Source organism: Saccharomonospora piscinae (assembly GCF_005862235.1).
Taxonomy (GTDB): domain Bacteria; phylum Actinomycetota; class Actinomycetes; order Mycobacteriales; family Pseudonocardiaceae; genus Saccharomonospora; species Saccharomonospora piscinae.
The window spans coordinates 113,479-328,382 of sequence record NZ_VCEK01000003.1 but is presented as its reverse complement, the minus strand read 5'-3'; the positions used below and the strand labels follow the sequence as shown (position 1 = coordinate 328,382).

Genomic DNA, 214,904 nt, shown 5'->3' with positions numbered 1-214,904 from the left:
TAGCCGTGTCCGCAGCTCCCGTAGCCGTGTCCGCAGCTCCCGTAGCCGTGTCCGCAGCTCCCGTAGCCGTGTCCGCAGCCTGCGGTGCGGACACGGCTACACAACTTGCGGACACGGCTACGCAGGCTGCGGACACGGCGGTCAGGGGCGGGTGAGGCGGAGCTTCGGCTTGTGTTCGAGATTCGACAGCCCGTTCCAGGCCAGGTTCACCAGGTGGGCGGCCACCTCGTCGCGCTTGGGTTTCCTCGCGTCGAGCCACCACTGTCCGGTCAGCGCCACCATGCCGACGAGCGCCTGCGCGTACAGGGGCGCCAGCTTGCCGTCGTAGCCCCGGGCCGAGAACTCCTGCGCCAGCACATACTCCACCTGGCTCGCGATATCGTTGAGCAGCGTGGAGAACGTGCCGGTGGAGCTGGCCACCGGCGAGTCGCGCACCAGGATGCGGAAGCCGTCGTGGGAGTCCTCGACATATCGCAGCAGCGCGACCGCGGCCTGTTCGAGCAGTTCGCGCGGATGCCCTCCGTGCAGCGTCGACACCATCCGGTCGAGCAGCAGGCGCGTCTCGCGGTCGACCACGACCGCGTAGATGCCCTCCTTGCCCCCGAAGTGTTCGTACACCACGGGTTTCGACACGTTGGCGCGATGGGCGATCTCCTCGACGGAGCTACCGTCGAAGCCCTTCTCCGCGAACAGCGACCGCGCGACGTCGAGCAGTTGCTGCCTGCGCTCGGCGCCTGTCATCCGTACGCGGGTCGCCGGGGGGTCGGAACCCGTCCCGGCGACCGCGGCGCGTTTCGCTCGTCGTCTCGCGGCCACCGGGGCAGCCTAGTCCGGTGGCCGCGAGCGTACGTGTCGGTACACGGTGCGCCTCGCTCGTCAGTGTTCGGCGACCGTGAGTTTCTGCAGGCGCGTGGGCGTGGGCCAGCGGACGTTGTACGCCCAACCCAGCTTCTCGAAGATCCAGATCGTGCGGGCGGAGATGTCGATCTGACCGCGCTTGACACCGTGCCGAGCAGAGGTGGGGTCGGCGTGGTGGAGGTTGTGCCAGGACTCGCCGAACGAGAAGATCGCCAGTGGCCAGAAGTTGGCCGAGCGGTCCCTGGCACCGAACGGGCGCTCGCCGATCATGTGGCAGATGGAGTTCACCGACCAGGTCACGTGGTGCAGGACGCAGACCCGCACGAGCCCGGCCCAGAAGAACGCGGTGAGCGCGCCCCACCACGACCAGGTGATGAGCCCGCCCAGCACGGCGGGGAGGACGAAGGTCGCCAGGGTCCACACCGGGAACAGCTTGTCGACCCTGCGCATGGCCGGGTCCTTGATCAGGTCAGGGGCGAAGCGCTCGACGTTGCTCACGTCGCGCTCGAACAACCAGCCCATGTGGGCGTGCCAGAAGCCCTTTGCCAGCGCCACCGGCGACGTGCCGAACAGCCACGGGGAGTGCGGGTCGCCCTCCTTGTCCGAGAAGGCGTGGTGGCGCCGGTGGTCGGCGACCCAGGTGATCAGCGGGCCCTGTACGGCCATGCTGCCCGCGATGGCCAGTAACACCCGCATCCACGGCTTCGCCTTGAACGACCCGTGGGTGAAGTAGCGGTGGAACGACACGGTGATACCGAGTCCGGTGAAGGCGTAGAAAAAGACGAACAACCCGACATCGATCCAGGTCAGCCCCCATCCCCATGCGAAGGGAACGGCGGCGGCGAGCGCTACCAGTGGGGCGACGACGCCGAAGTACACCGAGAACTGCACTCCGGCCGAGCGCTTTCCGTCGAGGATGGGTTTGGGGCCTTTCGCGGGCTTGGCCGCGGGTCCGTCGAGGGTGGCCGTCATGGTCTCACTTCTCTCCACAGGTGACGACATGCGCAGGAAAGGCGGACCTTACCTACGTTTCCGTAAGTTACGGTACAGGAGGTTTCCCCGCACGGGGAGAGGCACCAACGGGGCACTGCCGCCCCTCGATCACTACCCGATTCCGTAGTGGCTATCCTGACCAGGCGCGATCCGCCGTAGTGTAATTGGCAGCACTTCAGATTTTGGTTCTGACAGTCCAGGTTCGAGCCCTGGCGGCGGAGCGAAGGTTGCTCCTGACGTGCCTGGAGAGGCCTGAAGGGGGTGTGGGGCGGCTGCACGAGGAAGGCTGGGACCAGGAACGACACCTGGCGTACGGGGACATGTCCGACGCCTGGGTGCTGGGCCGCGCGCGTGAGCTGATCGCCACGGTTCAGCGCACCGACCGCGCCGAGCAGTTCCGGGTCGCCGAGACCCTCGACGATCTCTTGACCGAGACCCGCCGCCGTGGCGAACCCGTGCTCGTGGCGCAGCTCCTGCGCGCCGCCGCGTTGGCCCGGCTCGTCACCCGAGGGCTGGCCGACGACGCCGAGCCGCTGCTCGACGAGATGCTCGCCCACACCAAACGGCACGGGCTGGCGCTGCTGCGCGCGGACGCGCATGCGCTGCGCGGCAGGCTGCTCGTCCTCAAGGAGCAGGAGGACTCGGCACTCACCGAGATCGCGCGAGCCCTCGCGCTGCTCGACGACCTGCCCGCACCGGAGGTCCACTACGGCAGGCGGATGTGGGACCGGCTGCTGTCCTCCGCGCTCAACGACTGCTGGATCGTGCTGAACCAGCTGGGCGTGTACGAGGCGGCCGAGGAGGTCATCGCGCGCGCCCACCAGGCGATCCGCGACAGCGCCGGCCCGCACGAGATCACCCTGCAGCTCATGAACCGCGTGAAGATGCTGCTCGGCTGGGGGCTGCGGTTGGAGCGGGTGGGCCGCGGCGAGGACGCGAGCGAGAAGTTCCGTACGGCGGCGTCGATGACGATCGCCGTGGAGGCGCCGTTCGCCGAGTCGCTGTTCCCCCGCAGGCCGGGAATCCCCGCCGTGGAGCAGGTGGGAGTGCTGGCGGCGGCGCTGGCACTGGCGACACCGGCCGCGGCGCACGTGGATCGCCTGCGCAGGCTCGTGGCCGAGCAGGGCTACCCGCACGAGAAGCTGCTGGTCACCATCGCACTGTCCCGGTGTCTCGTCGCCGATGGCAGGCGGACGGAGGCCACGGAAGCCCTGCTCGACGCTCGCCAGACCGAGGCCGAGGACACCTCGCAGCCGTCGATGCGGCTGAACCTCATCCGGGAGCTGACCAACGCGGCGCTGCCGGACGAGCCGTCCCCGGAACGGGAGGCCACCGGGCTACTCACCGACTACGCGAGCGCGCTGGAGGGCGAACTGTGGTCGATGCGCGAGTCGCAGATCGCGACGCTGAACACCCGCCGCGAGCACGAGCGCCTTTCCGCCGAGCACGGCGCGATCACGCAGCAGGCGATGCAGGACCCGCTCACCGGGCTGCCGAACCGCCGCGCGCTGGACGAGCGCCTCCGCACTCTCGCGACGTCGACCTCGTCCGAGCCGCTGTCGGTGGCGCTGGTGGACCTGGACGGATTCAAGGACGTCAACGACCAGCACTCGCACGCCGAGGGCGACGCGGTGCTGCGGGTGGTCGCGAGCACGCTGCGCGACGCGCTGCGCAGTGACGACATCGTGGCCCGCTACGGCGGTGACGAGTTCGTCATCCTGCTGCCCGGCGCGCCCCGCTCGGCTGCGACCCAGGCGCTGACCAGGGCGGTGCGGGCGGTCTCGTCGCTGCCGCGGCACCTGTCGCACGGTGTGACGCTGTCGGTGGGACTCGTGTGCCTGCGTGCGCAGGAGAGCGCCGAGGAGGTGCTGTCCCGCGCCGACGCGGCGATGTACCAGGCGAAGCGGCGCGGCGGAGACCAGATCACGTCCAGTTTGTCGGAAGAGGACGGTGCCGACAGCGCCGATGGCGCCTCCGACAGGGCGGAGGAGCGGCGTGGCGCCACCCACTCGCAGGGGGCCGACCCGGCGGCGGCGCCCGGGATGCACCCGTAGGATCGTGGCCCGTCGGACAACCCCGCGATCCCGAGATCTCAGAGTTTGATGAGGAGTGCCGTGACCGGCCCGCTGAGCACCGTCATCCTGGCCGCGGGTGAGGGCACCCGCATGCGGTCGAACCTGCCCAAAGTGTTGCACCCCGTCGCGGGGCGCCCACTGGTCGAACATGCCGTCCGCGCCGCTGCGGGGTTGGACCCCAGCCGGCTCGTCGTGGTCGTCGGGCACGGCCGGGAGGCGGTGAGCGAGCATCTGCTCGGCGTGGAGAAGGCACTCGGCCTGCCCGTCACCTGCGCCGTGCAGGAGCGGCAGAACGGGACCGGTCACGCGGTGGCGTGCGGCCTGGCCGCGCTGCCCACCACCGGATCGGGCACGGTGCTGGTCACCTACGGCGACGTCCCGCTGCTCGACACCACGGCCCTGTCGGGCCTGCTGGCCGAGCACCGGGAGCGCGGGAACGCGGTGACGGTGCTGACCGCCGTCGTGGCCGACCCGACGGGATACGGGCGGATCGTGCGCGACGGAGACGGAGCGGTGACCGGCATCGTCGAGCAGAAGGACGCGGACGCCGCGCAGCGCGAGATCTCCGAGATCAATTCCGGCGTGTACGCGTTCGACGCCGCCGTGCTGGCCGACGCACTGTCCCGCCTCTCGACCGACAACGCGCAGGGCGAGCTGTACCTCACCGACGTACTCGGCATCGCGCGCGGCGACGGGCGCCCGGTCGGCGCGCTCGTGGTGGACGACCCGTGGCTCACCGAGGGAGTCAACGACCGGGTGCAGCTCTCCGCGCTGGGCGCGGAGCTGAACCGGCGCCTCGTGCGGCGCTGGCAGCGCGCGGGGGTGACGATCATCGACCCGGCGACGACGTGGCTCGACGCGGACGTGGAACTCGCGCGTGACGTGGTGATCGCCCCGAACGTGCAGCTTCACGGGCACACCACGGTGGGCGAGGGCGCGCGGCTCGGCCCGGACACGACGCTGACCGACGTCGTCGTGGGCCCCGGAGCCACGGTGGTGCGCACCCACGGCACGGACGCCGTCGTCGGCGCGGGCGCCGAGGTGGGACCGTTCGCCTACCTGCGGCCCGGCACGAAACTCGGCGAGGACGGCAAGATCGGCACGTTCGTCGAGACGAAGAAGGCCGACATCGGCAGGGGCACCAAGGTGCCGCACCTGACCTACGTCGGCGACGCGACGATCGGTGAGTACAGCAACATCGGCGCGTCGAGCGTGTTCGTGAACTACGACGGGATCCGCAAGCATCACACGGTGGTCGGCTCCCATGTGCGGACCGGCTCGGACACGATGTTCATCGCGCCCGTCACCGTGGGCGACGGCGCTTACAGTGGTGCCGGGACGGTCCTCCGCCGCGACGTCCCGCCCGGTGCTCTCGCGGTCACCGGCACGCCACAACGCAACATCGAAGGCTGGGTGACCCGGCGCAGGCCGGGCACTCCCGCGGCGGAGGCAGCGGAGAGGGCGCTCGCCGCGCAGCAGGAAACCGACACGGACGGGGAGTCGCCAGAATGAGCCCGAAATCCGGCACGCCGAAGAAGAACCTGATGCTCTTCTCCGGCCGTTCGCATGTCGAACTCGCCGAAGAGGTCGCCAAGCACCTCAACGTGACGATCACCCCGCAGACGGTGCACAGCTTCGCCAACGGCGAGATCTACGTGCGCTTCCAGGAGTCGGTGCGCGGGACCGACGCCTTCGTGCTGCAGAGCTTCTCGCCACCGATCAATGAGTGGATCATGGAGCAGCTGATCATGGTGGACGCGCTGAAGCGCGCCAGCGCCAAACGCATCACCGTGATCATGCCGTTCTACCCGTATTCGCGGCAGGACAAGAAGCACAAGGGCCGCGAGCCGATCTCGGCCAGGCTCATCGCCGACCTGTTCAAGACGGCAGGCGCCGACCGCATCATGACGGTGGATCTCCACACGGCACAGATCCAGGGCTTCTTCGACGGCCCCGTCGACCACCTGCTCGCCCAGACCGTGCTCGCGAACTACATCAACGAGACCTACGGCGACAACGACATCACGGTGGTCTCGCCCGACTCGGGCAGGGTGCGGCTGGCCGAGAAGTGGGCCGAGCAACTCGGTGACCGGCCCATCGCGTTCATCCACAAGACCCGCGACCCCGACGCCCCGAACCAGGCCGTCGCCAACCGCGTGGTCGGCAACGTGGCGGGCAGGCTCTGCGTGCTGATCGACGACATGATCGACACCGGCGGCACGATCACCAAGGCCGCCGACGCGCTCATGACCGAGGGCGCGGCCGACGTCGTGATCGCCTCCACGCACGGCATCCTGTCCGATCCCGCGTCGGAGCGCCTCGCGAACTCGCGGGTGCGCGAGGTGGTCGTGACGAACTCGCTGCCGATTCCCGACGACAAGCGGTTCCCGACGCTGACCGTGCTGTCGATCGCTCCGCTGCTGGCGCGCGCCATCCAGGAGGTGTTCGAGGACGGCTCGGTCACGAGCCTCTTCGACGGCAGCGCCTGAGCGCCCGCCCCAGCGAAGGCCACCTTCACTGCGTCTGCTGCAGCGAGGGTGGCCTTCGCGGCAACCCCGGCCCGGCGACCGGCATCGGGGTGGCCTAGACTGTGCGGGTTGTCTCGGCGAGGTGGGTGCCGCGTTCTGTCGTCGCGCCCGACGTGATCGACGCGGCGGCTTTCGAGGGCCCTCGTGTGCGTGCACGTCTGTGGACTCGCCGCCGGACAGCCGACAACATCGATCTCGATCCCACCGCAAGGAGTGCATCCCCGTGTCCGAGGTACGTCTGACGGTCGAACCACGTTCCGAGTTCGGCAAGGGCGCCGCGCGCCGCACCCGCCGCGCCGGCAAGATTCCCGCCGTGCTCTACGGCCACGGCGTCGACCCGCGGCACCTGGCACTGCCTGCCATCGAGTTCGCCCGCGTGGTCCGTGAGAACGGGCAGAACGCGGTCATCACGCTCGACGTCACGGGTGACGCGAAGGACAAGCCCACCGAGCTCGCCCTCACCAAGACCGTCACCTTCCACCCGCTGAAGAACTACATCGAGCACGTCGACCTCCTCGTCGTGCAGCGCGGTGAGAAGCTGACGGTCGACGTCCCGGTCACCGTCACCGGCCAGGCCGGTCCCGGCACGCTGGTCACGCAGGAGCTCGACACCCTGCAGGTCGAGGCGGAGGCGATGACCCTGCCCGAGCACCTGGAGATCGCCGTCGACGGCTCCGAGGCCGGCACGCAGCTGACCGCGTCGCAGGTGGCGCTGCCCAGCGGCACCACGCTGGTGACCGACCCCGAGGCGCTCGTGGTCGTGGTGTCCGAGGCGCCGACCGAGGCCGACATGGAGGCCACCGTCGACACCGAGGGTGCCGGTGTGGTCGAGGAGAAGCCCGAGACCGCCGAGAGCGCGTGACGCTCGACGGAGCAGGACACGATCGTGGAGCATGATCTGCCGGGGACCGGCGAGCAGGTGCTGCTCGCCGGTCTCGGCAATCCCGGACCTCGGTACGTCGCCAACCGGCACAACATCGGTTTCCTGGTTCTCGACGAACTCGCGGAGCGGGCTGGTGGCCGGTTCAAGGCGCACCGCAGCGGCGCCGAGGTCTGCGAGGGCCGCCTCGCGGGGCGCAGGGTCGTCCTCGCCAAGCCGCGCTCGTTCATGAACCTCTCCGGCGGCGCCGTCGTGGGAGCCGCGCGGTTCTACAAGATCGACCCCGATGGCGTCGTGGTCGTCCACGACGAACTCGACCTGCCGTACGGCTCGGTGCGGTTGAAGTTCGGCGGGGGCGCGGGCGGCCACAACGGGCTACGCTCGGTCGCGAAATCACTCGGCACGCAGGACTACTACCGCGTGCGATTCGGCATCGGGCGGCCTCCCGGTCGCATGGCCCCCGCGGACTACGTCCTGAAGGACTTCTCCGCCACCGAGCGGCGGGAACTCGCATTGAACATCGACCTGTGCGCCGACGCCGTGGAGGCGCTGGTCGCCAAGGGACTCACGGCCGCGCAGAACGAGTTCCACAGCCGCTGACGGCCCCAACGTCACCCACCAGCGTTGTTCTGACCACTCGAACGGGTCCTCACTCGCATCCCGGAGGTTTCGACTCACTCCCCGTGGCTAGCTCGTCACGTGTAGCGACGACAGTCCATTCCGGGAGAGCTCATGTCGTTCACCGCCGAGGACGTCCGTGGCGTCCAGTTCGACAACGCACCGTTCGGCCGCCGCGGGTACGCGAAGGCGGAGGTCGACGAGTTCGTCGATCGCGTCGCCCTGACGCTGGCAGGCCACGACGACATCAGCGCGGCCGAGGTACACCACGTCCGGTTCGGCCGGCCGCTGCTCGGCCGCCGCGGCTACGACGAGCAGCAGGTGGACGAGTTCCTCGACGCCGTCGAGGAACAGTTCGCGGCATCGAGGCCCCGCAGGACACCGGCACGAGCGCGAACGCGGCAACCCTGATGGAGATCACCGCAGACGACGTCGACCGCGCGTGGTTCCCGCAGGCCCCCTTCGGCACGCGAGGCTACAACCAGCTCCAGGTGGACGCGTTCCTGAGCCGCGTCGCGGCGACGCTCGACGACCGGGACTCGGTCACCGCGGCCGACGTGCGCCGGATCGCGTTCACGCTGTGCCCGCTGGGCCGCCGCGGCGGCTACGACCCCGCCGCGGTGGACACGTTCCTGCGGCTGGTGGAGAGCACACTGGCCGAGAGGGAGTCGTCGACGAGGACGAAGCCGTATCTGGCGACCGCGCTGGACCACAGCCACGCGCGCGTGCCGCTGTGGCGCAGGCTCGTCTGAGGCGCTCTCAGGCGCGGGAGTCGATCTGCTCCCGGTACTGGACCGCAGTGGCGGCGCGCTTGACCTTGCCCGACGGGGTTTTCGGCAGGCTGCCCTTCGGCAGCACCACCACCGCGTAGGGTCGCGCGTCGACGGCGTCGCGCACCCGGGCCGCGACCTCCTTGGCCAGCACGCGCTCCGCGTCGTCGTCACCCGCCACTGTGGACTCCAGCACGACCGCGAACCGTTCCCGGCGCGTTCCGGCGTCGATGCGCACGGCGACGGCGTTGCCCGCGCGGACACCGCTCACGGAACTCGCGGCGCGCTCGATGTCGGTGGGATAGACGTTGCGGCCACCGAGAATGATGACGTCCTTCTTCCGCCCGCAGATGACGAGCTGACCGTCCACGACGTACCCGATGTCACCGGTCGGGAACCAGCCGTCGGCGTCGCGCGTGTCGAGCGGACCGTCCACGGTCAGGTAGCCGGGGGACACGGCCTCTCCCCGGAGCTGGATCTCGCCGACCTCGCGCTCCCCGCGCGCACCGTCCTCGCCGAGGATGCGGGCCTCCAGCCCGGCCAGCGGGCGGCCCAGCACGGCGAAGCGGCGAACCTGGTCGGTGTCCCGCCGCGGATCGCCCTCGGGCACGGCCACGGCCTTGTCGCCCTGTTCCAGCGGGCCAGCCTCCACGACGTCCACGGTCAGCCCGGTGAACAACGGAGCGAACGACACGGCCAGTGTGGCCTCGGCGAGCCCGTAGGCGGGAAAGACGCACTCGGCAGGCATCCCGAACCGGGCGCCCGCGTCGGTGAAGCTGGCCACGGCCGTGGGGTCGATGGGCTCGGCACCGTTGAGCGCGATGCGCAGCGTCGAGAGGTCGTAGGCGTCGTCGTCGTCCACTCTGGCGAGCCTGCGGCCCACGATGGCGTAGGCGAAGTTCGGGGCCGCGGTGGTCGTGCCGCGGTAGCGGCTGATGAGCTCCGGCCACACGAGCGGGCCACTGAGGAACTCCACCGGCGTGATCTTGACGAGTTCGACGCCGAAGGTCATCGGCACGGTGAGAAAGCCGACCATGCCCATGTCGTGGAACAACGGCAACCACGACACCATCACGTCGGTGTCGAAGTCGAACTCGGCGCGCTCCACCATCGCGCTGACGTTCGAGTACAGGTTCCCGTGGGTGATCTTGACGGCTTTCGGCTCGGCCGTGGAGCCGCTGGTGAGCTGGAGCAGCGCGAGCGCGTCCTCGTCGGTGGCGACGGGTTCGGGCAGTGGCTCGGCTTCGAGCAGACCGGTGATGGTGCGGTAGGCGATGCGGTGCTCGTCGAGCACGGGGCCGACCCCGTCGAACGGCTCACCCAGGACCACGAGCGACGAGCCGATCATGCCAAGGACGCGCAGGGTGTCCTCGGCCCACTTGGCGAGGTCGGTCCGCGGGGTGGGCTGGTGCAGCATCGTCACGCTGCCACCCGCCAGCCACACGCCCTGCACCGTGGGAGCGATCAGTTCGGGAGCCCCCGCCAGGACCGCGACGGCGCCACCGGGCCGCAGGCCCGCCTCGACGAGACCGCCCGCGACCCGGCGCGCGCGCTCGTGGACCTCGAACCACGTCCGCCGCACCGGCTCCCGGGGTTCCCCGGTGACCATGCCCCGCTGCCGACCACCCGCGTTCGCGGTGGTGACCATCGTCTCCACGAACCGACTCATGGGTAAACCTTAACCTTGGCCGGTTTCACTCCAGCGCTTCGGATGTCTCCAGCCAGCGCTGCTCCAGTTCGTCCTTCTCCGCGAGCACGGCCTTGAGGTCCGCGTTGAGCCGCTGGAGCCGGTCGGGATCGGTGGCGGCCTCGGCGAGCGCCTCGTGCAGCTCGTTCTCTCTGGTGTGCACGGCGTCGAGCCTGCGCTCCAGCTTCCCCAGCTCCTTGGTGGCCGCGCGCCACTGGGCCGCGCTCAACCCCGGTGCCGTCGCGGGGGCGGCGCCCCGCTCGGCGCGGGGCTCGGCCTGGGAAGCCCTGGACGCCTTCGGCGCCGCCTCCAGCCGGTCCCTGGTGGACAGGTACTCGTCGATGCCGCCGGGCAGGTGCGTGATGCGACCGTCGCCGAACAGCGCCACCACGCTGTCGCACACGCGCTCGACGAGGTAGCGGTCGTGCGAGACGACGACGAGCGTGCCCGCCCACGAGTCGAGCAGATCCTCCAGTTGCTGGAGCGTGTCGATGTCCAGGTCGTTGGTGGGTTCGTCGAGCAGCAGTACGTTGGGTTCGGACATGAGCAGCCGCACGAGCTGCAACCGCCGCCGCTCGCCGCCGGAGAGATCGGCCACCGGCGTCCACTGCCGGGCCCGGCCGAAACCCAGTCGCTCGGCGAGCTGGGATGCCGACAGCTCCTGTTTGCCCAGACTCACCCGCGACGCGACCTTCTCGACGGCCTGCAGCACGCGAAGATCGCCCGGCAGGTCGTCGAGTTCCTGCCGCAGGTGAGCCAGCCGGACGGTCTTGCCCTCGACGCGCCTGCCGGTGACCGGATCGGCCTCACCGGCCAGCAGCCGCAGCAGCGTGGTCTTGCCGGAGCCGTTCACCCCCACGATTCCCACGCGATCGCCCGGCCCGATGCGCCACGTGGCGTGGTCGAGCAGGGTGCGCTCGCCCGCGACGGGCGAGACGTCCTCCAGTTCGAGCACGGTCTTGCCGAGCCTGCGCTTGGCGAACGCCAGCAGCTCGACCGAGTCGCGGGGGTCGGGCACGTCGGAGATCAGTGCCTCGGCCGCCTCGACGCGGTAGCGGGGCTTGGACGTACGGGCCTTGGCGCCGCGCTGGAGCCACGCGAGTTCCTTGCGCGCGAGGTTGCGGCGCTTCTCCTCGGCGGTGGCGGCGAGCCTGGCGCGCTCGGCGCGGGCGAACACCCAGTCCGCGTAGCCGCCCTCGTACTGCTCGACCCTGCCGTCGGCCACCTCCCACGTGCGACCGCAGACGGTGTCGAGGAACCAGCGATCGTGCGTGACGACGACGAGCGCGCTGCGCCGTGCGATCAGGTGCTCGGCCAGCCAGCGCACGCCCTCGATGTCGAGGTGGTTGGTGGGCTCGTCGAGCACCACGAGGTCCAGTTCGGCCACCAGCGCGGCGGCCAGCGCGACGCGTCGCCGTTCCCCGCCGGAGAGCGTGCCCGTGGGCGTGTCGAGGCCGAGGGCGGCGATGCCGAGCCCCTCGACGATCGACCGCACCCTGGCGTCGGAGGCCCACTCGTGCTCGGCGTCGTAGTCCGCGAGCACCACCCCGCCCACCGTGCTGCCCTCCGGCAGCTCGGTGCGCTGGGTGACGACACCGAGGCGGACGCCCCGCGTGTGGCTCACCCGGCCCGAGTCCGGCGTGGTGATCCCGGCCAGCACTTCGAGCAGGGTCGTCTTGCCGCCGCCGTTGAGTCCGACGACCCCGATCCGCTCGCCCTCCCCCACGCCGAGCGACACGCCGTCGAGCAGCATGCGTTCGCCGTAGGACTTGTCGACCGACTCCAGGTTGACCAGGTTGGCCATCCGCTCGTCTCGTTCCTCTCGTCAGTGGTGCTTCACTCGTCGCGCACCCGCGCTCCGGGCACGGGGCCGTGGGCGACCCGCACGGTGCGGCACACGCCCGCGCCAGCCAGCTCGGCGGCCACCCGCAACGCCGACTCACCGTCGGAGCACAGAAACGCGCACGTCGGCCCCGAACCGGACACGACGCCCGCGAGCGCGCCCGCCGTGACCCCCGCGCGCAGCGTACGGCGCAGGCCGGGCCGCAACGACACCGCCGCCGCCTGGAGGTCGTTGCCCAGCAGCAGGGCGAGCCGCCGGGGGTCGCCGGAGGCCAGCGCCTCCAGCAGCGCCTCGGGCGCCCCCACCCTCGGTGGGTCGCCGGTGGCGCGCAGCCGGTCCAGTTCCCCGAACACCTTCGGCGTGGACAGGCCGCGCTGGTCGAAGGCCAGCACCCAGTGGTAGGTGTGCCGCGAGAGCACCGGCACCAGTCGCTCGCCCCGGCCGGTGCCGAGGGCCGTGCCGCCGTAGAGCGCGAACGGGACGTCGCTGCCGAGGGTGGCGGCGATCTCGGCGAGCTCGTCGCGATGCAGATCGAGGTGCCACAGCGCCGAGCACGCCACCAGCGTCGCGGCGGCGTCGGCGCTGCCGCCGGCCATGCCCCCCGCCACGGGAATGCCCTTGCGGATCACCACCCGCACCCGGTCGGCGTCCTCCGGCCTGCCCACGTGTTCGGCCAGCGCGCGCACGGCCCGCAGGGCGAGGTTGTCGTCGCCGGTGGGCACCAGCCGTTCGCCCTCGCCCGTCACCTCGACGCCGGGCTCCCCGGTGGTGGCCGTCACCGTCACCTCGTCGGTGAGGGACAGCGCGTGGAACACCGTCGTCAGGTCGTGATAGCCGTCGTCGCGCAGGTCCCCGACCGACAACAGCAAGTTGATCTTGGACGGCACTCGCACGGTCACGGGCGGCGGTACGACGGCAAGCACGGCCACCAGCCTACTGGGCCGGGCGCGCCACCCGGACGACGTGGCCGCGCGGTGCCGCCGGTCGCGCCGGGTTCAGGCGGCGGCGTCGCGCAGGCCGAACAGCGGGGTGCTCACGTGCGCGCCCCGCTCGGCCATCCACGCGAGGGCGGCGTCGGCCCGCTGCCCCTCGACGCCCAGCCGGAATCGGGCCACCGGGGTGTCACCCAGCCGGGTCAGCCCTCCGCCGATCGTGTCGAAGTCGACGTCGAACCGCGCCGACGCCTCGGGCAGCAGGGCACCCACGGCGGCGAAACCCACCAGCACCACGTCCACAGCGCGGTCGTAGCCCGACAGCTGCGCACGCGCGGTCGCGACCCTGGGCAGCAGCGCCTCGGCGAGGGGGCTGCCCGGCTTGCCCAGCAGGGTCAGCAGCGTGCCGGACTCGACGACCCGCCCGCGGTCGAGCAGGGCCACCTCGTCGCACACGCGGCGCGCGACGTCGGCGTCGCGGGTGGTGAGCACCACGGTCGCGCCCAGCTCGGCCCTGGCCCGGTCGAGGACGGACAGCACCGCCGCCGACTCCTCACTCGCCACGCCCTCGGTCGGCTCGTCGGCGAGCAGGACGGACGGCGCCGTGGCCAGCGCTCGCGCGACAGCCACCCGCCGCTGCTGGCCCGCCGACAGTTCGGCGGGCAGCCGCGATCCCGAACGGCCGAGCCCGATCACGTCGAGCAGGGTGCCGACCCGCTGCCGCCGCTGGGCGGGGTCCAGTCCCATACGTTCCAGCGGCGCGGCGACGTTGCCCGCGACCGTGCGCTCCGACAGCAGATCCGGGTCCACGACCCCTACCTGACGCTGCGCTCCCCACAGCCGCCTGCCCGCCAGCCTGCTGGTGTCCATCCCGTCGTAGCGCACCACGCCCCGGTCGGGCCGTTCCCGCAGCGCCACGCAGCGGGCCAACGTGGACTTGCCGGCCCCGCCCGGCCCGATCAGGCCGTGCAGCGAACCGGCGCTGACGGAGAGGTTGACGTCGCGCAACGCCGTCACCGGCGTGTCGGACGAGGGGAACGACTTGCTGACGTTCTCGACAGTGATCACCACAGCTCCAGGGCAGCTCGAAGGCGCTCGTCCGGCAGAGGGACGGCGGAAGGAACGACGAGAAAGGGGCGCAGTTGTCAGGCAGACAAAGACATGCTGTGGCGACAACACGCACTGACCGTGCGGCGGCCCTGATCGACGACTCGGCGTTTCGTCAGCAGTCGGGAGCGGTACACGAGGTCCTCCATCGGGCCTGGCGTTAGCACCTGCCCCCACTCGGTGTCCGTCACGAGTGAGCGGTTGCTGCGACGTCGACGAGCCAGGTCTCTCGGTCGCTCGGGATGGATGCCCTCACAGTACAGCGGACATCGCAGTCCCGCCGCAAGCCCGTCGGTGCGAGATCACACTCTCGTCGCAGTGCGGGCGACGGCGGCGAACGCCTCGACCGACAGCCGCTCACCCCGCGCCGAGGGGTCCACTCCGGCCAGGGACAGCAGCGTGGCGGCCCGGTCGGCCGAACCCGCCCACGAGGCCAGGGCAGCCCGCAGCGTCTTGCGCCGTTGCGCGAACGCGGCGTCGACGAGAGCGAAGACGGCGTCGCGGTCGGCGTCCGCGGGTGGTGCGGTCCGTTCGAAGGCCACCAGCGCGGAGTCGACGTTGGGCACCGGCCAGAACACCGAACGCGGCACGGCGGCGACCTTGCGCGCCGTGCCGTACCACGCGATCTTCACGCTCGGCACGCCGTAGACCCGGCCACCGGGTTCGGCCGCCATGCGCTCGGCCACCTCGGTCTGGACCATCACGAGCGCGCGCCGCAGCGACGGCAACTCGGCCAGCAGGTGCAGCACCACGGGCACGGCCACGTTGTACGGCAGGTTGGCCACCAGCGACGTCGGCGGTGCGGGCAGCTCGTCGGCCCGCAGCCGCAGCGCGTCCCGTTCGAGGACGGTGAGCCGCGACGCCGCGGCGGGCAGGTGCTCGGCGACCGTCCTCGGAAGCCGGGCCGCCAGCACGGGGTCGATCTCCACCGCCGCGACCCGCGCGCCCGCGTCGAGCAGGCCGAGCGTGAGCGACCCGAGGCCGGGGCCGACCTCCAGCACCGGTTCGTCCGGCCCGACCCCGGAGCGCTCCACGATGCGCCGCACGGTGTTGGCGTCGTGCACGAAGTTCTGGCCGAGCTTCTTCGTCGGCCGCAACCCCAGCGCCGAGGCCAACCGGCGGATCTCGGCGGCGCCCAGCAGGCCCGATGTGTCGGTCACCGGACCAGCCTAGAGACCGGCGACCGACGCCCCGTTACTGAGGCAGGCCGAGCTGGGACGAGCAGTGCGGCCATGCCCCGTAGCCGCCACGGGCGTCGCGCAGCTTCGTGGCGATGGCGATCTGCTGCTCGCGGCTGGCCTCGTGCGGGTAGGCCGCGTACTGGCTGCCGCCGTAGGCGTCCCAGGTCTGCTTGTTGAACTGCAGCCCGCCGTAGTAGCCGTTGCCGGTGTTGATGGACCAGTTCCCGGTCGACTCGCACTGGGCCAGCGAGTCCCACACCGCGCCGTCGCCGATCGCGGGGACGTCGGGCTCCTTGGTGCCGACGCGCACGACCCGGTCCTCCGCCTCGGTGACGACCTCGCTCGACAGTTCCTCGCGGTCGACGACCTCGCCGTTCTCCTTCGTCACCCGGTAGGTGACGATCTTCTCGCCCGGCTTGCCCTCGTCCTCGACGACCTCGTCGCCCTTGGGGAGCTCGTCGTCGTAGATGGTCTCGACCTCGGGCTCGATGGTCTCGGTCTTCTTGACCACCGACTCGCCCGTGCGGTTGACGTGGACCTCGGCGCCGTCGGTGAGGGTGAAGTCCGCACCCTCCTCGACCTTGTCCTGCTTGCCGAGCCCGATCTTCAACTCCGCGAGCAGTTCCTCCGCGGTCACGGCGTTGGTCGTGACCTCCCGGGGGTCCTCGCCGCCGTCGAAAAGCGTGATCGTCTTCTCGGTCTTGACCTCGAGCCGCATGCCGTCGAGCGGCACCTCGCCGGACAGCGGGGCCGAGAACCAGGTACCACCGGTGCTGAGGTGGTTCAGTCCGAGCTGGCTCAGCGCCTCGCGCACCGTGGTCGCGCGCACCCAGGAGTCCCGGGACTCACCGTCGACCACGAGCGTGAACTGGCGGCCACGCTCCAGCTTGATGACACCGCCGTCGCCGACCTGGGCCTGCGGCGACGGGGAGAGGGCGTCGTGGGTGCCGACCGCGATGCCGGCGTCCTCCAGCACCTCGCCCACGGTGTCGCCGTAGCTGCGCACGGTCTGCAGCTCGCCGTCGACGTCGACGGTCACGCTCTTGTTCATCGCCAGGGCGGCGGCACCGCCACCGGTCAGCGTGATCATGACCGCGAGGACGGTGCCCCGCAGGAACCGCTTCTTCCAGGTCTTGATGGCGCTGACGAAGCCGTCCTCGCCGTCCTCGCCGGCTGCGGCCGCCTGGGGCTCGGATAACACCGAGTGCGCCGCCGCGGCCGGTGCGGCGTCGGTGGGCAGCACGATCGGCGGGAGCATCGTGGTCTCGGCGTTGATGAGCCGGATCAGCTCCTCGACGTCGACGTTCGCCTGCCGCATCAGTTCATCGGCGTCGGGGCCGAGTGCCGCGAGCACATCCTGAGGTGTGACTTCCGGCTCGGGCGAGAAATCGAGGTTGTCGGCCTCGCTCGGCCAGTCGAGCAGGGCTGTCGAGGCGCCCGGATGCCCGTCTCTGTCAGTCACAGGGTCGATCCCTTCACGTCAGTACACCGACTCCCCCAGTCAGCGCCGCCCTCGCGCCCCCGCAGGGCGCTCCCCGACGTACACCGACGTGACTGTGGGCCATGCGGGCGGCGGTCATCGTTGGACCAACACCCAGCACGGTCACGGGACCATAACGAGTGCCGGGGGGTTGCGCAAACACCCCCCAGCATGTCGTGATCTTCGTCACGAGCCTGCCGGAGAGCTCGCCCGCTCACCCGCCGGGGCGACACGCAGGCCGAACACCCGTTCGGCGTTGCGCCGCGCCGCGTCCGCCACCACCGACACGGGCTGTTCACGCAGCTCGGCGAGTCCCTCGACCGTGTAGGCGGCGCAGTACGGCTCGTTCGGCCTGCCACGGAACGGATGCGGGGTGAGAAACGGCGCATCGGTCTCCACCAGCAGAGCGTCATCGGGCACCAGCCGTGCCGCCTCCCGCAGCGCTCCGGCGTTGCGGAAGGTGACCGGACCCGCGAACGAGAGCACGTAACCCGCGTCGACACAGCGCCGCGCCACCTCGGCGTCACCGGAGAAACAGTGGAACACCACGGTGTCGGGCGCCCCCTCGGACTCCAGGATCGCGAGCACGTCGTCGTGGGCCTCGCGGTCGTGAATCATCAGCGGCTTGCCGAGCCGCTTCGCGAGGTCGATGTGCCAGCGAAACGCCTCCCGCTGCGCGGCGGGCGGCGAGTAGTCCCAGTAGTAGTCCAATCCGGTCTCACCCACCGCCACGACACCGTGGTCCGAAGCGAGTCGCTCCAGTTCGGACCGCTGATCTTCGCCGAAATCCTTGGTGCGCGTGGGATGCAGGGCCACGGCGGCGTGCAGCCGAGCGTCCCACGTCGCCGCCTCGACCACCCAGCGTGCGGAGGCCAGATCGTCCGCCACGGTGACGACGGCGCCGACTCCGGCCGACTCGGCGCGGTCGAGCGCCGCCCGCACAGTCTCGGGCGTGGTGGCCCCACAGGCGTCCAGATGCGTGTGGGAGTCCACCGTCGGCACCGGGAGCGGCGCCGGGACCGGAGGCGGCTGCGACGACCGGCTCACGACTCGCTCCGGATCGGCGCCCACTCCGGGCCGGTCTCGGCCAGCTCGGCGTCCAGCTTCGGGAACAGCGGCTTCGGCTTGGCCAGTGGCCGCCCCGCCTCGACCGGGACGGACTTCCAGCGCGCCTGCTCGGCGGCGTAGTCACCGGTGAGGATCGGATTCACCCGGTCGGGCACGTCGAGGTCGGCGACCTCCCGCAGCTCCGGCTGGGCCGCCCACAGCCCCGTGCCACCGAGCGCCTCGTGGACCTTCTGCGCCGCGTGCGGCAGGAACGGGGTCAGCAGGGTGTTGGCGTCGGACACCACCTGCAGGGCCGTGTGCAGCACCGTGTCCCTGCGGTCCGGGTCGTCCTTCAGCTTCCACGGCTGCTGGTCGGACAGGTACTTGTTGGCCGCCGAGACGACCCGCATGGCCTCCTGGGCGGCCTGCCGGAACCGCGACCGGCCGAGATGCCCGCCCACCGTGTCGAACGCCGCCCTGGCCTGCGCCTTGAGATCCTCGTCGACCTGCGTCGGCGTGTGCGGCGTTGGCACGCCGCCGTTGTTCTTGTGGGCCATCGAGATCGACCGGTTGACGAGATTGCCCCACTCGTTGGCCAGTTCGAAGTTCGTGCGCCGCACGAACTCGTCCCACGTGAAGTCGGTGTCCTGGGTCTCGGGACCGGCGACGCTGATGAAGTAGCGCAGCGTGTCGGGGCCGAACTCGCGCAGGAAGTCGTGGACGTAGATGACCGTGCCACGCGAGGTGGAGAACTTGGAGCCGCTCATGGTGAGGAACTCGCTGGACACGATCTCGTCGGGCAGGTTCAGCCGCCCGTACGGGCCGACCTCGCCGCCGCGGTCGCCCTCGCCGTTGTGGCCGAGCAGGAACGTGGGCCACAGCTGGGCGTGAAAGGTGATGTTGTCCTTGCCCATGAAGTAGTGGGAACGCGCGTCGGGGTTGTTCCACCACTGGCGCCAGGCGTCGGCGTCACCCGAACGGCGCGCCCACTCGACACTCGCGGAGAAGTAGCCGATCACGGCGTCGAACCACACGTAGAAGCGCTTCAGCGGCTGCTCACGCCAGCCGTCCAGCGGGATGCGCACCCCCCAGTCGAGGTCGCGGGTGATGGGCCGGGGCCGCATGTCGTCGACCAGGTTCTTCGTGAAGTTCAGGACGTTGGGCCGCCAGTCGGTCTTGGTCGACAGCCAGGATCCCAGCGACTCCGTGAACGCGGGCAGGTCGAGGAACAGGTGCTCGGTCTCGACGAACTCGGGCTTCTCGCCGTTGATGCGCGAACGCGGGTTGCGCAGCTCGGCGGCGTCGAGCTGGTTGCCGCAGTTGTCGCACTGGTCGCCCCTGGCGCCGTCGTAGCCGCAGATCGGGCACGTGCCCTCGATGTAGCGGTCGGGCAGCGTGCGACCGGTCGAGGGGCTGATGGCTCCCGTCGTGGTCTTCGGGATGACGTAGCCGTTGCGGTGCAGCGCGAGGAAGATCTGCTGGGTGACCTCGGCGTGGTTGCCCGTACTGGTCCTGGTGAACAGGTCGTAGGACAGGCCGAGGCCGCGCAGGTCCTCGGTGATCTGGCGGGTGTACTTGTCGGCGGCCTGCTGCGGGGTCAGGCCCTCCTTCTCGGCCTGCACCTGGATCGGCGTGCCGTGCTCGTCGGTGCCCGACACCATGAGCACCTGGTTGCCAGCCATCCGCTGGTAGCGGGAGAAGACGTCGGACGGGACGCCGAAACCGGACACGTGGCCGATGTGGCGGGGGCCGTTGGCGTAGGGCCAGGCCACCGCGGTCAACACAGGGGTGCTCATGGCCGTTCAGCCTACGGATCGGGCCAGGGGTTTCGTGCGCTAGGGATACCCGAGTGAGGGTGCGTGGCCCGGCGTGGTGCCCGGCGGGAACGCGGCCCCCGGGTTAGCCTCGCGACATGACCGGGCGCGGCGTGGGAGGCATCAGCCTCGCCCCGCATGCCGCCGTGGCCGACTGGGCGGCCTTCGACGCCCGCCGCGCGGTGGCGTTCGCGTCGATCAGCGTCACGGAGAACAGCAACTGGGTGGACCGGCACGCGGCGGAACAGCTCGGCACGGCACTGCGCGCGGGCGTACACGCGGGCATCCGCCACGTCGGCAGGCCGGGCGGCGCGCAGGACCAGGCCCGGCACCTGGTGCGGGTGGGCAAACCGCTCGGCGCGTTCACGCCGGGCACCCTCGCGCCGACTCTCGACGCCCGCGCGGAAGGGGTCGACGACCGGTTCGTCCGCACCTGGATCAGAACGGTGCGGCAGGAGGCCGTCATCCGCCGGGTGCTGGTGTACGGCGAGCCGGAGCACTGGCAGCGGCTCCACCCGGACAAGTGGGCCGACGACGACGTCGTGTTGTGGTCGCCGTGGCACAACGGCATCCCCGGCAGGCCGGGCTGGTTCCATCCGCGGCTCGGCCTGCACGAGCACAGCTGCGCCGACGGCATCGGCCGGCACGCGCTGGTCTACCCGTTCACACTCGCGGACGTGCTGATCTGAGGGGCTCACTCCGGCACGAGCCGCGTGCGCGTGAGGTAGACGTTGTACGGGCCCCACTGGGAGACCAGGAAGTACAGGTCGGTACCGGCCAGCGACCACGGGTGCAGGTATCCCCCGTACACCGCCGGGTACTCGTCGCCGGAGACCAAGACCTCGCCGCGCGTCCACGGCCCGGTGAGCCGTTCGGCCGAACGCAGGACGAGGCCGCGGCGGCGCTCGTCGAGGTGCAGCAACAGCCACCGGCCGAACGTGGTGTGGAAACCGAGCGACATCTCCCCCACCGGGCCGTCCACCACGGGCACGGCCTCGCGCTGCCGCCCGGCCCAGCCCGCGCCGGTCCAGTACTCGAACGCGCTCCTCGCGGGCAGCGCGGCGGGCACGGCGCGCGCGAGATAGGCGTCGCCGTACCGGCCGTTGGTCGTGCCCAGCAGATACACGTGCCCCTCCGAGGCCGCGAACGCGCCGAGCTGGAACCGGTCGTCGCCGCCGCGGTTCGACCAGCGCGCCCGGCGCGGCTTCGCCCACGTGCGGCCCTGGTCGCCGGAGACGGCGAGCCCGGCGTAGTTCGTCCGCCACACCCCAGGGCGGCCCCACCGGCGCACCGACATGTAGTGCAGGTAGTGCGTCCCGTCCACCGCGATCCCGCTGTTGGGAATCACCGTCACCTCGCGGCCCCGCCCCGACGGGAGGACCTGCCTGGCGGCGCCGTCCTGCCGGGCCACCACGCCGTCGAACAGCAGTCCCCCGGAGAGATCGCGCGTGGCCGAGTACGCCAGCACGTTGCGGCGCCAGTCGGCATCGCCGGGACCGGGGCCGCTCCCGCCCCAGCCCCGGCCGTAGGTGTCGCCGAACGCCGCGTACACCCGGCCGTCGCCGGAGTCCCAGAGAATGCCGAGATCCGTGGCGTGGATGCCGAACCGCTCGTCGGTCCGGCTCGGCGACCCGGCACCCGTGACGGGACCGATCCGGGTCGTGTCTCTCACACCCACCACGCCGTCGACGGTAGTCGCGACGACAATGCTCGGCGTGCGAGTGGTGAGGACGGCGCTGCGGGCCACCCCGGAACCGGGCGAGGCCGTCGCGCGGCTGCACCGGCGCGCGCGGGCGGCCGGGCTCGCACCGCCCGCGGCCCTGTCCGGCGACTGGTTCGGCTCGCGCGCGGTGCTCGCGCCGACCGTCCTGGTGCGGCCGGTGACCGATCCCGCGGCGGCGCTGACCACCGTCACGCGGCAACCGCAGGTCGCCGACACCGAGGCGGGCGTGGTCGGCGGCGGCTGGTTCGGCTACCTGTCCTACGACCTGACCGACCCCTCGGGCCGGCACGGCGCACTGCCGCGCGCCGCCTGGGGCTGGGCGGATCACGTGCTGCGCCTCGACACCGACGGGTGCTGGTGGTTCGAGGCCCTCGTCGGCGACGGCGAGGCCGACCCCGTGGCGCTGGCTGCCGAACTCGACGACACGCTGGCCACCGCCGCGCCACTCCACGACCCGGCTTTCACCTGGCGGCCCACCGCACTCGCGTCCGCGCCTCGCGGCGAACACCACGGCGCCGTCGTCAAGTGCGTCCACGCCATCGGCACGGGCGAGCTGTTCCAGGCCAACATCTGCACCCGCCTGTCGGGTGCCTTCCACGGCGAGCCCGCCGCCCTGTTCACCGAGGGGGTGCGCCGCCTGGGCCCCGCCCGCGCCGCCTACCTCGCGGGCGGCTGGGGCGCAGTGGTGTCGCTGTCGCCGGAGCTGTTCGTCGCGCGGCACGGCCGCCGCGTGTGGTCGTGCCCCATCAAGGGCACCCGGCCGCGCCGGGGCCCGCACGACGACGCGCTCGCCGGCGAACTGCGCCGCTCGGTCAAGGACGTCGCCGAGAACGTCATGATCACTGATCTGGTGCGCAACGACCTGGGCCGCGTGTGCGAGGTCGGCAGCGTCCACGTGCCCGAGTTGCTGGCCGTGCGCCCGGCTCCCGGCGTGTGGCACCTCCACTCCACCGTCGCGGGCACGCTGGCCGACGGCCGGGACGACGCCGACCTCCTGCACGCGGCGTTCCCGCCCGGGTCGGTGACCGGCGCCCCGAAGCTTCGTGCCCTCGACCTCGTCGCCGAGCTGGAGTCCGCGCCTCGCGGTGTCTACACCGGCGCGCTCGGCCTGGCCTCACCGGTGGCGGGCCTCGAACTGAACGTCGCCATCCGCACCGCCGAAGTCAGCGGGGGCACCGTCAGCCTGGGCGTGGGCGGCGGCATCACCGCGGACTCCGATCCCGACACGGAGTGGGAGGAGTGCGAGCACAAGGCCGCCCCCTGGCAACACCTCCTGGCCACGCCGCCGTGTCCGCAGCCCCCGTAGCCGTGTCCTCAAGTTGAGTAGCCGTGTCCGCACTTCTCGTAGCCGTGTCCGCATCGTGCGGTGCAAACTCGGCTACCCAGGCTGCGGACACGGTGGACAGGGACTCAGCTTCCCTGGCGCAGCGCTGCGTCGTAGAGCCGTTTGCGCGACACCCCGGCGGCCTGTGCCACCTCGGCCGACGCCGACTTCAACCGCTCGCCTGCCTCGACGCGGGACCGCACCTCGGCCACCAGCGCCGCCATGTCCACCGGCCGGGTACCGGCGCCGTCCAGCACCACGGTGATCTCGCCGCGTACCCCGTCGGCCGCCCAGGTAGCGAGCTCCGCGAGCCCGCCACGGCGCACCTCTTCGTAGGTCTTCGTGAGCTCCCGGCACACCGCGGCCTTCCGATCCGCGCCCAGTACGTCGGCGGCGTCCGCGAGTGTCGCGGCGAGCCGGTGCGGTGACTCGAAGAACACCACGGTGCGCGGCTGCTCGGAGAGCTCACGCAGCCAGCGTGCCCGCTCGCCCGCCTTGCGCGGGGCGAAGCCGTCGAAACAGAACCGGTCCGGCGGCAACCCCGACACGGCGAGCGCGGTCGTCACCGCCGACGGCCCCGGCACGCACGTGACGGGCAGCCCCTCCTCGGCGCACGCCGCGACGAGCCGGTAGCCGGGGTCGGACACGCTCGGCATCCCGGCGTCGGTCACCAGCACCACCGTCTGTCCGGCCCGCAGCGACTCCAGCAGCATGGGCAGGCGCGCCGTCTCGACGTCCTCGTAGAAGCTCACCACCCGCCCACCGGGCCGCACTCCCAGCGCCGTCGCCAAGGCGCGCAGGCGCCGGGTGTCCTCGGCGGCCACCACGTCGGCGTCGGTCAACACCGAGGCGAGGCGCGGGGAGGCGTCGCGGGAGTCGCCGAGCGGGGTCCCAGCCAGTACGAGCGTCACACCGCCAGAGGCTAGCCCGTAGGATCGGAGCCCGTGACCGCACTCCTCACCCGTTCGTCGGCGGGCGGCGTGGGCCGGGCGCCACAACCCCTCCAGCCCCCGAATGACCGCGAGGCCGCACTGCTCGGCAGGCCGATGCCCGGTGACCGGGTCCGCGCCCTGATCGTCACGGTCGTGCTCACCGCGATCGGCGCCCTCGTGCGGCTGCAGAACCTCGGCGTGCCCACCGACAACGGCACCCCGGTCTTCGACGAGAAGCACTACGTCCCGCAGGCGTGGCAGATGCTGCGCAACGGCGGTTACGAGGACAACTACGGCTACGAACTGGTGGTACACCCGCCGCTGGCGAAGCAGCTCATCGCGGTGGGCGAGTGGCTGTTCGGCTACGACGGGTGGGGTTGGCGGTTCAGCGCCGCCGTCGCCGGCGCGCTCATCGTGCTGGTCACCGTGCGAGTGGCCAGGAGACTGACCCGCTCCACCCTGCTCGGCGGTGTCGCGGGGGTGCTCGTCATCGCCGACGGCGTCCTGCACCTGCAGTCGCGAATGGGGATGCTCGACATCTTCATCGCGCTGTTCGTGCTCGCCGCGTTCGCCTGCCTGCTGGCGGACCGCGACCAGGTGCGGGCGCGGCTGGCCCAGGCCGTGCGCGAGGGCTGGATCGACTCCTCGCCCTACGGGCCGAAGCTCGGCTTTCGCTGGTGGCGCTTCGGTACGGGGGTGCTGCTGGGGCTGGCCACGGCCGTCAAGTGGTCCGGTGCGTACTGGGTGATCGCGTTCGGCCTGCTGTGCCTGGCCTTCGACATCGCCGCACGCAGGACCGCCGGGGTGCGCAGGCCGTGGGTGGGTGCGCTGCGACAGGACCTGCTGCCGGTCGCGTGGGCGATCGGGGTCGTGTCCGTGCTCGTGTACCTGGGCAGCTGGTGGGCCTGGTTCGCCAGCGAGACCGCCACCGACCGGAACTACGTGGAGATCGAGAACGTGGGCGGCGGCTTCGGGTTCGTACCGGACGCCCTGCGGTCCCTTGCCCTCTACACCACGAACGTACTGGACTTCCACAGCAACCTGGCCACCCCGGACGGCGACCCGCATCCGTGGGAGTCGAAACCGTGGACGTGGCCCATGGGGCTGCGTCCGATGCTGTATTACTACGAGTCCGGCGACGGCGTCACCGGCTGCGGCGAGTCGGAGTGTGTCAGCGCGACCATGCTCATCGGCACGCCCGCGATGTGGTGGCTGGCGCTACCCGTGCTGGCCTGGGGACTCTGGCGGGCGGTGTTCCGGGGCGACTGGCGCTACGGCGCCGTGCTGGTCGGCTACCTGGCTGGACTGCTGCCCTGGTTCGCGAACCTGGACCGGCAGATGTACTTCTTCTACGCCACGCCGCTGGCCCCGTTCCTCGTGCTGGGCCTGGTGCTGGCGCTCGGTCAGATCCTGGGCAGTTCCCGCGTCGGCGCCGAACGGCGCGGGACCGGCCTGCTGGTCCTCGCGCTCTACGTCGGCCTGGTGGTCGCCAACTTCGTGTGGCTGTGGCCGATCCTCAACGGCGACGCCATCACCTACGACCGGTGGCAGGCCGAGCTGTGGCTGCCGTCATGGCGGTGAGCGGGGTTCACTGCTGGCGGGGAACCAGCTTGGTGACCGGGCCGTCGGGTGAGGTTCCCGCCCTGGACAACCAGCCCTCCACCTCGCGGAACACCGTGTTGAGCGTGGGCCGGTTGCGCGGCTGCGGGTCCAGCGAAGCGGCCAGCAACTGGGCATGCACGCTGCGCCGGGGCAGTTGCGTGGCGGGCTCACCCCGAGCGGCGGCCATCAGCGCCGCCATCGGCGTCTCCCGGGTGCCGCGAGGCGGGTATCCGGACAGCGCGTAGCTGACGGTGGCCGCGAGCTGCCAGGCGTCCGACGCGGGGCTCGCGGGCGCACCGGCCGCGGTCTCCGGGGCCACGTAGTCGGGTGTGCCGACCATCATGCCGGTGGCCGTGAGCTTCGAGTCGCCCTTGTTGCGGGCGATGCCGAAGTCGATGAGGTGCGCCACGCCCTCCGGGTCCACGATCACGTTCGACGGCTTCACGTCGCGGTGCAGGACGCTCTTGCTGTGCGCGGCGGCCAGCGCGCTGGCCATGGTGGCCCACAGTCGTCCGGCCGCCACGTCGTCGAGGGCGCCGCCGTTGTCCACCACCTCGGCGAGCGGCTGGCCCTGCAGGTACTCCATCACCAGCGCGAGCCCGTCGGGCTCCTCAACCAGGTCGTACACACGCACGCAGTTCGGGTGGCTCAGGACGGCGAGCGCCCTGGCCTCGCGCTGCATGCGCTCATGGGTGTCACGATCGGGTGCGTGGGCGATCTTGAGCGCCACCGCGCGGCCGAGCTGGGTGTCCACGGCCTCCCAGACGGTGCCGAACCCGCCGTGCCCGAGTCGCCGGACCCGGCGGAACCGGCTGCTGCCTCCCGAGGGGGAGCCACCGGGCACGGGCACGGGGCCCGGCACCGCGGCCAGCTCACCCTGCGCGTCCTCCGGTGTCGGCGCCACCGAGGTGGGCGCGTACTGCTTCGCGGGCGGTGGAGGGGGTGCCTGCGGTTCGCGGGGATGCACGTGGACCGGTTGCTGCGGCTGTTCCTGCCGCTCGGGTGTGCGGTCGGGCCTGCGGTCGGCGTTCTCGATCGTCGACCAGCTCGGCGGCCCGACGAGCGCCACGGGGATCACGCCGAGCACCACGGTCGGCAGGAAGCCCAGCCAGAGGTGTACGGCGGTGTTGGCCTCGACTCCGGCCGACACCAGCACGAAGACGACGAACGGGACCCACAGCAGCCTGCCGGGCCACTTGGGGCCGCGACGCAGCGCGATCCGCCCGAGCAGCATCACGGCGAGCAGGATGAGCACCGGCAGTCCGACGAGGCCACCGAGGTAGTAGCCGTAGGCGAGCACGTCGCCGGAGGGGTAGAACAGCGTCTCGTAGACGTTCTGGCCGCCGCCGAGGTACTGGTCCTGCGGGCCGACCCAGCTGCAGTACTCCTCCTGCAGGGCGTTGACCTCCACCGGGGCGAGCCCACCGGAGCCACCCTGGAACACGGAGCGGAACACACCGGAGATGCCGCTGACGAGCAGCCACGGGATCAGCAGAATGCCGATGACGCCCAGTCCGGCCAGGCCGGCCAGCGCCCCACCGTGGTAGCGGTTGCCCGTGAACTTGCGCATGAGCGCGACACACGCGGTCGTCCCGACCGGGAACAACGCGACCAGTGCGCCCGCCATGCTCGTCGCCCAGGCCCAGTCGCCGGGGCAAAAACCCGGCTGGAACAACCGATAGGCCAGCGAGAGCAACGAGCTCGCGATCGATTCCACCCCTCGCTCCTTCGCCGCGTCGCCCGGCATCGTTCGAACGCCAAGTATGGCCTGTGTCCGCCGCCGAGCTTACGGCGGGCAGCCGTCCCGCCGCGCACACTGCGGGGTGCGAACGGTACCGGCGGCGCACGTCCACCCGATCGGGCGGTGATCCGCCTGACCTCGCCGGTGACCGCGCCGCGTGCCCGTCTCCGCACTCCCCGGTACCGTTCGCGCGGTCGCTGCCCTGGTGCGGGACCGAGCACGGTCCTACGGTCGTCACCACGTTCTCGACGTGGAGGAGGCGCGATGACCGGCACGGGGTCTGGCGAGTTCGCGAGACGAGAGGCCGAGCAGCTCAGGGCGCGGTACACGGCACAGTACCGGCGCAGTCTGGACGATCCGGACGGCTTCTGGCTGGAGGCCGCCCGCGCCGTCGAGTGGGACCGGCGGCCCAGGGCCGCCCTCGACGACTCCGACGCCCCGCTCTACCGCTGGTTCCCCGACGGGGAGCTGAACACGGCGCACAACGCGCTCGACCGGCACGTCGCCGCCGGGCGGGGCGACACCGACGCGCTGATCTGGGACTCGCCGGTCACCGGTTCGCGGAGTCGGCACACCTACCGCGAACTCCGCGACGCGGTGGCGACGTTCGCGGGTGCGCTGCGCTCGCTCGGGGTGGGCCGCGGTGACCGGGTGATCATCTACCTGCCGATGGTGCCCGAGGCGGTGGTGGCGATGCTCGCCTGCGCCCGTCTCGGCGCGGTGCACTCGGTGGTGTTCGGCGGCTTCGCACCGAAGGAACTCGCGGCCAGGGTGGAGGACGCGCGGCCCACCGTGGTCGTCACGGCGTCGTGCGGCGTGGAGCCCTCCCGCGTGGTGGAGTACGTCCCCATCGTGCGGGAGGCGCTGTCGACCACGAGCCACCAGCCGGACCACGTGGTCGTCCTGCAACGGGAGACGGCCCGCGCCGAGTTGCGCGGTGGCGAACGGGACTGGGCGGAGCTGGTGTCGACGGCCGAGCCCGCCGGACCAGTGACGGTGGCGGCGACCGATCCGCTCTACATCCTCTACACGTCGGGCACCACCGGCCGGCCCAAGGGCGTGGTTCGCGACACGGGCGGGCATGCGGTGGCGCTGGCCTGGTCGATGGCGAACGTCTACGGCATCGGCCCCGGCGACGTGTGGTGGACGGCGTCCGACGTGGGCTGGGTGGTCGGCCACTCCTACATCGTCTACGCCCCGTTGCTGGTGGGAGCGACGACCGTGCTGTTCGAGGGCAAACCGGTCGGAACGCCCGATGCCGGTGCGTTCTGGCGGGTGGCCGCCGAATACGGCGTCAACGCGCTGTTCACCGCTCCCACGGCCATCCGGGCGATCAAGCGCGTCGATCCCGAGGGGGCCGAGCTCGCGCACCACGACCTGAGCCGGCTGCGAACTCTGTTCCTCGCGGGCGAACGTCTGGACCCGCAGACCCACCACTGGGCGAGCGAGCGGGTGGGCGTGCCGGTGATCGACCACTGGTGGCAGACCGAGACGGGCTGGCCCATCGCCGCGAACCCGAGGGGACTCGCCCCGCTGCCGGTGAAGCCGGGCTCGGCGACGGTGCCGATGCCGGGCTGGGACGTGCGCGTGCTGGACCGGTCCGGTGCGGAACAACCCGCAGGTCAGGAGGGTGCGATCACCGTGCGGCTGCCGTTGCCGCCCGGCGCGCTGCCGACGCTGTGGGGCGACGACGACCGGTTCGTGGAGTCCTACCTGTCGCGCTACGAGGGCCATTACCTCACCGGCGACTCGGGCTACGTGGATTCCGACGGCTACCTGTTCGTCATGGGACGTACGGACGACGTCATCAACGTGGCGGGCCATCGACTGTCGACGGGCGCGATGGAGGCGGTGCTGGCTGAGCACCCCGCTGTCGCGGAGTGCGCGGTGATCGGCGTGCGGGACGAGCTGAAGGGCCAGCTCCCGCGCGGATTCGTGGTGCTCAAGGCCGGTGCGGAGATCGCGGAGGACCGGTTGCGCGACGAACTCGTGGCCGCGGTGCGCGCGCAGATCGGCCCCGTGGCCGCCTTCCGCGACGTGGCCGTGGTGGAGGCACTGCCGAAGACCAGGTCGGGCAAGGTGCTGCGCAAGACCATGCGGGCCATCGCCGACGGCCGGGACGAGCCCGTGCCGTCCACGATCGAGGACCCGGAGGTGTTGACCACGCTGCGCTCGGTGCTGCGTACGGCGCCGTAGGCCGCGCGGAACCACTCCCTCGAACGGCGGTTGTCTGGACCAATGATTGGTCTGAACCTGTAGACGTCCTCACGTCCCCACGACCGGAGGTGCTCGTGCGTAGATCCAAGCCCAGAGTGACCCTGGCCGCCGCCGTGGCCTTCACGGCGGCACTGTCGGTGTCGACGGCACTCCCGGCGGCAGCGGAACCCGGCACGGCCGACTCACCGCTCACCGCCGTCATCCCCGCGCCTGCCGAGGTCGAGGCAGACCCAGGCGCGGACTACCGCCTGAAGCCGTCGACGCTGGTCCGCACGGAACCGGGGTCGGCGGCGGCGCGGGCGGTCGGCCGCCAGCTCGCCGACACACTGCGGCCCGCCACCGGCTACCCGATGCCGGTGGTGCCGGCCCACGGCCCGGCGAACGGCATCTCGCTGCTGCTCGACGACGTGGGCGACGACCTGGGCCGGGAAGGCTACCGGCTCGCGGTGAGCCCGCGTGGTGTCACGGTCCGCGCCAACACCCCCGCCGGGCTGTTCGCGGGCAGCCAGACGCTGCGGCAACTGCTGCCGGCCGCGATCGACTCCGACAGCAGGCAGCACGCGGCGTGGACGGTACCCGGCGGCAGTATCACCGATCACCCGCGCTACGACTACCGCGGCGCCATGCTCGACATCGCCCGGCACTTCCACACGCCCGACGAGATCAAGTCCTACATCGACGAGCTGGCGCGCTACAAGATCAATCACTTGCACCTGCACCTGACGGACGACCAGGGCTGGCGCATCGAGATCGAGAGCTGGCCGGAGCTGACCACCGTGGGCGGCGGCCCCGGCACCGGCGTCGACGGAGTGGGCGGCGGCTTCCTCACCAAGGAGGACTACCGCGACCTCGTGTCCTACGCCGCCGACCGCTACATCACGATCGTCCCGGAGATCGACATGCCGGGGCACACCAACTCCGCGCTCTCGACCTACGCGGAACTGAACTGCGACGGCGTCGCACCGCCACCCCGCACCGACATGGCGGTCGGCTACAGCTCGCTGTGCATCGACAAGGAGATCACCTACGAGTTCGTCGAGGACGTCATCCAGGAGATCGCCGAACTCACGCCGGGCCCGTACCTGCACATCGGTGGAGACGAGGCCCACGTGACCTCGGAAGAGGAGTACCGCACGTTCATGCGGCGCGCCGTGCCGCTGGTGGAGAAGTACGGCAAGCGGCCCTTCGGCTGGAACGAGATCGTGCGAGCCGAGCCCACGACGGACACGGTGGCCCAGTACTGGGGCACCGCGACCGAGCACGCGGAAATCGCCGACGCGGTCGAACGCGGCCACCAGGTGATCATGTCGCCCGCCAACCGCACGTACCTCGACATGAAGTACGACGAGGACACCCCGTTGGGGCTCTCGTGGGCCGGCTACATCGAGGTTCGCGACGCCTACGACTGGGATCCGGGCGCCCACGTCACCGGAGTCGGCGAGGATGCCGTGCTGGGTGTCGAGGCACCGCTGTGGTCGGAGACGCTGCGCTCACTGGATCACATCGAGTACATGGCGCTGCCGCGGCTGACCGCCGTCGCCGAACTGGGCTGGTCTCCGCGCAGTAGCCACGACTGGCCGTCGTTCCGCGAACGGCTCGCGGAACAGGGCCCGCGCTGGGAGGCACGCGACGCCGGTTTCTACCGGTCGCCGCAGGTTCCCTGGGCGGAGTGAGTCGCCGGGCGGCGAGGGTGCCGTGCCAGCGGGTGCGGCGCCCTCACCTCGGCTCGGCCCGCATCGAGTCGTACTCGGCCACGATCCGCCGCCATGCCGACTCGACGTGCTCGTGTCGCGTGGCCGGCGATCCGATCGCCAGCCGCAGCAGTACGTGCCCTTCGACCTTGGTGTGGCTGGCGAACAGCGCGCCCGAGTCGTTGAGCCGCTCCAGCAGCGTCATCGTGGCGGCGTTGGAGTCCGTTGTGGACATCCCCGGCCACAGCGGGCGGAAGCAGACCAGCCCGAACGGGTGCCACGGCCACAACGCGAACCTCGTGTCGTCCGCCACCCTGCCCGCGACGTGCCCGGCCAGCTCCACTCCCCGCCGCACGTGGGCGCGCAGCCCCTCGGCGCCGTACCAGCGGATCACCGACCACAGTTTGAGCGCGCGGAACCGGCGGCCCAGCGGGATCTGCCAGTCGCGGTAGTCGACGACCTCGCCCGAGCTGGTGGCGGTGTTACGCAGGTACTCGGGCAGGATCGACAGCGCGTCGACCATCGGGGCGCGGTCGGCGAGCCACAGCACGGAGCAGTCGAAGTTGGTGAGCAGCCACTTGTGCGGGTTGGTGACGTAGGAGTCGGCGTGTTCGGCCACCCCGTCGTTGAGCCACCGCAGCTCGGGGCACACGGCGGCCACCCCGGCGTAGGCGGCGTCGACGTGCAGCCACACACCGTGCCGACGGCAGATCTCCCCGATCCGGCGCACCGGGTCGACCGCCGTCGTGGACGTGGTGCCGACCGTCGCGCACACCATCGTGGGCACGAACCCGGCCGCGACGTCCTCGGCGATCGACTCGTCGAGCCGCGCGGGGTCCATCGCCAGGGTCTCCGGGTCGACGTCCACCACGCGCACGTTGTCCACTCCCACGCCGGTGATCCGCGCTGCCTTCTCCAGCGACGAGTGGGTCTGCGACGACACGTACAGCCGGTGGCGGCCCTCGCCCGCACGCTGCCGCGCCGCCAGCACCGCGACGACGGCGGCGCTGGAGGCCGAGTCCTGGATGACGCCGCCACCGGCACCGTCGGCATCGGTACGGAAGCGAGGCGGCAGATCGAGCAGGTCGGCGAGCCAGTCGACGACGAGCGTCTCCAGCTCGGTGCAGGCCGGGCTGGTGGCCCACAGCATCCCCTGCACCCCGAGACCCGACGAGAGCAGGTCACCGAGAATGGCGGGGCCGCTGGCGTTGGCGGGGAAGTAGCCGAAGAAGCTCGGATGCTGCCAGTGGGTGATCCCGGGCAGGATCACGCGGTCGAGGTCGGCGAGCACGGCGTCGAAGGACTCCCCGCGCTCGGGCGGATGCGCGGGCAGCGCGGCCCGCACCTCGCCCGGTGCGACGGTGGAGCGCACCGGGTGTCGCTCGACGGTGGCCAGGTAGTCCGCGATCCGGTCGACGACCTGCCTGCCGTAGGTGCGGAACTGCTCCGGTGTCATGTGCTCGCGCATTTGACCGACTCTAGATTCTGGAGTTGACCTTGACACCGGTGTCAGTCCCTACGGTCCGCGTCATGACCGTCATCTTCGAGAACCACGTCGTCGTCGTGACCGGTGCGGGCTCCGGCATCGGCCGGGCCACCGCCGTCGCGTTCGCCCGTGCCGGTGCGCGGGTACTCGGTGTCGGCAGGCGCCCCCACGCACTGGCCGACACCGCGAACCGGCACCCCGCCATCGCCACCCACGCGGCCGACCTGCGGGAGCCCGGTTCGGCGACCGAGATCGTCGACGCCGCGCTCGACCGCTGGGACCGCCTCGACGTCGTCGTCCACAACGCCGGGATCTTCGCCGCCATGCCGCTGGCTGACACCGACCCCGAGCGGGTGACCGACCTGTTCGCCACCAACGTGCTCGCGCCCAGCCTGCTCACCACGGCGGCCCTGCCCGCGCTCCGCCGTGCGCGCGGGTCGATCGTCACCGTGTCGAGCGTCCTCGGCCACCGGCCCGCTCCCGGAGCGGGTCACTACGGCGCGTCGAAGGCCGCGCTCGACCAGCTCACCCGCACGTGGGCACTGGAAGTGGCCGCCGACGGCATCCGCGTGAACGGCGTCGCGCCGGGGCCCGCGGAGAGTGAGGCACTCGCCGCCTCCGGGCTGTCCGCCGCGACCGTCGAGGACGTCAAGCGGCAGGAGCGGGAACGCATTCCGCTCGGCAGGCGTGGCACTCCCGAGGACGTCGCCACGTGGGTCGTTCGCCTGGCCGACCCGGAGGCCACCTGGCTCACCGGCCAGGTGCTCACCGTGGACGGCGGGCTCGAACTGGCCTAGTCACCGCTCGCTAGGATGGGCGCATGTCAGAACCCGCAGGCAAGGTCTCCTTGACCGGCATCAAACCGTCCGGAGAGGTCCACCTGGGCAACCTCGTGGGCGCGATCCGTCCGGCGCTGCGGTTGGCCGAACAGTACGACTCGCTGTACTTCATCGCCGACTACCACGCGCTGACGAGCATTCGCGACCCCAAGCTGCTCAGGCACTACTCGCGCTCGGTGGCCGCGTCGTGGCTCGCCGCGGGGCTCGACCCCGACCGCACCACGTTCTACGTGCAGTCGGACGTGCCCGAGATCTTCGAGCTGAACTGGGTGCTGTCGTGCGTCACGGGCAAGGGCCTCATGAACCGGGCCCACGCCTACAAGGCTTCCCGCGACCGCAACGTCGAGGCCGGTGAGGACCCGGACGCGGGTGTGAACATGGGACTGTTCAACTACCCCATCCTCATGGCGGTCGACATCCTCATTATGGAGACCGACGTGGTGCCCGTCGGTAAAGACCAGGTGCAGCACGTCGAGTACGCCGCCGACATCGCGGGCAGCTTCAACCACCTCTACGGCGACTCCTACGCCTTCAAGGTTCCCGAGGCGATCATCCCGGACAGCGGGACGGGTGACGTGCTGCCCGGCCTCGACGGCCGCAAGATGAGCAAGTCCTACGACAACACGATTCCGCTGTTCCTGCCGGAGAACAAGCTCAAGAAGCTGGTCCGGCGCATCCCCACCGACAGCACCCCGGTGGAGGCGCCGAAGGACCCGGACAGCTCGGCGGTGTTCCAGCTGCTCGACCAGTTCGCGCCGGCCTCGGCGGCCGACGTCGTCGCCGACACCCGAAAGCGCCTCGAAGCGGGCGGCATGGGCTGGGGCGAGCTGAAGAACGTCCTGTTCGAGGTGTTGAACGCCGAGCTGACGCCGATGCGCGAGCGGTACAACGCGTATCTGGAGCCGGGAAGCGAGCTGGACGACGTGCTCGCCCGGGGCGCGGAGCGTGCCCGCGAGCGGGCGGGCAGGGTGCTCACGGCGGTGCGCAAAGCCGTCGGTGTCGCCTGAGCCGACGCCCGTCGTGAGGCCACTCGCGGCAGGCGATCCCCGCGTACTCGGCCCGTACCGCGCGCTCGGCGTGCTGGGCGACGGTGGGATGGGCCGGGTGCTGCTGGCGACCGGGCCCGACGGCAGGCCCGCCGCGGTGAAGCTGGTCCACGACTTCCTCGCGCGCGACGCCGTGTTCCGCGAGCGGTTCCGCCGGGAGATCGCGGCCTGCCGGCTGGTCTCGGGTGCCTACACGGCCCCGGTGCTCGACGCCGACCCGGACGCGCCGACACCGTGGCTGGCCACCCGCTACGTCCCGGGGCCGTCGCTGGGGCTCGCGGTGACCTCGACCGGGCCGTTCCCGGCGGAGTCACTGCGCCTGCTCGCCGTGGGCCTCGCCACGGCGCTGGCCGACATCCACCGAGCCGGGCTCGTCCACCGGGACCTCAAGCCCGCCAACCTGCTGCTGGCACACGACGGTCCCCGGGTCATCGACTTCGGCATCGCCAGAGCCGCCGAGGACGACACCGAGCTGACGGGCACGGGCGCGGTCATCGGGTCGCCGGAATTCATGTCGCCCGAGCAGGCGCACGGTCGCGAACTGACACCGGCCACCGACGTCTTCTCGCTGGGCACGGTGCTCGTGTTCGCGGCCACCGGGCGCGGGCCCTTCGCTGGCTCGTCGGCGGCCCAGTCGCTGTACAACGTGGCGCACGCCGACCCGGACCTCGACGGGGTGCCACCGCCCCTGCGCGACGTCGTGGCCGCGTGCCTGGACAAGGACCCGCGGCGACGGCCCACGCCCGGTGACCTGCTGGACCGGCTCACCGGGGACGTCCGGCCCGGCGCCGAGCCCTGGCCACCGTCGGTCCACGAGCTGATCCGCGAGCGGGAGGCGGACGCCGCGCGCGCCCTTCTCGCGCCCCCGCCCACGGCGGACCGGTCCGCGGCGACCCGGCGGCGAGCAGTGCGCACGGGAATCCTCGCCGCGGTGGTAGTGACCGCGTTCGCGGCGACACTCCCGTTCCTGGTCGAACCCGACACCCGCGCGGGCCACGCGGCGCCGGGCGGTGGTGTTCCCGACGCGCTTCCGGCCCAACCGCCGCCCGGTGAGTCCGGCTCGCCCACAACGTCGCCGGCACCGGCCGACGACGGCCCGCTGGGTCTCGACCGGCTCAGGGCCGTGGACCCCTGCGCGGTGCTGCCGTCCGAGCTGACGCCCCAGCCTGCCGTGCATCTCGAACGCTGTACCTACGAACACGCCGACGGGCGCTGGTTCGACCTGGCGCTGGGGGACCGGGTGCCGGTGAACCCCACACCGGACGAGGACGCGGACCCCGTCGACCACACGGAGATCGACGGGTTGTCCCTCGTCGTGGACCAGGGCGGCGAGGGACGGTGCGAGACCGTCGCGGTCCTGCCCGGCCACGCCGATCTGGGAGTCAGCGTCACCGTCGGCCCCGGCGTCGGTGACGTCACGGCCGCCCCCTGCGCGAGCGCCCACGCCGTGCTGTCGGATGCCCTCGCGGTGTTGCGTGACGGCGGGCCCGAGCGGGAGAACAGCACCGGCTCGCTGGCCACTGTGGACCCGTGTGCGCTGCTCGGCCCCTCCGACGTCTCGCGCCTGTTCGGCGTGTCCGGCACTTCCCGGCCCGAGCGGTTGTACCGGTGCGAGTGGGAACTCACCGGGACGTTGGTGGTGGAGCTGTCGCGCGACGTCGACCCGGCCGCGCTCGAGGACCGCTGGCAGGAGCGCGAACTCGCGGGCCGCACGGTCTACACGCAACCGGAACCGCAGGCGGGTAGCCCGTCGTGTGCCGTGAGCTGGGCGCACCGCGAGCCCGACGACGGGCCCTCCACTCAGGCGGAGGTCATTCGCCTGCGCTACCTCGCGACCGCCAGCGGCCGTCCGGTCGACGACGTCTGTGCCGACGTCGTCGCGGCGGCCGAGACCGTCCTGCCGAAACTCCCGGCACCGTGAAGCCGCTGCGCCCCGACGACCCGCGCCGAGTGGGCCGCTACCGCACGCTGGCCGCGCTCGGCGAGGGCGGTATGGGCAGGGTGTTGCTCGCGGTGGCGCCGGACGGCCGGTTCGCCGCCGTCAAGCACGTGTTCGCCTCGCTCGCGGGTGATCCCGTGTTCCGGGACCGGTTCCGGCGCGAGGTGGCGGCCTCCCGACTCGTCTCCGGCGCCTACACCGCACCGGTACTCGACGCGGACACCGAGTCCGACACGCCGTGGCTGGCCTCGGCCTACGTGCCCGGCCCGACGCTGGCCGACGTCCTGGAGGCGAACGGCCCGCTGGACGTGGGCGGGGTCCGCCACCTGGCGCTGACCCTGGCGGTCGCGCTGGCCGACATCCACAGGGCCGGGCTGGTCCATCGGGACCTCAAGCCCGGCAACGTGCTGCTCACCCACGACGGGCCGAGGGTCATCGACTTCGGCATCGCACGCGCACTGGACGAGTCCGGGCTGACGGCCACGGGCGCGCTCATCGGCTCCCCCGCCTTCATGTCACCCGAGCAGGCACTCGGCACCGAGCTCACCCCGGCCAGCGACGTGTTCTCCCTCGGGTCCCTGCTGGTGACAGCGGCGACGGGGCAGCGTCCGTTCGCGGCGCCGTCCACCCCGCAGACCCTTTTCAACGTGGCGCACGGTGAGCCGGACCTGTCGCCGCTGCCCGCCGAGGTCCGCGCGTTCGTAGAGCCGTGTCTGGCGAAGGACCCCGCCTCGCGCCCCACGTCGCGGCAGCTCGTGGAGCTGCTCGGCAGCGTGCCGCCGGGGATGGCCCCGTGGCCACCGTCGGTCGCCGCCCACATCGCACGGCAGGAGCAACTGCTGCGCACCGTCGTGGCTGCGCCGCCACCGCCGCCCGCGCCCAGCCCGGCCGCGCCGGTGCGGCGGCGGCACGGCAGGTCCGGCGCGGCGGGCCGGGTCGGCGTCCCGCTGGCCGCGTTCGCCGCCGCGCTGGCCGCCGTCCTGGTCGTCGTGCTCACCACCGGAGGCGGGGAGTCACCGCCACCGGACGACGCCGCGCCGGAACCCGCGGTCGGTCAGGGAGAGGCGCTCGCGGCCGAGTGGCTGCGCCGGGTCGATCCGTGCGCGGTCCTGGCGGGCGTGAGCGTGCCGGGGCTGGGCACGCTCACGCCGGAGGACGCCCCGTTCTCGCTGCACCGATGCCGCTACGACACCACCGACGGCACGGTCCGGCTCGGACTGGGCGAGGACCTCTACCCCGGCGCGCGCGAGGGTGGCGCGGTGGCGGGGCGCCCCGTGCTGCTCACGAACCTCACCGGCGGCTGCGAGGCATCGGCTCAGCTCACCGACGAACCCGAGCTGGTGGTGACCGTCAGCGACAGCTCCGCACGGACGTGCGAGGGCCCCGAGGCGGTACTGGCCGAGGCGCTCCCCCGGCTGCGCACCGACCGGGTCCTGCGCGAGCTGCCCGCCGACAGCGCGCTGGCGGTCGAGATGTGCGGGCTGCTGCCGGACGGAACCGTGCGGGAACTGCTCGGCCCGGCCACGGCGAGCGGCACGGGCCTGCACGGCTGCGAGTGGGACGGCGAACGCACGGTTCGCGTGCGCGTGCAGCCGGGAGTTCCCGGCCTGCCGCCGGAGGAGAACGCCGAGCCCGTCACTCTCGACGGCGTGGAGGCCCACGCCACCAGCGACGGCGAGTACTGCGCCATCACCTGGCAGCACCGGCGGATCAACGACGATCTCAGCGAGGAGGTGTCCGTGTTCTACCTCCAGTCGGACGGCGACCCGTGCGAACGAGCCCAGCGCCTCGCAGCGGAGGTCGTGACGGCCCTGCCGCGTGCGTGAGCGCGGGTTGTGGGGGGCGCCGCGAAGGCCACCCTCGCTGCGTCTGACGCAGTCAAGGTGGCCTTCGCTGCGTCTCGTGCAGTCAAGGTGGCCTTCGCGGCACCCCACGCCGTCAGCCGGCACGGCGCAGCGCGCGGCGCGCCGACTCCTCGGCGGCCGCGCGGTCATCGCCGAGGCCCGCCGCGAGGTTGACGGCCAGCGGCAGGAGCACCTGCTCGACACCGTGGCCCTCATCGCCGAAGAACCCCGCGATCTCCAGCAGCACATAGCCGTGGACGGCGCTCCAGAGCTGCGCCGCGGCGGCCGACGGCTCGGGGACGGTTCCCCGCCCTGAGGCGGCGAGGCGTTCGACGGCCGCGACGAGGTGCCCGAACGCGCGCCTGCCCTCCTCGAGCTCGGTGGGGCTGCCCGTGCCCAGCAGGTCGGTGCGCTGGCCCCTGCGGCTGGCGCTCACGGCGGTGATGCCGAACATCAGCCGGTAGAGCTGCGAGTTCTCCAGCGCCTCGGCGCGGTAGGCGAGCCCGAGCGTGACGGCATCACACAGGGCGTCGTCGCTCCGGCTGACGGCGGCCAGGCGCCGGTCGAGGCGCTCGAAGCCCTCGCGCACCACGGCGTCGACGAGGTCGGGCATTCCGCCGAAGTGCGTGTAGACGGCCATGCTGGAGGCGCCGACTTCGGCCGCGACCCTGCGCGCCTGCACGGCTTCGGGGCCACCCGCGGCGAGCAGCCGGATCGCCGCGTCCACCAGTCGCTGTTTCGGGGTGCTACCGCCCTCGTTGTCCCTCACGCTTGCCATCGTCTCATCACTATGTTATTCCGGGAGTAGGCATAACAAAGTTATTCAGAAGGAGGTTCCACCGATGGGCAACACGTTCCTCCAGGGGCACTACGCACCGGTGAGCGAGGAAGTCACCCGGCACGACCTCGACGTCACCGGCACGATCCCGGACCACCTCGACGGCCGCTACCTGCGCAACGGCCCCAATCCGATCGGTGAACTCGACCCGGACACCTACAACTGGTTCATGGGCGACGGCATGGTCCACGGCGTGCGGCTGCGCGACGGGCGAGCCGAGTGGTACCGCAACCGGTGGGTGCGCGGGCCCCGCGCGGCGGCACTACTCGGTGAACCCCCGCCGAGAGCGCGGCGCCGCAGCGGCATGGAGATCATCGGCGCGAACACCAACATCATCGGACACGCGGGCAAACTGGTCGCGCTGGTCGAGGCGGGCAACGCCAACTACGAGCTCACCGGTGACCTCGGCACCGCGGGGCCGTGCGACTTCGACGGAACGGTGCGCGGCGGCTTCACCGCCCACCCCAAGCACGACCCGGCGACCGGCGAACTGCACGCCGTCTCCTACCACTTCGGGATGGGCGGCCGGGTGCGCTACGACGTCATCGGCGCCGACGGCCGCGCTGTGCGCAGCGAGGACATCGACGTGGGCGGTAGCCCGATGATGCACGACTTCTCGCTGACCGCGAACCACGTCGTGCTCTACGACCTTCCCGTGACGTTCGACGCGGCCCAGGCAGCCGAGCTGGCCGTGCCCTGGCCGGTGCGCACGCCGGTCCGGCTGCTGCTGTCGGCCCTGATCGGCCGGGTCCGCGTGCCGGACCCGCTCACCGCGTGGCTGCGCCGGGGCGTGCGGGCGGCGGGCCCGTACCCGTACTGCTGGAACCCGCACCGCCCGGCCCGGGTCGGAGTCCTGCGCAGGAACGGCACGGGCGGGGTGCGCTGGTTCGACATCCCGCCCTGCTACGTCTTTCACACGGCCAACGCCTACGACGACGGCGACACCATCGTGCTCGACCTCGTGCGGCATCCCAAGGTGTTCGACGTCGACCGCACCGGCCCCGCCGAAGGCGACCCGACGCTGGAGCGCTGGCGAATCGACCTCCGCACCGAGGTGGTGACGCAGGACCGGCTGTGCGACCGGCCGCAGGAGTTCCCCCGCATCGACGAACGCAGGACGGGACTGCGCCACCGCTTCGGCTACGTCGTCCAGCCCGACGAGGGCGCGCTGCTCAAGCACGACCTGCACTCGGCAGGCACACGGGTGCGGCGGTTCGGTGCGGGCCGCGTCCCCGGCGAGTTCGTCTTCGAGCCGCGCCACCCCGGCGCCGCCGAGGACGACGGCGTGCTCATGGGATTCGTCTACGACGCCGCGACCGACCGCAGCGACCTGATGCTGCTCGACGCGGAAACCCTCGACACGGTGGCGGCCGTCCACTTGCCACAGCGGGTGCCCGCGGGCTTCCACGGCAACTGGGTCCCCACCGAGCCGGAGCTTTGATCGCGTTCGCCGTCGTGGCTACCGTGACCGCTGCGCACCACTCCCGTTCCCGAGGAAGGCAGGCGTGATGAGCTCGACCGCAGCGTTCTACCGGCCCCGTCCCGGCACGGTCCTGGACGTCGACCGCGCGTTCTACGACCGCCTCGCCGCCGACACCGACGGCAGGCAGCCCCTCGAACGGTTCGTCGTGCCGATCCGCTCCGGGTATGCCTGGGAGGTCCCGGCCGGGTCACTGTGCCGGATCGTCACCACGCGGGAGGGACCGCAGTGCGGCGACTTCAACGTCTGGAACCGGCACAACCCGCGGGAACGGCTGTGGACGTCACGAACCCGGCAGCTCCAGGGCACTCACGTCTCCCGGCACGACCGGCTGTGGTCCACCCTGCCGTACCTGCGGCCGCTGCTGACGATCACTCGCGACACCCTGGACTGGTACGGCACCGACTCCGACGGCGGCCGGGTCCACGACCTGCTCGGCGCGCGCTGTGACCCGTACGTCAACCGGGTCCTCACCGGTGAGGACTTCGATTTCCACTGCCACTCGAACCTCACCCGCGCCGTCCTGCCGTACGGGTTGACCGAGTTCGACGTCCACGACGTGTGGAACATCTTCGCCGTGACCGGCATCAACCCCGACGGCGGCTACTTCATGAAGGGCTCCCCGGCGCGGGCCGGTGACTTCGTGGAGTTCTTCGCCGAGCAGGACCTGCTGTGCGCGATGTCGACCTGCCCCGCGGGCGACCTGTCCGTGCCACTGTGGGGGCCGGACGCCCGCGACCCGATCGACGTCTGCCGCCCGCTCGCCGTCGAGCTCTACCGGCCCGACCCCGCGCTGACGGCGAGCTGGACCCCACCGTCCACCGCGCCCTACGGCGGAGGCCACGGCCTGCGGCGACCCGCGTGGCCGGACGCGGCGGACGGCTGAGCCGCTCGGTGCCGATCAGATGAGGCCGAGGGCGAGCATCGCGTCCGCCACCCTGGTGTAGGCGTCGATGTTCGCCCCGGCCACGTAGTCGCCCGGCATGCCGTACTCGTCGGCGGTCTCCAGGCACCGCGCGTGGACGTCCCGCATGATCGCTTCGAGGCGGTCCTCGGTGTGCTCGAACGACCACGAGTCGCGCGAGGCGTTCTGCTGCATCTCCAGCGCCGAGGTCGCGACCCCGCCCGCGTTGGCCGCCTTGCCGGGCCCGAACGCGACTCCGGCCTCCTGGAACAGCCGCACCCCTTCGGGCGTGGTCGGCATGTTCGCGCCCTCGGCGACCACGGTGCAGCCGTTCCGGATCAGGCGCTCGGCCTCCTTACCGGTGATCTCGTTCTGCGTGGCGCAGGGCAGGGCGACGTCGCAGGGCACGTCCCACACCTGCTCCCCCGCCACGAACCGGGCGTGGGAGACGCGGTCGGCGTAGGCGGAGAGGCGCTCCCGCCGGACCTCCTTGATCTCCTTCAGCAGCTCGATGTCGACGCCCTTCTCGTCGACGAGGTAGCCGCTGGAATCCGAGCAGGCCACCACGCGGCCACCGAGCTGGTGCACCTTCTCGATCGCGTAGATGGCGACATTGCCCGAGCCGGACACCACGGCCGTCTTGCCCGCGAACGAGTCGCCCCGCGCGGCCAGCATCTCGTTGACGAAGAACGCCGTGCCGTAGCCGGTGGCCTCCGTACGCACCCGCGCGCCGCCGTAAATCAGGCCCTTGCCGGTCAGCACGCCCGACTCGTAGCGGTTGGTGATGCGCTTGTACTGGCCGAACAGGTAGCCGATCTCCCGGCCACCGACCCCGGCGTCACCGGCGGGCACGTCGGTGTACTCGCCGACGTGCCGCCACAGCTCGGTCATGAAGCTCTGGCAGAACCGCATGATCTCGCGGTCGGACCTGCCCTTGGGGTCGAAGTCCGAGCCACCCTTGCCGCCCCCGATCGGCAGGCCGGTGAGGGCGTTCTTGAAGATCTGCTCGAAGCCCAGGAACTTGACGATGCCCAGATACACCGAGGGATGGAACCGCAGTCCGCCCTTGTAGGGTCCGAGCGCGCTGTTGAACTCCACCCGGAAGCCCCGGTTGATGTGGATCTCGCCCGAGTCGTCCTCCCACGGCACGCGGAAGATGATCTGGCGCTCGGGCTCGCAGATACGGGAAACGATCTTGGCGTCCGCGTACTGGGGATGCTTGCCCACGGCGGGTCCGATGCTCTCCAGCACCTCGCGCACGGCCTGGTGAAACTCGATCTCACCGGGGTTGCGGCCCAGCACCTCCGCGTAGACCTTCTCCAACCGTTCGTGCAGTGGCACCCGCGCCTCCCGAGGTGAGATCGGCCAACAGCCGTGTGTCGCTTCCTCGACCATCCTGACCGCGCTCCGGGCCGTGGACCAGCGGATACCCGGTGAGATCGGCCACGGCGAGGCCGTCGCTTGGTCGTCGGCGCGCTCGGTCGGGCTGGCGGACGCGGCTTTCTCGCCCACTCGGGTTCGCCTGTTTCGGGTTTTCCGGCACTGTCGGAGTGCTGTGGCACGCTGTGCTCGTCACCAGAGGTGGTCAGGAATCGAGAAGCGCGGTCAGCGAAGCGCACCTAGCGTTGCCATGGTGTCCGGTGACGACGCTGACCACGCTGACCACGCCGACCACGCCGACCACGCCACTGCCCAGAGCCACGCCCGCCAGGGCGGCACCGCCGTGCTCACAGAGGAGACACGATCAGCATGACGACGAGGACGGAGACGCGCTCGCCCGCCCCGCATGTCGCCGACAGTCACGACGTGATCCGGGTGCGGGGCGCCCGCGTGAACAATCTCGCCGACGTCGACGTCGAGCTGCCGAAGCGCAGGCTGACGGTGTTCACCGGGATCTCCGGCTCCGGCAAGAGCTCGCTGGTGTTCGGCACGATCGCCGCCGAGTCCCAGCGGATGATCAACGAGACCTACAGTGCCTTCCTCCAGGGCTTCATGCCGACGCTCGCGCGCCCCGACGTCGACCTGCTGGACGGGCTCACGACGGCGATCATCGTCGACCAGGAGCGGATGGGGGCCAACGCCCGATCGACGGTCGGCACCGCCACCGACACGGGCGCGCTGTTGCGCATCCTGTTCAGCAGGCTCGGGCAGCCGCACATCGGCTCGCCCCAGGCGTTCTCCTTCAACGTCGCCTCGATCAGCGGTGCGGGCGCGGTGACGATGGAGCGCGGCGGCAGGGCCGTGAAGGAGCGGCGTGACTTCGCGGTCGTCGGCGGCATGTGCCCGCGCTGCGAGGGTATGGGCAGCGTGACCGACTTCGACCGGTCGCAGCTCTACGACGACAGCAAGTCGCTCGCCGAGGGCGCGCTGACCATCCCCGGCTACAGCATGGACGGCTGGTACGGCCGCATCTTCATGGGCTCGGGTTTCCTCGACCCGGACAAACCCATCCGCGACTACAGCAAGAGGGAACTCGACAACCTGCTCTACCGGGAACCCACCAAGGTCAAGGTCGACAACGTCAACGTCACCTACGAGGGCCTGATCCCCCGCATCCAGAAGTCGTTCCTGTCGAAGGACCGCGAGGCCATGCAGCCCCATATCCGGGCGTTCGTGGATCGCGCGGTCACCTTCACCACCTGTCCCGAGTGCGGCGGAACCCGGCTCAGCGAGGCCGCCCGCTCCTCGAAGATCGACGGAATCAGCATCGCCGACGCCAGCGCGATGCAGATCAGCGACCTCGCCGAGTGGGTTCGCGGGCTGGACAAACCGGGTGTCGCACCGCTGCTGACCGCGCTGTCGGACACCCTCGACTCGTTCGTGGAGATCGGGCTCGGCTACCTCTCGCTCGACCGGCCCGCGGGCACGCTGTCGGGCGGTGAGGCGCAGCGCACCAAGATGATCCGCCACCTCGGTTCCTCGCTCACCGACGTCACCTACGTCTTCGACGAGCCCACCATCGGCCTGCATCCCCACGACATCGAACGGATGAACAACCTGCTGCTGCGCCTGCGGGACAAGGGCAACACGGTGCTCGTGGTGGAGCACAAACCGGAGACCATCGCGATCGCCGACCACGTCGTCGACCTCGGCCCTGGCGCTGGCACCGCGGGCGGCACGATCTGTTTCGAGGGCAGCGTCGAGAGCCTGCGCACCAGCGACACCCTGACCGGCCGCCATCTCGACGACCGCGCCGCGCTCAAGGACTCGGTGCGCACGGCCACGGGCGCGCTGGAGGTGCGCGGCGCGAACGCCCACAACCTGCGCGACGTCGACGTCGACATCCCGCTGGGGGTGCTCGTCGCGGTGACCGGGGTGGCCGGATCGGGTAAGAGCTCACTGATCAACGGCTCGGTCTCGGGCTCCGACGGCGTGGTCACCGTCGACCAGGGCGCCATTCGTGGCTCCCGGCGCAGCAACCCCGCGACCTACACGGGACTGCTCGACCCGATCCGCAAGGCGTTCGCCAAGGCCAACGGCGTGAAACCCGCGCTGTTCAGCGCCAACTCCGAGGGCGCCTGCCCCAGCTGCAACGGCGCCGGTGTGGTCTACCTGGACCTGGCGATGATGGCGGGTGTCGCCACCACGTGTGAGGAGTGCGAGGGCAAGCGGTTCCAGTCCTCCGTGCTGGAGCACCGGCTCGGCGGGCGCGACATCAGCGAAGTACTCGGGATGTCGGTGGCCGAGGCCGAGCGGTTCTTCGGCGAGGGTGAGGCCCGCACCCCGGCCGCGCACAAGATCCTGCGGCGGCTCGACGACGTCGGGCTCGGATATCTCAGCCTGGGGCAGCCGCTCACGACCCTGTCCGGCGGTGAGCGGCAACGGCTCAAGCTGGCCACCCACATGGGCGACAAGGGCGGCGTCTACATCCTCGACGAGCCGACCACCGGTCTGCACCTCGCCGACGTCGAGCACCTGCTCGCCCTGCTCGACCGCCTCGTCGACTCAGGCAAGTCGGTCATCGTGATCGAACACCACCAGGCCGTCATGGCGCACGCCGACTGGATCATCGACCTCGGTCCCGGCGCGGGCCACGACGGCGGCAAGGTCGTCTTCGAGGGCACACCCGCCGACCTCGTCGCGGCCCGCTCCACCCTCACCGGGGAGCACCTCGCGGCCTATGTCGGAGCCACCGCGGGCTGAGCGGCTGAGGACGCCGAGTCGGCTGAGGACCCAGGGCCGTTCCGTCTCACTCGAGGTGAGCGAGCACGTTGATCACCGTGCCCCCGGGGTCCTCGACGAAGAAGCGACGCACTCCCCATGCTTCGTTCGTCAGCGGGTAAACCACTCGCAGGCCGAGTTCCCGCACGGCGGCGTGGGCGGCGTCCACGGCAGCCGGATCACCGACGTCGACCCCGAAGTGTGGCTCGGGCTCTCCCGCTGTCCTCGGCTGGACGATGAGCTGCGCCGTCGGGTTGGCCGGTGAGGTGAGCCCGAGCACGGGATCGCGCATGGCGACGTCGAGCCCGAGCACGCCGACGTAGAACTCGCGGGACGCGTCGAGGTCGGTCGTTCGGGCATAGGGCACGATCCTGGTCACTGCCACCGGGGCCTCCTTGACGGGCGGGATGCGATGTTGGTGTCGGCCCAGCCTGCCCGCCCGCCCACCGGCGGTCTTGAACGAACGCGAAACGGTTCACCACGCCAGCGGCACGTGGTTGAGCTGCTCGCCTCGCCGGCGCACATAGTCGACCGGGGTGAGCCCGCTGTGGGCGCGGAACTCGCGAACGAGATGGGCCTGATCGCTGTAGCCGTGTTCCAGCGCGAACGCGGACCAGTCGGGCGTCTGACCGCCCAGCTTCCCGAGTGCCACGCGAAAGCGCCGTAGCCGCTGGTAGACCTTGGGAGGCAGCCCCACTTCGCTGCGAAACACCTGCTCGACCCGCCGTGCGGTCCAGCCCAAGTGTTCGGCGAGGTCACCGATACCGTGCCGCCCCGGTGTCGCGGACAGGCACGCGGTCGCGCGGACGGCCAACCGGTGCGGGGTCCGCCCGGACCGGGCCACGCGGTCGTGCAGTACGTGTTCGAGCGTCCGCAACCGGGCCACGGGACCGGGCGCGGCGAGCAGCCGTTCGCGCAGCAGCGAAGCGTCGGCGCCCCAGAGCTCGTCCAACCCGACATGGCGGTTGCGAAGCTCGTGCAACGACGCGCCGACCAGCGACCGCGCCGCTCCGGGCCGGAGCACCACACCGACCACCTGCGAGCGCCGCTCGGGCCGCAACACGTACGCACGCTGGTACGGGCCCGCCAGGACCGCCCCCGGGTAGTGCTCGCGGCCTTCGTCGCCACCGGGCAGCCAGAACCGGTCGGCGCTCAGATTGACCACGAGTTCGACGTCCCCGGTCGGCAGTCGCAGTTGCGGCTCCGGGCGCACGTCCTCGCCGGAGTGCCACCAGATCGACTTCACGACCGTCGCCAGCAGATTCACGGCGGCCCACTGTACCGATTCCGGTCTCGACGGGCAGGTCGCCGCGCTGGCGGCTTGCCCGACGGCCCGCCACCGGGGTCCGGGCACGAGCGCCGGGCGCCCTGCGGGATATCGTGCGCATGTCCGACGCACGGCAGAGGGGAGCGGCACCGTGTCCATCCGGGTACTGGCGCGGACCCTGCGCGGGCTGGAGGACGTCGCCGCCCGGGAGATCACCGCGCGGGGGCTCGGCCGGGTCGAGCTCACCCGTCACCGTGAGGTGTGGTTCACCACCGACCGTCCCGGAGCCCGGTTGCTGGACCTGCGCACCGCCGACGACGTGTTCCTGCTGGCCGCCGCCGTCGACGGTGTCGGTCACACGAAACCGGACCTGGCCCGGGTGACCGAGGCCGCCCGGACGATCGCACCCCGGGAGCTGCTAAGGCTGCGAGGCCGTTGCGGCGGCGCCGGCACCGCGACGGGTGTGGACGTGGCCGCGTCCTTTCTCGGCAAGCGCAACTACAACCGCTACGACCTCGAGGACACGGTCGGCACCGAGATCGCGACCGCGCTCGCCCTGCCCTACCACTCGCGGCGTGGGGGAAGCGCGCCGCCGGAAGGAACCCTGTCGTTCCGGGTCACCGTCGAGGACACCCGGGCGGCGCTGGCCCTGCGCATCGGCGACCGGCCGCTGCACCGCCGCGACTACAAACAGGCATCGACACCGGGCACGCTGCACCCGCCGCTGGCCGCCGCGATGGCGCTGCTGGCGGGGATCGAGCCCGGGCACACCGTGCTCGATCCCTGCTGTGGCACGGGAACCCTCCTCATCGAGACCGCTCATTTCGTTCCCGGGGCACGCCTGCTCGGCGCCGACCACGACCCCCGCGCACTGGCCGCGGCCACGGGCAATGCCACCACCGCCACAGCCACCGCCACGGAGGCGAGGTGGCTGCGCGCCGACGCGGGCCGGATGCCGGTCGGCACGGGTGTGGTGGACCGGCTCGTCAGCAACCCACCGTGGGAGCGTCAGGTCGCCGGTCGGGGTGCGCTGGCCGCGCGCCCCGACCGGCTCTACCGCGAGATCCGGCGCGTGCTGTCCCCCACCGGCACAGCGGTGCTGTTGCTGCACGACGCGCAGGCGCAGTGCGCCGCCGCGACGGCCGCCGGGCTGCGCGTGCGCGAGACCCGCACGCTGAGCCTGTTCGGCACCCACCCGTCGATCGTGACGCTCACCGGCTAGGCGCCTCAGGCGAGTTCGCTGTCCTTGATGTCGGCGAGCGGGGCGAGCAACTCGACGAGTGCTCGCGGTGCGGGCCCGCGCCCGTCCCGCGCGGTCCGCACCCAGTCCCGGTCGGTGAGCGCGGCCTTGCCCAGACTCACCACATCCGCCCCACCGGAGCGCAGGACGGCGCGAGCCTTCTCCGCGTCACCCAGACCCCCGTTCGCCAGCACCGGCACACCGCTGTGCTGTCGCGCGTGCTCGGCGAGGGTCTCGCGACCGTCGTCGAACGCCGCCGCCGTCGCATCCGGCTCGGTCGTGTGGACGTAGTGCGGTCCGACCTGGCCGAGCCCCGAGAAGACGATCTCGGCGTCCTTGCTCCGCCCCGCCCAGCGGTGTTCAAGATCGCCCACTTTGGTCTGGGAAATGCGGATACCCACCGTGGTCTCGGAACCCACGGCCTGCAGGACGTCGTCGCAGATCTCCGCGGCCAGGCGGAGCCGGTTCTCCACGCCGCCGCCGTAGTGATCGGTTCGCTGGTTGGTGTAGTCGGTGAGGAACTGGTCGAGCAGGTATCCGTTGGCGCCGTGCAGTTCCACGCCGTCGAAGCCGGCCTCGACCGCGCGTCGCGCCGCGGCGACGAAGCCCCGCCGGACCTCGGCGATCTCGGCGAGAGTCAACGCCCTGGGCGTCGGAAACCTCCCGCTGCCCCGGTAGGTGGGCAACTGTTCTCCGCGCGGGGCGATCGCGGACGGACCCACGGTGTGCTCGCGATGGTCGTTGCTCTGGGCCTGGCCGCCGGCGTGCATGAGCTGGGCCACGATCGCGCCACCGGCCTCGTGGACGGCGTCGACGACCGGGCGCCACGCACGCGCCTGGGCCGCCGTGGCCAGCCCGGGCTGGTTGCGGTACCCCTGGCTGTACTGGTCGTCCGGATAGACACCCTCGGTGATGACGAGGCCGAACCCACCACGCGCGAACCGCGCGTAGTAGGCGGCCATCCGGCGGGTCGCCCGGCCGTCGCCGGTGGCACTGATCCTGGTCATGGGCGCCACCGCGACCCGGTTGGGCAGGGAGAGGCGGCCGAGGCCGACGGGCGTGAGCAGCGGGTCGGGGACGCTCATCGGGCGATCGCGATCGCGTCGATCTCCACCAGCCAGTCGGGCTGGGCGAGACCGGCCACCTGCACCAACGTGTCGGCGGGGTAGGGCCTCGTGAAGTACTCCTCGCGCAGCGCGACGATCCGGTCGAGGTAGCTCATGTCGGTCACCATGATCGTCACCTTCACGACGTCGGCGAGGCTGCCACCACCCTGCTCCAGCACGGTCGCGAGGTTGTGCAGCGCACGACGTGCCTGCGCGTCGAAGTCACCCGCGCCGACGGTGCGGCCGTGCTCGTCGATGCCGGCCTGCCCGGAGACGAACACGAGTCCGCCAGCCTTGATCGCCAGCGAGATGCGGTAGGGCTCGTACCAATCGGGATCGTGGCTTACACGCTGAATCGCACTCATGCGGGAAGCCTCTACCGCACAGGCCACTCGAACAAGTACTGTCTTTTTTTACCCGTACTATCAGTTTGTATAGTCACCAGTTCAAGGAGCTCGCATGCGTCCTCGTCTCGACGACCTGGCCGACGACTGCACGGTCGAGGCGGCCATGGAGGTCATCGGCGGGAAGTGGAAACTCGTCATCCTGCGCCATCTGCTGGACGGCACCAAGCGGTTCGGCGAGCTCGACAGGGCGTTGCCCGGGATCACCCCTCGCATGCTGACCCGGCAGCTCCGCGAGCTGGAGGCCGACCGCCTGGTACTGCGCACCGTGTACCCGCAGGTACCGCCCAAAGTGGAGTACTCCGTGACCGAGATCGGGCAGAGTCTGCGCACCCTCGTGGACCAGCTCGAACAGTGGGGGCACTTCTACCGGCGATCCCTCACTTGAGACCCACCGGCTCCCGGCGCGGCTACGCCGGGCCCGGAGTGGTCGGCGCATCCGCGAACTGGCCAGGCTGGCGGCCCGCACCCGCGGGACCGCGGTATGCCTGTGCGATCTCCAGCCAGTGTGCGGCGTGCTCACCGGTGGCCACCAGCGACAGGTCCGCATGGTGCCGACGTCGGGCGGCCAGCAGGCACAGATCCAGCGCGGGGCCCTCGATGCGCTGCGGAGCGTCCGGCGGACCGAACGTCCACAAAGTACCTGACGGTGCGGTCAGCTCGAACCGGAAGTCGTCTTCGGGCGGCGTCTCCTGCCGTGCGAGGTAGCCGAAGTGCCGGGTGTGGACGACGAACCCGACGAGCGGGGCGATCCGGTCGGTGCGCTCGAGGGGCTTGCCCAGCGCGTCGGCGATGTCCTGGCCGTGGGCGAACAGCTCCATCATGCCCCCGCTGGCCAGCACGGCAGGCGGCAGCGGGTTGACCAGCCATGGCACCTCCTCGCCCTCCGGCACCGCCGCGAGTGCGTCGGCCGCCCTGAGCAGCTCGTCGTACCAGCGGTCGACCAGCTCGTCGGTCGGCAACGCGAGGTATGGCCGCATCACGGCGGCGACCTCGTCCTCAAGGTCGGGCTTCGCGTTCCGCATGACCTCCGCGAAGGCGGGTGGGTCGGAGGCCGCCAGCCAGGCCCGCTGGAAGGTCGCGGCCAGGTGAGCCACCTGGTCGGCGACCGTCCACCCCGGCGCGGGGGTCGGGCTCGCCCAACCTGCCGCGTCGAGGCCGGACAACAGGTGCTGGACCTTCACCCCGTCTGCCTTCATCGCCGAGGTCACGGCCAGTGTGTCGTTCATTCGAATGCCCTCTCGCTCGTGCGGTTGCTCACTCCTGTGTGGACAGCACGGCGAACACCACCGGTGCCGCCGAGCCGTTGACGGTGGTCTTCCAGGTGGCCACTCGCACGTCGCCCGCCGACAGCACCACCCAGCCGTCCTCGTGGGCCCGGTACACGGTCAGGGTCCGGTCGGTGATCCCGGCCTTGCGCAGGCACTCCAGCGCCGACCAGAGCCGGGTACCGGCCGCGTCGGCGTCCTCGCCGCACTCCGCCGCCACCACGTCGCGGACATCGCCGAGCGCGTCCCCGAGCAGCCCGGCCCAGTCCGCGGCGCTGCGCTGCGCCACCGCCTCGACGTCACAGCCGAGCCTGCCGTCACCGGCCACCGCGAGCGTCACACCGGCACCGTGGGAGGCCGACATCGTGGCGCCGTCGACCTCCGGCCTGCCGTCCGGCCGGTACCGCACCGACACCGGGCGACCGAGACAGCGGCTGACCGCCAGCTCCGTCTGCGCACGCCGGTCGGCGGGGACGCCCGGTACCGGATCCGGCTCGACGACGACCGCGCGGGAGCCGCCGAGCACCCGCTCCAGCGCCCGCTCCAGGTAGCCGCTGAGCATCGCGGGAACCCACGGTCCCGAGCCGTCCTGGTGCTGCACCGCCCGCAACGTCAGCCCCTGCCAGCGCTCGACCACCCGGCCGGAGGGGTTCAGCACGTCGATGTCGTACACGTAGCTGTCCCCGTCCCGCGCCCGCTCCCTCGCGTCCAGGACCACGAACTCGGTGTCCTGGTCGGCCGGGTCCGCCAGGAACAGCTTCTCCACACTCTGCGGCAGCAGCGTCGCGTCCGGGACGCAGCACTGCAGGGCGTGCATCACGGCGTCGCGCGTACCTGGGTTCGCCAGGAGCTGGGTCTGCGGCAGGTAGGCGGCGAACCACGGTGCCGGTGTGGTGGTCGACAGCTCCGCGACCGCGTGCCGGGCACTCGCCCTCCGGTAGCCGAGCAGGCGCTGGAACCGTTTGCCCTGGAACATCACCGTGCCGTAGAGCTCGGTGATCGGATCGACCGGCACCAGCGGAAGCCGGGTGGCCTCCGTTCCGGCTTCGTCGCCGGGCAGCGGCTCCCGGGGCAGCCGGACGGTGGCGCGGAAGTGGTCGGCACCGAACGCGGTGTCCTTGGTGCGCAGTGCCACCGTAACCGTCTCGGTGTCGTGGACCAGCGCCGCCAACCGCACCGACGTCGCCGCGCCGGGGCGGGCCACGATCGGCCGCAGGAACTCGACGTTCTCCAGCACCGGGGTGCCGGTTCGGCCGAGCACGGCCGTCGCCACCTGCGTCATCGCCTCCATGCCCAGCACCGCGGGGAACAGCAGGTCGCCGTCCAGCGAGTGATCGGACAGGTAGGGGTCGCTCCCGGGCGACAGCTCCACCTCGGTGATCAGCTCGACGTGCGGGTAGTGAACCAGCACCCGGTCGACGAAGCGGGTCAGCGGAAGCTCCTGGGTGGAGTCGAGAGGCAGCGTGGGCAGGCCGCCCATCCGGCCGGTGATCGTCACGATGGGCCCGGCCGACGGATCGGCCAGCACCTGGCGCAACACCCGCACCCCGTCCTCAACGGAGATCGGGGTGATGCCGTCGCGCATGAGTGCCTCGACCACGCCGAGCCGCTCGCCCATCCCGGCGCCCGACCACACCGACCACTCCATCGCCAGGACCCGCGCCTGTGGGTGCGCGCGCTGGAACTCGGCGGCCAGTTCGCTCATCCAGTCGTTGGCGGTCGAGTAGTGCGCCTCGCCGCGCAGTCCGGCCCGGCCGATGATGCTGCCGAAGGTCACCAGCAGCTTGATCCGGTTTTCCTCCACCGCGTCGAGGACCGAGCGGAGTCCGGTGATCTTGACTGCGAGTGTCTGGTGGAACCGCTCTTCGGTCAGGGTGGCGAGCGCGGCGGGTTCGTTGCGGCCCGCACCGTGCATCACCGCGGTGATCGGGCCGAGTTCGGCGCCGAACCGCGCCACGGCGGCGGCGACCTGTTCGGGGTCGGTGACGTCGGCGCGCTCGTAGTGGCAGGACACTCCCGCGGCGGCCATCCTGGCCAGGTTGGCCGAGATCTCGTCGTCGCGGTCGGGGTCGTCCCTGCCGATCAGCGCGAGGCTGGCACCCGAGTCCTTCGCCATGACCAGCGCACACTCGGCCGTGATCCCCTTGGCACCTCCGGTCACCAGAAGGACGTCGGAGGAGTCGAGCGGTGTGCCGGTCCCCGGCTCCGCCGACGGCGGCAGGACTCGAAGCAGCGGTTCCGTTCGCCCGCCGTCGGCGTCGTACCGGACCTCGCGAAACGACGTGGTGGCGGTGGTCTCGGTGACCACTCGCCGCACGGCCTCGTCCACCGCGGCCTCGGTCGAGGGGGCGACGTCCGCCAGCGTGACGATCGTGGTCGGTACCTCGGCGGCCTCCAGGAACGCGGTCCTGGCCAGCCCGGAGGCTCCGAACCGGTGCTGGACGACGACGAAGCGCGTGCCCGGCGCCGCGGCCGTGGCGGCCTTGCCCGCCGCAAGGAACAGCTCGACGTGCTCCTGCCCGCTGTCCGGCAGGCACAGCAGCACGCCGTGACCGAGACCGGCATGCGACAGCGCGGTGCGCAGCCGTTCGGCGAGCGGGTGGCCGTCCGGGGCGAACACCTGCCAGGTTCGGGCCGGGCCGGTACCGACCTGGACGTCCGGCGGGCTCACCGCCACGTGCTCCACGGCGAACGGGCGCACCCACTGCCCGATACCGGCCACCTCGTTGCCGCCACCCTGCCCTTCGCCCTGCGCGGACTCGGCCAGCTCGTCGATCAGCCCGGCGATCTCGCCCAGAGTGGCGGTGGCGAAGTTGGTGGTCGCCTCCAGCGGGGGCAGGCCGAGCTGCCGCGTGGTGTCGTTGACGAGCTGGCCCACGGTGATCGAACTGAGGTGCAGGTTGTCGAGCGGGTGGGTGGCCGCGGTGACGGCCTCCAACGGCAGCTCGACCCGCTGGGCGGCCAGCCTGCGCAGCAGGTCGAGCGTCGACATCTCGGTGTCACCGGGCTCGGCCACGGCCGCCCCGTCGGTGACGGTCCCGGACGGGAGTGCATTGTCGGCGGAAATGGTCTGTCCGACCGCGAACTCGGGCGCTGTCTCGCAGGGGTTCGTGAGGAAGGTGAATCCGCCGTCCGAGGGCAGCGGTCGCAGCATTCTGCCCGCGAACAACGCCTCCGTGTCGACCCCGGCGCCGAGGGTGAAGGCGGCGCCGAGCACCGACAGCAGCGGCGAGAGCGACCGGCTGTCGGTGTCGACCGAGAGCACCGGCGTGTCCGGTGCGATGTCACGCAGCAGTCCCGCGAGCACCCTGCCCGGGCCGAGTTCGACGGCCAGATCCGCTCCGGCGGTGGCTTCCGCGGCGGCCTCGTGGAACCGCACGGGGTTCGAGATCTGGTCCCGCAGCAGCGTCCGGAGGTCGGTGTCCGGATCGAGCGGCTTTCCGGTCACCGACGACACCACGGCGCGGGCCGGGCGCAGGAAGGTGAACTCACCGAGCCGGCGCTCCATCGCGGCGCAGGCCGGCCGGACCAGCGGCGAGTGGAAGGCGTGCGAGACGTTGATCCGGTTCGCGGTGATCCCCTCGGCGCGCGCTCGCTCGCACACCCGGTCCACGGCGTCGCTCTCACCGGCGATCACTGTCTGGTTCGGACCGTTGTACCCCGCGATGACCACCTGTTCGTCACCGAACAGTCGTTCGGCTCCGTCCGGATCGGTGGCCAGGCCCGCCATCGCGCCCCCGCCCTGGCTCGCGTCGGCCATGACCTCACCACGCACCGTGGCCAGCCGTAGCACGTCGTCGGTGTCCAGGGCACCGGCCCAGGCCAGCGCGGTCAGCTCGCCGAGGCTGTGGCCGACCGCGATGTCGGCGCCGACCCCCAGCGCGTGCAGCACCCGCAGCGCCGCGACCGAGCCCGCGACGATGCGCGGCTGCGCCACCTGGGTGGCGACCTGGTCACCACCGTCCGGCACGCCCGCCCGCTCGAACACGGCCTGCGCGGCGGCGAACCGGCGGCGAAGCGCGCCGACCGATCCCTGCCCGGAACCCTGGCCGGGGAACAGGAAGGCGATCCTCGGGGCCGCCGCCCGGTCGCCGAGGAAGATCCCGTCCGCGGTGAACACGCTGCGCTCACCGCCGTCGAGCGCGGCCAGCAGCCTGCCGAGCTTCGCGACGGCGTCATCGGGGCCGGTGGTCACGATGGCCGCTCGCACCGGAGCGCCCGACAGCTGTTCGGCCAGTGTTCCGGCCAGGTCGGAGACCTCGGCGAACGACAGCACGGACGCCAGCTCGATCAGGCCGGCGACCCGCTCGCGCAGCGCGGCGTGGTCGGGGGCGTCGAGCAGCAGAAGTTCGGCGTCCTGCCTCCCGGACGTCAGCGTCACCGCGCGCGCGGGCAGCTCCGTGTGCCGGGTCGCTCCCGGCGCCTGTTCGAGCGCGATGTGCGTGTTGATGCCACCGAAACCCATCGCCGACACCCCGGCCCGGATCGGCCGGTCCGCGGGCCAGAGTCCCGGCTCGCGCGGGACGTACAGGGCCGGCAGTTCTCCGGTGAGTTTCGGGTGGGGCTCGTTGTGCCCGGTCGCGGGCGGGATGACCTGGTGGTGGACCGACAACGCCGCCTTGATCAGTCCGCCGACACCGGCCGCGGCCTTGGTGTGGCCGAAGTTGCCCTTGACCGAACTGATCGCGGCGGGCGCGGCGGCCGGGTCGGCATCGCGCAGCGCCGAGCCGATCGCGTCGAGTTCCGTGGCGTCGCCGAGCGCGGTGCCGGTGCCGTGGCCTTCGAAGTATCCGACGGTCTGGACGCCGTAACCGGCTCGGGCGTAGGCGCGGCTGAGGGCGAGCCGGTGCCCTCCGGCCTCCGGGCGCGTGATGCCGCCCTTGCCGTCCGACGAGATACCCCAACCGGTGATCGAGGCGTACACGCGCAGTCCGCGGTCCAAAGCCTCGGACTCGCGCATCAGCACGACGACGGCCGCGCCCTCGCCCGGCCAGAAACCGTTGGAGTCGCTGTCGTAGACCTTCATCTCGTCCGTGGCCAGCGCACCGGTCTTGGCGAAACCGATGACCTCGAACGGATCGATCGACAGATCCACACCTCCGGCCAGGCAGACGTCGAGGTCGCCGTCGGTCAGTGCCTTGGCCGCGGTGGCGACCGAGATCAGCGACGACGAGCAGGCACCGTCGACGGTGTAGCCGCCGCCGCGAAGGTCGAAGTAGTTGCAGGTTCGGCCCGCGATGGTGTTGGAGAGCCCGCCCGCAAGGGTGTCCTCGTCCACGGGTGGGAACGGGGCCTTGTACACCGGTTCGAGGTCACGCAGGAAAGCACCGGTCTCGTCGTCGTCCCAACCCTTGGCGGTCAGCGCGGCGGCGAGAGTGCGCCGGACGTAGGGCCAGCGCAGCCGCATCAGGTTGGCGCGGGAGAACTCACCGGTCAGGCTGTTGCCGAAGACCACACCGGTCGTCTCCCTTGGCAGGCCCTCGGCATCGGGGAAGCCGGCGTCGGCCAGCGCCGCCGCCGCGACGTCCAGCGCCAGCCAGTGCGTGAGATCCGTCGACCGGAAGGTGCTGCCCGCGACCTTGTACTTGAGCCGATCGAACTGGTAGTCCCGCAGCACGGCCGCTTTCTGGGTGTAGAAGCGGTCCGTCGCGTTCGGATCCGGCGAATAGTAGTCCGCGTGGTTCATCCGCTCGTCGGGCAGCCTGCGGAAGGCACGTCGCCCGGCAAGGACGTTGTCCCAGAGGTCCTTGGTGCTGGCGGCGTCGGGGTAACGAAGCCCGATGCCCACGATCGCGATCCGCTCGGTGCTCAAACCTGTACCGCCTCTTCGACGCGATTTTTTGGTTCACTGTCGAGTGTGCAGCCGCACTGGGCGCAGACCTTCTCTTCGGGTGCCGATCCGGCGGTTTCTTCGATACGGCCCTCGTCACGGGACACCGCATTGCGGGAGATGCGGCCGTTCTCATTCCGCGCCGACGATTGCCGTCGGGCCACGACACCGTTTTGCGGACAACAGATCCGGCTCCTGGTGGCGTGCCACGGCGGCGTCTTTCGGAAATGCTTTTGCCGACGCAGGAGTGTGAACAGTGACTGAGGTTGCGGAGTACCGACCATGAGCGCCGTCGGCGGCCGGGTGCCTCCGGGCCCACCCCGCCGGGAGGCACCACGCATTCTGCGCCAGCTTCGCGCCGACCGGCTCGGCCTGATGAGCGAGGCGGTCCGCGAGTACGGCGACGCGGTGCGGGTGGCGATCGGCCCGAAGCAGCTCTACATCTTCAACCATCCCGACCACGCCAAGCACGTGCTCGCCGACAACGCGGCGAACTACCACAAGGGCATCGGCTACACCGAGGCCAAACGTGCGCTGGGCGACGGCCTGCTGACCAGTGAGGGCGCGCTGTGGAAGGAACAGCGCCGCACCATCCAGCCGGTGTTCCAGCACAAGCGGATCGCCGCGCGGGCCGACGTGATCATCGAGGAGGCGCTGGAGCTCGTCGAGCGGTTGCGTGCCCATCGGGGCACCGGAGTGCCGGTGAACGTTCTGACCGAGGTCACCGCGCTCACGCTGGGCGTGCTGGGCAGCACGCTGATGGACACCGACCTCGGGGCGTTCGACTCGGTCGAGAGTTCGTTCGAGGCCGTCCAGGACCAGGCGATGTTCGAGATGGAGACCCTGGGCCTGGTGCCGCGATGGTTGCCGCTGCGCGGGCAGCGTTCGTTCCGCAGGGCCCGCGCCCAGCTGGAGCGGGTCGTGAACGAACTGGTGGCGCGGCGGAATGCCCAGCCTTCCGGGACCGGCGACGACGTGCTGACCCGGCTCATCGCCTCCACCGCCAAGGAGCCCGACCGGAGGGTCGCCGACCGCCGCATGCGCGACGAACTGGTGACGCTGCTGCTGGCGGGGCACGAGACGACCGCGAGCACGGTGGGCTGGACCCTGCACCTGGTCGGGCGCCATCCCCGCGTCCGGGAGCGCCTGCACGAGGAGGCCGTGGCCGTCTTCGGCGGGCGGCGACCGACCTATGCGGACCTTCCCCGGCTGCGCTACACGAACATGGTGCTGCAGGAGGCGATGCGGCTCTACCCGCCGGTCTGGATTCTTCCCCGCAGGGCGGTGGCCGACGACGTGATCGGCGACTACCGCGTGCCCGCCGGTGCGGAGGTGCTGATCTGCCCCTACACCCTGCACCGCCACCCGCGCTACTGGCCGGAGCCCGAACGCTTCGATCCCGAACGGTTCGACCCCGACGTACCGGCCGACCGCGCCCGGTACGCCCACATCCCGTTCGGGGCCGGTCCACGGTTCTGCGTCGGCAACCATCTCGGGATGATGGAGGCCACGTTCGTGCTTTCCCTGCTGATGCGGGACCTCCTGCTGGTGGAGCAGCCCGGGCACCGGATCAGGCCGGAACCGATGATGTCGCTGCGCCTCGGCGGCGGGCTCCCCATGACAGTCCACGACCCGACCCCGGCCGACGACGTCTCGGCCTGAGCCCGCCACGCACGGAAAGGGTGGCCCCATGAGCGAGCGCACCGAGAACCGGGACGTCCGGCCCGGCCGGCATCCCCGGGCGGCGGAGTTCACGACACTGCGTGCCGCCATCGCCGACGAGCGGGTCCGTGACCTGTTCACGTTCGAGTTCCTCGCGGCGAACGAGACGTTCGCCCGGCTCGTCGACACGACCGCCCACGGCATCCTCGCGTCGATCGGCGCGCTGCCACCGGCCAACGGCGTGACTGTGCAGCAGGTCCGGCGGCAACTGTCGATTCCGTGGCGCCGGACGGTGCCGCTGCGGTTCATGTACGAGCGGCTCGCGGACACGGGCGTCCTCGCCAGGCGGGGGGAGCACTACCTTCCCGGTGCTGCCGTGGTGGAGGAGTTCGACACCGTCGCGGCGGAACTCGCGGCCCGCGCACCCGGAGCCGAGGTCGCCGCCGAGATCCTGCGCACGCTGGCTGACGGGGCGGATCGCTACTTCCGGGGCGAGGCGAGCGGCGACGAGATCCTGTTCGCTCCCGACGCGCTGCCGCTCTGGTTGCGCTACTTCTCCAACGACAACCTCCTGTACGCCATCAACAACACGGTCGGCGCCGAGGCGCTCTCCCGTCTCGCTCCCGTGTCGGGCGGCGATTTCGCGATCCTCGAGATCGGTGGTGGCTGTGGCAGCGCCGCCGAGCAGGCGCTGCGGTCACTCGGCTCCGCCGTCTCGCACTACCGCTTTACCGAGGTGGCGGAAACGTTCGCCCGGCACGGTGAGCGGGCGGCGAAGGCCGCCGCGTCCGCGTCGACGACGGTGGAGTCCGCCAGGCTGGACATGACCGTGCCGTGGGCCGCCCAGGGGGTCGAGCCGGGCACGTTCGACGTGGTTTACTCCGTCAACTGCTTTCACGTGGCACCGGACCTCGACTTCGTCGTGACCGAGGCCGCCAGGGCGCTCAAACCGGGCGGCGCGGTCGTGGTCTCCGAATGCGTGCGTCCCACCAAACTCGCCCGGCCGATCCACGCGGAACTCATCTTCGACTTCCTGGACAGCTTCACCGACGTGGTCACCGACCCGGTGCGGCGGCCGACGCACGGCTTCCTGACACCCGCGGCCTGGCGCGCCACCTTCGAGGCCGTGGGCCTCGGTGACGTGACGATCCTCCCGGACGTCGATGGCGTGGCCGAGCACTACCCGGACTTCGTCGTGGGGGCCGTGATCGCGAGGCCGGAGGATCGCGGCTGACGAACGGCAAGTCTCCCCCGCGGATTCCGCATTTGTGAAGCTATTTCAGCATAGGCACCGCACCATACTGGTCTCGATACGGCCGGAGGTGTGTCTGTATGAATCATTCTGTTAGCTCACCCGGGGCGCTCTACCTGGAATCGGTTGGTGCCGTCGGGTTACTTCTCTGGGCGGTCGGCATGTGGGCCGCGGTCGCGGTGCTGGCCTACGCCAACCGACGAGCGGTACGCCCGTGGGTCTACCACGGGTCCGCCGGTGTGATCATCCTGGGGATGCTGGGGCAGCTCGGTCATGTGCAGGAGCACTTCGCCCAGGTCGGGTACTGGGTCGCGCACCCCAACGAGAAGGCGTGGATGACACCGCTCGGCACCGGGCTCGCCGACGGGTTCGGCCAGGTGGCGCCCGACAAGCCCTCGCTCGGCATGGAGATCCTCCACATGGTCGGCAACTTCATCTTCCTGGCCGGGCTGGTCGGTGTCGTGCTGATCACCCGAAGGGCGCTGCACACCCGAGCCCGCAGGTGGGGCGTCATGGGCACGATCATGCAGGGGATACACGGTGTCGAACACGTGGTGCTGACGCTGTCGGTCGCACTCGGCGCGAGTCAGGCCATCGGGTTCTCGACCTTCTTCGGACTGCTCGACCCGGGTTCGGGACTCACGACCTACCGAGTCTGGTGGCACTTCGTCGCCAACGTCGTCGGCAGCGTCATCTTCGCCATCGCGCTCTACCACTTGTGGAAGGAACGGCGTGAGGTGGCGAACTCCTTCGACCGGTCGGTGCCGGTGCCGAGGCCACGTTCCCCCTACGACGGAATCGCGGGTGGGAAGGACGGTGACGATGCGCATGCCGTCCCGGTCACGCGCCACGAACAGGTGGCCGGTAGCCGATAGCCGGGAGTGAACGTCGCGGGCGGGGCCTTTTGGGGCCCCGCCCGTCACAACGGGATGTTGCCGTGCTTGCGGGCCGCCGGACGATGCCGCTTCTCCCGCAGCATCGCCAGCCCCGCGGCCACGGCCATCCGCGTCGACGCGGGATCGATGATGTCGTCGACCAGGCCGCGTTCGGCCGCGTAGTGCGGATGCAGGTACTGCGTGGCGTACTCGGCCACCAGTTCCTCCCGCCTGGCCCCGGGGTCGGCGGAGGCCGCCAGTTCGCGGCGGAACAGGACGTTGACCGCGCCCTCGGCGCCCATCACCGCGATCTCGTTGGTCGGCCAGGCCAGTGACAGGTCGGTGCCGATGGACCGGGAGTCCATCACGATGTACGCGCCGCCGTACGCCTTGCGCAGGATGACCTGGATACGCGGCACCGTCGCCTCGCAGTAGGCGTAGAGCAGCTGGGCGCCGTGCCTGATGATGCCGGCGCTCTCCTGCTCCGTGCCCGGAAGGAAGCCCGGCACGTCCACCAGCGTGACCAGCGGGATGTTGAAGGCGTCGCAGAAGCGGACGAACCGGGCCGCCTTCTGTGAGGCGACCCGGTCCAGCACGCCCGCCAGCACCATCGGCTGATTGCCGACGACACCGACGAGTTCGCCGTCGATCCGGGCGAACGCGCAGAGGATGTTGCGGCCCCAGTCCTCGTGCAGCTCGAAGTAGGCGCCGTCGTCGACCAGCTGCGCGACGACGTCGCGCATGTCGTAGGGCCGGTTCGGCTCGGCAGGCACCAGCTCGGCCAGCGACGGACGTTCGTCGTGCTGGGCGCCGCACTCGGGGGTACGCGGTGCGGGGTCGAGATTGTTGCCCGGCAACATCGAGACCAGGTACCGGACGTCGTGCAGACAGGTGGTCTCGTCGTCGTACACGAGAGTCGCCACGCCCGAGCGGGAACCGTGGACGTCCGCCCCGCCGAGCTCGTCGTGCGAGACCCGCTCGCCGCTGACCGCCTCCACCACGTCGGGACCGGTCAGGTACATGCTGGCGGTGTCGCGGACCATGAACGTGAAGTCGGCCAACGCGGGCGAGTACGCCGCTCCGCCCGCACACGGCCCCATGATCACGCTGAACTGGGGGATGATGCCCGACGCCGCGACCTGCCTGCGGAAAATTCCGCCGTAGCCGTGCAGCGCGGTGATCCCCTCCTGGATCCGCGCGCCCCCGCTGTCGTTGAGGGCGATCAGCGGTGAGCCGGTGGACATCGCGAGATCCATCACCTTGTGGATCTTCGAAGCGTGCGCGTCGCCCAGTGAGCCCCCGAAGATCGAGAAGTCCTGGGCGTAGACGAACACCCGGCGACCCTCGATGGTGCCCGAACCCGCGACGACGCCGTCGGTGTGCGGCCGGGCCTTGAGGTGGGCCGAGTGAACCTGATGCCGCCGGTACAGATCGACCTCGACGAACGATCCAGGATCGAGCAGGAGCTCCAACCGCTCGCGCGCCGTGCGCTTGCCCAGTCCGTGCTGGCGGTCGAGCGCCCTGCTGTCCCCGGCCATGATCTCGTCGCGGAGCTTGCGGTGCCCCTGCCGCAGCGACGCCATGTCAGGCTCGCCGGGGCCGCTCATCGCCCGTCCGCCTCCCCGGCGGAGAGGTCCCGCTCCGCCGCCATCGCGGTGACGACGTCGCTCCACCGCAGGCCCCGCCCCAGCTGGGGCGCCAGCACGATCCGCGCCTCCTGAGCCTCGACCACGGACCCCGAGGCACCTCCCGCGCCGCTTCGGCGCCGCGGCTCGCGCGAGCCGCGTTGGCCAGACGTGTCGTCCGTCATGCCGTCCACACCTCCCCGTCCGCCACCCCGTCGCGGCCCGGCCGTGTGCCGGGCCGTGTCCCCGTCCCCGCCGGCGCCGTACTCGCGCCGGATCAGCCGATGCGGACCGGAAGGGCCTCCAGGCTCCGGATCACCACACCCTCGCGCCACCGCAGACCCTCCGTCGTCGCGGCGAGTTCGATGTGGTCGAACCTGTCGAGCAGGTGGTTGAACGCGATCTCGGCCTCCATCCGGGCCAGCGGAGCGCCGAGGCAGTAGTGGATGCCGTGCCCGAACGCCATGTGCCCCGTGGTGTCCCGCCGCAGGTCGAGGGTGTCCGGCTCCGGGAACTGCTCCTCGTCCCGGTTGGCCGACGTCAACGCCAGCATCACGAACTCGTCGGCGGGAATCTCCACGCCGCCGATCTCGGTGGGCTCGTTGGTGTAGCGGAAGGTCGCCATGTTCAACGGGCCCTCGTAGCGCAGGAACTCCTCGATGGCGCCGGGCAGCAGAGACCGGTCGGCCCGCAACTCGGCGAACTGTTCCGGGTTCCGCAGCAGCGACAGCACGCCGGAGGCGATGAGGCTCACCGTCGTCTCGTGACCGGCGACGAGCAGGAGGAACACCATCGACACGAGCTCTGTCTCGGTCAGCTGGTCGCCGTCCTCGCGGGCGTGTACCAGCGCGCCGAACAGGTCCTCGACGGGTTCCTCGCGCTTCTTGGCGATCAGTTCCAGCAGGTAGGCCTTGGTCGCGTCGGCCGCGTGCTGCACCTCGTCGGGTTCCCCGCCCGAGATCAGGGTGTTGCACCAGGACCGGAAGCCGTCGAGGTCCTCCGCGGGCATGCCGATCATCTCGCAGATCACGGTGATCGGCAGCGGGAAGGCGAACGCCTCGACGAGATCCACCCTCTCCGCACCCGCCATCGCGTCCAGCAGGTCGGTGGTGATCTCCTCGATCCGGGGCCGCATCGCCTCGATCCGGCGCAGGGTGAACGCCTTCGTGACCAGCTTGCGCAGCCGGACGTGGTCGGGCGGGTCCATGTTCAGCATGTGCGCGACGAGCGCGGGATGCACGAAGCCGGGCTGGTTGCGCATGGTGTTGCGGGCGAACAGGTCAGGGTAGCGCCGGAAGTCCTTGCGCAGCCCGGGATTCGCCAGCGCGGCCCGCACGTCGTCGTACCGGGTCACGACCCATGCCTGCAATCCCGCGGGCAACACGACCCGCTGCACCGGCGCCTCGCGGCGCAACCGCGAATACGTCGAATGTGGGTCCTGGAGAAAATCGGGTCCGAACCGCTCGGCCGGCACAATCGTGTCGTCAACCATAAGATTCGCTCCTCGCCGCCAAAGAATCGGGGCTTGTCGAGACGACTGCCACCGGACTGCGGGGCCGTCGCCGACGACTTTAACCACGACTCCGCCGACATCGCCACCCCGACAAAAGCCACGGCGACGAAAAAGGCATCCTGCAAGAACCACGGGCGGCCCCGCACGGCACCCGAACCGGCCCGCCCCTCGTCGCCCCGGATTCCTGTCGGTCGCGCATTCGGCGAGAAGTACCGCACGCATTGCCGCACTATCCTCACTCACAACCAATTCCGGGAGGCGCCCGTGTCAGAACCCGTCATTGTCATGAACGGCTTGGATTTCCCGACTAGCATCGCTTTCGACACCGACGGATCGGCCTGTGTCGCGGAGTCCGGCCTGCCGTTCGGTGGTGCCCGACCCGGGGGCCGGGTCCACCGGATCGAGAACCCCGGCCGCGACCTGCGAGGTGAGGTGATCGCCGACGGGCTGGCCGCGCCGGTCACCGGCCTGTGCCTGCACGCGGGCGAGGCCTTCGTCTCCGAGGGTGGCGCCGGGCGGATCACGCGAATCCGCGCCGACGGGTCACGCTCGACCGTGGTCGATTCCCTGCCGGGGCCGGGCAACTACCACACGAACATGGCGGCGATCGGCCCGGACGAGAAGCTCTACTTCAGCCAGGGCGCCATGTCCAACCTGGGCGTCATCGGCCTCGACGCCTACGAGATCGGCTGGCTCAAACGCCTTCCCCACGCACACGACATCCCGGGCCTCGACATCACGCTGGCCGGGTCGGACAGGACAACCTCCGACCCGTTCGGCGACGAGCCGGGCGCCACGACCTCGACCGGCGGATTCGTTCCGTTCGGGACGGAAACGCGACCCGGGCAGCGTGTGACCGGCACCGTGCCGTGTACGGCGGCGGTCATGCGGTGCGATGTGGACGGTTCGAACCTGGAACTCGTCGCCTGGGGGCTGCGTAACGCCTTCGGCCTGGGTTTCCTGCCGGACGGCCGGTTGCTCGCACTGGACCAGGGCGCGGACGACCGCGGCAGCCGCCCGATCGGCAACGCGCCCGACCTGCTGTACGAGGTGCGGCAGGGCCGCTGGTACGGCTGGCCGGACTTCGTCGGAGGCGTGCCGGTCACCGACCCCCGGTTCCGGCCGGTGCGCGGGCCCGAGCTGGGCTTTCTACTGACCGAGCACGAGACGCTACCGCCACCCGAAGCCGCCCTCGTCGAGTTCGATCCGCACGTCTCGGCGACGAAGTTCGCCGTGACCCCCTCCGGCAAGCTCGTGGTCGCGCTGTTCGGTGACGAGACGCCGATGACCGCACCCCCCGGACACCCCACCGTGGGCCGCCACCTCGTGCTCGTCGATCCCGAGGACGGATCGACACGGCCGTTGCCCGCAGGGCAGAAGACACACCGCCCCATCGACGTCGCGGTCGGACCGGCCGACGGCGCGCTCTACGTCCTCGATTTCGGACAGTTCGAGATGACCGACCACGGTGTCCGCGCCGAGCCCGGAACCGGGTGCCTCTGGCGTTGGGACGACTGGGAAGGCGAGCAAGATGATCGTTAACCGCTGGAAACGCGGCGTCGCCGCGATCGCCGTGACCGTGCTGGGCGCGACCACGCTGACCGCGGCCCACGCCACCGAGGCCCTACCTCGGCCCCACCACTACTGCCACGGAAGCACGTGGACCCAGCCCAACGCTGATCAGTCCGGCACCCGAGCGGTGGACGGGCCGATCAACTCCTGGACCGTCCGCCACCTGCGACCAGCGTGGTCCGTGCCCATCGAGGCGCCCACCGACCAGTGGCCGGGTGGCTACGCCGCCTCACCGATCGTGGTTGACGGCGTGGTCTACACCCAGGACCTCGACTCCAACGTCTACGCGATCGACCAGCGCAGTGGCCGGGTGCTGTGGACCAAGATGTACGACTCGCACACCAACGGCCCCAACGGCGTCGCCGTCGCCGACGGCATGGTGTTCGGCGCCACGCTGACCGAGGCGTTCGGGCTCGACGCGCGGACCGGCAAGGAGCTGTGGCGGCACAAGCTCACGCGCAACCACAGCGAGGCCATCGACATGTCGCCCGGCGTCCACGACGGGACCGTCTACATCTCGACGGTTCCCAGCTTCCTCGACGGCGGCAACGCCGAGGGAGCCGTCGGCATGCTCTGGGCGATGGACGCGCGGACCGGTGAGCCCAAGTGGAAGTTCCACACGGTCCCGACTCACCTCTGGGGCAGGCCGGACATCAACTCCGGCGGCGGCCTGTGGTACCCCCCGACCTTCGACGAGCACGGCGATCTCTACGTCGCCGTCGCCAATCCCAACCCGTTCGTCGGGACCGAGGAATTCCCCTGGGGATCGAGCCGCCCCGGCGCGAACCTCTACTCCAACTCGGTCGTGAAACTGGACGCCGACACCGGCGAGGTGGTCTGGCATTACCAGGTCACCCCGCACGGCATCTACGACTGGGATCTGCAGAACTCGCCGATCCTGACGGAGGTCCGGGGCAGGCCGGTCGTGGTCACCTCGGGCAAGACCGGTTACGTCTACACCCTGGACCGCGAGACCGGGCGACTGCTGTGGAAGACGGCCGTCGGCAAGCACAACGGGCACGACGACGACAACCTGCTCGCGATGGAGGGCAGGTACGACGAGCTCCCCGAGCTGCCGGTCACCCTGTATCCCGGCGCGCTCGGCGGTGTCCCCGCCCCCGGCGCAGTGGACCGGCGAACCGTGTATGTCGCGGTGAACAACTTGAGTGTGACCTGGGAGAACCAGACCACACCGTCGATGCCCGCCCTCACCGAGGGCACCGGCGAACTCGTCGCACTGGACCTCGCCACCGGGCGCATCAAGTGGTCCCGGCCGCTCGACTCGTCGCCGTACGGCGGAACGTCGGTGACGAACGACGTGGTGTTCACGACCACCTTCGACGGGGTCATCCACGCCCACCACGCCAGGACCGGACGGCCGCTCTGGAAGGACCGGCTGCCGGGAACGTCGAACTCGCCGGTGAGTATCAGCGGCAACACCGTGCTCGCCGCGAGTGGCTGGCCGCAGAGTGAGGACGAGCGGGCCGAGATCGTGGCCTACCGGCTCGGCTCCGGGCACTTCCCCTGGTTCGGGTGGTGGCCCCCGGGCCGCTGCTGAACACCTGAACCGCCCACCCGGTGAACCCCGCCCCCGCGGGTCACCGGGTGAGCTTTTCGCTGCCGCTTCAGCTCGTGAACTCGGTCAGCCGGTCGGCAAGGAAGACGCGCTCGGCCTCGTTGTCCGCCAGGTCGAGCGCCGTGCGATAGGCCGCAGCGGCGTCGTCGCGGCAGCCCAGGCGGCGGAACAGGTCGGCCTTGACGGCGGGAACGTAGTGGTAACCGGCCAGTTGCTCGTCGCGTTCCAAGCGCTCGACCTCGCGCAGTGCGGCCACCGGGCCGTCCACCATGGCCACGGCCACGGTTCGGTTGAGCGCCACGACCGGGGAGGGCCACACCTTCAGCAGCTCGTCGTACAGCACGAGTACCTGGTTCCAGTCCGTGTCCTCGTAGGTGGGCGCCGTCGCGTGCAGGCCCGCGATGGCCGCCTGCAACGCGAAGCGGCCGGGAGTCCCGCCACGCAGCGCCTCCACGATCAGGTGATGCCCCTCGGCGATCATCTCCCGGTCCCACTGAGACCGGTCCTGCTCCTCCAGCCGCAACAGCCTGCCGGTGGCGTCGGTGCGCGCGGTGCGGCGGGCATGGTTCACCAGCAGTAACGCCAGCAGGCCGCGGACCTCGCGCTCGTCCGGCACCAGCGAGTGCAGGGTACGGGCGAGGCCGACGGCGCGTTCGGCCAGATCCGTGCGGGTGAGGTCGTCGCCGGACGGCGCCGTGTGGCCGGTGGTGAACAGCAGGTGAATCACGGTCAGCACCGCGTCGACACGCTCCGGCAACTCGTGCTCGGCTGGCACCCGGAAAGGGATGTGGGCTGCGGCGATCTTCTTCTTCGCCCTGGTGATCCGCGCGCGCATCGTGGTCTCCGCGACCAGGAACGCCTGGGCGATGTCCGGTGCCTCGACACCGCACACGAGGCGCAGGGTGAGCGCGATCTGGCCTTCCGGGCGCAGCGCGGGATGGCAGCACATGAAGATCAGGCTCAGCAGGTCGTCGCCGAACGCGGACTGCCCGGCGAGGCTCACCTCGGCCACGTCGTCGACGGCCAGCAACGGCATCTTGGCGCGGAACACCTGCGCTCGCCGCAGTGCGTCCAGCACGTTGCGGCGGGCCGTGGTGACCAGCCACGCCCCGGGATTGGCCGGCACGCCCTCGGCCGTCCAGGTCCGCAGCGCGGCGACGTAGGCGTCCTGGACGCACTCCTCGGCCAGGTCGAGGTCACGAGCGACGCGCACCGTCGCGGCGAGCACCGTGGCCCACTCGCGCCGGTGCGCGTCCGCGACGGCACGGGCGGCGTCGGTCTCGTGCATGACTCGACCGGCTCGGCGGCTACCTGTCACATCTCGTGCAGTGGCCGGATCTCCACGCCGCCCTCCATGATCGGCAAGAGCTTGCCGATCTCGATGGCCTGGTCGAGATCGCGACACTCGACCACGAAGATTCCGGCGAAGGCTTCCTTCGTCTCCAGAAACGGCCCGTCGGTGACCATGCCGCCCTTGCGGATCGTGGTGGCCGTGCTGGCGGGCTGGAGCGCCTGCTCGTCCACGACGCGCGCACCCATCGCCTCGATCTTCGCGGGTGCGGCCATGTTGGCCTCCATCACGTCGGCCGGGATGTCCTCGACCGGCATTTCCTTCTCATAGATGAGAATCGCGTACTGCGGCATGCGGGCAGTCCTTAGTCGTCGTATGGCACTTGATCGGGCTGTGGCCATATCGTAACGCTGCGAGCTCAGGATGCCACACGTGTCACACCAGCGGTGAACGCACACCGACCGGTGAACCGGCCGTCACTCGTTCAGAATGCTGGAACGCCGCGCCTCGAATCCGGGAAACGAGGAAAGGTCGGGCACGGTCCACCCGTCGAGGTCGTACTCGTCGAGGCACTGGTCGACGAACGCCTTGTAGTCGTCCAGCTCACCGCTCGCCTCCCGCGCGGTGAGCAGCTCGATCCTGGTGTTCTCGTGGTTTCCGGCGTAGTTGCGCTCGTACAACTCGTGCCGGCCGCCGAACTCGGTACCGACCGCGTCCCACAGCAGCTTCATGACCTTGACCCGCTCAGCCGCGTCCTTGCCGTTCGACCCGCGGACGTACTTGTCCAGGTAGGGCCGGATCTCCGGGTTCCGGAAGTCGGCGGCGCCGGAGTTGAGGTAGATCAGCCCGCTCGCGACGTCCTGCAACACGATCTCACGCACCCGGGGGTATCCCGTCTGCATGAACCACCGGTACGCCATGCCGTACCGCGGGTTCGGCAGCACCGCGCCGTTGCGCCACGGCACCGGGTTGCGGGCCGCCGCGTCGGACAGCCCCTGGAACAGATCACGCCAGGCGAGGATCTCGCCGAGCCGGGACCGCACGCCCCGGAAGTCCTCCGTCCCGGTCAGCTCCAGCGCCTTGGCCACTAGACCCGCGATGAACTCGAGCTTCACCGCGAGCCGGGTGCAGCCGTGGAAGGTGAAACGCTCGACGAATCCCGAGTGCCCGCTGAACATCTGCACCTTGCTCACGTCGCCGTAGATGAAGATGTTCTCCCACGGGATGAGCACCTTGTCCAGGATCAGGATCGTGTCGTTCTCGTCCAGCCGGGACGACAGCGGATAGTCGAACGGACTTCCCATCACGGCCGCGGTGGCGGCATAGGACGGGCGGCAGATCAGCTTCATGCCCGGTGCGTCCGTGGGCACCGTGGCGACCAGCGCGAACCTCGCGTCCTTGACCGGGAGTCCGTAGTGGGCGATGAAGTTGTAGTGCGTCAGCACCGATCCCGTGGCGACGACCTTGGCTCCGCTGACCACGACCCCGGCGTCGGTCTCCTTCTCCACGTGGACGAAGACGTCCGAGACCTCGTCCGGCGGTAGATGGCGGTCGACCGGCGGATGCACGATCGCGTGGTTCCAGTACAGCACCTTTTCCTGCGACTCCCGGTACCAGCGCCGCGCGTTGTCCGCGAACGGTTCGTAGAACTCGGCGTTGGCGCCCAGCGTGCCGAGAAAGGACGCCTTGTAGTCCGGGCTCCGGCCCATCCAGCCGTAGGACAGCCTGGCCCAGCCCGCGATCGCCCGCTGCGCGGCCACCAGGTCCTCGGCACTGCGGGGAGTGGTGAAGAACCGGTGGGTGAAGCCCTCACCCTCGCCCCCTGCGTCGGTGGCGGTGGTGAGCACCGAACGGTGCTCGGGATCGTGCAGCGCGTCGTACAGTCGCGCGGTCATCCGGGTCGCGTTCCGGAAGGCCGGGTGTTCGGTCACGTCCTTGACTCGCTCGCCGTAAAGGTAGATCTCCCGCCCGTCTCGAAGGCTTTCCACGTACTCGTCACCGGTGAGCGGCCGAGAACCCATCGGACATCGTCCCCTTTGTCGTACGGCGCATGCCTGATCCACCGCAGATCCTCACAGCCGCACCGGATCGCCCGCATCTTCCTCGGTGCGGGCAATACCGCACGCGAGAGGTAGCGGTTCCCGACAGTTCTGTGGTGTTCCGGTCTCACACAACGGCCGCGATACCGACTGGTCCGGAAAACGTACGAACCGCACTCGAAGAGGTGCCTGCAACGGAAGGGGGGTGTGATGCTTTTGCTGGTGTGATCGCTCGCCGAACGACCGGTCATCCACGCCGAGAAATGAGGGAGACTATGCCCGACAGCGGCAAGCTGACAGTAGATCTCGTCCAGCAGGGCATCTGGGACATGCCACTCGAATCGATGCCGCTCGCGTCCGGATATCTCAAGGCCACCGCCCTCGCGGACGACACGATCGCCACGAAATTCGACATCAACATCCGGAACTTCCGGGGCAAGGTCACGCTGTCGTCCATGGCGTACGAGCTGTTCGGCGACCGTGTCCCCGACGTGCTGGCGTTCTCGGTGTTCGGCTGGAGCTACCGCGCCTTCGGCGCACTCGCGGCGACTTTCAAGCAGCTCAATCCCCAGGGCTGGGTCATCTTCGGCGGCACACACGTCGCCAACCAGGCCGAGCGGACGTTCGCGATGTTCCCCGAGGTCGACGTGGTCGTGAACGGTGAGGGCGAGCTCATCTTCCGCGACCTGCTGCACGCCTACCTCGACGGCGCGGGCGAGGACACCCTCGCCGCCGTGAACGGAATCTCCTACCGGGACGCGGAGAACCGTGTACTGACCACCGCGGACCGGGAGCGGATCGCGAATCTGGACGAGATTCCCTCACCCTTTCTGACCAACACCATCGAGATGACGGACGACCAGGGCGAGTTCCGTTACGACGTCGCGCTGATGGAGACCAACCGGGGCTGCCCCTACAAGTGCGCGTTCTGCTACTGGGGTGGCGCCGTGGGCCAGAAGGTGCGGGCGTTCTCCCGCGAACGGCTGCGGGCGGAACTGGAGTTCTTCGCCAAACTGCGCGTTCACACGATCGTGGTCTGTGACGCGAACTTCGGCCTGCTGCCCGGTGATCTGCAGTTCGTCGAGGACCTGATCGAGATCCGCGACCAATACGGCTTCCCCAGGGCACTGGAGACGTCGTGGGCGAAGAACAAGTCGAAGACGTTCTACTCCATCGTCCGCAGGATGAAGGAGGCCGGAATGCGCAGCTCCTTCACGCTGGCGTTGCAGACGCTCGACGACAACACTCTCGAACTGATGAACCGCAAGAACATGAAGGTCAACGATTGGGAGGATCTGTCCGAGTGGCTCAGCCGTGAGGGCCTCGACTGTTACGCGGAGCTGATCTGGGGCGCTCCCGGGGAAACGGTCGAATCGTTCATGGCGGGATACGACAAGCTCGCCGAGCGCGTGTCCCGCATCGCCTGCTATCCCATGCTGCTGCTGCCGAACACCGACTACGGCGACCGGCGTGAGTTCCATGGCATCATCTCGGTGCGCGGCGACAACGACGACTTCGAGTACGTCCTGAAGAACCGCCAGGTCTCCTTCGCGGAGAACCAGGAGATGCAGCGTTTTCTCTTCTGGGCCAGGGTGATCGCCGAGATGGCCGTCTTCCGGATCATCTGGGCGGGCCTGCGCGAGCTCGTCGGCTTCCGGCAGACCACGGTCCTGCGCTCGCTCGACGACTGGGTCCGCAACACCGACGACCCGGCGGCGGAGCCGTTGCGTTCCACACTGGAGAGTGTGGTCGTCGGGACCGGCGAGGTCGGCTCGGCCATCAGCTACCTGTACCGGGAACCCGACGTCGAGCGCATGCTGACGCGGTGGTGGGACGAACGGATCCGCCCGGAGATTCCGTCCGAGGTGGCACCCGTCCTGGACGAGATGTTCCGCTACGACCTGCTGACGAAGCCCGTCGCTGCGCCGCCGGGGGCCGAGGAACCGGACACCACCGGGCTTGAGCTCGTGTCCGTGCGAGGCGAGGACTACTACCGACGGACCGTGCGGCTCGACTACGACATCCCGGGGATCGTCGCCCGGCTGCGCGCCGAGGAACAGCCGGACCTCACGCCGCGTACCACCGAGCTGGACCTCTACTACAAGCCCGGGTGCGAGAGCGCGGTCGCCTCCACCAACCACGAGACGATCGTCCACTTCATGGCGATGACGGCCGAGGAGGTCTTCGCCAACGCGGCCACCGAGTCCGTCGACAGCACGGTCGCGAGCCTGACCGGCGACAAGGGAGGCTGCTGACCACGTCCGGCCTCGCCAGGCCGGCACCACAGGGGAGCGAAACGCCCGTCCGCCACACGGCGGGCGGGCGTTTCGTGTGTCCGATGTATGCGCTGTATGCGCTGTATGCGCTGTATCCGCTGCACCCTGATCCCGGGTCCGCCGGACACCTGGCCCGAACGAAACGGACCGCGTCCCTCCCTCAGGGGGCGGGACGCGGTCCTGCTGTCGTCGTCCGCCTCAGCGCGGTTCCAGCTCGAAGATCACTTCGCCCACGGCCAGCCCGATCCAGTGCTTCTCCCGCAGCACCCACCCGCCCTCCTCGAACACCGACTCCCAGTCGGCGACCGTGGGCAGGAAGACGCCCATGAGGTCGTGTGCGACCTCGAAGCCGAGCGTGAACACCGGGAGGTCGCGATCGGCCACGTCCACCGTCCTCGTGGCGTCGCCGATCAGGAACCGGCGCACGCGGGGGAACAGCTCCCGCAGCCGCCGCAGGGTGCTGACGCAGCGCTGCCGCGGCCAGAAGTCGTGTCCCATCATGAAGCACGTGAGCAGCTCGACGTGCTCGAACTCGGCTCGTGGCCGCATGGTGAGCACGTCGTCCGCGACCAGCGTGATCCGGTCGGCCAGTCCCGCCGCCTCGGTCGCGGCGGCCGCCTCGCCGAGCGCGGGCTCGGCGATGTCGATGCCCACGGCGTCCGCGTCCGGGAAGCGGGACAGCAGCTGGATGAGCCGCTCGCCACTGCCACAGCCCAGATCCGCCACGACGGCGGGCGTGTCGGTCATGCCGTTGACGACGTCGAAGAACCACGGGTCGTAGCAGAAGGTGTTCATCTCCCGGCAGGAGAAGGCGATGGCCGCGGAGTCCCGCTCGTAGAACTCGCCCTTCCGGTTGGCCACCGGCAGCACGTCGGGCATCCGCCGGAACAGCGCGCCGCTGCCCATGGTCAGCCAGTGGAAGAACGAGCGATTCCGGTAGACCCCGGCGAAGTGTTCGCCGGGCACCACCTTGCTCTCGGTGGTCTCGACGATGTCGACCGCGGCCAGCGCCCGCACGACCGCGGAGGTCGACGGCAGGTGGAGTCCCCGCTCCTCGGCGAATTTCGGCAGGTTCAGCACCCCGTGGTCGTGTATCGCGTCGAGAATGCCGATCTGCCACGCGGCGCCGATGGCAGGCGCCGCGACGGCGGAGTTGAAGATCTGTGCCACCGGATCCCTGCTGTCGTTCATGGCGTGTCAACTACCTTCCAGTCGCGTTGCTGTCCGTGCGGGTAGGGACCTGAACCGTCCGCGGTCCTGGTCGGTGGAGTCACCCGGCCGCCGTCGTGTCCTCCGGCGAGGACGCCGGTGCCGGCTGACGACCGGTCGGCGGCACGTGCCGGAGCATGGTCATGACGAGAATCGAGACGAGGACCAGAAGCGCGACGCTGATCGCCGCGAAGACGTTCATCCCATCGGTGAAGGCGTCCCGTGCCACGGCGAGCAGCTCGGCGGCCTGGTGTGGGGGCAACTCCGGCGCGACGGCGACCGCGCCGGCCAGGCTCTCCCCTGCGGCGGCGGAGGCGTGCTCGGGAAGGTTCGGCGGCAGGCCGGAGCCCAGGTTGCTCACGTACACGGCCGCACCGACGCTGCCCATGACCGCGATACCGAGCGCGGCGCCCGACTCGTTGGCGATCTGTGCCAGCGAGGACGACGAGCCCGCCTTCTCGACCGGAACCGCGTCGACCACCAGGTTGACGCCCAGCGCGAGCAGCGGTCCCTCGCACAGTCCGATGACGACGAATCCGATGATCAGCACAGCGGGGCTGGAGTCGGATTCGAGCTGCGTGAACAGGGCGTAGGCCGCCGCGACGCCAAGCACGCCCCAGCCGATGAGCTGGGCGGGGCGGAACCGCCGCGCCAGCACGGGTGAGACAGTGCTGCTCAGCGCCGCGACCACCATGCCGGGCACGAGACAGAGTGCCGCCCGCAATGGCGTCATCCCGGACACCGACTGCAGGAACTGGGTGATGAACACCATGCTGGCCGCGCCCACGATCCCGAACAGCAGCAGTCCGGTGAGCATCACGCTGAACGAGCGACTGCGGAACAACGACGGGTCGAGCAACGGGTCGTCCAGCCGCCACTGCCTGCGCACGAAAATTACTCCGAGCGCGACACCCGCGATCCCGACGAGAACCGGCGGCATCTCCCAGCCGTGCCGGGCGACCTGCTTCAGCGCGTAGGTCACCGCGAGCATCGCGCCCAGCGACAGCGCCACGCTGAGCAGGTCCGCCCTGCCTCCACCGGGGTTCTTGTACTCGGGAACGAGGATCGGGCACAGCACGAGCAGCAACACCATCAGGGGCACCGCGAGCAGGAAGACCGAGCCCCACCAGAAGTGCGCGAGCAACAGCCCGCCCACCACAGGGCCGAGCATGGCACCGACCGTGAAGCCCGCGGCCCACACCCCCACGGCGACACCGCGCTGCCGGGGATCGGTGAACATCGTGCTGATCAGCGCGAGGGTGGAGGGCGCGAGCGTCGCTCCGGCGATACCCAGCAGAGCCCGCAGGACGATGAGCATTTCCGGACTGGTGGCGAACGCCGCCGCCAGCGAGGCCAGCGCGAAGCAGCCCGCACCGGCCATCAGCAGCTTCCGCCTGCCGATCCGGTCGCCCAGCATTCCCATCGTGCCGAGGAAGCCCCCCACCATGAACCCGTAGATGTCGAGAATCCACAGCTGCTCGACCGTGCTGGGACCCAGATCGGCGGACAGGCCGGGCAGCGCGAGCAGCAGCACGAACATGTCGAAACTGATCATGAGGACGGCCAGGGTCAGGACCGCCAGTCCGGCCCACTCCTTGAGCCCGGCTGCCCTGCGATGTGCGTCGTCGACGGCCACGTTTCGCGGTTTCCTTCCGTCAGTGCCCCTCGTCCGAGCCCCAGGCGCTCACAACCGAAGATTCCCGAGCCGCCCACCGGCCGCATCTTCCGCCTTGCGATTGTCGCCGCGATGGCATCCGGATCGCCGCATTCTCGCCCGCCCGCACGCTCCGAGAAGACACGGCAGGAAGACCGCGGGCACAGTGGAGTCGACATTCCGGACCGGGAACGAATCTGGTGATTATTCCCGTTCGCCGAGGAGGAATCGTTGTCCAGTATTCTGGGTAGGGTTCGGCGTCGCGTCCTCACGCCGAACGTCTCCGAAACACACCTCGCCATTCGTGGCTTCCCGGAGAAGGATCAACGCTCGCGGGAATTGCTGGAGGCGGCGGGGGGATTCTTCCTCCACGGGCTCGCGCACGCCGCCGAAGCGGCCTCGGCACTCGAAGTGGAACGGAACCTGGAGACGGTGGACGACCAGTTCCAGGGGTTCGCCTACGAGGGAGCCGGAATGGCCTTCGCGATTCGCGACGGGCTGCCGTTCGGGCATCGCCACCACGTCGCGGACTTCCTCGCCGGCCCGGCCAAGGCCCACACCTACCTCACGTATGTCGGGGTCGGCTGGGCGCTGGCGCGGCTGCCGAGGTTCTGCTGGCCCTCGGTGACCGCCGGCGTCACGGATCCGCTCCTGCGCTGGCTGGTCCACGACGGCTACGGCTTCCATCAGGCGTACTTCCAGACGGAGCGCTACGTCAACCAGCAGTTCCGGGAGCAGGACTTCGGCTGGCCGGACGACGGCCCGCGGTGGTACGCCCAGCGAGCCATCGACCAGGGCATCGGCAGGGCGCTGTGGTTCGTCGGCGGGACCGATGTCCGTCTCGTCACCGACCTGATCGGCAGATTCGACGCCGAGCGCAGGCCCGACCTGTTCGCCGGTGTCGGCCTTGCCGCCACCTACGCGGGCGGCGCCGACGAGTCGGAGCTGCGCTCGCTCGCCGAGCGGGCGGGTGAGTACCGGGCACAGCTGGCTCAGGGCAGCGCGTTCGCGGCCTCGGCACGGGTGCTCGCGGGCCAGGTCGGCCCGCACACCGAAACGGCGGCACTGACACTCTGCGGTGTCTCGCCGGATGCCGCCGACCGGATCTGCCAGGATTCCGTTCCCCCGGACGGCGAGACCGCGCCCGACGGTGAGACACCCGCGTTCGAGCTCTGGCGGCGACGGATCGCCGACACACTGCCCGGCGCGAGTCCGGCGTGAGATCCGCCGACTCGCGACCGCGGTGAGCACCGACCCGACACCCAGGGGGACACGACCGTGAGTCCGGCAGCCGGCAAAGCACTACGCAGGTCGATCGAACAGGTCCGGTACGTCCGGCCGGTCAGATTCGGCGCGTCCGACGGGCTCACCCGCACCGTCTATCGGCAGGTGGAGCGGGAGTTCGGCATGCTGGCTCCGCCGGTGGTGCTGCACTCCCCCGCACCCGAGGTGATGGCCGCGAGCTGGGTGCTCCTGCGCGAGACACTGGTCGCCTCCTGGCACGCCCCTCGTGCGGCCAAGGAGGCCGTGGCCAGCACGGTCTCGGCCGCCAACGCCTGCCCCTACTGCGTCGCCGTCCACGGCGCGACGCTGAACGGGCTGCTGCGCGATCCGACGGCGCAGGCCATCGCCGAGTCCCGGCTGGCCGACATCACCGACCCGGAACTGCTGGCCGTCGCCACCTGGGCGAAGACGCGGGAACCGCCCGGGGACACCACACTGCCGCGCGAGCGGGCCCCCGAACTGATCGGCGTGGCCGCGACCTTCGAGTACTTCAACCGGATGGTCAACGTCTTCCTCGACGAGTCACCGCTCCCCTCGCACGTTCCCGTGAGACTGCGCGCGACCATGATGCGGCTGCTCAGCGTGCTGATGCGGGGTTCAGCCGGGCAGCGGCGCGCTCCCGGTGCCTCGCTCGACCTGCTGCCGGCCGCCCCACCGCCGCCGGAGCTCGAGTGGGCCGCTGAGGCCCCGCACATCGCCGGCGCGTTCGGGCGCGCCGCCGCCGTCATCGACGCCGCAGGGCAGCGCTCGGTACCGGAATCGGTACGGCGGCTGGTGACGGACCGGCTGGCCGCGTGGGACGGCGCGCCACTGGGACTCAGCCGCGCGTGGCTCACCGACGAGGTGCGGAGCCTGCCTACCGCCGACCGTCCGGCGGGCCGGGCCGCCCTGCTCACCGCTCTCGCGTCCCACCAGACCGGCCAAGAGGACATCGACGAGCTCCGAGGTACCGGCGCGGACGACCGGCGGCTCGTCGAGCTCACCGCCTGGGCCGGTTTCGCCGCCGCGTCGAGCCGGCTCGGCCCGCTCCGCGCCTCCTACCGCTGATCCGGCATTCGGGGCACGTTCGACTCCAGCGCGACGTCCGACGAGCCCCTACCACAACCAATGGGGTAGGGGGTCTACACCGTCGACCCCGCCGATGCTTCTCCCGGATTGCCCGGTGAGAGCAATCAGATATGTGTTCGTGAACCGGCCGGGCCACTAACGTTGTATTCGGACACACAATCTTGGACCGTGCGAACACAACGGATCAGGTGGCCACGATGTGATTTTCGGTACGCGCTTACCGGGAACCGATCCGGACAAGCGTGACGAGATATCCGAGACCGGGATTGTCTGACCGTCCGATTCATTTATCGGGCATTCGCGCAACTCGAACTTCCTATGCAACGGGAGGGGAATTTGCATGCACGAACACGTCGAAGATGCGATAAACCTGATGTGGCAACGCTACGACGAACCGCTGACGATGACCGACCTGGCCGGCGCGGCCCTGCTCAGCAAGTTCCACTTCACCCGGGTCTTCCGCATGGCCACCGGCACGTCCCCAGGACGGTTTCTCGCCGCTGTGCGGTTCTATCGCGCCAAGCACCTGCTCCTACGCACGTCACTGAGCATCACCGACATCTCGTACTGCGTCGGATACAACAGTCTCGGCACCTTCACCACCCGCTTCGCCAAGTGCGTCGGTGTGGCGCCCGGACAGTACCGGCAGCTGGCCAGGACCGGAACCGGCATGGTCGCGCCGCCCGGACGAGCCGACGACCCGGCGCAGTGCGGCACCGTCTTCGGCAGGCTGGCCGTCCCGCCGAGCGACCGGCGCATCCGGGTCTACGTCGGGGTCTTCGAGAGCCCGATCCTGCAGGGCACACCCGTGTCGTGCGACATCGTCGAGTACTCCGGTCACTACCTGCTGAGCGCGGTCCCGCCCGGTGAGTGGTACGTGTGCGCCGCGGCCGTGGAGGCGGACAACTTCGACGTCGCGCCCTGGGAGCGTAAGCCGATGTTCTTCGGCTCGGGGGTACCGGTCTCGGTGCGTGCCGCCTCGACGAGCAGGGTGGACATCGCGCTGCACCCCACCCGCGCGCTCGACCCGCCCATCCTCATGGTGATTCCGGAACTGGACAGCTGCAAACCTCCGGCGGAGATCGCCGCGATGGAGCAGGCCCGGAGTTCCTGAGAGTGCGAATGGCCCTCCGCGGATTATCCGCAGGAGGGCCATTCGCCGCCGGGTCGGAAGGTGGGATCACCGAAGGCGGTAGTCGCCGCTGAAAAACAGCAGCGGGTCCGACACCGTCCCACACTCGATCGCCAGCACGGAGCCGAGGAAGATGGAATGGTCACCGCCGTCGTACACCTCGGCGAGCCTGCACTCGATCCAGGCGACGGCATCGGCGATGAGCCGCACACCGGTGTGCCTTCCGGTCACCCAGTCGATCGCCGCGAACTCGGCCTCGCCGCGAGGCCGGGCCCGGTTGGCGAAGTGCCTGGCGATCCACTCCTGCTCGGCCGACAGCACCGAGATGGCGAAGGCGTCGTTCGCCAGGATCGCCTGGTGCATTGAGCTACTGCGCTGCACACACACCAGGATGGTCGGTGGCTGGAGCGACACCGAGCTGAAGGCGTTGACGGTCATTCCCCTCGGCATCTCGGGGCCCGCGGTCACGACCGTGACACCGGTGGCGAACTTGCCCAGCACACCGCGAAACCGCAGCGGATCGAGAAGGGGCGCGGGCTCACCGGGAGCGCGCTGATCAGCCTGGTCCATGCTCAACCGTTCCTCACCGCGGCGGAGTTCCGCGCTCGCGAAGCCGGGTCGGCCGCGTAGGGAGCCAGCGCGTCACGCAGTGCGGACGGCACCTTGATCGGCCGCGCGGCGCCCTGGCCGCTGACGCAGGCCACGCGCTGCCCGCCCCGGGCCACCAGTTCCTCACCGCCGTCCTCGTGCAACCTGACGTAGTCGAACCCGAACTCGATCTGCGTCTGGGTCAGCTCGACCAGCCGCATCCGGATGGACAGTTCGTCGAACAGTGCGAGTTCGGCGACGAACTCGCACTCGACCTTGACGGTGAACAGGATGACGTCCGTGCCGAAGTCCGCCAGTACCTCGGGCGCGTGCTCCCGCAGGAACATCTCCCGGCACTTGCCCTGCCACCGCAGGTAGTTGGAGAAGTAGACGTTGCCGACGACGGTGGTCTCCTCGAAGCCCACCAGGTGCCGCAGCTCGTAGTACGGCGTCATGATGGCGATGTCTCCCCACTGCTCAGGATGTTCGCTCGGATCGTCTCGGCCCGCCGCTGCCGGATGCGCTGCCGCAGCCGCGCGCCCCACCAGCCGAGGCCACGCCCGAGGCAGACGAGCGCCGTCGCGAAGAACATGGTGTAGACCACATCGAACACCATCAGTACGCCGTAGACGGTGGCCACGGAGGCGCCGAACACGAACTGGTTGCGTGGCTTCATGGGGGTCGTGCCCGGATCAGTGATCATGTAGTTCGTGAACAGCACGAAGGCGATGCCGGTCATCACGCTCAGCGCGCCGTACAGCGACACGTCCCAGATCCAGTGCCGGACGAACGCCTGGATGGCGAACCCGCCGAGCCACCCGACGATCAGCGGGATCCGTTTCGTCAGCAGGCCGTTGATGGTCGTGCCTGCGGTGATGATGATGATCGGAATCATGACCCGCCAGAAGGTGTTCGCGTTCTCGCTGAACTGGTACGGCGGGGCGAGACTGACCCAGCTGCTGAAGGCCACGAGTGTCGCGGCGATGCCGAAGTTGGACGGGTTCATGTAGTGGCGTGTCCGGCCCGCGATCGGCGCGAACAGCACGTACTTGGCCCCCACACCCACGACGACGCCGAAGGCGATCGGCCAGAACTGGTTGTTGGCGTACAGGAGCATGTTCACGGCGATCGAGGTGATGTGCGCGGGGAGCAGGAACTCGTACAGCCCGCGCTTACCGCGGCCCGCGTACCGGGGCTTGCGGCGGTAGGCCCACGCGGCCAGTGTCTCGAAGGCCAGCTCAGCGGCATAACCGGTCAGCACGCTGAAGATCGGCCACAGCCACGGCTGCTCGAACCCGAGCAGGGCGTAGCCGAAGATGTTGAACACCGAGATGGACAGCGCGAAGTTGCGCAGGGCCAGGTAGCGGGGGTCGGGCTTGGGCTTCGCGGGCGACGGCGGCGTGGCCGGGGACGGCGCGACGGGAGAGGCCGGTGGCTGTGAGGCGGTCGTGGTCATCGGTCGGACACCTTCCGCGCGCTGTCGGAGAGCACGAGCGAGTGCGTGCCCGGATCGAGTTCCACGGTCTGCTCACGCAGCTGGCCGTCGGTGTCCCGCCAGTTCAGCCGCGCCCGCACCGGTCCGGTCTCCTCACCGAGGCCGAACCGGACCTCGAAGCTGCGGAACCCGCTGTGCCCGCCACCACCGTCCAGACGCGACACCTGCTCGCGGCCGTCCGCGGTCGTCACGGTGACGGTGGCACCGTAGGCCGGCGATCCGAGGCCCGAAAGGCCCGTCAGCTCACCGGCCTCACCGGAGGCCGCGTCGTCCTCGGTCGGCCGGTACAACCGCAGGGTCAGTGCCGACCCGAGATCCTCGGACTCGTTCTTGTAGAAGGAGGGCGGGGCCCACTGGCGGGCGACGGCGAAGTCGAGCGCGCCGGTACCGGTCGTGTCACCGGTCGCGATGGCCCGCGATGGGACCGGCACGTCGAGGCCGAGTTGTTCCGAGATGTTGACGTACCTGCCGTCCGGCTTCTGGGCGTAGAAGGCCAGGACGTCGTCCCCGGCGAGATCGTCGCCCTCCTGCATGTTCGGCCACATGGCCGGGTTGCTCATGAGGACGTCGTTCACGGTCGCCAGCTCCTGCAGCCAGTTCCACCGGTTTCGCTCGCCCTTGATGAAGCCGTCGGCCTGCACGATGGCCAGGTCCCCGTCGTTGAGGAAGTCGCCGAACTTGACGTCCCAGCACCATCCCGTCCACGCCAGCCCGTACTCCTCCGCACGCTGGGTGAAGGGTGCCTCGCCCGCGGCCAACCGTTCGCGCATCTCCGCCGTGCTGCCGGTCTGGTTCTCCCACAGGTAGTTGCTCTCCTGGAGGCCCCACGCGACCGTGATGTTGCTGACCATGATGTCGAAACTGCCCTTGCTGGTCGGGTCGCCGAAGTCGACACCCATGCCCTTGAAGGAGTCGTCGCCCAGCACGAACGATTTCGGGGTCAGCGGTGATCCCGACCCCTCGGCGAGTCCGAACCGGATGCTTCCCGGCGTCGACCGGTTGTGCAGCAGGTGGTCGTGGCCGAAGTCGTTGGCGATGTAGAGCTCCGGCAACCCGTCGCCGTCCAGATCCGCACCGGACGCGGCGAGGGTCCAGCCGGTGGCCGCCTCGTACGGAATGGCCTTCGGTTCCGGCACGTACGAGGCGGAGGGCTGCTCACCGGAGGTTGCCGAATGCCAGCGCAGCACATGCCCACCGCCCGCGTTGGTGCCGCTGGACATCGACAGCATCATCTCGACGTTCTTCATTCCGTCCGGGTCGAGCACGTCCGAGTCGGGAAAGTAGTTGCCGATGAAGATGTCCGGGCGCCCGTCACCGTCGAAGTCGCTCACGTGGACGGCGTCGGTGTTCCACTTCGGACCGTGGTAGCGGCCGTCGGCCGAGTTCGAGGGCACCAGCTCCTGCCGCTGGTATGCGTCGTCGCTCACCGTGGTCGCGTCCGACTTCGCCAGGTAGAGGATCGGCGTGCGGCCCCAGTAGCTGACCAGCAGGTCCATCCGGCCGTCCATGTTGAAGTCGCCGGGCGTGCAGCCGGTCGGCGCCATCGTGTCGTCGTAGGGCAGCGGGGCCGGATCGAGCACGAAGGGCTCGAACCGGTCCTGCTGCGGCGCCGTCGGTGTGTGCGTCACGACGACGTCGTCGGTCCGGGGGTCCACGAGGCACAGCGAACTCGCCCGGCCGTTGCCGGTCAGGTCGTTGATCGCCACGGACGCGCCGATCGCCGAGATCCAGGCCTGGATGTGCTCGTAGTCGGGGTTGACCTGCCGGATGTCCTTCATCGGCTGGTCCTCGTACCCCTCGGGCATCGGGATCGGCATTTCCCGGAACTGGTACGGCTCGGCGACCTGGTCCGCGCCGTTCACCGCCACCGCGCTCTGCCCGGCCAGGTAGAGCGTCACAAGCGTGATGACGACAGCGAAAATCGGAACCGATTTTCGGCCACGGTCAGCTGACATTATCGCAGTCTCCTCGCGAATTACGACGATACCGGCAGTCGGCAGCAGAAGCCTGAAAGCGGTTCCGCCCGGATTCGCCGACACGGCCGACCGCACAAGGGGGCCGCGCGACGAATGATTGACGCGGCAAATGTTTTTGTTCGAAAAGCCCGGTGCTTCCGACGGCCCGGCCCGCTCGTTGCGACGACCGGGCCGTCGCCCTCACAGGGCGCGGCGGGCAGGCGTCAGGAGGACGCCGCTCCCGCCTCCGGAAGCCGTGCCGTGGTCAGCACGTACTCGACCTCGATCGAGGTCATCATCTGTTCGAGAATCTCCGCGCCTTCCGGACCCAGCTCCGCCACGAGCGTGTCGTAGTGCTCCCGGATTCCCGCCGCGATCCGTTCGCCGGTCGAGCGAGTGTGCGCGGTGATGTCGATCATTTCGACGTCGACGAATCCGGCGTCGCGCACCCACCGCAGGTACTGCTCGCGAGTGGGCAGTTGCCCCATCTCCATGGTGTCGAGCATCTCGGCGCGCGCCTCGTCGGTGTCGGCGACCGGCCGGGTGGGCTGCAGGACGTCGGTGAACAGCAGCCTGCCACCCGGTTTGAGCACACGCGCGATCGCCCGCAGGCCGGGTGCCCGATCGATGTTGATGAACGATTCGACCACCCACGCGGCGTCGAAGGAGTCGTCCGGGTAGGGCATCGCCAGCGCGTCGACCAGTTCGGCGGAGACCAGGTGGTCGAGGCCCCGCTGCCGGGCACGCCGCCGCATCTCCTCGACGTGCGATCTGGTGATCGCCACTCCCACCACGGTGGCGCCGGTCTGCTCGGCCAGCTGGAACGCCGGAGCACCGACACCGGCGCCGACGTCGAGCACCCGCTGCCCGCGGGACACGCCCAGCTTCTTGATCATGACGTCGTTCATCCGCCACTGTGCGATCTCGTTGGGCGAGATGTCGTCGTCGGACTCCCAGTAACCGGAGTGAAAGTTGTCGCCCCAGGTCCTCGAGAGAATCCGGCCCGCCACCTCCTGCAGGATCGCGACGTCGGACTCGGCCGGGTCGGACTCCGCCGGAGCTCGGTCGGTGGTCATCTTCCCCTCCAGCGTTCGTCGTGAGGCTGTCGAACACTCATCGTCGCAGGGTGGACACGGTGGATCACCTTCGAGGATGCTGGCCCGAACGGTCCCGCCCCCATACCCGCTATTCACCCGTTCGGAGGAACTCGCGAACCCGTTCGCGGCTGCTGTTGAATCGCCGATCGCTCGTTCGTCGTGTAGGTAGATCCACGCTTCACACGCCGAAACGGGAGGACTCCAGGGTGACTAACGCAGAACCCCCGCCCAGGGCCGGAGGCCGGGAGTGGGCCGGTCTCGCGGTCCTGGCCGTGGCCACGATGATGATCACGTTCGACATGTTCGTGCTGCTGCTGGCACTGCCGGATATCACGGCTGACCTGCAGCCCAGCACTGTCGAGCAACTGTGGATTCTCGACATCTACGGCTTCCTCGTCGGCGGTTTCCTGATCACGATGGGCACGTTGGGAGACCGGATCGGCAGGCGGAGACTGCTGATGATCGGCGCGGCGAGCTTCGCGGTCGCCTCGCTGCTGTGCGCGTTCGCCCCCACGACCGAGTTGCTCATCGTCGGCAGGGCGCTGCTGGGCATCGCCGGGTCGACGCTCGCGCCGTCCACGCTCGCCCTGATCACCAACATGTTCCGGGACCCCAAGCAGATGGGTGTCGCGATCGGCATCTGGGCCGGCGGCTTCACGCTCGGTTCGATTCTCGGCCCGGTGGTCGGCGGGGTCATGCTGGCCCAGTTCTGGTGGGGTGCGGTCTTCCTGCTCGCGGTGCCGGTGATGGTGGTGCTGCTGCTGGCCTGCCCGCTGCTGGTTCCCGAGTTCAAGAACACCGAGGCGGGCAAGCTCGACCTCGTCAGCGCGCTGCTGTCGGTGCTCGCGGTCATCGCGTTCATCTTCGGCCTCAAGGAGGTGGCCCGGTACGGCTGGCAGGCGGGGCCGATCCTCGCCGGCCTCGCCGGCATCGTGCTGGCCCTGGTCTTCGTCCGGCGCCAGCTCCGCCTGACCGAACCGTTCATGGACCTGCGCCTGTTCGGAAACCGCTCGTTCAGCACCATGCTGGTCGGCCTGCTGCTCTACGCCCTCATCGGCGGGTCGAGCATGTACTACATCACCCAGTTCCTCCAGTCCGTGTCGGGGATGACGCCGCTGACGGCCGCGTTCTGCCTGCTTCCGGGCATGGTGGTGGCCACGATCAGTGCCACCGTCTCCCCCATGCTCGGCCAGCGGATGCGGCCCGCGTACCTGATCTCGGGCGGCATCGCGGGGATCGTCATCCCGTTCGCGATGTTCTCGCAGCTCGACGCGAATTCGAGTCCCGTGGTGCTGATCGTCGGGTTCGCGATCATGGGACTGTGTGAGGGCCCGCTGCTGTCGCTGGGCACCAACCTGGTGGTCAGCTCCGCACCGCCGGAGAAGGCCGGGTCGTCGTCCTCCATGGCCCAGGTCGCCAACGAGGCGGGCGGTTCGCTCGGCGTGGCGGTCATGGGCAGCGTGGGCGCCGCGGTCTACGTGGCTCAACTCGACGACACCGCCCCCTCCGGTCTGAGTGGCGATCTGCTCACCACCGCGCAGGACAACGTCGCCAGCGCGTTGACCATCGCGGCCGACCTGCCCGGACAGCTGGGTGAGCAGTTGTCGAGCGCGGCGAAGTCGGCCTTCGCCAGCGGCATGAACGTCTTCGCCGTGGTGTGCATCGTGATCCTGATCGTCGCGGCCGTCACGATCGCCGCGCTGCTCAGGCACGTCCCACCGACGGGCTCCGAGGAAGCCGCGCCGGAAGGGACCGGCCCCGAGGGGACCGACCCGGACGCGGCCGCGGCCACCGAGCCCGGCGAGGCTCCTGCGGAAGAGCCGCACGCGCATGCCGCGGAGCAGCCCGACCCACGGCCGGCGAGCTGAGAACGGCCGGCCGATTTGTCGGTCCGGTGCCGGAAGAACCGCCGGACCCCGAAGAAAAGGAGAGAAGAAGTATGCGCAAGGTCATCATGTACATGCAGTCGACGCTCAACGGCTACGGTGCCGACCCGGGCGACGAGATGTTCTGGGCCTCCATCTCCGAGCAGACCTGGGAGTTCACGAACTCGCTGCACGAGCGGTGTGACGCCATTCTCATGGGCCGGAAGATGTACCAGGACTTCCTCGGTTTCTGGCCGGAGGCCGCCAAGGACGAGTCCGACTCGGACGTGGCCCGGCACGCCCGCTGGCAGTACGACCTGAGCAAGTTCGTCGTCTCGACGACGTTGACCGAGGCCGACCCCGCGTGGCCCAACACGCGCATCCTGGGCGACCTCGACGCGGTCAGGGCGCTCAAGGAGCAGCCGGGCAAGGACATCCTGATCGCCGGTGGAATCGGGATCACGAAGGCCCTCGCCAACGCGGGCCTCATCGACGACTACTACATCCACCTGAACCCGGCCACCATCCCCGACGGGACCCTGCTGCTGGACTCGCGGCTCGACCTGAAGCTGGTGGAGGCGAAGCAGCACGACACCGGTGTGGTGGCTCTGCACTACACCCCCGCATGAGCTCTTGAGCTCTTGAAGGACGCCCGGTCTCGCCCGCGCGAGGCCGGGCGTTTTCCGTTGTCACAGCCGTTCTCCGCACGCCAGAAGGCGCGGCTTCCGCACACCGTGCCGCACAGTTGGCAGTGAATCAATTCTTGCCCGCGCTGAGCTGACATCACGGCGTGACGTCCAGGAGGACATACGAGAATGACTGTCGCGAGCAATTCGAACACGATCTCACCGCTGGTGGATTCGTTTCTCTCCGCGCCACCGGACGAACTCGAGGCGAGCTACCGTCGACTGCTTCAGGCCGTCTGGCGAAACGGTGACCTGACCACGCTGGCCCTGCCCGCGGTGACCGCGCTGGTGCCCCGGATGACACAGGTCGACGAACTGCGGAAGGCATACCTGGCGGAGCTGTTCGGGCTGCTCGTGCAGGCGGAGTATCCCGAAAGCGGTGCGGTGACCTCGGCCGTGCGTGCCGAACTGGGCCAGTACCTGCGGCTCTGGCAGAGCAGCACCCGGCAGCAACCGCTGCACTGGGCCCTGCTGTACCTGCTGTCGCATTTTCCCGAGGAGAGGTCCCGGATTCTCGCGGTCGCGACGACCCTGCGGCTCGACGAGGACGACATGTCCCGATTGGACCGCGCACTCGACGAGCTCGATCCGGACGACCCGAGCATCGGCCGGGTCTTTCCCTACCCGGCGGCCTACGACTCCATGTTCGAGTCCGAGCGGGAGGTCGACCGGGCGTGGATCCGCACCCTCACCCCTGAGCAGGTCGCCCAACAGTGGCACAACGACATCGCGGCCGTGCGCGCGCACGCGGGCGCGAAGTCGTACTACGCCATCCGCCACGGCATGCCCCAGCCGGTGTATCCCGACGACACCCCGGTGCGCGAGGCGCGGCCCACCGACGCCGACGACGTCGCGATCTACGCCCCGCACACCGCCGCGCTGCGGTGCTCGCGCTGCCGGAGCAAGCTGACGATCCGGCAGGGCCTGGCCGAGTGCTCCGGCTGTGACGCGGGCTTTCCCATCTCCAAGGGGATGCTCAACGTCCTCACCAGCGTCCACGACGGCAAGGACCACAGCGACGACTTCCTCTTCGCGCTGTCCAACATCGGCACGATGGCCTACTTCATCGATGTCTACGCGCGTCCCGCGTTCAAACGGATCTGCGGGATGAACTGGGACAACGAGGTGAGCCCGCAGTGGGAGGGTGACTACATCAGGCAGCACCTCCGGCCGGTGGAGGGCACCGTCCTCGACCTCGCGGCGGGCGGCGGGCTGTGGACCGACACACTCGCCAACGCCGTCGGTGCGGAACGGGTGCTGGCGCTGGACCTGCTGCCCGCCAGCCTCGCCACGTTGCGGGACCGCAGGCCGGACGTTCCCGCTGTCGTGGGCAACGCCCGCTACCTGCCGTTCGACGACAACTCACTCGGCGCGGTGACCTGCTGGGACGCGCTCCAGGCGTTTCCCGAGGAGGCTCCGTACGCGCTCGCCGAGGTCGGCCGCTGCCTCCGCCCCGGGGGGACGTTCACGCTGTTCACCTTCGTCAACTCCGAGGACGAGATCTATCACCACTTCGTGCGCTCGCACCGCTTCCCGAAGAGTCACCAGGACGGGCTCATCCTCTTCGACCGCGCCGACCTGGACCGCTGGCTCGCCGACGCCGGGCTGACGGTGATCGACCGTTCCGGTCCCGGCCTGCACTACGTCATCACGGCGCAGAAGCCGATGTGATCGCTCGCGGCCAGCCGCATCGCACATGACTGACCCCGGCGCCCTCACCGGTCGCCGGGGTCAGTCATGTCACCACCGGGTCAGCGTTGCTCCCGCACCGACCTGACGAACTCCCGGATGTCGCCGACCAGCGACTCGGGCTGCTCCAGTGGCGCGAAGTGCCCGCCCCGGTCGAACTCGGTCCAGCGGGTCATCGACGGCAGCACCTGCTCGGCGAAGCGGCGGATCGGCCGGGTGGCGTCCGCGGGGAAGACCGCGACACCGACCGGAACGGACAGTGGCCACGGGCCGCCCCAGGTCCGGATGTGGTCGGCCATGGTGTGCATGGTCTCGAAGTACATGTGGGCGCTGGAACCGGCGGTGGCCGTGAACCAGTACGTCGACACCATCGTGAGCAGCGTGTCCCGATCGATCGCGTCCTCGACCCGGTCGACCGTGTCGGCCCATTCCTTGTACTTCTCGGTCATCCAGGCGAGCTGGCCGATCGGGGAGTCGGTCAGCGCGTAGGCGAGGGTCTGCGGCCGGGTCGCCTGCTGCCTGCTCCACGCCGTACACACGTCGGCGAACCAGCGGGTGTGCTCGACCTTCACCATGTCCTCGTCGGACAGGCCGGCCAGCACCTCGGGGTCGTCCTCGAACATCGTGACCAGCATGTTGATGTGGACCGCGTCGATGTGCTCGGCGTCGATCCGGCCGAGTTCGAGCGAGATCACCTTGCCCCAGTCACCGCCCTGGGTGACATAGCGGTCGTAGCCGAGCCGGCTCATCAGCTCCGCCCACGCGCGCGCCACGCGGCTCATACTCCAACCCCGCTGCCCGGTGGGGCCGGAGAACCCGTAGCCCGGGATGGTGGGCACCACCACGTGGAAGGCGTCCGCCGGGTCTCCCCCGTGCGCCGCCGGGTCGGTCAGCGGGCCGATCATGTCGATGTACTGCGCCGACGAGCTGGGCCAGCCGTGGGTGAGGATCAACGGCGTGGCATCCGGTTCGGCCGAACGGACGTGCAGGAAATGCACGTTCGCGCCGTCGATCTCGGTCGTGAACTGGGGGTACTGATTGAGCCACTGCTCCGCGGCCCGCCAGTCGAATTCGTTTCTCCAGTACTGTGCCAGCTCCTTGAGGTATCCGAGCGGAACACCTCGCTCCCACCCGGTTCCGGGAATCTCGTCCGCCCATCGGGTCGCATCGAGCCTGCGGTTCAGTTCGTCGATATCCGACTGCGGAATGTCGACACGGAAAGGACTGATTCGGCTCATTCTTCTCACCTCATCGATCTGTGGCGATGATTTTTCCCGGCTGCGCCGGATCCCGTGTTCAGCGCGGGTCTCCGGCCGCATCGGTCGCCTGCGCGTTCTCCTCCGGCCCGGCGGAGTCCTCCTGCCCGAACGGCTTGACGTGGCGCAACCGGGCGACGATCAGCAGGATCACCCCGGCCAGCGCGACCGCGGTGAAGGCGGTCACCGCCTGCAACGAGCCGGTGAACGCCTCCCTGGCGTGCTCGAACACCACCGCGGCCAGATCCGGCGGGAGCGTCGCGGCGGTTTCGGCCGCGTTGGCGATGCTCTGGCCCGCGGTGGCGGCGGCATCGGCCGGGACCTCCGGCGGCAGGCTGTCGGTCATGCTCGCGTGGTAGAGCGCCACCGCGACACTGCCCACGACCGCCACCCCGATGCCGTTGCCGAGCTCGGCACTGACCTGCGGCATGGAGGACGCGGCTCCGGCCCGCTCGGGCGGGGCCGAGCCCACCATGAGCGTCATACCGACGGCCAGCAGCGGGGAACCACCGGCCGACCACAGCGCGAACCCGAGGATGAACAGCGCGGTCCCGTTGGTGTTGCCACCGAGGAAGACCAGCACCATGCCCACGATGACCAGTGCCTCACCACAGGCCATCAGGTAGGCGGGTCGGAAGCGCCTGGCGAGCACGCCGACCACGGGCGCGCACAGCGAACTCAGGATGAGTCCCGGTGCCAGGCTCAGCCCGGCCTGCAACGGCGTGAGCCCCTGCACGAGCTGGAAGTCGAGCATCAGCAGCAGCATCACGGTCCCGGTCAGCACAGCCTGGATGAACATCGCGAGCAGCGGGATGGAGAAGCTGCGGTTGCGGAAGAGACTGAGGTCGAGCAACGGGCGAGTGAGCTTGCGCTGCCTGCGGACGAAGGCCGTACCGAACGCCACGCCGACCGCGAGAGCGGCGATCGGCAGGAGTTCCCACCCGTCGCGGGACACCTCCTTGACGCCCCAGACCGTGGGCAGGATCGCCCCGAGGGAGAGCAGGGAGCTGGACCAGTCCGGCCGCCCGGCTTCGACCTCACGGTGCTTCGGCAGGACCAGCGGCCCCACGATCAGCACCAGCGCGACGGCGGGGACGTTCACCAGGAACACCGAGCCCCACCAGAAATTGGCCAGCAGGACGCCCCCGATCACCAGACCGAGCACGGCGCCGACCGTGTAGAACGACGCCCAGATCCCGAAGGCCAGGCCCATCCGCTTGGGATCGCGGAACATGGTGCGGATGAGACCGAGGGTCGACGGGATCGCGGCGGCACTGGCCATACCGAGCAGGGCTCGTGCCGCGATCAACATGGTGGGCTCGACCGCGTACGCGGCCAGCACCGACGCCACGCCGAAGCCGGCGACGCCGATGAGGAACAACCGGCGCCTGCCGATCCGGTCGCCGAGCCCTCCCATGGTGATCAGCAGACTGCCCAGCATGATGGCGTAGATGTCGGCGATCCAGAGCTGTTCGATGCCGTCGGCACCGACCCCCACGGCGACGTGGGGCAGTGCCAGCATCAGGACGAACGCGTCGGCCGCCACGAACAGGGTCGCGAGGCACATGACGCCGAGCCCCGCCCACTCCTGTACACGGGTCACGGGTTGTGCGGATTGTGTCGTCACCGAGCAATCACCTCGATATGCCGTGTGTCCAATGTGAAACGCGCGATCGGCGAACGGGTCGACGTACTCGAAAAATCTGGCAGCGCTCGTGCGGCTGACAAAGGGCGGCGCCCGTGGCCACATTCGCGAGTTCTCGATGCGAGATCGATCAGTCCCCCGGAATCTACACACCGACACCCGGATCCTCGATCGGGTCGAGCCGATCGCGCAGAATCGAAGAAGTAGGTCGGGACAACCGCTGCCATAGTTGGCTGCGTCGCTCTCCGCCGGACCGAATTCGCTTCTCGGGCGGAGAGCTGACTCACCATTTCCGAGTACCGACCGGATGAAAGGGCATGCGTTGACCGTCGCGGACAGTGCCCCGGTGATCGCGAAGCCGGGAGAAACGGGTTTCGACACCGCCACCCGTGTGTTCAATTCCGTCGCGATCCCCGAACCTGCCGCCGCCACGACCGCTCGTACCGTCGAGCAGGTCCGAAGCGCACTCCGCTACGCGACCGAACACGGGCTCCGGGTGCGGATGCACTCCACCGGCCACGGCGCGGGCGCGGTCCGCCCGGTGCGGGACGCACTGCTCATCCGAACGGCACTCGACGGCGCGGTGACGGTCGACCCGACGACCCGGACCGCCCGGATCCCGGCGGGGACCCGGTGGGAAACCGTGGTCAAGGCAGCCGAGCCACACGGACTGACCGCCGCGCACGGCTCGTCGGGCTCCGTCGGCGTCGTCGGGTACACGCTGGGCGGCGGGCTGAGCCCGTACGGCAGGCTGACCGGGCTGGCCTCCAACACGGTCCGCGCCGTCGAACTGGTGACCGCCGACGGGCGGCACCGCAGGGTCGACACCGAGTCCGATCCCGACCTGTTCTGGGCGCTGCGAGGAGGCGGCGGCGGGTTCGGCGTCGTGACCGCCGTCGAGATCGACCTCTTTCCCGTATCCCGGGTCATCACGGGCGCGGCGTACTGGCCGGGGGCGCTGGCCGACCGGCTGCTGTCCACGTGGCTGGACTGGGCCAGGGACGCGCCCGCGATCGCCACCACCTCGGTGCGGGTGATGAACTTCCCCGACGTCCCCGACGTACCGGAGGCACTGGCCGGACGCACCACGTTCACGGTGGACGGGGTGGTCCACGCCGACGACATCGGCGCCGCGCGGCTCTGCGCCGACGACCTGCTCGGCCCGCTGCGGGCGCTCGGCACGCCACTGCTGGACACCTGGCAGGAGGACGCGCCCGCCGCGGTACTCCGGGCGCACATGGACCCGGAGGGCCCGCTGCCCATCGTCGGCGACCACCTGCTGCTCGACGAGTTCGACGCACGGGCGAGCGCGTCCTTTCTCGACGTTCTCGGGGAGGGGTCCGGCTCACCGCTGGTCGGGGCCGGACTGCGGCAGCTGGGCGGCGCCTACGCCGCTCCGCCGTCGCCGGGTGGCGTGCTCGACCGGCTCGACGCGAGGTACTCGTACGCCGGGTCGGGGTTGGCGGCCGATCCGGAGGCCGCCGAGTCGCTGCGTTCCCACTGCACGAAGGTCCGCCACGCCCTCGCCCCGTGGAACACCGGCCGGGTCGTCCCCAGCTTCGTGGAGGACGGCACCCGAAGGCAGGGCCACCTCGACACCCGGCAGGCCGTGGCGGTCGCCCGGGTCCGCGCGGCAGTCGACCCGGAGGGGTTGTTCCGCGACGACATCTCGCCCACCGACTTGCGACAGGAATAGGTGACATGGCAGCCGAGACCGTCGACACGTTCCACTGGCCGGCCGAGACCCGGTCCTTCTGTGCCGAACTGCCGTTCACGCCGAGGACCACGATCTTCGAGTACGGCAGGGGCATCCACCTCTACGACGCGAGGGGCCGCGACTTCCTCGACGCGCTGTCCGGCGTGTTCGTCACGTGCTTCGGGTACGACTGTGCCCCGATCACCGAGGCGATGACCGAACAGTTGCGCCGGGGGCTCACCTTCCAGCCCCCGCTGCACGGGACGAACCACAACGCGCTGCGGCTGGCCGACGCCCTCACCGGCATCGCACCGGACGGGATCTCGGCGGTCAAGCTCCTCAGCGGCGGCTCGGAGGCGGTCGAGGCGGCGATCCGGCTGGCCAGGCTCTACCACACCGTCAGCGGCAACCCGGCCAAGCAGAAGATCATCAGTCACTACGAGAGCTACCACGGCGCCACCTACGGTTCGCTGGCGCTGACCGGTCACCCCGGAGTGAAGGTGTTCGGCTCGCCGATGCCGGACGTGGTCCACACGATGCCGCCCGAGGCGCTGGCGAAGCAGTGGGGGCTCACCGCCGAGCAGGCGGGGGAACAGGCGGCGGCCATGATCGAGCAGACGATCGTGGCCGAGGGCCCGGAGAACGTCGCGGCGCTCGTCGTGGAGACCTTCAGCCAGCTGCGGGAGCTGGTCGCACCGGACCGGGGCTACTTCACCCGGGTGCGCGAGATCTGCGACCGCTACGACGTGCTGCTGGTCTTCGACGAGATCGTCACCGGGTTCGGCCGCACGGGCGAGAACTTCGGTTCCCAGACCGTCGGGGTCACCCCCGACCTGATCTGCGCGGGCAAGGGGATCTCCGGCGGCTACGCCCCGCTGTCGGCCCTGCTGATCCACGAACGGGTCGCCTCGCCGTTCCGGGACGACGACGGGCACATGGCTTTCGGGACGACGCACACCTTCTCGGGCAATCCGCTGGCCGCCGCCGCGGGACTCGCGGCGGTCACGCACTTCACCGAAGGCGGATTCCTGCCCCGCATCAGGCAACTGTCGGATCACCTGCGGCGCACGCTGACAGCGGCGGTCGGCGACCGGGGCACGGTCAACCTCTCCGGTCTGCTGTGCGGTGTCAGCGTCCCCGACCCGGACGGGCGCGGCATCGGGGACCTGATCGAGGCAAAGTGCTGGGACCACGGCGTCATCGTCCGGGGCATGCCCTACGGGATCATGCTCGCCCCGCCGTTCATCACCACCACCACGGAACTCGACGAGATCTGCGCTGTGGTCGGTGCCGCCGTCGACGAGGTCGTCGGCTGATCGCACATCCGGGCACGACAAGCGGAGGAGGCACTGTGTCCCCTATGGACGCGTGGGATCTGATGTTCCACCGGAACGATCTCACCCGACACGAGGTTCGCCAGGCCAGGCCGGTGTCGCTACGACAGGGCCAGGTCCGCCTGGCCGTCGAGCGGTTCGGTATCACGACGGTGACCGCGACCTATGCGCTGTTCGGCGACTCACCACTGCGGTTCTTCGACGCGTTCCCGGCGCCGATGGAGTTCGGCCGGGTCCCGGTGTGGGGGTTCGCCCGCGTGGTCGACTCGCGTGCCGACGGGATCGCCGAGGGCGACCGGTTCTTCGGCTACCTCCCGATGTCCAGCCATCACACGGTGACCGCCGAGCCGGTCGCGGGTGGCTTCATCGACACCGCGCAGGAGGCCGTCCCGCACGACTGGTACCGGACCTACGAGTCGGCCCCCGCCGACGAGCTGGACGACCGGCGGGCACTGCTGCACCCGCTGTACCCGTGTTCGTTCACCCTGGCCGAGACCATCGGCACCTACGCGGCACAGGGTGTGAAGTCGGTGGTGATCACCAGCGCGTCCTGCAAGACGGCCGTGGGCCTGGCGGACCTGCTGGCGCGCCGGGACGGGCTCTCGGTCACCGGGGTGACCTCCCCGCAGAACAAGGAGTTCACCGCCGCGCTCAACCTCTACGACTCGGTGCTCACCTACGACGAGCTGGGCACCGACGCAGTGCAGGCTCGCACCGTGTTCGTCGACTTCACGAACTCGGCGCAGCGGATCCGCGCAGTCTACCGGCACGCTGGCACCCAGTTGCTCGCGACCCACCTGGCCGGATTCACCCACCCCAGCACGTCGTTCGCCCCGCCGGAGGTCGGCGACCCGGCACCGCAGCCCTTCTTCACCCCGGCGGTGGAGGACCAGCTCAGGGCCGAGCTGGGCGCCGACGTCTACAACCGGCGCTACCGGCAGGCGGAGGACGAGTTCCTCATCGGGACGAAGTCCTGGCTCGACATCCAGCGCGGAAGCGGACCCGACGCGATCGCCGAGGCGTTCCGCACCGTGCTCGCCGGTGCGCTGCCGCCGGCGACGGGGGCGGTGTTGACACCATGACCCAGCACACGGACACGGTCGTGGACACCGGCGAATCGGCCGTCGATCCCGCGAGCTCCGGCACCTCCCCCGTCTGGTGGCGCCGCCCCTGGATCATCCCGCTGGCACTGGTCGTGCTCGGCTTTCTGTTCTTCCAGCTCAGCCCGTTCCGCGAGCTGAACGAGGCCACGGCGCCGATCCCGCCGCACGACGGCTTCCCGGCCTACTTCCCGATCCTGCTCACACACATGTTCTTCGGCACCATCGCCATGATCACCGTGGTGCTGCAACTGTGGCCGTGGCTGCGCCGCAACCACCCGAAGGTCCACCGGGTCAGCGGACGCTTCTACGTCGTGTCCACGCTGATCTCCGGCTGCCTCGGGCTCATCATCGTGCCGTTCGCACCGATAGTCGGTCAGATCGGCGTGTCGATGGCCACCATCACCTGGATGGCCGTCACCACCATGGCGTTCGTCCGGGCACGGCAGGGCCAGTTCGTCAAGCACCGGCGCCTGATGCTCTACAGCTTCGCCATCGTGATGAACAACGTGTGGGGCCTGCTGCTCGGCCGGATCGGCTTCACCATGCTCGACGTGATCGACCTCCTGTACATCCAGGAGGGCGTGCGGTGGCTCGGCTGGGTCGGCAACCTGATGCTCGTCCAGTGGTGGATCTACCGCACGGAGGACCGGCAGCGAGCGCGCACGGTTCGTAATCCGGAGGTGGTCGCGTGACCCGGTCCACCGATCCGCGCCCCGCACCGGCCGTGATCACCGAGGACGACCCCCGCTACGAAGCCGCCGTCCGCTGCGGATTCAACCAGCGTTTCGTCTCCCGCGCGGGATCGATCTGCTTTCCCACCGGCACCGCCGAGGTCGTCACGGCGGTCGGTGACGCCGTCGCGGCGGGCAGGCGCGTCACCGTCCGCAGCGGTGGCCACGGCTACGAGGGCACCGGCTCCGAGGACGGCGACGGCGGAGTCCTGCTGGACCTGTCGATGATGACCGACATCGACTTCGACCCGGCTCGGCGCGCGTTCTCGATGCGGCCGGGCGCCAAGATCGGTGACATCTACCGCGAGCTGTACAAGCGCTGGGGCGTCACGGTTCCCGCGGGCGAGGGCATCGAGGTCTGCCTCGGCGGGCATCTCGTCGGCGGTGGCTTCGGGCCGCTGTCCCGGCGGTACGGAGCCATCGTCGACTACCTGTGCGCGGTCGAGGTCGTCGTCGTCGACGCGGAGGGGCGTGCCGAGGCGATCGTGGCCACCGACGATCCCGCCGATCCCCACCACGATCTGTGGTGGGCGCACACCGGCGGTGGTGGTGGAAACTTCGGCGTCGTCACCAACTACTGGCTGCGGCGGCCGGGTTCGACGTCGCACGATCCCCGCGAACTCCTGCCGCCCGCGCCCGTTCGCTGGCGCAACGGCCACCTGATGTGGTCGTGGGACACCATGACCGAGCGCGACTTCGTCCGGATCATGCGCAACTACTCGGCCTGGTTCGAGCGCAACAGCCCCCCCGGCAGCCGGGAGGCCGACCTCACCGCCTTCTTCAGCGCGACCCACCGGTCCAGCGGGGTGATCGCGGTCGGCTCGCTCATCGACGACGACATCCCGGGCGCGCGGGAACTCACCAACGAGTTCTTCGACGCCGTCACCGACGGCGTGCACGTCGCGCCGTCGGTGCGGGCCGACGACGGGGTCGAATCCTGGCTGTACTTCTTCACCCATTCCAACCGGGGTGACCACAACGGCCTCGGCGGTTCCCGGTTCAAACTCAAGTCGGCGTACCTGCGCCGGTCCTACACTGACGAGCAGATCGCGGCGGCCTACCGCCATCTGGACACCGAGAACCCGAAGTCGATCTATTTCATGTTCATCGGGTACGGCGGCCAGGTCAACGCGGTGTCGCCGGACGCGACGGCGGTCGCTCAGCGCAGCTCGGTCCTCAAGGGTGCGTTCCTGTCGGCCTGGTGGGACCCGAAGGAGGACGACTACCACATCGGAAACCTGCGTGCGCTCTACCGCGACGTGTACGCCGGCACGGGCGGTGTTCCGGTGCCGGACGACCGCAACGACGGGGCCTACATCAACTACCCGGACCGCGACCTGGCCGATCCACAGTGGAACACATCCGGAGTCCCGTGGTCGACGCTCTACTACAAGGACAACTACCCACGCCTGCAGCGCGTCAAGGCGCGGTACGACCCGCGCGACGAGTTCCGGCACTCGCTGTCGATCACGCTTCCCGGAGACGGGTCGTGACCGGGGCCGCCTGCCGTTCGCAATCCAGGAGTTGGCTCACCGGTGCGCGAGCCCGAAGGATGAAGACAGATTCGATCACCTCGGGGTATGGGGGCCAGGAATGAGATTTCCTTCCATACAGAGCCGGTTCGCGGCACAGGCCGCCCGGACTCCGGACGAGATCGCGGTGGTCTGTGACGACGTTCGACTGTCCTATCGCGAGCTCGACGAGCGCGCGGGCCAGCTCGCCAACCGGTTGCGCACGCTCGGGGTCAGGCCCGCCGCCCCGGTGGCGGTGCTGATGGAGCATTCGGCCGAGTTGGTCGTGGCTCTGCTGGCCGTGCTCAAGGCCGGTGCCTTCTACCTTCCGCTGCACCGGGCGTATCCCGTCGACCGGATGCAACGCATCATGGACCGGGCGGGTGGGCCCGTCCTGCTCGTGGACAGCGCCACCCAACGGGACGACATCCCGGCCACCCGTATCACCATCGCCGTCGACACCGACCAGGCGACGGGTGGCATGCCGAGGACGGCCCCGGCGAGCCCGACGACACCGGCCGAGCCCGCCTACGTCATGCACACCTCCGGCTCCACCGGTGAGCCCGTCGGGGTCGCCGTGCCGCACCGGGCCGTGCTCGAGCTCGTCGCCGACCCGTGCTGGGACGGCGGCAGGCACCAGCGGGTGCTCGCTGTCGCGCCGTACGCCTACAGCGTGTCCACGTACGAGCTGTGGGTGCCGCTGCTCCGCGGCGGGCAGGTGGTGCTGGCCCCGCACGGCGAGGTCGACGCGCAGTCGCTGCGGCGCAGGATCGCCGAGCACGGCATCACGGGCCTGCACCTGACCGCCGGGCTGTTCCGGGTGCTGGCCGAGGAGGACCCGGAGTGCCTCGCCGGCGTGCGAGAGGTGCTCACCGGTGGCGACGTGATCAGCGCGGTGGCCGTCCGGCGGGTGCTGGCGGCCTGCCCCGGCATCGTGGTCCGGTCCATGTACGGGGCGACGGAGCTGTCGCTGTTCGCCACGTCGACGCCGATCGCCCGGCCGGAGCCGGGTGAGAGCATCCCGCTCGGCAAAGCGCTGGCCGGGGTCCGGCTCTACGTCCTCGACGAGGACCGCGAGCCCGTCGCCACCGGGGCCGTCGGCGAACTGTACGTCGGTGGCACCCGGCTCGCGCTCGGCTACTACAACCGTCCCGAACTGACCGCCGAGCGCTTCGTCGACGACCCGTTCGCGGGCGGTGGTGCCCGGATGTACCGCACCGGCGACCTCGTCCGCATGAGCGACGACGGACTGGTCGAGTTCGTGTCCCGCGCGGGCGAGCTGGTCAAGATCCGGGGGTTCCGGGTGGAACCGCTGGAGGTCGAGAACGTGCTCGGGGGGCAACCCGGTGTCGCGAACACCGCGGTGGTGGCCCGCGAGGCGCCGTCCGGCGAGAAGCGGCTCGTCGCCTATGTCGTGCCGGACGGCGCCTCGCTCGATCTCGCCGCCCTGCGCGCCCACGCCAGGGCCGCGCTGCCCGACTACCTGGTACCGGCCGCGTTCGTCGAGGTGGCCGCGCTGCCGTTGACCGCCAACGGCAAGCTCGACCGCGCGGCGCTGCCGGAGCCCACCTTCGACGAGGTCTCGGAGTACCAGCCGCCGGCGACCGAACGCCAGCGGTTGCTCTGCGACCTGTTCGCCGAGGTGCTCGCGGTCGACCGGGTCGGCATCGACGACAGCTTCCTGGACCTGGGCGGCCAGTCGATGCTGGCGGTGAAGCTGGCCGCCCGGATCGGCAAGGCGGTCGGGGTCGCGGTGAGCGTGAGTGACGTGTTCAACGCGACGACCGTCCGCGAGCTGGACATGTGGCTGGACGGCCGCCTGCCCGCGACGACCACGTGAGGAGTTTCGGCCGGATGACTGGCGCCCCGCTTTCCTTCAACCAAGAGTTCCTGCTCACGTTCGACAAGGGCGACGCCGAGGGGGCGCTCGGCGAGCGGCACATCCTCGTCGATGCCTGGCGGCTCACCGGCCCGGTGGACGCCACCGTGCTCCAGCAGGCGCTGGACGACGTCGTGGCGCGGCACGACGTGTTGCGCACCGATGTGGTGGCCGACGACGACGGCGGCCACCAGGTCGTCCATCCGCCGTGTGCCGCCCGGCTCTCGGTGCGGCCACTGGCCGGCCACGACCGGGACGTGGCCGCCGAGACCCTGCTCAACGATATCGACGACGAGCCGATCACGGTCCGCGAGATCCCGCACCTGCGGGCGGTGCTGGGGCGGTTCGACGACAACGACGCGGTGCTGGTGCTCGCCACCCACCACGTCGCGAGCGACGACTGGTCGATGGGGCTGCTGGTGCGCGACCTCGCCGCGTACTACACCGCGCGGTTGACGGGCACCCCCGCGGCCCTGCCTCCGGCACAGCAGTACGCGGACTTCGCCGAGTGGCAGCGGCGCAGCGGTGTCGCCACCGAGCAGGCCCGCGACTACTGGCGGCGCACGCTGACCGGCCACGGCATGACCGCCGTTCCCACCGACCGTCCCCTGCCCCCCGACCGGCCCGACAGCTACGCCGCGCACCGCTTCGTCCTCGACGCCGACCTCTCGGCGAGGGTCCGCGAGTTCGCCAGGGCGATGCGCTGCACCCCGTTCATGGTCCTGCTCGCCGCGCACCAGATGCAGTTGCGCGACCTGACCGGCAGGTCCGACGTCATGACACCGACCTTCACCGCGGGCCGCTACCTGGAACGCTTCAACGACACGGTCGGCCCGTTCTTCAACCTGGTGCCGCTGCTGACCGAGCTGAACGGCGTCCGGCACCTGCGCGACGTCGTCGGCCGGGTGCGCACGACGTGCTTTTCGGCCTACTCGCACGACATCCCGTTCGGCGACATCGTCGCGGAGGCACCCGGCATCGCGGAGGCGTTCGCCGACCCCTGGGGCGCCGTCGTCGCGTTCCAGGTGCTCCAGCCACCGTCCTTCGCCGACAACCTCGTTCTCGGCGAGGCGAAGGCCACCGCGATCCGGGACCGGCGGCTGTCGCAGCGACGGAGTTCGAGCATTCCGAACGGTGGTTCGTGGGCACTGGAGCTCCTGCCGTCCGGGCTGATCGGAGGAAGTCTCAAGTACAACGCCAACACGTTCGACGAGTCCACGATCACCGGAATCGCCGACGACTTCAGGAACCGGCTCGCGGTCGCGCTGACGTGATCACCGGTCCGCGCCACGACGCGAAAGGGAGCCAGCGTCCATGACGAGCACGAGAAGCGAGCCGGGGCCCGTGCGCACCCCGGCGGGAGAACTCACCCCGGCGCAGGCGGTCGAGCGGGCCGAGGCGATCGCCGCCGAACTCGTCGGCAGGCAGGCCGAGACCGAACAGCGCACCTACTACGCCCCGGACATCCACGACCGGTTCGTCGACGCCGGCCTCTACCGGCTTCTCGTCCCGCGCCGCTACGGCGGCCACGAGCTCGGCGCCGACACCTTCGCCCGGGTCTGCATGGCCATCGCCCGCGGCTGCCCCTCCAGCGGCTGGATGTACCTGTTCGGCGCGGCTCACGCACTGGTGGTCGCGACGCTGTTCGACGAGCGGGCTCAGCGGGAACTGTTCGCGGGCGGTGACTTCGTCTGTCCCGCGACGGTCGCGCCGTCGGGCTCGGCGACCCGTGTCGACGGCGGCTGGCGGCTGAACGGCACCTGGCGCTACTGCTCGGGCTCGCCGTACGCGACGCACTTCCTCGGTCACACCATGGTCCAGCGGGACGGCGCGGCCGAGCCGACGCCCATGATGTTCGTGCTGCCGCGCGAGTCGTGGCGGCTGGAGGACGACTGGGGCGCCCAGCTCGGGCTCCGCGGGAGCGGGTCGCACGGCATCACCGTCGTCGACGCCCACGTGCCCGATCACCTGACCTACGACGGGCTGCTGGCCCAGGTCGATCCGACCGGTGACTTGCCGGGACGGGCACTGCACGCCGGCCCCGAGTACGGCGGTGGCCCGCTCAGCTTCATGCTGCTCGAACTCGGCATCCTCGCGGTGGGAATGGCGCGGGGAGCGCTGGACGCCTACGAGGAGCTGATGCGAGCCAGGACGACCAGTTTCTGGCCGATCGTGCCCCGGACCGAGGACCCCGACTACCAGTTCCGCTACGGCGAGGCCGCGGGAATGATCGCGGCGGGTGAGGCGGCGGTGCTCGACGCGGTCCGGCAGTGGCACGAGCTGAGCGCGCGGGGCCCCGCCGCCATCACCCGCGAGCGGGAACTGCGGCTCGCCCTCATCGGCCGCGAGGCGGTGCGGCTCTGCTGGAGGGCGGTCGAGGGTCAGTTGTTCCCCACGGCCGGATCCAGTTCGGTCCGCAGCGGCGAACGGATCGAGCGCGTCTGGCGCGACATGTCGATGCTGCACAGCCACGCCGGTCTCGGCACCTTCCTGGCCGGCATGGCCAACCGCGAGCTTGCCCAAGCCCATTTCTCCCGATCCGACCCGAAGGAGTAGCGCCATGTCGACGAGCCGATGCCCCGTGCTCGACAGCAGTGGAAGCGGAATCCACGAGCTCGCCACCGAACTGCGTGACCAGGGCCCCGCGGTCAAGGTGGAGCTTCCCGGCGGTGTCCACGCGTGGTGGGTCACCCGCTACGACGTCGCCAAGCAACTGCTCGGTGATCGCAACGTCACCAAGAGCGCGCACGCACACTGGCCCGCCTTCCGCAACGGCGAGATCCCGCCCGGCTGGCAGCTGATCAGCTGGGTGGCGATGGACAACGTGTCGACCTCCTACGGTGCCGACCACCACAGGCTGCGCAGGTTGATCGGCAAGGCGTTCACCGCCCGGCGCGTGGAGCAGTTGCGGCCACGGGTGGCGAAGCTCGTCGACGACCTGCTCGACGACATCGCCGCGCAGCAGGGCGAGGTCGTCGACCTGCGGGCGCTGTTCTGTTACCCGCTGCCCGCGCGGCTGATGGCCGGAGTCGTGGGCATGACCGAGGAGCAGCGCAGGCAGACGGCGATCGCCATGAACCGGATGGCCGACGTCGACGTCACTCCCGAGCAGGCGGCCGGCATCCTCGCGGGCTGGCGTGCCGCGGTCGAGGAGCTGATCGCCGACAAGCGCGCCAATCCCGCCGAGGACGTCGCGAGCGATCTGATCGCCGCCCGCGACGACGAGGACGGCGCGAAGCTGTCCGACCAGGAGCTGACCGACACGATCTTCGCGATCCTCGGCGCGGGCTCGGACACCACCATCAACTTCCTCGACAACGCGATCACCGCCCTGCTGAGCCGCCCGGACCAGCTGGAACTGGTGCGGTCGGGCAAGGCGAACTGGTCCGACGTCATCGAGGAGACCCTGCGCGTCGAGTGCCCGCTGGCCAGCCTGCCGTTGCGGTTCGCCGTCGAGGACGTCGCGCTGGACGGCCTGACCATCAAGCAGGGCGAGCCGATTCTGATCAACTACGCGGCGCTGGGGCGCGACCCGGAGCTGCACGGTGCGAGCGCCGCGGACTTCGACATCACGCGCCCGGAAAAGGAGCACATCTCGTTCGGGCACGGACCGCACTACTGCCTCGGCTCCGGTATCGCGAGGATGGTGGCCTCGATCGGACTTTCCGCGCTGTTCGAGCGGTTCCCGGACATGCGGCTCGCGGTCGAACCGAGCGAGTTGCAGCCGCTTCCGACGTTCATCATGAACGCCCACACCGCCCTGCCGGTCCGGCTGAACGCGCCGGTGCCCGCGGGTGCCTGAGAGCCCCTCACACCATGCGCCAATCGAGACAGGGAGGACGAGCGTGCGGGTAGGTCTGGAACTGGGAGCATTCGAGTGGCCGGGTGGGACCGCCGCGATCGGGGACACGGTCGCGCGGTTCGCCCAGCTCGCCGACGAGGCCGGGTTCAGCTCGCTGAGCACCGGCGACCATCTGTGGCAGGGTTTCAACGCGGGCGGCGAACGCGCACCCTATCTGGAGTGCTTCACCACGCTCGCGGTGATGGCGGCCCACAGCAGGCACTGCCGCATCTCGCCGGTCGTGGCCGGGGTTCACTTCCGGCACCCGTCGCTGCTGGCCAAGACGGTCACCACACTCGACGTCCTGTCGGGTGGCCGCGCGTCGGTCGGACTCGGCGTCGGCTGGAACGCCGAGGAGGCCGTCGGTTCCGGCATTGCCTTCCCTCCGGTGGCCGAGCGGTTCGAGATGCTGGAGGAGACGCTCGCCATCCTGCACGGCTACTGGCACGGCGAGGAAGGTGACGGCCAGGCCTACGAGGGCAGGCACTATCGCCTCGAACGCGTGCTCGGCGTACCGCAGAGCATCACGCGACCGCACCCGCCGATCATGCTCGGCGGCGCGGGTGACAAGACGTTGCGGCTGGTCGCCCGCTACGGCGACGCGTGCAATCTCTACCCGACCCCGGACATGCCCGACCGGCTGGAGCGGCTGCGCGAGATCTGTGCCGAGGTCGGCAGGGACTACGACGAGATCGAGAAGACCTGCTGCCTGCCCTTCGACGTGACCGGCGGCGGGGACGGCGACGACACGCGACAGTTGCTCGACACCCTGGGCCAGCTGTCCGGGCAGGGCATCGAGACCGTGATCGGCATCGTGGCCACGGCCGATCCGCTCCGGCAGGTCGAGCTCATCGGGTCGAAGGTCCTGCCCGAACTCGCCGGCGAGTAACGCCCACCCATCGGCCCAGACAATCCGGAGGTCCTCGTGACGAAGATCGGTTTCCCATCACGGCGGCAACTGACCAGCAAGGCATCCGACATCGTTCCGATTCTGCAGAAGCACGCGCCGTGGGCGGAGGAGAACCGGCGGTTGCACGACGAGGTCGTCGAGGCGATGGCCGACGCGGGCGTCTTCCGGCTGCGCAAGCCGAAGCGCTACGACGGATACGAAGTGAACAGCGAGACGCTGGTCGACGTGCTGTCGGAACTCGGAAGGGGCGACGCCTCGGCGGCGTGGGTCGCCACGGTCTACACCATCCCCGGCTGGATGGCGTGCATGTTCCCCGACGAGGTGCAGGACGAGGTGTTCGCCGACCCGGACACCCGGATCTGCGGCACCCTCAGCCCCAGCGCCACGGCGACCCCGGTGAAGGGCGGCGTCGTGGTGAACGGCAGGTGGCAGTTCATCAGCGGTGCGCACCACAGTCAGTGGCAGCAGATCATCGCCATCCTCGTTCCACCGGACGGCGAACCGCATCCGGTGATGGCGCTCGTGCCGATGTCGGAGTTGCAGATCGTCGACGACTGGCACACCTCGGGGCTGCGGGGCACCGGCAGTGTCAGCACCGTCGCCAACAAGGTGTTCGTCCCGGAGGAGCGGGTGCTGCCGCTCATGGCGGCGGTGGACGGCGAGCCGGTGTCGCGGCACACCGCCGAGTCGCGGGTCTACCGCACCCCGCTGCTGCCGGTGGCGGCGTCCTCGTCGAGCGGCTGCATCGTGGGGCTCGGCAAGGCGGCGAAGCAGGCGTTCGCCGAGCGGCTGCCCGGCCGAAAGATCACCTACACCGACTACGACAGTCAGCGAGACGCTCCCCTGACCCATCTCCAGGTCGCCGAATCCACGATGAAGCTCGACGAGGCCGAGTTCCACGTGCGACGCCTGGCTACCACTGTGGACACCAAGGGCGCCGAAGGGTCGGACTGGACGATCGAGGAGCGCGTGCTGGCCCGCGCCGACCTCGGCCAGGCCGTACGGCTGGTGCGGGAGTCGGTCGACATCCTCGCCACGGCCAGCGGCGGCACGTCGATCTACAGCGACGTCCCGATCCAGCGCATCGCCCGCGACATCCACGCCGTCCACCAGCACGCCCTGATGCACCCGAACACCAACGCGGAGCTGTACGGCCGGGTGCTGTGCGGACTCCCGCCCAACTCCCAGTACGTCTAAAGAATCCAGAAGGGACATCACGATGAGTGTGAGCGCCGGACTCGTCACCGAGCCCGCCGACGCGGACAAGGCCGCCATCGCCGCGGTGACCCAGAAACTGGGCGCCGCGTGGGCCAAACACGACGCGGACACGTTCGCCGAACAGTTCGTCGAGCAGGCGACGATGGTCATCGCGGGCGCCTACTGCGACAACCGCGACGAGATCCGCGAGTACATGGCCGGGGCGTATCGCGGCCGGTTCAAGGACACGCGGGTCATCGGCAAGCCGATCAACATGCGCATGCTCGGCGACGACGTGGCGATCCTGCTGACGCGCGGTGGTGTGCTGGAACCCGGCGACACCGAGCCCCAGCACCACCGAGCCGTCCACGCCTGCTGGGTCGTCGTGCGCGAGGGCACCCAGTGGCGGATCGCCGCCTACCAGAACACCCCGGTCCACAACCCCTGGCCGACCACGGACGACTGATCCGAACCCCGCGCGTGGTCGACGCACCGCCGAGCCTTCCGTGACCTCCTCGCCGGGGGCACCGCGCTCCGCAGGGCGTGCCCCCGGCCTGCCTCGCGTGCGGCCGGGGTTCGCCACGCCTCGCCCGCACGCACGCACCTTTCCCGAAACGAGCTCAGAACGAGGAGGCACGATGGGCACCAGAGCGATCATTCTGGGCGGGAGCATGGCCGGGCTGCTCGCGGCGCGGGTACTGGCGGAGACCTTCACCGAAGTGCTGGTGGTCGACCGCGACAAGCTGGTCGGTGCGGTCGCGCCGCGACGCGGTGTTCCCCAGGGCGCGCACGTCCACGGGTTGCTCGCGCGCGGCCACCAGATCCTGGACGAGCTGTTCGACGGTTTCACCGACGACGCGGTGGCGGCCGGTGCCCTGACCGGAGACCTGGGCGAGCACCGGTGGTTCTTCGCCGGGCACGAGGCGCGCAAGGCCGTCACCGGGATGCGCTATCTCTCCGCCACGCGGCCGGTGCTGGAGAGCTTCGTCCGCAGCCGCGTCGCCGCGCTGGGCAACGTGACCTTCGTGGAACGCCACGACGTCGTCGGGCTCACCTCCACCGCCGACCGGACCCGGATCACGGGTGCCAGGGTCCACGCCGACACGGAGACGACGCTGGACGGCGACCTCGTGGTGGACGCCACCGGCCGCGGCTCCCGCACCCCGGTCTGGCTCGCCGAACTCGGCTACACCAGGCCGGCCGAGGAACGCATCAAGATCGATTTCAGCTACACCACCCGGCTCTACCGGCTGCCCGACGAATCGGTGATGGACGGGGTCAAGTCGGTCAACCCGCTCCCGTCACCGGCGACCCCGCGCAGCGCCTTCTTCTCGGCGATGGAGCACGGCAAGTGGGTGCTCTCGGTGGGCGGGGTGCTCGGTGACCGGGCGCCCACCGACCCCGACGGCTTCCTCGAATACGTGAAGACGCTGCCGGTGCCCGACCTGCACCGCGTGATCGCCGAGGCGGAACCGCTCACCGAACCGGTCTCGTTCCGGTTCCCGGCGAGTGTCCGCCCCCGGTACGACACGCTGACCAGCTTCCCGGACGGCTTCATCGTGCTCGGCGACGCGGCCTGCAGCTTCAACCCCGTCTACGGGCAGGGCATGACCGTGGCCGCGATGGAGGCCCTCGTACTGCGGGAGCACGTGCGGCGCGGCCCGCTGGAGCCGCTCGCGTTCCAGCGCGCCATCGCGGAGGTGATCGACGCTCCCTGGGGCACCGCCGCGGCGGGCGATCTGGCCTATCCCGAGGTGGTGGGGAACCGGCCCGAGGAGGTCCTGCGGATGAACGACTACATGGCGAAGGTGATGGCCGCCGCCTGTCAGGACCCGGACGTGCTGACCGCCTTCATGCGGGTGGCGGGTCTGGTCGACCCGCCGTCGACCCTGATGGAACCGGACCTGCGCGACCGCGTGCTCCAGCTGGCCGGATAGGGACGGGAGCAGGCGATGTCCACTGTCGCTGAGGCGATCGGCAGCGCGCTGGCCCACGCCGGTGTCCGGAACACCTTCGGCCTTGCCGGTGTGGGCAACGTCCGTGTCCTCGCCGCGCTGACCAGCGCGGGCGTGCCGTACGTTCCGGCCAGGCACGAGGCAGGGGCCGTGGCGATGGCCGACGCATACCACCGGGTGTGCGGCGAGGTCGGGGTCTGCACCGTGACCTACGGTCCCGGCCTCACCAACACCGCGACCAGCCTGGCCGACGCGGTGAAGAATCGCAGCGCGGTGGTCGTGCTGTGCGGGGCTCCCCCCGCCGGGCTGACCCGGCCCATCGACGTCGACGACGAGGCGGTCGTCGCCGCGCTCGGCGCGGCCACGGTCCGGGTCACCGACGCGCACGACGCCGTGGCCACGGTGATCGGCGCGCTCCGCTCCGCCAGTGCCGACGCCCGTCCGGTAGTGGTGTTCCTGCCGGTCGACATCCAGGCGATGCCCGCGGTGAGCGGTCCACCCACGCGGCCCGATGCGGTCGCGGTGCCGGTGGCTCTGCCCGCCGAAGCGGAGGTGGACGCCCTGGTGGAGCTGTTGCGTTCCGCCGACCGGCCGCTGCTGCTGGCCGGGCTCGGGGCGTGGCGGGCGAACGCACAGCAGCTCATCGCGGCGGTGGCCGACCGGTGCGGCGGCCTGCTCGCCACCACCCTGCTCGCCAAGGGGATCTTCGGCGACAATCCGTGGTCGATCGGCGTCGTGGGCAGCCTGGCGTCCCCGGTGGCCACCGAACTGCTGGGTGAGGCCGACGTCGTGGTCGCGTTCGGCACGAGCCTGACCGAGTGGACCCTGCACGGCGGCCGGTTGCTCGACCCGGCCGCCACCCTGGTCCAGATCGATCTGCGAGCGGAACAGCTGTCCCCGCGGACGGACCTCGGCGTCATCGGCGACGCGGCCGATGTCGCGGCCGGGGTGCGCGACGGGTTACCCGCCACCACGACCCCCGTGTCCGGCTGGCGGCTCCGGGTCGCCGGACTGCTCGACGGCGTGCGCTGGGAGCAGGTGCGCTACGCCGACCGCAGTACGGCGGACCGGCTCGACCCGCGCACCCTGTCGTCGGCGCTGGCCGAGTTGCTGCCGAAGGATCGCACGCTGGTCACCGACGGTGGCCACTTCATCGGCTGGCCCGCCCGGTACTGGCCGGTCCACGACCCCTCCGGGTTCCTGTTCACCGGCGTGTCGCTGCAGAGCATCGGCCTCGGGTTCGCGGGAGCCGTCGGAGCGGCCGTCGGCCGAACGGACCGGGCCGTCGTCCTGGCCACCGGGGACGGCGGCGCCCTCATGGGCCTGGCCGAACTGGACACGCTCATCCGCACCGCCGACTCGGCGCTCGTCGTGGTGTACGACGACGCCGCCTACGGCGCCGAAGTACACATGCACGGCCGGCTGGGGATCGCCGAGGGCACGGTCTTCACCGACACCGACTTCCGCGGCCTCGCCACCTCGCTGGGGGCCGAGGCCGCGGTGGTGCGGACGCTGGCCGATCTCGACGCCGTCCGTGCCTGGCGTGCCCGCGGCTGCGCGGGCACGTTGCTGCTCGACTGCAAGGTCGTCCGCGACGTCGTCGGCGACTACATGGTCGAGCCGGGTACCGCCGCACGACCGGCCCCCTGAACGCCCGGAGACAGGAACAGGAACAGGAGAGACATGAGCGACCGGACAGTCGTGGAAGCCTGGTTGGCGGACCTGACCTTCCCCTACTACATGGACACCCTGCACGCGAGGGCCCGCGAGTTCGAGCGGGCACATCCCGAGTACGAGATCCGCGTCCGCGGCGTCTACTTCGAGGACATGCCCGGCGCGGTGGCCCGAGGGGTGCGTGAGGGCACGACACCGGCGATCGCGGAGTACTACTACACGGAGACACCGCACGCGCTCGACGAGGTCGACAGCACCGGGCGGCCGGTGTTCACCTCGGTCTCGGAGGCGGTCGGCGGCCGAGCCGAGATCCTCGGCGAGCGGGTCGTCCTCGACGACCTGCTGCCCGCGTTGCGGGCCCAGTACACCTGCTACGGCGAGCTGAGGTCGCTGCCGACGGTGGCGACCACCTACAACCTGTTCACCAACGTCACCATGCTCAAGGCCGCCGGCGTGTCCGAGGTGCCGCGTACCTGGCAGGAACTGCGTGCCGCCTGCGAGCGGGTGGTGGCGTCGCCGTCCGGGCCGTCGCACGCGATCGGCTGGGCGAACCACGGCATCCCGTTCCAGCACGCCATGGCCGTGCAGGGCGGAAAGATCGCCGACAACGGCAACGGCCGGAACGGCCGCGCCCGCACCATCGACTTCACCAGCCCGGAGATGCTGGCGTGGGTGTCGTGGTGGCGCGCGCTGCACAAGGACGGCCTCTACGAGTACTCGGGCGAGCTGGGCGACTGGTTCGGCACGTTCGAGCTGTTCGCCCAGCAGCGGCTCGCCTTCCGCATGAGCTCGTCCAACGACATCGGCACGACCGCCGAGGCCGCCGAGGAGGCCGGGTTCGAGCTGGCCGTGTCCCGGTTCCCGTACAACGCCGACACGCCCTACCACGGCAACGTGGTCGCCGGTACCTCGCTGTGGCTCGCCGACGGACTGGACGAGCGCACCCGGGACGGCGCCCTGGCGTTCATGCAGTTCCTCGCGAACCCGCAGCACGTCGCCGAGTACCACAAGGAACACAGCTTCATCCCCGTCACGGGCGCGGGATACTCCCTGCTGCGACAGCAGGGTTGGTTCGACGAGCACCCGCACCACCTCGCGCCCCACGAGCAGCTGGAGTCGACGACGGCCACCGGCAGGCCCGGCGCGGGTGCGCTCGTCGGCGACTACTTCCGCATCCAGGACCTGCTCGCCGCCGCCATGCACGATGTGCTGGTCCGCGACGTGGACCCGATGGAGCGGCTGGCCCGCGCGTCAGCCGATGCCCAGGTCCTGCTCGACGAGTACCTGGAGCAGCGACCCGACTCCCCCTGGCGGTAGTCCCGCCGGGCGGCGGAGAGCAACATCGCGACAATGTCGCAACCTCACCGTGGGTCGGCGGTATGGCGGCGAAAACCGGCTAACCTGGAGATCATGGCACCCTCACGTTCCTATGACGACGGGTGTGCGACGGCGTACGCCCTGGACATCGTGGGCGAGCGTTGGGGCCTGCTGATCGTGCGGGAGCTGTTGCTCGGCCCGAAACGCTTCACGGATCTGCGGGCCGATCTGCCCGGCGTGAGCCCGACCGTGCTCTCCCAGCGCCTGCGTGAGTTCGTGCGGGCTGGGGTCACGGACCGGCGCCGCCTGCCCCCACCGGTGTCCTCGCACGTCTACGAGCTGACCGAGTGGGGGTACAAACTGGAGCCGGTGATCCACACGCTCGGCGGGTGGGCACTACAGTCGCCCGACCCGCCTCGCCGGCCTCCGCAGAGCGTCGACGCCAACGTGTTGTCACTTCGCGTCATGTTCGACCCGGTCGCCGCCGCGGGCCGGACGGTCCGGTTCGTCCTGTCCATCGGCCCGCGGCGGTACCGGGTGTGCATCGTGGACGGTGAACTCGACCTGGCCCGCGGTGGTCTCGACCAGCCGGACGCCCTCATCGACACCGACATCCGCACGCTGCACGCCTACCTCTGCCGCACCCGCTCGCTGCGGGAAACCCTCCGCCAGGGGGATTTCCACGTGCGCGGGAGCATGGCGGCCGTGGCCGAACTGCCCAGTCTGTTCTGCCCGGTACGGCACCGGGCTCCGGCGCCGTCGCCCTCGGCCGCACGCGGTTGACAGCCGGTCGTCCGGCCATTTCTCCGTCTGTGCCGACCTGCCCGCGAACCCCACCGGGCACCGTGGAAGCGCGCTAGCTTGGGCCTGACATACCGGAGGAGGGGACCATGCCGACCGTCCTGGGCTCGGTGCGCAGGCTGACGATGACGCCCTCACTGACCGCGGTCACGTTCGAACGGCGTCGCTTCCCGCCGGGACCAGCCGACGTCGCCCGGCACCTGGAAGCCATCCCGCAGGCAGTGCTCTGCGGCTTCGAGTGGGGCATCGACACCCGCTCACAGTGGGAGCTCGAACGCCGGCTCTCGCTGGTGCGCGAGGAACAACTCGGATTCGCCTACGAGGGCGCCACAATGGCCTGCACGATCCTCGACGCGATGCGCGGTGGGCGCGGCAGGCGCACCCGCGAGCTGCTCGACGGCCCGGGGCGTCCGCACCTGTTCCTGGCCTACATCGGGATCGGGTTCGCGATGGCCCGCCTGCCCCGGCCGCTGTGGCGCGGCGTGGTTCCGGAGCTGACCGAATCCTCGCCCTACCATCCCGCGATGAGCTGGCTCGCCGTCGACGGCTACGGCTTCGACCGCGCCTACTTCGACACCCGCAAATGGGTCGAGCGCCAGCACGTTCCCGCGCCCTATCCCTGGCAGGGCAGGCCGGAGTACTTCCACCGGGCTCTCGACCAGGGAATCGGCCGCGCGCTGTGGTTCATCCACGGCGCCCGGCCGGACGACGTCGCGCAGGCACTCGCCCGGTTCGCCCCCGGCCGGCACGCCGACCTGTGGAGTGGGGTGGGCCTGGCCTCGACGTTCGCGGGCGGCGCGGCACCGGAAGCGCTGCGGACGTTGCGCCGCCACGCGGACGGCTATCGCGACGAGGTGGCGCTCGGCATGGTGTTCGCCGCCAAGGCCCGAAGCCATGCCCGGTACGTGCCGGAACACACCGAGTGGGCGGCACGGGCGCTCGGCGACATCGACGTCGACGCGGCGGTGGCGCTCGCCGACGACACGGTTGTCACCGACGCCACCGGTACCGATCCGACCTACGAGTTGTGGCGGCGGAAGATCAGGGCGCATTTCGCTTCCCTGCCCGGCTGACAAGCCTCCGCACAGTGGCTGTGCTGCTCGCGGGCCTCGCCCGGCGGCTCGCCGCGTCGGCGGACCGTCAGGTGGTGGCCGATTCCCTGGCGCGCTCGTCCAGCAGGGCCAACAGCACCGGTGGGTCCAGCCGGGTCATCGGTCGCAACCGCACGTCGGCCGCCCGCACGTGGGTCTCGGGCCGAATCGTGATCGGGCCGTTGTTTCCGATGTAGAAGCCGTGTCCGGATTCCTGCGGGGTCGGGGCGACCGGTGCCCGGTCGGTGGCGACGGAGTAGCTCAACACGTACCACGTGCCCAGGGGCACGTCGTTCAACTCGTAGGAGCCGGGTTTGCGCAGCGCTGTACACCGCACCGGGCGCCCCTGGGGCAACCGGTCGGGAAACAGGCCGACGAAGATCTGGCCGAGTCCGGAGGGAACGGACGGAGCGGCGACCTGGCCACGCACGGTCGCGGACCGGGTGGTGCTCCGGTGCCCGCTCGACAGGGTGCCGCAGGTGTCGAGCGGCGCGCCGCCCATGCGGCGGTACGCACTCGGCGACATCCCGACGCTGCTGCGAAACCGGGCGCTGAAGGTGCCGACGCTCTGGTAACCGACCCGCTGGCTGACCTCGGTGACACTCAGCGAGGTGGACAGCAACAGGCGCTTGGCCTCCTGCAGTCGCATGGCCGCCAGGAAACGTCCTGGTGACACTCCGGTGGCTTTCTGGAAAACCCGGGAGAAATGGAACTTGCTGAACATCGCGGCCCGAGCCATATCCTCCAGCGTGACCTGCTCGGACATATTGCGATACATGACATCGATCGCGCAGCCAATCGCGTTCTCAATCAATTTGTCCACCGTACCCTCCCGGGTATTCTCCGAACGGCAAATCAATCGATTACCGGAATCGCGCGATCCGCGACCATAATCACTGACCGGAAAATTGTGTTCACAGTCTTACGGTGTTTCAGTTGGCTGCCAACGACTTACGCTAGCAGCCACTTCCAGTGCATGCAAGCGCACAGTGACCCTTTCGCCACCCTACGAACGAAGGGAACTCACGAACGAGTTGCGCATCAACATGAATTTTACAGAGCGTGATCAAATACGATTATTCCGTCAGTCTTCCGAGGCCGCACGCACATTCCGTAAATGAATACTCCGGATGGGCCACAACAAGCCCGCACGCTCGGAGGTGCCCCCGAACGACCGTGACACAGAGGATGGATCCCACGGCACTCGACACAGGCGGGCTCACCGCGATGCGGTTTCGATTAATCGTCACGCCAGTGCGGACGGGAGGAATTCGATGGATGCCGAGGATGTCCAGACACTGACACTGGAGGCATTCGCCGACACCATTGTTCCTGGTGAGCGGCGGTCGTCCCAGGACAGAGCCATCGCGGGCGCCGCCACCGGACCGGGCGCGGTCCAGGCCGGCGCACTCGACCTGCTGCGAACCCCGGCAACCGGTGTCACGGCCGGACTCGGCCCCATGACGGACGCGCTCAACGCGCATGCCACCGCGTACGCCGCCGAGCTCGGCCTGGAACTGGACGGCGACGTTCCCGCCTTCGTCGGCCTCACCTACGAGCACCGCAGCGCGCTGGTCGCTCGGCTCGTCGCGCCGGGGCATCCGGAGAAGGACGGCTGGATCCTGCTCACGATGTTCAGCTACATGGCCTACGACAGCGCGCCGCACCTCCACACCGCCGACGCGATGGCGGCGGACCATCCCGGCCTGCTCGCGCTCGGTTTCGGCAAGCCGGACGAGGACGGCCTGTGGCGCTTCCGCGACTTCTCCTACGGCCGGGCGCTGGCACGGCCGCATCCGGACACCACACCCTCCGGGAGCCCGGCATGACCGTCGAGTCCACGGACGTACTGATCATCGGCAGCGGCTTCGGCGGCGCGATCGCCGCCTACTACCTGGCCGCGGGCGGAGCCCGTGTCGTCGTGCTCGAACGCGGTCCCTGGCTGGAGGGCCAGGACTTCGAGCACGACTTCCTGCTGGGTTCCTCGAACACGAGGGTGTTCGACTTCGTCGCGGGCGACGGCATGAGCGTACTGTCGGGTAACTGCGTCGGCGGCGGCAGCGTCGTGTACTTCGCCGCCCTGCCACGCGCACCACGGTTCGCGTTCGAGCGGCACGGCAGCATCGGCCGCCGGATGTGGCCCGCCGCGATCACCCGGGACAGCCTCGATCCCTGGTACGACCGGATCACCGAGGCGATGATCGTCGAGCAGCAGACGTGGGACGACGTCACCTACGCCGGTGGTCTCTGGGCCGCCGCGTGCGACCACGCGGGCCGCACGGCCAATCCAGTACCGGTCGGAGTCGATCGTGCGAAGTGTACGAACTGCAACTGGATGATGTCCGGATGCCGGTTCGACGCCAAGCGCTCACTGCTGTTCAACTACATTCCGGCCGCGGTCGCGCACGGTGCCGACGTGCGCCCGCTGCACGAGGTGCAGCGCATCACCCGCACCGACGACCACGGCTACCGCGTGCATTACTCGCACGTCGACGACGAGGACTACCGGGTCCACACCGGTGAGGGCACGATCGACGCGAAGATCGTCGTCGTGGCCGCGGGCGCGGGCGCCACACCGCTGATCCTGAAACGCTCGGAGGATTCGCTCGGAACCATGCCGCACGCGGTCGGCCGGTACTTCTCCGGCAACGGCGAGCGGCTGAACACCGCGGTGATCAACGAAGAGCGGGTGCGGGACGTACTGGGCCTCGACCGAGGCAACGGGCTGGCCTACCAGGCCAACCAGATCGGCAAGGGCCCCGTCGTCGCCAGCTGGGACCGGTTGTCGGCCTCGCTGCCGGAGTACTCCCGGTTCTCGCTCGAACAGCTGTACTTCCCACCCGGCCTCGGCACGATCCTGGCGCAGGCACCGGGCGCGGAGGACCCGGCGTGGTTCGGGCCCGCGAAGAAGGAGATGCTCGACCGCTGGAAGTCGTGGCTGATCATCTTCCAGATGACCGAGGACGACAACGAGGGCGTGTTCGGACCTCCACCGCCCACCGGCAACGCCTACCGCATCTCACAGCAGATGCTCGGCCGCGGTGTGCTGCACTACGACCCGACACCGAACACGTTGCGGGGCTGGGCCGAGGCGGACGCCGAGGTCAAGGACATCCTCGAACGGGACGGGCTCGCCGAGGTCACGCCGTGGACCAACGACGTGGTCGGCGCCTACACCGTGCATCCCCTGGCGTCCTGCCGGATCGGCGACGACCCCGCGACCTCGGCGCTCGACGACCGGCACGAACTGCGCGGTCATCCGGGCATCTTCGTCACCGACGGATCGGCCGTTCCCGGTGCGCTCACCGTCAACCCCGCGCTCACCATCGGCGCGCTGGCCGAACGCGCCATCCCCGGAATCGTGCGGGCGGCCCAGGCACGCGGGGTTCCGGTGCGCTATCACGACGCCGTGCCCTCCGGCGACACCGCGCCGACTCCCCGCGCGGCCGGTACAGGGCAACAGTGGAGCACGGCGTGAGAGTCCACGCGACTACCCTCGATCGATCCCGCCGCGTATCGGCGTGAACACGGGCAAAGTGAGGGCCGAATGGGCCGGGCGTGGCTGCGCGGGCGGCATGGCGCTGAGCTCGCGCAGTCCGGCATTGCGCCGCTCCAGTGCCTCGACTGTGGTCGGGAAAAGTGTGGCACCGCCGTTGTCGACGAGCCCCTGGTTCACGGCTACGAACTCACGAGTGGCGTTCTCGTAGGCAGCGAAGCCCGTGGTGTGGTCCCGGACGGCCAGCGAACCGGCGAGCATGTAGGCGCCGACGAGCGCGAGACTGGAGCCCTGCCCGGTCAGGAACGAGGGCGCATATGCGGCGTCGCCCACCAGCGCGACCCTGCCGCTCGACCAGCGCGGCATGCGGATCTGACTGACCCCGTCGAAGAACACGTCGTCCGCCTCGCACATCGCGGCCAGCATGTTCGGGACTTCCCAACCGGCATCGGCGAAGGTCGCGATGATCAGATCGCGCTGGCGGTCAGGATCTGCGAACGCGTCGAATGGCGGTTCCGGCGCCGCGAAGTTCAGGAAGGCATGCACTTCGTCGTCGCCCACAGCGTAGAGCGCCGCGGCCCTGCCTGGCGTGTTCCACAGCACGGTCTCGTGGGAGAGCCCGACGGTGTTGCGCATGGTGAACACGGCAACGCAGTAGCCGAGGTACCGGTGAAACCGGCTCTCCGGACCGAATACCTCCTTCCGCGTCCGTGAGTGCGCACCGTCCGCACCAAAGACCATGTCGAACGTGCGTTCGCGACCCCCGCTGAAGGTGACGTCGACACCACTGCCGGACTGCTCAAGGGTGTCGATGGAGTCGCCGAACACGAACTCCACGTCATCACGAACGGCCCCGTAGAGTGCGTCGGTCAGATCCCCGCGCCGCACCTCCAGATCCTTCCCCTCGGCACCGCCGGTGACGGCGTGCGGGTGGACCGAGGCCACTTCACTGCCGTCCCCGTCGAGGAAGGTCAGCCTGCGCAGGTCGATGTGCGCTTCCCGCAGGCGCGGCAGGAGCCCCATCCTCCTGACGACCTCCAGCGCGGTTCCACGCACATCGATGGGGTAACCACCGCTGCGAACCGTGCCCGCCCGCTCCACCACCGTGACCGCGTATCCGTAGCGGTTCAGCCAGAACGCCAGCGCGGTGCCCGCGATGCTGGCCCCGGAGATGAGAACCCTGCGGCCCGAGGTGTTCCGCAAATCCGTCAGCTGATCAGTGCGGGTCATTCGTTGACTCCTTTGCGCATGGTGCGGGTGACAAGCAGGGACAGCGCCGTGACGGCGGCTGCGACGGAAAATCCGATGACAAAGGCAGATTCGGCGGGGACATGCGAGCCCGGAGGGGTACCAGCGGCGAGCAGAGCACCGCTGAGCTGCGAACCGACGGCGTAGCCGACCACGCGAGTGACCAGGACCAGGCTGCTGGCGATGCCGGTCTCGTTCGAAGCGACGGAGGTGGCGATGCTGGTCATCATCGCCGTGACGCACAGGCCGTTGGCCAGCGCGATCAGTGCCTTGCCGACGACGAGGTGCCAGATCTCGGAGTGCTCGGCCGCCACGGCGATCAGAGCGACGACCAGGATGACGGCCCCGGTCGTGACCACGGCACGCGCCCCGAGACGCCGCACCCCGATCCCGGCGAGCGGCCCGGCCAGCGACGCGGCCACCGCACCCGGGAGCAGGAAGAAGCCGATCTCGGTCGCGGTGGCCCCGAATCCGTGGGCGCCCCTGGGCACCGCGAACAGCTGCGGAACGAGAAAGACCGCGACCGAGGTACCGACACAGACCACGAACGTCAGCACACACGACTTCCACACCGCAGGCCGTGCCAGCATGCGCAAGTCGATCATCGGCGAGGCCGCACGACGCTCGACCGCGACCCATCCGGCCACGAGCGCGCCCAGGAGCGCGAGAAGGGCGCCGAGCAGGAGCGGCCGCGAGGCGATGTCGGGCGCCAGCGCGAGCACCAGCATGAGCGTGACCAGCACGCCGCTCAGGAGAACCAACCCCGGCCAGTCGACCCCGGCTTCGTCCGACCGGTCCGGTTGATCATGCGGCACCAACCGGTTCACCGACATGGTGGCCACGATGACCGCGAGCGTCGGCAGCGCGAACATCCATTGCCGGGACAGTCCTTCGGCGACGGGCCCTGCCGCGAGCGTTCCCGCCATCCCCCCTCCCACAAATAGTCCGCTGACCACCCCGATTGCCACCTTCGATGCGCCAACGGGAAGGTGTTTGCGCGCCACGATGAACGACAGCGGCAGCGCCCCCACCATCGCGCCCTGCAGCACTTGGCCCGCCAGCAGCACCGGCAGATTCGGCGCCATCGCGGACACCACACCACCGACCGATACCACCGCCATCAACCGGATCAGGACTCGTTTTCCGCCGTAGCGATCGCCGAGCTTGCCGGCGATCGGTGTGACGAGCGCACCGGTGATGAGGAGCACGATGCTGAGCAGCGCCCCTTCGGCCGGAGTCATGCCCAACTCGCGTTGCAGGAGCGGAAGCGTCGGTGTCACCACCGACTCCAAGGCACCGGTTGCCAGCGCCAGCATGCCGAGGGCCCCGACGGCTGCCTTCCCGATACCGACCGGGACAGCCGGGGTCGTGGTCATGAATGTCCCTTTCGTTTCGTCGCGCAGAACGACATGGAGCTGGTGCGGCCAGGCGGACCGTCGACGCACCAGTCGGCCCGCCGATCGGGTGCGATCAGTCACAGGGCGCTGCGGCTATTCGATGGCGCGCGCCGCCTCAGCCGGTCGGCTCCGCGTCGCGCGCCACGCGGGAAGGAGCATGGCGCCGAGGATCAGCAGAATGGTGAGCGCGACCGTCGACACGTACATCAACGGGGTCCCGGCGGGCAGTACCGAGTCGAGGCGCTTGAGGCTGACGGGCACCAGAATTCCGATCGCGGCAACGCTGCCCAGTCCGATGCCGCTGACGGCGAGGATCGCGCCTTCCAGGCAGACCATCCGCAGTACCTGACCTCGAGTCGAGCCCGCGAGCCGCTGCAGCCCGAATTCCCGCCGCCTCGCCGTCACACTCGACACCAGAGTGTTGATCATCGTGATCGCCGCGTACCCGGCGATCACGATCACCATGATGTAGATCGCGAAGTTGGCCGTCTCCTTCTGGCCCTCATACTCGTTGAGCAGGACGTCGCGGCCGGCTATCGCCAGACCATCCTCGGCGGAGGCCCACTGGATCAGGTCCGCCACCAACCGCTCGGGGTCGGTGTGCTCGTCCGATTTGACCAGGATGCGTGTCGCGTGTCCCTCGGTGGTGTGGGCGGCCAGAGTGCCTGCCGGGAGCAACAGGGGGTCGTAGTCGTCCGGGGCGGCGAACAGCGCGGCCACCCGCACGTCGAGGGAGGTGTTGTCTCCCATCCGCAGCGTGATCGTGTCGCCGACGCCGACTCCCAGCTTCTCGGCGTGCCGATCCTTGATCGCGACCGTGTCAGCGTGCAGGTCGGCGATGTCGCCATCGGTGACCCTGACCGGCGTGGTGGCGACCGCGCCCTCGGCGGTAACGCCCCGGAGGGTCCAACCCTCGTTCATCGGCGAACTGTCATCCGGCTTCTCGATGAACCCGACACTGGTGACATGTTCAGAGGCGCCGACGACGCCGGACAGGTCGCTGATCTGGTTCACCAAGTCCGCGTCGAAGCCACCCTGACTGGTCACCACAGCATCCGCGACCAGGTTCTCGGCGAAGGCCAGCCGATCAGCCTCGTCGTTCGTCGTCTGTAGATAGAGCATGCCGGTCGACACCGCGGTCAGCAGGATGACCGGTCCCACGACGGCCGCCATCCGACCGGTGCGGCCACGTGCGTTGAGCACGGCGAGCTGGCCGGTCACACCACCCCATACCCGCACGGGCCACTGCACGGCGAAGGTCATGACCTTCGTCAGCACGGGTGCGAGCAAGGCGAATCCGATGGCGAGGAGGATGACGGCAGGTGCGGCGGTGGCCGGTGTGAGTGGTCCACTGATCACGGCGATGGTCACGATGCTCAGAGCGATCCCACCAGCGAGGCAGACCGTCGCCAGGAGGATGCGTACGCCGCCGATCAGTCTGCCTTCGACAGAGACCTCCGCGAGCGCCTGGGTCGGCCTGACTTGGGACGCTCTTCTGCCCGCGCCCAGGGCACCGGCCAGCGCCGCGAGGATCGCCACCACCGTGGCTGCGAGGGTCGGGATCCAGCCCTGCTGAAAGACCACGCCGTCCGCGGCGATGCCGCGCTCGGCCAGCCGGTCGAACACGAACTCGCCCAGGGCCCGGCCCGGGAAGTAGGCGAGTGCCGTGGCGAGCAGGGACAACAGCAGCGTCTCGTACCGGATCAGCAGACGCAGCTGGCGGGGTGTCGCTCCCACAGCTCGCAGCAACGCCAGATCCTGCTGGCGCGAGGCGATCGAAAAGGCGAGCATGGAAGCCACCCCGAAAATCGAAACCAGGGTGGCGAACGCAGTGAAGACTCCGGCCAGAGCCATCACCGTCACACCGCTCGCCTTGGCCTCGCGCAGTTCGGCCTGCCCCCGTTGGTCACCGACCAGGCTGATGGTCGCGCTGTCCAACTCGGCGTCGACTCGCTCCCGGAGCTCGCTGACGTCCACTCCGGGCTCGGCGACCACTCCGATCGCATCGACCGTGCCCGGCGGCGGGGCGCCCTCGAAGACGAACTCCTCGACTGCCCGGACACCGGGCAGGGCCGCGATCGTGTCCGTCAGCGCTTCGTCGATACGGACCCGTTCGGGCAGGATCGGAGGTTCGTCCGGGTCGGCGCCGGAGTCGTGATATTCCTGGTCGCCTGCGACGACGATGTCGGCCGAGTCCAGCTGCCGCGGAGGGACGGCCGTGCGGATGCCGGTCTCGATCAGGCCGCCACAGGCCATCATGATGGCCGCAGCGAAGAACATGGCGATAAAGGCCGCCGCGAACATACCCGCGCGGAACCGCAGGGTGCGCAGTGCGAACCGCAGCATCAGCGCTGCCCTCCCCGGTTCGTCGCCGACCGAGGGGCAGGATCTTCGTCGGCGAAAGCGCCAAGGCGGGTCATGCGGTTGGCCACGGAGTCAGGGTTCGGCGAACGCAGCTCATCGACAAGACGCCCGTCGGCGAGGAACAGGACGCGGTCGGCGTACGACGCCGCGACCGGGTCGTGGGTCACCATCACGATCGTCTGACCGGCTGCCTGCGACGAGTACCGCAACAGCCTGAGAATGTCACGCGCCGTCCTGGTGTCCAGCGCTCCGGTCGGTTCGTCGGCGAAGATGACGGCGGGGTCGTTGACCAACGCCCTGGCGATGGCGACGCGCTGCTGCTGCCCGCCGGACAGCTCCGCCGGCCGGTGGTTGCTCCGCTGGGCCAGGCCGACCTGGTCGAGAACGCTCGCTACCAGGCCAGGGGCGGGTTTGCGACCGGCGAGCTGTAGCGGCAACGTCACGTTCTGCCGCACGGTGAGAACCGGCAACAGGTTGAAGGACTGGAAGACGAAGCCGATCCGGTCGCGCCGCAGCCTCGTCAACTCGGTCTCGTTCATCTCACCAAGCTCATGCTCCTCAAGCACCACCGAACCCGACGTCGGGTGATCGAGCCCGGCCGCGCACTGCATCAGAGTGCTCTTGCCGGAACCCGACGGCCCCATGATCGCCGTGAACGTTCCTCGACCGAACTGCGTCGTCACGTCCCTGAGCGCCACCACCGGGTTGTCACGCCGTCCGTATCGTTTGCCGACGGCTGTCAGCCGAACCGCATCGGTGGTGTCTCCCGTAAGTTTCAACATTTCTTCCTGCCGCCACTGTCCGACCCGATGCCGGACGGTTCAGTCATCAACCCTGGCGTCTACGGCGGTCGCACACATCGTTCGCCGAGACCGACCTTCGTCTGATGCACACGGACCAACCCGCTACATCTTCTGGTGCAGACGCACTACACTGCGTGACCCACGTTCGCGACGGCCGTCTCGTATCCTGACCGTGTGTTGCCGAGGGTGGACATCGACGAAGGGCCGGTGGGCAGGCCTGTTTCCCGTTCCGTGCCACCGGCCGGGTCGTGGTGGCGTGAGGGAGCGATCGTCGCGACAGCGTTCGTGCTCTGCCTGCTCGGAGGGGTGCTGCACGTCGACGACACGTTGGCGCCGCCGTCGGCACCGCTCTACGCCATCGCCGCGGTGTCGTCCGCGACACTGCTGGCACGGCATCGCGCGCCCGCGGTCACCACCGTGGCCACGGGGGTATGCGGAATGCTGGCGGCACCACTGGGGCTGCTACCGACCCCACTCATCGTGGCACCCGCCGTCATCAGCGCCTACTCGCTCGCCCGACGCAGCGAACAGCGGGTGACGATCGCGGTCCTGCTCCCGACGGCCGCGCTGCTGGTCGCCTTCACCGCCTTCTTCGAGACCGACTTCTCGTGGGAGGACACGAGTCGGCTTGTGACCGTGGCCGCTTCGCCGCTCGTGGCCGCCGTATCAGGTCGCTCGGCGCAGCACCGGCGGGCCTTCTTGGCGGTCATGGACGAGCGTGCGCGTCGGGCCGAGGAACAGCGGGACAGCGAGGCGCGCCGGAAAGCGACCGAGGAACGGGTCCGGATCGCCCGTGAGCTGCACGACCTGGTAGCCCACCAGATCACCCTGGCCAACGCGCAGGCCACCGTCGCCGCTCACGTCGTCGACACCCAGCCGGAGCAGGCTCGCACGAGCTTGGCCGAACTGGTTCAGACCACACGAGAAGCCCTCGACGAGCTGCGGGCCACGGTCGGTCTGCTGCGCCAGAACGGCGACACCTCGACACCCAGCGATCCGGCACCCGGGCTGTCGCGGGTCCCCACACTGCTGAGCACCTTTCGCCGTGCGGGCATGGAGGTGTCGTTGCACGAGGACGGCACAGCCAGACCCCTACCGCCGGCAGTGGACCTCACCGCCTACCGCATCATTCAGGAGGCCCTGACCAACGTGACCAAGCACGCTGCCACCCGCAGCGCCGAGGTGCGCCTCGCCTGGGAGCGCGACAACGTAGCCGTCACCGTCACCGACGACGGCGGGGGCTCCGGTACGTCGCCGCAACGTCCGCCCGGCTACGGTCTCATCGGAATGCGGGAACGGGCTACCGCGGTCGGCGGCACCCTCACTTCGGGCGCGCGTCCCCAGGGAGGTTTCGTCGTTTCCGCCCACCTGCCTGTTCCAGGGGTCGAGACCACAGCACGGGGCCGACAGCGAGACCGCTGATCCACGACGCACCGAGCAACGAACAGAACACCGACTGAAAGGCCACGGACACGCTGTGACGCTCCGAGTGATCCTCGTCGACGATCAGGCGCTGCTCCGCGACGCTCTGCGCACGGTCCTCGACAGCGCTGACGACATCGCCGTCGTCGGCGAGGCAAGCGACGGTCGTGAGGCCGTGGCCCTGACCCGCGAAGTGCGCCCAGACGTGGTGATCATGGACATCCGGATGCCCAACATGGACGGCATCACCGCCACCGTGGATATCTGCGCCGATCCGGAACTCCGGGCCACCCGCGTACTGATCCTCACCACGTACGAGACCGACGAGCACATCGCCCAAGCACTGCGCGCCGGGGCCAGCGGCTTCGTCGGCAAGGGGATCGAGGCTCATGACCTGATGGACGCCGTGCGCACGATTGCCGACGGCGACACCCTCCTGTCGCCCACCGCGACCCGCTCCCTGGTGGCTCGTTTTCTCGCCACACCGGTCGCCACACCAGCACGCGACCCCGAACAACTCGCCGCGCTCACCCCGCGCGAACGCGAGATGGTCGCCCTGGTCGCGACCGGTCTGTCCAACCTGGAAATTGCTGATCGGATGTACCTCAGCCCCTTCACCGTCCGCGCCCACGTACAACGCGCCATGACCAAACTGAGAGCTCGGGACCGCGCGCAACTCGTCGTCATCGCCTACCAGACCGGCCTGGCAGGCACTGCCTTCAACGGCGGCACCGACCAGGTGTGATGAGTCGGTGAGGCATCCCCGTCGCCGCAGGAGGTCGGCCACCGGGATCGCACGATCACGATCCCGCCCCTCCGTGCCGACCCTGGTCCTCGTACTCGTCGTGCAGGCGCCACCACTGGTAGGGCTCGGTCTGGGGCCAGCCCTCCGGTGAGTCCTCCCAGGTCTCCTGCCTGCCGAACGGAGTCAGATCGAGGAAGGTGAACGCGCTGCCGAGCCGCTCGACCCCGCGCGCCGTCGTGAAGTAGGTGCGGTACACGGTGCTGCCGTCACGGAGAAAGACGTTGAGCGCGAATCCGTCACCGGCACCCATGTCGTCGTTGAAGTCGTTGTCCAGCGACGACACCCACGGGACGGTCCAGCCCATGCGCTGCCGCAACGCCATGAGTTCGCCGATCGGACCCCGGGACACCATGGCCAGGGAGGTGTCGCGGGCATGCAGTGGCGCCAGGTGCGCGATGCTGTCGGCGAACATCGAACACCCCGAGCAGACGTCGTCCGCGCCGTGCCACATGAAGCAGTACGTGATGAGCTGACGCCGTCCTTCGAACAGATCCAGCAGGCTCACCGGCCCGTCCGGCCCGGTGAACGTGTACCGCTTGTCGACCTCGACCATCGGCATCCGGCGCCGCTCGGCGGCCAGCGCGTCCTGGGCCCTGGTCTGTGCTTTCTCCTTCACCGTCAGCGCGTCGAGCGCCGCCTGCCACTCCTGCGCCGTGACGACCTTGGGCCGGTTCATGGGCCACCCTCCTGCAAAGTTCCTTGAAGAAACGGATGGGTGTCACTGTAGTCACCATAGTTTCCTGAGGGAACCCACCCGCCTAAACTGGTGGCCATGCACCGCACCCGCTTCGGCGACATGGCCTGCTCGATCGCCCGCACGGTGGATGTCATCGGCGAGTCGTGGACTCCGCTGATCCTGCGCGACGTCTACATCGGCACCACCCGCTTCGAGCAGCTCCAGCAGAGCCTGGGCATCTCCCGCAAGGTGCTCGCGGAGCGGCTCACCCGGCTGGTCGACAACGGCGTGCTGGAACGGCGGCAGTACACCAGCAGGCCACCGCGCGACGAGTACATCCTCACCGGCAAGGGGCAGGAACTGTGCGACCTGCTCCTGACGATGGCGCGATGGGGCGACCGGTGGGCGGCAGGCGAATCGGGACCGCCGACGCTGTACCGGCACCACACCTGCGGCGAGATCGCGCACGTCGACCCGCGCTGCTCCGCCTGCGGTGAGCCCATGCACGCCACCGATGTCGACGTGCTGCCCGGCCCGGGTGCCGAGTAACCCGAAGATCGATCAGCCGAGCCGCCGTCGGGTCTCGGCGTCCGCGGGGAGGAACGTCTCCACGTGCAGCCCTTCGAGCGCGACATCGGTGGCGGTGTCCAACTGGGCCGACGCGCTGAAGAACCGGAGAACTCCGTCACCGGCGTCGAGTTCGAGGGTCAGCACCGGCCCCGAGGTGTGCGGCACGGAGGTACCGCAGGGCCGGTACGAGGCGATCTCCTCGGCCAGTTCCCGGTGCCGGGGGTCGTGCGTCCGCTCCGCTCGGCGGTTGACCTGCCGGTGCAGGTGGGCGGCCCAGGTATCGAGGTTGCGGATTCGGCTCGAAATGCCGCCCGGGTGAAGGCACACCCGCACGACGTTCACCGGCGGCTCGAGTAGCTCGGGTGCGCACCCCGCCAGCAGCGTCCCGGCGGCCTCGTTGGCGTCGACGAGATCCCAGTAGGTGTCCAGGATCAGCGCCGGATACGGCAGGTGCGCGTCCAGCAGACCGCGCAGGCCCTCCAGCACCACCGCCGTCGAGGCGTCATCGCGACTCCGGGCTCCGTACCGCGGCGCGTATCCGCCCGCGAGGAGCATCCGGTCGCGATCCCGGAGCGGCAGGTCCAGATGCTCGGCCAGGTGCAGCAGCATCTCGGCGCTCGGGTGTGCCCTGCCGGTCTCGACCCGGCTCAGGTGGCGAGTACTGACCCGCGACCGGTTCGACAGCTCCTGCTGGCTGAACCTGCGGCGCTGCCTCCACGCACGCAGCAGCGCACCCGCGTCGACAACGCCATCGAGGGAAGACACCACGGCCCGAACCCTAGCGAAGCACCGTCCGGAATCCATGACCTCCGAGGTCATGGAACCCGGCGCCCGCCGACACCAGACTCGTCGACGTCAACACTCTCGACCGAGAAGGAACAACGATGAACGACATCGTCGAGCGCTACCTCGCGACATGGAACGCCGTCGGCGCGGACCGGGCGCACCTCCTGGCGTCCCACTGGTCCGCCTCCGTCACCTACGTCGACCCGCTGGCGGCGGTACGCGGCCACTCCGGCGTGGGCGCGATGATCGACGAGGTCCACGCGCAGTTTCCCGGTTTCGTGTTCACCCAGCTCGGCGAAGTGGACGCCCACCACCAACAGCTCCGGTTCCGGTGGGGGCTCGGACCCGAGGGCGACGAACCGGTGGTGATCGGTTTCGACGTGGTGGTCCTCGACGAGGACGGCCGGATCCACGACGTCCGCGGCTTCCTCGACAAGGTCCCGGCATGACCGCGCGCGGCTACGTCATCGCGCATCTCAGGAACGTGAAGTTCGGTCCGGACGTCCAGCGCTACATGGAACAGATCGAGGCCACCTTCGAACCCTTCGGGGGCACCTGGTTGATCCACGGCGCGGCCTCGGAGATCGTCGAGGGCGACTGGCCCGGTGACATCGTGATCATCGAGTTCCCACGCTGTCCGCCGCCCGCGACTGGTATTCCAGCCCGGCCTACCAGGCCATTCTCAGCCTGCGCACCGGCCACATGGACTCCCGGGTCGCACTGGTCCCCGGAGTCCCCGCAGGCTATCGCTCGGCCCACACGATCGCCAAGCTCCTCGCGACCTGACGGAAACCAGAATTCTCATTGAGTCTTTTCCACTTGTGTTCAGCCTGCGTGGATGAGGGTCTGTACTGCGTTGATCAGCAGGGGCGCGTGGTGTGGGGTGCGAATCTTGCGGAGGAATCTTCAGCTTTTGGGCTGGGCGTTTGGCGCGTTCGCCGGGCCGCGTAGTCGGGCGTGGGCGGCGTTGACAACCTTTCTGGTTCGTCGACAGGCGAAACCGGTTGCCGCGATGGTCCTCGCGTGCTCGGCGGCGGTGCGGGAGGTCGACGTTCCCGCCCGCGCCGTGGTAAGCGCTGTCGGCGACGACACGGACCTCGGTGGCGGTCAGGGCATCGCGCTGCGCCAAGTGGAAAAGACTCACTCATCTACCAGGAGCTTCTTCACTGCCCGCACCCGGCCTCACCAGCATCGACACCCCGCGAACCAAGTGGAAAAGGTTCACTGCTCCTGCGCCGTCGGCTTCGGGCTTCGTTGCCGTAACAGCTTCCTCTCGATCGTCGACGATGACACTTTCGGTGATGGGAGACATCGCGGCGGGTTCGTTACCGACTGAAGAGTTAGGCTCTGCGGTAATGGACCGCTCGCCGACGCCGCTGGATGCCGCGACGTCTGCACGGTTGCGTCGCCAGCCGCGCTCGGACACCAAGCCTGAGGCCGCGTTGCGGCGCGAACTCCACCGCCGAGGTCTGCGGTTCCGGCTGAACCATCCCGGGCTGCCCGGCCGTCCGGACATCGTGTTCACCAGGGCGAAGGTCGCGGTGTTCGTGGACGGCTGCTTCTGGCACCGCTGCCCCGAACACAGCACAGTGCCGCGCAACAACCGGGACTGGTGGCAAGCCAAATTTGATCGCAACACCGCCCGTGACCGCGCCAAGGACGCCGAGCTCGCCGCGCTCGGCTGGCGCGTGCTGCACGTGTGGGAACACGAGGCGACCGGCGCAGCAGCCGACCGCGTCGAGGCCGCGTGGCGGCACCGCGTCAAGAGCCGATCCGCAGGTAGCCACCGGGACCGAACATCACACCCCGGCTCGGGAAACGGTTGAAGATGCAGCAGGACGGTTCGCCGAGCTGCAGGCAAGCGCTGCACGGCTGCACCCCGGCACCTCAGCTGGCATCGGTGCTCGCGTCTACGAAAGTGGAAAGAACAGGAGGAGAAAAACGTTTCAGCCGTCATAGGCGACCTGCACTCTGACGGAACCTCGCGCGGTATGGAGCAGGGCGTCGCCTTGTCCAGCCAGCGCCTCCGCTCCTGTCTCGTCAAGGACGATACGACTGTCGGTGGACGTTTTGACACGCAACGCCAGCTGGGCAGGGAAATTTGACCGAATTGTAGGAGAGATGACGTCGGCGCTCGGACGCTGCGTTGCGGTAATCACGTGGATTCCAGCGGCCCTGGCCTTCTGGGTAAGCCGCCTGAGTAACACTTCGATGCGCTTCTTCTCGTCCGGATCGCTCGTCAGGTCCGCGTACTCATCAAGGACGATCACTACCCACGGCTTGCGGTCGCATGAGTCAACCTTGGTGTTATAGTCGACTAGCTTACGCACGCGTAACTCTTTCATCGCCTTATAACGCTCTGTCATCTCCTCGACCGCATTGTCCAGGATTTCGATAGCGTCAGCCGCGTCCATTCCGATCTCTCCCTCAAGGTGCGGATCCCCTTCGAAATCGACGAGCTCGGTCCCCTTTGGGTCGACAAGCCGTAGCCGAAGTTCGGACGAGTGGTAGCGGCTTAGCCCCTTTAGAATTGTCTCCAAGGCGACGGACTTTCCGGAGCCCGTCGTGCCCGCCACTAGCAGGTGGGGTGAATCTGCCGACGAGAGGTCAACGACGACCGCGTTCCCTCGGATATCTTCGCCGATTGGTGCAATTAGCCGATCGCCCTCAACTGGACACTGCTGCCACAAGTCTGACGCGATTACACCGTACTTCTCCGCAGCAGGCTTTGGCACCTCGAACAACACTGCACCGCGGTCGACCTGAGCCCGGATGCTGAATTTTGCCTCAAGTTCCAGTGCGAGTTTGATCTCGTCGCGGCGGCTGATTAACTTGTCGACAGACACCCCCGGAGACGGGACAAACCGAAGTATGTAAAAGCCAGGCCCCTCCTGCCACCTGCCGTTCTGAGGAGCGGTCACGCCGACCTTGTGGCGGGCGAAGACGTCAGCGACCCGGTTGTAGCGGCGGACGAGCTCGTCGTCTCCGAGTCCAACAGCGCGGGCCGACCCACCGCCCACGCCTTGTTGCGGGCTCTCAGGGACTGGAGTATCAACGGCAGCCTTCGTACCAGCTTCGTTGCACTCCCCAACCAATTCCGCAATAGGAGCCGACTGCGAGAATGCGGCGCAGGCTGGCGCACTCACACCCTGGCTCTCAGCCCCCGATCGGTCAAATCCACTGTCCTCAACGATGAGAGCGGCGGTCGCCGGAGCATGCTCCGCTCGCAATGCCCCAATAAGTGACTGGAGCCTATCCTTCTTGAGCACGAGCAGAGTGTGCCTGCCAAGGCGGGTTGGTGCGGGCGAGGGTTCGTGGTCGGTAGCAGCGATCGCGACAGCAACCCCGATCACCGAGCCGAGCTCAACCCTGCCTGATCGCAACGCCTCAAGAATCTTCTCCTTGACTCTGGCAGCGTCGCCATCACCGTGAATTATTCGCGGAGGGAGATCTGCCGATTTGAGACCGTCTCCTCCAGTTTGGGCGATCGCCGCGGCCAGCTCGTCAAGCCAGAACGGGCGGTCGTGAAATGCCTCTTCGCCCGACCTGAATGCGTCCGCGCACAAATCAGTGGTCCGGTCTAGTTGTTCTTCGGCAGAGCCCACGTCAAGCGTCTGACGGAACTTTGACTCTGCAACGAAAACGTCGAGGCGGACGCTCTCGTCGGCCTGTACCGTCAGCACGAACCGTCCGAGGTCGGCTCGTGTCTTACGCCCGCGTCCGAACCAACGATGGTGTTCGTCGAAGCTTATCCAGGTATCCAGGCTCGTCTCAGCGGAAGAGATGGGGAAGTATTGCTCAAGCACGAACCGGGTGGCAACGAGCCCGACGATCTCGTTGACTGTGGTGCCGATGCCCAGAGAACGCAACACAGCTCCAGGCACGACGTTCCTGCCGACTTCATAAATCCGGGCGGCGGTGGGTTCTGAATCTTGATCATTGACGATGCCAACCCGCATCAAACGCCTGCGTAACGCCTGGACGACGAATTTCCTGCCAGTCTGGGAACTGACTACGAGAGTATAGGACTCATTCTTACCGACACTGGGCTTAACCAGGATTACGTCCGGCCTGTTAGGTAAAGCATCGATTTGCTCACGTCCGACGAAGCTGTCAAGAGTGACGACCCAATGCGCGACACAATGCAAGGTGGCGAAAAGTTCCTGATGCTGATCAAACTCCACGCGCATGACGAAGAAGTCGATTCCGTCAACGCTTTCCGATGACACTGGCGACCTGCGCTCGTACCGGACGCACAAGGTGGACCAAGACTCAAGCATCTCGTCGGCAGTGTGCGGGAGAAGCTCACGGGCGACGTTTTCATTCGATTGAGTCAGGTTGTGAGATGCGGAATGCTTCCACGGGTCGAAAGCACCCGATAAGGACTCTTTCTTAGTACTAGGTGTGATGCGAGCGTGGGTGCCGAAGAGCGCAGGCGCCAAGGCGATGTCGATGGTATCGATTAGATGGTCAAGCTGCGCCGGCTGGTCCGGATCCCAATTCTGCAGCATGAGCTGTACATCTGGTAGAAATCTGTCATCCGACAGCTCAGGGTCGGTAAACTGCAGATCGAATCCTTGGATGATCTCATGGTGGGTTGCTTGCGGCGCGAGGACGACCAGGTCCACCTTGACGCGAGGTTTTCTCGTCCGAAGCTGCTTTGCGACCCGAACGGGTAGCACGGGGTCACCATTGCGGTCCAAGAGCAAAACCCGGAGGCCATCCAGTTTCTGCGGGTAGGTCGTCAAATAGTCCGTGATAACTCGGACCATCTCGTCGATGGCGGTCTCATCAACGCTGGAGAGCCACTCCTTAGACTCGTTTCCACCGTGCAGGACCGGAGCGTATTCCTCGTGCCCGGCTGATTCACGCATCGGTATCGCAACTGTGTTCTTTGGCCCGACGACCACGGCTGGATTCCCGTGAGGCGAGACACGGTCGACCGCGTCGAAAAACAGGTCCTCGTTTTCGCCGTTTAAGCGCAGGCCACCGTCCTCGTTGAGCGCGGTCCGGATCAGCTGCGCGACACCTGCTAGGTTCTGCGCCAGCCAACGCAACTTCAGTGGGTGCGTTGCGAGCATAAGGATTCGGCTGTTTGCGAGCAGGACCATGTCGGTGAGTACGACGGCCTCCAGGTCTGCATTAGGGGCGTTCTCGGGGACCAGCTCGACGCGAGCTTCTCGGATCACCTCATTCCATTCCTCAACGTACTCATCAATCTGGACTGCATCCAAGCCTGCAGCAAGGACGCCGAAGTGGCCTTCCCTCAGATTGTGCAGACGGCGTGCGAACTCTGTCGTGGGTACGCCTGTATTGTCGTACCATTGCTGCGGGTCGATGAACTCATCAACGAACCTGTCGAGAGTGACACCGCTTTGATAACCAGGAGCTGTGCGTTTGCCCTGTACAATGGCCGCCAGCGCAATCTGTCCCGGGATCGCGAGTGGGTCCCAACGGAACCTCCGCTGGAGCACGCCGTCCATCTCGATGAGGAACCTCAGCGGTGCCCATTCGATCGCCGGGTCGAACTCGTGGTCAGACTCCTCCGGGGCGCTAGGAGTCTGACAATTCAACAAGTTATCATGGACATTAAGGGAGAGCCGCAATCCAGTTGAGTCCTGGATGTCACGAAGCGTGCGTGCGTATAGGAAGGCGAACAGCCACCGGCTCCATGAACCAGCCTCTGTTGCACCCTCAATACGCATCGAAATGACGCCATCATTCTCGTCATGGAAATACGTCAGCTCGCGCAAGAGTGCCCGGAGTGGGTCTTGGACGAAACGAGAGTCGGGATAAGCGAGTTTCTCAAGCTTACGGCGCAACTTCTTCTGCAGGAGATCTGCCAGAGGGTCGTCCCCGGCGAGCGGCGGAGCCTCGTCAAGGAGCCTTTGGGCAGCATCCTGGTCGCCCTGATCCAAGGCGTCCTCAATGAGCATCGCGTTGAACTCATCAACACGGCTGGGATGGTTCCGGTCAAGATCCTCACGAACCTGTTGCCCGAGGCCGCAGGCCTTCGACCTGTGCTCAAAAACCTCAAGCCAGAGCGCCAGGTCGTGCTCGCAGAGTTTCTGGGAGCGGGCTTCGGGCGTCCGCGCATCTCGGTTCAAGACTAACTCGCGCATGCGAGTCTTGGCTTCCTGAACTGATGCGCTGATCTGCGCCAGAGCGTCATCGCTGAACTCTGCTGCGCCGATCCGATCAATCAGGTCGTCCTCAGAAATTTCAGCCCCCCGAGGCTGCTGACGCAGCGTGCTTACGCGGGCATTAATCCTGACCCTGTTCTCTAGTGCGGCTTCACGACTGAATAGGGCGTTGTCTGGGAACAGGTCAAGGACCGGAAGTGCTTTGCAGATCGCTGGGTAGATTACGTCCTCGGTGTAAACCGGCTCTGATGCGACAGCTTCTACGATGTTCACCAGGAAGTCGGCCCACCTCCTCAAGGTCTTAGGTGCTTCCGCCGTGATCGCTTGCCAGATCCGAGGGAGTTGACGGACGATGAGGGCAGGCACGTCCCGGTCAGCTACGAGCGTACGCCAGGCCTCGTCCAGGAACCGCTCGAACCCGTCACAGTCGGCGTCGTTAGTGCCGCTCAAGAGCGTCGCGTCGTTGAGGGCCTTCATCGCGCTGAGACCCTGCGCGTCAGGCGAATCACCGTAGGCGAAGAGGAGCAGGGCCGCGCCTTGCCGGTTACGCCATTTAGTCAACTGCTCGTCAGGCTTCAGCAGATACTTAGCCGGAACACCGTCGATCGGCTTCGACGTACCGACCTTTACGATGATCTCGGCAAAGTCGGGTTCCGTGTTTCGGTCCGCAATGCGGCGGAGCGCGTGCCCGATCGTTTTCACGTCGAATCCCGCTACGAGTAAGGCCGGATGGCCATCTCCGGGTTTGGTGATCGTGCGGATCGCTTCATCCGCCACAAACCGTCCCAGCGCCCTTATCCCGTTGTCTGTCACCGAGGCTCTCCTCGCACCATGCTTGTCGCATCCGAATACTGGGTGAGCAGGCCGACCGCGGCCAGCCGATCACGGAAATGGTTCAGGTTCCGGTCAAGGACAGAAGGGGGAACGTCGTATGCTAGAGCGTCGCGCCCCATAGTACCGCTGTGAACGACCAGGCCGTACTTTTGGTAGATCGCCTTGCAGAACTCGCCGAACTCCATTTCACGGTCACCCGCGATCGTCGCCGAGACGATCGCTTCGAGCATCGGCGGCTTCAGCGTGAAGTGACGACGACCAGTGGTTGAGTTGAGAGCTCCAACAGCAGCCAGAGTCTCGGTGAAGAATGCACGCGGTGAAGTCACCGCAGCCCCGGTCTCTCTAGCGAACTTCTCGTACCGCTGGATCTCAGTATCGGATCCAGCCGCCGACACCATCTCCTTAGCCTGTACATTGAGTGCCCCGACGATGTCCGCGCGGAACTCGTCGAGATGCTTTCGGGACGCGGTACGCAGAGGGCTCGTTTCGTTGCCAAAATCAAGCAAGACCGCTTCGGTGTCGACGTTGAGTTTACGCCGTGCAAGGCACAGTTGATGACGTGCCAGGCAGTAGGGAACCCAGTGCATCAAGCTCTCGATCCGCTTGGCCCGCGGAGCGGCGCTCCGAGTGACAATGTTGTGGACCCCGTCGCGCATCAGTTCGGGCCATGTACTGCCGTTCGAGCAGGATGGGTCCGATTCGTCGAAAATCTCGATCTTGCCTTCGAAGATGTCCTCGTATGGCTCCTCGTCGTAGTCGAAGTCATGGGCGCTCAACGACTTGGCCAGGTTCCCCAAGGGCGTACCGCTATCGCGCACGAGCTCAGCCAGCCCCTGGCGCGTGCCGATGCGCCGGTCATCGTTAGAATCAGTCCGTAGTACCTTGTACGCCCAGCCGCCCCCGTCGCGAAAGAGGTAACGCTCAATCTGCGGTGCCTTGGCGCCGGAGTCAACGGTCTTGGCTTGCCTGGAACGCTTACTGCCGTCCTTTGACCGTGCATGTGATTTCGGTACCACACGTTCGGTCGCGTCGTAGTGGATCAGTTCGCCGACAAACGGGTAGAGGTGTGCACCAAACCAGCTTGGCGCCTTTTTCCGGCCAGGGACCTCCACGACTAGCGACGAGAACAGCGCGCGCAGCGTGTCGAAGGCTTCAGGCGTCTCGAGTTCGACCGCCTTTGCGAGCTCATCCCGACCCTCGACGATCGTCGCCCGCGTCGCGATCCGCCGCGCAAGGTCGTGTGAAATCCGCTTGTACCTGATGGTGCTGCTGTCGTTCGCCAACAGAAGGTCTTCGTCGATAACGTAGGCGCCTCTGGCGATAGCCAGCATTTCCAGTGACACATAGAACCCCCGCCCTTGATGCTCAAGGTTCACACCGAAGAGCTGCAGAACAACTTCGGCTTTCGCTCTTGACCTTTCTGCCATCAGCCACGCACCAGTCGAATTTTGTCACCGACGTCGATCATCAGCTTGCGTAGGACATCAACCACAAGGACCTGGATCTCGTCCTCCTGACCGGGCGCGTGTGCTAACTCGGCTAAGGCGCCAGTCAGTCCCCGGATCTCGGCTTCGTGTTGGACCTCGCTACGAAGCCCCTCGGCCCAGCGAGTCAGGAGCTCAAACCTCATGAGGTCAGCCTCAACCGAGACCGTCCTACCATCACCGGCGACCTCGGGGATCCGGATGTAAATCTCTCGGTTCAACCACTCAACAGCATGCTGCATCTCCGGTTCCGTATCGCTCTCAGCTCGCCACTGACCGACCTGATCGATGACGATGGCACCTTTGCTAGACACGCGCCGCGAGATAACCGCAGCCCGCATCCGGTGCGTGAAGAACGCCGGATCGAGCACAACAAAGTCCGGATTGCTTCCTGCGCGATGCACACCCTGCACCGCCTCAAGCCCCTTGAGGAAGCGGTCTCTCACATTGGTGTCCGAGTTATCCTTCGCCGCCATCGGGACTGCAACGAAGTCGTCACCGGACTGCAGCCCCATGCGCGCGAAGCGATCTGTACTTGTGGAGTTGAAGAAGTCAGCGCGCCGCAAGAAGACGTACAGATCCCGGAGCCTCTCTGCCTGCTTCTGTGCGTCTCTCGCGGTGCGAACCCGCTCCTCGTCGCTACTCGGATCTTCGGGAGTGAACTTCGTCAAGATTAGAGCAGGGTCGACATGATCGTCGACTTCTCGACGCGAGACCCGCCCTGGGTCAAGACGTCGCAAAGGCCTGAACGTTGGCACAAGTTTGCGCTGCTCCTGATTGAGCCGATCACCGAACAAGGCTTGGTGATACATGTGAACGTATTGCCAAGACTGGTCGTTGTGAGCTCGACTGTAGCGACGGTGAACATCCTCACAGTCAAGCCCACCAGTAATCATTTGACTGAGAACCGATAACGCTTGCCGTGTCGTAATAACGGCACCGGTCCGCTCTGCCGCAGCGAATAGGTCCTTGACCGCCTCACGTCGCGACGGACCCGCGCTCACGTCGCTCAGCTCTCGCTGGTTCGCGAGGATAGGGCATACGTGTTGAGCCAGGCAGTTCTCGCATACCTTCCAGCGATTCCCCTGCGCAGTCGTCCACCGGCCGAGTGCCCACGGCACGAGTCCTTTTCCTCCAACCTCGGACGCCACCGTCTGATAGTTGAGGTTGATGACGATGACTGACCCGTCCGGAGACGTCACGCGTCCTCGCTTGATCCCTTCGCTAAGGGTCTGGACAATCACATGAGCCTGGCCGGTGGTATCACTCGCCACGCACTTGCGTAACTGTCCTTCGTTGGCGCAGATGATCGCGACGCCGTGTCCAGGAGGCGAAAGAAGCGCACGGAGTCGCTGTGCTCCGCCATCGATGTTGATTTCGCTGAGATCCTTCAGCACGTAGAGCGGTCGACCGCTGCCTGTGCTACCTACGGGCCGACTGGCGTCCCCATATGCTTCAAGGTCAGCGAAGACCGCACGCTGGATCTCCGCGCGGCTGGCATCACCGGGCTCGTCCGTGCGGAGCCGTCCAAGCACGCTCGCGCACAGGCTCGTCTTTCCGTGCCCCGCGTCACCTGTCAGCACGATTGTCTTCGTCTCGCTCCGCTCGATGACCTCAAGCAGATACTCCAGTGTCACAACGGGATAGAGCCTGTTGACCCGGTCGGTCTGACGCTCGTAGATCATGCTGCCGGAGTCTGCGTCGAATGGACGATAACGACGCATCTGCCGAACGTGTTTGTTGACCACTAACTCCATGCAGTACCCCTCGCCGGCCGGTCGTTAGCGGACCCGATCGTACCTGCTCGTCCTGGAGAAGTGACTCAAATTAGCGGGCGGGGTTTCCCAAGGTTCTCAGGCGGATCGGATCGGACCCACCAGTGCTAGCCCTGTCGTTGCACCCCTGGCCCCTCTAGGCCGATCGACTCGAGACCTACCGGTTCAGCGCGCAAGCAACACTGTACGTGTGTTGGCCAAGCAGGCCGCCTCACGCGACTGCCTCCGCCAAAGGCTCTGCGACATCCGCTGCTGGTTCGGGAACCAGGATCTCCGACACTTCGTCCGCGTCCTCTTGCCTCGTCGCATCCAGCACGCCAACGTTGAAAAGCTTGGCCGTGAGAGCAAAGGTGAGTTGCGGAGGTACGGCATTGCCGATGATGAGCTGCGCCTCATTTCGGAAAAGCTCGCGCTTCATCTTCTTCTCGAAAGTAAAATAATCAGGGAAACCTTGAATTCGAGCCGCTTCGTGCTGCGTGAGCGTTCGCGGTAACTCTGGATGCACAAATCGTCCGCGACCCATAGTGACGAATCCACTGGTAATCGTCTGCGATGGTTGGTCCCAACGAAGGCGGCCGTACATTGAATGGTAAGTATGCTGACCTTGATGACACTTAGGCCTCAGCTCATTGGGAAGATCGTACTCGTCGTTCTCAATGAGCCAGTTCATTCTCCTGATATTTTCAGCACTGAATTTGGGGGCTGCATCAAAGGTAGTATTCGGCTCTACTGATACCAGGTCGCCAATGGCCCACCTGAGATCGCGCGGACGTCCGTTGTGGCTCTGCAGCTGGAGCAGCGCGTCGACGGAATCGCAACGCGGGGCTACGTCACCACGGATAGCGAGAAGTATGTGACGCTTGCGAGTTTGCGCAACGCCGAGCTTGAGAAGATCGATTTGATCAGTGGCGACCACATAGCCAGCACCCTTAAGGTGCTCAATAGCGTTCGATACCACGTCCTGTTTATCATACACCACTGCCGGCACGTTTTCAATTAGAATTGCCCGAGGCTGGAGAACCTCGGCAGCCCGCGCCATCCTAAGATATAGATGGTTTTTCGGGTCGTCTCGCCGGGTGTGATTGTTTAGGTTGCTGTGACCCTGACATGGGGGACCTCCGATAAGGAGGTCGACCCGACCAACCTCGACATTTGTCTTGTGCTCAATACGCGTTATATTTGCACCGAGCGCTCCGTCGAAGTAATCTTCAACCGATCCGTGCCGCACATTCGCGGTCGGGAAGTTGGCCTTGAACACCCAAGTCGGCGCTTCACCAAAGTCCACAGCGAGAGCGACCTCAAGTGCGATGCCATGCTTGTTTGCAGCTTGAGCAACCCCAAGGGTTAAGCCACCACATCCGGCAAAGAGGTCAACGACCCGCAAGGCGTCGGCACCCTCCTCGAACTTCGGTCGCCGCTTGGCGCGCAGCGGGTGCCCCTTGCTCACGCTTTTCCCTTCTGTCACGCACCTCAACTGGTCGGTGACCGTACTCAGCTCGAGCACTGCTCCGGTCACCGACACACACTCGGTGCCCAGCCTGCTAGTTCAGCCCTGTACATCCGCGATCAAACTGTTCACACCCTAGCGGACCTGTGACTGACGCGACCGGCAGCGTGACGACTCTGGGTCGAACTACCGCAGCTTTGCGAGACCACGCGGTGATTAGCTGCCCACGGGGTGGTGGGATGTCACGGGTGGACAATCGGGCGGTGTTCACCCCGATCGGTTTCGTGCTGACCAGCGGGTGCGCCTGGCGACGCCTGTCGCCCAGCTTCGGAGTCACAGAACCGACAGCGCATCGCCGGTTCACCGAGTGGACGGCCGCCTGGCCTGTGGCGCCACGTGCGGTCGGGCAGTGCTGTACGAACTAAGCGGCAAAGGCATGATCGACTGATCCCGCGCGGTCCTGGACGGAGCATCCGTCCAGGACAGGAAAGAGTCGGACTGACCGGCCCGAATGTCGTCGACCGCGGCACAAACCAGTTCGATGATCTACGCCCTGTCCGACCGAGCCCAACTGCCTGTAACCGTCGACATCTCTGCCGCCCAGCACCCACGATTGCCCGCTCACGCACCTGGTCAACGCGATCCCCAGGATCCGTTTCCCTCCGCGGTGCGCGACGCCGCGCGCCCGCCGTCTAGACACTGCCGACACCGGCCTCACGGACAACGCCCGCCTCATCCAGGCCGCGCTGAAATTTCCTACGTCAAGGAAGACCAGATCCCTGACCACGACCGCCCACGCCCTTCGGGCCGATTCATCCGTTGCCCTCCCCCTGAATTCGTTCACGCGGGCAAGGCTTCCAATAACGACCCTAGAGTGGAGCTGAGGGGAATCGAACCCCTGACCTTCTCGATGCGAACGAGACGCGCTACCAACTGCGCTACAGCCCCTTGCTGTTGTGCTCAACGAGCATAGCAACTCCGCGGTACCCGTCGAGCACTGGGGGGTCCTACTCCCCTACCGCCCGGCGGTAGGGCATCGGTCCCGGGTCGGCGAGGTCGTGGAACGCGGGGTCCTCGTCCTCCAGGTCGACCACCACGGCCTGCCTGCGCACCCGTGACGTCGGCATCGGTTTGCGCTCGGAGCCGACCACGTCACCGGGATCGGTGTTCACCACCTCGATGTCCGCGAGCGGATCGCGCCTGCGCGGCGCCTTCCGCGACGCGGCGCGCAGCCTGGCCATGCGGCGCTGCCGGATCTCCTCCTCGATCCGCACCTGCCTACGCAGGTACACGAGGTATCCGACGAGCACCGCGTCAGCGGCGCCGTGCGCCCACCAGACGAGCGGGGACACGAATCCGGCCGCCACCGCGGTCGCGGTCACCAGCAGGAGTAGAACGATGACGACGCGCTGCCTGAAGGCGTACTTGGCCCTGGCGGCCAGCGCCGCCGCCTCGGGATCGAAACCGCCACGACCGGGCCGGTAGCGACGCAGTGGTGAGCCGTCCTTCATCGGACCGTCCCCGGCGTACTCGGCGTCGTCGGCGTCCTCACCGACCTCGCCGTCGTCCGGATCGTCACTCTCGGCGTCCAGTTCATCACCATACGCATCATCGTCGCGGAACACTCCGGGGCGCTCGTCGGCACCCCACTCGTCCCCGGCGTCCTCGTCGTGCGGTTCGTCGCGTTCGCCGTCAACGAAGTCGTCGACGTGGTCACGGTCGTCGGCGCCGTCCCGCGCCGCCCCGCGCGCACTGCCGCTGCGCACGACCCGCGCGGCCAGCGCGGCCTCGTTCGTCTGTGTGATGACCTGCCGTTTGCGCGCGAACATGGGAACGAGAACAGCGAGCCATGCCGCAGCAAGGCCCACAATGATCAACGAACTGGGCATCTCCCGTCACCTCCCCCGACCAGTACTGCCGCCGTCGCGCGACCGGCACGATCGGCTCCTGGCCCTCGCCCGTCCTCACTCCGACACTCGTCACGCTAGTCACAGGAGTAACAGAATGTGCGGAGACTCGCCGTACGGATTTCCCCCGTCCGGCGGGGCGCCGGGTGTGTCAGCCGAAGTCACGCCTGCTCAGGCAGGGTGGCTCTGCCCGCGTTGACGAGGCCGGTGACGAGCCCGGCCCCGGTCTCCTCCCGGGTGATCGCGTAGCAGTCGTGGTCCCGCCACCGGCCCTGCACCTCCAGGTACCGGCGGAACACGCCCTCCCTGCGGTATCCCACCTTGCCGAGCACACGCAGGCTGGCCAGATTCTCCGGCCGCACGGTGGCCTCCAGCCGGTGCAGCCGCGCCTGGGTGAAGGCGTGGTCGGTGGCCAGGGCGACCGCGGCCGTCGCCACGCCTCCACCCGCCAGCGAGGACGACACCCAGTAACCGATCCAGGCGGACCGCAGCGCCGCCCTGATGATGTTGCCGACGGTCAACTGCCCCGCGAAGTCGTCGTCCACCGTGATCGCGAACGGCAGGCACTGCCCGCGCTTCGCCAGCCGCCGGAGCGTCGACCACTGGGAGGGCCACGACCACGCGGCGTTGCGCTCCGCCCAGGTCCCAGCCTGTGCGGGTTCCCACCGTTCGAGGTACTCGCGGTCCCGGAGCCGGATTCGGCTCCACTCGGTCGCGTCCCGCAGCCGCACCGGCCGTAGCCGGACCGTGCCCGCGGACACCTCGACCGGGCCGAGCCTGGCAGGCCAGCCGGGACGGTGCGGCTCCGTGACGTACGGAGCGCCGTAGCCGGTGGACATGACGACGGTCCCGCTACGCGCGCGGCGCCAGGAAGGCGACCCTCACCTGCTCGCCCGCGGCGACCTCGGTGAGGTTGTCCTCCACCGTGATGAGGCAGTTGGCCTCCGCCAGAGACGTCAGCAGGTGCGCGCCACCGGTACCGAGTGGTTGCACCAGGTACTCCCCGTTGCTCTCGTCGCGCAACAGCTGGCCGCGCAGGTACCCACGCCTGCCCTTCGTGGACGTGACCGGGGAGAGCAGGCGCGCCTCGACCGTCCTGCGGTGCGGGTGCCGCGTGCCCCGGGCCACCCGGATCAGCGGCCGCACCATCACCTCGAACACCACCAGCGCGCTCAGCGGGTGAGCGGGAATGAGGAAGGTGGGCACCGCGTCGGGGCCCAGCCTGCCGAACGCCTGCGTGGACCCCGGGTGCATGGCCACCCTGGTGGTGTCCAGATCACCGAGGTCGGCGAGCGCGGCCTGGACCTCGTCGCCGATGCCGCCGCCTGCTCCCCCGGCCACCACCACGACCTCGGACATGAGCAACCTGCCCTCGACGGTCTCGCGGAGCCGTTTCGGGTCGAGCGGCACGATGCCCACCCTGCTGACCTCCGCGCCGGCGTCGCGTGCCGCCGCGGCGAGCGCGTAGGAGTTGACGTCGTACACCTGGCCGACGGCGGGCGACCGGTCGATGTCCACGAGTTCGTCCCCGACCGAGATGATCGACACGCGGGGCCGGGGATGCACGAGGACCTTCGAACGCCCGACGGCAGCGAGCAGCCCCACCTGGGCCGAGCCGATGGTGTCGCCCTTGCGCACCGCGACGTCACCGGTCTGGACGTCCTCCCCGGTCCGGCGGACGTAGCCGTGCGAGGGCACCGCGCGCCGCACCGTCACCTTCGCCGAACCCCCGTCGGTGTAGGACGCGGGCACGACGGCGTCGGCGAGCGTCGGAAGCGGTGAGGCCGTCGCCACCCGCACCGCCTGTCCGGGCTGGAGCCTGCGCGGCTGCCGCGAGCCCGCCGGGATCTCGCCCACCACCGGCATCTCCACGGGCTCGTCGTTGGCCGTGCGCACATCGACGCTGCGAACGGCGTAACCGTCGACGGCCGCCTGGTCGAACCCGGGCAGTGCCTGTTCGGCGACGACCTCCTCGGCGCAGAGCAGCCCCTGCGCCTCCGAAATCGCCACCCGCACGGGCCTGGGCCGCACCGCGGCCTTGAGCAGCAGCGACAGGTGGTCCTCGACCGGCCGCAGCTCCGCGGCCGGGTGCGTGACGACGGTCGACTCGCTGTCCGTCATGAGCCGGAGGTACCGATCCGTTCGGTCAGCCACTCCCGCAGCGAAGGGCCGTACTCGGGGTCGTCGAGCGCGAAGTCCACGGCGGCGCGCAGGAAGCCACCCGGGTTGCCGAGGTCGTGCCGGCCACCGCGATGAACCACGACGTGTACCGGGTGGCCCTCGGCGATGAGCAACGCCACGGCGTCGGTCAGCTGGAGTTCGCCGCCGGAGCCGGGCTCGATGCGCCCCAGCGCGTCGAAGATCGCCCGGTCGAGCAGGTAACGGCCCGCTGCGGCGTAGGTCGAGGGAGCGTCCTCGGGAGCGGGCTTCTCCACCATGCCGTGTACCCGCTTGACATCGGCGTCGTCGGTGTCTGACACGTCGAAGACGCCGTAGGGCGAGATCTGGTCCTTCGGGATGTCGAACGCGCAGAGCACGCTGCCGCCGTGGCGGGCGCGGACCTCGGCCATCTTCGTGAGCACGCCGGTCGGCAGCACCAGGTCGTCGGGCAGGAGTACCGCGACGGCGTCGTCGGTCTCGGTGAGGTTGGGCGCGGCCTGCGCGACGGCGTGCCCGAGTCCGAGGGCCTGCTCCTGAATGGCCACCTCCACGTCGAGCAGGCCGGGAGCCCTGCGGACCTTCTCCAACAGCGCGGTCTTGCCCTTGCGTTCGAGCGTGTCCTCCAGCTCCGGCTTGCCGTCGAAGTAGTCGACCACCGACTTCTTCTCCGGCGACGTGACGATGACCAGGCGTTGTGCCCCCGCCTCGGCCGCCTCGGCCGCCACCAGCTCGATGCCCGGTGTGTCGACGACCGGGAGCAACTCCTTCGGCACGGCCTTGGTGGTCGGCAGGAATCTCGTGCCCAGCCCGGCGGCTGGCACGATGGCGGTCCGGAACGTGGTCGTATTCGTGGCGCCCGTCATGGCCGCAAAGCCTAGCCTGGTCCCGTGGAACACACCGACAACGTCAATCCCCCGGCGAGTGTCAAGGCGTCGTGGCGCCGTCGACTGGCTGCCGACCGGGCCGCACAGTCCGAGACGCGGCACGCGGACGAGGCCGCCGCACTGGCGCGGGCGACGGCCGAGATCGACGGCGGCACTGTCTGCGCGTACGTGCCGTTCGGCGACGAGCCGGGCTCGCTCGACCTGCTCACCGCGCTGCGCCAGCAGGGCCGCACGGTGTTGCTGCCGGTCATTCCCGCACGGCGCGGCCCGCTCGACTGGGCCGAGTACACCGACCCGTCGTCGCTGGCCACCGGGGCCTTTCCGCCGGTGCTGGAGCCGACCGGACCACGCCTGGGTGCGGCCGCGGTCGCGAAGGCGGACGTGGTGCTCGTGCCGGCACTGGCCGTGGACCGGCAGGGAGTCCGGCTGGGACGAGGCGCCGGCCACTACGACCGCTCGCTCGTGCTCGCGTCCGGTCGCGCGCGCTTCGTCGTCGTGGTCCGCGACGAGGAGCTGGTGGACCGGCTCCCGGCGGAACCGCACGACGTGCGCATGCATGCGGCGCTGCTCCCGGGCCGCGGTGTGGTCCGGTTGGGCGAGCGGGACGGGGTGTGAGCGGGACCTGATTGCGCGGGGGGAATGCCATCCAGCAGAATTGTGTTAGCACTCTCGGCAACCGAGTGCCAGATCGGAGTGCCAGAGCCTCGAAGGAGACCTTGTGCCGACCTATCAGTACGCCTGCAAGGAGTGCGACCACCGGTTCGAGGTGGTCCAGTCGTTCTCCGACGCGAGCCTGACCGACTGCCCCGAATGCGAGGGTGCGCTGCGCAAGCTGTACGGCTCGGTCGGCGTCATCTTCAAGGGCAGCGGCTTCTACCGCACCGACTCCCGTTCGGACTCGAAGTCCGGGAACGGGAGTTCGACCAGCTCCACCGGCTCGTCGGAGTCGTCCGGATCCTCGGGATCCTCATCGTCGTCCGGCTCGTCCGACTCGGGAAGCGGTGGGGGCGCGACCGGTTCCGGCGGCGCCGCAGGATCGTCGGGCAACTCCGGCGGCGGTGGCAACAGCGGCAAGACCGGCAGCACGACATCCACCGCGGCGGCGTCCTGACCTTCCGCGGCGATAGCCGAGAACTCGCTGAGACGCAACTCACAATTCGGAGTTGTCCACAGGGGCCGGGTTGTCCACAGCCCGGCTGACGAGGACTTCCCTGTCGTGTCGGCTCACTCCTAGCGTCGGGTCATCGCGGGTGCATCGAGCACCCCGGACACGCGCGAGGGGGAAACGGCATGGACGGCAGGGGAGACGGCGGTTCCGGACCGGCGGGCCGGTGGTCAGCGGCGCGGTGGCGGGCGACAGTGGCTCGCCTGCGCGCACGGTGGCGCGGCAGTCCCATCACCGTCCTCCGGCGCGTGCTGGCTGCCGCACTGGTGCTCGTCGCGGCGGCGTTGGCCGCTGCCCCCGGAGCGGACGGCCAGCCGACGGTGACCGTCGTCGTCGCCGCTCGCGATCTACCCCTCGGAACCGAACTGACCGAGGGCGACCTCCGGGTCGCCGACCTTCCCGGTCAGGCACGCCCCGCCGGGGCGTTGACCGCGCCGTCCGAGGCAGCGGGACACCGCCTCGTCGGCCGTGCCCGGCAGGGTGAGGTCCTCACCGACGTCCGGCTCGCCCGCCGAACCGGTGGGCCGCCGGGCTCGGCCACGGTGCCGATCCGGCTCGCCGACGGCGGCGTCACCACCCTGCTTCGCGCGGGAACGCCGGTGGACGTCGTGACCCCGGGCCCCGACGCGGGCGCGGCGCGAGTGGTCGCCGAGCGCGCCACCGTGGTCGCGGTGCTGAAACGCTCCGGACGCGACGGCGCCGGTGGGCCGCTGTCACCGAAGGACGATCCGCTCGTGCTGGTCTCCGTACCCGACGACGACGCACCTCGCGTCGCCGCCGCGGCGCTCGACCGGCCCGTCACCGTCACCCTGCGATGAGGTCGGCGATGACGTCACTGTTCGTGGTGCGGTGGCCGGTTCTGCCGATACCAGTCGTCCGAGAATCCGCCGCGCGCGCCGTCATCGCGTTCGTCGCGCGTCGTGGTCGGCAGCACCTCGCCGAACACCTCGTCGAGCGAACGGCGTCGGCGCTGCACCTGGTCGCCGTTGCTCTGAGGACGATCGTTGTCGTTCATCGTGGGGATGCCCTCCGCCCGGGCTCGTCAGCTCTGGTCGAGTCCGGAGAGCTCGTCGATGACGTGCGGGACCAGGGCCGACAGCGTGGCCATGCCGTCCCTGACCGCGGCTCGGGAACCGGCGAGATTCACCACCAGCGTGCTTCCGGAGATGCCGACCAGACCGCGCGAGATTCCGGCGTCGAGTGCTCCGGCCGCGAGGCCCGACGACCGCAGCGCCTCGGCGATGCCCGGCACCGGGCGGTCCAGCACGCCGGCCGTCGCGTCGGGGGTCACATCGCGCGGGGACACGCCCGTGGCGCCCACCGTGATCACCAGGTCGACGCCGCCGATCACCGCGGTGTTCAACGCGTTGCGGATCTCCACGGTGTCGGCGCGGACGACGACGATGCCGTCGACGATGAAGTTCGTCTCCTCCAGCAGCTCGGTGACGAGCGGACCCAGGTTGTCCTCCCGCTCGCCGTGAGCCAACCGGTCATCCACGATCACGACGAGGGCCCGGCCCAACCGCTGCGCATCCCGTTCCATGTGCACCACCGTAGTACGAGGGGCAAACCCTGGGTGACCGGCGCCGCGGTGGCCGCCTCCGCCTGCCCGCACGGGAAACGGCCACCGGCGGCCCGGTCACTTCTTGGGTGTCTCGGGCAGAGTCCCGTCGTGGAGAACCACGCCCTGCGCGTCGTACGCCGTCACGGTCACATCCGCCGTGTCGACCGGCTCGTCTCCGCTGTTGTCCAGGAACGCCGCGAAGGTGCCGTCCTGCACCGCGACCTCGGCGGTGTCGTCCTGGTACCGCAGTTCGAGCCGGGCGATGTCACCGTCGGCGACCCCGGCCAACGACAGCCCGGGAAAGTGGTTCTCACTCGTGATGACAGCCAGCGGCTGATCGGCCGAGACCAGTTCGTCCCGTGTGGGGTGGGCGGAGAACCGCCACACCGGCTCCGCCATGCACACGGCCGTGGCATGGTCGTTGACCGCGACGCGGTAGCTCAGGTCGTACCCGTCCCGGGTCTTCGAACCGGATGCGCTCGCCGCGAGGCGCTCGTCGAGCACCGCCCCCGCACGCCAGGTCCCGGCGTCGACCACCGCACCGCCGGCGTCGCCGCCCGGGCCCGCCAGACAGTCGTCCAGCGCCCGCTGATCCTCGCCCGCACCGGCTCCGCCCTCCACGGGACGGTCCACCTCGTACACGAGTGGGTCCGGCACCGCCAGAACAACTTCGTCGAGGGTTCGGTCCTCTCCCGACTCGGCCGGTTCCCGGATGAGGGTTGCGGTGAAGTCCCGCCCGGTGACGTCGTGGTGGGCCAGCTCGGTGACGAAGACCCCGTCGTGGACCTCGGTCTCAGAAGGGTGCCTATCCTGCCCCTGAACGAGGTGGGACCGCGTCGGATCACCGCTGTCGAGACTCTCCGCATCCACCGTGACGGCGTCCACCTCGTCGGACGCGAAGCCGATCACGGTTCCGTTCGGTGTCACCATCGCGCCGTTGACCGGCGGGTCGCCGGGCACAGCCGGCGCCGATACCGCCACGGACGTCGCGGACGTCTCGCAGAACACCGTCTTCTCCGCGGCACGCACGGTTGTCAGGGAGGTGAGGTGCAATGACTGGGTCGCCACCACCTGCCATTCGGCTCGACCGGGATACTCCGCGGCCCGCCCGGACGTCTCCACCGCGTCCCAGCAGCGGTCGAGGTCGCCGGTTCCGGCCGCGGGCCCGAGCCGAGCGGGCGCGTCCTCACTGGTACCGAGCACCACGGCGACACCACCGACCAGTACGGCTGCCGCCGCGGCGATGGCCAGCGGAGTTCGCACCGACCGCGTCGGTGTGGCGTCCATGCCTTCCCGCACCGCCACCAGCATCCGGTCGCGCACGTGGGGCGGTAGCTCACGGTGGGCGGGCAACTCGATGTCGTCCTTCACGATTCCTCCAGTGTGTGCCGAAGTCGGGCACGAGCCCGCGAGATCTGGGATCGGACGGTCACTTCGGCGACGCCGAGCGCACTGGCGGCCTCGGCGACGCTCAGGTCTCCCAACAGACACAGCTCTGCCGCCTGCCGTTGAGACCGGGGCAGCCGTCGAATCGCCTCGACGGCCCGCCGCAGCGTGTCCTGACCGTCCACCCGGTCGGTCACGTCGTCGGCATGGTCGTGCGCCACTTCGAGCCGCACGGCCCCGCGCAGGCGCCGCCATCGTCGCTCTCCACGTCCGTGTGTTCGCGCCAGGTTCGCCGCCACCGTGAACAACCAGGGTCGGGCGCTGTCGTTCACCAGGTCGAAATCACCGCACTTGCGCCACGCGGTGACGAACGTGGAGGAGGCGACGTCTTCGGCCGTGGCCCACGACCCGGTGAGCCGGTAGGCGTGGTTCCACACGGCCTCGACGTGCCGGTGGAACAGTTCGCTGAAGGCGGCGTCGTTCCCGCCCGCCGCTCGGCTCCACAGCTCGCCGTCGGCCGGGGAACCGGCCGACGGATCACCGCCGGGTTCGGGCACGGCGATCAGGGGTCTGTCCCCTCTCTTGTTTTCCGCAGTCGTGTTCACACCCGGAGTTGTCGGCGGCAGGGATGGTGTTGCACCCGTCGCCGCACACGCATCGAGCCGCGCCCCCAGACGGGACGCGGCTCGACGGAACGGCCTGTTACCGAGTCAGTTCACCGTGACCGGCTGCCCTCCCAGCGTCACCTCGACGGTGTTGCCGTCGCCGAGGGTGAAGGTCACCTGCTCGCCCGGTGCGCGGGTACGGATGGCGGCCACGAGGCTGTTGGCGTCCTCGATGCGGCGTTCACCCATCTTCACGATCACGTCACCGCTTTCGATGCCCGCTTCCTCCGCCGGGCTGCCCGACTGGACCTCGCCGATCGCGGCGCCACCACTGGGCGCGTTGCCCACCGTGGCACCGATGTAGGTCTGGGTGGCGTGCCCGTTCTTGATGATCTCGTCGGCCGTGCGGCGGGCCTGGTCGATCGGGATCGCGAACCCGATCCCCACGTTGCCGCCCTGCGAGGGGCTGTAGATCGCGGAGTTGATCCCCACGATCTGGCCCTGCATGTTCGCCAGCGGCCCTCCGGAGTTTCCGGGGTTGATCGCCGCGTCGGTCTGGATGGCATCCATGACCGTGGTCTGGTCGCCCTGCCCGCCCGCCGTGACAGGCCGGTTCAGCGAGCTGATGATGCCGGAGGTCACGGTGCCGGCGAGTTCGAAGGGCGAGCCGACAGCCACCACCGACTGACCCACGTTGAGGTCGTCGGAGCGCCCGAGCTCCACGGTCGTGAGGCCGCTGACGTCCTGGGCACGCACCACCGCGATGTCGGTGGACGGGTCGCGCCCGACGACCTCCGCCTCGGCCTCGTCGCCGTTGTGGAACACCACGGTCATGTCGCCCCCACGCGCGGCGGCCTCCACCACGTGGTTGTTGGTGAGGATGTAGCCGTCCTCGCTGATCACGAAGCCGGATCCCTCGTTGGCGGATCCCTGACCTTGCACCTGGAGTTGCACCACGCTGGGCTTGAGCTTCTCCGCCACCGCCTCGACGCTTCCCTGCTCGGCGCCGCCCGTCTGCTTCGCGGGCGCGGGCTGGTTCAGCGCGTTCGACGACGGCGAGTCCGTTGCCGTGTCGGCCGCGAGGTAGCCCCCTGCCGCACCGGCGCCTCCGCCGACCAGCAAGGCCAGCAACGCGACGCCCGCAACGAGCTTGCCCGGAAGCCCTCGCTGTGCCGTCGTGGGCGCCGAGGACGCCGAGGACGCGGTGGCCGTCGCGGCGTGCGGTTCCGCGGCGGTGCCGTAGCCGGGCTGGGCGTAGGGCGAGCCGGGGTAGCCGCCCTGCGCGTACTGACCGGAGGGGGTATGCGGCGGGTACTGGAACGGTGGAGCGGGCTGGTCACCGCCGGATGGCGTACCGCCCTGCTGCGCACCGCCGGATGCGGCCGAGTTCGGCTGCTCCGGCATTCCCGACGCCGGAGTGGGCCTGTCCTGAGCGGAGGGGTCGTTCTCGGTCATGTCTCCATGATGGGTCGTGGTCCTGAGAACACGCTGAACTCAGGCTGTGGGAGTCGTGTCAGTATCCGGACTCTTCGCGATCACGAGTTCACCGACCCGCGCGGCCAGGATGTCGCGGGCGGAGGCGTCGAGTCCGTCGTCGCTGATGAGCACGTCGGCATCGGACAGCGCCGCCACGGTGGCGATGCCGGCCACTCCCCAGCAGGTGTGGTCGGCCAGTACGACGAGCGTGCGCCCCGCCTCCACCAGCGCGCGGTCGGCCTCACTCTCGCTGAGGCTGGGCACCGTGCAGCCGGACCGTTCGGCGATGCCGTGGACGCCGAGAAACACCAGATCGAGGTGCAGGCCCCGGAGGCTCTGCACAGCCAGGGGGCCCACCAGCACGTCCGACTCCCCTCGGACTCCGCCGGTGAGCACCACGACGCGGTCGGGGCGCGCCGACGCGGCGGCGATGTCGGCCACGGCGAGCGAGTTGGTGACGACCGTGAGGTCCGGCACGGGTTCGAGAACTCGGGCCAGCGACCTCGACGCGGCACCGGAGGAGAGGCCGACCGCGGTGCCGGGGCGAACCAGCCGGGCAGCCTCGACGGCGATGGCGGTGTGCAGGCGCCGCTGCCGCGCGCACGGGTCGCGGTCGAGGTCGCCTCCGGCCGGTGCGACGTTGGTGGCGCCGCCGTAGACCTTCTCGACGAGTCCGCGGCCCGCGAGCACGTCGAGATCGCGCCGGATGGTCATGTCCGAGACTCCCAGCCGGTGCACGAGTTCACTCACCCGAACCGCTCCGCTGCGTCGGGTCTCCTCCAGAATGACCGCCTGTCGTTGTCGCGCCAGCACCGTTTTCTCCGTCCCGCGACACACCCACTAACACACGATCCTACGCTTCTTGGGGCACGCTGGGTGTATTCCACTCATACGTGGAGTGACCGCGCGGGTGGCTCAGCCCGGAATTCCCGGCAGCCGGATGGTCATCAGCGCGCCGCCGCCGGGAGCGTTGTAGGCGTACACCGTGCCGCCGTGCCGTTCCGCGGCCTGTTTGACGATGGCGAGCCCGAGACCCGAGCCCGGAAGCGTGCGTGCCTCGGACGATCGGTAGAAGCGGTCGAACACCCGGGGCAGGTCCTCCTCGGCGATGCCGGGCCCTGCGTCGGTGACCTCGATGACCGCGGTGCCGTCGCCCAGCGGACGCAGGGTGAGCCGCACACGGGAGTTCGGTGGCGAGAACTTCACCGCGTTGTCCAGGAGGTTCAGCACGGCACGTTCGAGGGCACTCGGATCACCGGTGAGCGCCCAGGGCTGCAACTCGGAGTCGAACTCGATGCTTCCGGCTCGGCGCCGGGCACGGTCGAGGGCGCGCTCGACGACCTCCACCAGGTCCACTCGCTCCGCTGTCTCCTGGGAGTTGTCGTCACGCGAGAGCTCCGAGAGGTCGCCGATGAGCTGGGTGACCTCGTCCAGCTGGCCCCGGATGTCCGACTCGATGTCCTCCCTGTCGCGCGCGGACAGCGAGGGTGCGCCCTGCCTGCTGGCGGCCAGGAGCAGTTCGAGGTTGGTGCGCAGCGAGGTCAGCGGCGTGCGCAGCTCGTGCCCGGCGTCGGCCACCAGCCTGCGCTGACGGTCCTGCGACTCGGCGACCGCGCGCAGCATCGTGTTGAAGCTCTGGGTGAGCCGGGCGAGTTCGTCGTCACCACTCACGGGGATGGGCCGCAGATCCATGGTCCGGGCGACCCGCTCGGTGGCCGACGTCAGCCGCTCGACCGGGCGCAAGCCCGCGCGCGCGACGGCGGTACCGGCCGCGGCCGCTATCAGGATTCCCGCGCCGCCGAAGAACAGCAGCACGAGTGCCAGTTCTCCCAGGGTTCGCTTGGTGGGCGCGAGCGATTGCGCGACGACCATGGCGACGCCGTTGCCGGAGGGCAGCGCGATGACCCGCATGTCCGTCGCCGGATCGGTGCGCAGCGACGAGTCCGAGGCTCCGGTGGCGACGGCCAGCTCCCGCTGACCCCACGGCGGCGGTGTCCCCGCCTGGGGATAGATCAGCTCTCCGCGCGCCGAGAGCAACCCGATGTGGATGTCGCTGCTCACCAGGAACGCCCCGGGCACCGACTGCAACCGGGTTTGCACAGAAGGGCTCTCCACTGCCGCTTCGGCCCGGTTGACCAGGTTCTCGTCGAACTCGGAGTAGAGATTGCGGTGCACCGTGATGTAGGCGCCGAGGGAAACGAGGGCGACGGTGCAGGCAACGCAGACGGCCGCCAGCAGCGACACCCGCGCCCTCAGCGAGAACCGCCTGCGAGCGCCGGTGGGCGGTGATGCGACGGCAGGTGTGGTGCCAGGGTGCGTGAGGTCGCTCACGGTGGCGTCTCCCGCAGCACGTACCCCACCCCGCGCACGGTGTGCAGCAACCGTGGTTCGCCACCTGCCTCGGTCTTGCGCCGCAGGTACCCCACATACACCTCGAGGGCGTTGCCGGAGGTGGGGAAGTCGTAGCCCCAGACCTCCTCCAGGATGCGACCACGTGCCAGCACGTGCTTCGGATGGGTGAGGAACAGTTCCAGCAGTGAGAACTCGGTGCGGGTCAGGCTGATCCGCCGATCGCCGCGAGTCACCTCCCGCGTGTTGGGGTCGAGCGTGAGGTCGGCGAACGTGAGTTCGTTCCCCTCGCCGACGGAGTCCTCCTGGCCCGCCCTGCGCAGCAGGGCACGCAGCCTGGCCAGCAGTTCCTCCAGGGCGAAGGGTTTGGGCAGGTAGTCGTCGGCCCCGGCGTCAAGCCCGGACACCCGGTCGGACACGGCGTCACGGGCGGTGAGCACGAGGATCGGCAGGTCGTCGCCGATGCCGCGCAGCCTGCGGGCCACCTCCAGACCGTCGAGCCGGGGCATCATGACGTCGAGCACCATGGCGTCGGGACGGTCAGCGGCCACCTTCTCGAGGGCCTGGGTCCCGTCGCTGGCCAGGTCCACCTGATAGCCGTTGAACTCGAGCGATCGCCGCAGCGACTCCCGGACGGCCCGGTCGTCGTCCACCACGAGTATGCGCATGGGTCCAGTCTGGCCCGGTTGGCTGAGACGGTCCTTAGAGCCCCTAACACATTGGCGTTCGATCAGGGAGCGGCGGTCAGGCGGATGGATCGCAAGGCGGAGGGGCGTCCGCGTACTGGAAGTACGTGGGCGATCCTCCAACGCGGCGAGGCGCCGCCTGGGCGTCGCGAGCCGAACAGACCAATGTGTTAGGGGCTCTTAACGACGCGCGTCAGTCCACAAGCCCGCCCCGATACGCGAGCAGCGCGGCCTGCACCCGGTTCGCTGCGCCGATCTTGGACAGTACCGCCGAGACGTATCCCTTGACGGTGGCTTCCGAGAGATGCAATCGCCCGCCGATCTCCGCGTTGGACAGTCCCTGGCCGATCAAGGTGACCACCTCACGTTCACGTTCCGACAGCGAGGCGATCAACTCCCGCGCGGGCGCGGACGCGCGCTGCCCGTCCCGGTGCGCGTTGACCATGCGCGCGGCGACGCCGGGATCCAGCACCGCCCCGCCCCGGGCAAGGTCGCGGATCGCGCGCACCAGTACCGCGGGCTCGATGTCCTTGAGCAGGAACCCGTTCGCGCCGAACCGCAGAGCCAGACTCACGTACTCGTCGATGTCGAACGTCGTCAGCATCGCCACGAACGGCGGATTCGGCAGAGTCTGAATCGCCCGCAACGCCCGAATTCCGTCGTCAGGAGTGCGCATGCGGATGTCGAGCAGGGCCACGTCGGGATGGAAGCGGCGCACGGCCTCCACCGCGGTTCTCCCGTCGGCGGCCTCCCCGGCGACCTCGATGTCCGAGGCAGGGGCCACCATGGCGCGCAGTCCCGAACGAACCATCTCCTCGTCGTCGGCGAACATCACTTTGATCAACAGCGCCTCCGGCAGCCGACGGAACGCGTCGCGCGCCCTGTCCCGAGCAGGTTACTCATAGGTAGTGGAGGTATTACAGTGAGCAGCCCGCCTCCCGTCAAGGTCCGGTTCACGCCCTGGACGGGTGGCCCGCTAAGGTGTAGGAAGAGTCGACGACTCACCAGCCCTCGTAGCTCAGGGGATAGAGCACCGCTCTCCTAAAGCGGGTGTCGCAGGTTCGAATCCTGCCGGGGGCGCCCAGGTTAGAAGCTTGCAGGCCGTCCGCGTGGTGCTATTCGTGGTGCGAACGCCTTACTCTCGCACCATGTCGAACGCTGGGGGACGGCGCACGAAGCGCCAACGAGGCGCGATCGAGAAGGTCCGGAGCGGCGCTCTTCGGGTGAAGGTGTACGCCGGGGTCGACCCGCTGAGCGGTCGTGACCTCACCCCCGCTATCCCGGAACGATGACAAACACGCCAGCGCCGACCAGCACCCGCGACGCCGCTCTCACCGCTGCAGAAGCCAGGACTATCGCCATCCACGCTGCGGGGATGCCTCACAGCCTCGGCAGTGTTAGCCAGGTCCTCAAGCACCTGGGCAGCGTGCAATTGGATGCCATCAATGTCCTGGCGAAAGCTCACCAGCTGACCATCGCCAGTCGGCTCCGCGAGCGATCGCCCATCGCTGCCGTTGACGATGCGCTCTGGCACGATGGCCGGGTTATCGCCTTCGAATACCCCGCACATGCTGCTGCCTTGGTCCCGGTCGAAGACTGGCCCCTCTGGGCATTCCGTCGACGTGCGTCCCGGACACGTAAAGAATATCCCGAGAACCGGGTACGTAATGCCCTACTGGCCAGAATCGGCGATGCAGGAGCACTCACACTGCGCGAACTCCGTGACGGTGACGATGCTGGGCAAGGTGGTTCGGACTGGAGCCCGACGAAGACAGCGGTTCAGTTTCTCGTCTGGTCTGGAGAACTCGCGTGCGTCAATCGCGACGAAGGCAACAATCGACTCTTCGACCTTGCCAGCCGCACGATACCTGCGAACTATCTCACTGACGTTCTCACCGACGACGAGTGCCTGGTTCGGCTCCTCAACCGAGCTGGCAGAGCACTCGGAATCGCAACCGTCGACGACTTCGCCGACTACCTGCGAATTTCCAGCGGCACCGTCCGCACGTTACTGAGGCAAACAGACCTCTTTCCGGTCGAGGTTAACGGATGGAAGAATCCTGCTTGGGCAAGCGAGAACGCGCTCCAACACACGGAAAGCGCCGTCAACGACGCGGCCTTCGTCGGCCCCTTCGACAACCTGATCTGGTACCGCAAGCGAGTCAGCCGAATTTTTGACTTCGAGCACGCTCTCGAAGCTTACAAACCAGCCAGTAAACGACTGTACGGCTACTACGTCTGTCCCTTACGTGTCGGCACGGAACTCGTCGGACGAGCTGATCTTGCCTTCCATCACAACACACTCAACATCCGCCAGGTAAGCCTCGACGCGTTCACTGATCGAAACCTCTCCGGCTTCGCGCAAGCATGCAACGACCTGGCATCGACGCTGCGGGCGACCGGCATAGAGATTCGCAGCGACGCTGCCGATAGACGCACTGTCACCGCGCTGGAACGCAGAACAGCCTGAACCGGGTTCTCCACCCGGGACCGTGCGTCGCTTCGCTCACTGACCGGCCGTGGTCGACCGCCCGGTGGCTAATCGAGACAGCGCAACCACACCACGACCTGCCCTCCGACGCCCTCCTCAACCGGGGGTCGCGTTCACAATTCCGTGCCGCACGCGCACCTTCATGGGGCGTTCCTGTCAGGGGGGTCACGCATCACCCGGAAAACCGGATACTCGGGCGCTACTTCGGCGAAGTCCGCCAGTGGGGCGTCCTTGCTCACCGGAACGTGCGTTCGGGCGTTGGGTGCGCTGCGCAGATAGGTCCGAAGCACCACGGGCCGGTCTCGGGGCTCGACTTCGACCAGGCAGACCGATTCCTCACGACCGTGTCGGAGCACGGCCCGGCCTTCGGCGGCTCGAACGTTGCGCACCCAGTTCGCATTGTCACCCAGCATGGACACAACGTAGCTCTCGCCGTCGACGACGACCATGACGAGCGGGAGCGTGATCGCCTTCCCGGACCGTCGCCCAGCCACCGTGAGCGTGACCAGATAGTCCGGGGCGATGCCTCGTGCATAGAGCGCGGCTGTGATCCGGTCGAGGAACCGAGCCGCTCTGTTGGGACGGCCGCCGCGATACAGCCATCGCTTCACCGACATTGTTAGCCTCCTGTACGCCGTACATGTACATCGTACAGTAACCCTGTGCTCCGTATACTCGTCAACCGATGACTGAGACACGACCGCCCGACGCCCGGCGAACTCCCCTCACTCCGCACGCCGTGGTCGAGGAGGCGCTGTCGCTCGCGGAATCGGCCGGCCTCGGCGGTGTCACCATCCGGCGCTTGGCCGCAGACCTGGGAGTGACTCCCATGGCGCTCTACTGGCACTTCCGCAACAAGGACGAACTGCTCGATGGCATGGTCGACGGGCTCTACGCGAGAGTGAACTCGGCCGTCGACACCTCCGTGACGTGGCCCGAGCAACTGCGAACCCTCTGGAGCTCGTTGCTCGGGGTACTGCGCGATCACCCGTCCAGCGCTCGACTCGTCGCGAGTCGCAATCCGACCTCGGACAGCGGTCTGCGTGTCACCGAGACCGTGCTCGACATCCTGCGGCGGGGTGGGTTCACGCCAGCGGAAGCGACACAGATTCTGCGTCATGCGGTGAGCACGCTGTCCCACCTTGTCACCACCGCCCCCGGCGCGACCTCACACGCGGGCGGGCCGGAAGCCGAGGAAGGGACCCGCGCAGCGCTGGGCTCGCTCCCGCCGGAGAGCTATCCGCGACTGATCGAGGCGGCGGCGCCGCTGAGCGAATGCCAGGACCCCGAGGCCTATTTCGCGTTCGGTCTGGACCTGTTGCTCGCCGGTGTCGAGGCGATGGCGGACAGCCGTGGCGAACGGGTGTGAGAGCACCGCTCCGGCGCGACTGGGCTCACCGGGGAAAAGCGGCACTGCGCAGTACGGGCACGGTGTGCTCGATCACCAGTCGCGTCCGAGCGGCCCGTTCCTCCGGTGAACCACCGTCCAGGACGACTTGGTGAATCTGGTTGTCCAGTCCGGCCACGACGAGGCGCGCTCGCAGTCGGCTCTCGTCGTGTCGTCGGTCCGGTGGGTCGAGGTAGGCCACCAGACCGTCCACCACAAGATCGGCCAACCGCCGGAAGCGGCGTTCGATCTCACGGGATCGCGGCGTGTGCTCTCGCATGGCCCGATGCGCTGTGGCGAGCGGCGTGTTCTCCTCCACCGCGAGGCTCACCAGCTCGGCAACAACCGCCTCCAACTCCGGCGGTGTGGTGCGAATGCGGGCCAACGCGACCGCGAACGCCTTCTCGGCGTGATCGAGGTGCCGCGACGTCAACTCGTGCAGGAGCGCTTGCTTGTTCGGGAAGTACTGGTAAAGCGACCCGACCGACACCCCGGCACGTTCGGCGATCCTGTTGGTCGTCGCCGCCATGCCCTCCGCGTCGAAAACGCGAGCAGCTGCCTGCAGGATCACCTCGTAGGTGAACCGCGATCGCTGCTGGGACGGCAGTTTGCGCGGCCTGGTCATCACCCTCCGAACGCGAGTTGCCCGCTCGCAACGTTGCTACCCACGATGAAGCCCGTGAACAGCACAGACTACGCACACTTCCTGCCTCCGCACTACCGCGACCGCGCACTGGCGACGAAGCCGCGGTCGACCTGGTGGAACTGGCGGGGGCGTCGGGTGCATATCGCCCGCACCAGCAACCCCGACGCGCCACTTCGCGTGATCATCATCCACGGTGCGGGCGGATACTCGGACGCGCTGTGGCCCTACGCCGACATCGCGGCGGGGGAAGCGGGCGAAGTCATGCTCCCCGACCTGCCGCTCTACGGCTACACCGTCGAACCGCGGCCCGGCCAGGTCCGCTACGAGGACTGGATCGAGCTGCTGTGCGATCTCGTCAGGGCCGAACACCGTGCCGACGACCGCCCGCTGGTGCTGCTCGGCGCCAGCATGGGCGGAATGCTCGCCTACGAGGTCGCAGCCCGCACCCGGCGGGTCGCGGCCGTCGCCGCCACCTGCCTGCTTGATCCCTCGGCCCCGGACGCTCGCCGCGCCGCCGCGCGGTTCAGCGGCACCGGCCGAATCGCTCCCGCCGTTCTCGGTGTTCTCGACCGCGTGGCGCGCGGGCACCGCCTGCCGATCCGGTGGGTCGTCGACATGAACAGCATGAGCAACGATCCCGGCCTGTCCCGCCTCTGCGCCACCGACCCGAGAGGTGGCGGTGCTCGGGTGCCGGTCGGGTTCCTGGCCAGCTTCCTCCGGTTCCGGCCGACGCCGCCCGAGGCGTTCGACGCGGCACCGGTGACCCTCGTTCACCCCGCCGACGACCGGTGGACACCGCCCGAACTCAGTGTCCGTTTCCTCGGTCGGATCACGTCGAACACCACCGCGGTACTGCTCGACGGGTGCGGGCACTACCCCATCGAGGAGCCCGGTCTCACCCAGCTCGCCCATGCCATGACATCCCTTCGGCAGCAGCTGGTCGGGTCGTGACCGACGGCACGCTCGGCGAAGCCTCGCTCGGGGAACGCGCGTCACGGCGTTCCCTGCGAATTGTTCTCCGTGATGTCGTACAGCTCCAGGAACGTACTGGGAACGCCGTTGATGCCGTCCCGGAAGTTCAGCACGTCACGCTGGTAGTCGGATTCGTCGGAGCGCAGAGTGTCCAACATGGTCGTCAGTTCGTCGTAGAGGTCGCCCGCGACCTCGCCGGGATGGTGCTTGAACGCAACCGTTTTCGAGTCGCCGGCCAGGCGCTCGCCCAGCCAGCCGATGAGGATGAGCGACGTTCCGATCGGCGCGGTTTTCGGCGGAATGGCGATCGCCGTTCCCAGGCCCTGCAGGCTCTGCCACTTCTTCGTGTGGTCGCTGGTCTCTGTGCTCTTCTCACCGAGCGCCTCCGTGGCGGCGCCGAGCAGCGCGAGGTTGTTGTCGCGATACGTATCGATGATCTTCGCCCGCCGGTTGATGAGGGTCGCGAGCCCGTTCGCGAACAGGGCGTGGTTGATCAGTGTCGGTTTGGTGGAGGCGAAGATGCCCTCGGCGACGCGGTCGGCGGCCGAGCCGGTCCAGTCCACCCGCCAGCCCTTCTCCTCGTCGCGGTTCAGGAACAGCTCGTCCACCTCGTCACTGATCGACAGCTCGTCCTGGAACCGCCCTGCGCCAGGTCCTTCCAGCGCGCCGCCGAACGAGACGGCCATCTCCACCAGCGCGTCGTGTGCCTCTTTGAGCGCGGTGAGCTTGCGGCCCGGCCACACGGGCAGCAGGTTGGAGAGGTACTGGCGATCCTCGTACGCCCAGTCCTCGGCGTGGGCGAACAACTCGCCGACACGGCAGTCGATCTGGTCCTCGTCGACCAGAACGATCCCGTCTTCCCACCACACCTCATGGTTGATGGGGCTGCCCCGATCGCGGATACGGCCCTCACAGCCGACCGACCGGACCGAACCCTCGGCACCGTCCTCGTACCAGCGCAAATAGTCGCACCCGTAGGTCAGATGAGCCTGCACCTCGGGCGAGCGGTGGTCCCAGACGTCGGGCGAGTGGTACATGTTCTGCCGGAAGTGCACCGGCGGAGGCGTCCAGTACTCCATGCGCCGCACGCAGTCGTACATGGTCTGCTGCCAGCGCTCTTCGAGCTTCCTCTCGAACCGGTCGAGCGCGCCCCGGACGCGGTCCTCGTAGTCGTCCGCCATCAGCGGTCACGCTCCTGTTCGGTGCTGTCCTCGAGGTCTTCGAGGTACTCTCTGCCCTGTTCGTCCCGCTCGGCCGGGTCCTCCTCCGTGCCGAACTCGCCGGGCTGGGTGCCGGTGGCGTCCTCGGGGCGCTCGGTGTCACCGGCGACCTCGTCGGGATCCCAGTTGAGGTCGTAGTCCCCGACACCGGCCCGATCGAACGACTCCCGCCACTCGCGGTACTGCCCGAGCTGGCTCTGCTCCTGCTCGACGTACCGGCCCGCGGCGGTCTCCAGCTGCTCGCCGGTGAGGTAGTAGCGAGCCGTGGTGGTCTTGAGATAGCCCTCGAACTCGTCGAGCAGGCTCATGATCTCGTTGTCGGCCTCGGTGGCAGAACCGTACTGGTCGGTGAGATGGTCCCGCGCGTCGTCGGTGCGCGTGAGCTTCTTCGTCACCTCCGCGTACTTCTCGGCGATCGTGTAGTTGCTCTGCGCGAGCTGCATCACGGTCTCGATGTTGACGGTGTAACCGGTCACGGTGTTCCCCCAGATCTCGCCGCGTGGCCTGAATTGCCGCGGTGCCGTTCATCTTTGCCCCCGCCTCCCGCACCGGGCAAGGGCGGGTGCGACCTGTGGAAAACTCGGTGCACCGAGCGGGCATTCTCGCGCACGATGGTCGGCATGGACACCGATTCGCGCCCCGTCGTCCGTCCCGCCGCCGCGGACGACTTCCCCGCGGTGGCCCGCTTGCGCTGGTGGTGGCTGCGCGAGACCGGCGAGCGCGTCGCGGGATCGGGCGAGGACTTCGTCGAGCACTTCACCGCATGGGCCCGCCGCAACTCCACGTCGCATCGTTGCCTGGTCCTGGTACGCGACGACACCGTCTTCGGCATGGGCTGGCTGGCGCTCGTACAGCGGGTGCCGACCCCGCTGGTACCCGAGCGCCTGTCGGGCGACGTGCAGTGCGTGTACGTCGTGCCCGGCGAACGGGACGCGGGGCTGGGCGGTCAACTGATCGACGCCCTGCTGGAGCTGGCGAGGGAGCTGGGGCTGGAGCGGGTGACCGTCCACTCCAGCTTCCGCGCCATCTCGGCGTACTGCCGGCGTGGGTTTGGTACCTCGCCCCGGCTGTTGCAGACCCACCTCACGTCCTGACGCGGCCGGGACTGTCGGAACCCTGTGGCAGCATCGCCACCATGACCACCGACCGCACCATGCCGCCCCCCACCGCCGACGAGCGCACGATGCTGGAGAGCTGGCTCGACTTCTACCGCGCCACGCTGGCCCTGCGCTGCGAGGGACTTTCCGACGACCAGCTGCGCACGGCTGCCGTGCCGCCGTCGCCGTTGACGTTGCAGGGCCTCGTCCAGCACGCGGCGGAGGTGGAGCGGAACTGGTTCCACCGGGTGCTTGTCGATGAGGACGTGCCGTCGCTGTTCGCCCCACGCGAGGCGGACGGCAACGACGGCGGCTTCGATGTCTCCGGAGACCTGGCGTTCGAGGATGCGCTGGCCACGTGGAAGGCCGAGGTGGCCGCCGCCCGAGAGCGGTGTGCGGGTCTGTCGCTCGACGAGACCCGGTCACTGCCCTTCGGCGCGGTGTCGGTGCGCTGGATCTACCAGCACATGATCGCCGAGTACGCGCGTCACTGCGGTCACGCGGACCTGATTCGCGAGCGGATCGACGGCACCACCGGGGTCTGACTCCCCGTCACGTGCGCGTCCGGTAGGTCAGCACCACCACGCCGCTGCCGTAAGCGGCCGAGTCCGCCAGTTCGTAGCGCTGGGGCGCGAACCCGCCGCCGTGGAACAGCGGGATTCCGTCACCCGCCACCACGGGGTGCAGTTTGACGACGAGTTCGTCGATCTCGTCGCGGAGTGCGGCGGCGATGGTGCCCCCACCGCACAGCCAGATGCCCGCGCCCTCCTCGCGCTTGAGCTCGCGCACGCGCGTGAGCGGATCGGTGCGCACCAGCTCGACCGTCGAGTCGGGACTGTCGGTCATCGTCGTGGAGAACACGATGCTGCGCAGGTGCCGGTAGGCGTTGGTGATGCCTTCCCGGAGCCCGATCTCGTAGCTGTGCCGTCCTTGCAGGACGGTGTCGAAGTGCCGGTTGGGCTTCCCGCCGAGCCCGAGCATCTCGCGCGCGTGGGTCGGGATGATCTCGGGATACTCGTCGCGCAAGGGCTGCGCGTGCTCGCCGTCCAGCACGAAGAAGTCCGGGTTGGCGCCTCCGGGGTCGGTGATGTAGCCGTCGATGGTCGCCGCCACCAGGTAGGTCAGTTTTCGCATGGTCGCTCCTCACCACTGCACTTGAAGTACTTCGAATGTAGTACTATGCATGCAGTGGTTGTCAAGCGACACGGGAGGCACCCTTGGTCACGAACCCGGAGCGGAGAACGGCACTCGTCGACGCCGCGATCGACGTCCTCGCCACCCACGGCGCGCGGGGACTGACCTTTCGCGCCGTCGACACCGAGGCCGGGGTGCCCACGGGGACCGCGTCCAACTACTTCACCAACCGCGACGACCTGCTACGACACGCCGCCGAGCGCATTCACGTGCGGGTAGCGGTGGACGCGGGCGAGGGCACCGAATCGGACCCCGCCGCGCTGCTCACCCAGTTCATGCGCCTCCTGCTGCACCGCATCGCCGACGACCGCACCGGCTGGCTCGCGCTGCTGGAACTGCGGCTGGAAGCCACGCGGCGTCCCGAGCTGCGCGCCACGCTCACCACGGCGCTACGCGAGAACCTGGAGGCCAACGTCCGGGGTCACCGCGAGGGCGAGCTCCCGGGCGACGACCTGACGACCGTGCTGCTGTACTACGCGATGACCGGGCTGATCCTGGAACACCTCACGCTGCCGGGCGTGCTGGCCGACAGGGACCTCGACGCGCTGGTCGGCGACTTCGTCCGGCGGTCGCTGCCCGAGACGTGACGGTGCCGCCCCGGACCTTCGGCCCGTGGGGCGGCACCGTGGTGGCCAGCGCGGTGTCACGCCTCCTGGATAAGGCGGTACCAGGGTGAGCTCTGCGCCAGCTGGTCGAGCGTGTCCTGCCCGACGAGCCCGGCGAGCTGGTCGCGTGCCGTGCGCACGGCGTCGCGCGCGCCGACATTGTCGCCCAGCAGTTGCTGGATCTGCCACGGCGTGCCGACCGGGATCGGCAACGGCGCACCGTGCGGTACCCGCTGCGGCTGGCGGTGCAGGGTCTGCCCCGAACCGAGATCGCGAGCCGGGTCGAGGACGTAGCCGTGGTCACCACTGGCGTAGCCCACGAGCCCGTTCGCGAACGCCGCCAAGTTGGTGATCATGTTGGTGGAGTTGCAGATGCCGTCGTTCTCGTTGCAGACGTCGTGGACGGCGAGGTCGCCGAAGTCGTGCCCGCCTCGCATGGTGACTCCGGGCAGGATCGTCGGCAGGTTGGTCTCGATTCCGCCCGCCACTCCCCCGGCACCGCCGTCGCCGAACGCCCGCCTCGGGTTGCCGTAGAGCACGCCGTGGACCAGGTGGTGCGGGATGTCGTTCGTCCGGGCCAGTGTCTCCAGCACGTCGCCCGCCACGAGCGCGCCCTCGGAGTATCCGGAGAGCACCAGCCGCGAGCCCGGGCAGGAGGCATGGAAGTCGCGAACGGCACCGTCGAGCGCCGCCGCACCGCCCGCGACGGCCTCGTCCAGCGCCAACCGGTCCAGCCCGGGGAAAACGCCGTCCTCGTAGGGCACCTGAACGATGTCCCAGCCCGCGGGCGGGTTCGCGTTGAACGCCGAGTTGTTCCAGTTGGTCAACGTCTCGCCGTGCCCGTAGCCGTCGGTCTGGAACACGGCCGTGTCCGGGCACGCGGCACTCTGCTGTGCCTGGGCCGCCGGAGCGGCGACAGCGGTGGCGGCGGTGGCGGCCGTGAGTACACCGGCCAACGCCGCGCCTGCCTTGGTCACGGCGGACTTCTTCACGATGCGCATGGTGTCCTTTCCGCCGTCAGGCGCTGTAGCCCTTGGGCGGAATGAGGGAGGCGAGGTGGTCGAAGGTCAACCAGTAGAACTGGTATCCACCGAACGACGCCGGGTCGGCGATCAGCACGGTACCGTTCACGTCGTCGTAGCCGATCACCGTGAAGTAGTGGTAGATCGTCTGGTTGGGCGGGTATCCGGGCGGTTGGTTCCCGGGCGGGGCGACGATGTTCGCCACGATCGGGTAATTGTTGTTGATGTTCAACACGATGTCGCGCCACAACAGGTCCTTCTGTGCCTGTGTGGGCGGATCGTTGGGCATCTCCTTGGTCTCGTACCACCCGACGTAGTTACCGAGCACTCGCGTGACCTGACCGATGTGGTCGGTGCCGCCGACGTGCGTACCGAGTTCGGCGGCGAGAGCGGCCTGACTCCGGTACACCCCACGTGCTGACAGCGCGATGCGGGTGGCGGCGGGTCCACACCAGTAGCCGGTCTCCTGTACCTGGTAGTCGACGTTGAGGATGACCTCCCCCGCCGTCGACCGCTGTGCTCCGGCGACGGGCAGCGCGGTGTCGGCGGTGGTGCCGACCGCGGCGGCGGCTGTGGTACCGGAGGTGCCGACGGTGCCGGTGGTACCTGCCGCGGCCACCGCGCCGGTCATCGGCACGGTGAGCAGGACCGTGAAAGCGGCCGCCACGGCAGCGCGAATCGGCTTGCGCATAGTTCTCACCCCTTCTCATTGGCGGATCTTGGATACTGCCAACGGCCCGGGGGTTCGGACCAGGTTTCGCCAGTGGCGCACGTGCGCCATCGCGCAGGTGCGCCAGGAATGCGCACAGCACGCGCCGCTCGGAGCGAAGAAGGGGCTTGACACAAAGGAGACAATAGAAAGTCGGCGCATTCTTCCAAAACAAGAAGAATTCGCCGACTGCTGTCACCAGAATAGCCAGAATGAGGGGAACGTGTCAACTCAGGGGTACGAGAGGGAACTGCGGGCCGAGCGCGACCACGTGGCAGGGCTGCACGAGCGGCTCGACGCCGAGCGCGCCCGCGTGGAGCGGGAGTACCGGGCCGCGCTGCGCGGAACCGGCGGCACGCCCATGGAACGCGACGTCGAGGTACGCGCACAGGCCCGGCAACGTCGGCGGCTTGCCGTGGCGGACGAGGGACTGTGCTTCGGCAGGCTGGACGACCGGTCGGGCCAGACGACCTACATCGGCCGGATCGGTCTCGTCGACGAGGACAACGACTACGAGCCGGTGCTGCTCGACTGGCGGGCACCGGCCGCCCGCCCGTTCTACGTCGCCACGGCCGCGTCGCCGGAGAACACGCGCAGGCGCCGGCAGTTCCACAGCCGCGGGCGGCGGCTGGTGGAGTTCACCGACGAGGTGTTCGGCCGCCCTGGCGAGGAGGACCTCGCCGATGCCCTCGACGGCACCGCTCGGGGCGACGCCGCCCTGCTCGCGGCGGTCAGCGCGCCACGCGGGGACGGTATGCGCGACATCGTGGCGACCATCCAGGCCGAGCAGGACGAGATCATCCGGCTCGACCATCCGGGAGTGCTCGTGGTCGAGGGTGGACCCGGCACCGGCAAGACCGTGGTGGCTCTGCACCGGGTCGCCTACCTGCTCTACACCCAACGCGAGCGGATGGAACGGCACGGGGTGCTCGTGGTCGGGCCCAATCCGGCGTTTCTGCACCACATCGGCCGGGTGCTGCCGTCGCTGGGCGAGTCCGACGTGGTGTTCACCACCCCCGGCGGCCTCCTGCCCGGACTGCGTGTCACCGCCGAGGACGAGCCGGAGATCGCGCGGCTCAAGGGCTCACCGGCGATGCCGGACGTGCTGGCGGCGGCGGTCGCCGACCGGCAACGGCTGCCGGAGCACTCGGTCCACGTCCCACTTGCCGACGTCACGGCACGGCTCGATGCCGACGTCGCCGAGTGGGCCCGGCAGGAGGCCCGGGACAGCGGGCTGCCCCACAACGAGGCCCGTACGGTGTTCACCGACATCGTCACGTGGGCGCTCACCGAACGGGCCATCTCGCGTATCGGGCGCGGCTGGCTGAACCGCGACGACCGGGAGGCGTGGGAGGACCTGCGGGCGGGGCTGCTCACCGAACTCGCGGAGAACGAGGCGTTCACCGCCACGCTGGACGAGCTGTGGCCGGTCCTGACTCCCGAGACGGTGCTGGCCGAGCTGTACTCCTGCCCGGAACGGCTGCGTGCGGCAGGCGCCGACCCCTCGCTGTGGCGCGCCGAGGGCGACGCCTGGACGGTGCCGGACGTGCCGCTGCTCGACGAGCTGATGGAGCTGCTTGGCCGCGACAAGGCCGCCGAGAACTCGGCGAAAGCCGCCGTGGAACGGCAACGGCAGGCCGAGGCCACCTACGCGGCCGGGGTGCTGGACGGCCTCGTCGATCGCACGGAGTCCATGGACGACGACGACCACCTGTTCGCCACCGACCTGCTCTACGCCGAGGATCTGGCGGATCGCTTCGTCGAGCGGGATACCCGGGAGCTGGCCGAGCGCGCCGCCGCGGACCGCGACTGGACCTACCGGCACGTCGTGGTGGACGAGGCACAGGAGCTGTCCGCGATGGACTGGCGAGTGCTGATGCGGCGCTGCCCGGCCCGCTCGTTCACGGTGGTCGGCGACCTCGCTCAGCGCCGGTCGGCGGCCGGGGCGAACTCGTGGGCCGAGATGCTGGAGCCCCACGTCCCCGGACGCTGGGTCCACCGGTCGCTGACGGTCAACTACCGCACGCCGTCGGAGATCATGGCGGTCGCCGGCGAGGTGCTCGCCGAGTTCGCTCCCGGAACACGGCCACCGGAGTCGGTGCGCGCGAGTGGGGTCCGCCCCTGGGCCCGCCGCGTCACCAGGGACGACGTGCCCGGCGCCATCCAGGCGTTCGTCCGGGAGGAGGCCGACCGCGAGGGCACCAGCGTGGTGATCGGCCCGCCGGACGTCCCGGCAGCGGTGCCGGTGTCGGACACGAAGGGGCTGGAGTTCGACGCCGTCCTGGTGGTGGAGCCGGAACGCATCCTCGCCGACGGCCTTCGCGGTGCGGCGGAGCTTTACGTCGCCCTCACCCGAGCCACCCAGCGGCTCGTCGTGCTGCATCTCGCCCCGCTGCCTCGTGCTCTGAGCGGGCTGGCCGATCGGGAGGTAGCGGGGTAGACCGGTTCGCGACCATCGGCTGTTGTGGCGCGCTGCCCGGCGGCCCTACGCTGGGAGAACAATCCCCGGGCTCGCCCGTCGGAACGGAAGGAATCCGTGCTCGACGTCCTCGTCCCCGACAGCGACCACGGCAGGGTGTACCGCGCCCTGACGGTACTGGCCCGTTCGGATCACCGCCGCCTCGCCGAGCACACCGGGCTGCCCGAACCCACCGTCGAACGGGTGCTGGCCGACCTCGCCGAACGCGACCTCGCCCTGCGCACGGGTGCGTGCTGGGAGGCCGCGCCGCCCGACCGTGTGCTGTCCATGGCGCTGGCCGAGGAGGAGGACCGCAGGGCCCGGTTGTGGCGGGCGGGCGCCGAGCTCGACCGGTTGCACCACCAGGCGAAGGCGGCGGCCGGGCCGTTCCGCACGGTCGCCCCGGTGGAGCACCCGGAGACGTTGCTGCGGTTGACCGCGCGGCTCCAGGAGCGGGCGCGCGAGCAGGTGCGCTGGCTCGACCGGCCGCCGTACTACAGCGCGCCCGCCGACTTTCGCGCGCAGGAACACACGCAGACGCGCCGCATGGCCGAAGGACTCCGCTACCGGACCGTGTACGGCCAGGCCGTCTACGGTGACCCGGAACTGTTCGCCGCGATGACCAGGATGGCCGCACGCGGGGAGCAGGTCCGGGTGCTCGCGGAACTGCCGGTGAAGCTCACCCTCGGCGACGAGGACGTCGCGTTGCTGGTGCCGGAGCCGGATCGTGCCGGGCTGGAAGGGGCGCTTCTCATCCACGCCTCGCCGCTGCTGCGGGCGCTGTCCGCGGTTTTCGAAACACTGTGGACACTCGGGATGCCGGTCACGGAGGTGGCGGGCGAACACGATCTGCGCGAGCAGGATCGTGCGATCCTCACGCTGATGGCGGCGGGCGCGACCGACGACGCGATCGCCCGCAGGCTCGATCTTTCGCGGCGCACCGTGGTGCGGCGGGTCACCGCGTTGCTCGACCGGCTGGGTGCGACGACCCGCTTCCAGGCCGGCGTGCAGGCGGCGAAGCGCGGACTCCTGTAGGTCGTGTTTCACCAGTCCCGCGTACCGGCTGCGCGGGGCCTGGCGCGGCGATCCGCCGCGTTGTCGTCGTCGCCGATAGCGCTGCTATCAGCTCCTCCTCCGCCTTGCGGCTCATCCACGCCACACCCCGCTCGCACGGAGAGGACTGATGAAACACGACCAGCGCTTCGCCGCCTGACTCGCGGATCAGAGCATGCGCTCCACGATGTCCGCCGCCGCGGCGGCACCACCCGCCTCGCGCAACTCGGCGCCGTGGCGAGCGAGGTTCTCGGCCACCACCGGCGATCCGGCGACCGACAGCACGGCCTCCCGCAACGCCTCCGGCGTCACCTCGTCCGCCGAGAGCTGCGTACCCACGCCCAGCTCGACCAGGCAGTGGGCGTTGAAGAACTGGTCGACGGCCTGCGGCACGGCGACCATCGGCACCTCGTGATACAGCCCTTCCGAGCAGCCGCCCATTCCGGCGTGGGTGACGAACGCCGACGCCCGCGACAGCACCGCGAGTTGCGGCACCCAGCGGTGCAGCTCGATGTTAGGCGGAACCTCACCGAACTCGGCCGGGTCGACGTACCGGCCGATGGAGATGACCACCTGCCAGTCGAGCCCGGTGAACGCCTCGATACACGCGCGGTAGAACTCCGCCCGGTCGGTGTAGGCCGACCCCAGCGACACGAGCAGCAGGGGCCGGTCGGACTCCGGCCACTCGCCCTGGTGGGGGCGCCGATCCAGCGACGGCCCCACGAACGTGTACACGGACTCGTCGACCCGGTCGGCGTTGGGCTGCATGGCCTTGGGCAGCAACACCGCACAGCGGGGTGGTCGCCCGGTGAACTCGTCGAAGGTCGACTCGATGCCGATCTCGGCGAGCCACCGGTCGAACCGGCTCAGGAACTCCTTGCCCTCGGGGGTGTCGAGGAAGGCCCGCGCCTCGGCCATGTCGGCCTCGTAGCCCTCCCACGCCACCATCGACGGCGACAGCTGCAACAGCGGCAGGTTCCAGCGGTGGGCCAGCGCACGGCCCGCGTAGCCGCCGATGTCGTAGAGCACCGCGTCGGGCCGGTCGTCGGCGAGCGCGGCCTCCAGCTGCGGCAGGACTCCGCGCCCCTCGTCGAGGAACAGGTCCATCGCCTCGACTCCGCCCTCGGGCCACTGCTCGTTCTTGGTCTCGTCGGGCAGGTCGGACGAGATGACGATCGGGGTGGCGCCGGACGACGCGGCGATGTCGGCGAACGACTCGGGCACCGAGACGCTGACGCGGTGCCCCCGCTCGACGAGCTCAGCCAGGACGGGCAGGTGCGGGTTCAGATGACCGTGGGCGCCCACGGCGACCATCAGGATGTGAGACAAGAAGAACTCCCAGGAATGAGAACTGACTCGGGCATGGCAAGTAAGCCGTCGTCACACGACGGCGGTTGCGCTGTGCGCGGTCGTCTCAGAGGTAGAACTGCCTGGGCATGCGGAGACTGTAGCAAGCGGGTGACAACGCGTCGACGAGGTTGTGTCAGTAATCGATTTCTGAGACGCTGCCGAGCATGCGACGGCGCGCGTACCTCGGGGTCGACATCGGCACCTCCAGCAGCAAGGGCGTACTGGTCGACCCGGAAGGGCGGCTGGTGCGCACGGCCGTGCGCGAACACACCGTCGACCGCCCCGCGCCCGGCCACGTCGAGATGGACGCGCAGGTCTGGTGGCGAGAGTTCGTGGAGCTGGCGAGCGAGCTGACCGCGCCCGGCGACGTCGAGGTCGCGGCCGTCGGGGTCAGCGGAATGGGCCCGTGCGTGGTGGTCACCGACGACGACGGGACACCGCTGCGGCCCGCGATCCTGTACGGCGTCGACACGCGCGCGAGCGCCCAGATCGACGCCCTCAACGACGAGCTGGGCGCCGAGGCGATCTTCGAGCGCTGCGGGTCGATGCTGTCCAGCCAGGCGGTGGGCCCGAAACTGCGCTGGCTCGCCGACACCGAGCCCGGCACCACCGCCCGCGCGCGACGGCTGTTCATGCCGAGCTCCTGGCTGGCGTACCGGCTGACCGGCGAGTACGTGCTCGACTACCACTCGGCGAGCCAGTGCACCCCGCTGTTCGACACGGTGGACAACACCTGGCACGACGGCTGGGCGCGCCACATCTGCCCCGACCTGGAGCTGCCGCCGCTGCGGTGGCCGGGCGAGGCAGCCGGGGTCACGACCCACGAGGTCGGCGGCATTCCCGCCGGAGTCCCGGTGATCACCGGAACCATCGACGCGTGGTCGGAGGCGGTCAGCGTCGACGCGCAGCGCCCCGGCGACCTCATGATCATGTACGGCACCACGATGTTCCTGGTCAACACCGTCCGCGAGCGGCTGACGACCCCGGCCATGTGGGGCACGCTGGGCGCCCTGCCCGGCACGCGCAACCTCGCGGGCGGCATGGCGACCTCGGGGGCGATCACGGCGTGGCTGCGGGAGCTGACCGGCGGCACCGACTACTCCACCCTGCTCGCCGAGGCGGCGGCCTCCGGCGCGGGGGCGAACGGGCTGCTCGTGCTGCCCTACTTCGCGGGCGAGCGCACCCCGATCTTCGATCCGGACGCGCGAGGTGTCGTCGCGGGACTCACCCTGAGCCACACGCGCGGCGATCTCTACCGCGCGGTGCTGGAGGCGACGGCGTTCGGCGTGCGGCACAACATCGAGTCGCTGCACGAGGTCGGAGCCGAGATCTCGCGGGCCGTGGCCGTGGGCGGCGGCACCCAGGGCGCGCTGTGGACGCAGGTCGTCTCCGACGTCACGGGCATGGCGCAGACCGTTCCGAGCGTCACCATCGGCGCCAGCTACGGCGCGGCGTTCCTCGCGGCCGGCCTGGTCGACGACGTCCGCATGGCCGAGTGGAACCCACCCGCGCGTGTGTGTGAGCCGGACCCTGCGGTCCGCGACACCTACGACGCGCTCTACGAGCAGTACCGGGCGCTGTACCCGGCGAGCCGGGACGTCGTGCACGTCCTGGCGCAACACCAACGAGCCCGCTCCCGCGAAGGAGAGTCATGACTCTGTCCACACCGGAACGCACCGCGTACCTCGTCGCCAGCGGCGACCTGCGCGAATCGGCCAACGTCGCGGGCTGGCCCACGCAGGTGGAGCTGGAGCGCGTGGTCACCGACGCGCTGGCCGCGCAGGGTTGGCGGGTCGTGCGGGCCAACGACGTCGACCCCGAGACCGGGCACGGGTTCATCTCCAGCCAGCGCATGGGACTGCGCGTGTTCGGCAACATCCCGGCCGACGCTCCGCTGATCGTGGCCGAGGCCGTGTGGCAGTACAGCCACCACGTGCTCGCCGGGCTGCGCACCCACGAGGGCCCCATCCTCACGGTGGCGAACTTCGCGGGCGCGTGGCCGGGGCTGGTCGGCCTGCTCGGGCTCAACGCCGGGCTCACGAAGATGAACAAGCCGTACTCGACCATCTGGACGGTCGACGGCAGCGACACCTGGTTCCAGGACGGCATCCGGTCGTGGCTGAAGACCGGCACCATCGCCCACGACACCTCACACGTGCGTGACCTGCCCGAGCTGCCCGCCACGCCCGCCGCCGAACTCGGCCGCACACTCGCCGAGCGCCTGCTGAAGGACAAGGCCATCATCGGCGTGTTCGACGAGGGCTGCATGGGCATGTACAACGCGATCATCGACGACGAGCTGCTCAACCCCATCGGCATCTACAAGGAACGGCTGTCGCAGAGCGCGCTGTGGGCGGAGATGCAGCGGGTGCCCGACGCGGAGGCCGACGCCGTGGGCCGGTGGCTCACCGAGGCCGGGATGACGTTCCGGCTGGGTACCGACGAAGCCACGGAACTGACCGAGAACCAGTTGCGCTGGCAGTACAAGATGTACATCGCGGCGCTGCGCATCAGCGACGACTTCGGCCTCGACGCGGTCGGCATCCAGTACCAGCAGGGACTCAAGGACCTCGCGCCCGCGTCCGACCTGCCCGAGGGCCTGCTCAACAACGCCCTGCGCCCCCCGGTGACCAGCCGGGACGGCTCGCGCGTGCTGTGGGAAGGTCGGCCGCTGCCGCACTTCAACGAGGTCGACGAGGGCGCCGCCGTGGACGCGCTCGTGACCAACCGCGTGTGGACGGCGCTGGACCTCGACCCCGCCACCACCCTGCACGACGTGCGCTGGGGCGACGAGTACGACGGCGAGTTCGTGTGGGTGTACGAGATCTCGGGCTCGGTGCCGCCGTCGCACTTCCCGAACGGCTACGTCGACGCCGAGGGCTGGCGGCAGGGCAACGTGTTCTTCCCCGCGGGCGGCGCCACGATCAACGGCGTGTCCAAGCCGGGCGAGCTGGTGTGGTCCCGCGTCTACATCGCCGAGGGAAGTCTCCATGTCGACATCGGCCGGGCCAGCGTGGTGGAGCTGTCCGAGGAGGAAACCCGCAGGCGCAAGGAAGCCACCAACCCGGAATGGCCCATCGCGCACGTCGTGCTCCACGGGGTCGACCGCGACCAGTTCATGGCGCGCCACAAGGCCAACCACGTGCAGATCGCCTACGCCCCCGACGCCGCCACCGCCGACCAGGCGCTGGAGGTCAAGGCAGCACTGTTCGCCCGCCTCGGAGTGGCCGTGCATCTCTGCGGTGACGTGAAGCTGGGCGGGTAGCGAGTTCGTGGGGCATCCGGCTGGCGGGTTGCCGGATGCCCCACGCAGAGCTTGTTCCTAAACTCGTGTGAGGCGTTTGCTGGTGGTGGTGTGGATCATGGCCCAGCGGGCTTCGTGGTGTTCGGGGAGGCGTTCGTAGTCGCGTACGCAGCGGGCGGTGTTGGTTGATCCAGGCCAGGGTTCTTTCGACGACCCATCGGCGGTGCAGTACGACGAAGCCGGTTTGACCTGCGAGTTTGGCCACGATGTCGATGTCGATGCCGACTCCGAACAACGCTTTGGCCCAGGTGATGAGGGTGCCGGTGTAGCCGGAGTCGGCCCACAGGTGCCGGATGCTCGGGCAGACATACCGTAGCCGAGCCAGCAGGTTGCGTGCGGCGACACGATCTTGCACGCCGGCGGTGGTGACCAGCACGCAGATCAGCAGGCCGAGCGTGTCGACGGCGATATGACGCTTACGGCCATTGATCTTCTTGCCCGCGTCGAACCCGCGGCTTGCGGCCCCGACGGTCTCGGAGGCTTTCACCGAGGCCGAGTCGATGCTGCCCGCGCTGGGTGCGGCGTTGCGTCCTTCGGCCAGGCGGACACGGTCACGCGGCCCGTCGAGCATGTCCTGAGTGACCCCGGCGGATTCCCATGCCGCGAAGTGGTTGTACACGGTGGACCAGGGTGGGAAGTCCGCTGGCAGGGCTCGCCATGTGATGCCGTTGTCGACCTGGTAGAAGATCGCGTCCACGATCTCGCGGCGGCAGTGCTTGGCCCGGCGTCCACCATGTCCGGCCAACCAATCCGGGGCGGGCAGCAACGGTTCGATGATCGCCCACTGCGCATCGGTGGTGTGCGATGGATACCGCCGTGACCTGCGGGAAGGCTGGTGCGAGGTGGCTAGCAGGCAACAGTGCTGACCCCGCGCGCGACTGATCGATGAATTCGGGCACGATGGCACCCGGGACTCCTCGGTAGGACGGTTGACTAGACACCACCCGATCTACCAGGAGTCCCCTCTCATCTCCGCACCACCCCAGCCGACCAAGATCAGTTCAGGAACCGGCACCGAGGTGATCTCACCAGGCACGAACGCCATCCCCGCAAATAACTGGTCTTTCTCACCTTGGCCACAGCCCTGTAGTGCCACAAACGCTCGCTCCGCCTCACCGCATAGGACACGGTCTAGCGATGGCTGCGCACGCGAGCCACGGTCACGGAGCCATGAAAAGCATGCTCTATTATTACACTATTAACAGGAAGATATATCCAGAATTCTCGGACCACCCTTGCCAACTCAGGCAATTTATTCTGCGCAACATCAAGATCCAGTTTAACACTAGGGAGAAGCACGTTAGACCACAAGATGATCGCGATATCGGCATCCGGTGCGTATTCTTTAATCAGCCCCAACGGGTTTGGGTTATCTAGATTACCCTCATAAAGAATCGAACCCTGATCGACCAGCCCCCATGCGATTAACCCATCGGAATTGTGAGTAAAGCAATCCAGACTTTCTCGCTGATACCGTGTATCCTCGCTTGCGTCTAAGAGTTCGAGACCAGCCCGGCCAACCCACTCCAAAAGTCGACCACTACCTGCACTCGCGCGCACCACTTTCACGAGAGATTGAGGCAAAAGATCAGGCCTGCTTCCATAAGAAGGTTTTTCACTCATGCGTTTCCCCCCAGAAGCTTCGAAACGTCCGATGCATTTCCCTGCCAAGGGACTGCCCATTTACGCCGCGAACTTCCCTTTCCGATTTCTACGTTGATGTGTGCACCCTTGGCCGGATCGAAATCCATGCGAAACCTCTTATACACACCGTCTACCTGAGTTTCAAACCCTACAACTTTGCCGTATGTGGATGGCGAAGATTCAAGCCTGCCCTCGACCGGCCGTCGAGTGGCTGGGTCAATCTCGCCCAACAGCTCCAAAGCTCTGTTGCGGGCTTGCTCAAAGTTGTCGTAAGAATCAAGAATTACCTCGCTGCATTTCTGGCCACCAGCATTATGCGAAAGAAGCGGGAGAGACTTTGTTCCCACATGGTACGTGTGGGTGCCGTTGATGGTGAGGTTGTGGACGGTGGTGGTGCTGGTGCGGGTGTCGATAGCGGTGATGCGGGCTGGGTCGCCGTCTGGGGTGTGGAGGTGGTCGCCGGGGTGGAGGTCTTCGGCGTCGTACCAGCCCGATGCCTGCCCCCACGGGCGGTCGTCGCTGGGTTGGTACAGGTGGCGGCCGCGGTCGTCCACCCAGAACGGATGCTCCGCGGTGGCGGTGATGGTCTCCACCCGATCACCGGACTTCCCTTCCACGGTCACCGTGACCTCGACCAGGTCCTTGACGCCCTGGCCGGTGATGGTGGCCACGACCTTCCGTGCCCCCGACTCACCGGTCACCGGGTCAGTGGCCAGCACCCGATCGCCCAGCTCCACCTCCTCGATCGGCTTACTCGACCCATCAGCCAACAACACCCGCGTCCCAGGAACAAAACTGTTACACCCCGGGTCCTTGCGGAGCTTGTTGATGCCCTGCTCGATCGCCCCCGCCAACTTCGGAAAACTCCGCCGAGCAGCCTCAACCTTGTCCTGCCACCGGAACGCATCCTTGACCGCATCAATGATCTTGCCCGTATGCCGCAACTTCGAGACCGGGATCGCCCCCACCACCGCCGCCACACACGAACCGAAACTCCCCGAAAAACAATCCTCAATATCCGTTAGACCAGTCAGATCAGCAGCCAGATCCGGCAACTGCGCCAATACATAATCGAAGAAACTCTGCTTCGAATTCGCCAGCGCCCGCATCTCCTCATACTCCGCGGCACTGATCCCCTGCTCCTCCAACACCTTCTCACGCGCGATCCGCGGAGCATACGAATCCCACGCAATCCGCTGAAAACTCGCCACCACCGCAGGCGAATCACCACGCCACCGCATCCAATACGAGCGAGTCTCGATGTACTCCTTCGGATCCATCCCCGACGTGTTGCCACACAAAATCCCATCCGGGCCACACGCCGCACCCCACATCAACCCCGACGGATCACTGAACGTCACCGGCGAACTGTTCGCATACCCATAACCGTTCATCTGCTGCGGATCCGTCACATCCATCACCGGATCCACCGACGCGAACCGCCCCGTCACCGGGTCGTACTCCCGCGCACCCAGATGCGTCAACCCCGACACATCCTGAGTCCCCCCGACAAACCCATGCTCACTCGGCCACGAACCCGGCACCTCACCCCGCGGCACACCAAACGGCGTGAAATACCGCCTCGACACCCCCAACCCCGACTCCGACTTGACCGACTCCGTCGCCGTGCCCTGATGATTACCGAACAGCATGGTCACGCCACCAGCCGACGACCGCACCGCCACCGTCGTACCCGCATGCTCGTAAAACCGCTTACCGCTCACCTCACCCGACTCGACATCCAACGTCAGTTCCATCCCCGGTAGGAACAGCACCGTCCGCTTCGGATCGCGGGTCAACAGGCGATTGCCCGCCGCGTCATACACATACGAACTCTCCGACCCGTCCGCATGCTCCACCCGCGAGACCCGGTTCTCCGCGTCCCACTCCAACCGCTGGGTGTCCCCGGCAATCGTGCGTGAAGTCGTGTTCCCCACCGCGTCATAAGAGAACTCGTCGCGCGACGTGCCGCCCGGGCCCTCCTCCGTCACCGCTGTCAACGTGTGCGGCTGCCCTTGTCCGGCCGACGGGTACTCGTAGGACCGAGTCGTGACCCCAGCTTCCTCATGTCTGGTCTCCGACAGCCGGTTACCGGAGTCGTCGTAACCGAACTCCGCCCAGTACGGCGCGGCCCCACCGAGCCCAGCCACGCTCGGCTCCGCAGCACAGTCACCCGACGCAGGCGTGTGCGCCGAAGTCAGTCGGCGCAGGTAGTCGTACTCGTAGCACTGCACATCCTGCGGCCCGTCCTTCGGCGCGTTGGCGATGCTGGTGATGTTGCCTGCCGGGTCGTACGAGTAGCTGCGATCCGCGACCCGGTAGCCGCTTTCCGTGTTGCGGTCCAGGATGGTCTGGTCGAGCCGGCGCGTGCCCTCCTTGAAGTAGTTCGTCACCCAGGCCCGCTGCCCACCGTCGCCCATCGTCAGCCGCAGCGTCTCCCCGTAGGGCGAGTACAGGTGTTCCTGCGCGTAGGTCTCGATGCCGTAGGTCTCGGTGGGCAGGCCCAGGTCGTTGTAGTCGTGGTAGATCTTCTCGGCCACCAGACCGCCCGACGCCGGCATCGTCGTCGACTCCACCAGGTCGCTGTTCGGTGCATAGCTGGTGCGGAAGGTGTAGGTCTTGGCGAGTTCACCCTCGACCTCAGCGCTTGGCCGTCGCCGGTTCGAGATCGATGCGGCCCCCGCGCTCCGGGGTTCAGCGCTCGCGCAGCGAGCTTTCCCGCACGTTCAGGCTCGTCGAGAGCACCGTGCGCGTCGGTTCCGTGTCCGGGCTCCCGATGCGCCGTGCCAGTGCTTCGGCCGCCGCGCGGCCCTCGTCGTAGGTCGGCTGGCCGACGGTCGTGATGGTGGGGCGCGCGAACTCCGCCCACGGCAGTTCGTCGAAGCCCACCACCCCGACGTCGGCGGGCACGGACAGCGCGTGTTCGGCCAGGCAGCGCAGGACGCCGATCGTCATGAGGTTGTTGGCCGCGAACACGGCGTCCGGCCTCATCGGACTGTCCAGAAGGGATGTCATCGCCGCGTGGCCGCCGGGCTCGCGGAAGTCGGCGAAGCGCACCAGCGACTCGTCCTCGTCGCGGCCCGCCTCGGCGAGCGCGGCCCGGTAGCCACGCAGGCGTTGCGCGGCCGTGCTGTACTCCTGGGGGCCGGTGACGCACGCGATGCGCTCGAAGCCCTGTTCCACGAGGTGTCTCGTGGCGAGCGCGGCGCCCTGCTCGTTGTCGGTCAGCACCGCGTCGGCGCGCACCCCGCCCAGTTCACGGTCGACGAGCACCACCGGGCACCCTGCGCCGACCAGCGAGTTGATGTGGGTGGTGCGACCCGACGAGGGCGACAGGATGACCCCGGCCATGCGCTCGGCCAGCGCCACGTCCACGTAGTCGGCTTCCTTGGCCGCGTCCTCGTCGCTGTTGCACAGCACGACGGAATAGCCCTCGGCCGAGGCGACGTCCTCGATACCGCGCACCATGTCGGTGAAGAACGGGTTGCGCACGTCGGAGATGATCACCGCCCACAGGCGGGTGCGGCGCGTCCGCAGGTTGCGGGCGACGAGGTTGGGCCGGTAGCGCAGCGCCGTGACCGCCTGGGTCACGCGCTCGGCCATCGCCGGGTCGACCGAGCTTCCGTTGAGCACCCGCGACACCGTGGCCACCGACACCTCGGCGTGCCGGGCCACGTCGTAGATGGTCGCCAAGGTTCTTCTCCTCGCCGTGCGCGGTCCGCGACACCGATGTTAGCAGTGGGTAACTCGGAGTCACGGCCGCTCACGCCGGCCGAGCGGGTCAGCGCTTGACGCCGACGCCCCCGAGCATGAGGTGTTCCTCGGGCCACGGCTCGCGCGTGCGGGGCCCGGCGGGCCACCAGTCGTCGAGTTCGACCAGACCGGGCGGGAGCAGGTCCAGCCCTGCGAGCAGTTCCTCGATCCGCTCGCGGGTGCGCCAGAAGCCGGTCCCGAGGCCCGCGTCCCGCAGCCTGCGCATCAGCTCGTGCGCCTGCCGGGACAACTCGGGTGCCGCGTCGGCTGGGTCCCAGAAGTGAGTCATCGCGACATACGATCCGGCGGGCAGCGCCTCCACGTAGGCGCGCATGATGGCCGCGGGGTCCTCGGCGTCGGAGACGTGATGCAGCGTGCCGATCTGCATCAGCACCACGGGCTTCGTGAGGTCGAGGTGGCGGCGGATCACCGGGTGTCCCAGCACGGACGCGGGGTCGGTCAGGTCGGCCTCGACGAAGCGGGTGTGCTCGTTCTCCTCCAGTAACGCCCGGCCGTGGGCGTTGCAGATGGGGTCGTTGTCGACGTAGACGACGCGGGCGCCGCTGATGCTGAACTGCGCGACCTCGTGCGTGTTCTGCACCGTGGGCAGGCCGCTGCCGAGGTCGAGGAACTGATCCACACCGGCCAGTTCGGTGAGGTAGCGCACGACCCGCACCAGGAAACGCCGGTTCATCCAGCTCACGTCACCCTGATGGGGGGCGACCTGCATGACCTGCTCGAACACGCGACGGTCGATGTCGTAGTTGTCCTTGCCGCCGAGGCTGGCGTCGTAGACGCGGGCCACGGAGGGTCTGGTGGGGTCGAGCCGGGCCGACGGCGGAATTCGCGGTGTGTCCTGCGCCGTGTCGTGCACTGCGTCGGGCTCCTTTCCCCTGGCGGCGGCCTGTTGATCACCACTGTGCCACCGACGTGCTCGACGAGTGTGTCAGGTCCGTCCGCGCGCGAAAACCCTCTGTCGTCCGGGTAGCCCAGCACAGAGGGTCACCAGACAGTGGCATGGACCACCACTTCGTGTGCAGTCAAGTACGCCACGCCGAAAGTTGGCGCAAAAGTAACCGGATCGTTGTGGCGCACATCAAGTTTGGTGGAAGGCGATCTCGGCCACTGCGCATAGTCGCTGGTGCCCCGATCCGAGTGCTCCGGCCCCCCACCGGCGCGCTCTCCCCCGACACAACTGGAGTCGCACATGCGTGCGCGTCAACTCAGGCGGGCCGCGCCGATCGCGCTGCTCGCTTCCCTGACGCTGATCTCGACCCCGGGCGTGGCCTTCGCCGATCCTGCCGCGGCAACCTCGTCGCAGGACGTACGCACCGCGCTCGTGGCCAAGCAGAGCGAACAGTCCGGTGAGAAGTCGCTGGACCAGCAGATCGCCTCCGCCGAGAAGGCACTGGAGAAGGCGAAGAACCAGGTCGCCGACGCCCAGCGGAAGCTGGACAACACCACGTCCGTCCACGACAAGGCGAAGCAGGCCACCGCGAAGGCGCAGGACCGGCTCGCCCAGGCTCGCAAGCAGCTCGACAAGGCCGAGTCCGACCAGCGCAAGGCCGAGCAGCGTGTCCAGAAGCACGAGTCCGCCGGGTTCAGCTTCGACGGCATGGTGGACTCCGTCCTCGCCTTCCTCGGTTCCGACGTCACCGACTCGCTCGGCGAGGAAGTCGAGAACAAGCGTGAGGCCGTCTCGCAGGCCGAGGACGCCGTCGGCGCGGCCGAGCGCGACGGCACGAAGGCCAAGCAGGCCAAGAGCAACGCCGAGCAGGCTCACGAGCAGGCCACCGGCCGCCAGGACGAGGCACAGTCCGAACTGGACAAGCTGAACGAGCGCAAGCAGGCCGAGGAAGCCAAGAAGCAGGAGCAGGCCGAGGCCGAGGCCGCTCCCGCCGACGGCGGTGGCGCCGCACCCGCGGCCGCACCCGGCATCGTGAAGCCGGCGGAGGGCACCTTCACCTCCGGCTACGGAGCCCGCTGGGGCACCACGCACTACGGCGTGGACATCGCCAACAGCATCGGCACTCCCATCAAGTCCGCCATGTCGGGCACGGTGATCTCGTCCGGCCCCGCCAGCGGCTTCGGACTGTGGGTGCGCGTGCAGCACGACAACGGCCTGATCACGGTGTACGGGCACATCGACCAGTCACTGGTGGCCGTCGGCCAGCGCGTCGAGGCAGGCCAGCAGATCGCCACGATGGGTAACCGTGGCCAGTCCACCGGCCCGCACCTGCACTTCGAGATCCACGAGAACGGCGCGAAGATCGACCCGCTGCCCTGGCTCCAGGCACACGGCATCACGCTGTGACCGTGCGCCCCTGAGGGCATGTGCCGCGAAGGCCACCCTCGCTGCGCCTGACGCAGTGAGGGTGGCCTTCGCGGCGTCTCACCGAGGTCACAGGCCGAACACGAGTTGTGCCACCAGGAAGTAGATGATCAGGCCGGTGGCGTCGACTAGCGTGGTCACCAGCGGTGCCGAGATCACGGCGGGGTCGATGCCGATGCGTTTGGCCAGCAGCGGCATGGTCGAGCCGATGGTCGCGGCCCACGCACACACGATCACCAGCGAGACGGCCACACTCGCGGCCACCGTGACGTTCACGACGAGAGCGCCGATCAGCAGCGCCACCACGGCGAGCATCGCCCCGAGCACGAGCCCCACCCGGCACTCGCGCCACGCGACGCGCAACACGTCGCGGCTGCGCACCTCCCCCACCGCCAGCGCGCGCACGGCCGCCGTCGCCGCCTGCGCGCCCGCGTTGCCCCCCGTGCCCACCAGCAGCGGGATGAACAGGGCCAGCGCCGTGACGCTGGCCAGAGTGTCCTCGAAAACCTGCAACACGTTCACCGTCAGCGTCGCCGCCACGATCAGCAGTAACAGCCACACCGCCCGCGACCGGGCCAGCTCCACCACCCCCGCGGACATGTAGTGCCCGCTCCACGGCGCCGATGCCGACTGGCGCGCGATGTCCTCCGTGTCGGCGGCCTCGATGACCTCCACGGCGTCGTCGATGGTGAGCAGTCCCAGCACCCGGTTCTCGCTGTCGGTCACGGGCAGTGCCAGCACGTTCGTGTCCTGCATCAGCCGCGCGGCCTCCTCCACGTCGTCGGTGGCGTGGACGTGTGGGCGGTCCCGATCCACGATCTCCGACACCGGCCGCTCCGGCGGGCTGAGCACCAGGTCGCGCAGGGACACGGTGCCGAGGAAGCAGCGCCGGTCGTCGATCACCGGCAGCGTGTAGACCGTCTCGGCGTGGGCGCCGCGGGACCGCACCACGGCCAGCGCCTGCTCGGCCGTGACATGGAAGCGCACGGCCACGGTCTCCGGGCTCATGTAGCGACCGACGGAGTGCTCGGGATAGCCGAGCAGCGCGGCCGTGAGGGCTCGCTCGTGCGGGCTCAGCCCGGCGAGCACGTGCCGGGCGAACTTCGCGGGTGCCTCGCCGAGCAGCCGCGCGCGGTCGTCGGGGTCCATCTGCTCGACGACGTCCCGAAACGCCGTGTCGCGCAGCCCGGAGAGCACCTTGTGCTGGTCTGTGGGTTCGAGCTCCTCGAAAACGGTCAGCGCCCGGTCCTTGTCGAGCAGCCGGAACAGCAGGACGGCCTCCACCTCGTCGGCGCGGGCCAGTTCGTCGGCGATCTCGTAGGGCTGGTGTTCGGCCAGCCACTCCTGCAAACCCCGCAGATCGTCGTCGTCGAGCAGGTCCCGCAGAGTCCGCGCCTGCTGTGGTGGCATGGCCGTCTCGCTCCCTCCGGTACCGCCCACGACGGGTACCCGCGCGTAAACGCGGCGGAACGAACCCGGCCACCGCCCGGTTGCTCCAGGACCGGAGCAGTTCCTGACCACCCGCGCTCAGGAACCGCCGCGCCGCCTGACCGTGCTCCACACCGTGTCGGCCGCACCCGAGACGGTCTTGCCCACCTCGGCGAACACGCTCATCAACGGGTCGGCCGACGCGCTGAGGGACTCCTTGTACGAGCGCGCGGCGGCACCCACGTCCTCGGCCCAGCCTCGGTGCGGCGATTCGCCGTCCCGTCGCGGATAGTCACCGGCCAGGATCGCGCGGTACTCCTCGGAGGCCGCCCATCGCTGCACCTGCGCCGCCCGCACGACCGCGAGCGGGTGGTCCACCGTCTCGATGTTGCGCAACTTCACGATGCTGTCGCGAATGCTGTCCACGGACTCGTACTCGTCGGCCTGCCGCAGGAACGCCTCGATGTCCACCCGACGCGGGTCGATGCCGCCCGCCATGAGCACCTGCGTGCGCAGCGCGGCGGCCGAATCCTGCCCGCAGAGCAGCCCGGCCCGGTCGCACGACAGCTCCGCCTTGCGGAACCACTCGGTGAGCGCGGCGAGCACGGCCCGGAGTCCGAGCGCGCTCATCGGGTTCCACGACATGCTCGGCCGCAGGTCGAGCAGCCGCAGCAGCATGGTGCGGTACACCGCGTGGCCGGAGAGCACGTGGCCGAACTCGTGGCCCAGCACGAAGCGCAGCCCGTCGGTGTCCAACAGCTCGACCAGGCCGGTGGTGAGCACGACGAACGGCGTGCGCATGCCGATGGCCATCGCGTTCGGCTCGGCACCCCGGGCGACGAACACGTCGGGCACCTCGTCGAGGTCGAGGATGTGCGCGCACTCCCGCCGCAGCGCGTCGAGTTCCGGGTACTGGGTCGGGCCGACCCGCAGCGCCGAACTGAGCGCCAGCAACTGCTCGCCCCGCTCGTGGACGAAGCCCGAGACGGCCTTGAGCACCTCGGCGAAGCCGGGCACCAGGCGCAGCGTGGCGAGTGCGCCGCGGTCGACGGGATGTTCGTACGCGCGGGGGCTGATCCCGGGCAGGCGCACCCGAGCCGGGGTCTGACCGGAGGGGGACGACGAGACCATCGAGAGGTTCCTTTCGGCGCCGGGGGGACCCGTCACCCTATCCGCGCCTAGGATCCGGCGGGTGGGGAATCCGCAGACACTCGACGTGCTCCGCCGCGTCTTCGGCTACGACTCGTTCCGCGACACCCAGCAGCAGATCGTCGACCACGTCACCGACGGCGGCGACGCGCTGGTACTGATGCCGACGGGCGGAGGGAAGTCGCTGTGTTACCAGATCCCGGCGCTCGTCCGCGACGGTGTCGGCGTGGTGATCTCACCGCTGATCGCGTTGATGCAGGACCAGGTGGACGCGCTGCGCGCGGCGGGCGTGCGGGCGGGGTTCCTCAACTCGACGCAGGACCCCGGGCAGCGGCGCACGGTGGAGGCCGAGTTCCTCGCCGGTGAGCTCGACATCCTCTATCTCGCGCCGGAGCGACTGCGCTCGGAGAGCGCGATGCGGCTCATCGAACGTGGGCCGGTGTCGGTGTTCGCGATCGACGAGGCGCACTGTGTGTCGCAGTGGGGACACGATTTCCGCCCCGACTACCTCGAGCTGTCACGGCTGCACGAACGCAGGCCCGACGTGCCGCGCATCGCGCTGACCGCCACGGCCACGCCGGAGACCCGCGCCGAGATCACCACCCGGCTGAACCTGGAGCAGGCGCGCGTGTTCGTGTCCAGCTTCGACCGGCCCAACATCCAGTACCGGATCGTGCCCAAGCGCGAGCCCCGCAAGCAGCTGCTCGACTTCCTCCGCACCGAACACGCGGGCGACGCGGGCATCGTGTACTGCCTGGCGCGCCGCTCGGTGGACGAGACGGCCGAGTTCCTCACCCGCAACGGCGTGGCGGCCGTGCCGTATCACGCCGGACTCGACGCGGGAACCCGCGCGCGGCACCAGGCTCGGTTCCTGCGCGAGGAGGGCCTCGTGGTGGTGGCCACCATCGCGTTCGGCATGGGCATCGACAAGCCGGACGTCCGCTTCGTCGCACATCTCGACCTGCCGAAGTCGGTGGAGGGCTACTACCAGGAGACCGGCAGGGCGGGCCGGGACGGGCTGCCGTCGACGGCGTGGCTGGCGTACGGGCTGCCGGACGTGGTGGCACAGCGGAAGCTGATCGACACGTCCGAGGGCGACGCCGCGCACCGGCGGCGGCTGGCCGCGCATCTGAACTCCATGCTGGCGCTGTGCGAGACGGTGGACTGCCGCCGGGTGCGGCTGCTGGCGTACTTCGGGCAGGACGGCGCCCCCTGCGGAAACTGCGACACCTGCCTGTCCCCGCCCGAGTCGTGGGACGGCACGGTGGCCGCGCAGAAGCTGCTGTCCACCGTGGTGCGGCTGCGCAGGGAGCGCGGCCAGAAGTTCGGCGCGGGCCAGGTCGTGGACATCCTCAGGGGCAAGCGCACGGCGAAGGTGAGCCAGCACCGCCACGACGAGTTGTCGGTCTTCGGCGTCGGTTCCGATCTCGCCGACGGCGAGTGGCGTGCCGTGATCCGCCAGGTGCTGGCGCAGGGCCTGCTGGCCGTGGAGGGCGACTACGGCACCCTCGTCACCACCGAGACCGCCGACGACGTGCTGTACCGGGGGCGCACCGTGCCGATGCGGCGGGATCCGGCAGCCGCGGTGCGCTCGGCGCGCGCCACCGCGTCGCGCGAGCGGGCGGAGTCGGTGGAGCTGGACGCGGAGGCGAGCGCCGTGTTCGAGCGGCTGCGCGCCTGGCGGGCGGCCACGGCGAAGGAGCAGGGCGTCCCGGCGTACGTCATCTTCCACGACGCCACGCTGCGGCAGATCGCCACGACGCGCCCGTCGTCGGTGGACGAACTGGGTGCGGTCAACGGCGTCGGCCAGAACAAGCTGGCGAAGTACGGCGAGGACGTCCTGGGCGTCGTGGCGGCCTGAACCGACCCGGAGCCGGCTGGAAAGCCCTCTCACCTGCGCGGACATCACACCGGCATCCGCACAATGTGAATGAGTTTTCAGCAACCTGTTTCGCTTGTTTTCATCCCATCAGGTCATTTGCCAACTCGGCGTTCAACACGTTTCGCATCATGGTTGCCACCGTAATGAGTGGCAACCCTTGACCTATAGGGTTGTCGATTACTCTCCGCAACGTGTATGATCTTCGATTTCCGCTGGTCAGAGCAGTTGCGTACTCTAATCCAGTGGCGAACGTGAGCTGGGTCACGACAAAAAAGGGTGAGCCGCAACAACCGCATTCAGTTGTGTGCGAAGGACCGTCGGCTTGTAAATTCATTGGCGGTTGCGGGAGTTTCCGACCCGCAGCAAAAACGTCACTCGAGTCGATAGGAATGGGTTAAGGTGTTCAAGAAGACTGCTATTGTCGCCTCCGCCGCGGCCGGACTGCTGATGATCGGCTCGCCCGCCTTCGCCACCGCGCCGAGCGAGTCGGAGACGGACATCACCGACAACACGAGCCAGATCGGCCTCATCAACGTCGACGACGTGCTGAGCAACAACCAGATCAACGTGTGCGACGTTCTCGACCTGAACGTCGGCGCGCTGCTGGGCGTCGCGAGCAGCGGCGACACGGTGTGCACCAACGCCGAGGCGACCAACGACTGATCGTCGCACTCCAGCCACGGGTGGGAGACCACGGGTCTCCCACCCGTTTCCATGTCTGGGGGTCGGCCCGGTGGCCGCCGGTTCGGCCTCAGCTCGTCGCGCGGGCCACGGCGTCCAGTAGTGGCCCGGCCAGATCGGCACGGCACAGCAGCAGGTCGGGAAGGTACGGCGCGGGCCGGTTGTAGGCCAGCTCGGAACCGTCGACGCGGGAGGCGTGCAGCCCGGCCATCCTGGCGATCGCCACCGGTGCCGCCGAGTCCCACTCGTACTGGCCACCGGCGTGCAGGTAGGCGTCGGCCTCGCCGCGCACCACCGCCATCGCCTTCGCGCCCGCCGAACCCATCGGCACGAGTTCGGCGTCGACGGAATCGGCGACCGATTTCGCGAATTCGGGGGGCCGGGTATCACTGACCAGAATACGTGTCTTTTTTCCGGGTATTCCCCGCTGTGTTTGGGCTACATCGTCGGTGGCGGTGACCCGGTCGGCGGCGGGTTCGGCCACAGCCGCATCGGTGAGTCCTCGCCCGGCCTGCCACAACGCCACATGCACCGACCAGTCACGCCGGCCGAGGCCGTACTCCCGCGTACCGTCCAGCGGATCGACGATCCACACGCGCGAGGCGGAGAGCCTGGCGGGGTCGTCGGCCGACTCCTCCGAGAGCACCACGTCACCGGGTCGCTGTGCCGCGATTCCACGGAGCAGCACCTCGTTCGCCAACGCGTCACCACGACGACCCCGTTCGCGGGCGCTGTCACGATCGACAGGGTCTGTGGCCTCGGTCCAGGGTCGCAGCAGCGCCCGTCCGGCCTCTTCGGCCAGTGACGCGGCGAGGCGGGCATCGGTCATCACGCTGGCCGAGCCTACGAGTCGGTGAACAGGCCCCGGCAACACCCCTCGAGTGCGCGCAGGAACGCGCTGGTCAACGGGTCGGGATCGTGCCGGGTGTACGCGGCGAGGGCTCTGGTGACGGCCGGGGAGGGCCGCACCACCACGCCGTCGAACGCCGGGGAGAGGATGTTGCCAGGCACCAGCGCGACCCCGAGCCCCGAGGCCGCGAACACCGGTGCCGCCGCGGTCTGCTCGGTGCGCACGGCGGCGCGCGGCCGGAAGCCCGCAGCGGCGCAGGCGGTATCCACCACCTCGGCCAGCCCGTTGCCCGGCGAGTAGTGCACCCACTGCCGATCGGCGAGCGCGGCCAGTTCCACCGACCGCACTGTGGCGAGCGGGTCGTCGGGCTGGGCGACGACGACGAACTCCTCCTCACCCAGCACGTGTACCGGCCCGTCCCAGTCCCCCGGCGTCGGCCCGACCGCGATGTCGGCCTGACCGGCCAGCATGGCCTCACGCAGGTGATCGGCATGCCGGTGTTCATGGAGCCGAATTCGCACCGCAGGGTGCGCCTTCCTCCAGAAGCGCAGCACGTCCGGCAGCACTCCCAACCCCACGGAGTACACGGTCGCGACGTCCAGCTCCCCGGCTTCGAGCCCCGCCGTGCGGCGAGCCGCGCACAGCGCGCGGTGCGCATCGGCCAGAGCGGCGCGCGCGTGTGGCAGCACCGCGCGGCCCAGCGGTGTCGGCCGCACCGACCGGGGCAACCGCTCGAGGAGCGGGCCACCCAGTGCCCGTTCCAGGGTGCGCACCTGGTGCGACAGTCCGGGCTGGGTGACGTGCAGAGCCTCCGCCGCGCGGGTGAACGAGCCTTCGTCGACGATCGCGACCAGGTACTCCCACTGCCGTAGCGTTGCCATGCACGGAGCTTATCGGAATAGCAAAAACTATCTCTTGGACTTATCGGCTTTCGAGATCGAACATCAGGGATATGCGTTCGCCACAGCACACAGCCCTCGTTGTCGGAGCCCACGGAGTCATCGGTCGAAGCCTTGTCGAGCACCTGCGCGAACTCGACGACTGGGACGTGATCGGTCTTTCCAGGCGCGGTGGGCGGGACGAGCCCGGACTGCGCCACGTCAGTGTCGACCTGCTCGACCCGGAGGCCACGCGCGCGGCGCTGCGGCGGCACAGCGAGGTGACCCACATCTTCTACGCGGCCTACCAGCAGCGCCCCGGCTGGGCCGAGCTGGTGGCGCCCAACCTCGCCATGCTCACCAACGTCGTCGACGCGGTGGAGGACGTGGCACCGCTGCGGCACGTGAGCCTGATGCAGGGCTACAAGGTGTACGGTGCGCACCTCGGCCCGTTCCGCACTCCGGCCAAAGAGGACGATCCGGGGCACATGCCACCCGAGTTCAACGTGGACCAGCAACGCTTCCTCGAACAGCGTTGCGGGACCTGGACCTGGTCGGCGTTGCGTCCCTCCGTGGTCTGCGGCTACGCACTGGGCACGCCGATGAACCTCGTGACGGTGCTGGCCGTGTACGCCTCGATGTCGGCCGAACTGGGCCTGCCACTGCGGTTCCCGGGCAAGCACGGCGCGTACGACACACTGCTGGAACTCACCGACGCCACGCTGCTGGCCCGAGCCGCCGTCTGGGCGGCGACCACACCTCGGTGCGCCGGTCAGGCATTCAACATCACCAACGGTGACCTCTTCCGGTGGCGACACCTCTGGCCGGTGATCGCGGATCACTTCGGCCTCAAGGTCGCCGACCCGCTTCCGATGTCGCTCGCGGACACCATGGCGGACAAGGAACCGTTGTGGAACGACATGGTGGCGCGACACGGGCTGGCCGACATCTCGTACGGCGACGTGTCGTCGTGGGCGTTCGGGGACGCCGTGTTCGGCTGGGACTACGACGTGATCGCCGACGGCTCGAAGGCCCGCCGGTTCGGTTTCACCGAGTTCGTCGACACCGAGGCCATGCTCGTCCGGGCTTTCGACGATCTGCGAGCACGCCGCGTCATCCCGTGAAGGGTGGACGGTGACGGGATCAGCGCGGTGACACCGACAGTGCCTGTGCGATCTCCCTGCCGAGCGCGTGCGTGGTGGCTTCGGGAGGCTGGCCCACCCGCACCACGATGGAACCGCCGAAGGGCTGGCGCTCGACGACCTCGATGCGCTCCCCCAGGCCGATCGCGCGATCGGTCAGGTAACGCAACAGCTCCGGGTCGGTGTCCCAGACGCGCACGATGTCGCCCACCGCGCCGGCGGGCAGGTCGTCCAGGAGTTTGGTGGAGACCTCCTCCACGGAGCCGTCCACCGCGGGGATGGGATCGCCGTGCGGGTCCCGCACCGGGTCGCCCAGCTTCGTCGCGATCCGGGCCACGAGGAGATCGGACACCACGTGTTCGAGCAGGTCGGCCTCGGCATGCACCTCGTCCCAGGTGTAGCCGAGTTCCGAGACCAGGTACGACTCGATGAGCCGGTGCCTGCGCAGCACCGACCGCGCCAGCGACCGGCCCTCCCCGGTGAGCTCGATGCCCCGGTACGGCACGTGCTCGACGAGGCCCTGCTGCGCGAGCTTGGTCACCATGCCCGACGCCGAGGACGGGCTCACCTCGAGGCGCGTGGCCAGCGACGTGTTCGTGACGTCCTCGCCGCGCTCCTCGAGGCCGTAGATCGCCCGTACGTAGTCCTCGATCGAGGCGGATCGCCGGTTCGAGCCCTCAGCCATGCCCCTACGATACGTACTGGTCAGCCACGCCAGCGATAGCGCACCCAGCCAGGGACGGGTTCCGCACCCAGCTCCGCGTAGAACGCGGTGGCCTTCTCGTTGCCCTCCTGCATGTCCCACTCGACCCGGCCGTCGGTGCGGGCCCTGAGTTCCCGCAGCAACTGCCTGCCCAGCCCGAGCCTGCGGTGGCCGGGCCGCACGAACAGGTCGTCGAGCCAGATGCCCGGCCTGGCCTCCCACGTGGAGAAGTTCCACGAGCAGAACGCCAGCCCCGCCGCCTGGCCGTCGACCTCCGCGATGATCACCCACGCCTTGGGGGCGGGGCCGAAGAGGTGACCGGCCATCTCGGCACGGTCGAGGGACAACGTGTCGTTGCCCTCGTACCGCGCGTGTTCCTCGATCATCGAGCAGATGTCCTCGACGTCGCTCTCCACAGCGTCACGTACTTCCGGCATGGCACGGACCCTATCGATCGATCGATCGTCTCGCTAGGCTGGGACGCATGGGCAGCGAGGCGACGACGGTGGACGTGGAGATCGACGAGCGGGTGGCGACCGTGTGGCTGAACCGGCCGCACCGGCTCAACGCGGTGACCCCCGAGCTGGTCGACGACCTGCTGGGCGCGCTCGGCGCGCTCGGGGCGAAGGACGTGGGTGCTGTCGTGCTGGCAGGGCGTGGCCGGGCGTTCTGCTCGGGCCACGACCTCAAGCAGCCGCCGCCGGTACAGGACTCGCGGGTCCGCCTTGAGCGCCTGCAGGACGTGACGCGGGCCCTGCGGGCGCTGCCACAGCCGGTGGTGGCGGCCGTGCGCGGTTACGCCATCGGCGCCGGAGCGGAGTTCGCCCTCGGCTGCGACCTCGTGTACGCGGCCGACGACGCCGTGTTCGCGTTCCCCGAGGTAGGGCTCGGGCTCAGCGTGACCGGCGCCGCGTCACGACTGCTGCCGCTGCTGGTCGGCCCCGCGAGGGCCAAGGAACTGGTGTTGCTCGGCGAGCGGGTCGACGCGGCGACCGCCAGTCAGCTGGGGCTGGTCAACGCCGTGGTTCCCGCCGCCGAGCTCGCCGAGCACGCCGCCGGGGTGGCACGCGCTCTGGCGGGCAAGCCCGCCTCGGCGGTGGCACTGGCGAAGCGGGCGCTCGACCGGGGTGTCGACTCGGCCGTGGAGACCGCGCTGGAACTGGAGGTCAGCCACGCGCTCGTCACCGAGCACACCCCGGAGGTCGCGCGGTCGGCCGCGGAGTTCGGCGATCGGGGCGCCCGGTGAGCGCCGACGATCTGCCGGGACTGCTCAGGCACGCCGCCGAGACCTGGCCGGACCGCGACGCCTGGGTGTTCGACGTCACCGGCGAACGGCTCACCTTCGCCGACGTCGCCGACCGGGTCCACTCGCTCGCGGGCTCGCTGCACGCGCTCGGCGTGGGCCGTGGCGACCGAGTCGCCGTGATGGTCACCAACCGGCCCGAGTTTCCGCTGCTGTGGCTGGCGCTGGCGCGGCTCGGTGCCGCGCTGGTGCCGGTGAACACCGGCTACCGGGAGCTGGACGGCGGGCACGTCCTCGCGCACTCGGGGGCGCGCTTCGCCATCGCGGAGGAGACGTTCGTCCCGCTGCTGAACACGATCGCGCCGGACACCACCGTGGAACGCGTGCTCACGCCGGCCGAGCTTCCCGCAGCCACGGAGCCGCCTCCCGACGTGTCCGCGCCCGAACTGGCCACCAACATCCAGTACACCTCGGGCACCACGGGCGCGCCCAAGGGATGCGTACTGCCGCACACCTACTGGACCACGCTCGCCCACGGCCTCGTCGCACACTTCCCGCACATCGGTGCCGACGACACGATCCTCACGGCACAACCGTTCCACTACATCGATCCGCAGTGGAACGTCGCACTGGGACTCGCCTCCGGCGCCACGCTCGTGGTGCTCGACCGGTTCCATCCCTCGACCTTCTGGGAGAAGGTGCGCGAACACGGCGTCACCTGGTTCTACTGCCTCGGCCTGATGCCGTCGCTGCTGTTGCGCATGCCGCCGGCCGAGGCCGACCGCGACCACCGGGTGCGGGCGATCAGCGCCTCGGCCATCCCGGTCGACCGCCACGCGGAGCTCGAACGGCGCTGGGGAGTGCCGTGGTTCGAGGCGTTCGGCATGACCGAGACCGGCGGCGACATCCGCATGGACCCGGCCGACCACGACGAGCACGTCGGCACGGGCTGCCTCGGCCGCGCCGCGCCCGGCCGGGAGGTGATGGTCGCCGACGAACAGGGGCGAGCGCTCCCGCGTGGGCAGGAGGGCGAGCTGCTCATCCGGGGCGTCGGGCTGATGCACGGCTACCACGACGACCCGGACGCGACCGCGGCGGCGTTTCGCGGCGGGTGGTTCCGCACCGGCGACGTGGCCCGCATGGACGCCGCCGGGCGGGTGTTCTACGTGGGCCGAACCAAGGACATGATCCGCCGCAGTGGTGAGAACATCGTGGCCGACGAGGTGGAACGCGCGTTGCGGCTGCATCCCGCCGTGCGGGAGGTCGCCGTCCTCGCGGTGCCCGACGACCTGCGCGGCGAGGAGGTGAAGGCGCTCGTGGTGCCCGAGGGGGAGAAAACCGTCCCGCCGGAGGAACTCGCTGAGTTCTGCGGCACGAAACTCGCCTACTTCAAAGTGCCGCGCTACTGGGCCTTCGCCGACTCGTTGCCGATGACCGCCTCGGAGCGCGTCGCCAAGGGCGAACTGCGCCGCTCCGGTGCGGCCGGCCCCGACGGCTCGTACGACCGGGCGGAGCGACGATGGCGCTAGACACGGCAGGGCGCGTCCGGCGCGCCGCCGTGAAGCTGTTCGCGGCCAAGGGATTCCACGGCACGGGAATCCGGGAGCTCGCGCAGGAGTCCGGCCTGTCCACGGCGAGCCTCTACCACTACATGGGTTCGAAGGAGGACCTGCTCGCCGACATCATGTGCGACTGCCTGCGCACCCTGCTCGACGCCGCCACAGCGGTGGCCGCCAGGGTGGACGATCCGGTGCCTCGGGTGGTCGAACTGGTGAAACTGCACGTCAGGACACATGCGAGGAAGCCAAAGGAGACACGGATCGTGGACCACGAGATCCACGCGCTCGCTCCCTCGGCACGGCGCACCGTCGTGGCGCTGCGGGACTCCTACGAGAGCGTGTGGTCCGAGGCCGTGGCCGAGGGCGTGCGGCGTGGGGCGTTCCGGACGAACCAGCCGGGCGTGACCCGTATCGCGTTGCTGGAGATGTGCAACGGCGTGGCCCGCTGGTACTCGCCACGCGGGTCGCTGTCGCTGGAGGATCTGGCGGAACACCACGCCGACGTGGCGCTGAAGGCCCTCGGAGCTTGCCCCCACGGCCCGGCTGAGGGACAGTCGAGGGGTGAGTGAGGAAACCATCAAGCTGGAACTCAACGACGCCGGTGTCTCGCCGAGGCTGCCGATGCCGCCGGACAGGCGCGACCGCATCCAGGATGTGCCGTACCGCCCGGTGGAGTTCCGCGACGACGATCTCCCGGCCGCGATGGAGCGCTGCGCCGTGTGGCTCCGGCAGGCCCAGCAGTGGCTCGGCGAGCCACTGGACGTACTCGCCGTTCATCTCGACTACGACGAACGCGACGGCTATCCGTACTACGACCTGAAGCTGCTGTGCAACGAGGAGGACCTCGCCGGGGTCCCGGTGGCGTTGCGCGAACGCGACCACGAGCCGGAGTAGTCGCCCGTACTGTGCCGCGAAGGCCACCTTCACTGCGTGACGCGCAGCGAGGGTGGCCTTCGCTGCGTCTGGCGCAGTGCAGGTGGCCTTCGCGGCAACCCGCCGTCAGCCGAGCGCACCGCCGATCTTGACGTGGCCCTTGAGCAGGTTGCGGGCGATGGTGCGGCGCTGAATCTCGTCCGTGCCCTCGTAGATCCGCAGCAGCCGCAGCTCGCGGTACCACCGCTCCACGGGCAGTTCGCGCGTGTAGCCCATGCCGCCGTGGATCTGGAGTACGCGGTCGACGATCTCGTTGGCCTTCTGCCCGCCGTAGAGCTTCGCGATGGACTGCGCGTGCCGGGAGTCCACTCCCTGGTCCACCTGCCACGCCGCGTGCAGGACGAGCCAGCGCAGTGCCTCGATCTCCACACCGGAGTCGGCGATCATCCACTGGATCGCCTGCCGATCGGCGATGGGCGCTCCGAAGGTCTCGCGCGTGTTGGCGTGCTCGATGGCCATGCCCAGCAGCCGCTCGCACGATCCGATGGCGCGCGCGGGCAACAGGTAGCGGCCACGGCCGATCCACTGCATGGCGAGCGCGAAACCCTGGCCGACCTCGCCGAGCACCTGGCTGTCCGGCACCCGGACGTCCTCGAAGATCAGCGAGGCGGGTCCCCACTCGCCCATCGTGTCGATGTACTCCGAACGCCAGCCCCGGTCCCGGTCGACGAGGAAGCACGTCACACCGCCGTTTGCGCCCTTCTCGGCGTCGGTGACGGCGAACACCATCGTGAAGTCGGCCTCGTTGCCGCCGGTGATGAAGGTCTTCTCACCGTTGATGACCCACTCGGAACCGTCCTTGCGGGCGGTGGTCCGGATCGCCTTCGCGTCGGAGCCCGCGCCCGGCTCGGTGATCGCGAAGCAGGACTTGCGGGTGCCCTCGATCGTGGGGAGCAGGTACCGCTGCCGCTGTTCCTCGTTGGCGTGGAACAGGATGTTGTCGGCGGCGCCACCGAAGTAGAACGGCACGAAGGTGCGGCCGAGTTCGGCTTCCAGCAGCGCGGTCATCACGGCCGACAGCCCCATGCCGCCGTACTCCTCGGGGGTCTGGACCCCCCAGAAGCCCGACTCCCTGGCCTTGGCCTGGAGTTCCGTCAGCTCGTCGGCGGTGAGACCGGGCTGGTGCGCGCGCTCCCTGCGCAGCACTTCCGGTTCGAGCGGCACGAGTTCCTTCTGCACGAACGTCCGGACCCAGTCACGGATCTCGCGCTCCTCCACACTCAGGCTGAAATCCATCGGCTCAAGCTCCCTCGATCACGCTGACTAAGCGATTGCTTAGTTCGCACGGTAGCGCATCGCCGACCTTGGCGGGAGCCCTGTCAGCGCCTAGATTGAGGCGGAAGCGGCCGGTGGGTGAGCGAAGGGGAAACATGATCGAGTGTGTCGTGTGGTGGGCGGAACCGATCACCGCGCCGGAGGCCGCGCTGGCCCTGCTCGACCCTCCGGAACGGGATCGCCACGCCGCCTACCGCAGGGCGGAGGACAAGCAGCGGTTCCTCACCGGGCGCGCCCTCGCCAAGACCGTCGCGGGCGAGGCCTTGGGACTGCCCCCTTCCTCGGTCCACTTCGACGCCACCTGCACCGACTGCGGGAAGCAACACGGGCCCGTTCGCGTGCCGGGGGCCCCGCTCGCACTGTCGATCTCCCACTCGGGCGACCGCGTCGGGGTGGCCCTCACCTCGGGTACGCCGGTCGGGCTCGATGTCGAGTCGGCGGCCCGCGACGCCGACGACGGGCTGATCGAATACGCCCTCAACGACACCGAACGCGCGGGCCTGCCCGCCGCGAAGGCCGAGCGCACCCGCGCGTTCTTCACGTTCTGGACCCGCAAGGAGGCCCTGATGAAGGCCACCGGACGGGGTCTGCGTATCCCGTTGCGGGCACTCACCGTCTCCGGCGCGGACGAGCCGGCCCGCCTGCTCGCCTCGGACGATTCCGCGCTGGACCCCGGCGGGACACGGGTGGCCGACCTCGACCCCGGGCCCGGCTACCGGGCCGCTGTGGTGCTGCTCACCAGCGACGAGATCGACGTCACCGAGCGCTGGTGGAGCCAGGTGCCCTCGGCAGGCGGACAATAGCGACGGGAGGAGACCGCACGCGAACGAGGGGGGCGACGGTGACCGGAGCCGACCCGCTGCGACTGCTGGCCGACTACCGGCGCGGTGACTTCTTTCTCGCCACCGGCGCGCACACGCTGCACGCCACGGGCACCCATGCGGCGCTGTGCGACGCGGACGAGGCCGCGCTCGCGGACCGGGTCCGCACGGAACTGCGCCACGACCCCGCCGTCGGGCTGGCCGTAGGTGCCCTGCCGTTCGCCAGCGGTGCCGCGACTCCCGGCCGCATCCTGCTGCCCACCACCGCCCACACCGCGGGCCCGGCCCATCCCGCCGCCGCCGCGCTGCCCCGGAAGGCGATCCCGGCTCCCGTCGCGATCCGCCCGGCACCGGAGCCGGCCACGCACGTGGACGCCGTCGCCGCCGCGGTCGCGGCACTGGACGTGCGCGGCCTGCGCAAGGTGGTGCTGGCCCGCGCCCTCGACATCGAGTTCGACACGCCCGTGTGTGAGGCGGCCCTGCTGCACAACCTCGTCAAGGACAACGCGCGCGGCTACACGTTCGCGGCGGAACTGCCCGGCGGTGCGACGCTGGTGGGATCGAGCCCGGAACTGCTGCTGTCGCGGCACGGGACCACCGTGGTGTCACATCCCCACGCCGGGTCGGCGCCCCGCTCGGCTGACCCGGTGACCGACGAGGAGAACGCGCGGAGGCTGCTCGCCTCCCGCAAGGACCACGCCGAGCACGCCGTGCTCACCGAGGCGATCGTGGCGGCGTTGCGGCCCTACTGCCGACACCTGGCCGTACCGGAGAAGCCAGACCTGGTGGCCACCCCGACCATGTGGCACCTGGGAACGACGATCACGGGTGAGCTGGCGGACCGGGACGTGACGGCCCTGCACCTCGCCGCCGCCCTGCACCCCACCCCCGCCATCTGCGGGACCCCGACCGCGTCGGCACGTGAGCTGGTCACCGAACTCGAGGAGTTCGAGCGCGGCTACTACGCGGGCACGGTGGGCTGGGTGGACGCGGAGGGCGACGGCGAGTGGGCCGTGTCGATCCGCTGCGCCGAGGTCGCGGCGCGATCACTGCGCCTGTTCGCGGGCGGCGGGATCGTGCCGGAGTCGGACCCGAAAGCGGAACTGGAGGAAACCTCGGCCAAGTTCGCGACGTTGTTGCGCGCGATGGGCCTACCCCAGGAGTGAGGTCGACCGGCGCCCGGTGGCGTGCGGTCGAACTGTCGCCAGGCTTGTCAGAGTTCTCGTACCGCGATCAGGTCTCCCGGTGAGGGAGCCGTCACGCCGGGCTCGTCACTTCAGCGAGGCGATGAGTGCCTCGCGCTGCCGGTCACCCAGACCGGCCGCCCTGCGGTCGGGGTCGATCCCCGCCTGCTCCAGCAGCGCGGTGACCTTCACCTGGCCCAGCCCGGGAACCGCCTTGAGCAGTTGCGTCACCTTCGTCTTGCCGACGGTCTTGTCGTCCTTGGCGCGCTCGAGCACCTTGTCGATGCTCTCCTTGCCCGACTTGATGTTGGCCAGCAGCTCGGACCGAGCCTTCCTGGCCTCCGCGGCCTTGGCGAGGGCCTCGGCCCGCTGCTCCGGGGTCAAGGTGGGAAGTGCCAACGTAGTCATCCTTTCGTGCTTGCTCGAACACCGCGAACCGCGGCGACGGACTCCCGGCCACAGCGACCCCGTAGGGGCCGCCGACCAGGCCATCGGAGTCCAGGGACTCAGTAAACGCCAAGTGCGGCGCCGACGCGAAACCGACACGCGAGGTTTCCCCGACCGGGCCATGCGCTGGTCACGGGCGGTGTCGGAGTGGCTGCGGCAAGCACAGTTGGGCGCTGCGCACAAGCCCCGAACGTGCGGCGCGCACTACAGTCGCCTCAAATCCCGGAGTCTGTCACCTTCACCGACCTTCACCGACATTCACTCGACCTTCAGCGGGAGCCTCAATGCTGAGCACGATGCAGGACGACCAGCTGTCACTGGCCCATCTGCTGCGACACGGCGCACGGATGCACGCGGACAGCGAGGTGACCACCTGGACCGCGGACGGTGCGCGGACCACGACGTTCGACAAGATCGCCAGGCGCTCGGCCCAGCTGGCCCACGCGCTGCGCGGGCTGGGGGTAACCGGCGACCAGCGCGTCGGCACGTTCATGTGGAACAACGCCGAGCACATGGAGTGCTATCTTGCCGTACCGGCCATGGGAGCGGTGCTGCACACGCTGAACATCCGGCTGTTTCCCGAGCAGCTGACGTTCGTCGCGAACCACGCCGAGGACCACGTCGTCGTGGTGGACGGCTCACTCGTCCCGCTCTTCGCCAAGCAACTGCCGGAGATGACCACGGTCAAGCACGTCGTGGTGGCCAACGGCGACCCCGAGTCGCTGGCGGCACCGGCCGGGGTCACGGTGCACGCGTACGACGACCTGCTGGCGGGACAGCCGGAGACCTTCGACTGGCCGGAGATCGACGAACGCTCGGCCGCCGCCATGTGCTACACGTCCGGCACGACGGGTGACCCGAAGGGCGTGGTGTACTCGCACCGGTCGATCTGGCTGCACTCGATGCAGGTGTGCATGAGCGACACGATGCGGCTCTCCGACGCCGACCGCGCCCTGGTGATCGTGCCGATGTTCCACGCGATGTCGTGGGGCATGCCCTACGCCGGGTTCATGGTCGGAGCGTCGATGGTGCTGCCCGACCGGTTCATGCAGCCCGCCGCGATCGCGGAGATCCTGGCCGCGGAGAAGCCGACGTTCGCCGGTGCGGTGCCGACGATCTGGCAGGGCCTGTTGCAGCACCTCGACGCGAACCCGCAGGACATCTCCCACCTGCGCGAGGTCGTGGTAGGCGGTTCGGCGGCGCCACCCGCGATGATGCACGCCTTCGAGGAACGCTACGGCGTTCCCGTGCTGCACGCGTGGGGCATGACGGAGACCTCGCCGATGGGCAGCGTGGCGCGCCCGCCGTCGTCGGCGAGCGGCGACCAGGCGTGGCAGTACCGCTACACGCAGGGCCGCTTCCCCGCCTCGGTGAAGGCACGGCTGATCGACGACGCGGGCAACGAGGTCCCCTGGGACGGCACCAGCGTCGGCGAGCTGGAGGTGCGGGGACCGTGGATCGCGGGTTCCTACCACGGCGACGCGGACCCCGGGAAGTTCCACGACGGCTGGCTGCGCACCGGTGACGTCGGCAAGATCACGCCCAACGGGTATCTGACGCTGACCGACCGCGCCAAGGACGTCATCAAGTCCGGCGGCGAGTGGATCTCGTCCGTGGATCTGGAGAACGCGGTCATGGCACACCCCGCCGTGGCCGAGGCCGCCGTCGTCGGCGTACCCGACGAGAAGTGGGACGAGCGGCCGCTGGTCGCCGTCGTCGTCCGCGACGGCCAGAGCGTCACCGCCGACGACCTGCGCGCGTTCCTGGCGGACAAGGTCGCCAAGTGGCAGCTTCCCGAGCACTGGACGTTCGTCGACGAGGTGCCCAAGACCAGCGTCGGCAAGTTCGACAAGAAGCGGCTGCGTGCCGCCCACGCCGACGGCACGCTGGACATCACCCACTTCTGAGCTCCCCCGGAGGGTCGTGCCCCGCCCCTGCGCACGACCCTCCGGGTGGACGGCGGCACCACTCGTGCGGCAGGGTTCGGCGAATGGACACGGACACCATCGGCTCGCCCGACGTCGAGGGCACCGCGCTGTTCCACCGCACCATGCCGTTCACCGAGCGGCTGGGAGTCGAGGTACTGCGGCACTCGCGGGAACGGGTCGTGGCCCGCATCGCGCACGACGAGACACTGTGCACGCTCGGTGGGGTACTGCACGGCGGGGTGCTGATGTCGCTGGCCGACGCCACCGCTGCGGTGTGCGCGTACCTCAACCTGCCCGAAGGGGCACAGGGGACCACCACGATCGAGTCGCGGACGAGCTTCCTGCGCGCGGTCCGCGAGGGCCACGCCACGGCGTCCGCGCGCCCGCTGCACGCGGGCGGCCGGGTGATCGTGGTGGAGACCGAGATCCACGACGACACGGGCAGGCTCGCCGCGAAGGTCACGCAGAGCCAGGCCGTCCTCGCCTGAGGCGGGCCGCGAACCGGCCCCCTAGGCTGAGCCGGGTGAGTTCCGAACACCACGAGTTCAGCGACGACGCGGCGTGGCGGCACGGCGAGTTCTCCGGGACCGCCGTGGTCGACGGCGCACTGCGGCTCGGCTCGCCCGCGGGGGTCCAGGACGGCGGCGAGTACGCCTGGTGGACCTCGCCGGAGCACGAGTTGCCGTTCGAGGCCGTCGAGTTCCTGCCGTCGTGGAACGCGACGGCCCCACCGGGTACGTGGCTGGCGGTCGAGGTGCGGGCGCGGACCACTGGCGACCGGAACACGGCCTGGTTCTCGCTGGGGCGCTGGTCGCACGACGAGTCCACCGTGCGGCGCACCTCCGTGCCGGGGCAGGCCGACGAGTTCGCCCGGGTGGCGGTGGACCGGGTGACGGCCGTCGGGCCCGCCCGGTTTCGCGCATACCAGGTCCGCGTCACGCTGTGCCGTGCCGAAGGCACCCGCGCGTCGCCCGCACTCAGCGCGGTGGGTGTCACAGCGTCGGCGGCGGGCCCGGACAGCGACGTCCCCTCCGCACCGGGGCCCGCGCGCGGCATCGAACTTCCCGTCCCCCGCCACGCCCAGATGATCTACAGTGGACACTTTTCCGAGTTCGGCGGCGGCGGTGCCCACTGGTGCGCCCCTGCCTGCACGGAAATGGTGGTCGAGTACTGGGGCGTGGGCCCTGCGGCGGCCGACCTGGACTGGATTACGAGCGAGCGACCCGGCCGCGGTGTGGTGTACGCCGCGCGGCACACGTTCGACCACGCCTACGACGGCACCGGCAACTGGGCCTTCAACGTCGCCTACGCCTCGCGGTACGGGCTGCGCGGCAGGGTGACGCGCCTGCCGTCGCTGACCGAGGCCGAGCACCACGTCGCCGCCGGGGTGCCCGTCGTCGTCTCGCTGTCCTTCGCCGAGGGCGAACTGGACGGCGCGGACTACGGTTCCGCCGGGCATCTCATGGTGATCACCGGTTTCACCCCCACCGGCGATGTCGTGGTCAACGACCCGGCCACCGCCGACCCGGCACTGGTAAGGCGCATCTACCCGCGCGCACAGTTCGAGGCGGTGTGGCTGCGCGGCCGGGCTTCCACGGCGCCGGAGGCTCCCGCCGCTCCCGGCGGGGTGTGCTACCTGATCGCGGCGCCCCGGTCCGGCGCTACAGTCCGAGCTTTCCCGGATTGAGCACGCCCGTGGGGTCGGTGGCCCGCTTCGCCGCAGCCAGGACCGCCACACCGACGTCGCCGATCTCGGACCGCAGGTAGGGCGCGTGGTCGGTGCCCACGGCGTGATGGTGGGTGATCGTGCCGAGCCCGCCCTCGGTGATGGCGTCGCCCGCCGCCCGCTTCGCCCGCTCCCACTGTCCGAACGGATCGTGCGGATCGCGGGGCGTGAGCACCGTGAAGTACAGCGAGGCGCCGGTCTCGTAGGCGTGGGAGACGTGGCACATCACGACGGGATCGCCGAGCGAGTCACGCAGCGCCGTGCTCACGGCCTCGTAAAGCTCGCCGAGGCGGGACCAGTGCGTTGCCGTCTCCAGCGTCTCCACGCACACGCCGAGGTCGAGCAGCGCGTCCCGCTGGCGGGGGCCGTGGAAGCGGCCGTGCCGCCACGCCTGCCCGGCGGCCCTGCCGAGTGAGACGGCGCCCGCCGCGCGCAGCAGCGCCCGCGCCCGCCGCCGCTGGGGTGCGCGGCCGTGCCAGCCCAGGATCAACAGGCACGGCTCGCGCACGCCCCGGGCAGCGAGGTAGCGCCGGAGCGCCGCGGTGGTGAACCCGCCCTTCAGCGCCAGCGACACCGCCGTCTCCGACTCGTCCGAGATCCGGGTGACGTCGGCCAGCAGCCCGTGCTGGGCGAGCAGGCGCACGGCGTCGGTCGCCCGCTGGAAGCCGTCGAGGACGACACCCTCGTACCGCTCCCGCGTGGGCAGCGGTCGCACGCGCACGGTGACCTCGGTGAGCACACCCAGCGTGCCCTCGCTGCCGAGCGCGAGCGCCCGCAGATCCGGACCCGCCGCCGAGGCGGGGGCGACGCCGAGCCGCCACGAACCCGTCGGCGTCGCCAGGTGAACTCCCTGCACCATGTCCTCGAACCGCCCGTAACCCGAGGACGCCTGCCCCGCCGAACGGGTCGCCGCGAAGCCACCGAGCGTGGCGCGCTCGAACGACTGCGGCACGTGCCCGAGCGTGAGGCCGTGGGCGGCCAGCATCCGCTCGGCGTCGGGCCCGCGCACCCCGGCCTCGAACACGGCGAGCCGGGAGACCGGGTCCACGGACACGAGCCGGTCGAGTCGTTCGAGGTCGAGGGTGACCACGGCCTCGCACTCGCCGCGCAGTGCCGCGACCCCGCCCACGACGGACGTGCCTCCACCGAAGGGCACCACACCGACGCCGTGGGCCACGCAGACGTCGAGCACCCGCTGCACCTCGCCGGGATCGGCGGGCGACACGACGGCGTCGGGAACCGGCAGCACGCCGGGATACCGGCGTCGCAGCAGGTCCACATAGGAAAGACCTCCTGCGCGACCCAGCCGTTCGGCCGGGCCCAGGCGCAAGTACGAGGCGCCGACGACGTCGGCCAGTGCCGTGCGGGCAGCGTCGGGGAGCCGGGAGTCCGGCACCGCGAACGCGGTGTCCGGCGCGACGGGCGCGCCGGGCTCCAGCGGGCCGAGGCGCCGGGTCAGCCAGCGCACGGCATGGGGCGGCAGCGCGGCGGCCTCCGCCGAAGCGGGCGTCCACGCGGAGCGAAGTCGTTGGTCAACCGTCTCGGTCACGACTAGAGTGTGACACATGAAGCTCGATCGTCACATCGGCGACTCCGTCACGCCGGTGATCCCGCCCGCCGAGCGCGCCCCGGCCTCGCGCGTCCCCGACGACGCGTTGCTCGACGCGGCCCGTACCTGCGTGCTGGCCGCGGGGGTGCGCCGGACCACCCTCACCGACATCGCGCGCACCGCCGGGGTCAGCCGGATGACCCTCTACCGGCGTTTCCCCGACGTGCGCAGCGTGCTGGCCGCGCTGATGACGCGGGAGTTCGGAGCACTGCTGCACCGGGTCGGCGCGACGATCGACGAGTCACGTCCGGCGCGGGCACGCCTGGTCGAGCTGGCCGTGAGCGCGGTCGGCGTGCTGGTGGCCGATCCACTGCTGCGCACCGTGCTCGACCGGGACGCCGCACTGCTGCTGCCCTACGTGACCGAGCGGCTGGGCAGCACCCAGCGGCTCGCGGAGGCCGGCCTGACCGCCCTCGTCGCCGACGGGCACGCCGACGGCTCCGTGCGCCGCGCCGAGCCCACCGCGCAGGTGCGGGCCCTGCTGCTGACGGTGCAGTCGTTCGTGCTCGCCTGGCGGCCCGCCACCCGCGGCGTCCCCGGTGACGCGCTGCTGGCCGAGTTGCGGCACCTGCTCGACCGGAGCCTGGCGCCGTGACCCGGCCGAACGAGGTCAGGGCGTCGCTGTCGGCCCGGCGGCGGGCGGCGGAGCTGGACGCGCTGGCAGGCGGCGCCCCGGTCGACGTGCTGGTGGTCGGCGGCGGTGTGACGGGAACGGGGGTCGCGCTCGACGCGGCCTCGCGCGGGCTGTCCGTGGCGCTGGTGGAGGCGCACGACCTGGCGTTCGGCACCTCACGCTGGTCGAGCAAGCTCGTCCACGGCGGACTGCGCTACCTGGCCCACGGCCACGTGCGCCTGGCCAGGCAGAGCGCGGTCGAGCGCGACATCCTGCTGCGGCGCACCGCACCGCACCTCACCCGCCCGATGGCGCAACTGTTCCCCCGCTACGCCGACGCCTCGGCGGCGGCCGAGGCCCTCACCGCCGCCGGTCTGACCGCGGGTGACGCCCTGCGCAGGCTCGCGGGAACGCCGTCGGCACTGCTGCCCCGGCCCCGATCGGTTCCCGCCGCGCAGGCACTGACACTCGCACCGGGATTGCGGGAGGCCGGGCTGCACGGCGGCATGCTGGCCTTCGACGGCGCGCTGACCGACGACGCACGCCTGGTGGTGGCGCTGGCGCGCACGGCGGCGGGGCTGGGCGCCCGGGTCCTCACCCGAGTGCGCGCACTGGAACTGGCGGCCGACCGGGTGCGGGCGCGCGACGAGCTGACCGGCGAGCACGTCGAGCTGCGTGCGCGACAGGTCGTCAACGCGGCGGGCGTCTGGGCCGGTGGCCTCGTGCCGAGCGTGCGGCTGCGCCCCTCGCGGGGCTCACACCTCGTGCTGGACGGCCGCGCCACGGGCCTCGGTGAGACGGCGCTCATGGTGGGTGTTCCCGGCGAGACCAACCGGTTCGTCTTCCTGCTGCCCCAGCCGGGCGGGAGGGTCTACCTCGGACTGACCGACGAGCCGCTGGACGGCGAGGCCACCGACATCACCGAGGTTCCCGAATCCGATGTGGACTTTCTGCTCGACGTGGCATCGCGGGTGCTGGCACGTCCGCCGACCCGCGCGGACGTGCTGGGCTCGTTCGCGGGACTGCGGCCGTTGCTCGACTCCGCCGACGGCCGGACCTCCGACCTCTCCCGCGAGCACGCCGTGCTCACCGACGCGGCGACGGGCGTCGTCACCGTCGTGGGCGGCAAGCTCACCACCTACCGGGTGATGGCACGCGACACTGTGGACGCCGCCGTCCGCGCCGCGCGGCTGCGTGCTCCCGCTTCGCGCACGGCCCGGCTACCGCTGATCGGCGCGGCGGACAGAGCGGCATTGGCCACTGTGGAGGCTCCGAGGGCACTGGTCCGCCGGTACGGCACCGAGGCGCCGAGGGTCGCCGCGCTCGGTGACGTCGACCCCGCCCTCGCGCGGCCCGTCGCGGACGGCAGCGACGTCACCGCCGGCGAGGTCGTGTGGGCCGTGCGCCACGAGGGCGCGTTGAGCGCCGACGACGTGCTGCACCGCCGCACCCGCCTCGGCCTGGTGGCCCCCGAGGCCGAAGCGGCGAGACCGGAAGTGACCGACCTCGTGGAGCGCTCCCTGCGGGGCCTGCGCTGACGCGCGCAGCCGTGTCCGCAGCCTGCGTAGCCGTGTCCGCAGCCTGCGTAGTCGTGTCCGCACCGCACGATGCGGACACGGCTACCTAACCTGCGGACACGGCTACGGGAACTGCGGACACGGCTACGTAACCTGCGGACACGGTGGCGCGTGCGGGCTGTCACCACCACGCCGGGCTTGATCGTGCTAGCGTCAGCGGCGCCGTGGTGTACGGGAATCCGGTGTGATGCCGGTGCGGCCCTCGCCACTGTGATCGGGAAGTGACGCGCCGTCCGCTCGCGGGCGGGCCACTGGGACCCACGGGTCCTGGGAAGGCAGGCGCGGCACGCAATCGCCCGTCAGCCAGGAGACCGGCCACGGCACCGTGTGACCCGATTCCACGAGGACCTGGAAGGGCGGTCTGGACCATGACCCGTGTCCTGGCGCGACTTCGTCGACCGACGGCGCTCGCCGCCGTCTCCGCCACCGTGCTGGCAGGCTGTGCCGCACCCGAACCCGAAGCGGGCGGGGAAGAATCCGTCAGCCGCACCAACTGCGGCATCGACGTCGCCGTGTCCGGCCCGCCCGAGCGCGTGTATGCCGCCTACCAGCCCGCGATCGAGGTGGCCCACGCTCTGGGCCTCGGCGACCGGCTGGTCGGAACGGCGTTTCTGGACGCCACGGTGTTGCCGGAGTACGCCGACGAGCAGGCGAAGGTCGACTACGTGCCCTCGCTGCCCAGCCGGGAGGGCCTGCTGGCGACGCGGCCGGACTTCGTGCTGTCGGGCTTCAACGGCGTGTTCGCCGAGGACAGCGCGGACAGCTCGTTCGGCACGCGGGCGAGCCTGCGCGAACTCGGCGTGCAGAGCTGGATCCTGAGCCCGCTGTGCCCGAGCGAGGACGGCCTCACCGACCGCGCGATCGACCCCGCCACGGTGACGGTCGAGAGCATCTACCAGGACCTGCGCGACCTCGGCGCGCTGTTCGACGTCGAACGCGACGCGGAGCGTGTGATCGACGACCTGCGACGACGGATCGCCGCGGTCGAGCAGCGGGTCGAGGACGCACCACGGCCGTCGGTGGCCATCGTGTCGCCCGGTGACGACGGCGGCTACCGGGTCGCGAGCGGGCTCGACTTCGGTACGCGGATCATCGAGCACGCGGGCGGCACCAACGCCTTCGCCGACCTCACCGACGCCCGCAACGTGGACGTCGGGGTCGAGGAACTGATCGCGCGGGACCCCGACGTCATTCTCACCGACGCCTGCTGCGACGCCGGATTGACGGAGCAGGACGCGCGGGCCGAGGTCTCCGCCATCACCTCCGATCCCGCGCTGGCCGGTGTCACCGCCGTGACCGACGACGCGGTACACCCGTTCCTGTTCGCGCACCGGTCCGCCGGTGTCCGAGCCGCGCACAGCATCGAACTCGTGGCCTCCTACCTGCATCCCGACCGGTGACCCGTGGCGGGCATCGGTGCGGCGGAGGCCGCCCCCGCGACGGGATCGCGCGCCCGGCTGGATCTCGCCACGGGCCTGCTCACCGGCGTCACCGGCAGGGTGTCGGGGCTCGCGCTGGCGGCGGTGGCGCTGGCCTGCGCGTGTGCGCTGTCGGTCCTCGTCGGCTCCTATCCCGTCTCGGTGTCCGAGGCGGTCTCGGCGCTGACGGCTCCCTCGGGCGGTGACATCGAGCGCATCGTGTGGCACGTGCGGGTGCCGAGAACGATCACGGGGTTGCTCGCGGGTGTCGCACTGGGCGTCGCGGGTGCGGTGATGCAGGGCCTGACCCGTAATCCGCTCGCGGGACCGGGCATTCTGGGCATCAACGCGGGTGCGTCGTTCGCCGTGGTGGTCGCCATGACGGTGTTCGGGGTGAGCGCGCTGTCGGGCTACTTGTGGTTCGCCTTCGCGGGAGCCGCGGTGTCCGCGCTGTTCGTCTACACGCTGGGCTCGCTGGGCGGTGGTGGCGCGACGCCGGTGAAGCTCGCGCTGGCCGGTGCGGCGTTCACGGCACTGGTCGACTCCGTGACCACCGGAATCACCCTGCTGGACGCGGCGACCCTGAACGACTTCCGGTTCTGGGTGGTCGGGTCGCTGACCCGCGCGGACAGCGCGCAACTGCTGACCGTGACACCGTTTCTGCTCGTGGGCGTGCTGCTGGCGATGGCGGTGAGCCGGGATCTGAACCTCGTCGCCCTCGGCGACGACATGGCCCGGAGCCTGGGCACGCGGCTGGTGGTGACGCGCTTGCTGGCTGCGGTGGCGGTCATGCTGCTGGCCGGCGCCGCGACGGCGGTGGCGGGCCCCATCGGGTTCGTCGGGCTGGTCGTCCCGCACGTGGCTCGCGCCCTCAGCGGGCCCGACTACCGCTGGATCGTGCCGTGGTGCGTGCTGCTGGCGCCCACGGCGTTGCTGCTGGCCGACGTCCTCGGCCGGATTCTCATCCAGCCGGAGCAGTTGCAGGTCGGCATCGTCATGGGAGTGGTCGGGGCACCGTTCTTCCTCTACCTCGTCCGCAACCGCACGGTGGCGCAACTGTGAGCGCGGCGCGGACCGTGCTGCTGCGCACGGGCGGGGTGGCGTTCCGGCTCGACCGCCGCTCCACCGTGCTGACGGCGCTGGGCTGGCTGCTGGCGGCGGGGGTGGCGATGTGGTCGCTGACGCTGGGGCAGTTCGAACTCGGTACCGCCGAAGTCCTCCGTGTGCTGGGTGGGGGCGGCTCGCTCATCGAGTACGACGTCGTGGTGCGCAACCGCCTGCCCCGCGCGCTGACCGGCCTCGGCGTGGGTGCGGCGTTCGCGCTGTCGGGGGCGATCCTGCAACGGATCGCGACCAACCCGCTGGTCAGTCCGGACGTGATCGGGGTGAACGCGGGAGCCGCGTTCGGAGCGCTCGCCGTGGTCACCCTGCTCGGCGCCACGGGCGTCACCACGGTGGCCGGAGCGCTCGCCGGGGCACTGCTGACCGCGGCGGCCATCGTCGCCCTCTCGGCGAAGCGGGGTCTGCATGGCTACCGGCTCGTGCTGGTCGGCATCGGCATCGCGGCCATGCTGACCTCGGCCATCTCGTTCCTGCTGACCCGGGCGGACTACCACCGGGTGCTGAGCGCGTCCGCGTGGCTGACCGGCAGCCTCGCCAACCGGGGCGCCCTGCACGTCGCCGTCATCGCCACCGCACTCGCGCTCGCGGTGCCGGCACTGCTCGTGCTGGCACGGCACCTGCGGCTGCTCGAACTCGGTGACGACCTCGCCACGGTGCTGTCCGGCCACGCGCGGCGCAGCCGCCTCGCTCTCGTGCTCCTGGCGGTGACGCTGGCCGCGACGGCCACGGCGGCGGCGGGACCGGTGGGGTTCGTCGCGCTGGTGGCGCCGCAGATCGTGCGCAGACTGCTGCCGGGCCGCCAGGCCGCGCTGGGCCCCGCTGCGGCGACGGGCGCGCTGCTCGTGGTCTGCTCCGACCTCGCGGCCAGGCTGCTGTTCGCACCGGCCGAGTTGCCGGTCGGAGTCGTCACCGGAGTGCTGGGTGCTCCGGTTCTGCTGTACCTGCTCGCCCGCGCCAACCGGATCGGAGCCGCCGGATGACCGACGACCCGCACACCAGAGCGCAGACGCTGGCCACGCTGGCCGCCGACGAGCTCAGCCTCGGTTACGGCACCCGGCACGTCGTCGACCGCGTGTCGGTGACGGTCCCGCCCGGCCGGATCACGGCGATCGTCGGTCCGAACGGGTGTGGCAAGTCGACGCTGCTGCGCGGGCTCGCCCGCCTGCTCGCGCCGCGGCACGGTGCCGTGCTGCTGGACGGGCGCGACGTGGCCCGGCTGCCCGCTCGCGGCGTCGCCCGGCGGCTCGGGCTGCTGCCCCAGCAGCCGATCGCACCGGACGGCATCACCGTGGCCGACCTCGTGGGCCGGGGGCGGCACCCGCACCAGACATGGTTCCGCCAGTTCAGTGAGACCGACGCCGACGCCGTGACGGCCGCCCTGACCGCGACCGGCGTCGCGGACCTCGCGCAGCGGCCCGTCGACGAGCTGTCCGGCGGCCAGCGCCAGCGGGTGTGGATCGCGCTCGCCCTCGCCCAGGGCCCCGACGTGATGCTGCTCGACGAGCCGACGACCTATCTCGACCTCGCCCACCAGATCGACGTGCTCGACCTGCTCACCGGCCTCAACGCCGAGTCCGGCCGCACGATCGTGCTCGTGCTGCACGACCTCAACCTCGCGGGCCGCTACGCCCATCACCTCATCGCCATGAAGGACGGCCGCATCGCGGCGGAGGGTCCTCCCGCCGAGGTGGTCACCGCCGACCACGTGGAGTCGGTCTTCGCCCTGCCGTGCGCCGTGATCGACGATCCGCTGACCGGGACACCGCTCGTCCTGCCCCGGCCCTCACCGCGCCCCACGGTCCGGCGCTGACAGCGGCGTGGCCGCCGTCATGCCCGCGCCGCCCCGGCCTCCGCTCGCATCGCGATGGCGTACTCGACCAGCCGCATCATCGTCTGGGCCGACGACTTCCGATCCCGCGCGTCGCAGTAGACGATCGGCGTGTCCGGCAGCAGGTCGAGGGCCTCCCGCAGCTTCTCCGGCTCGTACCGGGGAGAGTCGGGGAACTCGTTCACCGCCACCGCGAACGGCACCTTCGTGTGCAGTTCGAGCTGGTCGAACACCTCGAAGCTGTCCTCGATGCGGCGCGTGTCCACCAGCACGAGCGCTCCGACCGCGCCGTCGGCCAGGCCCTCCCACAGGTTCCAGAACCGCTTCTGCCCCGGCGTGCCGAACAGGTACAGCACCGTGTCGGAGGCGATCGTGATCCGGCCGAAGTCCATCGCCACCGTCGTGGTGTTCTTCTCGTCGAGCCCGCCGAGCGAGTCCACCCCGACACTGGCCGCGGTCATGCTCTCCTCGGTGCGCAGCGGCTCGATCTCGCTGACCGACCCGATCAGCGTGGTCTTGCCGACGCCGAACGCGCCGACCACCAGGATCTTGACCGACTGGATGACGGTCGGGGCGACGTAACGCTCAGAGCTTTCGGAGCCCATTCAGCACTTTCTCCAGCAGATCGAGATCGGGCATGACGAGTCGTTGCGGCGCGGACCGCACCACGAGATGCCCCGTGTCGATCAGGTCCGACGCGAGCACCACCACGACGCTCACCGGCAGGCCGAGATGCGCGGCGGCCTCCGCCACCGACAGCAGGCCGCGGCAGAGGTCGACGAGAGAGCGTTTCTCCCGGCCCGCCGACACCGGCAACGCCGCTTCGGGGTTGGCGACCAGCAGCGTCTCGGGGCGCAGCGTGTTGCGCGTGGGATGGGCCCGCCCGCCCGTTATCACGTACGGGCGCACCGGCCGGTCACGGTAGTCGGGGTGGCCCATGAGTCACCGCGAGCGGGTCGGCGTGCTGAGGGTCCGCTCGCCGATCTGCAGCACCTGAAGCTGCATCTGCTGCGCGATGAGGCCCGGGTCGATCACCTGGTCGGTCACGACGGCGAGCCGCGAGCCGTCACCGGCGCCCCGGACGAACAGGAACCCGCCGTCGAACTCCACCATGACCTGTTTGGGCTCGCCGCCCTCGCCGAACTCGTCGCCGACTCCCCTGCCGAGCGAGGTCAGGCCGGCACACGCGGCGGCCAGCTTGTCGGCAACGTCCGGATCGGTCTGCTCCGTTTTCACACGCAGCAGGCCGTCGGAGGTGAGCACGATCGCGTGCCGCACTCCGCGCACGCTCCTGATCTGCTCCAGCATCCAACTGTTGTCACCGGCCTGGGGCACCATTACTCCTCCGGAATGTCGCGGCGGTCGGAAGGCGGGTTCGGCGTGGCGGCGATCCGCGTGGTGGCGTCGCCGTCCGAACTGAGGAAGGCACTCATCCATTCGCCCGCCTGCTCCGCGGCCTGCTTCGGGTCCGTGGGCACGACGGGAAGGTCCATGGTGATCTCACTGCTGTTCTCGACCACCGCCTCGCCCCGGCGGGACCTACGGCGCGGGAGGTCGGGAAGGCCGTCACCACCGGGCACGGGCGACGGGGCCTCGGCGTGGTGTCCCCGGGCGGGCTCCGGTTCCGGCGGGGGCGGAGCCGGCGGTGGCACGGGCTTGAGGTTGTCGGCGGTGCTGTGCTGGCGGGTCAGCGCCAGCTGGCCGCTGATGGCGGCGTGTCCCGGTGGCAGCGGCTCGGTGAACTCCGACGGGACCATGACGATGGCCCGCACCCCGCCGTAGACGGACTCACCGAGGTCGACCCGGAAACCGTAGCGCCGCGCGTAGGTGCCGACCGACGGCAACCCGGTCTGCGGGACCTCACCGAGCACGAACAAATCCACGGCCTGCTCACCGGAGGCGACGACCCGCGCCTGCTCCAGCCTGCGTTCGTCCATGCCGACGCCGCAGTCGTCGATCTCGATGACCGCGCCGCGCTGCACATGGCGCAGGGTCACCAGGACGTTCGTGGTGGGCGGCGAGGACTGCGCCGCGTTCGCCAGCAGCTCCGCCACAATGTGGATGAGCGGCTCCACCACCCTGGCCGTCACGGCGATCGCGGGATCACCGGACGCCTCGACCCGCTGGTAGGCGGTGATGCGGCCCGCCGCGCCGCGCACGACTTCGGAGAGCGGCAACGGCTCGTTCCACTGCTGTCCGGGCCGTTCCCCGCACAGCGCGGCCAGCGACTGCGCGTACCGCGCCTGCTGGGCGGCGGCGTGGTCCACGCGCATGCTCGTCTCCAGCACGTCGGCATCGTGCGGGTGCCGGTGCACCATGAGCCCGGCCTCCTCCTGCATGCGGTGCGCGGAGGTCTGGACCTTTCGTGCCAGCGACACGACGGTGGAGTGAACGGCGCTGCGCTGCGCGAGGTAGATGTCGCGCGCGTTGACCACGAGCGAGTGCATCCGCTCGAACTCCCGCGCGGCCTCGGGGCAGGTCGGCGTCTCGGGCAAAGTGGGAAGCAGGGAATCGGAGGTCAGGCTCTCCATGTACCCGACGAACGCGTCGTGGACCTCCCGCAACGCCACGTGCTCGGCGGCCAGGGACGCGCGTTCGCTCTCCAGCGCGGCACGGTCCTCGGCGGCACCGCGGGCGACGCGCGCCTGTGCGACGGAGTGCGCGGCGAGTGCGATGAGCGCGGCGAGCGCCACGGCTCCGGGGATGAGCCACAAGGGACTGGCCGTCACCCCGATCGCCAGGACGACCGACGCGGTCACGACATAGGCCGCGGCGAGCGCCCCGCCCGCCCAGGCGAGAACGCGCTGTCCCCGCGGAACACTCGACGAAGAGTTCATGTGCTTCCAGAGTTCGGTCGAGGCTCCCGCGAGCCTGCCGGATGAATGGCCTACCTTAACTCCGCCGGTCAGCGTAGTGGATCACGGCTCCCTCCGTACAGGCCCTGTCACGGCGCGCGACCCTCCTTCCGGGATTGAACCCGCCGCCCCCGGGTAGCCGGAGGCCGGACACCGTGTGAGGAGGCCCAGCGATGACCGACACGGTCGGCGACCACGTACTCCGGCGACTGCGCGAATGGGGAACGCGGCAGGTGTTCGGCTACCCGGGTGACGGTATCAACGGAATCGTCGCGTCGTTCGGCAAAGCCGGCAATCAGCCGCGATTCGTGCAGGCGCGGCACGAGGAGATGGCGGCCTTCCAAGCCGTCGGCTACGCGAAGTTCAGCGGCGACGTCGGCGTGTGCCTCGCGACCTCGGGTCCGGGCGCGACCCACCTGCTGACCGGTCTGTACGACGCGAAGCTCGACCACGTGCCCGTCGTCGCCATCGTGGGGCAGACCGCGCGCAGCGCGATTGGAGGCCGCTACCAGCAGGAGATCGACCTGCCCTCGCTGCTCAAGGACGTCGCGTCGGAGTACCTGGTCCAGGTGAACGTCGCCGAGCAACTGCCGAACGCGCTCGACCGCGCGTTCCGCACCGCGTGGTCGCGCAGGGCGCCCACCGCACTGATCATTCCGGCCGATCTCCAGGAGGAGGAGTACACACCGCCCGGGCACGCCTTCAAGCACGTCCCGTCGAGCCCGCCCGCGACGTCGAGAGCGGTGGTGATCCCACCGGAGGACGAGCTCGCACGCGCCGCCGAGGTGCTGAACGCGGGCGAGCGGGTGGCGATCCTCGCGGGCCAGGGCGCGCGCAACGCGGGTGAGGAGCTGCGTGGTGTCGCCGAGGCCACGGGCGCGGGCATCGCGAAGGCGCTGCTGGGCAAGGACGTGCTCCCCGACGACCTGCCGTACGTCACCGGCTCGATCGGGCTGCTCGGAACCCGCCCCAGCTACGAGCTGATGCGCGACTGCGACACCCTGCTGATCGTCGGGTCGAACCTGCCGTACTCGCAGTTCCTGCCCGAGTTCGGCCAGGCTCGTGCCGTGCAGATCGACCTCGACGGCGGGTTGCTCGGCATGCGCTACCCCACCGAGGTCAACCTCGTCGGCGAGGCGAAGGCCACGCTGCGGTCCCTGCTGCCCCTGCTGGAGCGCAAGGCCGACCGGAGCTGGCGCGAGACCGTCGAGCACACCGTGGCGCGGTGGTGGACCACAATGCGCGACCAGGCCATGCTGTCGGCCGACCCGGTGAACCCGATGCGCGTCGTCCACGAACTGTCCGAACGCGTTCCCGACGACGCGATCGTCACCGCCGACTCCGGGTCATCCACCAACTGGTACGCGCGCAACCTCCGGATGCGTGGCCGGATGCGCGGATCGCTGTCGGGCACGCTCGCCACCATGGGGGCCGCGGTGCCGTACGCGATCGGGGCCAAGTTCGCGCACCCCGACCGTCCCGTCGTGGCGCTGGTGGGCGACGGCGCGATGCAGATGAACGGGATGGCCGAGCTCGTCACCGTCAACCGCTACCGGCACCTGTGGCAGGACCAGCGGCTCGTGGTGTGTGTGTTCACCAACCACGACCTCAACCAGGTCACCTGGGAGCTGCGGGCGATGGGCGGGGCACCCAAGTTCGAGGAGTCACAGAGCCTGCCCGAGGTCCCCTACGCCGAGTTCGCGAAGCTCATCGGGCTCGGCGGCATCACGGTCGACGACCCGGCCGACCTCGGCACGGCGTGGGACACGGCGCTCGCCGCCGACCGGCCCACCGTGCTCGACGTGCACTGCGACCCCGAGGTGCCGCCGATTCCGCCGCACGCCACGCTCGACCAGCTCACGTCGATGACGCAGGCACTGGCGAAGGGCGACCCGAACGCCTGGCACCTGCTGGTGCAGGGCGCCAAGACCAAGGCCCAGGAGTTCCTGCCGGGCTGAGCGGCGTGCGTGGGTGTTCCGCTCAGCCCGCAGGCGCTCAGCGCTCCGACAGCGGCTTGTAGTCGCGCTGCTTCTCGCCGGTGTAGATCTGGCGCGGGCGGCCGATCTTGGTGGCCGGGTCCTGCATCATCTCCCGCCAGTGCGCGATCCAGCCGGGCAGGCGGCCCAGCGCGAACAGCACGGTGAAGTACTTCGTCGGGAAGCCCATCGCGCGGTAGATCAGGCCGGTGTAGAAGTCGACGTTCGGGTACAGCTTGCGCTCGACGAAGTAGTCGTCGGACAGCGCGCGCTCCTCCAGCCGCTTGGCGATGTCGAGCAGCTGGTCGCCGCCCGCGATCTTGGAGAGGATCTCGTCGGCCGTCTCCTTGATGATCTTCGCGCGCGGGTCGTAGTTCTTGTAGACCCGGTGCCCGAAGCCCATCAGGCGGACACCCGCCTCCTTGTTCTTCACCCGGTTGACGAACTTGTCGACGTCGCCACCGTCGGCCTTGATGCCCTCCAGCATCTCCAGCACCGCGCTGTTCGCACCACCGTGCAGCGGGCCGAACAGCGCCATGATGCCGGCGGAGATGCTGGCGAACAGGTTCGCCTCCGATGAACCCACGAGTCGCACGGTCGACGTCGAGCAGTTCTGCTCGTGGTCGGCATGCAGGATGAACAGCAGATCGAGCGCCTTCGCCATCGCCGGGTCGATCTCGTAGGGCTCGGCGGGCAGCCCGAAAGTCATCCGCAGGAAGTTCTCGATGAGGCCCAGCGAGTTGTCCGGGTAGAGGAACGGCTGGCCGATCGACTTCTTGTAGGCATAGGCCGCGATCGTCGGCACCTTCGCCAGCAGGCGGATGGTGGACAGCTCGACGTTCGACCGGTCGGCCGGGTCGAGCGAGTCCTGGTAGAAGGTGGACAGAGCCGACACCGCGCTCGACAGCACCGGCATCGGGTGCGCGTCGCGCGGGAAGCCGTCGAAGAACCGCTTGAGATCCTCGTGCAACAGCGTGTGCCTGTTGATCTTCGAGGTGAAGTCCTCCAGCTGCTGCGGCGTGGGCAGCTCGCCGTAGATCAGCAGATACGAGACCTCGATGAAGTTCGAGCGCTGTGCGAGCTGCTCGATCGGGTAACCCCGGTACCGCAGAATTCCGGCGTCACCGTCGATGTAGGTGATCGCGGACGATGCCGACCCCGTGTTGACGAAACCCGGGTCGTAGGTGATGTATCCGGTCTGGGCGAGCAGTTTTCCAAGCTCCACACCGGGCGCGCCCTCCACGGCGCGAACGACGTTCAACTCGTGCTCGCCAGTCGGCAGGCGGAGTTGGACCTTCTCGCCCCCGGTCTGCGCCGCAGTCGCGTCGGACATGCACATGCCTCTCACGGTCACACGGGCCGGCTGTGACCGCAGGTCGTGCGTGTCACATTCTTCGCACACCGCCCCGCTGGGGTATGAATGCTCTCCCACGCTAGTCCAGAAGAGGCCGGTTACGCAGCCGTGGCGTTACCCACAGCTAACGGAGTGCGACCAGGTTCACACGCCCTGCGGCAATTCGTCCGCCGTTGGTGGTTCAGCGCCGCTGCGCGACACGGTGACGGCCGCGGCGTGCGCCGCGAATCCCAGCATGGCACGACATTCGGCCGCGGACAGCGCGGCGACGTCGGCCACCCGGTGCCGCGTCAGCCACGCCAGCACGGCCCCCTGGACCGTGTCTCCCGCGCCGATCGTGTCCACGACGTCGACCGGCACGGTGGGCACCGTCACGTCCACGCCCGACGACGTGACCAGAGACACGCCCCGCGCGCCTCTGGTCAGGACCACTGCGGCCGGTCCGGCGTCGAGCCACGACCGCACGGCCCGCTCGACGTCGCCGTCGGCGGCGAGCCACGCCGCGTCCTCCTCCGACACCTTGAGCACGGACACCGACGGCAGCCACGACGCGAACCTGGCCCGGTACGCATCCGGGTCGGCGATCATCTCGGCGCGGATGTTCGGGTCGAGCGCCGTCAGCACTCCGCGCCGGTGCTCTCGCCGCAGCACCGCCTCGTAGGAGCGGGCACCGGGATCGAGCACCATGCCGAGCGTGCCCACCGAGAGTGCGGTGGTGGCGGCGGGAAGAGGGCCGGGATCGGCGACGAGCCGGTCGGCCGTCCCCTCGGTGTAGAAGCTGTAGCGGGCGCTGGAATCGTCGTCCAGCGTCACCACCGCGAGCGTCGTCGGCTCGGGTCCACGTTGCACCAACGAGGTGTCCACACCGGACTCTTCGAGCCTGCGGACGAGAGCTTCGCCGAACCCGTCGGTCGACACCCGCGAGAGAAATGCCGAGGGCACGCCGAGACGTGCGGCCGTGAGGGCCACATTGTACGGACCACCGCCGAGACGGGGTGCCAGCATGGCACCGTCGGGGCCCGCGGGCACGAGGTCGACGAGCGCTTCACCACCGGACACGATCACGGCTGCCGACTCTAGCGGTTGAGCCCGCCGTTCGTCAGGCGTCGCGCCGGAGTCCGCCCAGCAGCAGCTCCGCCAGCGCCTCGAACGCCTCGGCGTCGCTCGTGCGGGCCCGCGCCCCGACGGCACCCGACTGGATCGCCTCGACGAGGATGCCCGCCATCTCGGCGATCGCGTCGGCATGGGCGTCGCGGAACGCGCCCTGCGCGACACCGTGGGCGATGAACTGGCGGATCCGGCGCGCCGCGGCCTCGGAGTTGAACGCGTACACGGCGCTGGCCGGCTCGAACTCGGCCACGTCGGCCAGGAACGCCGCCGAGGCCCGGTCGAGCTCGCCCGAGACACCCGCGAGGTAGGTGCGCACCGCGCTCACCGCGTCGTCGATACCGGCGACCCGTGCCTCGATCCGTGCGGCCGCACCCTTGAAGTAGTGCGCCACCACCGTGGTCGCGAGCTGTTCCTTGCTCGGAGCCAGCGCGTAGAGCGTGGTCTTGGAACAGCGCAGCTTCGCCGCCAGGTCGTCGAGGGTGAACGAGACGAAACCCTCGGCGAGAAACAGCTCCTCCAGCTCCGCGAGCAGCGCCTGCTGCCTGCGCGTGCGGGGACCGGTCGGACGCATGGGAGCCATCCTACGGTGTAGTACTCTCAAAGGAACGTCAGTACTATTTTCAGTACCGTTTCGGAGGCAATGATGCCCGCGATGCCCGCGATGCCCACAAGGCCCACCGTGCAGCGCCTGCTCCCCACCACCGAGGCCGAGGACCTGCTGGCCCTGACCAGGGAGATCGCCCGCGACGAACTCGCGCCGCTGGCCGCCGAGTACGAGGAGAAGGCGATCTTTCCGCGCGAGCGGTTCCGGACCCTGGGGGCCGCGGGACTGCTGGGCCTGCCGTACGCGGAGCGCTGGGGCGGCGGCGACGTGCCCTACGAGGTGTACCTCCAGGTGCTGGAGG

Annotated in this window: 182 protein-coding genes, 3 tRNA genes, 2 pseudogenes and 2 riboswitches (1 of these 189 running past the window's edge); of the genes and pseudogenes, 96 read left to right on the top strand and 91 right to left on the bottom strand. The window is 69.5% G+C overall.

Annotated elements, in window-relative coordinates; genetic code table 11:
* Nucleotides 1–141: 141 nt before the first annotated feature.
* Together FFT09_RS12670 and FFT09_RS12665 are read right to left on the bottom strand one after the other, a co-directional pair.
* Nucleotides 142–741 (bottom strand): TetR/AcrR family transcriptional regulator, encoded by a 600-nt coding sequence (locus tag FFT09_RS12670; RefSeq protein WP_024875020.1) that lies wholly within the window; start codon nt 739–741, stop codon nt 142–144.
* Nucleotides 742–876: 135 nt separating this feature from the next.
* Nucleotides 877–1,830 carry an acyl-CoA desaturase gene (locus FFT09_RS12665; RefSeq protein WP_081191575.1) on the bottom strand — a complete coding sequence of 318 codons (954 nt, stop codon included), beginning with the start codon at nt 1,828–1,830 and terminating at the stop codon, nt 877–879.
* 170 nt (nt 1,831–2,000) lie between these two features.
* On the opposite strand from FFT09_RS12665, the gene FFT09_RS12660 reads away from it, so the two are divergent.
* The 8 genes from FFT09_RS12660 to FFT09_RS12625 all read left to right on the top strand — a co-directional run bounded on the left by FFT09_RS12660 (nt 2,001) and on the right by FFT09_RS12625 (nt 8,704).
* Nucleotides 2,001–2,072 (top strand) — tRNA-Gln (locus FFT09_RS12660).
* Nucleotides 2,073–2,171: 99 nt separating this feature from the next.
* Nucleotides 2,172–3,905: a GGDEF domain-containing protein gene (locus tag FFT09_RS12655; protein WP_081192317.1), complete on the top strand. Its 1,734-nt coding sequence runs from the start codon at nt 2,172–2,174 to the stop codon at nt 3,903–3,905.
* Nucleotides 3,906–3,965: 60 nt separating this feature from the next.
* Nucleotides 3,966–5,438 carry a bifunctional UDP-N-acetylglucosamine diphosphorylase/glucosamine-1-phosphate N-acetyltransferase GlmU gene (gene glmU / locus FFT09_RS12650; RefSeq protein WP_138382822.1) on the top strand — a complete coding sequence of 491 codons (1,473 nt, stop codon included), beginning with the start codon at nt 3,966–3,968 and terminating at the stop codon, nt 5,436–5,438.
* Entirely contained in the window at nt 5,435–6,415 is a 981-nt protein-coding gene (locus tag FFT09_RS12645; protein WP_024875024.1) for a ribose-phosphate diphosphokinase, read from the top strand. The genes glmU and FFT09_RS12645 overlap by 4 nt, the downstream gene beginning before the upstream one ends.
* Before the next feature lie 262 nt (nt 6,416–6,677).
* The gene (locus tag FFT09_RS12640; protein WP_024875025.1) at nt 6,678–7,316 is read left to right on the top strand and encodes a 50S ribosomal protein L25/general stress protein Ctc; all 639 of its coding nucleotides are present in this window, start codon (nt 6,678–6,680) and stop codon (nt 7,314–7,316) included.
* Between the two features lie 24 nt (nt 7,317–7,340).
* Nucleotides 7,341–7,934 (top strand): aminoacyl-tRNA hydrolase, encoded by a 594-nt coding sequence (gene pth / locus FFT09_RS12635; protein ID WP_024875026.1) that lies wholly within the window; start codon nt 7,341–7,343, stop codon nt 7,932–7,934.
* A gap of 132 nt (nt 7,935–8,066) precedes the next feature.
* Nucleotides 8,067–8,363, top strand: a complete 297-nt coding sequence (locus tag FFT09_RS12630; protein ID WP_138382821.1) for a DivIVA domain-containing protein — start codon at nt 8,067–8,069, stop codon at nt 8,361–8,363.
* Nucleotides 8,363–8,704: a DivIVA domain-containing protein gene (locus FFT09_RS12625; protein WP_024875028.1), complete on the top strand. Its 342-nt coding sequence runs from the start codon at nt 8,363–8,365 to the stop codon at nt 8,702–8,704. The genes FFT09_RS12630 and FFT09_RS12625 overlap by 1 nt, the downstream gene beginning before the upstream one ends.
* A gap of 7 nt (nt 8,705–8,711) precedes the next feature.
* Here FFT09_RS12625 and FFT09_RS12620 read toward each other — a convergent pair whose 3' ends face one another.
* The 8 genes from FFT09_RS12620 to metG all read right to left on the bottom strand — a co-directional run bounded on the left by FFT09_RS12620 (nt 8,712) and on the right by metG (nt 19,795).
* Nucleotides 8,712–10,391, bottom strand: a complete 1,680-nt coding sequence (locus FFT09_RS12620; RefSeq protein ID WP_081191578.1) for a fatty acyl-AMP ligase — start codon at nt 10,389–10,391, stop codon at nt 8,712–8,714.
* Nucleotides 10,392–10,416: 25 nt separating this feature from the next.
* A complete protein-coding gene (locus FFT09_RS12615) occupies nt 10,417–12,213 on the bottom strand; it encodes an ABC-F family ATP-binding cassette domain-containing protein (RefSeq protein ID WP_138382820.1) in 1,797 nt (598 codons plus the stop codon).
* A 32-nt stretch (nt 12,214–12,245) separates the two neighbouring features.
* The gene (locus FFT09_RS12610) at nt 12,246–13,175 is read right to left on the bottom strand and encodes a 4-(cytidine 5'-diphospho)-2-C-methyl-D-erythritol kinase (protein WP_024875031.1); all 930 of its coding nucleotides are present in this window, start codon (nt 13,173–13,175) and stop codon (nt 12,246–12,248) included.
* 72 nt (nt 13,176–13,247) lie between these two features.
* Complete coding sequence (locus tag FFT09_RS12605; protein ID WP_138382819.1) at nt 13,248–14,252, bottom strand: methionine ABC transporter ATP-binding protein; 1,005 nt, start codon at nt 14,250–14,252, stop codon at nt 13,248–13,250.
* Nucleotides 14,253–14,433: 181 nt separating this feature from the next.
* Nucleotides 14,434–14,540, bottom strand: a riboswitch (SAM riboswitch).
* A 53-nt stretch (nt 14,541–14,593) separates the two neighbouring features.
* The gene (rsmA, locus tag FFT09_RS12600) at nt 14,594–15,451 is read right to left on the bottom strand and encodes a 16S rRNA (adenine(1518)-N(6)/adenine(1519)-N(6))-dimethyltransferase RsmA (RefSeq protein ID WP_024875033.1); all 858 of its coding nucleotides are present in this window, start codon (nt 15,449–15,451) and stop codon (nt 14,594–14,596) included.
* Nucleotides 15,452–15,485: 34 nt separating this feature from the next.
* Nucleotides 15,486–16,934, bottom strand: a complete 1,449-nt coding sequence (locus FFT09_RS12595; protein ID WP_244231345.1) for a resuscitation-promoting factor — start codon at nt 16,932–16,934, stop codon at nt 15,486–15,488.
* 204 nt (nt 16,935–17,138) lie between these two features.
* Complete coding sequence (locus tag FFT09_RS12590; protein WP_138382818.1) at nt 17,139–17,999, bottom strand: TatD family hydrolase; 861 nt, start codon at nt 17,997–17,999, stop codon at nt 17,139–17,141.
* Entirely contained in the window at nt 17,996–19,795 is a 1,800-nt protein-coding gene (metG, locus tag FFT09_RS12585; protein ID WP_138382817.1) for a methionine--tRNA ligase, read from the bottom strand. Before metG ends, FFT09_RS12590 begins: the two co-directional genes overlap by 4 nt.
* Nucleotides 19,796–19,911: 116 nt before the next feature.
* Here metG and FFT09_RS12580 point away from each other — a divergent pair, with 116 nt between their 5' ends.
* Entirely contained in the window at nt 19,912–20,502 is a 591-nt protein-coding gene (locus FFT09_RS12580; protein WP_138382816.1) for a glycoside hydrolase family 25 domain-containing protein, read from the top strand.
* Nucleotides 20,503–20,507: 5 nt separating this feature from the next.
* On the opposite strand, the gene FFT09_RS12575 is transcribed toward FFT09_RS12580, so the two are convergent.
* Nucleotides 20,508–21,494 carry a DUF4185 domain-containing protein gene (locus FFT09_RS12575; RefSeq protein WP_138382815.1) on the bottom strand — a complete coding sequence of 329 codons (987 nt, stop codon included), beginning with the start codon at nt 21,492–21,494 and terminating at the stop codon, nt 20,508–20,510.
* Between the two features lie 34 nt (nt 21,495–21,528).
* Between FFT09_RS12575 and FFT09_RS12570 the strand changes: the two genes are divergently transcribed.
* Nucleotides 21,529–22,842 carry an aminodeoxychorismate synthase component I gene (locus FFT09_RS12570; protein WP_425273056.1) on the top strand — a complete coding sequence of 438 codons (1,314 nt, stop codon included), beginning with the start codon at nt 21,529–21,531 and terminating at the stop codon, nt 22,840–22,842.
* A 104-nt stretch (nt 22,843–22,946) separates the two neighbouring features.
* Here the strand turns inward: FFT09_RS12570 and rsmI are convergent, their stop codons facing one another.
* On the bottom strand, nt 22,947–23,771 hold the full coding sequence (gene rsmI / locus FFT09_RS12565) for a 16S rRNA (cytidine(1402)-2'-O)-methyltransferase (RefSeq protein ID WP_138382813.1): 825 nt from the start codon (nt 23,769–23,771) through the stop codon (nt 22,947–22,949).
* 33 nt (nt 23,772–23,804) lie between these two features.
* Here rsmI and FFT09_RS12560 point away from each other — a divergent pair, with 33 nt between their 5' ends.
* The gene (locus FFT09_RS12560; RefSeq protein ID WP_138382812.1) at nt 23,805–25,373 is read left to right on the top strand and encodes a dolichyl-phosphate-mannose--protein mannosyltransferase; all 1,569 of its coding nucleotides are present in this window, start codon (nt 23,805–23,807) and stop codon (nt 25,371–25,373) included.
* 7 nt (nt 25,374–25,380) lie between these two features.
* Here the strand turns inward: FFT09_RS12560 and FFT09_RS12555 are convergent, their stop codons facing one another.
* Nucleotides 25,381–27,111 (bottom strand): serine/threonine-protein kinase, encoded by a 1,731-nt coding sequence (locus tag FFT09_RS12555; protein ID WP_081191586.1) that lies wholly within the window; start codon nt 27,109–27,111, stop codon nt 25,381–25,383.
* A 288-nt stretch (nt 27,112–27,399) separates the two neighbouring features.
* Between FFT09_RS12555 and FFT09_RS12550 the strand changes: the two genes are divergently transcribed.
* On the top strand, nt 27,400–29,331 hold the full coding sequence (locus FFT09_RS12550; protein WP_138382811.1) for a propionyl-CoA synthetase: 1,932 nt from the start codon (nt 27,400–27,402) through the stop codon (nt 29,329–29,331).
* Nucleotides 29,332–29,426: 95 nt separating this feature from the next.
* Complete coding sequence (locus FFT09_RS12545; protein WP_081192325.1) at nt 29,427–31,025, top strand: beta-N-acetylhexosaminidase; 1,599 nt, start codon at nt 29,427–29,429, stop codon at nt 31,023–31,025.
* 43 nt (nt 31,026–31,068) lie between these two features.
* On the opposite strand, the gene FFT09_RS12540 is transcribed toward FFT09_RS12545, so the two are convergent.
* The gene (locus tag FFT09_RS12540; protein WP_081192327.1) at nt 31,069–32,499 is read right to left on the bottom strand and encodes an aminotransferase class V-fold PLP-dependent enzyme; all 1,431 of its coding nucleotides are present in this window, start codon (nt 32,497–32,499) and stop codon (nt 31,069–31,071) included.
* Nucleotides 32,500–32,573: 74 nt separating this feature from the next.
* On the opposite strand from FFT09_RS12540, the gene FFT09_RS12535 reads away from it, so the two are divergent.
* The 4 genes from FFT09_RS12535 to FFT09_RS12520 are packed head-to-tail and all read left to right on the top strand — an operon-like array spanning nt 32,574 to nt 38,179.
* The gene (locus tag FFT09_RS12535) at nt 32,574–33,326 is read left to right on the top strand and encodes an SDR family NAD(P)-dependent oxidoreductase (RefSeq protein WP_138382810.1); all 753 of its coding nucleotides are present in this window, start codon (nt 32,574–32,576) and stop codon (nt 33,324–33,326) included.
* Nucleotides 33,327–33,349: 23 nt separating this feature from the next.
* Nucleotides 33,350–34,375, top strand: coding sequence for a tryptophan--tRNA ligase (locus FFT09_RS12530; RefSeq protein WP_081191589.1), 1,026 nt, complete (start codon nt 33,350–33,352; stop codon nt 34,373–34,375).
* Nucleotides 34,376–34,388: 13 nt separating this feature from the next.
* Nucleotides 34,389–36,335, top strand: coding sequence for a serine/threonine-protein kinase (locus FFT09_RS12525; RefSeq protein ID WP_138382809.1), 1,947 nt, complete (start codon nt 34,389–34,391; stop codon nt 36,333–36,335).
* Nucleotides 36,332–38,179, top strand: coding sequence for a serine/threonine-protein kinase (locus tag FFT09_RS12520; protein ID WP_081191590.1), 1,848 nt, complete (start codon nt 36,332–36,334; stop codon nt 38,177–38,179). Before FFT09_RS12525 ends, FFT09_RS12520 begins: the two co-directional genes overlap by 4 nt.
* Nucleotides 38,180–38,291: 112 nt before the next feature.
* On the opposite strand, the gene FFT09_RS12515 is transcribed toward FFT09_RS12520, so the two are convergent.
* Nucleotides 38,292–38,966 (bottom strand): TetR/AcrR family transcriptional regulator, encoded by a 675-nt coding sequence (locus FFT09_RS12515; RefSeq protein ID WP_244231344.1) that lies wholly within the window; start codon nt 38,964–38,966, stop codon nt 38,292–38,294.
* 73 nt (nt 38,967–39,039) lie between these two features.
* Between FFT09_RS12515 and FFT09_RS12510 the strand changes: the two genes are divergently transcribed.
* Together FFT09_RS12510 and FFT09_RS12505 are read left to right on the top strand one after the other, a co-directional pair.
* A complete protein-coding gene (locus FFT09_RS12510) occupies nt 39,040–40,476 on the top strand; it encodes a carotenoid oxygenase family protein (protein WP_138382808.1) in 1,437 nt (478 codons plus the stop codon).
* Nucleotides 40,477–40,543: 67 nt separating this feature from the next.
* Nucleotides 40,544–41,401 (top strand): urea carboxylase-associated family protein, encoded by an 858-nt coding sequence (locus FFT09_RS12505; protein WP_081191593.1) that lies wholly within the window; start codon nt 40,544–40,546, stop codon nt 41,399–41,401.
* Nucleotides 41,402–41,416: 15 nt separating this feature from the next.
* Here FFT09_RS12505 and gdhA read toward each other — a convergent pair whose 3' ends face one another.
* A complete protein-coding gene (gene gdhA, locus FFT09_RS12500) occupies nt 41,417–42,760 on the bottom strand; it encodes an NADP-specific glutamate dehydrogenase (RefSeq protein ID WP_081192331.1) in 1,344 nt (447 codons plus the stop codon).
* A 408-nt stretch (nt 42,761–43,168) separates the two neighbouring features.
* Between gdhA and FFT09_RS12495 the strand changes: the two genes are divergently transcribed.
* Nucleotides 43,169–45,562 (top strand): ATP-binding cassette domain-containing protein, encoded by a 2,394-nt coding sequence (locus tag FFT09_RS12495; RefSeq protein ID WP_425273055.1) that lies wholly within the window; start codon nt 43,169–43,171, stop codon nt 45,560–45,562.
* 46 nt (nt 45,563–45,608) lie between these two features.
* Here the strand turns inward: FFT09_RS12495 and FFT09_RS12490 are convergent, their stop codons facing one another.
* Both FFT09_RS12490 and FFT09_RS12485 read right to left on the bottom strand, forming a co-directional pair.
* Nucleotides 45,609–45,965 carry a VOC family protein gene (locus FFT09_RS12490; RefSeq protein WP_024875055.1) on the bottom strand — a complete coding sequence of 119 codons (357 nt, stop codon included), beginning with the start codon at nt 45,963–45,965 and terminating at the stop codon, nt 45,609–45,611.
* 90 nt (nt 45,966–46,055) lie between these two features.
* Nucleotides 46,056–46,847 (bottom strand): helix-turn-helix domain-containing protein, encoded by a 792-nt coding sequence (locus FFT09_RS12485; protein ID WP_167305371.1) that lies wholly within the window; start codon nt 46,845–46,847, stop codon nt 46,056–46,058.
* A 151-nt stretch (nt 46,848–46,998) separates the two neighbouring features.
* Between FFT09_RS12485 and FFT09_RS12480 the strand changes: the two genes are divergently transcribed.
* The gene (locus tag FFT09_RS12480) at nt 46,999–48,069 is read left to right on the top strand and encodes a methyltransferase domain-containing protein (protein ID WP_244231343.1); all 1,071 of its coding nucleotides are present in this window, start codon (nt 46,999–47,001) and stop codon (nt 48,067–48,069) included.
* A 5-nt stretch (nt 48,070–48,074) separates the two neighbouring features.
* On the opposite strand, the gene FFT09_RS12475 is transcribed toward FFT09_RS12480, so the two are convergent.
* Together FFT09_RS12475 and FFT09_RS12470 are read right to left on the bottom strand one after the other, a co-directional pair.
* Nucleotides 48,075–49,172, bottom strand: coding sequence for an oxidoreductase (locus tag FFT09_RS12475; RefSeq protein WP_081191595.1), 1,098 nt, complete (start codon nt 49,170–49,172; stop codon nt 48,075–48,077).
* A complete protein-coding gene (locus FFT09_RS12470; protein WP_081191596.1) occupies nt 49,169–49,558 on the bottom strand; it encodes a RidA family protein in 390 nt (129 codons plus the stop codon). Before FFT09_RS12470 ends, FFT09_RS12475 begins: the two co-directional genes overlap by 4 nt.
* Nucleotides 49,559–49,652: 94 nt before the next feature.
* On the opposite strand from FFT09_RS12470, the gene FFT09_RS12465 reads away from it, so the two are divergent.
* Nucleotides 49,653–49,985, top strand: a complete 333-nt coding sequence (locus tag FFT09_RS12465; protein WP_081191597.1) for a winged helix-turn-helix transcriptional regulator — start codon at nt 49,653–49,655, stop codon at nt 49,983–49,985.
* Between the two features lie 22 nt (nt 49,986–50,007).
* Here FFT09_RS12465 and FFT09_RS12460 read toward each other — a convergent pair whose 3' ends face one another.
* Nucleotides 50,008–50,826: a TIGR03084 family metal-binding protein gene (locus FFT09_RS12460; protein WP_138382804.1), complete on the bottom strand. Its 819-nt coding sequence runs from the start codon at nt 50,824–50,826 to the stop codon at nt 50,008–50,010.
* Nucleotides 50,827–50,854: 28 nt separating this feature from the next.
* Complete coding sequence (locus FFT09_RS12455; protein ID WP_138382802.1) at nt 50,855–56,677, bottom strand: type I polyketide synthase; 5,823 nt, start codon at nt 56,675–56,677, stop codon at nt 50,855–50,857.
* 300 nt (nt 56,678–56,977) lie between these two features.
* On the opposite strand from FFT09_RS12455, the gene FFT09_RS12450 reads away from it, so the two are divergent.
* The 3 genes from FFT09_RS12450 to FFT09_RS12440 all read left to right on the top strand — a co-directional run bounded on the left by FFT09_RS12450 (nt 56,978) and on the right by FFT09_RS12440 (nt 60,484).
* A complete protein-coding gene (locus FFT09_RS12450) occupies nt 56,978–58,357 on the top strand; it encodes a cytochrome P450 (RefSeq protein WP_081191600.1) in 1,380 nt (459 codons plus the stop codon).
* Between the two features lie 28 nt (nt 58,358–58,385).
* Nucleotides 58,386–59,591, top strand: coding sequence for a class I SAM-dependent methyltransferase (locus FFT09_RS12445; RefSeq protein ID WP_138382800.1), 1,206 nt, complete (start codon nt 58,386–58,388; stop codon nt 59,589–59,591).
* A 98-nt stretch (nt 59,592–59,689) separates the two neighbouring features.
* On the top strand, nt 59,690–60,484 hold the full coding sequence (locus tag FFT09_RS12440; RefSeq protein ID WP_244231342.1) for a DUF6008 family protein: 795 nt from the start codon (nt 59,690–59,692) through the stop codon (nt 60,482–60,484).
* Nucleotides 60,485–60,528: 44 nt separating this feature from the next.
* On the opposite strand, the gene FFT09_RS12435 is transcribed toward FFT09_RS12440, so the two are convergent.
* The 3 genes from FFT09_RS12435 to FFT09_RS12430 form a co-directional block, all read right to left on the bottom strand.
* Complete coding sequence (locus tag FFT09_RS12435) at nt 60,529–62,091, bottom strand: acyl-CoA carboxylase subunit beta (RefSeq protein WP_138382798.1); 1,563 nt, start codon at nt 62,089–62,091, stop codon at nt 60,529–60,531.
* On the bottom strand, nt 62,088–62,294 hold the full coding sequence (locus tag FFT09_RS23300) for a DUF6222 family protein (protein ID WP_244231341.1): 207 nt from the start codon (nt 62,292–62,294) through the stop codon (nt 62,088–62,090). The genes FFT09_RS12435 and FFT09_RS23300 overlap by 4 nt, the downstream gene beginning before the upstream one ends.
* A gap of 92 nt (nt 62,295–62,386) precedes the next feature.
* A complete protein-coding gene (locus tag FFT09_RS12430) occupies nt 62,387–63,601 on the bottom strand; it encodes a cytochrome P450 family protein (protein WP_138382796.1) in 1,215 nt (404 codons plus the stop codon).
* A 315-nt stretch (nt 63,602–63,916) separates the two neighbouring features.
* Between FFT09_RS12430 and FFT09_RS12425 the strand changes: the two genes are divergently transcribed.
* Both FFT09_RS12425 and FFT09_RS12420 read left to right on the top strand, forming a co-directional pair.
* Nucleotides 63,917–65,164, top strand: coding sequence for a PQQ-dependent sugar dehydrogenase (locus FFT09_RS12425; RefSeq protein WP_138382795.1), 1,248 nt, complete (start codon nt 63,917–63,919; stop codon nt 65,162–65,164).
* Nucleotides 65,154–66,752, top strand: a complete 1,599-nt coding sequence (locus tag FFT09_RS12420) for an outer membrane protein assembly factor BamB family protein (protein WP_138382793.1) — start codon at nt 65,154–65,156, stop codon at nt 66,750–66,752. The genes FFT09_RS12425 and FFT09_RS12420 overlap by 11 nt, the downstream gene beginning before the upstream one ends.
* Nucleotides 66,753–66,819: 67 nt before the next feature.
* Here the strand turns inward: FFT09_RS12420 and FFT09_RS12415 are convergent, their stop codons facing one another.
* The 3 genes from FFT09_RS12415 to FFT09_RS12405 all read right to left on the bottom strand — a co-directional run bounded on the left by FFT09_RS12415 (nt 66,820) and on the right by FFT09_RS12405 (nt 70,082).
* Nucleotides 66,820–68,058: an RNA polymerase sigma factor gene (locus FFT09_RS12415; RefSeq protein WP_081191606.1), complete on the bottom strand. Its 1,239-nt coding sequence runs from the start codon at nt 68,056–68,058 to the stop codon at nt 66,820–66,822.
* A 26-nt stretch (nt 68,059–68,084) separates the two neighbouring features.
* Complete coding sequence (locus FFT09_RS12410; RefSeq protein ID WP_024875072.1) at nt 68,085–68,414, bottom strand: YciI family protein; 330 nt, start codon at nt 68,412–68,414, stop codon at nt 68,085–68,087.
* Nucleotides 68,415–68,537: 123 nt separating this feature from the next.
* Entirely contained in the window at nt 68,538–70,082 is a 1,545-nt protein-coding gene (locus tag FFT09_RS12405) for a 4-hydroxyphenylacetate 3-hydroxylase family protein (RefSeq protein ID WP_081191607.1), read from the bottom strand.
* A 293-nt stretch (nt 70,083–70,375) separates the two neighbouring features.
* Between FFT09_RS12405 and FFT09_RS12400 the strand changes: the two genes are divergently transcribed.
* On the top strand, nt 70,376–72,355 hold the full coding sequence (locus FFT09_RS12400) for a KedN5 family methylcobalamin-dependent radical SAM C-methyltransferase (protein ID WP_138382791.1): 1,980 nt from the start codon (nt 70,376–70,378) through the stop codon (nt 72,353–72,355).
* A 219-nt stretch (nt 72,356–72,574) separates the two neighbouring features.
* Here FFT09_RS12400 and FFT09_RS12395 read toward each other — a convergent pair whose 3' ends face one another.
* Together FFT09_RS12395 and FFT09_RS12390 are read right to left on the bottom strand one after the other, a co-directional pair.
* Nucleotides 72,575–73,567 carry a methyltransferase domain-containing protein gene (locus FFT09_RS12395; RefSeq protein WP_081191609.1) on the bottom strand — a complete coding sequence of 331 codons (993 nt, stop codon included), beginning with the start codon at nt 73,565–73,567 and terminating at the stop codon, nt 72,575–72,577.
* A gap of 79 nt (nt 73,568–73,646) precedes the next feature.
* Nucleotides 73,647–75,221: an MFS transporter gene (locus FFT09_RS12390; protein ID WP_244231340.1), complete on the bottom strand. Its 1,575-nt coding sequence runs from the start codon at nt 75,219–75,221 to the stop codon at nt 73,647–73,649.
* A 249-nt stretch (nt 75,222–75,470) separates the two neighbouring features.
* Here FFT09_RS12390 and FFT09_RS12385 point away from each other — a divergent pair, with 249 nt between their 5' ends.
* From FFT09_RS12385 to FFT09_RS12375, 3 genes are all read left to right on the top strand, one after another.
* Nucleotides 75,471–76,460, top strand: coding sequence for a DUF1702 family protein (locus FFT09_RS12385; protein ID WP_081191610.1), 990 nt, complete (start codon nt 75,471–75,473; stop codon nt 76,458–76,460).
* Between the two features lie 57 nt (nt 76,461–76,517).
* Entirely contained in the window at nt 76,518–77,570 is a 1,053-nt protein-coding gene (locus FFT09_RS12380; RefSeq protein WP_138382789.1) for a carboxymuconolactone decarboxylase family protein, read from the top strand.
* A 361-nt stretch (nt 77,571–77,931) separates the two neighbouring features.
* On the top strand, nt 77,932–78,705 hold the full coding sequence (locus tag FFT09_RS12375) for a helix-turn-helix domain-containing protein (protein WP_138382787.1): 774 nt from the start codon (nt 77,932–77,934) through the stop codon (nt 78,703–78,705).
* 66 nt (nt 78,706–78,771) lie between these two features.
* Here FFT09_RS12375 and FFT09_RS12370 read toward each other — a convergent pair whose 3' ends face one another.
* The 5 genes from FFT09_RS12370 to FFT09_RS12350 form a co-directional block, all read right to left on the bottom strand.
* Nucleotides 78,772–79,293: a flavin reductase family protein gene (locus tag FFT09_RS12370; RefSeq protein WP_037334015.1), complete on the bottom strand. Its 522-nt coding sequence runs from the start codon at nt 79,291–79,293 to the stop codon at nt 78,772–78,774.
* 2 nt (nt 79,294–79,295) lie between these two features.
* On the bottom strand, nt 79,296–79,766 hold the full coding sequence (locus FFT09_RS12365; RefSeq protein ID WP_024875080.1) for an acyl-CoA thioesterase: 471 nt from the start codon (nt 79,764–79,766) through the stop codon (nt 79,296–79,298).
* Nucleotides 79,763–80,767, bottom strand: coding sequence for an enediyne biosynthesis protein (locus FFT09_RS12360; RefSeq protein WP_081191613.1), 1,005 nt, complete (start codon nt 80,765–80,767; stop codon nt 79,763–79,765). Before FFT09_RS12360 ends, FFT09_RS12365 begins: the two co-directional genes overlap by 4 nt.
* Nucleotides 80,764–82,704: a CRTAC1 family protein gene (locus FFT09_RS12355; protein WP_244231339.1), complete on the bottom strand. Its 1,941-nt coding sequence runs from the start codon at nt 82,702–82,704 to the stop codon at nt 80,764–80,766. Before FFT09_RS12355 ends, FFT09_RS12360 begins: the two co-directional genes overlap by 4 nt.
* 281 nt (nt 82,705–82,985) lie before the next feature.
* On the bottom strand, nt 82,986–83,837 hold the full coding sequence (locus FFT09_RS12350) for an SAM-dependent methyltransferase (protein WP_081191615.1): 852 nt from the start codon (nt 83,835–83,837) through the stop codon (nt 82,986–82,988).
* Nucleotides 83,838–84,064: 227 nt separating this feature from the next.
* On the opposite strand from FFT09_RS12350, the gene FFT09_RS12345 reads away from it, so the two are divergent.
* The 3 genes from FFT09_RS12345 to FFT09_RS12335 all read left to right on the top strand — a co-directional run bounded on the left by FFT09_RS12345 (nt 84,065) and on the right by FFT09_RS12335 (nt 88,080).
* Entirely contained in the window at nt 84,065–85,726 is a 1,662-nt protein-coding gene (locus FFT09_RS12345) for an MFS transporter (protein WP_081191616.1), read from the top strand.
* A gap of 71 nt (nt 85,727–85,797) precedes the next feature.
* Nucleotides 85,798–86,352: a dihydrofolate reductase family protein gene (locus FFT09_RS12340; protein ID WP_024875085.1), complete on the top strand. Its 555-nt coding sequence runs from the start codon at nt 85,798–85,800 to the stop codon at nt 86,350–86,352.
* Nucleotides 86,353–86,538: 186 nt separating this feature from the next.
* Nucleotides 86,539–88,080 carry a class I SAM-dependent methyltransferase gene (locus FFT09_RS12335; RefSeq protein WP_081191617.1) on the top strand — a complete coding sequence of 514 codons (1,542 nt, stop codon included), beginning with the start codon at nt 86,539–86,541 and terminating at the stop codon, nt 88,078–88,080.
* 80 nt (nt 88,081–88,160) lie between these two features.
* Here FFT09_RS12335 and FFT09_RS12330 read toward each other — a convergent pair whose 3' ends face one another.
* Nucleotides 88,161–89,336: an epoxide hydrolase family protein gene (locus FFT09_RS12330; RefSeq protein ID WP_197022426.1), complete on the bottom strand. Its 1,176-nt coding sequence runs from the start codon at nt 89,334–89,336 to the stop codon at nt 88,161–88,163.
* Nucleotides 89,337–89,394: 58 nt separating this feature from the next.
* Entirely contained in the window at nt 89,395–90,957 is a 1,563-nt protein-coding gene (locus tag FFT09_RS12325; RefSeq protein ID WP_244231338.1) for an MFS transporter, read from the bottom strand.
* Nucleotides 90,958–91,345: 388 nt separating this feature from the next.
* Here FFT09_RS12325 and FFT09_RS12320 point away from each other — a divergent pair, with 388 nt between their 5' ends.
* The 17 genes from FFT09_RS12320 (at nt 91,346) to FFT09_RS12240 (ending at nt 112,021) form a co-directional block, all read left to right on the top strand.
* Nucleotides 91,346–92,695, top strand: a complete 1,350-nt coding sequence (locus tag FFT09_RS12320) for an FAD-binding oxidoreductase (protein WP_244231337.1) — start codon at nt 91,346–91,348, stop codon at nt 92,693–92,695.
* Nucleotides 92,696–92,700: 5 nt separating this feature from the next.
* Nucleotides 92,701–94,011 (top strand): aminotransferase family protein, encoded by a 1,311-nt coding sequence (locus FFT09_RS12315; RefSeq protein WP_081191619.1) that lies wholly within the window; start codon nt 92,701–92,703, stop codon nt 94,009–94,011.
* A gap of 44 nt (nt 94,012–94,055) precedes the next feature.
* Nucleotides 94,056–95,111, top strand: a complete 1,056-nt coding sequence (locus FFT09_RS12310; protein ID WP_081191620.1) for a DUF2855 family protein — start codon at nt 94,056–94,058, stop codon at nt 95,109–95,111.
* Nucleotides 95,108–95,824, top strand: coding sequence for a DUF2306 domain-containing protein (locus FFT09_RS12305; protein WP_208544415.1), 717 nt, complete (start codon nt 95,108–95,110; stop codon nt 95,822–95,824). Before FFT09_RS12310 ends, FFT09_RS12305 begins: the two co-directional genes overlap by 4 nt.
* Nucleotides 95,821–97,356 (top strand): FAD-binding oxidoreductase, encoded by a 1,536-nt coding sequence (locus tag FFT09_RS12300; protein ID WP_138382780.1) that lies wholly within the window; start codon nt 95,821–95,823, stop codon nt 97,354–97,356. Before FFT09_RS12305 ends, FFT09_RS12300 begins: the two co-directional genes overlap by 4 nt.
* 100 nt (nt 97,357–97,456) lie before the next feature.
* On the top strand, nt 97,457–99,214 hold the full coding sequence (locus FFT09_RS12295) for a non-ribosomal peptide synthetase (protein ID WP_138382779.1): 1,758 nt from the start codon (nt 97,457–97,459) through the stop codon (nt 99,212–99,214).
* A 14-nt stretch (nt 99,215–99,228) separates the two neighbouring features.
* Nucleotides 99,229–100,527: a condensation domain-containing protein gene (locus FFT09_RS12290; protein ID WP_138382777.1), complete on the top strand. Its 1,299-nt coding sequence runs from the start codon at nt 99,229–99,231 to the stop codon at nt 100,525–100,527.
* A gap of 40 nt (nt 100,528–100,567) precedes the next feature.
* On the top strand, nt 100,568–101,809 hold the full coding sequence (locus FFT09_RS12285; protein WP_138382775.1) for an acyl-CoA dehydrogenase family protein: 1,242 nt from the start codon (nt 100,568–100,570) through the stop codon (nt 101,807–101,809).
* A gap of 4 nt (nt 101,810–101,813) precedes the next feature.
* Nucleotides 101,814–103,055: a cytochrome P450 family protein gene (locus tag FFT09_RS12280; protein ID WP_081191625.1), complete on the top strand. Its 1,242-nt coding sequence runs from the start codon at nt 101,814–101,816 to the stop codon at nt 103,053–103,055.
* A 43-nt stretch (nt 103,056–103,098) separates the two neighbouring features.
* Nucleotides 103,099–103,983, top strand: coding sequence for an LLM class flavin-dependent oxidoreductase (locus FFT09_RS12275; RefSeq protein WP_081191626.1), 885 nt, complete (start codon nt 103,099–103,101; stop codon nt 103,981–103,983).
* A gap of 36 nt (nt 103,984–104,019) precedes the next feature.
* On the top strand, nt 104,020–105,201 hold the full coding sequence (locus FFT09_RS12270) for an acyl-CoA dehydrogenase family protein (protein WP_024875097.1): 1,182 nt from the start codon (nt 104,020–104,022) through the stop codon (nt 105,199–105,201).
* A gap of 22 nt (nt 105,202–105,223) precedes the next feature.
* Nucleotides 105,224–105,667: an SgcJ/EcaC family oxidoreductase gene (locus FFT09_RS12265; RefSeq protein WP_081191627.1), complete on the top strand. Its 444-nt coding sequence runs from the start codon at nt 105,224–105,226 to the stop codon at nt 105,665–105,667.
* Nucleotides 105,668–105,839: 172 nt separating this feature from the next.
* Entirely contained in the window at nt 105,840–107,138 is a 1,299-nt protein-coding gene (locus tag FFT09_RS12260) for an FAD-dependent oxidoreductase (RefSeq protein ID WP_081191628.1), read from the top strand.
* Between the two features lie 15 nt (nt 107,139–107,153).
* The gene (locus tag FFT09_RS12255; protein ID WP_138382773.1) at nt 107,154–108,806 is read left to right on the top strand and encodes a thiamine pyrophosphate-binding protein; all 1,653 of its coding nucleotides are present in this window, start codon (nt 107,154–107,156) and stop codon (nt 108,804–108,806) included.
* Between the two features lie 33 nt (nt 108,807–108,839).
* Entirely contained in the window at nt 108,840–110,147 is a 1,308-nt protein-coding gene (locus FFT09_RS12250) for an extracellular solute-binding protein (protein ID WP_024875100.1), read from the top strand.
* A gap of 93 nt (nt 110,148–110,240) precedes the next feature.
* Nucleotides 110,241–110,930, top strand: coding sequence for a winged helix-turn-helix transcriptional regulator (locus FFT09_RS12245; protein ID WP_138382772.1), 690 nt, complete (start codon nt 110,241–110,243; stop codon nt 110,928–110,930).
* 107 nt (nt 110,931–111,037) lie between these two features.
* Nucleotides 111,038–112,021: a DUF1702 family protein gene (locus tag FFT09_RS12240; protein ID WP_081191631.1), complete on the top strand. Its 984-nt coding sequence runs from the start codon at nt 111,038–111,040 to the stop codon at nt 112,019–112,021.
* Between the two features lie 67 nt (nt 112,022–112,088).
* Here the strand turns inward: FFT09_RS12240 and FFT09_RS12235 are convergent, their stop codons facing one another.
* Entirely contained in the window at nt 112,089–112,862 is a 774-nt protein-coding gene (locus FFT09_RS12235) for a helix-turn-helix domain-containing protein (protein WP_138382770.1), read from the bottom strand.
* A 451-nt stretch (nt 112,863–113,313) separates the two neighbouring features.
* On the opposite strand from FFT09_RS12235, the gene FFT09_RS12230 reads away from it, so the two are divergent.
* Nucleotides 113,314–113,868, top strand: a complete 555-nt coding sequence (locus FFT09_RS12230) for a DUF5987 family protein (protein WP_138382768.1) — start codon at nt 113,314–113,316, stop codon at nt 113,866–113,868.
* Nucleotides 113,865–115,517 carry an FAD-dependent oxidoreductase gene (locus FFT09_RS12225; protein ID WP_081191633.1) on the top strand — a complete coding sequence of 551 codons (1,653 nt, stop codon included), beginning with the start codon at nt 113,865–113,867 and terminating at the stop codon, nt 115,515–115,517. Before FFT09_RS12230 ends, FFT09_RS12225 begins: the two co-directional genes overlap by 4 nt.
* A gap of 12 nt (nt 115,518–115,529) precedes the next feature.
* Here FFT09_RS12225 and FFT09_RS12220 read toward each other — a convergent pair whose 3' ends face one another.
* Genes FFT09_RS12220 through FFT09_RS12205 form a run of 4 tightly spaced genes read right to left on the bottom strand, consistent with a single transcriptional unit; the run spans nt 115,530 to nt 121,326 of the window.
* On the bottom strand, nt 115,530–116,765 hold the full coding sequence (locus FFT09_RS12220) for an FAD-dependent monooxygenase (RefSeq protein ID WP_167305370.1): 1,236 nt from the start codon (nt 116,763–116,765) through the stop codon (nt 115,530–115,532).
* On the bottom strand, nt 116,762–118,261 hold the full coding sequence (locus FFT09_RS12215) for an MFS transporter (protein ID WP_244231336.1): 1,500 nt from the start codon (nt 118,259–118,261) through the stop codon (nt 116,762–116,764). Before FFT09_RS12215 ends, FFT09_RS12220 begins: the two co-directional genes overlap by 4 nt.
* 12 nt (nt 118,262–118,273) lie before the next feature.
* On the bottom strand, nt 118,274–120,526 hold the full coding sequence (locus FFT09_RS12210; protein WP_138382766.1) for an ABC transporter permease: 2,253 nt from the start codon (nt 120,524–120,526) through the stop codon (nt 118,274–118,276).
* A complete protein-coding gene (locus FFT09_RS12205) occupies nt 120,526–121,326 on the bottom strand; it encodes an ABC transporter ATP-binding protein (protein WP_138382765.1) in 801 nt (266 codons plus the stop codon). The genes FFT09_RS12210 and FFT09_RS12205 overlap by 1 nt, the downstream gene beginning before the upstream one ends.
* Before the next feature lie 195 nt (nt 121,327–121,521).
* Here FFT09_RS12205 and FFT09_RS12200 point away from each other — a divergent pair, with 195 nt between their 5' ends.
* Nucleotides 121,522–122,769, top strand: a complete 1,248-nt coding sequence (locus FFT09_RS12200; protein ID WP_208544414.1) for a sensor histidine kinase — start codon at nt 121,522–121,524, stop codon at nt 122,767–122,769.
* Nucleotides 122,770–122,836: 67 nt separating this feature from the next.
* Nucleotides 122,837–123,514: a response regulator transcription factor gene (locus tag FFT09_RS12195; RefSeq protein WP_244231335.1), complete on the top strand. Its 678-nt coding sequence runs from the start codon at nt 122,837–122,839 to the stop codon at nt 123,512–123,514.
* Between the two features lie 55 nt (nt 123,515–123,569).
* Here the strand turns inward: FFT09_RS12195 and FFT09_RS12190 are convergent, their stop codons facing one another.
* A complete protein-coding gene (locus FFT09_RS12190; RefSeq protein WP_081191639.1) occupies nt 123,570–124,250 on the bottom strand; it encodes a DUF899 domain-containing protein in 681 nt (226 codons plus the stop codon).
* A gap of 96 nt (nt 124,251–124,346) precedes the next feature.
* Between FFT09_RS12190 and FFT09_RS12185 the strand changes: the two genes are divergently transcribed.
* On the top strand, nt 124,347–124,799 hold the full coding sequence (locus FFT09_RS12185) for a winged helix-turn-helix transcriptional regulator (RefSeq protein WP_081191640.1): 453 nt from the start codon (nt 124,347–124,349) through the stop codon (nt 124,797–124,799).
* A gap of 12 nt (nt 124,800–124,811) precedes the next feature.
* Here the strand turns inward: FFT09_RS12185 and FFT09_RS12180 are convergent, their stop codons facing one another.
* On the bottom strand, nt 124,812–125,588 hold the full coding sequence (locus FFT09_RS12180; protein WP_244231334.1) for a helix-turn-helix domain-containing protein: 777 nt from the start codon (nt 125,586–125,588) through the stop codon (nt 124,812–124,814).
* Nucleotides 125,589–125,704: 116 nt separating this feature from the next.
* On the opposite strand from FFT09_RS12180, the gene FFT09_RS12175 reads away from it, so the two are divergent.
* The 4 genes and pseudogenes from FFT09_RS12175 to FFT09_RS12165 all read left to right on the top strand — a co-directional run bounded on the left by FFT09_RS12175 (nt 125,705) and on the right by FFT09_RS12165 (nt 127,432).
* Nucleotides 125,705–126,055, top strand: a complete 351-nt coding sequence (locus FFT09_RS12175; protein ID WP_138382761.1) for a nuclear transport factor 2 family protein — start codon at nt 125,705–125,707, stop codon at nt 126,053–126,055.
* Nucleotides 126,052–126,392 (top strand): annotated as a pseudogene (locus FFT09_RS23520) (DUF1330 domain-containing protein). The gene FFT09_RS12175 and the pseudogene FFT09_RS23520 overlap by 4 nt, the downstream one beginning before the upstream one ends.
* A gap of 106 nt (nt 126,393–126,498) precedes the next feature.
* Nucleotides 126,499–126,942, top strand: coding sequence for a hypothetical protein (locus FFT09_RS22905; protein ID WP_167305369.1), 444 nt, complete (start codon nt 126,499–126,501; stop codon nt 126,940–126,942).
* Complete coding sequence (locus FFT09_RS12165) at nt 126,908–127,432, top strand: very short patch repair endonuclease (protein WP_341869009.1); 525 nt, start codon at nt 126,908–126,910, stop codon at nt 127,430–127,432. Before FFT09_RS22905 ends, FFT09_RS12165 begins: the two co-directional genes overlap by 35 nt.
* A 120-nt stretch (nt 127,433–127,552) precedes the next feature.
* On the opposite strand, the gene FFT09_RS12160 is transcribed toward FFT09_RS12165, so the two are convergent.
* From FFT09_RS12160 to FFT09_RS12145, 4 genes are all read right to left on the bottom strand, one after another.
* Nucleotides 127,553–132,562, bottom strand: coding sequence for an FtsK/SpoIIIE domain-containing protein (locus FFT09_RS12160; RefSeq protein WP_138382759.1), 5,010 nt, complete (start codon nt 132,560–132,562; stop codon nt 127,553–127,555).
* Nucleotides 132,559–134,010 (bottom strand): hypothetical protein, encoded by a 1,452-nt coding sequence (locus tag FFT09_RS12155; RefSeq protein WP_138382757.1) that lies wholly within the window; start codon nt 134,008–134,010, stop codon nt 132,559–132,561. The genes FFT09_RS12160 and FFT09_RS12155 overlap by 4 nt, the downstream gene beginning before the upstream one ends.
* Nucleotides 134,010–135,752 carry a hypothetical protein gene (locus tag FFT09_RS12150; protein ID WP_138382755.1) on the bottom strand — a complete coding sequence of 581 codons (1,743 nt, stop codon included), beginning with the start codon at nt 135,750–135,752 and terminating at the stop codon, nt 134,010–134,012. The genes FFT09_RS12155 and FFT09_RS12150 overlap by 1 nt, the downstream gene beginning before the upstream one ends.
* A 301-nt stretch (nt 135,753–136,053) precedes the next feature.
* Nucleotides 136,054–137,358, bottom strand: a complete 1,305-nt coding sequence (locus FFT09_RS12145) for a DNA cytosine methyltransferase (RefSeq protein ID WP_167305368.1) — start codon at nt 137,356–137,358, stop codon at nt 136,054–136,056.
* A gap of 155 nt (nt 137,359–137,513) precedes the next feature.
* Here FFT09_RS12145 and FFT09_RS23285 point away from each other — a divergent pair.
* A pseudogene (locus tag FFT09_RS23285) lies at nt 137,514–137,976 on the top strand (transposase); the annotation flags it as partial.
* A 188-nt stretch (nt 137,977–138,164) separates the two neighbouring features.
* Here FFT09_RS23285 and FFT09_RS12135 read toward each other — a convergent pair.
* From FFT09_RS12135 to FFT09_RS12115, 5 genes are all read right to left on the bottom strand, one after another.
* Nucleotides 138,165–138,237, bottom strand: a tRNA-Ala gene (locus FFT09_RS12135).
* A gap of 59 nt (nt 138,238–138,296) precedes the next feature.
* Nucleotides 138,297–139,178 carry a divisome protein SepX/GlpR gene (gene sepX, locus FFT09_RS12130; RefSeq protein ID WP_081191643.1) on the bottom strand — a complete coding sequence of 294 codons (882 nt, stop codon included), beginning with the start codon at nt 139,176–139,178 and terminating at the stop codon, nt 138,297–138,299.
* A gap of 179 nt (nt 139,179–139,357) precedes the next feature.
* The gene (locus FFT09_RS12125) at nt 139,358–140,035 is read right to left on the bottom strand and encodes a GNAT family N-acetyltransferase (protein WP_138382749.1); all 678 of its coding nucleotides are present in this window, start codon (nt 140,033–140,035) and stop codon (nt 139,358–139,360) included.
* A 13-nt stretch (nt 140,036–140,048) separates the two neighbouring features.
* Nucleotides 140,049–141,317 carry a molybdotransferase-like divisome protein Glp gene (gene glp, locus FFT09_RS12120; RefSeq protein WP_081191645.1) on the bottom strand — a complete coding sequence of 423 codons (1,269 nt, stop codon included), beginning with the start codon at nt 141,315–141,317 and terminating at the stop codon, nt 140,049–140,051.
* A complete protein-coding gene (locus FFT09_RS12115; protein WP_081191646.1) occupies nt 141,314–142,219 on the bottom strand; it encodes a UTP--glucose-1-phosphate uridylyltransferase in 906 nt (301 codons plus the stop codon). Before FFT09_RS12115 ends, glp begins: the two co-directional genes overlap by 4 nt.
* A 24-nt stretch (nt 142,220–142,243) precedes the next feature.
* Here FFT09_RS12115 and FFT09_RS12110 point away from each other — a divergent pair, with 24 nt between their 5' ends.
* From FFT09_RS12110 to FFT09_RS12100, 3 genes are all read left to right on the top strand, one after another.
* Nucleotides 142,244–142,855: a 5-formyltetrahydrofolate cyclo-ligase gene (locus FFT09_RS12110; protein ID WP_081191647.1), complete on the top strand. Its 612-nt coding sequence runs from the start codon at nt 142,244–142,246 to the stop codon at nt 142,853–142,855.
* A gap of 103 nt (nt 142,856–142,958) precedes the next feature.
* A complete protein-coding gene (locus FFT09_RS12105; protein WP_138382747.1) occupies nt 142,959–143,351 on the top strand; it encodes an FmdB family zinc ribbon protein in 393 nt (130 codons plus the stop codon).
* A 179-nt stretch (nt 143,352–143,530) separates the two neighbouring features.
* Nucleotides 143,531–144,223, top strand: a complete 693-nt coding sequence (locus FFT09_RS12100; protein WP_138382745.1) for an SAF domain-containing protein — start codon at nt 143,531–143,533, stop codon at nt 144,221–144,223.
* Between the two features lie 14 nt (nt 144,224–144,237).
* Here the strand turns inward: FFT09_RS12100 and FFT09_RS12095 are convergent, their stop codons facing one another.
* The 9 genes from FFT09_RS12095 to FFT09_RS12055 all read right to left on the bottom strand — a co-directional run bounded on the left by FFT09_RS12095 (nt 144,238) and on the right by FFT09_RS12055 (nt 152,315).
* Nucleotides 144,238–144,420 carry a hypothetical protein gene (locus FFT09_RS12095; protein ID WP_138382744.1) on the bottom strand — a complete coding sequence of 61 codons (183 nt, stop codon included), beginning with the start codon at nt 144,418–144,420 and terminating at the stop codon, nt 144,238–144,240.
* A 27-nt stretch (nt 144,421–144,447) separates the two neighbouring features.
* Nucleotides 144,448–144,948, bottom strand: a complete 501-nt coding sequence (locus FFT09_RS12090) for a MogA/MoaB family molybdenum cofactor biosynthesis protein (RefSeq protein WP_024875126.1) — start codon at nt 144,946–144,948, stop codon at nt 144,448–144,450.
* Nucleotides 144,949–145,044: 96 nt separating this feature from the next.
* Nucleotides 145,045–146,340, bottom strand: coding sequence for a hypothetical protein (locus tag FFT09_RS12085; RefSeq protein ID WP_138382743.1), 1,296 nt, complete (start codon nt 146,338–146,340; stop codon nt 145,045–145,047).
* Nucleotides 146,337–146,921: an RNA polymerase sigma factor gene (locus tag FFT09_RS12080; protein WP_425273061.1), complete on the bottom strand. Its 585-nt coding sequence runs from the start codon at nt 146,919–146,921 to the stop codon at nt 146,337–146,339. Before FFT09_RS12080 ends, FFT09_RS12085 begins: the two co-directional genes overlap by 4 nt.
* Nucleotides 146,922–147,065: 144 nt before the next feature.
* Nucleotides 147,066–148,415 (bottom strand): S1C family serine protease, encoded by a 1,350-nt coding sequence (locus FFT09_RS12075; protein WP_208544413.1) that lies wholly within the window; start codon nt 148,413–148,415, stop codon nt 147,066–147,068.
* 39 nt (nt 148,416–148,454) lie between these two features.
* Entirely contained in the window at nt 148,455–149,249 is a 795-nt protein-coding gene (locus FFT09_RS12070; RefSeq protein WP_024875130.1) for a DeoR/GlpR family DNA-binding transcription regulator, read from the bottom strand.
* A gap of 102 nt (nt 149,250–149,351) precedes the next feature.
* The gene (locus FFT09_RS12065) at nt 149,352–150,767 is read right to left on the bottom strand and encodes a sensor histidine kinase (RefSeq protein ID WP_138382741.1); all 1,416 of its coding nucleotides are present in this window, start codon (nt 150,765–150,767) and stop codon (nt 149,352–149,354) included.
* Nucleotides 150,764–151,453, bottom strand: a complete 690-nt coding sequence (locus FFT09_RS12060) for a response regulator transcription factor (protein ID WP_024875132.1) — start codon at nt 151,451–151,453, stop codon at nt 150,764–150,766. Before FFT09_RS12060 ends, FFT09_RS12065 begins: the two co-directional genes overlap by 4 nt.
* A gap of 211 nt (nt 151,454–151,664) precedes the next feature.
* Nucleotides 151,665–152,315: a response regulator gene (locus FFT09_RS12055; RefSeq protein ID WP_024875133.1), complete on the bottom strand. Its 651-nt coding sequence runs from the start codon at nt 152,313–152,315 to the stop codon at nt 151,665–151,667.
* A gap of 163 nt (nt 152,316–152,478) precedes the next feature.
* Between FFT09_RS12055 and FFT09_RS12050 the strand changes: the two genes are divergently transcribed.
* Nucleotides 152,479–152,551: transfer RNA gene (locus tag FFT09_RS12050), tRNA-Arg, on the top strand.
* Between the two features lie 208 nt (nt 152,552–152,759).
* Nucleotides 152,760–153,941: a DNA glycosylase AlkZ-like family protein gene (locus FFT09_RS12045; RefSeq protein WP_138382739.1), complete on the top strand. Its 1,182-nt coding sequence runs from the start codon at nt 152,760–152,762 to the stop codon at nt 153,939–153,941.
* A gap of 161 nt (nt 153,942–154,102) precedes the next feature.
* On the opposite strand, the gene FFT09_RS12040 is transcribed toward FFT09_RS12045, so the two are convergent.
* The gene (locus FFT09_RS12040; protein ID WP_138382737.1) at nt 154,103–154,579 is read right to left on the bottom strand and encodes a nitroreductase/quinone reductase family protein; all 477 of its coding nucleotides are present in this window, start codon (nt 154,577–154,579) and stop codon (nt 154,103–154,105) included.
* A 68-nt stretch (nt 154,580–154,647) separates the two neighbouring features.
* Between FFT09_RS12040 and FFT09_RS12035 the strand changes: the two genes are divergently transcribed.
* A complete protein-coding gene (locus FFT09_RS12035) occupies nt 154,648–155,331 on the top strand; it encodes a TetR/AcrR family transcriptional regulator C-terminal domain-containing protein (protein WP_081191666.1) in 684 nt (227 codons plus the stop codon).
* A 25-nt stretch (nt 155,332–155,356) separates the two neighbouring features.
* Here the strand turns inward: FFT09_RS12035 and FFT09_RS12030 are convergent, their stop codons facing one another.
* A complete protein-coding gene (locus tag FFT09_RS12030; protein ID WP_081191667.1) occupies nt 155,357–155,974 on the bottom strand; it encodes a TetR/AcrR family transcriptional regulator in 618 nt (205 codons plus the stop codon).
* A gap of 54 nt (nt 155,975–156,028) precedes the next feature.
* Here FFT09_RS12030 and FFT09_RS12025 point away from each other — a divergent pair, with 54 nt between their 5' ends.
* Nucleotides 156,029–156,946 (top strand): alpha/beta hydrolase, encoded by a 918-nt coding sequence (locus tag FFT09_RS12025; RefSeq protein ID WP_208544412.1) that lies wholly within the window; start codon nt 156,029–156,031, stop codon nt 156,944–156,946.
* A 41-nt stretch (nt 156,947–156,987) separates the two neighbouring features.
* Here the strand turns inward: FFT09_RS12025 and FFT09_RS12020 are convergent, their stop codons facing one another.
* Together FFT09_RS12020 and FFT09_RS12015 are read right to left on the bottom strand one after the other, a co-directional pair.
* The gene (locus FFT09_RS12020) at nt 156,988–158,148 is read right to left on the bottom strand and encodes a hypothetical protein (RefSeq protein WP_138382733.1); all 1,161 of its coding nucleotides are present in this window, start codon (nt 158,146–158,148) and stop codon (nt 156,988–156,990) included.
* Entirely contained in the window at nt 158,148–158,663 is a 516-nt protein-coding gene (locus FFT09_RS12015; RefSeq protein ID WP_081191670.1) for a hypothetical protein, read from the bottom strand. The genes FFT09_RS12020 and FFT09_RS12015 overlap by 1 nt, the downstream gene beginning before the upstream one ends.
* Before the next feature lie 144 nt (nt 158,664–158,807).
* On the opposite strand from FFT09_RS12015, the gene FFT09_RS12010 reads away from it, so the two are divergent.
* The gene (locus FFT09_RS12010) at nt 158,808–159,281 is read left to right on the top strand and encodes a GNAT family N-acetyltransferase (protein ID WP_138382731.1); all 474 of its coding nucleotides are present in this window, start codon (nt 158,808–158,810) and stop codon (nt 159,279–159,281) included.
* Between the two features lie 41 nt (nt 159,282–159,322).
* The gene (locus tag FFT09_RS12005; protein WP_244231332.1) at nt 159,323–159,829 is read left to right on the top strand and encodes a DinB family protein; all 507 of its coding nucleotides are present in this window, start codon (nt 159,323–159,325) and stop codon (nt 159,827–159,829) included.
* Between the two features lie 7 nt (nt 159,830–159,836).
* On the opposite strand, the gene FFT09_RS12000 is transcribed toward FFT09_RS12005, so the two are convergent.
* Nucleotides 159,837–160,418, bottom strand: a complete 582-nt coding sequence (locus FFT09_RS12000; protein WP_138382729.1) for a dihydrofolate reductase family protein — start codon at nt 160,416–160,418, stop codon at nt 159,837–159,839.
* A gap of 83 nt (nt 160,419–160,501) precedes the next feature.
* Between FFT09_RS12000 and FFT09_RS11995 the strand changes: the two genes are divergently transcribed.
* Nucleotides 160,502–161,065: a TetR/AcrR family transcriptional regulator gene (locus tag FFT09_RS11995; RefSeq protein WP_081191672.1), complete on the top strand. Its 564-nt coding sequence runs from the start codon at nt 160,502–160,504 to the stop codon at nt 161,063–161,065.
* 56 nt (nt 161,066–161,121) lie between these two features.
* Here FFT09_RS11995 and FFT09_RS11990 read toward each other — a convergent pair whose 3' ends face one another.
* Nucleotides 161,122–162,084, bottom strand: a complete 963-nt coding sequence (locus FFT09_RS11990) for a cutinase family protein (RefSeq protein ID WP_138382727.1) — start codon at nt 162,082–162,084, stop codon at nt 161,122–161,124.
* Between the two features lie 16 nt (nt 162,085–162,100).
* Nucleotides 162,101–162,796 (bottom strand): C39 family peptidase, encoded by a 696-nt coding sequence (locus FFT09_RS11985; protein ID WP_081191674.1) that lies wholly within the window; start codon nt 162,794–162,796, stop codon nt 162,101–162,103.
* Nucleotides 162,797–163,037: 241 nt separating this feature from the next.
* On the opposite strand from FFT09_RS11985, the gene helR reads away from it, so the two are divergent.
* Nucleotides 163,038–165,254: an RNA polymerase recycling motor ATPase HelR gene (gene helR / locus FFT09_RS11980; RefSeq protein ID WP_208544411.1), complete on the top strand. Its 2,217-nt coding sequence runs from the start codon at nt 163,038–163,040 to the stop codon at nt 165,252–165,254.
* Between the two features lie 96 nt (nt 165,255–165,350).
* Complete coding sequence (locus FFT09_RS11975; protein ID WP_081191675.1) at nt 165,351–166,307, top strand: helix-turn-helix transcriptional regulator; 957 nt, start codon at nt 165,351–165,353, stop codon at nt 166,305–166,307.
* Nucleotides 166,308–166,493: 186 nt separating this feature from the next.
* Here FFT09_RS11975 and FFT09_RS11970 read toward each other — a convergent pair whose 3' ends face one another.
* Nucleotides 166,494–167,639, bottom strand: coding sequence for a macrolide family glycosyltransferase (locus FFT09_RS11970; RefSeq protein ID WP_208544434.1), 1,146 nt, complete (start codon nt 167,637–167,639; stop codon nt 166,494–166,496).
* A 200-nt stretch (nt 167,640–167,839) separates the two neighbouring features.
* Between FFT09_RS11970 and FFT09_RS11965 the strand changes: the two genes are divergently transcribed.
* Together FFT09_RS11965 and FFT09_RS11960 are read left to right on the top strand one after the other, a co-directional pair.
* Nucleotides 167,840–169,330, top strand: coding sequence for an FGGY-family carbohydrate kinase (locus FFT09_RS11965; RefSeq protein ID WP_138382724.1), 1,491 nt, complete (start codon nt 167,840–167,842; stop codon nt 169,328–169,330).
* Nucleotides 169,327–170,940, top strand: a complete 1,614-nt coding sequence (locus FFT09_RS11960) for a fucose isomerase (protein WP_081191678.1) — start codon at nt 169,327–169,329, stop codon at nt 170,938–170,940. The genes FFT09_RS11965 and FFT09_RS11960 overlap by 4 nt, the downstream gene beginning before the upstream one ends.
* On the opposite strand, the gene FFT09_RS11955 is transcribed toward FFT09_RS11960, so the two are convergent.
* The 5 genes from FFT09_RS11955 to FFT09_RS11935 form a co-directional block, all read right to left on the bottom strand.
* Nucleotides 170,870–171,886 (bottom strand): IS5 family transposase, encoded by a 1,017-nt coding sequence (locus FFT09_RS11955; RefSeq protein WP_208544410.1) that lies wholly within the window; start codon nt 171,884–171,886, stop codon nt 170,870–170,872. The two genes, FFT09_RS11960 and FFT09_RS11955, sit on opposite strands and share 71 nt — an antisense overlap.
* A 224-nt stretch (nt 171,887–172,110) precedes the next feature.
* Nucleotides 172,111–172,602 carry a hypothetical protein gene (locus tag FFT09_RS11950; RefSeq protein WP_138382723.1) on the bottom strand — a complete coding sequence of 164 codons (492 nt, stop codon included), beginning with the start codon at nt 172,600–172,602 and terminating at the stop codon, nt 172,111–172,113.
* Complete coding sequence (locus tag FFT09_RS11945) at nt 172,599–175,199, bottom strand: RHS repeat-associated core domain-containing protein (protein WP_244231329.1); 2,601 nt, start codon at nt 175,197–175,199, stop codon at nt 172,599–172,601. Before FFT09_RS11945 ends, FFT09_RS11950 begins: the two co-directional genes overlap by 4 nt.
* 118 nt (nt 175,200–175,317) lie before the next feature.
* A complete protein-coding gene (locus FFT09_RS11940) occupies nt 175,318–176,316 on the bottom strand; it encodes a LacI family DNA-binding transcriptional regulator (protein ID WP_138382722.1) in 999 nt (332 codons plus the stop codon).
* 88 nt (nt 176,317–176,404) lie between these two features.
* A complete protein-coding gene (locus FFT09_RS11935; protein WP_024875152.1) occupies nt 176,405–177,250 on the bottom strand; it encodes an SAM-dependent methyltransferase in 846 nt (281 codons plus the stop codon).
* A 333-nt stretch (nt 177,251–177,583) separates the two neighbouring features.
* Between FFT09_RS11935 and FFT09_RS11930 the strand changes: the two genes are divergently transcribed.
* Nucleotides 177,584–178,690 (top strand): M23 family metallopeptidase, encoded by a 1,107-nt coding sequence (locus tag FFT09_RS11930; RefSeq protein ID WP_138382720.1) that lies wholly within the window; start codon nt 177,584–177,586, stop codon nt 178,688–178,690.
* Between the two features lie 87 nt (nt 178,691–178,777).
* Here the strand turns inward: FFT09_RS11930 and mgtE are convergent, their stop codons facing one another.
* On the bottom strand, nt 178,778–180,118 hold the full coding sequence (gene mgtE, locus FFT09_RS11925; protein WP_081191681.1) for a magnesium transporter: 1,341 nt from the start codon (nt 180,116–180,118) through the stop codon (nt 178,778–178,780).
* A 117-nt stretch (nt 180,119–180,235) separates the two neighbouring features.
* On the bottom strand, nt 180,236–181,267 hold the full coding sequence (locus tag FFT09_RS11920; protein WP_138382718.1) for a M48 family metallopeptidase: 1,032 nt from the start codon (nt 181,265–181,267) through the stop codon (nt 180,236–180,238).
* A gap of 61 nt (nt 181,268–181,328) precedes the next feature.
* Between FFT09_RS11920 and recQ the strand changes: the two genes are divergently transcribed.
* The gene (gene recQ / locus FFT09_RS11915) at nt 181,329–183,146 is read left to right on the top strand and encodes a DNA helicase RecQ (RefSeq protein WP_138382716.1); all 1,818 of its coding nucleotides are present in this window, start codon (nt 181,329–181,331) and stop codon (nt 183,144–183,146) included.
* A gap of 420 nt (nt 183,147–183,566) precedes the next feature.
* The gene (locus tag FFT09_RS11910) at nt 183,567–183,830 is read left to right on the top strand and encodes a hypothetical protein (protein WP_024875159.1); all 264 of its coding nucleotides are present in this window, start codon (nt 183,567–183,569) and stop codon (nt 183,828–183,830) included.
* A gap of 88 nt (nt 183,831–183,918) precedes the next feature.
* Here FFT09_RS11910 and FFT09_RS11905 read toward each other — a convergent pair whose 3' ends face one another.
* Nucleotides 183,919–184,677: a 3'(2'),5'-bisphosphate nucleotidase CysQ gene (locus tag FFT09_RS11905; RefSeq protein WP_138383177.1), complete on the bottom strand. Its 759-nt coding sequence runs from the start codon at nt 184,675–184,677 to the stop codon at nt 183,919–183,921.
* Nucleotides 184,678–184,691: 14 nt separating this feature from the next.
* On the bottom strand, nt 184,692–185,579 hold the full coding sequence (locus FFT09_RS11900) for a LysR family transcriptional regulator (protein WP_138382714.1): 888 nt from the start codon (nt 185,577–185,579) through the stop codon (nt 184,692–184,694).
* 71 nt (nt 185,580–185,650) lie between these two features.
* Between FFT09_RS11900 and FFT09_RS11895 the strand changes: the two genes are divergently transcribed.
* The gene (locus FFT09_RS11895) at nt 185,651–186,700 is read left to right on the top strand and encodes an SDR family oxidoreductase (protein ID WP_081191686.1); all 1,050 of its coding nucleotides are present in this window, start codon (nt 185,651–185,653) and stop codon (nt 186,698–186,700) included.
* Between the two features lie 19 nt (nt 186,701–186,719).
* On the opposite strand, the gene FFT09_RS11890 is transcribed toward FFT09_RS11895, so the two are convergent.
* Nucleotides 186,720–187,403 (bottom strand): metal-dependent transcriptional regulator, encoded by a 684-nt coding sequence (locus FFT09_RS11890; protein WP_081191687.1) that lies wholly within the window; start codon nt 187,401–187,403, stop codon nt 186,720–186,722.
* Nucleotides 187,404–187,423: 20 nt separating this feature from the next.
* Nucleotides 187,424–187,858 (bottom strand): GNAT family N-acetyltransferase, encoded by a 435-nt coding sequence (locus FFT09_RS11885; protein ID WP_081191688.1) that lies wholly within the window; start codon nt 187,856–187,858, stop codon nt 187,424–187,426.
* 47 nt (nt 187,859–187,905) lie between these two features.
* Between FFT09_RS11885 and FFT09_RS11880 the strand changes: the two genes are divergently transcribed.
* From FFT09_RS11880 to FFT09_RS11865, 4 genes are read left to right on the top strand one after another with little or no spacing between them, the layout of a single operon-like run.
* The gene (locus FFT09_RS11880; protein WP_138382712.1) at nt 187,906–188,667 is read left to right on the top strand and encodes an enoyl-CoA hydratase/isomerase family protein; all 762 of its coding nucleotides are present in this window, start codon (nt 187,906–187,908) and stop codon (nt 188,665–188,667) included.
* Nucleotides 188,664–190,193, top strand: a complete 1,530-nt coding sequence (locus FFT09_RS11875) for an AMP-binding protein (protein WP_138382710.1) — start codon at nt 188,664–188,666, stop codon at nt 190,191–190,193. Before FFT09_RS11880 ends, FFT09_RS11875 begins: the two co-directional genes overlap by 4 nt.
* Nucleotides 190,184–190,792: a TetR/AcrR family transcriptional regulator gene (locus tag FFT09_RS11870; protein ID WP_081191691.1), complete on the top strand. Its 609-nt coding sequence runs from the start codon at nt 190,184–190,186 to the stop codon at nt 190,790–190,792. Before FFT09_RS11875 ends, FFT09_RS11870 begins: the two co-directional genes overlap by 10 nt.
* Complete coding sequence (locus FFT09_RS11865; RefSeq protein WP_024875168.1) at nt 190,785–191,117, top strand: hypothetical protein; 333 nt, start codon at nt 190,785–190,787, stop codon at nt 191,115–191,117. The genes FFT09_RS11870 and FFT09_RS11865 overlap by 8 nt, the downstream gene beginning before the upstream one ends.
* Nucleotides 191,118–191,222: 105 nt before the next feature.
* Here the strand turns inward: FFT09_RS11865 and FFT09_RS11860 are convergent, their stop codons facing one another.
* Complete coding sequence (locus tag FFT09_RS11860) at nt 191,223–192,392, bottom strand: acyl-CoA dehydrogenase family protein (protein WP_138382708.1); 1,170 nt, start codon at nt 192,390–192,392, stop codon at nt 191,223–191,225.
* 134 nt (nt 192,393–192,526) lie between these two features.
* Between FFT09_RS11860 and FFT09_RS11855 the strand changes: the two genes are divergently transcribed.
* Together FFT09_RS11855 and FFT09_RS11850 are read left to right on the top strand one after the other, a co-directional pair.
* A complete protein-coding gene (locus tag FFT09_RS11855; RefSeq protein ID WP_081191693.1) occupies nt 192,527–193,234 on the top strand; it encodes a 4'-phosphopantetheinyl transferase family protein in 708 nt (235 codons plus the stop codon).
* A gap of 38 nt (nt 193,235–193,272) precedes the next feature.
* Nucleotides 193,273–194,418, top strand: coding sequence for an isochorismate synthase (locus FFT09_RS11850; protein ID WP_138382706.1), 1,146 nt, complete (start codon nt 193,273–193,275; stop codon nt 194,416–194,418).
* Nucleotides 194,419–194,523: 105 nt separating this feature from the next.
* Here FFT09_RS11850 and mihF read toward each other — a convergent pair whose 3' ends face one another.
* On the bottom strand, nt 194,524–194,835 hold the full coding sequence (gene mihF, locus FFT09_RS11845; RefSeq protein WP_024875172.1) for an integration host factor, actinobacterial type: 312 nt from the start codon (nt 194,833–194,835) through the stop codon (nt 194,524–194,526).
* Nucleotides 194,836–195,167: 332 nt separating this feature from the next.
* Between mihF and FFT09_RS11840 the strand changes: the two genes are divergently transcribed.
* The 3 genes from FFT09_RS11840 (at nt 195,168) to FFT09_RS11830 (ending at nt 198,498) form a co-directional block, all read left to right on the top strand.
* Nucleotides 195,168–196,790 (top strand): long-chain fatty acid--CoA ligase, encoded by a 1,623-nt coding sequence (locus tag FFT09_RS11840; RefSeq protein ID WP_081191695.1) that lies wholly within the window; start codon nt 195,168–195,170, stop codon nt 196,788–196,790.
* A gap of 83 nt (nt 196,791–196,873) precedes the next feature.
* A complete protein-coding gene (locus FFT09_RS11835; protein ID WP_024875174.1) occupies nt 196,874–197,299 on the top strand; it encodes a PaaI family thioesterase in 426 nt (141 codons plus the stop codon).
* A 35-nt stretch (nt 197,300–197,334) separates the two neighbouring features.
* A complete protein-coding gene (locus FFT09_RS11830; protein WP_138382705.1) occupies nt 197,335–198,498 on the top strand; it encodes a C39 family peptidase in 1,164 nt (387 codons plus the stop codon).
* Here FFT09_RS11830 and FFT09_RS11825 read toward each other — a convergent pair.
* On the bottom strand, nt 198,473–200,086 hold the full coding sequence (locus FFT09_RS11825; protein WP_138382703.1) for an FAD-binding oxidoreductase: 1,614 nt from the start codon (nt 200,084–200,086) through the stop codon (nt 198,473–198,475). The two genes, FFT09_RS11830 and FFT09_RS11825, sit on opposite strands and share 26 nt — an antisense overlap.
* 16 nt (nt 200,087–200,102) lie before the next feature.
* Between FFT09_RS11825 and FFT09_RS11820 the strand changes: the two genes are divergently transcribed.
* From FFT09_RS11820 to FFT09_RS11795, 6 genes are all read left to right on the top strand, one after another.
* Nucleotides 200,103–200,741 (top strand): TetR/AcrR family transcriptional regulator, encoded by a 639-nt coding sequence (locus tag FFT09_RS11820; RefSeq protein WP_024875177.1) that lies wholly within the window; start codon nt 200,103–200,105, stop codon nt 200,739–200,741.
* A complete protein-coding gene (locus tag FFT09_RS11815) occupies nt 200,738–202,297 on the top strand; it encodes a glycerol-3-phosphate dehydrogenase/oxidase (RefSeq protein ID WP_138382701.1) in 1,560 nt (519 codons plus the stop codon). The genes FFT09_RS11820 and FFT09_RS11815 overlap by 4 nt, the downstream gene beginning before the upstream one ends.
* A 187-nt stretch (nt 202,298–202,484) precedes the next feature.
* Nucleotides 202,485–202,670: riboswitch (cobalamin riboswitch) on the top strand.
* A gap of 34 nt (nt 202,671–202,704) precedes the next feature.
* Entirely contained in the window at nt 202,705–203,736 is a 1,032-nt protein-coding gene (locus FFT09_RS11810) for an ABC transporter substrate-binding protein (RefSeq protein ID WP_138382699.1), read from the top strand.
* Between the two features lie 3 nt (nt 203,737–203,739).
* Nucleotides 203,740–204,816, top strand: a complete 1,077-nt coding sequence (locus tag FFT09_RS11805) for a FecCD family ABC transporter permease (RefSeq protein ID WP_244231328.1) — start codon at nt 203,740–203,742, stop codon at nt 204,814–204,816.
* A complete protein-coding gene (locus FFT09_RS11800) occupies nt 204,813–205,856 on the top strand; it encodes a FecCD family ABC transporter permease (protein WP_208544409.1) in 1,044 nt (347 codons plus the stop codon). Before FFT09_RS11805 ends, FFT09_RS11800 begins: the two co-directional genes overlap by 4 nt.
* Nucleotides 205,853–206,686: an ABC transporter ATP-binding protein gene (locus FFT09_RS11795; protein ID WP_081191701.1), complete on the top strand. Its 834-nt coding sequence runs from the start codon at nt 205,853–205,855 to the stop codon at nt 206,684–206,686. The genes FFT09_RS11800 and FFT09_RS11795 overlap by 4 nt, the downstream gene beginning before the upstream one ends.
* A gap of 17 nt (nt 206,687–206,703) precedes the next feature.
* Here the strand turns inward: FFT09_RS11795 and FFT09_RS11790 are convergent, their stop codons facing one another.
* From FFT09_RS11790 to FFT09_RS11775, 4 genes are read right to left on the bottom strand one after another with little or no spacing between them, the layout of a single operon-like run.
* Nucleotides 206,704–207,309, bottom strand: a complete 606-nt coding sequence (locus FFT09_RS11790) for a GTP-binding protein (protein WP_081191702.1) — start codon at nt 207,307–207,309, stop codon at nt 206,704–206,706.
* Nucleotides 207,290–207,643 carry a DUF742 domain-containing protein gene (locus FFT09_RS11785; protein ID WP_081191703.1) on the bottom strand — a complete coding sequence of 118 codons (354 nt, stop codon included), beginning with the start codon at nt 207,641–207,643 and terminating at the stop codon, nt 207,290–207,292. Before FFT09_RS11785 ends, FFT09_RS11790 begins: the two co-directional genes overlap by 20 nt.
* A gap of 3 nt (nt 207,644–207,646) precedes the next feature.
* Entirely contained in the window at nt 207,647–208,042 is a 396-nt protein-coding gene (locus FFT09_RS11780; protein WP_024875186.1) for a roadblock/LC7 domain-containing protein, read from the bottom strand.
* Nucleotides 208,042–209,541, bottom strand: coding sequence for an ATP-binding protein (locus tag FFT09_RS11775; RefSeq protein ID WP_081191704.1), 1,500 nt, complete (start codon nt 209,539–209,541; stop codon nt 208,042–208,044). Before FFT09_RS11775 ends, FFT09_RS11780 begins: the two co-directional genes overlap by 1 nt.
* Before the next feature lie 191 nt (nt 209,542–209,732).
* Here FFT09_RS11775 and FFT09_RS11770 point away from each other — a divergent pair, with 191 nt between their 5' ends.
* Entirely contained in the window at nt 209,733–211,517 is a 1,785-nt protein-coding gene (locus FFT09_RS11770) for a thiamine pyrophosphate-requiring protein (protein ID WP_138382697.1), read from the top strand.
* Nucleotides 211,518–211,554: 37 nt separating this feature from the next.
* Here FFT09_RS11770 and FFT09_RS11765 read toward each other — a convergent pair whose 3' ends face one another.
* The 3 genes from FFT09_RS11765 to FFT09_RS11755 all read right to left on the bottom strand — a co-directional run bounded on the left by FFT09_RS11765 (nt 211,555) and on the right by FFT09_RS11755 (nt 214,570).
* A complete protein-coding gene (locus FFT09_RS11765; RefSeq protein ID WP_051473313.1) occupies nt 211,555–212,868 on the bottom strand; it encodes a citrate synthase in 1,314 nt (437 codons plus the stop codon).
* A gap of 165 nt (nt 212,869–213,033) precedes the next feature.
* Nucleotides 213,034–213,954 (bottom strand): carbohydrate kinase family protein, encoded by a 921-nt coding sequence (locus FFT09_RS11760; protein WP_024875190.1) that lies wholly within the window; start codon nt 213,952–213,954, stop codon nt 213,034–213,036.
* Between the two features lie 34 nt (nt 213,955–213,988).
* Nucleotides 213,989–214,570: a TetR/AcrR family transcriptional regulator gene (locus tag FFT09_RS11755; RefSeq protein ID WP_138382695.1), complete on the bottom strand. Its 582-nt coding sequence runs from the start codon at nt 214,568–214,570 to the stop codon at nt 213,989–213,991.
* Between the two features lie 90 nt (nt 214,571–214,660).
* Here FFT09_RS11755 and FFT09_RS11750 point away from each other — a divergent pair, with 90 nt between their 5' ends.
* Nucleotides 214,661–214,904 carry the beginning of an acyl-CoA dehydrogenase family protein gene (locus FFT09_RS11750; RefSeq protein ID WP_081192363.1) on the top strand. 914 nt of this gene lie beyond the right edge of the window, so the window shows 244 of its 1,158 coding nt (coding positions 1–244); its start codon is at nt 214,661–214,663; its stop codon lies off the right edge, out of view.

Bases quoted from the DNA above. Each gene is read 5' to 3' on its own strand.
- FFT09_RS12435 (WP_138382798.1), bottom strand. From the start codon at position 62,091: ATGAGCGGCCCCGGCGAGCCTGACATGGCGTCGCTGCGGCAGGGGCAC.
- FFT09_RS12315 (WP_081191619.1), top strand. From the start codon at position 92,701: ATGGCAGCCGAGACCGTCGACACGTTCCACTGGCCGGCCGAGACCCGG.
- FFT09_RS11950 (WP_138382723.1), bottom strand. From the start codon at position 172,602: ATGAGTGAAAAACCTTCTTATGGAAGCAGGCCTGATCTTTTGCCTCAA.
- FFT09_RS12090 (WP_024875126.1), bottom strand. From the start codon at position 144,948: ATGGAACGGGATGCGCAGCGGTTGGGCCGGGCCCTCGTCGTGATCGTG.
- FFT09_RS12210 (WP_138382766.1), bottom strand. From the start codon at position 120,526: ATGCTGCGGTTCGCACTGCGCACCCTGCGGTTCCGCGCGGGTATGTTC.
- FFT09_RS12415 (WP_081191606.1), bottom strand. From the start codon at position 68,058: ATGCACGAGACCGACGCCGCCCGTGCCGTCGCGGACGCGCACCGGCGC.
- FFT09_RS12010 (WP_138382731.1), top strand. From the start codon at position 158,808: ATGGACACCGATTCGCGCCCCGTCGTCCGTCCCGCCGCCGCGGACGAC.
- FFT09_RS12550 (WP_138382811.1), top strand. From the start codon at position 27,400: ATGACCGGCACGGGGTCTGGCGAGTTCGCGAGACGAGAGGCCGAGCAG.
- FFT09_RS11990 (WP_138382727.1), bottom strand. From the start codon at position 162,084: ATGCGCATCGTGAAGAAGTCCGCCGTGACCAAGGCAGGCGCGGCGTTG.
- FFT09_RS12665 (WP_081191575.1), bottom strand. From the start codon at position 1,830: ATGACGGCCACCCTCGACGGACCCGCGGCCAAGCCCGCGAAAGGCCCC.
- FFT09_RS11930 (WP_138382720.1), top strand. From the start codon at position 177,584: ATGCGTGCGCGTCAACTCAGGCGGGCCGCGCCGATCGCGCTGCTCGCT.
- glp (WP_081191645.1), bottom strand. From the start codon at position 141,317: ATGACGGACAGCGAGTCGACCGTCGTCACGCACCCGGCCGCGGAGCTG.
- FFT09_RS12670 (WP_024875020.1), bottom strand. From the start codon at position 741: ATGACAGGCGCCGAGCGCAGGCAGCAACTGCTCGACGTCGCGCGGTCG.
- FFT09_RS12260 (WP_081191628.1), top strand. From the start codon at position 105,840: ATGGGCACCAGAGCGATCATTCTGGGCGGGAGCATGGCCGGGCTGCTC.
- FFT09_RS12445 (WP_138382800.1), top strand. From the start codon at position 58,386: ATGAGCGAGCGCACCGAGAACCGGGACGTCCGGCCCGGCCGGCATCCC.
- FFT09_RS12305 (WP_208544415.1), top strand. From the start codon at position 95,108: ATGACCCAGCACACGGACACGGTCGTGGACACCGGCGAATCGGCCGTC.
- FFT09_RS12310 (WP_081191620.1), top strand. From the start codon at position 94,056: ATGGACGCGTGGGATCTGATGTTCCACCGGAACGATCTCACCCGACAC.
- FFT09_RS12250 (WP_024875100.1), top strand. From the start codon at position 108,840: ATGAGCGACCGGACAGTCGTGGAAGCCTGGTTGGCGGACCTGACCTTC.
- FFT09_RS12405 (WP_081191607.1), bottom strand. From the start codon at position 70,082: ATGGGTTCTCGGCCGCTCACCGGTGACGAGTACGTGGAAAGCCTTCGA.
- FFT09_RS11890 (WP_081191687.1), bottom strand. From the start codon at position 187,403: ATGGCTGAGGGCTCGAACCGGCGATCCGCCTCGATCGAGGACTACGTA.
- FFT09_RS11795 (WP_081191701.1), top strand. From the start codon at position 205,853: ATGACCGACGACCCGCACACCAGAGCGCAGACGCTGGCCACGCTGGCC.
- FFT09_RS12365 (WP_024875080.1), bottom strand. From the start codon at position 79,766: ATGACGCCGTACTACGAGCTGCGGCACCTGGTGGGCTTCGAGGAGACC.
- FFT09_RS12005 (WP_244231332.1), top strand. From the start codon at position 159,323: ATGACCACCGACCGCACCATGCCGCCCCCCACCGCCGACGAGCGCACG.
- FFT09_RS11855 (WP_081191693.1), top strand. From the start codon at position 192,527: ATGATCGAGTGTGTCGTGTGGTGGGCGGAACCGATCACCGCGCCGGAG.
- FFT09_RS12045 (WP_138382739.1), top strand. From the start codon at position 152,760: ATGACAAACACGCCAGCGCCGACCAGCACCCGCGACGCCGCTCTCACC.
- FFT09_RS12360 (WP_081191613.1), bottom strand. From the start codon at position 80,767: ATGACCACGACCGCCTCACAGCCACCGGCCTCTCCCGTCGCGCCGTCC.
- FFT09_RS11895 (WP_081191686.1), top strand. From the start codon at position 185,651: ATGCGTTCGCCACAGCACACAGCCCTCGTTGTCGGAGCCCACGGAGTC.
- FFT09_RS12535 (WP_138382810.1), top strand. From the start codon at position 32,574: ATGACCGTCATCTTCGAGAACCACGTCGTCGTCGTGACCGGTGCGGGC.
- FFT09_RS12625 (WP_024875028.1), top strand. From the start codon at position 8,363: ATGGAGATCACCGCAGACGACGTCGACCGCGCGTGGTTCCCGCAGGCC.
- FFT09_RS12410 (WP_024875072.1), bottom strand. From the start codon at position 68,414: ATGCCGCAGTACGCGATTCTCATCTATGAGAAGGAAATGCCGGTCGAG.
- FFT09_RS12040 (WP_138382737.1), bottom strand. From the start codon at position 154,579: ATGTCGGTGAAGCGATGGCTGTATCGCGGCGGCCGTCCCAACAGAGCG.
- FFT09_RS11860 (WP_138382708.1), bottom strand. From the start codon at position 192,392: ATGGATTTCAGCCTGAGTGTGGAGGAGCGCGAGATCCGTGACTGGGTC.
- FFT09_RS12395 (WP_081191609.1), bottom strand. From the start codon at position 73,567: ATGAACGACAGCAGGGATCCGGTGGCACAGATCTTCAACTCCGCCGTC.
- FFT09_RS12615 (WP_138382820.1), bottom strand. From the start codon at position 12,213: ATGGCCAACCTGGTCAACCTGGAGTCGGTCGACAAGTCCTACGGCGAA.
- FFT09_RS12475 (WP_081191595.1), bottom strand. From the start codon at position 49,172: ATGAGCGTCCCCGACCCGCTGCTCACGCCCGTCGGCCTCGGCCGCCTC.
- FFT09_RS11970 (WP_208544434.1), bottom strand. From the start codon at position 167,639: ATGGTCGCCGTGGGCGCCCACGGTCATCTGAACCCGCACCTGCCCGTC.
- FFT09_RS11765 (WP_051473313.1), bottom strand. From the start codon at position 212,868: ATGTCCGACGCGACTGCGGCGCAGACCGGGGGCGAGAAGGTCCAACTC.
- FFT09_RS11755 (WP_138382695.1), bottom strand. From the start codon at position 214,570: ATGCGTCCGACCGGTCCCCGCACGCGCAGGCAGCAGGCGCTGCTCGCG.
- FFT09_RS12285 (WP_138382775.1), top strand. From the start codon at position 100,568: ATGACGAGCACGAGAAGCGAGCCGGGGCCCGTGCGCACCCCGGCGGGA.
- FFT09_RS11870 (WP_081191691.1), top strand. From the start codon at position 190,184: ATGGCGCTAGACACGGCAGGGCGCGTCCGGCGCGCCGCCGTGAAGCTG.
- FFT09_RS11780 (WP_024875186.1), bottom strand. From the start codon at position 208,042: ATGGTGCCCCAGGCCGGTGACAACAGTTGGATGCTGGAGCAGATCAGG.
- FFT09_RS11820 (WP_024875177.1), top strand. From the start codon at position 200,103: ATGAAGCTCGATCGTCACATCGGCGACTCCGTCACGCCGGTGATCCCG.
- FFT09_RS12255 (WP_138382773.1), top strand. From the start codon at position 107,154: ATGTCCACTGTCGCTGAGGCGATCGGCAGCGCGCTGGCCCACGCCGGT.
- FFT09_RS12655 (WP_081192317.1), top strand. From the start codon at position 2,172: ATGTCCGACGCCTGGGTGCTGGGCCGCGCGCGTGAGCTGATCGCCACG.
- FFT09_RS12295 (WP_138382779.1), top strand. From the start codon at position 97,457: ATGAGATTTCCTTCCATACAGAGCCGGTTCGCGGCACAGGCCGCCCGG.
- FFT09_RS12265 (WP_081191627.1), top strand. From the start codon at position 105,224: ATGAGTGTGAGCGCCGGACTCGTCACCGAGCCCGCCGACGCGGACAAG.
- FFT09_RS11905 (WP_138383177.1), bottom strand. From the start codon at position 184,677: ATGACCGATGCCCGCCTCGCCGCGTCACTGGCCGAAGAGGCCGGACGG.
- FFT09_RS12095 (WP_138382744.1), bottom strand. From the start codon at position 144,420: ATGAACGACAACGATCGTCCTCAGAGCAACGGCGACCAGGTGCAGCGC.
- FFT09_RS11920 (WP_138382718.1), bottom strand. From the start codon at position 181,267: ATGGTCTCGTCGTCCCCCTCCGGTCAGACCCCGGCTCGGGTGCGCCTG.
- FFT09_RS12245 (WP_138382772.1), top strand. From the start codon at position 110,241: ATGGCACCCTCACGTTCCTATGACGACGGGTGTGCGACGGCGTACGCC.
- FFT09_RS12115 (WP_081191646.1), bottom strand. From the start codon at position 142,219: ATGACGGGCGCCACGAATACGACCACGTTCCGGACCGCCATCGTGCCA.
- FFT09_RS12075 (WP_208544413.1), bottom strand. From the start codon at position 148,415: ATGACCGAGAACGACCCCTCCGCTCAGGACAGGCCCACTCCGGCGTCG.
- FFT09_RS12340 (WP_024875085.1), top strand. From the start codon at position 85,798: ATGCGCAAGGTCATCATGTACATGCAGTCGACGCTCAACGGCTACGGT.
- FFT09_RS12020 (WP_138382733.1), bottom strand. From the start codon at position 158,148: ATGGCGGACGACTACGAGGACCGCGTCCGGGGCGCGCTCGACCGGTTC.
- FFT09_RS11770 (WP_138382697.1), top strand. From the start codon at position 209,733: ATGACCGACACGGTCGGCGACCACGTACTCCGGCGACTGCGCGAATGG.
- FFT09_RS12530 (WP_081191589.1), top strand. From the start codon at position 33,350: ATGTCAGAACCCGCAGGCAAGGTCTCCTTGACCGGCATCAAACCGTCC.
- FFT09_RS12030 (WP_081191667.1), bottom strand. From the start codon at position 155,974: ATGACCAGGCCGCGCAAACTGCCGTCCCAGCAGCGATCGCGGTTCACC.
- FFT09_RS12510 (WP_138382808.1), top strand. From the start codon at position 39,040: ATGGGCAACACGTTCCTCCAGGGGCACTACGCACCGGTGAGCGAGGAA.
- FFT09_RS12430 (WP_138382796.1), bottom strand. From the start codon at position 63,601: ATGGTTGACGACACGATTGTGCCGGCCGAGCGGTTCGGACCCGATTTT.
- FFT09_RS12205 (WP_138382765.1), bottom strand. From the start codon at position 121,326: ATGTTGAAACTTACGGGAGACACCACCGATGCGGTTCGGCTGACAGCC.
- FFT09_RS12150 (WP_138382755.1), bottom strand. From the start codon at position 135,752: ATGATCTACGAGCGTCAGACCGACCGGGTCAACAGGCTCTATCCCGTT.
- FFT09_RS12630 (WP_138382821.1), top strand. From the start codon at position 8,067: ATGTCGTTCACCGCCGAGGACGTCCGTGGCGTCCAGTTCGACAACGCA.
- FFT09_RS12185 (WP_081191640.1), top strand. From the start codon at position 124,347: ATGCACCGCACCCGCTTCGGCGACATGGCCTGCTCGATCGCCCGCACG.
- FFT09_RS11785 (WP_081191703.1), bottom strand. From the start codon at position 207,643: ATGGGCCACCCCGACTACCGTGACCGGCCGGTGCGCCCGTACGTGATA.
- FFT09_RS11790 (WP_081191702.1), bottom strand. From the start codon at position 207,309: ATGGGCTCCGAAAGCTCTGAGCGTTACGTCGCCCCGACCGTCATCCAG.
- sepX (WP_081191643.1), bottom strand. From the start codon at position 139,178: ATGCCCAGTTCGTTGATCATTGTGGGCCTTGCTGCGGCATGGCTCGCT.
- FFT09_RS12470 (WP_081191596.1), bottom strand. From the start codon at position 49,558: ATGAGTGCGATTCAGCGTGTAAGCCACGATCCCGATTGGTACGAGCCC.
- FFT09_RS11835 (WP_024875174.1), top strand. From the start codon at position 196,874: ATGGACACGGACACCATCGGCTCGCCCGACGTCGAGGGCACCGCGCTG.
- FFT09_RS12230 (WP_138382768.1), top strand. From the start codon at position 113,314: ATGGATGCCGAGGATGTCCAGACACTGACACTGGAGGCATTCGCCGAC.
- FFT09_RS11775 (WP_081191704.1), bottom strand. From the start codon at position 209,541: ATGAACTCTTCGTCGAGTGTTCCGCGGGGACAGCGCGTTCTCGCCTGG.
- FFT09_RS11965 (WP_138382724.1), top strand. From the start codon at position 167,840: ATGCGACGGCGCGCGTACCTCGGGGTCGACATCGGCACCTCCAGCAGC.
- FFT09_RS11900 (WP_138382714.1), bottom strand. From the start codon at position 185,579: ATGGCAACGCTACGGCAGTGGGAGTACCTGGTCGCGATCGTCGACGAA.
- FFT09_RS12125 (WP_138382749.1), bottom strand. From the start codon at position 140,035: ATGTCCACCGGCTACGGCGCTCCGTACGTCACGGAGCCGCACCGTCCC.
- FFT09_RS12290 (WP_138382777.1), top strand. From the start codon at position 99,229: ATGACTGGCGCCCCGCTTTCCTTCAACCAAGAGTTCCTGCTCACGTTC.
- FFT09_RS11960 (WP_081191678.1), top strand. From the start codon at position 169,327: ATGACTCTGTCCACACCGGAACGCACCGCGTACCTCGTCGCCAGCGGC.
- FFT09_RS12400 (WP_138382791.1), top strand. From the start codon at position 70,376: ATGCCCGACAGCGGCAAGCTGACAGTAGATCTCGTCCAGCAGGGCATC.
- FFT09_RS12450 (WP_081191600.1), top strand. From the start codon at position 56,978: ATGAGCGCCGTCGGCGGCCGGGTGCCTCCGGGCCCACCCCGCCGGGAG.
- FFT09_RS12370 (WP_037334015.1), bottom strand. From the start codon at position 79,293: ATGGACCAGGCTGATCAGCGCGCTCCCGGTGAGCCCGCGCCCCTTCTC.
- FFT09_RS12460 (WP_138382804.1), bottom strand. From the start codon at position 50,826: ATGAACGACACACTGGCCGTGACCTCGGCGATGAAGGCAGACGGGGTG.
- FFT09_RS12350 (WP_081191615.1), bottom strand. From the start codon at position 83,837: ATGACCACCGACCGAGCTCCGGCGGAGTCCGACCCGGCCGAGTCCGAC.
- FFT09_RS12100 (WP_138382745.1), top strand. From the start codon at position 143,531: ATGGACGGCAGGGGAGACGGCGGTTCCGGACCGGCGGGCCGGTGGTCA.
- FFT09_RS12035 (WP_081191666.1), top strand. From the start codon at position 154,648: ATGACTGAGACACGACCGCCCGACGCCCGGCGAACTCCCCTCACTCCG.
- FFT09_RS23300 (WP_244231341.1), bottom strand. From the start codon at position 62,294: ATGACGGACGACACGTCTGGCCAACGCGGCTCGCGCGAGCCGCGGCGC.
- FFT09_RS11840 (WP_081191695.1), top strand. From the start codon at position 195,168: ATGCTGAGCACGATGCAGGACGACCAGCTGTCACTGGCCCATCTGCTG.
- FFT09_RS12335 (WP_081191617.1), top strand. From the start codon at position 86,539: ATGACTGTCGCGAGCAATTCGAACACGATCTCACCGCTGGTGGATTCG.
- FFT09_RS12240 (WP_081191631.1), top strand. From the start codon at position 111,038: ATGCCGACCGTCCTGGGCTCGGTGCGCAGGCTGACGATGACGCCCTCA.
- FFT09_RS12645 (WP_024875024.1), top strand. From the start codon at position 5,435: ATGAGCCCGAAATCCGGCACGCCGAAGAAGAACCTGATGCTCTTCTCC.
- metG (WP_138382817.1), bottom strand. From the start codon at position 19,795: ATGAGCACCCCTGTGTTGACCGCGGTGGCCTGGCCCTACGCCAACGGC.
- FFT09_RS11810 (WP_138382699.1), top strand. From the start codon at position 202,705: ATGACCCGTGTCCTGGCGCGACTTCGTCGACCGACGGCGCTCGCCGCC.
- FFT09_RS12495 (WP_425273055.1), top strand. From the start codon at position 43,169: ATGACGACGAGGACGGAGACGCGCTCGCCCGCCCCGCATGTCGCCGAC.
- FFT09_RS11880 (WP_138382712.1), top strand. From the start codon at position 187,906: ATGGGCAGCGAGGCGACGACGGTGGACGTGGAGATCGACGAGCGGGTG.
- FFT09_RS12580 (WP_138382816.1), top strand. From the start codon at position 19,912: ATGACCGGGCGCGGCGTGGGAGGCATCAGCCTCGCCCCGCATGCCGCC.
- FFT09_RS12280 (WP_081191625.1), top strand. From the start codon at position 101,814: ATGTCGACGAGCCGATGCCCCGTGCTCGACAGCAGTGGAAGCGGAATC.
- FFT09_RS12505 (WP_081191593.1), top strand. From the start codon at position 40,544: ATGAGCTCGACCGCAGCGTTCTACCGGCCCCGTCCCGGCACGGTCCTG.
- FFT09_RS11885 (WP_081191688.1), bottom strand. From the start codon at position 187,858: ATGCCGGAAGTACGTGACGCTGTGGAGAGCGACGTCGAGGACATCTGC.
- FFT09_RS12060 (WP_024875132.1), bottom strand. From the start codon at position 151,453: ATGCGCATACTCGTGGTGGACGACGACCGGGCCGTCCGGGAGTCGCTG.
- FFT09_RS12420 (WP_138382793.1), top strand. From the start codon at position 65,154: ATGATCGTTAACCGCTGGAAACGCGGCGTCGCCGCGATCGCCGTGACC.
- mgtE (WP_081191681.1), bottom strand. From the start codon at position 180,118: ATGCCACCACAGCAGGCGCGGACTCTGCGGGACCTGCTCGACGACGAC.
- FFT09_RS12540 (WP_081192327.1), bottom strand. From the start codon at position 32,499: ATGACACCGGAGCAGTTCCGCACCTACGGCAGGCAGGTCGTCGACCGG.
- FFT09_RS11985 (WP_081191674.1), bottom strand. From the start codon at position 162,796: ATGCGCAAGCCGATTCGCGCTGCCGTGGCGGCCGCTTTCACGGTCCTG.
- FFT09_RS12225 (WP_081191633.1), top strand. From the start codon at position 113,865: ATGACCGTCGAGTCCACGGACGTACTGATCATCGGCAGCGGCTTCGGC.
- FFT09_RS12220 (WP_167305370.1), bottom strand. From the start codon at position 116,765: ATGACCCGCACTGATCAGCTGACGGATTTGCGGAACACCTCGGGCCGC.
- FFT09_RS12175 (WP_138382761.1), top strand. From the start codon at position 125,705: ATGAACGACATCGTCGAGCGCTACCTCGCGACATGGAACGCCGTCGGC.
- FFT09_RS12165 (WP_341869009.1), top strand. From the start codon at position 126,908: ATGGGAGACATCGCGGCGGGTTCGTTACCGACTGAAGAGTTAGGCTCT.
- FFT09_RS12330 (WP_197022426.1), bottom strand. From the start codon at position 89,336: ATGAGCCGAATCAGTCCTTTCCGTGTCGACATTCCGCAGTCGGATATC.
- FFT09_RS12000 (WP_138382729.1), bottom strand. From the start codon at position 160,418: ATGCGAAAACTGACCTACCTGGTGGCGGCGACCATCGACGGCTACATC.
- FFT09_RS12375 (WP_138382787.1), top strand. From the start codon at position 77,932: ATGCACGAACACGTCGAAGATGCGATAAACCTGATGTGGCAACGCTAC.
- FFT09_RS12465 (WP_081191597.1), top strand. From the start codon at position 49,653: ATGCGTCCTCGTCTCGACGACCTGGCCGACGACTGCACGGTCGAGGCG.
- FFT09_RS12440 (WP_244231342.1), top strand. From the start codon at position 59,690: ATGAATCATTCTGTTAGCTCACCCGGGGCGCTCTACCTGGAATCGGTT.
- FFT09_RS12620 (WP_081191578.1), bottom strand. From the start codon at position 10,391: ATGAGTCGGTTCGTGGAGACGATGGTCACCACCGCGAACGCGGGTGGT.
- FFT09_RS12155 (WP_138382757.1), bottom strand. From the start codon at position 134,010: ATGGCAGAAAGGTCAAGAGCGAAAGCCGAAGTTGTTCTGCAGCTCTTC.
- FFT09_RS12190 (WP_081191639.1), bottom strand. From the start codon at position 124,250: ATGAACCGGCCCAAGGTCGTCACGGCGCAGGAGTGGCAGGCGGCGCTC.